This window comes from Flavobacterium sp. ABG, assembly GCF_001027725.1.
Classification (GTDB): Bacteria; Bacteroidota; Bacteroidia; order Flavobacteriales; family Flavobacteriaceae; genus Flavobacterium; species Flavobacterium cupriresistens.
Window position 1 is genome coordinate 115,344 of record NZ_LEKS01000004.1, and the last position, 173,073, is coordinate 288,416.

Here is a 173,073-nt window from a genome sequence, read left to right on the forward strand (position 1 = left end):
TTTTTTGACTCATCATTTTTTATTTTTTTCCAAAGGTATAAGTGGCACCAAATTGAAATACTAAATTGGTTGCATCTGAATAATTGTAGCTATAATAGTTGGTAAAAGAATTGGTAAGCCCTTTTTTGATTCTTCCTTCAAAGGAAATTCCATTTTTTAAACTGTATCCAAGACCTCCTACAATTCCTAAGTCAACATCCTCTCCTTTTTTAAAATCTCTTTCTCTGCTTTTAGGATTAACTTTAACATCATCGCCAACAAGAATATCAAAGTACGGACCTACTAACAAATAGAAATCGTTTGTTAAATTGAATTTATTAATGGTAACGGCAGAAAGATATTGCAAAGAAATATCGACACTACCTTCGTTATAAACTGTAGTGTATGTATTTGTTGACGGGTTATAAATGCTGGTATATCCCATTGGAACGTTACTTCCTTTAGCTCCTTGTCTGGAGTAGGTCAATTCCGGTTGTAAAGTGTACACTTTAGAAAGTTTTAAAGCTCCAAATGCTCCAATATAGAAATCAGTTTTGTTTCCAAAATCCGAATCTGTGAATTTTGAAATGTTTAGTCCGGCATGAACTCCGGGTCTGAACGTTACTTGTGCTTGCAGGTTTAGGGCTGTAAAAAAAAGGGCTATTGCAATTATTAGATTTCTGTTGTTCATTTGGTTTTTTATTTATTTTCTATTTGTGTTTTATTTGTTTTTATTTCATTTTGAAGGTGTAGCTAACACCAATCTGGAAAACCTGATTTAAGATGGCATCGTCATAACGGTTATTATTATTGTTGTTATTATATTGATATTCGTTATAACCATAAATGTCAATAAGACCCTGTTTAATTCTGGCTTCAAACGTTAATCCGTTTGGTAACGAATAACCAAATCCTCCAATAATAGAAAGATCAAAGTCAATCGGGTCAAATTCATTTTGTTTGAAATTATCACTTGTTTTGAAATCTGCAGAAGGACCACCTAAGATATGAAAACCACTTCCGTTAAAATGATATTTGGCAACAGCGCCAACCGAAAGATAATTTAATTCATAGTCTTTTTTATAACTTCTAATATATGGATTTTGAGGATCATAAGAAATTCCTTCAGAGCCTTGTCTGGAGTAGGTTAATTCGGGTTGAAGGGTAAAATATTTATTAAATTTTATAGCGACTAATGCACCTACATAAAAATCAGTTTTAAAGCTGGCATCTTCAATATTACTTAATGTTGAAAAATTTGTACCTGCGCGAAGCCCCGGGCTTACTTTTACTTGTGCTTGCGATGTTATAGTCGTGATAAATAATACTAAGGCGATGATTACCGTTTTTCTCATTTGTTTGAAATAGTGTTTGTTTTGATTTATTATTCTGATTTAAAGTAATTTAATTCAATTTTTAATTTAATATTCTGATGAATTATCTGAATTTTTTCAGCAAAAATATTGTTTTCTGAACTAAATGTCAGGGTTATTTTTTCTTTTGTTTTAGAGGCATGGACCACTTTCTCTAATTTTTGGTCTTTTTTAGAGAGAAACAAATAATTAAATCGTTTTCCATCTGCAGATTTGTAAATATTATCTGATTCGTTTTCAAATTGCTCCTGAATCTGGTATTCTTTTTTGAGCAGTAATCTGAAATCTTCTTTTAAAGTATTGATCAGGATTTTGCGATCTAATTCAGATACAATAGCATTGACTTTAAAAGTGGTTTCAGAAATTTCAAAATCCAATAATTTGTTGCCAAATTCTGTTGTAAAAACAACGCGATGCGTAGTGTCGTTTATTTTTTTGGCAATAAAAATTCCGCTCAGTTCATTTCCGTAAACCGTGATATTGGTTTTGTAAACGTAGTCTGTTTTTGAGTCTGAAAAATACGTTGCCTGGTAAGACGTTTTGTCTAATTTTTTTGGACTATACTTTTTTGAGACCGAGCTACAAGAAAGTATAGCAACCGCCAAAAAGCAATTAATTAGTAAAAATGGAATCGTCGATTTTTGCATTGATTACTTTATTTTTAAGTACAATTCGGGTATAGTCTTCAGAGGATTCCAGTAGTTTGACCTGAACAACTGTCGCTTCTTCTTTGTCGAAAGTAAGTTCGATTTGTTTGATGTATTTTTTCAAAGTGGCATCTTTCGGAATAAATTTCGCGATGTTTTGTCCTTTCGATTTGAAATAAGAAATGGAGAACTCTTTGTCATCAAACATATTTCCGCTTACACTTCCGATAATTAATTTATTGATGCGGCCAAAAATCTTGCTGTTTCCAATATCAACGGCACTTTTCTTTCCTTCGTCATTGATCAGGATTTTCCCGTTTTTAAAAACAATGCTGTAGTTGTAGGGTTTTTTGTATTGCCATTGTAATAAACCAGGTTCTTTAAAGTTCATTTTTCCTGAAGTTTCAATATCCTTCGATAAAAAATCCAGGTGTTTGTATTGAACAAAATCCGTGGTTAAGCTTTTGATTTTTTTGGAAACCACATTTACGTCCTGTTTAAAAGAAGCAATTTCGGAGTCCGTCATTTTTTGTTCCTGAGCAAACGCGATGTTGCCAATGTTTAACAGTAAAAGGAAAAGATATAGTTTAGCTTTCATACGCTTTAAGATTCAAAAGTTCTTCCGTTGAAATTACGGTATATTTATTTTGTTGCAGAAATTGCAAAAACTGTTCCAATACCAAAACAGAGTGGGGAGCAGTATCGTGCAAAAGTACGATTCCGCCGGGAGAAACACGTTTTATAATTCGATTGTAAATTAACTCCCGGTTTTTGGTACCACCATCGAGCGAGCGAATGTTCCAGCCAATTGCCTTATGTCCGGTTACTTGGAGTGCTCTTCGGATAGATGGAGTGGTTACGCCATAGGGTGGTCTGAAAAAGTTTATTTTTTTTGAAGTGAATTTTTCGAGCAACATATCTGTTCTCTGAATTTCTGCTGCAATTTTTTTTGCATTATAAAAATCAAAAAAGGGAGAATGACTATAGGAATGATTGGCTACCAGATGACCTTCGGCTATGATTTGTTGCAGGATTTCAGGATGCGTTTCTATGTTTTTTCCAATGCAGAAGAATGTTGCTTTTGCATTGTATTTTTTTAAAAGGGCTAAAATTTCTACGGTATAAGAACTTGGGCCATCGTCAAAAGTCAAAGCAATTTTTTTTGCTGTTTCGAGCGGATTATTGCAGTATGTTTTTACATGATATTTGGAAGAAATTCGGGAGGACTGAACGGCATTAATTCCCAACCAAATTAAAATAATCACTGGAAACCACCAGAAACTAATTGCCGTATAAAGATTCAGAAGAACCAGTAAAAGCAAGAGAAAGAGAAAGAAAAACGAGATGTTTTTGTGCGTTATCATTTGGATAGTAACGTAAAACTATGGTTTTTTCCGCTTAATTGATTGTATAATAAAATCGTATTGTAAACTGATTTTTCGACTGAATTTACTCTTATAATTTCAGGAATGTCCTGTAGTTGCAAAACTTTTGATGCCATCCATAAACCAAAGGCAGCAGCGGTATCGTATTCGCCACACAAATGTTTGTAATACAACTGAGGCGTATTTGAAAAGGCATTTTCAGCCAGTGTTTTATAATAAGAATCAAATTGCATATCCCCGTTAAAACCTAAAACGACTGCATCGACATCTGAAATTTCCAGATGATTTGCCTTTAGGAAAGCCGTTATTTCAGCTTCAATTTCGTTTTCAGCGATCGTGTTTTTAATTTCAACGTCGAGAATTTCAGCATAAGTATTGGCTTTTTTTTCATTTTCCAAAACAAAAAAACAGGCACCTTCACCATGAACAGCTCCGGTTGTTGTTGGCGTTAAAAGATTGAAAGGTTCATTGCTTTCTTGTTTAACACGTCCTGCCAGTTTGAAAAGAGACATGGTATAATCACCATTTTCATCGACACCACCTGTTAAAATAGAATTTGCTTCATTTTCTTCCAACTGCATTTTGGCATCTAAAAGAGCAGATTCAAAAGAAACAGCTCCGTTTACATAGGTAAAATTATAGCCTTTGCATTGGATTGTCAGAGCAATTTGAGCACCAACCGTATTGTGAGTAGATTGAATAAAAGAAGTAGGCGTTAAAAATTCCTCGTTATTATCAAGGATGTTTTTCAAGAATTTTTCTGAATCCTCAATGCAACCCAATCCAGTTCCGGTGATAATAGCATCGACATTTTCAACATGTGCATCCTTCATGGCGAGGGCCGAAGCTACAATTCCGTTTTTGACTCCTTTTGCCATTCTTCTGGCGGCAGCGGGAGAAATAAAGTCTTTGTAAACTGGGGAAACAACGTTAAGAACAGTGTCATTTTGATTGTACACTGCTTCTTCTAAAAAAACAGTATCAAATGTTTTTTGAGTCGAAATACAACTTATTCCGTTTATATAAGTTCTCTTTTTCATTTGTTTTTTGAAAATATAAGAGTGGAACAATTTCCTCCAAAACCAAAAGAATTAGAGAGAACGTGTTCTATATTTTTATTTTTTAAAGTTGTGTGCGGTTTCAAATCAAACTCTTCCATTGGAGTTTCAAAATTTAAGTTCGGATAAACGACACCATTTTGAATCGCTAAAACGCTATAAACCGCCTCAATAGCTGCTGCGGCTGCCAAAGTGTGTCCTGTGAATGGTTTCGTTGAACTAAAATCAGGCACATTTTCGTTTTCGTAAATTCGAAGTAAAGCTCTTCCTTCCGACAAATCATTGTTTGGAGTTGCCGTTCCGTGTACATTGATATAATCTATTTCGGAAGGTTTTAAACCTGAAACCTCAAATGCTTTTTTCATTGCCAAATAGGCACCATCTCCATTTTCTGAAGAAGCGGTTTGATGAAAGGCATCATTGGCATTGCCGTAACCGGAAACTCTGGCTAAGACTTTTTTATTTTGTTTGGCAACAATTTCGTCCGATTCTAAAATCAAATATGCGGCGGCTTCTCCCAAGTTCAGACCTTTACGATTGTTGTCAAAAGGTTTGTTGTAATCGTCAGATAAAATCATCAGGGTTTTAAAACCGTTGATGGTGAATTTTGCCAAAGCATCAGATCCGCCAACAATAACACGATCTAGTTTACCGCTTTTAATCAATCGGGCACCCAACATAATCGAGTTTGCAGCCGAGGAGCAGGCGGTGCTTATTGTGGTTACCATTCCTTTTAAGCCTAATTCTTCAGCGATTTTATCCGCTACATCGCCACCATCATGACAACTGATGTATTTGACCAGTTCGGGTTTTTCGAAGTAATCGTAATAATATTTCTCCGTCATGTCCATTCCGCCAACGCTGGTGGCCGAAATAAGGCCTGTTCTAAATTCGTTAATGGATGTAATTCCGGCATTTTCAACAGCTTGTTTGGCAGCAAAAGCACCAATCATAGCAGTTCTTGAAAAGTTATTATCAGCAGGAAGATTTAGTTCATCAATCAATTCCGAGTTGGTTTTCTTGATTTCTCCTACCTTATTAGTGTCGGCATGAACCGTCTTAATATACTCAACACGAGTAATGGCACATTTTTCACTTAATAATGAATTGAAATTTTCCTCAACTGAATTTCCAATCGAAGAGATAATTCCCATTCCTGTTATTGCAACACCTTTCATCTAATTTTAGATTTATGATTTTAGATTTTAGATTGAAACTATGAAAAAAGCATTCAGATGGTCTCTGAAGATTCTTTCAAGTTGTTTGATCTGCTGTCTAAAATTATTTTGTTCTGTTGGCCTGAATGTAAGCAGCCATTGTTTCGATCGATTGAAAAATAGTTTTTCCTTCTTTTGGATCAACCAATTTAATACCGTAGTCCTTGTCTAAAATCACGATTAATTCAAGCGCATCAATCGAGTCTAATCCTAAACCGTCTCCAAATAAAGTATCGTTATCAGCAATATCTTCCACTGCGATATCTTCAAGGTTTAAGGTAGTAATGATTTTGTTTTTTAATTCTGCTTTTAATGCTTCCATGATTATTTATTGTATAATGTATTGATCGTTTCGTTTGTATATTTTGTGTTTTCCTGCGTGCCTATGGTACAAAGAAATGCTTTGTAAGTCTCATTAAAGTATTCAACCCAGCCACAAAGTACCAAATCGGCTTTGTTTGACTGTAGAAGAATGTTTGCATAATTCGACATAAAATCAGGATTAAAGGCATCAAATATAAAGAAAGAATTTTCACTTTTCAGCTGATGACGGATACTTATTTCGCCCAGACAGATATTTGGTAGCGTATAAACGAAAACCGCGGGACTCGGAAAGTAGTTTTCCTGGTCAGAAATAGATTCCTGATATTTTACATCGGTGTCTAAACTCGAGGATTTATTGGCCAAAACCAAAGCAATATTGTTTTCTGTCTCCGGTGAAGTTATTGGACTTAAAAGTAATTCAGCTCCCAGAAAAGCCAATTTGCTCAAAGCATCCATTTTAAAAAACTTAGGATATTGAATATCAGAATTGCGATAAGCCTGTTTAGAGAAATCACCAAAAGAGGTCGGCTCTGTTTTGAAAACAGTAGCGCCGTTGAGAACAATTTCGTTGTTTTCAATGGTACAATAATCGTGTATGTAGGTTTTGGTTTGAGTCATTTTTTGTTTTTGCAGTCTTATTCGTTGTATTTCCTAATTTATTACTACAATCTTAATATACATTAGAAATACGCGCTGGGTTTAATTTTTTGTATCTTAGCCAAGGTATGAAATTCTACGAAAAATATCCGCAACTAAAAGATAAAAGCTTCTTGTCAAGAAAGCTTACAAGTATTGTGTTTTCTACAATGGCTTTAGAAAACCAGCAAATTCCAAAGACTAAGATTGTAAAAATTGTAGCTACCATTTTAAAAGAAAAAGAATTAAAAGGAGATCAGTTCTTCGCGGATTAATTCATTTAATAGTTTAATTTTTTTTGTCCATTTTAACTCACTTTTTCAAAAATTACAGCCGTATTACAACCACCAAAACCCGAAGCTGTTTTTAGAAAGTAATTAATGTTGGCTTTTTCATTTTTTGCAATGACATTAATAGATTCGCTTACACCCAATTCATCATACCCTTTTGATTCAAAGAGTATATTTTGGTTGGCAGATTCAATGGCAATTACTGTTTCTAATAATCCCGACGCACCCAGCGTATGTCCGTAAAAGCCTTTTAAACTATTTACGGGAACATTCTGCAGTTTTAAACGGTTCAGTGCAATGGCTTCCATTTCATCGTTAAACGGAGTTGCGGTTCCATGTGCTGAAATATAATCTAATTTTTCAGGATCTATTTGCGCTTCTTTTATCGCATTTTGGATACTTCTGAACAAACCTTCCCCGGTTCTTGATGGTCCGGAAATGTGATTGGCGTCGTTTATTGAACTGTCTCCAAGAACTTTTATTTTAGCATTTTTATTTTGCGTCGAAAGTAAAACAGCTGCAGTAGCTTCCCCTAAACTTACTCCGGTTCTGTTTTTAGAATACGGTTTGCAAGGCGCATCACTCATGGCCTGAAAAGCATTAAATCCGGACAAAACAAATTCAGAAACTTCGTCGCCCGCTACGACAAAAATAGCATCGTAAAGCTCCGATTGAATTAATCTTTTGGCAACAGAAACAGCTAAAATTCCCGAAACACAGGCATTTGAAACCACGATGGGTTGTGTTTTAAATCCGAAGAAATCAGCAACGTTTTGGGCTAAAACATCTAAATGTGCATTTTGAAAACTGGTTTCAGAATCCTCTTTTAATGCGGTAACATTTCCTTTTGTGGTAGAAAGGATGAAAGCTGTTTTTGAATTTAGTTCAACGCCTGAATTTTTGATGATGGGTTCTAAAGCCAAAATCATCATTTTTTCTAAGCGGGAATATTTTTTGTCAGCACTAATTTTTTCAAAAGCACTGTTTAGTTTTTCATTATTTATGATGGAAGCATAAAAGGGGATAGGCATCAAAGAAGAATCTTCGTGCTGTTGAATGCCCGTTTTACCATTCACCAGCGCATCAATGTTCGATTCGACATCAAATCCTAATGGGGTGATACAATTGGTTGCAGTGATGTATACTTCTCTTATCATGGTATATTTTTATTCCTGCAAGGTTTTTAAAACCGTGTAGGTATGCGTTTAAATTCCTAAAACCTACAAGATCAGAAAAAGACCTTACAGGACCGGGATGTATTCTTTTATCAATCTCGCTTTCCTTTTCTTCATAAAAAGGCGTTTCCTTTTTTTTAAATTGACATAACGCTATGTGTCAAATTATGATTTGTTATGTATTCTTTTTTGCGCATTTTAAATCCTATATTTCTATGTGTTAAATTTTTTAGCACGCAGATTAAGCAGATTTATAGCGTTACGTTTTATGACTTTTTACAGTTACTTTTAGGTTTTATACCTACAAGGTCAGAAAAAGACCTTGCAGAACCGGGATGTATTACGCTTTCCTTTTCTTCATAAAAAGGCGTTTCTCTTTTTTTTAAATTGACATAACGCTATGTGTCAAATTATGATTTGTTATGTATTCTTTTTTGCGCATTTTAAATCCTATATTTCTATGTGTTAAATTTTTAGCACGCAGATTAAGCGGATTTATAGCGTTATGTTTTATGACTTTTTAGAGTTACTTTTAGGTATATTTTAACCTCGCCGATCCGATTAAAGCAACAAACCTACTTTCCTCTTCCATTCTTCATAAAACGGAGGATTGGTCAACATTAAATTTCCTTCTTTATCTAAAAATACCTGAACGGTTTCTCCGGTGCAGGCAATTTCGCCTTTGGCATCAATTATTTTAAAACGATAAATCATTTTGGCGGCAGGAGTGTCTACTACCGTTGTTTCTATTGTTACCACATCACCGTAACGAAGTGATAATTTATGTTCGCATTTTGATTTTACAATTGGTGTCGTATAACCCGTGTTACCAATGTCCAAATACGTAAGCCCATGTTGACGACCAAAGGCTTCTCTTCCGTCTTCAAAATAGGTAATATAATTGCCGTGCCAAACGATTCCAAGCGGATCAGTTTCGTTAAAACGAATTCTGATTTCATGTGAAACGGTTAGGGCAGAAGCCTCCTTAAACTGTTCTTTTCTTTTTGTCATAGAATAATGCAATCGAGGTTGTGATGATAAAAAACAAAAACAATAAACTTATTTTTGGAATGATTTCTAATAGGGTTACGTTGCGTAATAAAACATCGTAAAAGGCTTCCAGTCCCCAATTCATAGGAGACGATTTGGCAATGAACTGCATGATTTTGGGCATTGCAAAAACAGGAACCCAAACCCCGCCAATGGCCGCTAGAATGATAACACTTGTTGCGCCAAAAGGAGCAGACTGTTCCTGAGTGCTGGCAACAGTACCCAACAAAATTCCGAATCCTATTGCTGCAAAACCGGAGAACAGGGCCACAACACTCATTAATAGTAAATGGCCTTCAACATTTAACGGAGGCAGACCGATATGCGGGAATAAGAAAATAGCAACAGCCACCATCATATAAAACTGAATCATGCAAATAGCAGAGTAGGTAATCGTTTTGCCTATGATAACAACCAAATTAGAAACCGGATTGGTTAACAATCGCACAAAGGTTCCCTGTGATTTTTCTTTTACGATATTAATAGACAACGGAATTACAATAAAAAATATTGCAAAAAGAGTCCAGGCAGGAACGTTATGTTGTACTGAATTTGGACGAACTTCTTTGTTGTTGATTTTCGGAATTATTTCCTTGAAAGTAATGAAACTCTTTTGCTCAAATTTAGCGCTCCCTTCTCCCAGCTGACTTTGAAAAGTAGTGTAAATTGATTGGGTTTCGATTTGTGAAATCATCTTGTCAATCGAACTCATCACCGCATTTTTGAAACTCATCTGAACCGCCGGATCAAAATACAATTTGACTTCTTTTTCTTTGATGACTGTTGCAGTTTGAGGAGCAGCAACACTGTCTGTTAAACCAATACTGCTTACAATATTTTGTACGTTCTGATCAATTTTGGCCTGAAGATCAGTGCTTAATTTTGCCGGAATTACAATGGCCAATTGGTATTTTCCTTTGTATACATTTTCTCTGGCAATGTCTTCGGTAATAGGTTTGTTGTCGATTTGAGTTACAACGGTAAACAGATTGCTCTTTTCTAAATTGTCAAAAACGGTTTTAGAAACAGCTCCTTTATCTTTGTCTACGAGTAAGATCTGAATTTTAGTGTCACTAACCGCTTTAAACGTACTGTCTTGTATTAAGGTTACCGTGATGACAAGGACCAACGGCATGATAAACAAAATAATCAAACCACCTAAATCGCGTTTAAGGAGTAAAAATTCTTTTACAACCGACATCCAAATTTTATATAGCATCTCTTAAGTTTTTACCGGTTAATGAAATAAAAACTTCTTCGAGATTTCTGGCTTCAGCAGTTGAAGCGATCAGGCTTGACGGGGTGCCTTGCGCGTAAATTTTACCTTGGTCTACAATAGCAATCTGGGTACAGAAATCTTCGGCTTCGGCTAGATGATGGGAGGTATAAATAATCGTTGTTCCGTTTTGATTCAGGAATTTCAAATAGTCGATTATGGCATTTTTAGATTGAACGTCAACACCAACGGTTGGTTCATCCAAAAACAAAACTTTTGGATTGTGCAGAATTCCCGCAATCAGATTGACTCTTCGTTTCATTCCGCCCGAGAAGGTTTCGATGCGTTTGTCTGCAAATTTTAAGAGCCCCAAAAGATCTAAAGTTTCGACTACTTTGTCTTTGAGATGCGACCCTTTCAAACCATACATACTACCAAAATAATGCAGATTTTCTCTGGCAGTTAAGGTGGGGTATAAAGCGTATTCCTGGGGAACTACACCAATAATTTTTTTAATTTTTGAGGCATGATTTGCATAGTTCAGCTCCTGAATGGTAAAATGACCTGATGTTGGTTTTACCAATCCGCAAAGCATGGAAATCAAAGTTGTTTTTCCGGCACCATTTGGACCTAATAATCCAAAAATCTGACCTTCGTTTATGTTCAACGAAAAATCATTCAAAGAATACAATTCTGCATCTTTGTACTTTTTCGAGAGGGATTCTATTTTAATTATGGGATGCAAAATAGTTTAGCTGATTGCTTTTTTTAGTTTTTTGAAAAATACTTCTTCTCTGTTGGCAATGTCCAAAAGTTCATCGGCAATGGTATTGTAGGCGTCTTCTTTGGCGCTTCTGTTTTTATAAATTCGGGAAGCTTCTACGGCAAAATCACGCCAGGAATCTCCAATCTGAGTCATTTCTTTAGAAAGTACTTTCAACTCTTCATTGTTTAAAATAACTGAAGCTTCTTGTAAAAATGCGGCATAAATAAAACGGAAACCACCGCCTCCGGTACCAATCTCTTCCTGCATTCGTACCATTTGCGCCAGATAATGATTGGCTTTTTTAGTACCGTGTTTTACGGGCCATTTTCTAATTTGTCTGGATACAAATTTAATACCGCGTACCCCAACAATTGGCATTGGTGCCAACATATCACGGCACGTATTCTTGATTCCCTTAAGGATAGCACTTTTAAGATCTACCTCTTTTGGAATCTGAATCGGATAGTACATTTGACCTCTTGGAGCAAAAGCGCCTTTGGCAAAACGTACTTTGTCTAATTCGTCATGCGTTAGCGTCGTAACGGTTTCCATTACAGGATCGCTAATTAGATAATCGGTTTCGGTTTTTCCGTAAACGACTAAATTGTGAGCGTTAAAATGAAAACGATATTCGTCAGGAAAGTAACTTAAATGATAAACACCAACTTGTAATCCGGTTGGAATATTGTTTTTCAAGTTCGCCTCTAAAGCCGCATTTGCGTTGGCAACAGACGAGAATTTTTGTCTTTTTATTCTTAAATTTAGACGACTTGCCAGTTTATTAAAAATTTGCCCAGGTAAAGTTCTGTAACTTATGGCCGGCGCATGATTTACTTTTATAAAGGGAAGATATACAAAGAAAAGTCCGGAGCCAATACCAAAAACCATTGGTTCGCTGATGTTCAGTCCGTTATTTTTTAACAAATTCGAAGCTACTCCATTCTCACAATGAGCAGATTGATGATGTGTAAAATTAGTTTGCATTAGTCTGTTTTGCTATTTTTTAGTTCGGCTATTGAAATGTCAAAAGCGTCGGCATATTTCTGTAAAAGGGTATCGCTTAATTTTGCAAAAACGGCAGGTTTAAAATGTCTTTTTACACGCCATTTCCACATTCCGACATAACTGGCAAGGATCGTGAGGTCCATTTTGTTCAATTCCATATAATAACAAATCGGACTGACTTCTCCGGCTTCCACCTGTTGTTTTGCTTCAGCAATTCTTTCGTTAATATCATCAATAGAATTAGAAAGGGCAATTGTTTTGGGCTCCCAACCCGTGCTTAAAGTCGTGGTGTAATTACCGTTTTCATCGGTGGCATACAGTAATTCTTTCAGGTTGTTTTGGGTTAAATTGCCTTTGTCTTGTGGTACTTTTTCTTTTTCCATGACCGTTTGGTTTTCGATTGAAATGATTATAATACAGTCGAAATTGTTTTTTGAATGAACAAATTAATTTCGCATTCTAAAAGTATTTTGTCTTCAACTAAGCTTTCGCAGCTCATTGTGCATAAAGTGTAATCGTCGCCTTCAAACTTGGAAACCAGATTTGCTCTGGTAACAATGCTCTGTCCAACGTTTGGTAACGAATGGATTTTCAGGTTTTTTATGGCGCTGATAAAACCAATTACATTTACGTTTTCGTTTTCTGAACCGTCATCGGCAAAAAAATATTTTTTCCCTACAATAGACGAACAGGTTTGTGCTGTATTTTCGATTAAACCGGCTTCAATAAAAGTATTGTTCGCTACAAAGATATTGTCTTCTTTGATCAAAAATACGGTTTCTACAAAACTGGCATTTACATCCAGAATTAAATCGACCATAAGCATAGGTGCCCGGTGTGGTAAATAATTTTGAATGTCTACTGCAGTTCTCATACCAGTATTATTTTGCCAGGACCGTTTTCATCTGTCCGTTGGCGATTTCTTCGTTGTTCAGAGTTGTTACGATTTCGACCAAAGTGATTCCTGCAAATTCCTGTATAATGGTTACAGTCGATTGAATCGTATCATTGATTTTAGGTAACTTTTTAATTTGAATTTCTTTGATGGAACCAATATAACCCGTTGGGGCTTTTTGGTTTTTCAAGAAAAAATCATATCCGGTATGCAAGGCTACAGATTGCGCCATATGCTCAATTAAACCTGCTTCCAGAAAAGTATTTTGATTAAAAAAGATATTGTCGTCTGTAATATTTAAACCCGAAACCAATGTGTTTTCGGTAAACGAATACATTTTATCGACCATTACAAAAGGAAACTTTTGTGGTAATAAATTCTCGACAGCTTCTTTTTCTAAAAGTAAAGTTGTGTTCATTAGCAAACGGTTAAATAAGCATAAGCAAAGGAGAATCTTCCGCTTTCGGGAACAGATAAAAGAATACGGTCTCCTTTTTTCAGGCTTCCGGAATTCATTAATTCTTCCAAAGCCAGATAAATAGATGCAGAGCCCACATTTCCTACTCTTGAAAGATTCATAAACCATTTCTCATCCGCCATTCCGATTCCTCTTTCTGTTAGTCCTTTTTTTAATCCTTCGACAAAAAAGTTAGAAGAAACATGAGGAATAAAATAATCAATATGGTCAGCGGTAATGTTGTTCTTGTCCATGGCGTCTTTCATACTCTCGGCTCCTTTAGAAAGAATAAATTCATCCAGTAATTTCACATCCTGTTTGATGGCAAAAACAGATTCGTTTAACCATTCTTCAGGCGCATAATCACTCCATGATTTGATTTCACCATTTTCTAATTTATCACCTCCGGCATACATGCAGGTCTCTAATTCGTAGGCATACGAAAAAGCTTCCATCCATTCTATCTTTAGTGAAATTGAGCCTTGAGGTTTATTTTCTAATAGAAAAGCACCAGCTCCATCAGACAACATCCAGCGTAAAAAATCTTTTTTGAAGGCAATGATAGGTTGTTCTTCCAGATTTTTCAGATTGGTTGTTTCGTGATTGTATTTTTGAGCTAAAAGCCAGGTAGATACTTTTTCTGATCCTGTGCAGATAGCATTTTTTGAATTTCCTGATTTTACCGAAAGAAAACCGAATTTTAAGGAATTCATTCCGGCACAGCAAACACCCGTTGACGAGTTTAATTCTACTGATTTGTTTTTTAGTAAACCATGTACCATTGCCGCATGCGAAGGAAGAAAAAGATCCGGTGTTGAGGTTCCGCAAGAAAGTACTTCCACATCTTGAGCTGTAAAGTTCTCGTCAAACAGTTGTACAATAGCGTTTTGAGTTAGTTCGGCATTGCTGTGTGTACTTTTTCCTGTTTTGTCAACTGCGTAATATCGGCTTGTAATTTTATTATTGCGCAAAATAATACGTCTTGCTTTTGAAGCGGTATCGTTGATAAGGCCTAAAAAGCTTTCCATTTCGTCATTTGAAACGGCATCATTTGGCAAATATTTTGCAGCTTTGGTAATATATACTTCAAACATAATCTAATTTCGTCTTCTAAACTCCCTGATAATATTGAGTTTCTTTTTTTATGGTATTTAACTTAACGGGATAGGTAATAAGGTGCAATATATATACTATTGGCGAGATTAACCAGATAGCAAGGAATAAATAAACATTAAATAGCTTTAGCAGCATTTTTCTGTTTTTTTGATTCTTATAAATCAGGTTTGACCATTTATTGAAAATTTTATTGGCTGTTTTGTCAACGGTTACCAGGTACGGACTTATTTTGACTGCGCCAATAGCTACCAATTTAGGTTGTAAATCGGCTAGATTGTTCTGGTTAAACCCAGAAAGCATAAGCGTTCCGAACTTATCTGATTCCTTAATATCTTTATCGGAAACTCCCGGTAACGGGAATATACCCAAGTATTTTTTCTTTACTCCGGAGAACATCCATTCTACAATAGTGATTACACTGATTAGATTTCCAACACGGTCCACCAAAGCTACATTTCCGACCAATTTTGCATTGGCTTCTTGTAGCAATACCTTGATTTTTTCCTGAGCCATGATCCACATATTTCGGGAACCACTGATGGTTATTACCGGGGTGTTGTTCAGTAATTTTTTGGCCGAATCACTTTTCAAAAATGAATTTATCGGAATTGAAGGGGACAAATACCAGACTTGATAATGAAATAATACTAAGTCAAATTTGGTGTTTAAAATTTCTTCGGGTACCGGTTTTAATGCGGTTGGGATTTGTAGAAAAGTTTCGGGGAAAGCATCAAAAAATGAATTTTTATCCCAAGGAAAGGGGAATGGTTTTTCTAACTGTATTTCATGAAATGTTACCTTTATCTCTGCTGAATTTAAGAATGGTTTTGCGATATTTTGTGCAATCTCTTCCAATTGTCCAGATTGGGAATAGTAGATAACAAGAACATTTTTCATTTTGGTTTTGTCTTTGGTTCTCGCAAAAGTAGTTAATTTTTTGGAATGAATTTTCGGATTTTATCGGATCGTTTGGTATGCACCCATTCCGGCCATGTTGTGGCATCTTCAGCATCATAAATTCGTACTTTCTGATCGACATCTTCCAACAATAAATCATCCGATTTACATTCTAAGATTAATGCCGCGGCTGCGATTCCTGAATACGTGGCACCACTAACACCGTGTGATAACGTACAGGCTCCGCAAAGAAACAAATTAGCGATCTCGGTTTTATTTTTATAGCTAAAGGGCCCCACCTGATTCAGTGTTTTTTCCGTTCCGTAAACATTTCCTTTTGTCGAATTAATGTAGAATTCGTTGGTTTTTGGCGTTCCTAATTCGGCCTGAATAATATGTTGTTTTGCATTAGGGATTATTTTTTCGACATTGTTCATCAGTTTATTGGTGACTTTTTCTTTGAAGATTTTGTAAGCTTCATTGTGATAGTCTTCTAAACCGTTAAAATCGTCTAAATGCTCATAATTGACGTAGGTGACAATTTCGAAATTATGATACCTTCCATTAAAACTTGCCGGATCTTTGAGTGTGGTGCAGCTTATAAAAACGGCAGGGAACGAATCTCCTTCTGCAATGTCATTGTTCATTAAATCTTCAAAATTGGCATCGTCATTTTCATCTTTCATCATCCAGATATTTCCCGAATCAATTTTAAATTGAGTAACATCAATATCTAAGGTCAAAAATAGAATCAATGAGGTGACGGAGTATTTTGTTTTATCAAGTTTCTTAAGGAGGGAGTTGCTGAGGTGCTTCTTGTCAATTAAATTTAAATAGGTGATAGAAGGATCAGCATTCGAAATAATATTTTTTGCCCATAGCTTTTCACCATTTTCCAGTTCAATGCCAACGGCTTTTTTATTTTCGATTATAATTTTATGGACGTTTTGCTGTACGCGGATTTCCCCCCCATGTCTTTTTATTCCGTTTGTCATTGCTTTTACGATACCGCCACCACCGCCCATCGGATAATAACCGCCATCAAAATAATGACTCATTACAGAACAATGTACCGGAAAACAAGCTCGGTTTGGCGGAAGCCCGTGATCTCCACATTGAATATTAAGAACGGCTTTTAACATCGGATCTTTGACATGCCATCCGACTACTTTTTTTAAAGGAAATAAAGCAAATTTTCCAAAATGTTTGGTGCGAAAGGGCACCGTTATTTTTTGCCACCAACCCTGTAATTTTGGAATTAGCTGGAGTTCTGTACTTACTTTTTCGACTAAGGAAAGATATTCGTTTATGTTTTTTTCTTCAGAAGGGAAATGGGAGGAAAGGGTTTCTTTAAGATTATCAATTCCTGCCGGGAGATTAAAAGTTTTATCGCCGATTAAACAATGTTCGTAGGCTTTTTTATTCATTCTAAAAAAAACCAGATCATTGGCAATTCCCAGACCACGATAGAGTTCATTGGTAGAGGCTCCTTCCTCAAGAAGTCCGACGTAATGTACACCGGGGCTAAAACGTTGTCCGTTTAGCGTGAAACTGTGACTCCAGCCACCCGGAACATAATGTTGTTCGAGAATCAGAACTTTTTGTCCGGCTCTTGCCAAACAAATACCAGTTGCTAAACCTCCAACTCCGGAACCAATGATAATCGCGTCGTATTCTTTCATGTTTTGTTTTAAGATTTCTTAAAAGTAGGAAAGAATGCCAATTATAAATGGAATGATGTTGTCTTTTATTGTTTATTTTTCAGAGCGCTTCCAAAAATCAAAATAATTAAACCATTGCAAAGGATATTGCTGTATAATTGTTTCGACACTTTGTACGTATTCTTTGAGTAGGGCTTTTTCGTCGCGATGTTTTACAGTAGCTTCTCTGGCGTATAAATGATAATGCAGGTTAGGTTCCTTCATTACATAAACAAAAACCACCGGAACTCGTAAACGGGAAGCAATTAAAAAAGGACCGGCAGGGAAGTTGGCCTCTTGTCCAAGTATTTTTTCGGAAAGTGATTTGGTACCTTCAAAATAACGATCACCGGTAAAACAAACCAATTCGTTATTTGCCAAAGCCGCATTGATCTCAAAAATATGAGACAAGTCGTCTTTGATAATAATAAATTTTACGGTTGGTTTTTGAGTAACCGTTTCCAGATATTTTTTGATATGGGAATGTTCCAAATCTGTAGTGACCAAATTAATCTGGAAATTAAGATCGATATCGCCCAGAAAGTGTTCCGCGATTTCAAAATTTCCAACATGAGCACTAATCAGTACACCCCCTTTTTTCTCAGCTAAAAGTTGCTTCAGAATTTCTATTCCATCAAACTCATAGGTGAATTTATTCCGCATTCCTGCAGAAATAGCCACCTTATCAATAATGGTTTGTCCAAAAGTGTAGTAACTTTTGAAGACCATTTTTTTAGATTTGAAATAGGAATAGTCGAGCCGTTCTTTAAAATAATAAGAGATGGCCCGATTGCTTTTCTTTAGAAACAGAAAATAATAGGAGGCAACAAAATAAAGTAAGAGATAGGCCGATTTAATCCCCGCTTTTTGTATTAAAAAAACGAATATTTTATAGCCTAAAACGGTGCCTTTTGATTTGCCATCCCATTGACTCATTAAAGGGCTTTCGCTTTTAATTTGGCTTCGATAAGATCGTAGAAATTTTGAAAAGTAGCGATTCCGACGAAATCAGCTTCTACTAGTTTTACACCAAAATTAGATTCAATAGAAACCACTAAATCTACATAATCTAAACTATCCAGACCAAGTGTATCTTTTAAATTAGCGTCTGGTTCAATGTCATCACTATCAACCTCAAATTCATCAACCAAAAAACTATTAATTTTTTCTATTATTTCTTCTTTATTCATCACTTCATTTAAACTTTTTAACTACCAACGCAGAGTTGGTTCCTCCAAACCCGAAGGAATTGGACAAAAATATATCAAATTTTTTGTTTAACGTAGTTTTAACTAAATTTAATTTTGAAGCATCTTCGTCAGGATTTTCTAAATTGATGTTTGGAGCAATAAAATCGTGCTGCATCATTAGAATAGAGTAAATTACCTCGCTTGCTCCTGCCATCCAGCATTCATGACCCGTCATGGACTTGGTTGAGCTTATGTAGGGATTTTCTTCTCCGAAAACTTCAAAGATTGCTTTGGCTTCATTTTCATCTCCAACCGGAGTTGAAGTGGCATGTGCATTTATGTAGTCAATATCTGATGATTTTAATTTTGCATCGTCAAGAGCGCGTTGCATCGCTGTTGATGGGCCTTCGACATTTGGGGTAGAAATGTGTCCTCCGTTTGAAGAAAATCCATAACCGGCAACTTCTGCAATAATAGTTGCTCCACGGGCGATGGCAGATTCATAACTTTCGAGAATTAAAGTGGCACCTCCACCACTCGGAATTAAGCCGTCGCGACCTGAATCAAAAGGTCTTGATGCTTTTGTCGGATCATTTTCACGGGAAGAAAAAACACCTAAACCATCAAAACTGCTCATGGCGTATTTGTTGATTTCCTGCGCTCCTCCGGTGATAATAATATCCTGAAAACCACTTTTTATTAAAAAATAGGCTAGTCCAATAGAGTGAGACCCACTGGCACAGGCGGCACTTATGGTAAGATTGATTCCTCTCAATTTAAAAATAGTAGATAAATTCATTGTTACCGTAGAATTCATCGATTTAAAAATGGCGCCGGAACCAATTAAAGCGGTGTCTTTTTTCTCTCTGATAATATCGGTGGCATCAATAATAGCTTTAGAAACACTATCGTTTCCGTACATGATTCCCACTTCACGAGTGTCAAAAAAAGCATCGTCTATTTGGGCATTTTTTAAGGCTTCAATAGTGGCCATATAGGCATATTCGGTTTCTTCACCGATGCTCATACGTTGTCTGCGCGACAGTAAGTTTTTCAGATCGGCTTTAGGAACCATTCCTGTTAAGGCCGATTGAAAACCAAATTCTTTTCTTTCAGGGTCAAACTGAATACCTGATTTTCCATTGTATAAGGACTCTTTTACTTCATCTAAAGAAGTTCCGATACAAGAATAAATTCCCATTCCAGTAATTACAACTCTCTTATTCATCGTCTTTCAAAGTAATTTTTTAAGAATAAATTCCTCCGTTTATATTGATAATTTCTCCTGTAATGTAGCTCGCTTTTTTTGAAATCAAAAAGCTTACCAAATCTGCTACTTCTTCGGCTTCGCCAAAACGATTTACCGGAATTAGCTTCAGTAATTCTTTTTCGTCTAACTGACTGGTCATATCGGTTCTGATAAAACCCGGTGCTACTGCATTTACAGTAATGTTTCTTTTGGCAACTTCCTGAGCCAAAGCTTTGGTTGCAGCAACAATTGCTCCCTTTGCAGCCGAATAATTGGTTTGTCCGGCAGTTCCTTTTACTCCCGAAACCGAAACTATATTTACGATTCGGCCATATTTGTTACGCAACATTTTCTGAATGAAAAACTGAGTAACATTAAAAAAACCGTTTACACTGGTGTTCACAACTCCGTTCCAGTCTTGTGGAGTCATCCACATAAAAAGACCATCTTTTGTTATTCCGGCGTTGTTTACTATTGCTTCAACAATTGCTTCAGGATTGGCTTCCTGCCATTTTGTTAAAATGTCTTGTACTTGTTCAAAATCAGAAACATCAAAGCCTAAAATTTCGCCCGTAGCTCCTAATTTTTGTATTTCCTGAAGTGTTTCTTCGGCAGCCGTTTTATTAGAATGATAATTAATCAAAATATGATAATTGGCTTCAACGGCTAATTTTTTACAAATAGCGCTTCCAATTCCTCTTGATCCGCCTGTTACTAATACACATTTCATTTAAGTAATTTTTATTTTTTATAGGTCGATGTTATCGCTTTTTTTTATTTACCGGCTTTGCTGCTGGTTTTGTTGCTGGTTTTGGTTTTTCAGCTGCGATTTCAGTTACCTCTTTTTTTTCTGTTGTATTTGAAAATAGTTCAGCGTTTTCAAACCATTGGTTGCCTAAGACAGTTCCGTCCGGTTTTAGAAAGCCCCATTTTCCTTCATTTTTTACTCTTGCAAAACCATCAATAAACCCTTTGTCCTGTTTAACAAAAAGGGAAATAATGATTCCGTTTGAGGTAATAGCATATTGGGTTGGAATGACTAATTTTCCGCTTTCATTGATGAACCCCCAGTTTTTTTCTTTTACCGGAGCGAGTCCATTTGAACTGAAAACTTCTGCATCAGCATAGGTTGGCGGAATAATGAATTCTGCTTTTGGATTAATGTATCCCCATTTTGATCCTACCGCAACAGGAGCTAAATTTTTTGAGAATGCTTTTGCTTTATCGTAAATAGGCAAAATAGCCCAATTTCCTTTTAAGTCAATGAATCCGATTTTTCCGTTCTTTTTAGCATAAGTTAAATCTTGTGTGTCAAAGTCCCAGATTTTTTCGGCACCCTCAACCGGAGTAAAATTTCCGCCGCTTACGATTCCGAAAGTTTTATCTTTTCTTGCCCAGGTTGTGTTTTTAAAATAATTGCCTATTTCGTCGTAGGCAGGTTCTATTAATTCCTTGCCGGCCGTATTAATGATACCCCATTTTTTATTGCTCTCAACTCTTGCATAACCATTTTCAAAAGGTTTGATCTGATCGTATTTTGGTTCTAAAACAACCACCATTTTTGAATTGATCAATCCTACTTTATCATTTTGTCTGATAAAAGCAACTCCGTCATTAAAATCAAATAATTTCTCTGTAGCGGGTGCTTGTTGAATCTCTCCTTTTGTATTGATGTAAACCCAATCCTTCTCTTTTTGTACGATTGCAATTCCGCTGTTAAAATCTTTAACCCCTTTATAATCGGCAGGGATTACCCAGGTTCCTTTAGTATCTATAAATCCCCATTTTCCGTCTTTTTCTACTGCGGCCAGGCCTTCAGAGAAACTTTTTGCAGCTTTGTACTGGGGTTCTATGCGCAGTGTTCCGTCCTTGGAAAGATATCCAATTTTTGAACTTTTCTTGACTAAAGCCAATTCCTGACTATTAACAAACTGAATAAATAATAACGATAAAAAAAAGAGTGACTTTTTCATAGGTTTAAGATTCAAGATTAATAATATGGTATGCGGTTTAACTCTCGATAAGGTAATCTTTTACTTTTTGAACAAAAGGATACATGACCTGATCCTCTTTAAATTCCGGAATAATATTTCGAACATCATCGTACCATTTTTTAGTAACAGATGAAATTTTATCTTTTTGCCCCAGGTAATCGATCGCCTGTACGATTGTAATCATTTCGATACTTAATACTTCAAAAGCATTTTCGATTACTTTTGAGGTAATTACGGCAGCATTTGTTCCCATACTCACAATGTCCTGATTGTCGTTGTTGTTCGGGATACTGTGAACATACATTGGGTTGGATAACATCTGACTTTCGGCAGTGGTAGAGGTAGCGGTAAACTGCACACCCTGCATTCCGAAATTAAATCCTAATGTTCCTAAATTTACGAATGGAGGAAGAATTTCGTTGATTTTTGAATTTAACAAATAATTCAACTGACGCTCTGCCAACATCGTTAATTTGGTAATTACGATTTTTAATTTATCCATTTCAAGCGAAATATAATCGCCGTGAAAATTACCACCGTGATATACGTGTTTGTTTTTTACATCGATAATCGGATTGTCGTTTGCCGAATTGAATTCGTCTTCCAAAATCGAAGCGACATTATTTATAGTCTCTAAAACCGGACCAAGAATTTGAGGAACACATCTTAAAGAGTAATATTCCTGTACTTTTTCTTTAAAAATTTCTTCAGTATTTTCTCCGGAGTATAAATGATCTTCTCTTTTGCGGATCAAAGTACTGTCAGAAAGATTTTCTCTCATTCTTTTGGCTACTTCCTGTTGTCCTTTGTGACGTTTGGTCTGATTTAATTCTTCAGAAAAATGGTCGTCGTAGGCTTGAACTAATTCGTTTATCGCACAAGAACATTTTAAAGACCAGTCTAACAATTTAGAAGCGTGATGTACATTTACAACTCCAATTCCGGTCATTACCGAAGTTCCGTTGATCAAAGCAAGTCCTTCTCTGATTTCTACCTGGATTGGTTTTAAGCCTTCGATTTCGAAAACTTCCTGAGTTGGTCTGCGATCTCCTTTATAAAAAACTTCTCCTTCTCCAATTAAAACTAAAGCCAGATGAGACAATTGTACTAAATCTCCACTGGCACCAACACCACCGTGTTCGAAAATTAATGGGGTAATATCTCGGTTAATAAGTTCTGCCATTAAGTGAATTACAGAAGAATGAACTCCGGAATTTCCTAATGAGAGTGTATTTAATCGGGCTAAAATAGCTGCTTTTGCACACACAGGACTCAAAGGTTTTCCGGTTCCTGAAGAGTGGCTTCGGATTAAATTATATTGCAATTGAATCTGATCGGATTCTTTGATTCGGTATTGGGCCATTGGTCCAAAGCCTGTATTTACACCGTATATTACTTTGTTTCCTGAAAATTCTTTTAGGAAATTAAAGCTTTCATTTATTCTATTTAAAACAACATCGCTAACAACAACTTTATTATTTCCAAAGATAATAGACTCAAATTCTGCTAAACTTAAATATTCATTAATTGTATTCATTAAACCGGTTTTGATTGTGCTAATTTAATTTTATTTATCAAAATAAATGTGGTTATTTTGATGATGGCAAATGTAAGTTAATAAATCATAACATTTCTAATATGACAAAGGAGTTTGTAGATGTTTTAATCATAGGCGCAGGACCTTCAGGATGCGTTTCGGCATCGTATCTTCATAATAATGGCGTTAAGATAAAAGTGGTGGAAAAAACAAGATTCCCAAGACTTGTTGTCGGGGAGAGTCTTATTCCGCGTGTTATGGATCATTTTGCAGAGGCAGAGCTTTTTGAAAGCCTTGACAAAATGAATTTTGAAAAGAAACTAGGGGCTCGTTTTATAAGAGGTGAAGAAATTTGTGTTTTTGATTTCAGTAAAAAATTTGGTGAAGGCTGGGATTGGACCTGGCAAGTGCCAAGAGCTGATTTTGACAACACCATGGCGCAGGAAGTAATTAGAAAAGGAATTGATCTGGAATTTGAATCGGAAGTTTTGGAAGTTTCTTTTGAAGGGAAAAATTCTAAAACAATTGTAAAAGATAAGGATGGAAATTTAAAAGAAATCCATGCTAAATTCATTATCGATTCCAGCGGATACGGACGTGTTTTGCCAAGGCTTTTAGATCTTGATACTCCGTCAAAGTTAGACCCTCATTCTTCGATATTTTCACATGTAAAAGATATAAACAGACCGGAGGGCGAGGAAGGAACTTTAATTTCGTTTGATATTTTAGAAACCGAAGTTTGGTTGTGGGTGATTCCTTTTTCTAACGGAAATACGAGTTTAGGAGTTGTAGGTCCAACCGATTTTATTAATGCTTTGTCAGAGAACAAAGACAATGCAGAGGCTTTACGAAACGCCATTCAGCTTTCGGATTATTACATACAAAGATTTAAAGGGACTGAATTTTTATTTGAGCCCGTGAAATTAGAGAATTACTCCAGAGCCGTAAAAAAAATGTATGGTGATGGTTTCGCTTTGACGGGAAACAGTTCGGAATTTTTAGATCCGGTTTTTTCTTCAGGAGTTGCTTTTGCGACAGAATCGGGAATGTTGGCGGCCAAATTGTATCTCAAAGAATCGAAAGGAATTGAGGTTAATTGGGAAGTGGAGTTTACAGAATATATGAAACGCGGGATTGGTGTTTTTACCACTTACGTGAAAGAGTGGTACACCGGAAACCTACAGACTTTATTTTTTCATCAGCCCGAGAATCCGGATGTGAAAGAAAAAATTTGTTCTGTTCTGGCAGGTTATGTCTGGAATGAAGAAAATCCTTTTGTAAAGAAACACGACAATGTGATCAAGAACATGGCGTATCTTTTGGATCGGGAAAAAGAAAGTAAATAATTTTTGTGATACTATAATATAAGGAGAGGACGCCAATGGCATCCTCTTTTTTTGTTTAGAGAGGTTATACTTTTTCAGTACCCTTCTTTTTCAGCCTGTATTTCCCAACTTTTTCGCTTTGACGATCTCGCAAAGGCGCCAAGTCGCTAAGTTTTTTTTCTGCTTTTTCATTAAAACTTTGCGATTTTGCGACTCCGCGAGATTTTTACTTCCTCATAACTGTTGAACTTGATCCTTAATTTTCAAAAAGTTAAGAAGGAGTCATAAAAAAAGGGATACCATTATAGTTTCCCTTTTGTGTTTTTTTCTGAAGATATTCAGAACTACATATTTTATCTGTATGCTTTTTTCAACAACATTTTAGACAATGATTTTGCTGTTTTGGCATAACCTTCTCCAATTCTGGATTCGTTACTATAGTTGTTTCCCCATTGGTCTCCAGGAGCTTCGTCACTGGTGATTTCAAGTAAAACTTTTGATTTATTTGCTGTTTCAACAAATCTTAAATTGGTAGTCACTTTTGCATGTTGTTTCATGATACCGGCATCCCAACCCGGATAAACCCAAATAGTTTGTACAATTAAGGTATAAGGTGTATTTAATCCTTCTTGAAAATTAACGTCTTTTTTATCTTTTACTAAAACAACATTGGCAATCTCTAAAAATTTTGGATTCCAGATTAATTCTTTCGCAGAAACCCATTTCTTTTTCCAAATAGTACCGGTTCCTTTTGTTTTTTCATTTAGATCTGCCTCTCTTTCTGCAACATACTGCGCTTCAGATTTTTTTTCTTTCATCATAGTAAAATTACTATAATCAAATTCAACGTTAATTTCTTTCTGATCTTTTAAAAAATCAAAATTTCCCTGTAACACGTTCATGTCTTGAGAAAAGGCCATTCCTGAGATAAGGAATAAGGCAAGTATTAGTTTTTTCATAAAAAGGGTATTGTTAAAGCGCCAAATGTAAATAATATTTTACTAAAATAATAAGGTATGTAAATAAAAAAAGAGATGCAAAAAACATCTCTTTTATCTTCTTCAACAAACCATTGCTTGCAACGGATTGTTTCTAGTTTTTTAATATTTTGTTGGAAATCTTTTTACCGTTTTCAAGTTTTACAGCCACTATGTACCATCCGCTTTGAAGTGCGGAAAGGTTGATTTTATTTTTATGTTTCACCGTAATCACATTTTTACCATTCATATCAAAAACATAGACCACTTCTACTTTTTCATTTGTATCAATGTTTAGTTCTTCTTTAACAGGGTTCGGGTAAATAATCAGAGGAGAATTAAATTTTACATCATCATTTATATCCGCAGTATTTAGCGTGCGACTGTTAGAAGCTTGATTGATGTAATAATCCTGTAATTTCTGAATCCAGAAATGATCATCTGTAAGGGTGGTTCCCGGATTTCCGATTCCATCCGTACTAGCTCCTACACCTGCTCCCATTAAGACCAGTTTAGTTCCGCTATTTTTTACCTCTGCGAAATGATTTCCGAAAGTTACTTTTTTGGTTGTAGAATTAACCTGAAGTTTGGGATCAGCATGTTTATTCTGGCTGAAATAGTTATAGCGATTTGTGTCATTTGAGAAATTTACGGTATCCCCAAAGAAAAAAGTAGTAGCAGAATCTTCATAGTGCTGGCTGGTATTATTTAAAATTTGGAAAGGACCTGCTGTTCGTTCATTTAGAGTTTCTGAACCATTGATATGCCCTACGGGGATTTGCCAGAGGACAACATGTTTGCCGGAGGCTTCGTAAAGTTTTTGAACAAAATTCAGGTAATTCATCCAGTGGTCATTATTCCAGAACCAGGTATAAGAGAAGGGGTCAGAGGGATCACCTGTGTTTCCGGCGCCCATGGCATCAAGACCATATTTATCAATAGAAATAAAGTCTGCGTTATTAGACATAATTCCCATACTATTGGTGTATTGAAAAATATCTACAGCAGTTTGTTTAATTTTATTCAATTGGGGAGTAAAGGTGCCGGTATCGGTTTCTCTGATAATTCCTTTTGGACCTGCCACCCCGGATTTTGCCCAAAGATTGAGCTGCCATCCAAATTCCATGTTCAGGTTTTCGTCTGTCCTTTTTTTGTTGAGTTCGTAATTTATTCTTTCTACTAAGGTTTTTAAAGTACCTGCATTTTGAGATATGCTTGTTGCATTCACAGCTGTTGAAGTAGTGACAGGTTCGTTATTCTGCTGCATGTACCCCAGAAAATCAGGCTCTAATACTACTCCAAAAAATTCGTCTCCCAGTTCCGCTTTAACCTGATTCAGAAAAAGGTTGAGATTATTGAAATAAGCGGTCATATATGAAGCATCTTTTACGTGTGCTAAATCTAATGAGTAAGATTCGCTTCCGTCGGGAATGTTATAGAAAATAAAGAAAGGAATAAGTCCCATTTTTAAAGAATTCCTTGCAAATTTTATTGCTCTGTCCGGCTGCCAGGTATTCCATCCCGATATCGGTCCACCATTGATATAGATGTATCTTACATCCATTCTATTGTTTTTTAGTAGATTACTGTTATCCATCCCGTTGTTGTAAAAAGCGACATCATCGGTAGTGTCTTCAGATACAGATCCTACAGAAACATAGTCAGGATATCTTAGCGGGGTTCCATTTGTATTATCTATTCTTAAACCAAGATGATAGATAGTCCCATCTGAAGTTGTGATTTGAAGGCCGGATCTGCCTGCTTTTTTAGGCGTAATTTTTAAAGTATTTCCGGTAATAGTGTAATCAAAGATCGTAATATCTCTTCTTTTTAATGAAGTGATATTCTTATCAAACACGAATGTTTTAGGTGTTCCATTAATTGCTTTTATTTGATTGGGAAGTGAGGCAAAGGAAACATTTTGTGTGGCAGGATTTACAATGTTAAGCTGTAAATTGGTTGTTGCAATGGTACCATTGTTGTCTGTAGCCGCTATTTGTAGTGAATTATTGCCATAATTCTGAGGTGTCCAATTAAAGGTATAAGTGTTTTGTGGATTAGTAGTCACATTAGAATTAGTTCCGGCAGTGAGATCCTTAAATTGAATGCTGCTAATGGAGCTTCCGGACGAAGGCTGAATAGTAAAGTTAATGCTTATAGGAGAAAAATTTAGTTGTGAATACGAAGTAGTGTTCGCTGGACTGGTAATAGTTACAACAGCAGGAGCGGTAATGGCAATTTTAACAATTGTGTTTACTACAGTGCTTACTCCAATTGAATTTATAGAAGTATATCTTATGTTGTAATCTCCATACGCGGTTGGAGTCCAGTTGTAGGATATCGTGTTTCCGGATACACCCATATTGTAAGACGTATAGGTAGATTCTGTTGTCTTTTTTATTTCGATCTTATTTTGTGTTGCTGAAAAGCCATACAAATTAAGGGTTGCCGTAAGGTTGATCGCTGATAAGGTACTTTTTATAATAATTTGTCCATCTGCGTAAGTTGGAGAAATCGCTATGGGTATGATACACACGCCAATAAAGGTATAGGCAGAAGACTGATCCGGAACTTCTGTCCCTGCGACCCAATATTTAGCTTTATAGATACCATTGCTGTATCGTACCATGTTGTTTACGTTGTAGTTCGGTGTAGCACTGTTCCAGTCAGAAATAGTGCTGCATGCGGTATAAGCCAGAGATGGATTATTAATGATTAATTGTTCATCACAGCTTCCTATTGCAGACCAAATAGTGCTTGATCCGGGAGTTGTTCCGGGTCCTTGAGACCAAGAGTTGTTTTTATACACAACATTATTGTATCGGACATAAGAATTACTGGAGTATTGCGTGGCGGAATACCAAGTCGGAATTCCACAAGAGTTGCCCAACTGTGCTTTTGCTAAAGTCGGAATAAAGCAGATAAAAAAAGAGAAGAATAAAAGTTTTAAATTTTTCAGCATAGTAAAAATATTTATTTCGTTATACATTCCGTTAATTCTAATTTCTTAGAGATATGTATCGCTCACTTCTAAAATCAATATTGTAAAGCTTAAAAGGAAACGATACGAATATCAAATATAGTAAGAAATTACTTTATCTAAACATTGAATAATGTAAGTGAAATATTTGAATTACAAGGGTTTTGTTTTTTGCTTCGAAAAAACAACAAAGAATTTAGCACTGAATATTTTGTGAGAAATAGTGTGAAATAAGGCTGTGGCCTACATAATTAAAAACCCGACAGCTTCTTAAAACTTGTCGGGTTTAATTAATTTTAACACATTGAGGCATAGTCAATAAAGCCAAAAAAAGAGGTTTTGTCCTAAATAAATAACATAATGTTATAAAATTGTGATTTTCTTTAAACGTTTTTTAAAAACAAACCCGACAGGTTTTTAAAGCCTGTCGGGTTTAATTTTTTTTTTTCGAAAAGAAAATAATAGAACTACCAGAATTTCACATATAAAGCAATAATGGTCAATAGCGTTATTATGATTAATACCGTTGTTTGTGGTTTAACTTTAAACATTTCCGAGTCTAATTCAAAAGCCTTAGGATTTACTTTTGGTCCCGCAAAACTGATTAGAATCATGGCCAATGTTGTAAAGAAGAAAGACAATCCCATACAAATATGAAACGGAATTTCATAAGCTCCCTTTCCGTTCTTGTAAGCGGTGTATAACAAGGTTTCATTACCGAATAACATTGGAGCATATTCATTGAATAGTACTGACAATAAAAATCCTAAAATTACGCCTATCACAGCTGCTGTACCGGTAGTTCTTTTCCAGAACATACCAAGAATGAACATTGCAAATACGCCGGGGCTAATAAATCCGGTGTATTTTTGAATGTAAGTAAAACCGCCTACACCTCCAATTCCCAAAAGATCATTCCATGTAAAAAGAACCGCCAGAAGCATTGCAGCAAAAACGGCAATTCGGCCAATATTTACCTGCTGTTTCTCACCAGCCTCTTTTTGGATGTATTTTTTATGAATGTCTAAAGTATAGATCGTAGAGATACTGTTTACTTTTCCGGCCAGTGAAGCTACAATAGCAGCAGTCAGGGCAGCAACAGAAAGTCCTCTGAGTCCTGTTGGAAGGAAAGTTAATACAGCAGAATAAGCACCGTCTTTCCCGCCTACTAGTTGAGGTAAGTGTCCGTTTTGATATAAAACGTAGGCAGCAATTCCGGGTAACATTACGATTAGTGGCATTAATAATTTTAAGATACCGGCAAATAAAATTCCAGTACGGGCAGTTTGTAAATCAGCACCCAAAGCCCTTTGCGTGATGTATTGGTTGCAACCCCAATAATTTAAATTGATAATCCAGATTCCGGCTATGTACGACATTAAACCCGGAAAGGTTAAGTATTTATCGATATCATGTTGAGAGGTTACGGCCGTTACGGTGGTGTCATGTGGTTTAGGGATGATCATTTTGAAATGCTCCGGAGCTTCTCTCATCAGGACTTTAAAACCTTCAATTGCATTTTCTCCAAAGCCAAAATAATGTCCAACCGTTGTCAAAGCAATATAAGAGGTCACTAAACCACCAATAATTAAAACAGCAACCTGAATAACATCGGTATACGCGACCACTTTCATTCCTCCTAATGAAATAACCAAAGCAAACAATGCCAGGCCAATCATAATTACGTGTAAATATTCTCCACCGGCAAGACCGTTGATGGCAACGGCGCCAAGATATAAAATAGAGGTTAAGTTCACAAAAACATACAGAAACAACCAGAAGACAGCCATGATTAAGGCAGTCGACTCATTATAACGTGTTTTTAAGAATTGAGGCATGGTGTAAATCTTATTTTTAAGATATACAGGAATAAACCAAACAGCTACAATAATTAAGGCAATTGCAGCAATCCATTCGTAAGCCGCAACGGCGATTCCCAAAAAGAAACCTTCACCGCTCATTCCGATAAATTGCTCTGCAGAAATATTGGAAGCAATTAAAGAAGCACCAATTGCCCACCAGGTTAAATTACCCTCTGCCAGAAAGTAAGCCTTAGCATCTTGTTCGTCTTTTTTGCGTTTACGGTAAATCGTATAACCGTAGGAAGCTACTACGATAAAGTAGATAATAAAAACCGCATAATCGGCGATAGCAAGGTTTTGGTTCATTGGTTTTGGTATTTAAAATGGTTAGTAAAGGGTATGCTTGTGGTTTTTTTGGTTTGGGGTAAAAAGGTGTTTTTAATGTTTTTTTTGGTTAAAAGACGAGCAAGATTTAAAGGTGGAATAAAAATTAAATCTTGCTCATTTAATGTGTTTGTTTTTTTGATTTATGTAGGGGCAATTGGAACTTGATATTTAATTTGCTTTTACTTTAGCAGTTTTATAATGTACATCTGATAATTGTCTTAAGACTTCTGCACTTTTTTCTGGAGTACTGTCTCTTTGTGATTCTCCTAACATTTCATAGCCGACCATAAATTTTTTGACCGAGGCAGATCGTAATAAAGGCGGATAAAAATGCATATGAAAATGCCATTCCGAATGTTCTAATCCATCTGTTGGAGATTGGTGAATTCCCGAAGAATAAGGAAAAGAAGTATTGAATAAATTATCGTACTTAGCGGTTAGTTGCTTTAATATTTTAGCAAAAGAACTCGTTTCATCTGTGGTTAAATCCGTGATTTTTCCAAAAGATCGTTTACTGATAATCATGGTTTCATAAGGCCAGATTGCCCAAAAAGGAACCAAAGCGACAAAGTGATCATTCTCGATTACAATACGTTCTCCGGATCTTAATTCTGCTTTAAGATAATCGGCCAGTAGTGTTGTTCCGTTTTTATCAAAGTAAGCTTTTTGATTGTTTTGTGTTTTTTCAACTTGAGTAGGTAAGGAGGATTGCGCCCAAATCTGACCATGTGGATGTGGATTACTACAGCCCATCACAGCTCCTTTGTTTTCGAAAATTTGAACGTAGTTGATGTACTTTATGTTTCCTAACTCCGTATACTCTTTTTTCCAGGTGGTAATGATATTTTCAATTTCGTCAATATCCATTTCCGGTAAGGTAAGATCATGCCTTGGAGAAAAGCAAACTACTCGTGAAATACCACGTTCCGGCTGTGCCTTAAAAAAAGTGTGTTTAATGTCTTCCTCAAACATAATTTCATCCTGCTTCATTGCGGCGAAATCATTTTCAAAAACAAAACTGTTGTCGTATTTCGGATTGTGCATTCCGTTGGCCCGGGCATTACCAGGACAGAGGTAACAAGTTGGGTCATGTTTGGGCAAGACTTCAGTAGAAATAGTTTCGTTTTGGCCTTGCCAGGGACGTTTTGCACGATGGGGTGAGACCAAAACCCATTCATTAATTAGTGGATTGAAACGTCTGTGCGGATCTTCGGTAATGTCAAAGTTTTTCATTGTGATTGTAGTGGGATTAAATGAGAATTGTTCCGTTTGAAATTTTTACATCATAAAATTTTAATTCAATCCCAAATGTATTTAAATAAAGATTCGAAAACTTGTTTTTGACCTCATTTTCGCTACCTTTTTTAATTAAATTTAGAGTGCAACCACCAAAGCCGCCACCCATTAATCGGGAACCAATTATCGTATCATCTGCTTTTGCTGTAGCTACAAGCATGTCTAACTCAGCACAACTAACTTCATACTCTTGAGATAAACCGTTATGAGTTTCGAAAAGTAGCGCTCCTAAAAGTTCGATATTTCCACTGTCTAATGCCTCGCAAGCTTTTTGTACACGATTAATTTCTTTTACAACAAAATGAACTCTTTTAAATATAATGGGATTCATTTTATCCTGAAGGCTCAAAAGTTGTTGCTCACTACAATCTTTAAAACTTTTTATTTCGGGAAAATGACTTTTAATAAAAGAGAACCCTTCTTCACATTCCATTCTTCTGGTATTATATTCAGAAGTAAAGAGAGAATGTTTTACATTGCTGTCCATCAGCATCAGAGAATAATCTTTGAAATTGGCGTCATGATATTCAAATTCTAAAGTGTTACAATCTAATTTGATTACTTTATTTTCAATTCCATGAACACTCGAAAACTGATCCATGATTCCGCAATTGATCCCTACCCAATGTTCTGCTTTCTGACCCATTAGTGCGATATCAACTTTTTTGATGGTAAGGTCAAAAAGTGCTGCAACCCCGAAAATCATTCCACATTCCAATGCCGCAGAAGAAGACAATCCTGAACCCACGGGAATAGTACTGCTGAAAACACAGTTGAACCCTTCAAAAGAAAATCCATTATCCTGTAGTTGTTTTAGCACTCCGAGGATGTAATTGGTCCAGGTGATTTCACTTAATTGAATCTCTTTTGTTAAATCAACTTCGAATTCTTCATTTAAATCGAGAGCAATTATTTTAGATGTAGTGCTGTTGTTTTTTGCAAAAGTGAAACAAATTACTTTGTCAATTGCAGCCGGTAAAACATAACCGTCGTTGTAGTCAATATGTTCCCCAATAATGTTGATCCTTCCCGGGGAAAGTACTGTTTTCTGTGGAGAGTTGCCAAAAGACTTCTCAAAAAAAGCGGTGGTATTTTGTATTAAAGTGTCACTCATTATTTTGTAATTATAAAAGGAATGTCCGGTAGTTTTTTCAGAAACTTTTAATTTAAATTTTCAAATCGATAAACCGTTCGCTGTCGGTATTCTTCCCCTTTTCTTAAAACCGAATTCGGAAAGTGTTTGTGATTTGGCGCATCCGGAAAATTTTGCGTTTCGAAACAAATTCCGCTTGACGAATGATAAGCTACGTTTTCTTTTCCTTTTAGTTGGTTAAAACAATTTCCTCCAATATAAACATGAACAATCGGCTGATCAGTGTAAACGCTCATTTGCAAATTGTTTTTTGAACTGATTAATTTTGCAATAACATCCGTTTCAGAATGCACCACAAAAGAGGTGTCAATCGGGAATGGACATTTTTTTGGTGTTCTGAAGTCAAATTCATGATCCTCAAGTGTAATTAATTGTCCCGTTGGAATATTGTGATCGTTTGTTTCTATTATTTGAACCGATTCGATATACAATTCCTGATCTAAAACAGAAGAATCGGCACCGTTGAGGTTAAAATAACTGTGGTTTGTCAAGTTGATAATTGTATCGTCCGTCGTTGTTGCTTTGTATTCTAACTTTAATTCGTTTTCTTCTGTCAGCGTATAAGTCAAGTAAACCTGTAGCTCTCCCGGGAAATTCTCGTCTGAATCTTCGCTTAAAAGACTAAACGTTATCGCAGAATCTTTACCCGAAGTTGTATTGGTGACCTCCCACACTTTTCTTCCAAAACCAAAATTGCCACCATGTAAAGTAGTACCATTATTGTTGTCCGGAAGTTCAAAAGTTTTATCGTTTAGCGTAAAAGAAGCCTTGTTGATTCTTCCTGCATATCGACCAACAGTGGTTCCGAAATAGGGAGGGGTTGGCAAAGCATAAGATTCTAAATAAGATTCCAGTGTATCAAATCCCAAAACGACGTCGGTCAATTTCCCGTTCGAAAGCGGAACTTGTAACGAGGTAACCGTCGCTCCATAATTGATAATCTGAACTTTCATTCCGTTTTTGTTGGCCAACTCAAAAGAATAAATTTCTTCGTTATTTGGCATTAAACCAAATAATTTGGAACCGGATAGATTCTGAGGAGAGGCTATATGTTTTGTTTTCATATAATTTTTTATCAAAAATGGAATTCAAAAGTAAAAACATTTGAAAAACTTACATACCAGTACCTACCAGTTTTTTGTATATTGCGCAAAAAAATATTTTCTATGAACGTAATTTCTGTCCAAAACAATCTTGGTCTTCCAAAATACAAGCAAATAATTCTTTCAATTGAGAAGGCAATTGAAGAGGAGAAATTAGTAAAAGGAGATAGACTGCCATCGGTAAATAAAGTTTGTCTGGCTTTTTCGTTGTCGCGAGATACTGTCTTGCAAGGGTATGATGAACTTAAAAAAAGAGGGATTATTTATGCCATACCGGGCAAAGGATATTATGTAAAAAGTGTTGAAACAACCATAAAACATAAGGTATTTTTACTTTTTGATGAATTGAATATTTTTAAGGAAGACATTTATAATTCGTTTCTGAAAAATATCGGGAAGAATGTTCAGGTAGATATTTTCTTTCATCATTTTAATCTTCAGGTATTTCAAAAACTCATAAACGACAGCAACGGGAATTACACCAAATACATTATTATGCCAACAGACTTAACCGATTTGGTGGATGCTATAAAAACCCTACCAGTAAACGAGGTAATTATACTGGATCAGACCAATCCGGATTTAAAAGTTTATCCTGCCATTTATCAAAATCATAAAAAGGATATTTTTGAAGGGTTGTTAAAAGGAAAAACACGATTAAGTAAATACAAGAAATTGATTTTGATTTTTCCGGGATCCAAAGAACCATTGGGAATGAAATTAGGCTTTGAAGATTTTTGTACGCAGTATCATTTTGAATACGAAATTATAAGAGAATTTACAGACAGAGAAATCACAATTGGAGATCTTTATATCATTCCGAATGATCGTGATCTGGTAAAGGTAATTGAGGATGCAGGAAATCAGAATCTAAAATTAGGAAGTGATTTTGGTATTATTTCGTATAATGAAACTCCCTTAAAGAAAATCGTAGCCAACGGAATTACCACAATTTCAACCCATTTTGAGGCTATGGGAGAAATTTTGGCCGAAATGGTTTTAAGGGGAAGTAAAGCACAGATAGAAAACAAATCTTCTCTAATTATGCGAAATTCGCTGTAAAGCTTTATTTTTTAAGGTAAAAAAAAACACCCCTGAAAAAAATATTTTGTCAGGGGTGTGTATGTGATCGTCTACTTTTTTACAAGTTCAGTGCAAAATTATTCAATAATTTTTCTTCGTATTTCTCTTTGTTGAAAGTATAGAGATAAGAGCCTTTTCGGGAAGACTGCATGTCTTTTTCGTCTAATTTGTTTAGAATCTCTAAAGAATTAATCTTACTGATAAAGTTTCGTTTGTCTAATTCTTTACTCAGAATTGCTTCGTATAACTCCTGTAATTGACGCATGGTGAATTTTTCAGGCAGTAATTCAAATCCAATTGGTTTTATAGAGGTTTTGTATTGCAATCTGCCAATAGCATGCTGTAACATGTCGTCATGGTCAAAAATTAATTTCGGAATATCATTGATGCTAAACCATTTGGCATGATAATTCTGAATCAGTTCTGCGTTATGATTTTCGATATTGATCAAAGCATAATAAGAAACGGAAATAGTTCGATCAACAGGATCACGATCAATTTCGCTGTAAGCATACAATTGCTCCATATAAATGTCGTTTAGACCTGTGGAAGTGTTTAAGATTCTGACAGCAGCACTATCCAGCGATTCATCTCGTCTTAAAAAACCGCCAATCAAAGACCATTTTCCTTTTTCCGGCTCAATATCCCTTTTTATTAAGAGTATTTTCAACCCCTCGTGGTCAAATCCAAAAATAATACAATCTACTGCTAATAAAACCTTATCGGCAGTGCTATAGTTGTTTAGCATAGTCTAATTTTTGCTGGTAAAGATATAAACTTCCTAATGGGTTTCATGCTTTATAATGTTGTTTTTACATTTAATAGCTATAGTTCTGAAAATAGGTCTTTACTATTTTGTTTTTTGGCCCGAAATCTGATTTCAGTTTCCCTAATAAGTTTCAAATTTAATATAAAGTTATCTATTTGCATAAAATTTCTTGCGAAGCACTTTTAAGCACTTTTATGTTTTATTTTTGAAATCGGCAAGTAAGATGATCTGATGAAGTAATAAAACAAAAGAAACCGTTATTTTTTTGATTTTTAAACTAACTGCGGATCTTGCAACAGGCAGAACTAATTTTGATAAAAACCGAATGAGAATAAATTTTATAATGGAAAGTGTTTTGCCGGTATTACTTATACTGCCTCTGATGCTTCTTCTGCTCAAAGACAAATCTCAAGTTAAAATGATTGTACTTTTTACGGTTATTTTTATTTTGTATCAGTTAATTCTTAAGGCTCCAAAGGAATTTGTTGCACTACAAGTAATAAAAGGACAGTGGAATTGGACGGGAAAGCTGCTGGGGATACTTTTTGGACTTTTGATATATACGGTATTAAAAAACAAATTAAAACCATTTGATTTTTTGCGATTTAAGCAGGATTCAAAGGCCTTTTCGAAGACAATATGGGCTGCGGTTTTGATGGTCTGCTCTTCTTTTTTCTCGTATTTTGATAGTCCGAAAGAATTGGATTGGGAGACCTTATTCTATCAATTATCAATGCCGGGTCTGGATGAAGAGATAATGTTCAGAGCTATTTTGTTGGGTCTGTTATTAATTTCATTAAAAGACAAAATTAAAATTGGCAAATGGAGTTTGGGAAATCCGGGTGTTTTAATTATCGGAATTTTGTTCGGACTTGTACATGCACTTCATTTTAAAAGTACTATCGAATTCGAAATATATGTTTTCATCTGTACCTTTTTGTCCGGTTATATCTGGAGTTGGATAACAGTTGAAAGTAAAAGTATCTTACTACCTGTAATCTCCCACAATCTGACCAATTTTTTGCAGAATTTACTAAGGATGGTGAAATGAAAAAGTACCGGACTATTATTTAGCGCAAAGTAGTGCTATTCGTGGCAGAAAAAAACAACTACATTTGAAATAAAAATATGGCATTCAAACATCTTTTCAAAGCAACGGCAAAATGGACATCAAAACAAAATCCGGAATTAACTTCCCGATTTTACAGCAAAAGCCATACAATTTCATTGGAAGGAAAACCGATTTTAGAGGTGTCGGCAGCAAAAGCTTTCAAGGGTGATCCGTCCTTATACAATCCCGAAGATTTACTGTTGAGTAGTTTGGTTTCCTGCCATATGATGTCTTACCTGTATGTCTGCTCCCAAAACGGAATTGAAGTTTTAGCATATTCCGACAATGCCGAAGCAACGCTAGAAGTAAATCCTGATGGCAGCGGTCGTTTTACAGAAGTTCGTTTAAATCCAAAAGTAACGATTGCCAATTCAGATAAAGTTGAATTAGCAGTAACATTGCACAAAAAAGCCAACCAATTGTGTTTTATTGCCAATTCCTGCAATTTTCCGGTTGTGCATCATGCAAGTTGTGAAGTAATTTAAAAAGAGCGAACACTTCTCTAAAAAGCATTTTAGAAAACAATTAAAAACGGAATTATTGTAAAAAATAAGGTCCCGGTTTTTGCTGTTCGTACTGCTTTGAAAAATAAAACAAACCAATCGCTACTCAGGCGATTGTTTTGTTTTATAGCGGTTTATTGTCTAAAAAGACTTTCACAGTATTCAGAAATAAAAAATACTCACAGGTTATTTTTTTTAAAATACAGGAATTGATTCCGTCAAGACGTCAAATTATTCTTACTACGTTTAAAGTATCAAAAACAAAGAGGCATATTTTTTATTGTCATTATGCTTATTTAGTCTAAATAAGATATGTTTGTAGATATTTTTAATTTTATGAAAGAGGAATATCTAAACATCAATGCTAAAAACTTTCCGGAATTATATGATCAGTATTGGAATGAGCTATTTTGTTTTTCCCGACATCATACAGGTGACGAAGAAGCAGCAAAAGAAATCGTTCAGCAGATTTTTATCAGTATTTGGGAAAGGCGCGAAAAACTGCAAATTCAAACTTCAATTAGAGCCTACCTCTATGGGGCAACAAAGCTCAAGATATTAGAGTATCACCGGAAGCAGGCTACCAAAAAAGAATACGAGAGTGCTCATCTTACAGAGAACAACACCGTTTCTAACAATACCGAAGAACATATGCTGCATAAGGATTTGCTTCGGGAATTACAGGCTGCTATAAATGGGCTTCCGGAACGCTGTCGACAGGTATATCTAATGAGCAGAGAAGAGGGTATGGACAATCGTTCTATAGCCGCTTCGCTTGTCATTACAGAGAAAGCCGTTGAAGGAAACATTACAAGAGCGCTCAGACATATTCGTGACCATTTAAAAATTTTTCGCAGTTCGCTTATTTTTTTTACAACTCTATGTAGGGTTAGTGAAGACTTGTGCAACTACATAATTATATAACAAAGCCAATATCGTGTTTATTACATCAGATTTATTAGAAAAATATGCGAAGAATGAATGCAATGCTGCCGAAAAGGCGAGTGTTGAGCATTGGTTACGTGTTATAGATTTAGAGAATGAGATCATAGTATCTCCACAAAGATTGGGAGTAAAAGAAGAAATCTGGAACTCAATCGCTGCAAAAACGATTAATGCAAAACCAAAAATGCCAAACAGATTTCTTTATACGGCATTGACTACTGCCGCATGTGTGGTATTCGGAATTATAAGTTTACACTATTACAATTCATCCACATTTGGTTCTCAGATTTTGGTTAACAATATCCACGGACAGCAAATCAAAAGAATCAACATAGGAAATTTATCTTTTTTGGTTGAGCCGGGAAGTCAGTGTAACATTTCAACAGATTTTTTGGGTCAGGCTAATGATATCAAATTCTGTGGCGCGGTTTCAGTCACCAGTGATTCGGCAGCGGTAAGAGAGTTTAATATTGGCACAGGGACATCAGATTGCACCGATACTTATCAGGACAGGGTAAAATTACGTAAAGGACAAACTTATCTGGCCATGACGGATGATGAATATAATGTAATAACCGCAACCAAAGAAGAGATTGCAGAAGGGCTGCCAAGAGTCTTTAGTGCTAGGTTGTCGGAGCGGTTTGATTTATAAAGAATGATTAGTAAATAGAGTACATACGAGAAACGACATAACTAAAGGTAGTAAGATCTGAAAGTTATGGGTTTAGCGAACAAATAATGAACAATGCAATTTAAAAGATTTTTTTTAACGATCCTTTTTGCGGTCGTATATTCTACAGTTTATGCTCAAAATGATAGTAATACCAGTCTTACGGGGTATGTACTGGGTGACGATAGTCAACCTCTGGCGGGCGCTGCAATACAACTGCAAAAAACGGCTACGATAGTGTATAGCGATCATTCAGGGAAATTCGTTTTTGAGAATATGGCACCCGGAAAATATGGGTTGATTGTATCGATGAACGAATATCAATCTCAGGAAATCGATGTTGTTGTTAAGAAGAATTTAAAAGAGAAAATTGTTGTTACATTAAGTTCCAATTCGGTTGCACTAAATTCGGTTGATCTCTTTACTAAAACAGTCGAAACCAAAGTCAGGGAACAGCCGTTTGCTGTCTCTGTTATTAATACAAAGAAACTGGCAGAACGCGATGTAGATTTAAACCGTCTGATGGACGGAACGTCCGGGATTCGTGTACAGGAAACAGGAGGTATGGGTTCTGAATTTAACTATTCGATTAACGGATTGTCGGGCAAGGCAGTAAAGATTTTTATAGATGGAATTCCTATGGAAAGCTTTGGGTCATCCTTTAGTATCAACAATTTTGCAATTAATACGATCGATAGAATCGAAGTTTACAAAGGAGTTACACCCGTCGCGCTTGGTGCCGATGCACTTGGGGGTTCTATAAATCTTGTGAGCCGTACCCGTCATAAAAATTATCTGGATCTCTCGCAGACAATAGGCTCTTTTAATACGTATCGCACTGCGTTATCAGGAAAATGGAGAGCTAAATCCGGTTTTACGGTACAAACCAATTCTTTTTATAATTATTCCGATAATAATTATCAAGTATGGGGGCCAACAGTTGAGGTTGCAGAGGCAGACGGTAGAGTAGTTCCCGGTTATCCAAGATTTAGAAGGTTTAATGACGATTACAAATCATATACCATAAAAACAGATGTTGGATTTACCAACGTCAAATGGGCAGATGTTTTCTTATTCGGATTGACTTTGTCAGATCAGGATCGAGGGATACAGACCGGGAGAACGATGGCCTATGTGTATGGAGATGTACGATATAAGGAGAAATTTGTGATGCCTTCTGTAAGATATTCTAAGAAAGGATTTCTGTTCTCCAATTTGAATGTTGATTTATATGCTTCTATAAATAAATTAAGAGGTACTACAACAGATACAAGCTCGTACAAATACAATTGGAGAGGAAAGCCAACAGGCACGGTAGCAAACGGAGAACTGGGTGGGCATAAAGCATCAAAATCAATATATTCTTTTCAGGATAATACCAGGTTGGCGAGAGTAAATTTTGCGTACCAAATTAAGTCCAATCAGCAGGTTAATTTTAATTATGTCTTCAGCGGTATTTCAAGAAAAGGCAGTGATGCAATTGCTACAGCAGAATGGACAATACCGTTTAGAAATCCTCAGGATCTGAACAAACATATTGCGGGTTTGTCTTATGAAATTACTTCTTTTAATGACCGATGGTCAAATGTTTTTTTTGCGAAGTATTTTGCCTACAATGCCAATACAGTTGATTACGACTACAAGAACGGTGCTTCTCAGGAATTGATTTATCTCAACACCAAAGATAATGTATCCACTTTTGGTTATGCGTCTAAATTGTTGCTTCCAAGCGAATATACTGTAAAGGTTTCTGTAGAGAATGCAGCAAGACTACCGGAAGCGGCTGAACTTTTGGGTAATGGGAACACTATTTTAAACGCACCTGATTTACAGCCTGAAAGAAGTTTTAATGCCAATGCCTCCCTTCAGAAAACGATAGATAGTGGTACACAGCATTTGAATTTAGGTTTTAACCTGTTTTTCCGAAATACAAAAAATTTGATTTGGCTGGCTGAAGGCGATTTGTTTGGAACAGCCCGTTATGAAAATTTAGGAAAAATACAAACACTTGGAGTTGAATTCGAAGCAAATTATGCCCGTCAGCAATGGTTTGAGTTAGCATTCAATTTTACCTATCAGGATATTAGAAACATGCAGCGTTTTGAAACAAATGGTGCGCGAAATTATGTTTACCAGGACAGATTGCGTAATACCCCTTATTTAATGGGAAATGCTGAGGTTAGATTGTTTCTGGATCATTTATTTCAAATGAAACACAAAATTTCATTTTTTGCCAGTACCCATTATGTACATCAATATTATTTGGGTTGGCCAAGTTTGGGAGCTCCTCCTGATAAGCTGTACGTTCCTACACAATTTGTACAGGATGCAGGTCTGGGGTATACTTTTGGAGAGGGCCGTTATAGTCTAAATGCAGTCTGTCGTAACCTCTTTGACAAACAGGTTTACGATAATTACTTACTGCAAAAACCGGGTAGATTTTTCAGTCTGAAACTAAGATATCTTTTACAATAATCAATTAAATTTAAACTATATGAAAATGAAAACGCTCATTAAAAAATCATCCCTTCTTTTCTTTTCTGCTCTTTTACTATCGGCAGTCACCTCCTGCAGTTCAAAATCAGATGAGGTTGAGGTACAAAGTGCTCAGCATTTTACGGTAGCAAGCTGGACTCAGGAATTACAATACTTGGCTTCTGTGCCTGCACTAACAGAAGGATCTCTGACTTTTAAAGGAAAAGGACTGGAAGCTAACGGCTCCCGATATATCTGGCACAAACAATATGTCTATTTGATGAATCTTCCGCTAAAGAAATTCATTCAATATGAAATGGGTAAAGATGGTAGTTTAAAAGAAAAAGCCGCTATACTTACAGATGGTGTAGTGCCAAATTATTTTCAATCGCTAAACATTGTTGATGATAATACCATGTTGGTTTTCGGAGGATTAGATATTAATAATGGTACAGTAGGCTGGGCAAGAATCAAACTAAACGAGTTTGTAATCGAGGCAAAAGGAACTATTGCAGTACCTTATGATGCAGCAAACTCAGGCGTTCAGTTTTCTGTTGGAAAAGCGTTTATAGACAACGGTAAACTTATTCTGGGAGGTTATTTCTACGATAATATAGGAAAAACATACGCAGTTGACGGTGTAAGAGCTTTGGTTTACGATTATCCGGCAATGACCAATATGAAAGTAATTAAAAGTACCGCTACAGAAGGTGGAGTTGGTTACGATTACTTGCACTCCTTAGATAAAGATGAAGAAGGAAATCATTATTTCGTAGCCAGTGCCGGTAAATTCTGGACAGGAATAGGCGGAAAATCCGGTGTTGTGCGAATTAAAAAAGGTACAGCAGAATTTGACAAAGACTTTTTTATAGATGTAACGACACCACTAGGCAAACAAGCCTGCTTGATGGGCATAAACTATGTAGGTAATGGTATTGCAATTGGTACGATACAATACGAAGAATTAATGACTTCGGTAAGAGACCGTTTAAAAAATGTAGGTCAGTTGGTTAAGATTGATTTGAAAAATAAAACAGTTTCACTGATCAACACCCCGCTAAGTCCGGTTGCTATGGTGCGCTCACCATTGGTACTTAATGGAAAGTATTACACCGCAATTACTCCTGTTGACGCTCCGGCTGCTGCTGCCATCTACGAAGTAGACCCTGCAACAGGAACATTCAAAAAAGGTCTTTCTCTAGACGGAGGAGGTTCTGTTAATGTTCAATTAATAGCACCTCACCCAACTAAATAATAAAACACTTAAAAGCTCCCACCCGGGAGCTTTTTTATTTTTTAAAGGAGCTCGTGTACTTCAGATGTGACGCAATGTTTCTTTTCCCACTCTTGACCGTCAAAATAAAGAGATTCGTGTTTCAAAAATTTTGGAATTTGGAATTTCAAATTTTGGAATTTTTTAAATTTTATCCCTGTAGTCTTTAATTAAAATGTAAATAGAAAAAACAAAGACAATACTATAAAGAATGGCCAGACCATTGTGTTCAAATTTTAATTTTTCAAAGTCGAACTGCTTATACAAAATACTTCCCAGAATGATTGCTACAATTAAAAAAACAAAGTTTAGTGATTTTTTATTCTTCATGGTTTATTGGTTTAGGAGGATTTCAATTAAAAGGGTTACTATAAAGGAAGGAAAGATAGAAGCGATCATTCCAAACTTGAGTTACTTGTAAATTTAGAAAAAAACAGTAAAATCAAGAAGTAATACAATAATAATTAATAAATAATCAACTGATGCAGAATATTTTAAGTTGATTTCAAATACAAATCCTAAAACCAAAGCTGACAGGTTTCAAAAACCTGTCAGCTTTAATCCGCAAAGATTGGAATTTCAAAAACCGTCAAAATCAGGAAGTAATACGATAATAATTAATAAAGGAATCAACTGATGCAGAATGTTTTAAGTTGATTTCAAATACAAACCCTAAAACCAAAGCTGACAGGTTTTTGAAACCTGTCAGCTTTAATCCACAAAGGTTGGAATTTGGAATTTCAAAATTTGGAATTTTATCCATTTTTTCTGAATTTTCAAAATTTCCTAAAACCAAAAAAACCTCTTCGAAAGAAGAGGTTTTTGTACCCGGAGCCGGAGTCGAACCGGCACGGTTTCCCACAGGTGTTTGAGACCAGCGCGTCTACCAATTCCGCCATCCGGGCTTAGCAGACGAAAAAACAATCAAAAAAGTGATTATTTTAACGCAATAGAATAAGTAATTATGATGTCATAACTGTGCCTATTCCTTTAACACGGTGCAAATGTAAAAAATAATTTTAAATGAACTACTAAAAATACTTAAATTTTTCCTTTCAGTGTCCAATAAATTTTCTAAATTTGCACCTCGTTAAAACGACGCACACACAACTAACTACACCCGAGGCATTTATGCAGGTCTTGCTTTACCGAAAATGATAAAGCCGAATCGTGCAGAGTGCAGCGGAGCAAAAACAAAAAATTATAATGTCGCACCTAGAACCAGAAGCTAAAATTTTTGCTTGTTCACAAAGTGTTTATCTTGCAGAAAAAATTGCAGAACAATACGGAATTCCGTTAGGGAAAGTAACGATGTCAACATACAGTGATGGAGAATTTCAACCATCGTATGAAGAATCAATTAGAGGATTACGTGTTTTTATCGTTTGTTCGACATTTCCAACAGCCGATAATTTGATGGAATTGTTACTAATGATTGATGCAGCAAAGCGTGCATCAGCAAGACACATTACAGCTGTTATGCCTTATTTTGGTTGGGCAAGACAGGATAGAAAAGACAAACCAAGAGTTCCGATTGGAGCAAAATTAGTAGCTAATTTATTAGATGCTGCCGGAGCGACAAGAGTAATGACAATGGATTTACACGCAGATCAAATCCAGGGGTTTTTCGAAAAACCGGTAGACCATTTATTTGCCTCTACCATCTTTTTACCATACGTAGAAAGTTTAAAGTTAGAAAATCTAACTATTGCATCTCCGGATATGGGAGGTTCAAAAAGAGCATATGCTTACTCTAAGTTTTTAGAATCAGATGTAGTAATCTGTTACAAACAAAGAAAAGCAGCTAACGTTATCGACACTATGGAGCTGATTGGTGAAGTAAAAGGACGTAACGTAATACTAGTAGACGACATGATCGATACGGGTGGAACATTAGCGAAAGCAGCAGACTTAATGATCGAAAAAGGAGCATTAAGCGTTAGAGCAATTTGTACACACGCTATATTATCAGGTGACGCTTACGATAAAATTGAAAATTCGAAATTAAGCGAATTAATAGTTACCGATTCTATTCCGTTAAAGAGAGAATCAAAGAAAATCAGAGTAGTGAGTTGTGCACCTCTTTTTGCTGAAGTTATGCACATGGTGCACCACAACAATTCCATTAGTGGGAAATTTATCATGTAATTATTTGGTAGTAGGCTTTAAGCAAACTCAAAATAATATCATGACAAAAAGCCTAAAGCGTATTGCTTAAAGCTTATAACAATAAATATTTATTAATAACTATATTTTTTTTACAATGAAATCGATTACAATTAAAGGATCAGAAAGAGAAAGCGTGGGCAAAGTGTCAACTAAAGCCTTACGTAATGCTGGAGCGGTTCCTTGCGTGTTATACGGAGGAAATCAAGCAGTACACTTCTCAGCAGACGCTGCAGCGTTCAAAAACTTGGTTTACACTCCAAATGCACACACAGTTGTGATTGAGCTTGGAAAAGGAAAATCATTCAATGCAATTTTGCAAGATATCCAAGTTCACCCAGTATCAGACAAAATTTTACACATTGACTTCTTTCAATTATTTGATGACAAAGAAATCACTATGGAAGTTCCTGTGAAAATCGTTGGTACATCTAAAGGTGTTCTTGCAGGTGGTGTTTTACGTTTAAACACTCGTAAATTAAAAGTTAAAGCTTTACCTAAAGATCTTCCTGATTTTGTTGAAGCTGACATTACTCCACTTGAAATGGGTAACAAATTATACGTTACTAAAGTTGGTTCACCAGAATACAAAGTTATGCACCCAGACAACACTGTTGTTGCTCAGGTAAGAATTTCTCGTGCTGCTATGAAAGCTGCTCAAGAAGCTGCAAAAGCTGCAAAAGCACCTGCAAAAGGAAAGAAAAAATAATTTTTTTTCAATTCAAATACAAAAGCATCAGTTGCAAAACTGGTGCTTTTTTTTTGTTCTAAAGATTCTGAGTTGCTAAGCTTTTTAGTGAGTAAGTTATTGAAATGATTTGATTTTGAATCCTTACGTTCACTACGGTTAAAGGCTTTTCTTACGGATCAATTATCTTTCTAGGAACACTCTCTCTCATACTATTGTCACCCTGAGCGAAGTCGAAGGGCTTGTTAGGTAAAAAAGGCTTCGACTTCGCTCAGCCTGACAGTGGGGAATTTTCAAGAGGCTTTGCAAAAAAAAACTAACATCGTTTGCAATTAAACCCAAAGTAGAGAAATTATCTAATTGTCACATTCTCCAATTACCACATTCTCCAATTGCCACATTCCCAAATTAACCCTATTTTTGTATCATGATAAAATGGATACAAAACCTGTTTTCATCAGCAAAAACAGAAGAGAATATAGATTATATGAAGAAATATTTAATCGTGGGATTAGGCAACATAGGGGCTGAATACGTAAACACAAGACATAATATCGGATTTAAAGTGTTAGATTTTTTAGCTAAAAAAGAAGGACTTTCTTTTGAAACAGTAAAACTTGGCGCTCTTGCCGAATACAAATTTAAAGGAAGAACTTTTTTTCTTTTAAAGCCTAACACTTACATGAATCTAAGCGGGAAGGCTGTGAAACATTGGATGGATAAAGAAAATATTCCATTAGAGAATATTTTGGTTATTACAGATGATTTAAACCTTTCTTTCGGAACGATCCGGATCAAGCCAAAAGGCAGTGACGGCGGACATAACGGACTAAAAAACATCAATCTGGTTCTGAATACTCAAAATTATACCCGTTTTAGATTTGGTATCAGTGACCAATTTAAAAAAGGACAACAAGTAGATTATGTTTTAGGAGATTGGGACGAAGAGGAAAAAGCAAAATTACAGGAGCGTTTGGAAATGTCTTCAGAAATTATTAAATCATTTGGAACTGCCGGTTTAGAGAATACAATGACTTCTTTTAACGGAAAGTAAAGATTTACAGGTGTTTATGTTCTTAAATGCCGAATTATCAATTAATTAAATTGAATTATAACGAAATAGTATTTTCTATTCCAAAGTTAAATGTTTAATTTTGGGATAAATTATTATAAACCATAAAATCGCAATACCATGGCTTTTGAATTACCACAATTACCTTATGCATATGATGCATTAGAACCACATATTGATGCTCGTACAATGGAAATTCACCATTCAAAACATCATAATGCTTACACAACAAATCTTAATGCAGCAATCGCGGGAACAGATTTAGAAGGGAAAACAATCGAAAATATCTTAATCAATTTAGATAAATCAAACGCTGCTGTTCGTAATAATGGTGGTGGTTTCTATAATCACAATTTATTCTGGACTGTAATGACTCCAAATGGTGGTGGATTGCCAACAGGTGATTTATTAGCTGCAATCGAATCTTCTTTTGGAACTTTTGAAGAATTCAAAGCAAAATTCGCTAAAGCAGGTGCAACACAATTTGGTTCAGGATGGGCTTGGTTATGTGTACACAAAGGTGGGAAATTAGATGTTTGCGGAACTCCAAACCAAGACAACCCGTTAATGCCGGAAGTTGGTTGCGGTGGAACGCCAATCTTAGGAATGGATGTTTGGGAGCACGCTTATTACTTACACTACCAAAACAGAAGACCGGATTATATTGAAGCTTTCTTCAGTGTAATTAACTGGACAGAAGTAGCAAGAAGATTTGCATTAGACAAATAGTCTTTTTTCGCAGGATATAAAACCCGATTAATTCGTAAAGAGTTAATCGGGTTTTTTTATGACTTTTTTTTCGGATCGAGTCCGAAGTAGTGAGGTAAACTTCCTGTAGAGATCTGTTTCTTTTTTTGTGTCACTTGCTCTTTTGTGTCCTTTCGAGCGAAGTCGAGAAATCACACCAGAAATTCCGCATACTAAAACACCAATCTTTATTGATTTACGAGTGCGATTTATTTCGTCTATTCGCTTTCGCTCGAGTCTCCCTCGTCGAAAGGACAAGGTTGCGGGAAATTTGGTTTGAAAAACGTATAATTCAATTGTTTTTGAATGTGATGTTTTTTGTGCGTTTTAGAGTTGTCCTACTGTAGAAAACAAGAGCATAAGTGAGCCAAAGACGTATGAAACAGATTGATTAAGTAAGAGCCTTCTTTTGTTGATAATAAAGCAAGATAGAAGATGAAGTAGAGAGTAATCATTCCAGTTTGACCCCCAATCATTTTTGGAATTTGGAATTTAAAAAATTTGGAATTTAAAATCAAGTGCCTTTGTTCCAATAAAAAAGGTGGAATTGCTTCCACCTTTTTTGCCCCAAATCTACCATATACTTAACCTACTAATGTTATGGTATAGTAAAAGTAGGATAGTGATGCGGTACCGCCAAATATTTTAGACGAAGTGCAAATATATTCGATGAAATACGTAATTTCTTACCTCGGTTAATTCCTTGACTTTATTCCAATAAAAAAGGTGGAATTACTTCCACCCTTTTTGCCCCAAATCTACCATAAACTTAACCTACTAATGTTATGGTAGTTCAAAAGTATCGTAGCAGATCGATTTTGCCAAACATTTAGGATTAAAGGCAAAAAAAACCGATGAAATGCACAAATTAACCTTTTGTTAATATTTTTCTAATAAGCTCTTGCGTCTTTTCCTTCATAAAAATTCATGAAAGCTCGGTTTACAACACGATTTCCACCCGGTGTAGGGTAGTCTCCGGTGAAGTACCAGTCTCCAAGATTTTTTGGACAGGCAATATGTAAGTCTTCTACTTTTTGGAATATAATTTTTACTTCAGCATTGATTTCCGGAGAGCTCAACATCTCTGCAATTTTGTCTGAAACCTCTTCCGGAGTGAACGGATCGTAAATAGCAGTTACGTAGTTTATAACATCAGTGTCTGCGAAGTTTTCCTGTGCTTTACATTTAGTGTAAACCTCGTCTACTATATGGTATAAGTTTCTTTCTTTTAATAAAGCCAATGCTGCTCTAAAAGCAACAAGACCTTCCAGTTTTGCCATATCAATTCCGTAACAATCCGGGTAACGAATTTGTGGTGCTGATGAAACGATTACGATACGTTTAGGATTTAAACGATCCATCATTTTGATGATACTCATTTTAAGGGTAGTTCCACGAACGATACTGTCGTCAATAATAACTAAGTTGTCTGTTGGTTTAATTACTCCGTAAGTAACGTCATAAACGTGCGCTACCAAGTCATCACGACTGCTGTCTTCTGTGATGAAGGTTCTAAGTTTAGCGTCTTTAATTGCTACTTTCTCCGTACGAATTTTTACAGCTAATAATTCCTGTAAAGTTTCAGTCGTAAGTGTATTGCGATTTTCTAAGATGTAATTGTTTTTACGCTGATTCAGGAAATCCTGAGCCGCTTCAACTAAACCGTAAAAAGAAGTTTCAGCCGTATTCGGAATATAAGAGAAAACAGTATTGTCTGTATCGCTGTCAATTGATTTAAGAACGGCAGGTAAAATTAGTTTTCCTAAATTTTTACGCTCCTGGTAAATTTCAGCATCGCTTCCTCTTGAGAAATAGATTCTTTCAAATGAACAAGCTTTTTTTACCGTTGGTTCCAAAATTTGCTCCATCGAAACTTTTCCGCTTTTTTTGATAATCAAAGCGCTTCCCGGTTCAATTTCCTGAACACTTTCAAACGGTACATTAAATACAGTCTGAATAACCGGACGCTCAGAAGCCACAACTACCACTTCATCATCTTGATAAAAGTAAGCAGGGCGAATTCCAGCCGGGTCTCTAAAAACAAAAGCGTCACCATGACCCAATAATCCGGCCATTGCGTAACCACCATCTAAGTTTTTAGCAGAGCGGGTTAATATTTTTGCGATATCCAAACGTTCTGCGATAACAGGAGAAGCTTCTCTTTTAGAATAACCTTCTTGTTTGCAGTCTTGGTACAATTGCATTACTTCTTTGTCCAGAAAGTGACCAATTTTTTCCATTACCGTAACGGTATCGGCCATTTCTTTTGGATGTTGTCCAAGTTCAACTAAGTTTTCGAAAAGTTCTTTAACATTAGTCATATTAAAGTTACCTGCCAAAATCAGGTTACGGTGCATCCAGTTACTTTGACGTAAAAATGGATGAACGCTTTCGATGCTGTTTTTACCGAAAGTTCCGTAACGAACGTGTCCTAAGAATAATTCTCCTATATAAGGTATTTCGGCTTTTAGTTTTTCGATGTTGTCAGCAAGTTCAGGACGCGCAGTCATCTCTTCGTTGATGCGTTCGTTGATTTGCTTAAAAACGTCTTGTATAGGTGATGCGTGATTCGAACGGACTCTGCTGATATAACGTTGTCCAGGTTCAACATCAAGTTTGATACTGGCAAAACCTGCACCATCCTGACCACGGTTGTGCTGTTTTTCCATCATCAGATACATTTTTTGTATCCCGTAGAAAGCAGTGCCGTATTTTTCTTTGTAATATTCAAGCGGTTTAAGTAGTCTAACTAGGGCTATACCACATTCGTGTTTTAAAGCGTCGCTCATTTTTTTTGTATTTTGTGTTGTTGTAAGTTGTGTATGTTAACCAAATAAAAAAGCCCCGTTTTATCGAGGCTCTTAGGCATTATATTTCTATGTCAAACTGAGTTAACGATTTAAATTGTTGTAATCGAATCGCTACTTCAGCTTTGCTTAATGTTTCCATCCTTTCGGTTCCAAATTTCTCTACACAGAATGAAGCTAAATTTGAACCGTAAATAATTGCATTTTTCATATTGTTAAACGAAATGTTTTCGCTTTGTGCAATGAATCCTGAAAAACCACCTGCAAAAGTATCTCCTGCTCCTGTCGGATCAAAAACATCTTCTAATGGTAATGCCGGTGCAAAGAATACTTCTCTGTTGTGGAATAAAAGTGCGCCGTGTTCTCCTTTTTTGATCACCACATATTTTGGTCCCAATTCCTGGATTTTAGCTGCCGCTTTTACTAATGAATATTCTCCTGAAAGTTGTCTTGCTTCTTCATCATTGATTGTAATCACGTCTACACGTTTGATTACTTCAAGTAATTCCGGTAAAGCACAATCCATCCAGAAATTCATAGTGTCTAAAACTACTAATTTTGGTTTTTTCTCTAACTGATCTAAAACACTGCTTTGTACTAAAGGATGTAAGTTTCCTAACATCACGATATCTGCATCTTTAAAGTTTTGAGGAACCTTTGGTTGAAAGTCAGCTAAAACGTTTAGTTCCGTAACAAGCGTATCTCTTGAATTTAAATCATTGTGGTACAAACCGCTCCAGAAAAAGGTTTTTCCTCCTTTTACAATTTCGATACCTGAAATATCAATATTTTTTGAAGTTAATAAATCTAAGTGTTCTTGAGGGAAATCGTCTCCAACTACAGAAACAATAGCCGATTGCAGGTTAAAAAAAGACGCTGATAAACCAATGTAAGTTGCAGCACCACCTAATATTTTATCTGTTTTTCCGAAAGGAGTTTCAATCGCGTCGAAAGCAACCGTTCCAACAATCAATAGTTTATTCATTTTATGAATTTCGAATTAGGGTGCAAAGATACTTCATAAGTTGCAATATTGCAACGGTTTACACTCTCAAAATTTTCATAAAAAAACAAGGCTGTATTTAGGATTAAAAGCCTTGTAAATGAGTAAATTATGTTTGAAACTTTAGATGGATCAGGATACGTTTTTTTTCTTTGAAAAACAATTATTTCATCGAATAAAGAGTTTGAAAGTTTGGGTTAAAAAAACGAAAAAATCAAAATCTACAAAGGATACTTTCTTTCGTAATAGTTTTTCAATAGCGGTATCTGAATCAATATCATAAAAGGAATCACCAGAAAAGCATATAAGATATTGTTTGAAATAGTTATCGCGGGTAGCAAATCAGCAAAATTAACCGCATATAAAGCGTCTATTTTTGTATTCTTTTCTCCACTGATCATAACGACATAGATCGTCATTGTGATTAACGCAGCAGCTATGGCAAACCAGATTTGTTTTGAAATTAAAGGGGCATACGCTTTGACTTTGCTTTTCTCGGTAGCTAAGATCTGAACCATTAGTTTCGAAGTAAAATCAATAGATGGTGATTCCAAAGTAGTTTCGGCCATCATTTTGTCAACAAGATTTTCTATGTTTTTATCGCTCTCTTTCATAATACGCTACTATTTCTGGTTCTAACTGTTTCTTCAAAATTACGGCTAACTTCTGTCGGCTTCTAAATAATTTTACTTTGGCATTATTGGCCGAGATATTCATTATTTTTCCTATTTCTTCTAAACTCTGATCATCAAAATAAAACAAAGTCAGTAGGAAATTTTCGTCTCCGGGTAACAAATTTAAGCATTTCTGAATCGTTTGTTTGCGTTCTTTCTCTTCCAAAACACTCAAAGCATTGTCCATTGTTTTGATTAAATGCGCCGAAAATTCATCGATCGAAATATTGTTTTCTTCTTTCCTATTCTTCTTCAAACGATCCAAACAAGTGTTATAGGCAATCTTATAAATCCAGGTCGAAAATTTCGAATCTCCTTTAAACTTGCTCAGAGAAGTGTAAATTTTTATAAAAGTGTCCTGCGCCACTTCTTCCGCTTCCTCTCTGTTTTTAACCATTTTGAGTGCTAAACTAAAGATCATATCCTTATAACGATTGACCAACACGGCAAAAGAATTACTATCGCCCTGTATAATTAAACGGATATAATGCTGATCATCTAAAGTACTCATATTATATAGGACGACAGGTTGTCTGTTTAGGTTACAAGTTTCTTTGAAAAAATTCCAAAATTTTTAAATTCCAAAATGTAAAACGCAAATTCCAAAATTTTTAAATTCCAAATTCCAAGGGAGGGCGTCTTTTTGAAATTAATACTGTTGAGCAAAGAACTACATTATATTTAATTAGGTACGCCCATTAAAAATAAACTTATATTTTCTTACTTTACTTATATGGTTTAAAATATTTTGAGGTTCCACCTAGTTCGGCATTTTTTTTATGTTTCCTTAAATTAATACTGTTAGGCAAAAAAACTGCATTATATTTAATAGGTAGACTCATTAAAAAGAACCTTATGTGGTTCAAAATATTTTGAGGCTCCACCCAGTTTGGAATTTGGAATTTAAAAAAAATTGAAATTTTTTCAAAGAAACTTGTAACCTAAACAAAACTCCCCTCGTCCTATGAAGTATCAATCAATTAAAAAAATAATAATATGGATGTGAAAATTTTAATCCCAATCAGTTTTTTCTTTATGATCTTCGGAATAGTTTATCTGATTTATTCCACAAGAAATAGAGAACGTTTAGCATTAATCGAGAAAGGTGTTGATGCCAGTATTTTTTTTGAAGGCAGAGGAAAAGGAGCTCCAATGTGGAAAATCTTTATTCTAAATACCGCTTTTCTTTTAATTGGAATCGGTGTTGGTCTTTTTATCGCTTTGTTCCTTACCACTTATACACAAATGAATCCGGATGTTGTTTATCCGGCGACTATCATTACCATGTCGGGAGTTGGTTTGCTTGTTGGATTCAGCAAGGCTAAAGATTTAGACAAGGAGTAAGTAAAAATTAAGTTAGTAAGTTGAATAACGCATCGGAAGCTGGGGGTTCTGATGCGTTATTTTTTTATTCTTTAGAAGCGACGGTTTCGTAATAAACGTCAACAGATAATTTAGTTTGCGTTGCTGCCATAACCGCCAATTGATCACAGCGCTCGTTTTGAGGATGATTGTTATGACCTTTGATCCATTTGAAATCAACTTGGTGTTTTCGGTAAACGATTAAAAAACGTTTCCATAGGTCTGGGTTTTTTTTGCCGGTATAACCTTTTTTCTCCCATCCGAAAACCCATTTTTTCAGAACAGAATCTACAACATATTTGGAATCTGAAATGACTAAAGCCGTCATGTTTGGGTTTTTAAGTTTTTCTAGACCCACAATTACGGCCAAAAGCTCCATTCTGTTATTGGTTGTAAGTCGAAAACCTTCGTAGAATTCTTTTTTATGTGGTGTTCCAACCAGTTCCATCACTACGCCGTACCCTCCGTTTCCGGGGTTTCCCTTTGCTGCTCCGTCTGTGTATATGTGTACTTGGTGTTGGGTCATTTTTGAATTTTAGATTTTTGAATTCAGATTTCAGATTAAATTGACCTTGCCTTCCTAAAAGGAGTCAAAGGATTTGAATTTTAGATTTTAGAATTCAGATTTTAGATTTAATTCACTTCGTCTTCCTAAAAGGAGTCAAAAGGTTGGAATTTGGAATTTGATTTTTAGAATTTAATTTAATTCACTTCGTCTTCCTAAAAGGATTCAAAAGGTTGGAATTTGGAATTTGATTTTTGGAATTTAATTTTAATTCACCTCGTCTTCCTAAAAGGAGTCAAAAGGTTGGAATTTGGAATTTAATTTTTGGAATTTTTTATTAGCCTTTAATCTTCCAGTAAACGGGAAATAATTTCCGGAAAATACTTTTGTTCCAGTCCATGGATCTTTTCGGCTACTGTTTCCGGTGTATCTTCGACTGTCAGGGCTACGCTTTTCTGGAAAATTATAGCACCTTCGTCATAATGTTCGTTTACAAAATGAATGGAGATTCCGGTTTCTTTTTCTTTGTTTTCTACTACCGCCCTGTGTATGTGCATGCCGTACATTCCTTTTCCTCCGTAATTAGGTAAAAGGGCAGGATGGATGTTGATTATTTTATTAGGATATTTCTCGATTATGCTTTCCGGGAATTTCAGCAAAAAACCGGCGAGTACAATCAAATCCGGATCGATTTCTTCTATTTTTTGCACTATTTTTCTTTCTAGAAGTTCGGTTTTCGAAAAGATTTCGATAGGAATTTGATGATTTTTGGCTCTTTCAATAACTTTTGCCGAAGCATTATTGGTAAAGACAGAAACGACTTTTGCAATTTTGGTTTTTGCGAAGTGCTTTATAATGTTTTCTGCATTACTTCCTGATCCTGAGGCAAAAACAATAATTTTTTTCATAATCCGTTTTATTTTGAGAATGCAAAAAACGGAATAATAATCCAAAATAAATAGTATTAAAAGGGCTTTCTTGAAATTAATTTTATAAATTAGTGTCACATTTATAAACTAAATAGTTGTTTTAAAATAAAGTTTTTTATTTTTGCCAACAAATTAAATTCTAAAATTAAAGATTATGTCAGACATTGCATCAAGAGTAAAAGCGATTATCGTAGACAAATTAGGTGTTGACGAAAACGAAGTTGTAACAGAAGCAAGCTTCACTAATGATTTAGGAGCTGACTCATTAGACACTGTTGAGCTTATTATGGAATTCGAAAAAGAATTTGATATCCAAATTCCAGACGATCAAGCAGAAAACATTGCTACTGTTGGTCAAGCTATTTCTTATATCGAAGAAGCTAAAAAATAATAAATACACACCCGAATTTTTTAAAATTCCAAAATTGAATGTCCAGATTCCAAAATTGGAATTTGTTTTTTAAAGAATTGGAATCTTAAAAATTCGGGTGTTATTATTTTTTTTAAAATTTAAATTTCGGTTGATTTTCAATCAAAAAGATATATTTATATTGTAATGCCCATAGCTCTTAAGTAACACTACAGTTAAGAAAGCGTGGGTTTTATTTGTTTAAAGTACAAAATACATATTTATGGCATTAAGGCGAGTTGTTGTAACAGGATTAGGTGCTCTTACTCCTATCGGGAATAATATCCAGGAATATTGGGACGCACTTGTGAATGGAGTTAGCGGAGCCGCTCCTATCACATATTATGATACAGAGAAGCATAAGACGAAATTTGCCTGTGAAGTAAAAAACTTCAATATTGAAGATTTTATGGATCGCAAAGAATCTCGAAGATTAGACAAATTTGCACAATATGCAGTTGCTGCCAGTGATGAAGCTATTAAAGATGCTGGACTTACAGATGATAATATCGACAAACAAAGAGTTGGTGTTATTTGGGGAGCAGGAATTGGAGGTTTAGAAACTTTTCAGGAAGAGGTAATTTATTATGCAAAAGGGGACGGAACTCCAAAGTTTAATCCGTTTTTTATACCTAAAATGATTGCCGATATAGCTCCTGCGCATATTTCGATGCGTAATGGTTATATGGGACCAAATTATACTACTGTTTCTGCATGTGCATCTTCTGCAAATGCATTAATTGATGCTTTCAACTACATTCGTTTAGGAATGTGTGATGTTATTGTTTCAGGTGGTTCAGAAGCAGCAATTACGATTGCCGGTATGGGAGGTTTTAATTCTATGCACGCTTTATCAACAAGAAACGAAAGTCCACAAACCGCTTCAAGACCTTTTGACGGAACCAGAGACGGTTTTGTTTTAGGAGAAGGAGCAGGAGCTTTGGTTCTTGAAGATTACGAACATGCTAAAGCTCGTGGCGCAAAAATTTATTGCGAAATTGGCGGAGGCGGAATGTCATCTGATGCGTACCACTTAACAGCACCACATCCGGAAGGAATCGGGGTTATTGCAGTAATGAAAAATACATTGAGAGATGCCGGAATGAATCCTGAAGATGTTGATCATATCAACACACACGGAACTTCTACTCCTCTTGGTGATGTAGCAGAATTAAAAGCGATTAGTGCTGTTTTTGGCGAACATGCAAAAAACATCAATATCAACTCTACTAAATCGATGACAGGTCACTTACTTGGTGCTGCCGGAGCTATTGAAGCAATTGCTTCTATTTTGGCAATGAAACACGGTATTGTGCCACCAACAATTAATCATACGGTTGTTGACGAAAAGATTGATCCATCATTAAACCTTACCTTAAACAAACCTCAAAAAAGAGAAGTAAATGTTGCTATGAGTAACACTTTTGGTTTTGGAGGACATAATGCTTGTGTATTGTTTAAAAAATTAGTTGACTAGTTTTAGTTTTGTCTATGAATATTATCAAAAAAATATTTTCGAAATCCCGTTCTCAAGAAGACGGGATTTTTTTTGACAGTATTCAGAAAATACTGGGTTTTCAGCCCGGTTCAATTGATTTTTATAAGAAAGCGTTTACGCACCGATCTTCTAATAAGCAAGACGAAAAGGGAAATCCGATTAATTACGAACGTCTGGAATTTCTGGGAGATGCCATGTTAAGTGCTGTAATTGCAGCGCATCTGTTTAACAAAGCACCCAATGGAGATGAAGGTTATTTGACAAAAATGCGTTCGAAAATCGTGAGCCGTGAGCATTTGAATGAATTGGGAAAAGATTTGAATTTAGTTCGCTTTGTAGAGAGCAAAGTACCCATTCATCATTTTGGAGAAAATATTCATGGTAATATTTTTGAATCTCTTATTGGTGCTATTTATCTCGATAAAGGATATCCTTTTTGTGAAAAGTTTATTCAAAAAAGAGTCATTACACCTTATGTAGACATTGCCCGACTTGAAGGGAAAGTAATTAGTTATAAAAGTCTGGTTATCGAATGGTGTCAGAAAGAAAAAAAGATCTTTCACTATGATATTTTCGAGGACAACGGAATTGATGGTCAACGTTTGTTTGGCGTAAAATTAAGTATAGACGATAAAGTAATTGCGAGAGCAAGAGCAACTTCAAAAAAGAAAGCAGAAGAAAAAGCATCACAAAGAGCTTATTTTGCATTTCAAGAAAAAATAGATAAGAAATAACTACAAAATTAGCTCAGCTTTGTTAAAGCTACAACGTTTTCGTTTATAAATTAACAAAAACAAGCTAATCTTAACTATTGATGCTCCGTTAGAAATAGTATATTTACAACTTGATTTTTCATGATATGGCAATTCATAGATTGGATTTAGACGAATTTGACGAAATTGATTATTATTTAATGGCAATTCATACTTCATTAGAAGATTATAGATTGGCCTATTTTATCAATAAAAAACTTCCTATTAACTTAAGTAAGAGTAAGAACGAGATCCATGCTCAAACTAAAGAAGGTGAGGCAAATTTCTCCAGATTTTACTATTATGATTCCGAGAAAGCCGTTTCATGGAATTTGATTCAGAATAAACATGAAATCATTTCAGTGAGTACAAATGATTTCCAGAATTTGTTTTCCGATGAAACGAGTGAGGTTTCTACAACAATTCATTTACTTCCTGAATTCAAAAAAGTAGATTTTTTCCTGAAAATTGAGAATAGCGACGAGGCTATTGATTTTTCAGAAATCCAACAACAGCTAAATGCAATAGAGAGTATCGCAGCTATATATGTTGTGGATACAAACAAAATAAAGTCAAAAAACAATTTAATTTTTTAAAAAAAATGCTTACAAACAAAAAAACTAAAATTGTAGCTACACTTGGGCCTGCATGTAGTACGAGAGAGATTATCAAGGATATGATCGAGGCAGGTGTAAATGTATTTAGAATCAATTTTTCGCATGCAGATTACGAAGGAGTAAAAGAAAAAATCGAGATTATCAGAGGATTAAACGAAGAGTTTGGTTACACTACAGCAATCCTTGGGGATTTGCAAGGACCAAAACTTAGAGTTGGAGTAATGGAAGAAGGAACAGTAGTACACGATGGTGATTTAATCACGTTTACAACTGCTGAAGATATTATCGGAACTGCTTCAAAAGTATTCATGAAGTATCAAAATTTTCCAAATGATGTGAATCCGGGAGAACGTATTTTATTGGATGACGGTAAGTTGATTTTTGAAATTATTTCAACAGATAAAAAATCAGAAGTTGTTGCTAAAGTAATTCAGGGTGGAGAGTTAAAATCTAAAAAAGGGGTTAACCTTCCAAACACTAAAATTTCTTTACCGGCCTTAACTGAAAAAGATATTGCTGATGCGATTTTCGCTATCGGACAAAAAGTAGACTGGATTGCACTTTCGTTTGTAAAAACACCTCGCGATTTGCAAGACTTACAAGAATTGATTGCTCAACATTCAGAATATAAAATTCCGATTGTGGCTAAAATCGAAATGCCGGAAGCGCTTGAGAACATCGATAAAATTGTAGCGTATTGTGATGCCTTGATGGTTGCGCGTGGAGATTTAGGAGTTGAACTTCCTGCACACGAAGTTCCATTAGTACAAAAAGATTTGATCAGAAGAGCTAAAACAGCAAGGATTCCGGTTATTGTTGCTACTCAGATGATGGAAACGATGATTACGAGTTTAACACCAACCAGAGCGGAAGTAAATGACGTTGCCAACTCGGTAATGGATGGTGCTGATGCTGTAATGTTATCTGGAGAAACTGCGACAGGAAATTATCCGGTACAGGTGATTCAGAAAATGACTCAAATTTGTGAAGCGGTTGAAGATTCTCCACTAATCAATGTTCCACAGAATACACCTCAAATTAAAACGAAACGTTTTATTACCAAAACAGTTTGTCACCAGGCTGCTTTATTAGCTAATGAAATTGATGCAAAAGCAATTTGTACCTTAACTAATAGTGGTTATACAGCTTTCCAAATTTCGGCTTGGAGACCATCATCAGCTCATATTTTAGTATTTACTTCAAACAGAAGAATCCTGACCCAATTGAATTTATTATGGGGAGTAAAATCGTATTTCTATGATAAAGACGAAAGTACAGATGATACTGTAACAGACGTTAACAAAATAGCAGTAGAAAAAGGATATGCGGTAAAAGGAGATTACTTGATCAACCTTGCGGCAATGCCAATTAAAGATAAAGGAATGGTAAACACCATGAGAGTTTCTGAAATAGAATAATTGCTATTTACAAGAACGAATTAGTATAAAAAACCATCAGAATTATTCTGGTGGTTTTTGTTTTGTATAAAAAAGCTTATGAAAATTTCATAAGCTTTTTTTATTGCCTGTCTGTTTTTTTATGTTTCATTTTATAAAATGAAACAAGGTCATTACTCATAAATGACTTTGGTCTGTTCTTTATTGTCTAATTTTGAGCCACTTGCAAAAAAAATGTTAAAAAAATCCTACTTATAAACTCCTTTCAAAAATGATCTGAAAATTTTACTTCAACCCGAACAGGTTTTACTGTATTTGATTTTGTTAAAACATTTTTTGCCGACACCCCTAGAACAAGAATTAGTAACAAAATTTATCATCATGAAACAAATCAATTTTAAATGTAGATTTCGAAATGCGATACAATTAGTTGCATTGGTCTGCTTTACCGGATTACATGCTCAGAATAACAAAAAACCCAACATTCTGATCATTTGGGGAGACGATATTGGTACCACTAATATCAGTGCCTACAGCGATGGTTTAATGGGATTTACAACACCAAACATCGACCGTATTGCAAATGAAGGAGAACGTTTTTTGCATTATTACGGAGAACAAAGTTGTACAGCAGGACGCGCCGCCTTCTTAACAGGTCAACATGGTCTTAGAACAGGTCTTACCAAGGTAGGATTTCCGGGAGCGCCAATGGGTATGAGTCAGTTAGATCCTTCTATAGGAGGGATTATGAAACAATTGGGATATGTAACAGGACAGTTTGGTAAAAATCACGTCGGAGATCGTAATGAAAGTTTACCAACGGTAAACGGGTTTGATGAGTTCTTCGGAAATCTGTATCACCTTAATGCAGAAGAAGAACCGGAATTACCGGATTATCCTAAAGATCCTGAATATCTGAAAAAATATGGCCCAAGAGGGGTTTTAAAATGTACCGCTACCAATTCAGATGATGCTACTACAGATGATCGTTTTGGAAGAGTTGGAAAACAAAAAATAGAAGATACCGGAGCACTTACCAAAAAAAGAATGGAGACCGTAGACGATGAAACTTCTGCAGCTGCTATTGATTTTATTAAAAGACAACATGCAGCAGGGAAACCCTTTTTCTGCTGGTGGAATGGTACCCGTATGCACCTTCGTACACACGTGAGAGCAGAACACCGAGGAAAATATACACATGGTGACAGTGAATATATTGACGGTATGATTGAACATGATATTACAGTAGGCGATTTATTAAAAGCATTAGATGATTTAGGAATTGCCGACAATACCATAGTAGTATATTCTACCGATAATGGCCCTCATATGAATACCTGGCCGGATGCTGCCATGACACCGTTCCGTTCTGAAAAAAACACCAACTGGGAAGGAGCATACCGAGTTCCTTGTATCGTACGTTGGCCGGGTGTAATTAAACCGGGAACTGTTACTACCGAAATAATGAGTCACAATGATTGGATGCCGACTTTGGCATCAATAGCCGGAGAACCAGATTTGGCTAAAAAACTTTTAACCGGGTATACTGCCAATGGTAAAAACTATAAGGTACACTTAGACGGTTATGATCAAAGTAATTTTTTAAGAGGTAAATCACCAAAAAGTGCCAGAGATAAATTCTTTTATACAGACGATGACGGGCTTTTGGTAGGTCTTAGAGAAGGCGATTACAAATATGTATTTGCAGAGCAACGTCTCGAAGGAACGATGGGGGTTTGGGCAGAACCTTTTACAAAACTGCGTTTACAAAAAATATTCAACCTGTATCAAGACCCTTTTGAGAGAGCCGATATTACCTCAAATACATTTTGGGATTGGCAATTAAATCACGTTCAATTAATGTATGGTGCCATTCAGGATGTAGTTGCATTTGCAGGGACATTTAAAGAATATCCACCACGTTCTATTCCGCCAAGTTTCTCTGCCTACACCATTATGGAGGAGACGATGAAAGATATAAAAGCAAAACAATATATCGAGAAAAATATACTGGCTAAAGAAAAAGGGCAAGACGAGCCGACCGATAAAAAGAAGAAATAAACAGAACCAATGAAAAGATTCAGGTCGTATGGCCTGAATCTTTTTGATATAATAAAACAGAAATATTATGCTTAGAAAGATACTTTTAGTACAGTTAGGAGTCTTATTATTGGTCTCCTGTAAAAAATCAGATACTATAACTGTTCCAACAACAGACGGCAAACAAATAGAAAATACAGTGGCTGGAGATCCATTGCCAAGTTGGACAGATGGAACTTTAAAAAATGATATTATTGCTTATGTAGAAAAGGTTACCAAAGAAGGAAGTCCGGATTTTATTCCAATAGAAAACAGGATTGCCACTTTTGATAATGACGGAACACTGTGGGCAGAAAAACCTTATGTGCAGGAGTTATTTGCTTTTTATCGGGTAAAGAAAATGACAGATGCCAATCCCGAATTAACAAAGAAACAACCCTTTAAAGCGGTTATTGAAAAAGATAAAACCTATTTTGAAAAAGGAGGCCAAAAAGCACTCATAGAACTTATTGCCGCTACGCATACCGGAATGACAGAAGATGCTTTTGAAGCGGATGTTAAAGATTTTTTTGCAACAGCAAAATTTCCGGGAAAAAATGTTCCGCTAACACAAATACGATATCAGCCACAGTTAGAATTGCTTGCTTATTTACGGGCAAACGGTTTCAAGACTTTTATTGTTACCGGAGGAACTATTGAATTGGTAAGAGGAATTTCATCAGATTTTTACGGAATTCCAAAAGAACAGGTCGTGGGTACTTCTTTCAAATACAAATTTGATGAGGCCAATCGCACCATCATTAGAGAACCAGCCTTAAATCAGTTTAACGATAAAACAGCTAAACCGGTGGGGATACAATTGCATATTGGTCAGCGTCCCGTTTTTGCCTGTGGAAATGAGGGTGGGGCAGGAGATATCGCCATGCTCGAATATTGTCAGAGTAATAAGTATCCTTCTTTTCAATTGTTGGTCAATCATAACGATTCCATAAGAGAATACAGTTATTCAGAGAAAGACAATGCTTCCTTAAATGCAGCCGCCAAAAACAAATGGCATGTTGTAAATATGAAAGAAGACTGGAAAAAAGTTTTTGCAGATAAATAATCTGATTGGGTAATTCAGCTGCAATAACGATTAACAATCGAAAGCTTAGTTTAATTTTTTTAAATAATAATTATGAAAAAGGCAAGATTTTATGGTACTATCAAAGTGTTGTTTAGTACCGTTTGTTTTCTTCTGAGTTTAAATGCTGTAGCACAAGAGAAACCGGATAAACCCGGAGCAAGTGCTCAGGAACTCGCAGATAAACTCGCTAATCCCGTTGCAAGTCTGATAAGTGTGCCTTTTCAGAATAATTTAAATTATGGTATTGGTCCTTTTAACGGATCAAAATATACGATTAATTTTCAACCTGTAATTCCATTTAAGATAAGTGATAATTTAAATTTAATTACACGATATATAATCCCGATTGTAGATCAAAGAGATATTACCGGAGAAAATACACATCAGTTTGGTTTAAGTGACGCTACCATTACGGCCTTTTTTGCCCCAAAAGCCAAAGGAATTATTTACGGGATAGGCCCCGCATTTTTAGTACCCATTGCCACAGATAAAGTATTGGGAACAGAAAAATTCGGAATTGGTCCAAGTGTATTATTAATGCATCAGGGCAAAGGACTTTCGGTAGGTTTTATTGCCAATCAGATTTGGTCCGTGGCCGGAAAAGATAACCGTGCCGATGTCAATCAGTTTTATACCCAAATATTCTTTTCTCATAGTTATAAAAGCGGAGCCAACTTAGGAATAAACGCCGAAATAACTCAAAATTGGGAAGGTAATACAACCGCAATCTCTTTAAATCCGTCTATCGGAGCGGTATCAAAATTAGGAAGTCAGGTTATTCAGTTCTCTTTATCTCCATTGATACCCATTGTTGGGCCTAGAGAATCAAGACCAGATTGGGGTTTAAGAGTCATATTGTCTTTTGTATTTCCAGGAAAATAAAATCATCGGACAATGTTTTATTAAAACTAAAATTAGGAGAAGTAAAAGGTTGATTATTGTTTAGATACAGAAGAAAAAAGAAACAATTACGAATCGTTGAAGAACTCCTATTTTAATAAAAGTTGGAAAATGAATGATGGCAAAGAAATAGAATGAAAGGTTTTTGAGTAACTAATCCATTTAAAGAAAATGAAAAAAATAATTTTGATATTGATACTTGCCTTTACTTTTTTCAGTTGTAAAAAAGAAGCTGCAACCCATACAGATTCAAAGGCAACAATCGAAAATAAAGCAACGCCTTCCGATCAGGATATTGCAGCTGCCTATACCTATTTGTATGGGAGATATCTCGTAATTCAACAGGAAAACCATGATATAAACGTCGAAAAAGTAGGCTACAATAAAATAAAATACAATCCGCTGGGTTCTGCACAATTTGTCAATCCAAATCTCGATGTCGCTTATCTGGAAGCCTGGATTGCGGTTGATAAAGAACATGCTGTTATTCTAAATATTCCGAAAGTGGAGGGCCGTTATTATACCGCACAATTGCTGGACGGCTGGGGTGAGGTAATTACCAATATAAATGAACGTAATTATCCTAAAACACCATATGGGAAATTTGCTTTGGTTCTAAAAGGCACTAATCCGGTAATTCCGGCAAATGCAGTAAAAATTGAACTTCCATCAGAAAAAGTAAAAATGCTGGCAAGAGTGGAATTAAAAGGCACTCCCGCAGTAGCAAAAAAATTACAAGAGCAATTTACGTTTGAAGTCCCAAGTGGAATTAAGATTGCACCACCACTGACAATTCCTGATTTTACTCCGGCAAAACCAATTGGCGCTGAGATCTTTGATAAAGTAAAAGAAGTCATTGATTCGTATCCTGACGTAATGCCAAAAGCAAAAGAATATCAGGCAAAAGCAATCGCAGTTGGAGAATTCTATGAAAAAGACGATATCGCAAAAGGACACACCGAAGATATTGTAAAAACAAAAGCAATTCCTGGATTCTTGGCAGGAGCAAAAGGTTTCGGGACACAAAAAGGAGGCTGGTCTGTATCGTACGTTGCCGGAAAATTTGGCGATGATATCATGGCCAGAGACATCATTAATTATGGAGGATTGTGGGCAAATGAAGTAAAAGAAGCCATCTATTTTGTCGGACTTACTGATAGCAATAAACAGTTACTAAGTGGTGATAAAGTTTATGAAATCAAGTTCCCAAAAGAAGCACTTCCGGATACCATGGTCAACGCATTCTGGTCGGTAACGCTTTATAGTGTACCGGATTACAGGGTAGTTGACAACAAATTAAAGCGATACAATCTTAATAATATTTCGGGTTTAAAGAAAAATGCAGATGGCTCCATGAGCATTTGGCTGGGTTCATCCTTACCAAAAAATGCACCTCAGGAGAATTGGCTGCCAACTCCTGCCGGAAAAGGTTTTGCTTTAACGATGCGCATGTACGTCTCTAAAAAACCGGTACTTGACGGAACATGGTTTCCAAGTCCGATTGAGCTTAAAACAAATTAATCGTTAAAGAAAGATTTTGTCTTTCAGAGGAAAAGTGTCGTTACGGTTGAAATAAAAAATAAAAAAATGTCAAAATCATCCGAAGAAAAAAGCGAAAATGTATTTGACTCCGCAGTGTCAAAAGAAGAACGTTATGCGAAAGGAAAAGAGCTTCGTAAAACGATTCCGCGATCTTGTCATGAAGAATGGAAACCGGATAAAGAGCGCAAAGACCCTGTTGAAATTTTAATCGGTACCAGTGTTGGAAGGGTTGAAAGTTTAATCCCAATTCGGTACAGTCGGATGATGCAATCTCCGTTTTCTTTTTACAGAGGAGCAGCCGCCATTATGGCTGCTGATTTGGCACAAACGAAAGACACCGGAATTTACCTTCAGCTTTGTGGTGATTGTCATTTGATGAATTTTGGAGGATTTGCAACTCCCGAACGCAAATTGGTTTTTGATATAAATGATTTCGACGAAACTTTCCCGGGTCCATGGGAATGGGATGTAAAAAGACTCGCAGCAAGTTTTGCCATAGCAGGAAGATGGAAAAAGTTCTCGGATAAAATGTGTAAAGAATTTGCCTGGAATGTTGCCGACAGTTACAAAAGACATCTGTTTGACTACAGTAAATTATCGGCGCTACAAATATGGTATGCCGATATTGATCTGGCAGAACTTATCGAAAAAGGCGACGATGAAGAGATCAAATCCTTTCAGCAAAAACGAATAAAAAAAGCTGCAGAATATACCGCCCACGAAAAGGAGTTTGCCAAAATGACCTATCAGGAAGGCCCAAGAGCAAGGATAAAAGATGATCCGCCGCTAATTTATCATCCGGGAGGAAAAGAAGGCGAACAAATTTTGAGAGACGCAGAAATCGTGCATAAACGCTATATCGAATCCTTGTCCGATGATAAAAAGGTACTTCTGAACAGATATACGTTACACGATATAGCCATAAAAGTGGTTGGTGTAGGAAGTGTGGGAACCCTCTGCGGAATCAGCTTATTGATGTCGGCAACAGCGGAACCTATCTTTTTGCAATTTAAAGAAGCAAGAAAAAGTGTACCGGAAAACAATGTAAAGGTCAAAGGCAAATACAGTCATCAGGGTGAACGTATTGTGATGGGGCAAAAGATAATGCAATCTGCCTCAGATATGTTTTTAGGATGGACGAATGATGATAAAAACCGTTTTTTTTATATCCGACAGCTTAGAGATGCTAAAGTCAAACCCGTTCTGGAGATTATGAAATCAGATAATATGAACGATTACGCAAAGGCCTGCGGATGGGCATTAGCAAGAGCTCACGCCCGCACAGGAGACCCTTCATTATTATCAGGATACTTAGGACAAAACGATGAGTTTGCAGATGCAATTGCTAAATTTTCTATTCTATATGCCGATCAAAATGAAGCGGATTACGATAAAATGCTGCAAGCCATAAAAGAAGGAAGATTACCTGTTTCGGAAGAATTGTAATGGTTATGAATGAAAACAGAATGTAATGATAAGGTTAAAAGTAAAAACATTTAAGCATATGTAAGAAAATTATATCTACATATGTGTTAATTAGAGAAAAATAATTTATCTTTGAGAGTGTTGCAATAATTTGGTTTACTATACTCCGTATATAACTGACAAGCTTTTTCAACCAAATTCCTCAACTCGTCCCAAATTCGATTAAGATTTTAAGATTTCAACTCAGATTAAATTAATAATTAATTTAAATACCACAAGATGAATATTAGAACAAATCTTCGTTTAATTCCAGTATTGCTATTGGTTTTATTGTACAGTTGCTCCCCGACTGTAAAAGTTACTACAGATTATGATCATGCTGCTAATTTTAGTGAATTTAAAACGTTTGCAGTCTATGATTTAAAAGCTCAGGAAGGACAGGTCAGCCAACTCAATGTTGATCGTGTTACAAAAGCGATTCGTGCAGAAATGATTGCCAAAGGTTTCTCAGAAACCAGCAGCAATCCCGATTTAAAAGTAAATGCGGTTTCTATCTTAAAAAATAAACAATCCGTTACAGCCGATTCTAATTTTTACGGTTATGGCGGTATGTATCGCCCTTACGGATATTGGGGTGGTGGTGCAATGATGGGCGGCGCTACTACAACTTTCAACACTTATGATTATGTTGACGGTTCCCTTGTAATTGATATTGTATCTACAAAAACTCAAAAATTGGTTTGGCAGGGAATCGGTAATTCTCAAATCGACAGCAGACCGGATAATCCTGAAGAATTTATTGCTGCTTCGATCAAAAAAATACTGGAAGGTTTCCCTCCCGGTTTAGCAAAAAAATAACTTACAAAAATGTTATAGTAAAGCTGTACTTACCATAAGCGTGGTAAGTATGGCTTTATAAGATGATAACAGACTCCACCTCTGAAATTGTTAACAAAGGAATATATTAATTAATTTAAGCTTAATATATTATGATGGATATACTACTTTCACTTTTCTTTTTTATAGCGACAATTGTTGGTTTTGCCACTTCTTTTAGGGTACTTTTTTCGCGGAAAAATTATACTAAAAGTTTTTTTCTGGGACTATTTATGTTTAGTCTGGCGACCGTAAGTGTCTATAATTTTTACTTATCAGTAAGTGCCTTTAAAAATGTCCCTGATTTATTCGGTATCACAAAAGCATTTATCTTTTTAGTAGCACCCTGCTCTTTTTTATATGTCAGAAATGTATTGTTCTCGACTAAAATGTTTAAAAAATACGATTGGCTTCACTTTTTGCCCTTTGTCCTATACTTTGGTTTAACTTTTATAGTATGGATTGCTGCCGATGCAAATATTCCAATTATTGCATATGTTTCTTCCCGAATAAAAAATCCGTTCACCACATTAAGTCTCACCTTTTGGTTGGTGTATGCCTTTTGGCAGACCATGATGATCTTAAACTGTGATTTGGAAAAATTGGAAGGAAAAGAAGCTAAAAAAATAAAAATCATACAATGGTTAAGAGTCTATAATCTGGTCATCTTGTTTTTGTTTTCTACACTTTTTGTGCATTTTTTTCTAAAAGACGGGATTAAAAACATAGACACCGCTTGTTATATTTTGATTTCGTCAGTGCTTTTTTTCACCGTCGGAGGACTTTATTTTAAACCCCATCTTTTTGCAGATACCAATGAAACGTATCATTTTGAAGAGAATAAATCGGTACCAATTGAAGCAAACGAAGTCAAAGACACATCGCCTTTAATTAAAGAATTAACTACAGACAGAAGGAAGGAGGACCTGCTAAAACTGGATACTATTTTTTCTGCAAAAAAACTCTTCCTCAAAAAAGATTTTGTAATTCGGGATCTCGCCGAAGAAACAGGGATATCCGTACATCAACTCTCCAATTTAATAAACTCGGAATTTAATCTTCATTTTCAGGATTATGTAAACCTGAAAAGAATAGAGTTTTTTAAAGACAAAATCAACGACCCGGAATGGAAAGATTTATCCCTCGAAGGGATGGCCTGGGGTTCCGGATTCAAATCCCGAACAACCTGTTTTAGGGCTTTTATTAAACATACCGGAAAATCGCCTTCCGAATATTTCAAAGCAATCAGAGAAGATTCAGATAAAACAAATGTCTTTTATCTGAAACAATCTTAAAAGTAAAAAACAGGCTAGAAGAATTGTTACGCTATATTAATTTTAAACACATTATTATGAAAGCAAAATTCTATCAGCATAAACAAATAATTAAATCTATCAGTACTTTATTACTTCTGCTCGTTTCCTTTTTGGGTAATGCACAGCTTAAAGGAGGTCATATCCTTGGAGGAATGGGCTTGCAATCCGGAACTCAAAGTCCAGAGAATACATTGGCAGTATATGTTCCGGGCTATTTTTACAGCGCATCATCGCTGCGAAACAGTGATGGAAATATTTCCGTTGCCAACCCCAATTTAGATATGTTTATTACCGGCGTTGGGGTATCTTGGGTCAGTGATTTTAAAATTTTAGGCGCTACTTACGGAGCTTCGGCTTTGTTTGCCTTTGCCTCCAATAAAATTGAAGGAAACAATGTAAATGTCGACGGATCTTTGGCATTTACAGACACTTATATCGTGCCGTTACAACTAGGATGGCATCAAAAAAGAGCCGATTTTGTTTTTAGCTATCAAATGTACCTGCCAACAGGAAAATACGAAGCCGGAGCCACAGACAATAGTGGACTGGGAATGTTCATGAATGAATTTTCTGCCGGAACAACGCTGTTTTTTAATGATAAAAAAACGTTTCATTTCTCCACATTAGCGTCCTATGAAATTAATGGAAAAAAGAAAGACACTGATATTAAAACAGGAGACATCTTAAGCTTTGAAGGCGGTTTAGGAAAAACATTTTATGTGTTTAATGCCGAAAAAACAGCTCCAAAATCAATTATTAATGCGGGATTAATTTACTATTTACAATATAAAGTTACCTCAGATAAAATTCCATTGCCAATAGGAGGGCTTGTTTGGGAAGGTGACAAGGATCGTGTTGCTGCTTTAGGAGCAGAGGTAAATTTTTTGCACTTAAGCTCTAAATCTACAATTGGTTTGCGTTGGTTGGGAGAAATTGGCGCTGTAAACAGATTTCAGGGAAATACTTTTTTCCTGACACTGGCTCATATTTTTAGCACCGGTACCAAAAAAGGATAGCACAAAGTATTCTTAACCTTTTGGAGTCTGTGTTTCTGTTTTTAATGAATATGATAAATTTTACCTATATGAAAAATACAGTTTCAGATTTTTCTATTAAAAACGTAAAACTCTTTCAGAAAATTTTTCTTGCGACCGTTTTTCTTCTGTTTTCAGTTACCACAATGACGGGACAAAAACAGCATATTAGTGTGCGAGATTCTATAGACGGAGCAATAGATTTAAGCGATTATATTATTTATGCACATGGTTTTATTGTAGTCCCAACAATAATAACCGAACCGGCTTTGGGTGGAATTGGAGGAGCCATTGTTCCTGTCTTTCTAAAAAAACATGCCCCCGTTATTGATGAAAATGGAAAGAAAAGAATCGTAAATCCTGATATTACAGGAGGTATCGGAATGTATACCGGAAACAAAAGCTGGATGGCTGGTGCTTTTCGTTCGGGCAGTTTTATAAAGGCCCGAATGACCTACAAAGTGATGGCGGGTTATGGTGATATTAATATGTCTTTTTATGAAAATTTACCAACCGGAAAAGATTTGGAATTTAAGTTTAATTTTAAATCTTTTGTTTTTTATACGCAGGTTTTAAAACAATTCAGAAATCCAAAATGGAGTGCCGGTCCGCAATATCTTTTGTTGGACTCTAAAATAAAATTACCGGGTGACAATCTTCCTTCTTTTTTAAAGCCAAAGGATTTTAAAAGTACGGTGAGTCAGTTTGGTGGTGCCATTCAGTTTGATGGCCGTGATAATATTTTTACACCTGATAAAGGAATTAGACTGCAATCGGATTTTTTCTGGTCTGATGATATACTCGGAAGCGATTACGATGCCTGGCGTGTGAATCTTTCCGCGATTGGATATCATCCTATAACAAAAAAGTTAATCGGAGGCTTACGCATCGAAGGCGAACAAGCATTTGGAAGTCCGCCATTCTACCTTTTACCCGGAATCAATTTGCGTGGTGTCCCAATGGGAAGGTATCAGGGAAAAACCAGTTTGGTTTCTGAAGTCGAACTGCGATGGGATTTATACCGAAGATGGAGTCTTATGGGTTACGCAGGTGTAGCCAGTGCCTTTAACGATTGGGACAAAGCCTTTGATAAACCGGTGGTCTACAATTACGGAACCGGATTCCGATATTTACTTGCCCGAAAATTCAAACTCAGAATGGGCGTTGATGTAGCAAAAGGCCCTGAAGATTGGGCTTATTACATTGTCTTTGGAAGTAATTGGATGAGGTAATTCCTTTTTAACGATAAAAAAACGGTTTAATTTTTATCTAACTATTTTTTGAGTTGTTGATATAAAGATTTTTTGTAGTTCTTGCTTTTAGATTATTCTGCCACGAATTTCATGAATGTCATTCATACAGGAAATGTTAAAATAAAATGGCACGCAGATCCAGCGGATTTTAGAGGATTTTTTTATCAGTTCTATAGCTAAAATCTGCTGGATCTGCGTGAAAAAAAAGATCAAAATAATTCAAAAACAACAAATAAAAACCACTCTTTACCCGTAACTTAAAAAGTGTCAAATAGAATTAACCAGATCCCTACAGATTAAATCCTTTCAATCTTTTTAATCAGTGGCAAAAATAATTCGCGCCCATTCGTGAAATTAGTGGCTATTCATTTGAGCCACAGACTAAGAGATTTAGACAAATTAAATGTGTTTATTAAGAATTGCAGAGATGGACCAGAGGTGTAATATTTTGTCTAACAAGTATCAATAGTATAGTTTGCTTCGAACAGAATGGACTTGTTTAGCTGACCAATATATTTTCGTAGCAAAAGGATATATTTTCGAGCAAACTAAAAACAGTGTTTTTTCTTACATTTGAAATAAGATTTAAAAGGAATAAAATTATGTCAAATTTTGCAAAAACACACAGTAAATGTAAATCATCCGGTAACGGCCAGTTATGCGTAAAAATCAGCTGTATTTGACAGGCTTTTGTAAAAATGCAGAGCCTACTGTAGAGGTGTTGGGTTTTACAAAACTTCTTGCCTTACTAGAAGAATACGTTTCTTGGAGTCAATTGAATTCATTTATTGAAGGTTGTGAAAAAGCCATTGCATAGTCTTGTAAAGTGTTGAGTATGTTTCATAGAAATAGTGAAAAATAGAATAATTCCTGATTTTGTTGATAAAGAGATAAAAGTTAAAAAAAGAGGATTAAATAAGAGGTTGTTAAATGATTGCAAAATCCCTGACACAGATTTCCGTGTCGGGGGTTTTGTTTTATAAAGAAGCCCGAATTAGTGTTTTTTCCAATAAGGTATAATTATTTTGTTCTCTTTTCGAGATAAATACAATAATATTAAAGAGGCAATAACACAAAAGAGCATGGCCTGAATAGTGCCTTCTGGACCAAATTCACCTCCGGTAGTCCATTCGGAACCTTGAATTTTAGAAACCAGTAAACTATTGGTTTTTTTATTTCCGGAAGTAACCGCGCCAAAAATACCCGATTGCATAAAATTCCATGCAAAGTGTATCGCGATCGGAAACCATAAATTTCGGCTGTACATAAAAGCAGCACCAAGTAACAAACCAGCTTCAACAGCAATACATAATGCAGAAAGAAAAGTGCTGTTTTCATTTGGCAAATGCAAAGCACCAAAAAGAACGGCTGAAAGAAGTAATGCAATATAACTTCCCAGTTTCTCTTCCAAAATTCTAAAAATAATGCCACGAATTAAAATCTCCTCCAAAATTGCAACAGTAAAGGCTATTGTAAGCGGAATGATAATAAAAGAAACAGGATTTACAGAAATAATACTAAAACCACCATTTACATAAATAACCAGGATGGTCAGGGATTGCAGGAGAACCCCAATTAAAGTTCCGAGGAGTAAATTCTTTGCCAGATTGTTGGTCGATAACTCGGTTATTTTTCTTTTTTCATATTGGCTAAAGAAAAGAACATAAGTCGTTATCGCAAGAGCAGAAACAATAAGGCCTTTAATAAGGTTCCTGTAATCTTTGTCAAGAGAAATCAACAACTTTCCGGCAATTTGCTGTCCAATATTGACAACAAGAAGACATGCAATTAAGGCAAGAACAATTTTTGTAATTGGGAAATTAAATATTTTTTGTTTTGTGGTTAGGGTTTCCATTTTTAATTTGGTTTAAGTATTAAGTGGAGACAAAAGTAAGTTGCCCCAAAACCAAAAAATAGAATGAAATTTGCCTCTTTTATAATTTTTGAAATTGCTTGGGTAAAAATCCCGTTTGACTTTTGAAGGTTCGGATGAAATGACTCTGATCGGCAAACCCGCATTGAAAACCAATTTCAGTAAGGTTACTTTCATTTGATTTGATGAGGGAAAGCGAACGGTTTATCTTCATTCGTCGCAAGTATTCACTCAACGTACAACCAAAATATCTGGGAAAATGTTTTGAAATCGTAATCGGATTTACGTTTAAAACCGTCGACAAATCATGTAAATTAGGATTCTCGTTCCAACAATCGTTTAGTAGTTCGTTTAAGCTCTTCACCCAAAACGGACTCTTTTCAAATTTCTCCAAATGAGTATGAGTATTGGACAATTGTGCAAACAACATCGTAATCGCGTCCCCCGAAAAAGTATCGGCAATCATACATTCTCTAAAAATCTTCAGGATCAGAAATTTGGCAAGCGTGGTATGCTGAATTGATTTTTCAATTAAGGCTTCGCTTATTTGGAGTTCTTTTAGCAGATTTTCGTCAATTTCGAGGTTGATGTTTTTTGAGGGAAAAAGAGTGTTGTGATTCAGATGTAATTCATCACTATGATAGAACAACAAAGAGCCTGGGCCTACAACAGTACTCGAATTTTTACGCTTTTCTGATGTCCCGCCTTTCAAGAAAAGGGTCAGATGTGCATTATTATGCGAATGCCATCCTTCAAAAACCTTTTTCTGATACTCCGTTTCTATAACTGCAATTCCCTGCGAATTGTTAAAAACGTTTTTAGTATTGCCCAAGTATTTCTCTTTTTCCAGTTCGAACATTTCGCGTTTTATTAGCTGCAATTTCGCAAAGCAAAGTACTATTTATTTAGAAAAAACAAGTGATCAAATAGTTGTGATTGTAAAAGGAAGAGTTGTTTTTTTAATGTATTTGTAATCTTTTACCGCTTAATAAAAAGATTGTGAAAATATTAACCGGAGAATGCTAAAAAATTACAGAAAATTTAATTGTTTTGTAACAAATTAGAAACATTGAAGACTAATTTGTAAATACCTTAAACATACATTATGAATACATTTTCATTCAAATCAGTACTTGCGGCTTCGGTCTTTTTTGTTGGGGCAACCAGCTGTTTTGCACAGGACGTTTTAGTAAATTCATTAAAACTAAACGCGAGTGATAAAAGTAAAGAAAACTTTAAATTCACAGAACAAATTAATTTAGGAACCACTTCAGTAAAAACACAAGGTTCTTCGGGAACGTGCTGGAGTTATTCTACAAACTCTTTTTTAGAATCAGAAATGATTCGTTTAGGAAAGCAACCGGTAGAATTGTCTCAGATTTTCTCTGCAAGAAATGTTTATGTTGAAAAAGGAGTCAATTACGTTCGTATGCATGGTGCTGTTACTTTAGGTGACGGTGGTGCATTACACGATGTAATTAACATGTACAAAAAATACGGAACAGTTCCGAGAGAAGTTTACACAGGATTAAACTACGGAACAGATAAAAATAAATTTGCTGAAATGTCTTCTCTTATCGAAGGAGTTTTAGCTGCGGTTGTAAAAAATCCAAATGGAGAATTAACTCCAAACTGGCAAAAAGCGTACGCTGCCGTTATCGATTCTTATTTAGGAAAAGTGCCGGATAATTTTACTTACAAAGGAAAAAATTACACGCCACAATCTTTTGCTAAAGAAGTAGTAGGAATCAATCCTGATGATTATATCGAAATGTCCTCTTTTACAACAGCTCCATACTACCAAAAAACAATGATGGCTGTACCGGATAACTGGTCTTTTGATCAGGTTTACAATGTAAAAGTAAACGATATGACAGACGTTATCGACAATGCTTTGAAAAAAGGATATACTGTAGCATGGGCAACTGACGTAAGCGAGAAAAGCTTTAGCTGGAAAAATGGAGTAGCTTATGTTCCAACAAAAAAATTCGATGATATGACCGCTGAAGAAAAAGCAGACATGTTCAACGGACCAAAACCGGAACCGGAAATTACTCCTGAAATGCGTCAGACTGCGTTTGATAACTACACGACTACAGATGATCACGGAATGCACATTATTGGTCTTGCAAAAGATCAAACCGGAAGAGAATACTATATCGTAAAAAACTCATGGGGAGAAACAAACGACTACAAAGGTTTCTTGTTTGTAACTAAAAACTTCGTGAAATACAAAACGACTGCCTTAATGGTAAACAAAGGAGGAATTCCTGCTGATATCGCTAAGAAGTTAGGGGTTTAATTACCTTAGGTTTTAAAGAAAATAGAAAAGCGCTGCAATGAAAATTGCGGCGCTTTTTTTGTTTACGAAAATAAAAAATATAAATAACAGAATATTTAAATTATTATTTAGTATCTATTTAGAGGATTGTAAATGTAAAAAAATCCTGCCAACTAGCAGGATTTATTATTTAGATGTTAAAGAATTTCCCATTCGATGTTTTCTTCTTTTGTTTCTACATTTGCTATCCAAATTTGCCTTTTATTCTTCGATGCAAATTCTATAATCTCTTTAGTGTCTATTTCCTTCTCATCTCCTGGTTTAATAACAATTAGCATTCTATTATTATATGCATCAGCCCTAATAAAAGAATTATCACTTGATTTTTTAATGTTATAGAATTCATTATTCTCTAACCATTTATCAATGATTCTGTTTTTTTCTAATAATTCATTCATATTTACTAATTTTTTGTGAAGGATAAATCTTGAACATTTAATGCTTGAATGCAAAAATTTTTTAAGACACTATAATATCCTTCAAAGGTTAAATGACTAGGTTTTTTATAAAGATTTTTTATATCTTTAAAATCTTCATAGCTTATGTTAATTTCTTCAAAAGAAATATGTTTTTCCTTAATTACCAAGACTTTCATATGATTTTCGGTAATTACTGGTGATATTGAGGGCAAATATAAATCAAAAGAATTATCTTCCGATAAAAAGAGTTTATTAATTGTTAATACAGATCCTATAAATCGTTCGAATTTTTTATTCCTTACCCATTTGTCAATAAATACTTTCGATCCATCAAAATAAGTACTCCAATATGTTTTAATATCAAACTCTTTTTTCTCTTTTAGATATAATGCAACATAGAAATCAGCTTCAATATCTATTAGGCTCATAAAATCTGATCCAAAATAATCTTTTACTTTAGTTGCATCATCCTTGTTTGGGACACCCTGTACTACTAAATGAAAAAATTCATGCAATATTACAATTTCAAAGAAATTGTAATCACAGCTTTTTAAAATATATGGATTAAATGACACTATTTTTTCACCTCTGTTATTGTTATTAACTTTCATAATCCAGTCTTCATTTTTATAAGGCTCAATTATGATATTTTTTATGTCAAAAGTTTTTAGAGAGACATTTGTTTCATTTAGCCAACAATTAAAATGCTGGATTGCGGATAATAAACTTTTTCTAATTTCATCACTTATTTCATTAATTTCTTCATTTAATTCTTGAAGTGTGCTATTGCTCATATGATTTTTTAGTTTCTTATATTCTAAATTAATTATCCTTTTCAAAAGTTATTTCCTGTATTTTTTTTGAATAAAATGTTTTCTTTTGCATTTTTCATTTTCTTCAATAATTCGATTTATTGAAATATTCTTATTTATCTCTTCATATATCTTTGCCAATCCAATGGATTGTGATTCAAATAATTCCTTCATTAAATCGGTATTGTTATTATTAGAATCTGCAAAGATTGTAACATTGGGTTTTTGATTTAAGAATTCCATTTTTTATTTTTTTAGAGTGGTTTCTTTATTAAAGGTAAGGTTATTTTTTCTGCTTTTTCTTACAGGGCCATCTTTTTTTGTTACGTTATTATTTTGTGAATTTATTTTATCGTTTATAGATTCTTCTTTGTTATCATTTTCGTTTTCGAGTGTAGGTTCATTTTTATCTGTAATTTGATCTTCTAGTTCAACAAATAGCTGTAATATTACATCTGGATTAGCTTCATTTCTAATAACGTGAAATAATAACGTTTCGATAATTTTTTCATCATCATCTAACCATCGAACATTACAGAATAAATCTTTTGCTTCATCATAATCAATTACAAAACCATGTGAAGGATATCCAACAATAAGTTTGCTTATAATATCTCGATTGTGACCTCGTAACAATCTTGTTCCATATTTTTCAGCAATTTTAATAGCTCTTTGTATTTCACCTAATTTCACAGGATCAATTTGAGCACTAATTGGAGAAATCAATCCAACTGACAATTTTGAACAAATCTCGGCAGCGGTTCTAGTAGTAATACTATTTTTACTTTTGCGCTTTAATCCTAAAAAATTTTCTTCAAATGACCTAAATAATTGCTCATTTAACGACATTAGACTTTGTACGATATTTAGACCAGATGTATTTGAAAGTTCATCATCTCTCATTAGCTGTATGTCAAGTGGGCCAAATTCGCTAAAATCACTCATGACAATTTCGTCAGCACCTAGGGCCATAAGTGTACCAGTACTTTTACAACTACCAAATACATTAAATATAACATTATCGTAGCTCCGATGTATTGCTCTAACAATCCTGTATCCTGCATCAGGATCTCCACCATAAGTTGTTAAAATCAGGACGCAATTTTTTCGTTTATCAATATTATCACGAAGCATGTTAACGAATTGATCCGCAGTAGAGTCATCAATAGTGGCGCTTAGAAGATAATAATCGGCATCATTCTTTTCAATTAATTTTCCTAAAGCTTCGTTTATTTCATTCATATCATATAACTCTCTGGTTTTGATCAAATATAGAAAAATATACTATGTTTCAAAATAATAATTAAATCTTATAAAACGATGTTATTATGCATAATCAAAATGTTATTTGTTGGATATTTTATTATAATAGTATTCACAATGTTTTAGTTTTTAGACAAAAGCAAGTAAAAGTAGCGGTTAAATACATTTTTTAAAATGATTATTTTTTTCTAGATTAATTTGCAAAAGGTTTATAGCTTTCAATAATTTTAAATTTAAAGGTTATTCATCAATTGTTAACAGGTATTAATACTCGATTATTATTCTTACAATTAATTGTTCTGACTGTTTTTTTATCCCCTTTGTAGTCAAATTATAAAAAACAACAATTTATTAATATATAATTATTGTGAATTTATCTTCTTTCGATTGAAAGCCCTTTTTGATGGAATGAATTTTCCTCATTAAGAACATATATATTCTAAATATTTTTTGGTTTTAAAAATAGATTTTTTTTTTTAGAATGTAATTTTAGGAAATTAAGGATAAAATTTAAATCAAGAACATATCTTTTCAGAGTTAAAAGAAAAAGTTGTAAGTTTTAGAACATATTTTTAGCTTAAATAAAAAAGAGATCTCTGACGAGACCTCTTTTTATATAAATGATATATTTTAAGAAGAATTACTTCCCTTCCAAAAACTTCTCCAAATACTCAACCTTGTCTTTTTCAGCCTGAACCAAACGCTCATAAAGTTCTACAACTTTATCAAGAGGATTGAAAGAACAGTTGTGATTTACCGTTGGTCCATCATTAATAACGGCTCCTTCATAATTATTTTGAATATTGTTTAACACAACTTCATCAGAAAAATTTTTAATTGCTTCCGCGGAAACACCTAAAGCTTCCGCAATTGTATTCAGTCTTTCCTCATCAACAGTTTCGCTTCCTTCAATATTAGAAACAGCTTGTTGACTTACGCCAATAGAAATGGCAAGTGCTTCTTGTTTCATTCCTCTAAGCTCTCTGATTCGGCTAATGTTTCTGCCGATATGTTTTGGTTTTGTTGCTGTGCTCATAGCTCAAAGATATTTAAAATTCCTTAAAAAATTGTGCTAAAGTAGAATACAAACTTCTGCTTGTGAGATACAATTTAATGTGTTTCAATATAATGGCAATTAATTGCTTAATTGCAACCCAGAAACAAAAATACAATTTTTCTGACAAATAATATTTAAAAACCAAAAAATTAAATTTTAAACGCCATGCAAATAGTAAACAAAACCACACTAGATCAGAATAATGTGATGAGGTCATTATCTAAATTTCTTTCAGATATTTGTTTCGAGGGAGAATTTAGAAGACAGCCCGAATATTTAACTGAAATTTTCGAGTACATCCTCGAGACCAAAATGGGAGACAATTTCGATTTACGAACCAAAATGATGAGCTGTATTAAAACCAGCAAAATGTTGGTAAAAGCTCTTGAGCCATTTTCAGATGGTGAAATAGAAAAAGCCTGTGCTGAGATTAGAGGTTAGGTTTTTGAACTGAATCTAGTTATTTTCGATGCGGGAAAAATCTCCTTTTACCGCATTTTTTTTGTCAGTTCGAGGTACGAGAAATCGCATCCAATACTCCATACAGTGTGTGCTCAGCTTGTGTGATTTCTCCTTCGTCGAAAGGATAAACAGAGTGTATTCTGTTGTTATACTAGTTTTATTGTCTGCCGTTGTTCTTTCGAGACACGAGAAATCGGATCCAATATTCCGCAAACTGTATGTGAATTTCCAGTGTGATTTACTTCGTCTATTCGCTTTCGCTCGGGTCTTGAAAGAACAAAAAAGCGAGCAAACTAAACTTTCCTCCCAACAAATCGTATTACAGCACCTTTCCCAATATGAAATTGCCCCTCATTGAGAATAATTTCTTCTTCCTCTAAATGCAAGATTTCATAACTCTCAAAATCAGCCTGTATTTCTTCCTTCGAAAACAAATCAGCAATTGCATCCGGTCCGCCAACTTTTGGGTTTGCTTTTTTAAAATGCAAATGACTTTTACTGAAGGCTTCAAAAATTATAATGCCTCCGGGTTTTAGATATTCATTTAGTTTTTTGTGGAGTTTTGATTTGGTTTCTGCAGAGAAATGTGCGTAAATCAATCCGATCGCATCGAAAGATTCTTTTTCGAATTCGAGTTCTTCTAGGTCGCCAACAATATATTCTAAGTTTACCTTATGATCTTTGGCCAGTTTTAATGCTTTTAACTGCCCTTCAGTGCTTAAATCAAACGAAGTGACAGTCCAGTTCAGTTGTGCTGCAAAAACGCCGTTACGACCTTCGCCATCGGCAGGCATCAATATAGATCCGGGTTTGAATTTAGGCAGCCATTCTTTAAAAAACAGATTAGGTGCTGTTCCGTAAGCAAATTCAGTGTTCTTGTATCTATCATTCCATTTTTGATTCATTTTGATTCGGTTTAAATTAGTGTTTCAAAATTAACCTGAGAACGTTTCTTTAGTTAGGACAAAAATGCAGTTTACTATGACTTATTTGAAGTTTTTACGAAATGTCTCGGGAGAAAATCCGGTATGTTTCCTGAAGAATCTAATAAAATAAGAGACATCTTCATAGCCCATATAATCTGCAATTTGATTTACCTGATTGGAGGTTGCCAAAAGATATCTTTTAGACTCCAGAATGATCGCTTCGGTGATAAGTTCAGAAGCCTTTTTGTTTACTAACGTTTTGGTGATATTGTTTAGCTGATAGGGAGTAAGATGCAGCATTTCGGCATAAGCAGCAATGGGTTTGTGCGTGCGAATATGAGTTTCTAAAAGTGTTCTGAATTCATCCAGACGTTCCTGTGCGTATAAGTTAGTATTGTCGGTTGGATTATTATTTTGTTCCCGCATAAGTTCCAAAAAGAAAATACGGAGATTGGCTTTTATGATTTCAATATAATTTTCGTGTTTGTCATGGTATTCCTGAAAAATATAAGTCAAAACGAAAAGTACTTTTTGAAAAGTAGCCTCTTTAAGTTCATAGTAATTCTGCTGGCTTATTTTAGTTAAAGAAGTCTGGCTTGTTTTATCATCGGAAGAATAAAAACCAGTAGTAAACTGAATCATAAAACCGGTGCTTTTGGCATTTAACTCCAACCGATGTGCCTGCCCCGGACGCAAGAAGAAAACAGTATTGTCTTTTATTTCGTAGCCTTTGAAATCAATTTCATGAAAACCGGCTCCTTCTTGCAAAACCAAAATATGGTAGAAATCATGTCGATGTAATTCCTGAATGAAGTTTTCTCCCAAAAGCAAATCCTGAACAGTACGGATGCTGAAATTTAGGGAAAAATTTGTTTTTTCAGGAGGTGTAGTAAGATTTCGAACCGGGATCTTTTCCATTTTAGTTTGATGTGATACAAATGTACAAAACAGCGTTGCGAAAATAGAGAATGACTTTTATATAAATAGATGTACTTCAACGTTTTTTGCGGTTGTTTACGGGGCAAATTAGGAGTAATATGTAAGAATTGAGTACCTTAGATGAGTTTTAGAATACTGGTAATGCTCTTAATTTTAGTTTGTATGAAAAAATATCTACTTATTTTTACAGCGATTGCATGTATTTTTTCTTTAAACTGTTTTGGACAGAACAACGATATTGTTCTTGCTAACGTGAAAATGAAAAATGCAAAATCGAAATCTGACAAGATACCCAATACCGATCTTGTTGTAGAATCTTATCGCGTTGAAGAAACCATCAATATGGCATTTGGAAACCGAACCACTACTTATGAAGTTTCTAAGCTGGATATGGTTAATACCTATGATTTAGGACCAAACAATACCCGAAAGGTGATCCCGCAATATGCAAAACCAAAAGAAAAGACGTTAGGAACTACAATAGAGACAAAAACCATTGTTGATACTTTGAAAGTTGCTGTAAAACCGGTTAAAGTAAATGTTCTTCCTCCTGCGAAAAAAGAAAAGTATATCACTATAAATGTGGTCAACACGTACGAAAAAGTCTTAGACCGTGGATACAAATCAATTGAAATGCTCAAAAAAGTAGCAGACCGATCTTATTTTGAAAATGATATGATTAATGCTGCGAAACATTATGCTCAATTGTTTGAGATGAGTACCAACTTAGAAGCGTCTTATTATTTCAGATATGCGCAAGCATTGAAAGGTATTAATGAAATGGAAAAATCGGAAGAAATGATGCAGTTGTTTAAAAGTAAAAATGGCAGTAAGTAAAATGTAAATTCTTTTCAATCTTGTTGTTTTGGAACAGAAAAAATTGCACTAGTTAAGTAAGAATGATTTGTCGAATAGTTGAATGTGATTTCTCCTGAGTCGATAGGACGCCAAAATAACTATTTCTTTTTCACCAATAAAAAAAAGAGCATCGTTTATATCGATGCTCTTTTTGATTTAAAAACTTAATTGTAACGATTTGGGGTCGTGATTAATTTGCAGATTGATTTGATGTCTTGAGCTGCTTAATTTTTATTTGTTATTTAACTCTCTTAAGATCTAAATCCTGAAAATCAAAACTAAAATCAATCGTTGGTGATATCCCTTTCATTTTTATGCTTTGTGCTTTTCCTTCTTCATCTAAGCTAAAGGAGGCAAACGCATCGCAATTCATGTCTTGATATTCCCATTTTATAGCAAATGTATTTGCTTTATAAAATTGCATTGGTCCGTTTAGTTTTGGTGAACGAAGAGATTTGAACCATAATTGATTTCCTTTCAGGAATATTTCCATTTTCCCGAACCATTTATCTTCATATTGCCCGATAAAGTCTTCGTTTTTGATTTTGATATTTTTGGCTTTGTTTACGGTTTCCCAAACTTTTTTAACGGCTTCATTGTCGACGTTCTTTTGTGATTCTAAAAAAGAGGCATGTTTGTCAATCCATCCGTAATCGTCCAGACCTAAGTAACTGTCGATAATGGTTTGACTTACGGCAGAGAAAACACCGGCGCCACCATTTTCGGTATTGGTTAAAACTACGACCCCTAAATTTAAATCCGGAATCATTGTAACTATAGAAAGCATTCCCGGTAATCCACCTGTGTGGGAAACGCTTAGATTTCCTTTTACATCAGCTAAAAACCAACCTAATCCATAACCGTTAAAATGTTGTTTGTATCTCGGGTCCGGGTCCGCTGGAAGGACTGAGTACAATTTCCACATTTCATTTTGTCTTTCCGGAGAGAAAAGTTGTTTGTCTAATTGGTCTCCGTATTTTCCTTTGTTTAATTGTACCAGAACCCATTTTGACATATCATCTGCATTAGATACAATGCCGCCGGGAGCACCGTTTACCATTTCTTCAAACCCTTGAATGGTTTTTATTTTGTTGTTCTCGGTACCGTTTGTCGAGTGGGGTGTAGCTAGATTAGATTTGTCTTTTATGTCTTTAAGAGAAGCATGCGAGTTGTTCATCTGTAAAGGATTCATGATTTTGGTTTCGATAAATGCCTCCCAGCTCATTCCGCTTACTCTTGCGGTCAGCTCGCCTGCTACAAAATAAAGCAGATTGTCATAATCAAATTGTGTTCTGAATTCCGAAACAGGTTTAAAATGCTGAAAATTGCTTAAAACATCTTTTATGGTAAAGTCAGTACCGTTAGGAAAAAACATTAAATCTCCGGCGCCTAAACCAAGTCCGCTACGATGACATAATAAATCTTCGATAAGAAAATGTTCTGTTACGTACTCATTGTACATTTTAAATTCGGGAATATAGGTTTTCACTTTGTCTTTCCAGGAAATCTTTCCTTCATCGACTAGAATAGCTAACGCGGCAGTAGTAAAAGCTTTGCTGTTAGAAGCAATTTGAAAATTGGTGTGCTCGTCGACAGCTTGTTTTGTGTTGATAGACTTAACGCCATATCCTTTTTTGTGAATCACTTTTCCATCTTTTATAATGGCGACTGCAACTCCGGCAACATTAAATTTTTCGATTGATTTTTCTACAAGTGCATCAACTTCTTTTGAAGAGAGTTGAGCAAAGATATTACTGGTGGTAAGTAATAAGAAAGTGGTTAAAATGGTTAATGCGAATTTTGGTTTTTTCATGTTTTTTGGTCTGATTGTTTAATGTAGTTTAATTAGTAGGGTTTTCCCTTCGGAACGAATATATAAAATAAAAGAATATCAAAAAGACCTGAATTTAGATTTCAAGAACATGATGTTCTAATATATCGTAAAAATTAAACCTGACAGGTTTCAAAAACCTGTCAGGTTTAATTATATAAAAAAAAAACAGCTATTTATTAGAAACAGATTGTTTCCTGTAGTTCTGTCATTTCGAGGCACGAGAAATCACACTCGCAGATCAACAAAGATTGGCGATTTTCTATGCGGAATTTCTGGTGTGATTTCTCGTGCCTCGAAATGACAAATTAAGTGTGTATTTTGTAAACGAGATGTTTTTTAGATAAATTAAATTTTCGAATTCATTTTTTACTGTTCCACAGGTTTTTGCGTTGACCCCAGATTCCCACAAGATTGGAATTTGGAATTTAAAGATTTGGAATTTTACTTTTGAGATTGGAATTTGGAATTTAAAAAGTGTGGAATTTCAATCCAATATTTCGGTTATAAGCAAAAAAAAGACTATCGTGATGATAGTCTTTTTTTTTAAGCTCCCCCTCTTGGGCTCGAACCAAGGACCCTCTGATTAACAGTCAGATGCTCTAACCAACTGAGCTAAGGAGGAATCACCTTAAAGGTAAATATGTTTGCTAAAAAAAAGTTGCTCCCCCTCTTGGGCTCGAACCAAGGACCCTCTGATTAACAGTCAGATGCTCTAACCAACTGAGCTAAGGAGGAAGATGTTGTTCTTTTTAGCGAGTGCAAATATATATCAATTTTTGGTTTCTAAAAAACATTTTTGCTCTTTTTTTTCAAAAAAATTATTTGCCAACAATTGCTTTGTAGATATCATTTCCATTAGCAAATAAAAGCAATGAGATAAGTAAAACGAAACCAACCATTTGTGCATTTTCAAGGAATTTATCACTCGGTTTTCTGCCACTAATTATTTCGTACAATAAAAACATTACATGTCCGCCATCAAGAGCAGGAATCGGCAATAAGTTCATTACTCCAAGCATAATTGACAATAAAGCCGTGATAGACCAAAAAGCTTCCCAGCTCCAAGTTTTAGGAAAAACATTAAAAATAGCCGCAAAACCACCTACCTGTTTGTATGCTTTGGTTTCCGGATTAAAGATTAATTTAAGTTGTTTACCATATCCTACCAATTGATCTTTTCCTCTTTCGATTCCTACCGGAATAGATTCTAAAAAGGAGAATTCTCTTTTACTGATTTTATAGTAGCCTAATTTTTCCAAAGAATCCAAATCTAAGCCAGCCAATTGTATGCCTAATTTTCCGTCATTAGCAACCATTAGTTTTACTTTTTCTTCTTTTTGATTGCGAAGTAAAGTAGCCTCAACGGTTTTACCTTTATTGTTTTCCAATATTGTTTTAGCCTCATCAAGATATTTTACCTTTTGTCCGTTAAGTGATAAAAGGATATCTTTTGGTTTCAAAACTGTATTTTTAGAATCATCAGCTATTTTTCCAATTACAAATGGAACACGAAAAGTAGCCAAAGCACCTTTTCCTGCCTTAGAATACTGATCAACAAAATCATTTGGGATTGCGATTGTTTGTTCTTTTCCGTTTCTGTCAATTACTACTTCTTTTGAGGTAGCTAATTTTCCATTAACATCGCTGTCATATCGGATCACTTTTTCTCCATCTATACCAACAATGATATCACCTGTTTTAAAACCGGCATTTAACATTGCTTTGTTTTCGATCAAAAGACCGTCTTTTAAATCTTTGTTGGCAATAAACATTTCACCATAAGCGTAAGCCATTCCGATGTAGATAACAAAAGCAAGGATGAAATTTACAGTTACACCCCCAAGCATAATAATCAAACGCTGCCAAGCCGGCTTAGAGCGAAACTCCCAAGGTTCTGGAGGTAAAGCCATTTGTTCTTTATCCATACTTTCGTCGATCATTCCTGAGATTTTCACATAACCTCCTAATGGTAACCAACCGATTCCGTATTCAGTTTCTCCGATTTTCTTTTTCAAAAGAGAAAATTTCACATCAAAAAATAAGTAAAATTTCTCAACTCTGGTTTTAAATAATTTTGCAGGAATAAAATGTCCTAATTCGTGAAGAATAATAAGTAATGATAAACTCAATAGAAATTGAGAGAGCTTGATAACTATATCCATTTTTAATTTTTAGTTCGTAATTTTTAACGCACAAAAGTAACGTTTCTATTTTAATTTGGTAGTGCAATATAATATATAAGGTTTTAAATGTTTGTTAATTAATAAACATTTTGATTTCTACTTTTAGGCAGATGCTGTAACTTTACTTTTTTGTGCGCTATCCTACTTAATAGGTAGCTTAAAACGATTAAAAGTTACACTATTATGGCTTCAATATTATTCGCTCCGCTTACCCTTAAAAATATTACTTTAAAAAATAGAATTGTTATTTCGCCTATGTGTCAGTATTCTGCAATCGACGGATTCGCTAACGATTGGCACTTGGTTCATTTGGGGAGCCGTGCCAGCGGGGGTGCCGGTTTGATTATTCAGGAGGCAACAGCCGTTTCTCCTGAGGCTAGAATTTCTCCTTCTGATTTAGGAATATGGAAAGACGAGCACATTGAAAAATTTAAAACAATCAACGAATTTATTAGATCACAAAATGCCGTTCCTGGTATTCAATTGGCACATGCCGGACGAAAAGCAAGTGTTTCTGTGCCATGGGAGGGCAACAAAAAATTAGATATTGGTCATGAGGGCTGGCAGACTGTTGCCCCGAGTGCAATTGCGTATCATGAAACGGAACCGTTTCTTCCAACTGCCTTGGATAAAATCGGAATTGAAAAAGTGCTTTCGGATTTTAAAACGGCAACTAAAAGAGCGGTTAAAGCCGGTTATCAGCTAGTGGAAATTCATGGCGCCCATGGTTATTTGCTCCACCAGTTTTTATCCCCTTTAACGAATAAGCGAACGGATGAATATGGAGGGAGTTTTGAAAATCGTATTCGCTTTACACTCGAAGTTGTGGAAGCAGTTCAATCAGAATGGCCGTCGGATTTGCCATTGTTGGTTAGAATTTCGGCAACAGATTGGGCTGAGGGAGGATGGAATCCTGAAGAGTCAGTAGAACTTTCCAGAATTTTAAAAGAAAAGGGAGTTGATCTGATCGATGTTTCGTCAGGTGGATTAGTATCGCATCAGCAAATCCCGTTAGAGCCAAATTATCAGGTTTCTTTTGCGGAAAAAATCAAGAAAGAAACGGCTATTTTGACTGGAGCAGTTGGTCTAATCACCGAGGCAGAACAGGCGGAAGCTATTTTGAAAGAAGGCCAAGCTGATTTAATTTTGTTTGGCAGGGAGTCGCTTCGTAATCCGAATTTACCTTTAGATTTTGCTGTCGATTTAAATGATGATATTTCATGGCCAAAACAGTACGAGAGAGCTAAAGTGAGATAAATTTATAGGGCACAGATTTCACAGATTAAAAGGATTTTTTAAGCGCATCGATTTGTGAAAATTCGTGTAATTCGTGGCAACACAAACTAACAGTAATCTGTGCCAATCAAAACAATCTGTGGCAAAAAAACACATAAAATGGAAAAAATAAAAACAGCACTATTATCATACGGAATGTCGGGGAAAGTTTTTCACGCTCCTTTTTTAGCGATTCATCCGGGGTTTGAATTGTTGGGTTCTTGGGAAAGAAGTAAAAAAGTGATTCACGAAGATTATCCATCTGTAAAAAGTTATGCTTCTATTGAGGAACTACTGGCGGCTGATGTTGATTTGGTCATTGTAAATACCCCGGTTGGAACGCATTTCGAATATGCAAAAAAGGTACTCCTGGCAGGAAAACATGCCGTTGTAGAAAAAGCATTTACAACAACTGTAGCCGAAGCAGAAGAATTAGCCGGAATTGCTAGAGAGAAAGGATTAAAATTAGCTGTTTTTCAGAACAGACGTTGGGATAGTGATTTTAAGACCGTTCAGAAAATAATTAACGAAGGCGTTTTAGGAGAGTTGGTTGAAGCAGAGTTTCATTTTGATCGTTATAATCCGTTGTTGAGTGCAAAAGCACACAAGGAAACAGCGAACGATGGCGCCGGAATTTTAAAAGATTTAGGACCACATTTAATCGATCAGGCTGTTGCTTTATTTGGTTCTCCGAAGTCTGTTTTTGCGGATATCAGAACGACAAGAGAAGGTTCTGTCGTAGACGATTGGATCGATTTGTTGTTGATTTATGCGGATCTTAGAGTGCGATTAAAGGCAGGTTTTTTTGTAAAGGAAGCAAATCCTGCCTATACGATTCACGGTAAAAAAGGATCTTTCCTAAAACCTCGTGGCGATGTACAGGAAGATGATTTAAAAGCAGGAAAGAAACCAAATTTAGAATTATGGGGAACAGAGTCCGAAAGCTTACAAGGGCTGCTGCATACTGAAATTGACGGAAAAGAAATTCGAGAAAAAATACCAACACTAAAGGGGAATTATTTCAGCTTTTTTGATGGCGTTTACGATGCGATTTCAAACCATAAAACAGAACCGGTTACAGCACAAGACGGTGTAAAAGTAATGCAGATTATAGAAGCTGCAATTGCAAGTAATACCCAGCAAAAAGTGATTAATTTATAAACAATAACGTTATAAATCGAGGAACTAATAGGGTTTGGTCGTGCATAACGGAGCTTTTTAGTACTTTTATACGACCAAACTTTAAACACCATTATTTTGATCGATTTCAATCCATTAGCACTATTTCAAACCAAAGGGAAAATTAAGAAAGTCTTTAGAGAGGCCAAAGCGTCTTATCTAAACCGAATTCGTTTTGCTGTCGGAATGTTTTATTTTGGAATGGGTTTAAGTTTTGCTACCTGGGCAAGTCGAATTCCGGATATTAAAACCGCTTTGCATCTGACCGAAGGAGACTTAGGTTCTATCCTTTTCGCCTTACCAATGGGGCAATTGTTGATTATGCCTTTTTCGGGGAAAATGGTAACGAAGTTTGGAAGTCACCGCATTTTAATTTTTTCTTTAATAATGTATGTTTTGTGTCTTGCCAATTTAGGCTTGGCAACTACAGCTTTACAATTGTCATTGGGTTTATTTTTATTCGGTTTATTTGGAAACTTAGCCAACATAGCGGTTAATACTCAAGGCGTTTATACAGAGGTTCTTTTCAAAAAAACAATTATGTCCTCTTTTCATGGGATGTGGAGTTTTGCCGGATTTACAGGAGCCTTAGTCGGTTTAGGAATGTTGGCTTTAAACCTGAGTCCACTTCATCATTTTTTAATTATCGCCGGAATTGTACTACTGATGATTGTTTTTAATTTTAAATTTTTGGTCAAAGCCAAAGAAAAAATCAAAGACAAAACAGAGAAAAAGAAACTATTTGTTAAACCCGATAGTGCTTTAATCTGGCTCGGTGTAATTGGTTTTTGCAGTATGGCAAGTGAAGGAGTAATGTTTGATTGGAGTGGTGTTTATTTTAAAGATGTTGTTCAGGCACCGGGTCCTTTGGTGATTTTAGGGTACACTTCATTTATGATTATGATGGCCAGCGGACGATTTTTAGGAGACGGATTGATCAACAAATTTGGTCGTGAACGTGTTATGCAAATCAGTGGCGTGATGATTTCAGCCGGACTTTTTACAGCTGTTTTTCTTCCTTATATTATACCATGTACACTTGCTTTTATGCTGGTTGGACTAGGAGTGGCAACGATTGTTCCTACAGTTTACAGTATGGCGGGTAAAAACCCGACTGTTCCACCCGGAGAAGCTTTAACGATTGTTTCGAGTGTTAGTTTTCTGGGCTTTTTAATGGGACCTCCCGTGATCGGACATATTGCTGAAACTTTTGGACTGCAGTTTTCTTTTGCTTTTATCGGAATCTTTGGTGTTCTGATTGCTTTTATGGTCTCTAAAATTCGAACAACTCCCTAGTCTCTCTTTTTATTTATCTGCATGACGGAGATTAATCGAAGGTACGGTGTTAAACTCATTCGCTTCATCTGTAAAATCTGCGAAGACAAAACAATATAAAAACAATCATAATTAGTAATAAAAGTACTACAATAACAAATATTAGCTATCTTTGAATTAAGAATGATAGCTGATGTATAATTCTGTGCAGGTACTCCCATTCTTTTCCAAAGATCAATTTTATCTTTTGATGTAAGGGTTAAAGTGTTTTTTAAGGAAAGACATTTTAAACCAAAACAATTTGTCAAAGTTAATAGGGATCTTTTATGGAAAAAATGTACTTGGTCTTTTTTGTTTTACTGCCTCTCGGTTTTGTTTTCGCACAACAGGATGTGATTCTTTCAGGAGTAGTAATTGATATAAAAACGCAACAACCGTTAGAGAATATCGTCGTAAGTATTCAGAACTCTTCTGCTACACAATTGACCAAAGCAAACGGAAAATTTGAACTGCATTCCACTCTAAAAGGGGAACAATTGCTTTTGCTGCACAGTCAGGGCTACAAAGAGGTACTTTTAAAAGTAAATTTAGATTCCAATCATAATCTCGGAATAATACAACTGGAAGATAATTTTTCCGATGATGTCTCTGCCACTTTAATTACCCTATCAGAAAGTGACTTAACGGATGATACCAACACATCGGAGATGACATCAGGTCTTTTGCAATCTTCAAAAGATGCGTTTTTTCAGGTCTCCGCTTTTAGTTGGGGTCAGGCAAGATTTAGGGTTCGGGGATTAGACAGTGAAAACGGAACCATGATGCTCAACGGAATGCCAATGAACAAAGTTTATGACGGAAGACCACAATGGGGGAATTGGGGTGGGTTGAATGACGTACTTCGAAATCAGGAGTTTTCAGTTGGAGCAGCTTCTTCAGACCATACTTTTGGAGGTATATTAGGTACACAACAGATTTATACACGAGCTTCCATTTATAAAAAAGGAAGTCGTCTTTTATTTTCAGCAAGCAACACCACTTACAATTGGCGGGCAATCGGAACCTATGCTTCCGGTATAAATGCCTCGGGTTGGGCGTATGTAATTTCGGCTGGAAAACGAATAGGAAACGAAGGCTTTTTTGAAGGAACAAATTTTAAAGGAGAGTCTTTTTTTATAAGCATTGAAAAGAAATGGAACGATAGAAACGCGCTTAATTTTACCGGATTTTATACACCAAATTCGCGTGGAAAAAATTCACCAAATACAAACGAAGTTACCAGATTGACCAACGAAAAATACAATTCGTACTGGGGATGGCAAAACGGAAAAAAACGAAATGCACGCGTAAAAAACATCAAAGAACCACTGTTAATGTTGAATCATTATTTTAGAATAAATGAAAAAACAAATCTGAATTCAAACGTTATGTATCAATTTGGTAAAGTGGGAAACAGTACAATTGACTACCAGAATGCAGATAGTCCGGATCCCGTCTATTACAGAAAATTACCCAGTTATTTTACGTCACTTTATGCAAAAGACAAGGGAGCATTTTCGGGGGATTTTATGCCTGATTATATAAATGCGGAAAAAAGTAAAACATTGTTTTTAGACCATGCCCAACTAAATTGGGAAGACTTGTATCGGACGAATCAGAAGCCAATATTAAATTCGAACAATATAATTACAGGTTTTGAACCCGCGCAAAGTCATTATGTTTTATATGAAGACCGGACCGATGATAAAACACTGGCGGTAAACTCCAATTTAAACTTGCGACTTACTGAGAATAGCGCTTTTGATGGTGGCATCGTTTTTAGAAGTTTGAAATCACATCATTTTCAATCTTTAGTAGATTTACTCGGAGGTTTATATTTTGAAGATGTTGATGCATTTTATACCGGTGCTCAGGCGCAATCTGATCTGCAGAATCCAAATCGTCAGGTCAAAGAAGGGGATGTTTATGGCTACAATTATAAGCTGCTGGCAACGATAATCGATGCTTTTACACAGTTTAAGTTCAACTATAATAAAATCGATTTCTTTTTATCCCAATCCTATTCTGTTTCAGAATACCAAAGAGAAGGATTATATCAAAATGGAATTTATCCAACAACGTCTCTTGGTAAAAGTAAAAAAGTAAATTTTGAAAATTTTGGTTTCAAAGGTGGATTCACTTACAAGATTTCAGGCAAACAATGGTTGTTTTTTAATGGAATGCATTATACAAGAGCGCCGTCGCTTCAAAATACGTTCTCTAATTCGAGGCTTAACAATGCTATTGTTGACGATCTTGGAAATGAGAAAATCAGCGGTGCCGAAGGAAGTTATGTCTTTCGAATGCCCAAGCTCAAAATGAGAGCAACAGCGTATTATACTTTGATAAGAAATTCGGCTAAAACGTCTTTCTTTTATGCAGAAGGAATTTTCGACAAAGGAAAAGCTAATAATAATACAGATGCATTTGTAAGTCAGACTTTGACACAGTTAGACAAGAAAAACATTGGAGTTGAATTGAGTTTTGAGTATCAAATTTCAGCGGCATTAAAAGCTATAGCCTGTTTGGCATACGGTAACTATACCTACAGTAGCAATCCAAATGTTTCTATTACAAATGATGCAAATGTGGCGAAAGAAAATACACAGTCGACTTTTGATTTTGGGAGATCCCGGCTTAAAGATTACAAACAATCCGGTATGCCACAACAGGCCTGTGCAGTTGGACTGGAATACAGAGCGCCTAAATTTTGGTGGCTGGGAGCGACTCTTAACTATTTGGCTGAAAATTATATTGATGTTGCTCCAATTGCCAGAACAGATCGTTTTTACATCAACGCTAAGAACGGGTTGTTTTTTCCTGAAGCGACCAAGGAGCGGGCCCTCCGTTTATTAAAACAGGAAAAATTGGATCCAATATCGTTAGTGAATATTACAGGAGGTAAATCCTGGAGCGTTTTTGGAAATAATATTGGCCTTTTTGTGAGTGTAAATAATGTTCTGGATGTATCGTATAAAACAGGTGGTTTTGAGCAGGCCAGAAATGCCAATTTTAGAGCACTTAATCAAGATGTTTCGAGTGGAACCCCTTCGTTTGGGGCTAAATATTTCTACGGTTACGGAAGAACCTATTTCGTAAACCTAAGTGTTAATTTCTAAAAATTAAAACAGGTCAGAATATGATGGATAGCATCTTAAAATATTTTTTTGCACTACAATTGTTGCTTTTATGTTCCTGTGATGCAGAACTGGAAAGTCCTGAGTTTAGTTGTACACAGCCCAATTTAATCGTAAATCAAACAGTAGAAAAACTGAAAGACGTTTCAGAACCTGTACCAAAGCAATATGGTTATGATGATGTTATTGAAGCCTACGTCGTGTCAACAGATGAAGGAGGTAATTTTTTTAAAACGATTTATCTTCAGACATTAAAGGACAGTAAGGAGGTAGTAGGTTTTAGTGTGGCCGTCGACGTAACAAATACGTATGCTGATTTTCGTGTGGGCAATAAAGTGTATTTAAAGCTCAAAAATCAATTTACAGATTTATATTACGGAGGACTGCGAATTGGGAGTCTTTATGTGAGTAATGCCGGAGATCCAACAATAGGCAGAATTTCGCAAAATGACTATAAAAATATAATGAATGCGTCTTGTATTGTAGTCGATGAAAATCAATTGGTTCGGTCTTTTTCTATTGAAGAAGCGCTAAACGATAAAAATCTCAATACGTTAATTGAACTTAAGGAGGTCCAATTTACAGAAGCCGCAATTGGGCGCCATTATTTTGAAGAATCCAATAATGTTGGGGGTGCAACCAATTGGAACCTCAGTGATAAAACAGGAAATCAGGTTATTTTCAGAACGAGTAATTTTGCAAATTTTGCAGCTAGTGCGGTGCCGGAAGGAAGTGGGAAAGTACGAGGGATATTAACAAAATTTGGTTCTGATTACCAACTGATGGCGAGATCTGAAAGTGATGTTGTAATGGATGGAAAGAGGGCCAGTCCCTTATTTTCAGAAGATTTTCAATCGGTGAAAAACAATGTAGCTTTTAGTCTGCCGGGTTGGAGTAATATTGTTGAGAAAGCCAGTAAATCATGGAGAAGTATGTTTTATGGCGGAAATGGTTACGCAGAGTTTAATACCACAAGTACAACAGCAGCAGAAAATGTCGCCTGGCTGGTTTCTCCTAAAATCAATTTAGAAGGATATAAAAATGCCGTGTTTTCTTTTAGAAGTGCACAATACAATTTGAAGGTCGATTCACCATTAAATGCATTAGAAATTTACGTATCCGATGATTTTGACGGATTGAATATTGCCAAAGCAAAATGGACAAAATTGGTTGCAAAACTACCTAATTTATCAACTCCCGCACGTGAGTTTATATCCTCCGGCAGAATCGATTTACCATCCTATTCCGGAAATATTAATATTGCGTTCAGATATGTCGGATCCGGGAAAGACAAAACGTTAAATGGCGCTTTTATGGTGGATGACATTAAGATTTTTGCTGAAAAATAGAGGAGAATAGTTTGGGATTACTGATAAGCGGTTGGTTTTTAGTGAATTGTTTAAAAATAAGCAATTTTTGAATCGGAAATTGTTAAAATTTAATTGGATTTCGTATTTTGGTCATCCCAAATCTATATAATACGATGAAAAAAATCTACTTTATTGCCATCATGCTGATGGTTATGCCATCCGTGCTGCACAGTCAGGATGCTCCTGTCAAATTAAAACAAATAAACATTGTAAAAACAAATTACCAAAACGATAAAGATGGTGAAATTGTAAATAAAACAGTGGTTTTTAATGAAGGTAAAATTCAATCGATCACGACCTCAGACGTTATTCAGAAATTCTTTTACAATAAGAATGGATTGTTGGACATGACCGTAAAGGAAAAAGTCGGGAGCGACTGGAAAGAAGTTGTTAACTACACTTATAATGCTGATAACAACATTATAAAATTCGTTGACAAATACCATGAAGGCAACGATTACATTACGAAAACCGTAACTTTTACCTACGAGGGAGCGAGAGTAAAAGCGATCACTAAAAAAAGTACCAATCACCAGAATATACTAGATGATATTGAATATATTGTAGAGAACGGTATAATTGTAAGACGTACTTCACGCGACAGAAATAAACAGATTATCGGTAAAATCGAATATGTTTATGTAAATGATAATGTAGCAAAACACAAAGGTTTGGTTGGAGATAAAATTTCTAAAACCTATACTTATGACGATAAAAAGTCGGTAGAATTACTAATCGTTCAGAATCTTTTCGGAGATAATTACAAAATAATTGTACCGATGATTTCGTATCATGAAGACGAATTTAGTTTTGAGACTATTTCATATAATAATGAAGTAAATTTTAGTCCTTCATCTACAGCCTTAGTAGCAGTAAGCCGAAAGTATAAATACAATAAATTGAATTTTCCAATATCCTGTTCTCAAATAGAGGAAAACGGAATTGTAAAAACAGAGAAGACTTTTATTTACGAATAAAGACGTTGTTGTTTATTTTTTAAACCCTTTAGCGATTAATAATCTTAATGGCTAAGGGGTTTACTCTTTTAAATAAAGAGGTTAATTTGCCAAATAGAACTTAAAAATAAAATTGTATAAGTGTAGTAGCTTACAAATCATTAAATTTGCAACTTATTCAAAGCTATGTTAGAAAAAGAAGTTATAAATTTTGAGAGAACAGCCGTAGTAGGTATTATAACTCAAAATCAAAGTGAAGAAAAACTAAACGAATATTTAGACGAATTAGAGTTTTTGACATTTACCGCAGGTGGTGAAGTGATAAAACGTTTTTCGCAAAAAATGGAACGCCCAAATCCGAAGACTTTTGTTGGGACAGGAAAAATAGATGAAATCAATCTTTTTGTAAAAGAAAACAATATATCGACGTTGATTTTTGATGATGAATTATCACCATCACAACAGAAAAATATTTCAAGAATAATTGATTGTAAAATCTTGGACAGAACCAATTTGATTCTGGATATTTTTGCGCAAAGAGCTGAAACGTCTTATGCAAGAACACAGGTAGAGTTGGCGCAATGTATCTATTTATTACCAAGACTTTCCGGTTTATGGACGCACCTTGAGCGTCAGAAAGGTGGTATTGGTATGCGTGGTCCCGGTGAAACGGAGATTGAAACTGACAGACGTATTGTGCGTGACAGAATTTCGTTGTTGAAAGATAAAATCAAAACGATCGATAAACAAATGGGTATTCAGCGCAGTAATCGTGGTGCGATGGTACGCGTGGCGTTGGTGGGTTACACCAATGTTGGAAAATCAACTTTGATGAATGCAGTTGGTAAAAGCGATGTTTTTGTAGAAAATAAATTATTTGCAACGCTGGATACAACAGTTCGTAAAGTGGTGATTAAAAACTTACCTTTTTTACTTTCAGACACCGTAGGTTTTATTAGAAAGTTACCAACGCAATTAGTAGACTCTTTTAAAAGTACATTAGATGAGGTTCGTGAAGCAGATTTGTTGCTGCATGTAGTAGATATTTCGCACCCGGACTTTGAAGATCATATCGAATCTGTAAATCAGACCTTGTTAGAAATCAAAAGTAATGATAAGCCAACTATTATGGTTTTTAATAAAATTGATGCCTACAAACATTTGACAATTGATCACGATGATTTGATTACTGAAAAAACGAGAAAACATTACACGCTTGAGGAATGGAAACAGACCTGGATGAGTAATGTTGGAGAGAATAAAGCATTGTTTATTTCGGCTACTCAAAAAGAAAATTTTGAGGAATTTAGAGAGACGGTATACGAAGCTGTACGCCAGATTCATATCACCAGATTCCCGTATAATAAATTTTTGTATCCGGATTACAAGGACGCCATCGAAAAAGAAGAGGAATAAAAAAAACGGCTTTTGAATATTTTCAAAAGCCGTTTTTTTTATGCTTAATTTTTTCACGCAGATTGAGCGGATTTATTTTAGATCTCTTTTTATTGTTGGAGAAATAAAGACTTGATGAAATTGACATTTAGATTCTGTGTTGATTTCGCAAGTTATCACAAATTTATTGCTGTTTGAATAGCCTTCTGCTTTAGTTGGAGGTAAATGATTGATCGGCGTAGAACTGGCTTTAGCCGAAAGAACCATTTATCTTTTTAATCCTCTAATCTGTGGCAAGCAAATAAATCAGCTAAACCAGCTGATAAAAAATACGGTCTAAAATCCAAAGTTAACTCCTAAACCGAAAACTTCTCTGGTTTGGAATCCGCTGAAAGCATTATCGTCGTAAATTGCCTGGAAGGCCAGATTAGCAGATAAAAATTTGTTTACCTTCATGATAATATTCAACGAGTAATTGATATCTACGTTTTGTGGATCTCTTAAATAGTTCGAATATAAATTCAACGTATTCTCGGCAGTTACATTGGTCATGATGGCAAGTTTATAGTAAACCGAAGCATAAAACCCCAGTTCATACAACATCGTTTTATTAGCATCAACACCAAAATAAGCCCCATCTACATAAGGTAATCCGGTTGCCTGATCAATTCCCGAAGTATAAGCACCGTCAACAAAAGTGAATTTTGAGGTTAGGGGTGCGAAGTTTATTTTTAAATCTTCCGTTTTAGACCAATAAATACCGGGACCGGTTGTTAAGTAACCCGGGGACATGAATTTGGTGTTTTCTGTTCGGATTTCTTTGCCATTGACATCTTGGCCATATAAGTAACCCGTCGTGAATTGGGTTCTGAAATTTAAAAAGAAAGAGTAGTACCAGTCGCCAAAAGCCTTTTTACCGACGATTGAATTGAATTCCAAACGGTCATCAGTCTTCTTCTCGAAATCAGCATTTTTAGTCTGTAAAAGCCCGTAGGAAGCAAGGATTTTATTATCCCAGGTTATATCGTCTTTTTTGTAATTGAAATCGTAATTGATTCCTAAAGTTCCGGAGAAACTGTCTTCTCCTCCCGCAACCCAGTTATTAAAACTGGACTGATTTAATAAAAGAGATACGGTTCCCTTTGCTTTCCAGCCTTCATCTTCAATAGTGTCATTGATTTTTTTTACGGCTTTTTCGGTGTTTTGAATTAATTCTTTTTCTGAATTTTGGGCTTGAACAAAAGTGAAGTTCACTAAAACGAAAAGTAACAAGGATATCTTTCTCATAGTATTTAGTTTAAGTAGTAACAAATATACTAAAAAAATGTTAAAACACTTAGAGGTAGTTCATTGCGAAGGGATGTTATTTCTTAGATTCTTTGTATAAAGGCACTGCAGAACAAGCTTCTCCGTACATTATACTTCTTGCAAATGGCTGTAAATAAGAAGTCGCTAAAATATATGCACGCATTGGAACGGGCTTTTTGGAACAACCTTTAACGATAACAGGTTTATTTTTATATTCCGAAAAATCTAGCTTGCTTAGGATTTCTTCATACAGACTTCCATCTAAATCTTCGATAGTTCCATTGACTACTTTTTTGGCATAAGGAGCTAATTGTACTGCGACAAGTATTAAAGCCCAAGCCGGAATAATAGCATCTGTACTGCAATTAATTGCAACATACTGATCCTGATATTGTGCCCAGTCATGATTTTTTAAATGCTCTCTGAAATCTTTTTCTTTTAACAAAAAGCCTTCTAAAAGCCATTGTGAAATGTCAATTTGCACTCGCATTCCTTTCGGATAATAATCCTCAAGATCAAAAACTTCTAAGGCACTATTGGCAACTTTGTTGATTATTTCTTCCATAAGAAAAGTTTAGTTTCAGGTTTAAAGTTTCAAGTTGAACAACCTGAAACTTTAAACTTGAAACAAATATTAAAGCATTCCTAATTCTAATTTTGCTTCTTCACTCATCAAATCCTTGCTCCAAGGCGGATCGAAAGTAATTTCTACTTCAACATCTTTTATGTTGTCGATTGTTTTTACTTTTTCTTCTACTTCTCTTGGTAAACTTTCCGCTACAGGGCAGTTTGGAGAGGTTAGTGTCATTAGGATTTTTACTTCGTAATCGGTGTTCACCATTACATCGTAAATCAATCCTAATTCATAAATATCTACAGGAATCTCCGGATCATAAATGCCTTTTAAAACTTTTACGATTGATTCTCCTAAGTCGTTAGTGTCTATTTCTTGTTCCATTTTGTTTTTTTATTTTTTTTTAAAACCATATAAGTGATGTAAGTTTATTTAAAATTGGGCTTACATTCTTGGGTTTGTTCTTTTGTTTTTTTAACCATATAAGTGATGTAAGTTCATTTAAAATCTGGGCTTACATTTCTTGGGTTGTTTTTTATTTTTAATCTTCAAGCCAGCGATACAATTCGTTGACATATGTTTTTTGACCTTCGTGATAAATATTAGTTACATTAAAATTAATCATGAGTCCAATAGGTACTTGCAAAAGTTTCATGTATGACATCAATTTTGCAATGTGAACAGGAATGATTTTATCAACTGCTTTTAGTTCTAAAACCAAACAATTGTCAATAAACAAATCACATCTTAAATCAGATTCCAATTCTAAACCTTTATACTCAATCGAAATTATTAATTCGGATTGAAAATTTATTCCTCTTAAAGAAAGTTCTTTAATCATACATTGATGATATATACTTTCTAAAAGACCGGGTCCAATATTTTTATGAACTTCAATTGCTGCTCCATTAACCTGATAAATTAAATCACTCAAATATTTCTTAGTTACCATTATTGTTTTAGTGTAATAGTAAAAAAAGAAAGAGGAGGCACGGACTTAAAAGTATTTTTAAAACCAAATAAATTATATACGTAAATAATAGGCTTGCTAAAATGAACTTACATCACTTATATGGTTTAAATAATAAGTTTAGTTTTTGTTCTTAGCATCAAAAGCCAAAGCGTACATTTTGATGTTTTTGATCATAGATACTAGTCCATTTGCACGTGTAGCAGATAAATGTTCCTTCAATCCGATCTCATCTATAAAATCAACATCAGCATCTAAAATATCTTTTGCTTTCTGATTCGAAAAAGCACGAATTAAAATAGCAATAATTCCTTTCGTTAAAATGGCATCACTGTCTGCTGTGAAAGCAATTTTATCATCGGATTGCTCTCCTTGTAACCAGACTTTAGACTGACATCCTTTGATTAGATTTTCTTCGGTTTTGTATTCTTCTTTTATTAATGGAAGACTTTTTCCTAATTCGATGATGTATTCGTAGCGTTGCATCCAGTCGTCAAACATGGAGAACTCGTCTACTATTTCGTTTTGTATTTCTTTTATTGTCATAATTATTCTTTCGTAAAATCGACCAGCAAATTTACTAATTTCTCTATTTCCTTTGGAGGAAAACCATTGTCAAAACCTTTTGTTTCATAGGTTTTTCCATTTGTTGTTACTTTTAAGTTTGCAATGGCTGCACCATCGTAAAAGCGCTTTTCTGTTGGTGCTTTTAATTTTGGAATATTATCTAAATTAATCTTCTCAAACTCAGCAACAATCTTATTCCATTTTGCGGCATCTATTTTGCTTTCAACTGCCTCCGCATCTCTGCCGTTTGTAACAGAAACAGATTTATTCTGGACAAGTATTTTTTTATAAAGACCTCTGGAAAGGGCTGAATACTCAATTTGTGTTGACTTCATGTCTGTTTTTTTTTGACTTGAACAACTTGACGTAATAAAAAAAGTTAGAAGCAATATGGATACGATACGCATAGGTTTGTTTTTTTAGCTTAACATTGTTTTTGCCTTTTTAACCGCATCAACCATCAAATCAATTTCTTCTTTGGTATTGTAAAAAGAGAACGATGCACGGATCGTTCCGGGAATACAAAAGAAATTCATAATAGGTTGTGCACAATGATGTCCGGTTCTAACGGCAATTCCTAATTTATCAATTATCGAACCAATGTCGTAAGGATGAATGCCATCAATATTAAACGAAACTACAGAAGCTTTATTTTTTCCGGTTCCGTAAATTCGTAAGCCTTCAATTTCCAGCAAACGTTTTGTAGCATATTCTAATAGTTCTTCTTCGTGCTTTTGTATGTTGTCAAAACCAATGTTATTCAAATAATCAATAGCAGTACCAAGAACAATACCACCTGCGATATTTGGAGTTCCGGCTTCAAATTTATGTGGCAAATCAGCGTAAGTTGTTTTCTCGAAAGTAACCTCTTTAATCATTTCACCCCCACCTTGGTAAGGAGGAAGTTTATTCAACCAGGCTTCTTTTCCGTATAAAATCCCTGTTCCTGTCGGACCGCACATTTTGTGTCCCGAAAAAACATAAAAATCACAATCTAACTCCTGAACGTCCGGTTTTAAATGTGGAACCGCTTGTGCACCATCAATTAAAACAGCAGCGCCAACCGCATGTGCTTTTTCGATTATATATTTTATCGGATTGATGATTCCTAATGCATTTGAAATATGATTGACAGTCACCACTTTTGTTTTCTCAGAAAGCAAGGCGTCAAAAGCATCCATGATCAGTTCTCCATCTTCATTCATCGGAATAACTTTCAGTACGGCACCCGTTTTCTCGCATAACATTTGCCAAGGCACAATGTTACTGTGGTGCTCTAAAGCGGAAACCAAAACCTCGTCACCCGGTTTTAAAATAGACGCAAATCCATTTGTAACCAAGTTGATTCCATGTGTTGTTCCCGGAGTAAAAAGTACCTCGTGAGCGAACTTAGCGTTAATATGTTGTTGCACTTTACCGCGAGAAATTTCGTAGGCATCAGTGGCTAATTGACTTAAAGTATGAACACCACGGTGGATGTTTGCATTTATTTCCTGATAGTATTTTTCGATAGCATCAATCACAATTTGCGGTTTTTGTGAAGTAGCACCGTTGTCAAAGTATACTAAAGGTTTTCCGTTTACAGTTTGTGAAAGTATCGGGAAATCAGCTCTTATTTTTTGAATATCTAGCATGTCTTATTTAGAAAAAGTCTATTTACAAAAGTACTAAAACTAAATTGTTTTATACGGCTATTCTATAATTTCCTTTTATGGCGCTATTAGTTGTGGAATGAAATGTTGATTCTGTAAATTTTATTTCATTTTCATGAGTTATTCGAATTGTATTTCTAAATTGTGTTGTAAAATCGTGAAAATAAATTGATTATATTGCATTAAAATATTAAGAAAATCATGAAGAAAATCGTCAAACTGATTGTACTTGTTTTAGTTGTTGCTCTTTTATATTATGGATTTACTACTTATCCGAAGCTGGATCTGATTTCGGGCTTTTCGGCCAAAAGTGTTGCATCCGGACATTTTTTGGATAATAGGTCTTTAGAATTGATTGAAAAAGGAGATAATGATATCCCGTTGCTTGATCTTGCGACGAACAAAATTGATGAAGCCGGTAAATTTGCTACATCGGCAGTTTATGGATTAAAAGAACGAAAAGCAATTTACAGAGAAGGTCTAGGCGCGACTTTAATTAATGAAGATTTTGATGTTTCGAAACCCTATTTATTGCCAAAAAGAACAAAACTAGTGAACGATTTGTCTTTTCCATATGGAAATAACGAACCAAAAGATACTGTTTTTGCAAATGTAGATTACGCAAAATTGAAAAATGCAGTAGCCAATGCTTTTGATAAAACGGGAGGCAAATTAAAAAGAACCCGAGCGGTTGTGGTTTTATATAAGGACAAATTAATTGCCGAAAAATACGATACAGGTTTTACAAAAGACAGTAGAATATTAGGCTGGTCGATGACCAAAAGCCTTACAAGCGCTGCTTTTGGCGTATTGGTAAAACAAGGAAAAATTGATATTTATAAACCTGCCCCAATTGCAGAATGGAAAAATGATGACCGTAAAAACATAACGGTTAACGATTTACTGCACATGAATTCCGGTTTAGAATGGGAAGAGAATTACAGTACGATTTGCGACGCGACCAAGATGCTTTTTCAATCAGAAGATATGGGAAAAGTACAAATGGATAAACCGGCACAATTCAAGCCCAATACACATTGGTATTATTCTTCCGGAACGACGAATTTATTGTCCAGAATATTAAAACATCAGTTCAAATCACAACAGGAATATCTTGATTTTTGGTACAGTGCCGTAATCGATAAAATAGGGATGAATTCTATGGTTGTGGAACAGGACATGTCAGGAACATTTGTAGGCTCGTCTTATGGTTGGGCAACACCGCGCGACTGGTCTAAATTTGGCTTGTTGTACCTGCATAAAGGAAACTGGAACGGTGAACAGGTTTTAGATGAAAGTTGGGTGAAATATACGGTAACACCAACAAACACCTCAGACGGAAAATATGGAGCTCAATTTTGGTTGAATGCAGGGGGTAAATTTCCCGCAGCTCCAAAAGATATGTTTTATTGCAATGGGTACCAAGGGCAGACCGTTGCTATTATTCCATCGCTTGATTTGGTGATTGTAAGAATGGGGCTTAAAGAAGATCCTGCGTTTGATTTCAATGGATTTTTGAAAGGTATCATTGATAGTGTGAAGAAATCGTAAAGTTTAACCGCAAGGTTCGCAAAGATTTTCTTTAGCACGCAGATTTAGCAGATTAGGCCGATCTTATTTACCTCGTAAAAAAATCTGAGCAATCTGCTAAATCTGCGTGCAAAAAAAATTAGGTATAAATTAAAAAGGAGCCATAATTAAACTTTGTGTGCCTTGCGGTTAAAAGCTCACTATAATCAATACCAAGCTGAATTAGATTACAAGTCCGTAATGTTAGACATCGTAGAATAAAAAACACAAAGTCCGCAAAGTTTAACTAAACCTTGCGAACTTTGCGTAAATCCTAGCGCCCCTTGCGGTTAAACGCTCTATTATAAATCGAATCCTAAACTCACTCCTAATTTCGTAGCAATAATTTTAGTAATGCGTTGTTTCAATTCCGGTATTTTGATACTTTCGATAACAGCATTTGAGAAGGCATACATCAACAATGCTTTTGCTTCTTTCTTAGGAATTCCACGTGATTGCATGTAGAACATAGCTGTTTCGTCCAATTGTCCAACGGTACATCCATGAGAACATTTTACATCATCAGCAAAAATTTCTAATTGCGGTTTTGCATTGATAGTTGCTTTATCACTCAATAGAATGTTATTGCTTTTTTGGAAAGCATTTGTTTTTTGAGCTTCTTTTTCTACCAAAACTTTTCCGTTGAAAACTCCTGTCGAACGATCAGAGAATATTCCTTTATAATCCTGGAAACTTTCACAATTTGGCGTTGCATGGTTTACCAAAGTATAATGATCTACGTGTTGTTTGTCGTTAAGGATTGAAATTCCGTTTAACGTACTTGTCAATCTTTCACCAAAATGATAAAAGTTTAAGTTGTTACGCGTTAGATTTCCTCCAAACGAAAAAGTGTGTACGTAAGCGTGGCTTTCCTGTTGTTGAGAAACGTAAGTGTTGTCAACCAAATTGGCTTCGCTGTTGTCGTTTTGAATTTTGTAATAATCAACAATAGCACGTTTTTGAGCGAAAATCTCCGTAACGGAATTCGTTAAAACCGGGTTTTCATTCAAACTTTGGTGACGCTCGATGATTTGAACATGTGAATTTTCTCCAACAATAATCAAATTTCGAGGCTGAACCATTAATGCAGCTTCGTTTCCTGTCGAGAAATACATGATTTCAATAGGCTTGTCAGCTACTTTCTTTTTTGGAATATTGATAAAAGCACCTTCCATTGCAAAAGCAGTATTCAATGAAGTCAAACTATCATCTTTGCTTGCAATTTGATTAAAGTAGGTATCAATAATCATTTTATATTTTGGTTTGGTCAATGCCGATGACATCAAGCAAACATCAATTCCGTCATGTGTAGTAGAAGACAGGTGTGAACTGAAAACCCCATCGATAAATACCAATTTATAAGTATCGATTTCGTGTAAAAAGTATTTTTTTACCTGATTAAATTCAATTGCACTTTCCTGCTTAGGAAAAACCGTAAAGTCATTTTTTAAGATGGCGTTTAGCGATGTGTATTTCCAAGCTTCTTCTTTTTTGGTTGGGAAACCTTTATTCTCGAAGTTTTTTAAGGCGTTCGTGCGAATGTCATGTAAATCTGAATGTACATCAACACGCTCTTCAAAAGCCATAAAAGACGATACTAATTTTTCTTTTAAATCCATTGTTCTTTTGTTTCCTTCGGGTTTCAGGTTTCAAGTTTCAGGTTTTGCCTATAGAAACTTATTTCCTTTGAAATCCTTCTTATTAAGATAAGTGATAAAGTTTTTTATTTTACCGCTTAAGTTTTCATAATCTGTTTTTAAAATTCCGAACTTTTGTTCTGAAATATATTCAAAATCATAAGCCCGATAAAGCTGAGATCTTGTTTCTCCGGCTGAACCTTTTGCAATAGATAAGAATTGTCTAAATTCTAAATTCCCATCTCTTTCAAAACCTTCAGCAATATTGTCCATTACAGAACCAGATGATGCTTTTATTTGATTTTTAAATCTGAAATCTGATTTCAATTCTGTTTCAATCGAAATTAAATGTATTTCTTTTGCTAGTTTTCGAGCCTCTTTCCAGATTTCTAAATCTTCAAATCTATTTATCGTTGCCATAATTTCGTGTTTTTAATTAAGGATTAAACTTACAAAAAAGTTTAGCCTGAAACTAAAAAAACATGAAACATGAAACAAAAATTTTAGTTTTCTGCTTTAATCCAGTCGTATCCTTTTTCTTCTAACTCGTAAGCCAGTTCTTTTCCGCCTGATTTTACGATTCTTCCGTTATATAAAACGTGAACGAAATCCGGAACGATATAATCCAATAAACGTTGGTAGTGTGTGATTACGATAATGGCGTTTTTCTCGCTTTTTAACTTGTTCACACCGTTAGCAACAATTCTTAGAGCATCAATATCAAGACCAGAATCGGTTTCGTCAAGGATGGCTAATTTTGGCTCTAACATTGCCATTTGGAAAATTTCGTTTCTTTTTTTCTCTCCACCCGAAAAACCTTCGTTTAAAGAACGAGATAAAAATTTACGATCGATTTCTAACAATTCTGATTTCTCACGAATTACTTTTAGCATTTCGTTAGCCGGCATCTCTTCCTGACCGTTTGCTTTGCGAGTTTCGTTGATTGCTGTTTTCATGAAGTTGGTAACACTCACTCCCGGAATTTCTACAGGATATTGAAACGAAAGGAAAACTCCTTTGTGTGCTCTTTCTTCAGGAGCAAGATCTGCAAGATCCTCTCCGTCAAGTAAAACTGCTCCGTCTGTCACTTCGTAGTTTTCATTTCCGGCAATTACAGCCGAAAGGGTACTTTTTCCAGAACCGTTTGGTCCCATGATGGCGTGTACTTCACCAGCTTTAACTTCTATATTAATTCCCTTAAGGATTTCTTTATCACCAATTGAGGCGTGAAGGTTTTTTATTGATAACATTGTTTTTTTTATTTTATATAAATGTCAATTCTATTTTTGTTGTTTGGTTTAGGATGTTAGCATTAAAATGCGCGTGTCCTAAATATTCCATGCCTAAATAATCGGCTGATTTTTTGAATGGGATGTAAAAACTATCTTCAATTTCATTATCGTGCGAATTGGATATTACTCCAATTTTCTTTCCTCTGAGTTTTCGTCCGGTTTCTTTCTCAATTCGAATTAAATCTGAAATGCGATCAAAGAAAACCTTCATAATTCCACTCATATTATACCAATATATAGGAGTCGCAAAAATCAAAGTATCGTACTTTTCGATTATTTCTCTTATCAAAGGCAGGAAATCATCGTCTATGTTTTTGCTTTCGTAATCATAATAAGAGATACTATAATCACTTAGATTAATAATATCTGCGGCGGATTCTTTAGCAATTTGATCCACAATTTTTGTTGTGTTTCCATTTTTTCTGGAAGAACCTAAAATGATGACTTTTTTATTTTCCATTAATACTTATTCGTAATGTCCTTTCAGAGAAAGAATATTCAATATTTCTATCGTATTCTCGTCTATAATTTCATAAATTAATCGATGTTCTTGATCAATTCTTCTAGACCAAACTCCCGATAAATTATATTTTAGAGGTTCTGGCTTTCCAATTCCTTCAAAAGGGCTTTCTTGAATAGCTCTCAATAATTCAGAAATTTTCTTTAAAACTTTTTTATTTCCTGATTTAGTCCAAAAAGCAAGATCATTTTTTGCTTTGCTGGAGAAAACTATTTCCATAGCTTGTCTATATCTTCGATCGACATTTTAGTGCCTTTACCTTGTCTTAATTCTTCTCTTGCGTCTAAAATTTCTTGTACAAATTCTGGATTATATGGCTTTTCTTCTGCTTCAATAATTTCAAAGCCAAGAGATTTGGCCAGTGATTTTAGCACCGGAAAATCTTTTTTCTTTACATTTTTTAAGATGATATCCATATAGTCTCGGTTTTTATTATCCTACAGATCCTTCCAAAGAAATTTCTAATAATTTTTGAGCTTCAACAGCAAATTCCATTGGTAATTTGTTCAAGACATCTTTACTGAAACCGTTTACAATTAAGGCAATCGCTTTTTCAGTCGGAATACCTCTTTGGTTGCAATAAAAAACCTGATCTTCTCCAATTTTACTGGTAGTTGCTTCGTGCTCAATTTTTGCAGAAGGATTTTTACTTTCGATATAAGGGAAAGTATGAGCCCCGCAATTATTACCCATTAATAAAGAGTCACATTGCGAAAAGTTTCTTGCATTTTCAGCTCTTGGGCTAATTTGCACTAATCCTCTATAACTGTTTTGTGATTTTCCGGCAGAGATACCTTTAGAAATAATAGTCGATTTAGTGTTTTTGCCTAAATGGATCATTTTAGTTCCGGTATCGGCTTGCTGGTAATTATTGGTAACGGCGATAGAATAAAATTCTCCAACCGAATTATCTCCTTTTAATACACAAGAAGGATATTTCCAGGTTACAGCAGAACCTGTTTCTACTTGTGTCCATGAAATTTTAGCATTCGTTTCGCATAAACCTCTTTTGGTTACGAAATTATAAACACCACCTTTTCCTTCTTTGTTTCCAGGGAACCAGTTTTGAACCGTAGAATATTTAATTTCTGCATCGTCCATGGCGATTAATTCAACAACAGCAGCGTGTAATTGATTTTCATCACGACTTGGAGCCGTACAGCCTTCCAGATAAGAAACATAACTTCCGGCGTCAGCAATAACAAGAGTTCTTTCGAATTGTCCTGTTCCTGCCTGATTGATTCTGAAATACGTTGAAAGTTCCATTGGGCAACGAACGCCTTTTGGAATATAACAGAAACTTCCGTCAGAGAAAACAGCTGAGTTTAATGCCGCGTAGAAGTTGTCTTTTTGAGGTACAACTGTTCCTAAATATTTACGAACTAATTCAGGGTGTTCCTTGATCGCTTCTGAAATTGGACAGAAAATAATTCCTTTTTCAGCCAATGTTTTTTTGAAAGTAGTAGCAACAGAAACAGAATCGACTACAATATCCATAGCGACATTGTTCATCATTTTTTGTTCGTCAACAGAGATTCCTAACTTTTTGTACATTTCTAAAAGTTCCGGATCTACGTCGTCTAATGTTTTGTTTGGATCTACTTGTTTTGGAGCGGAGTAGTAAGAAATAGCTTGAAAATCCGGTTTTGCATAATGAACATTTGCCCATTCCGGTTCAATCATTTCTTTCCACGCACGAAAAGCCTCGATGCGCCAATCGGTCATCCATTCCGGTTCTTCTTTTTTAAGAGAAATAGCGCGAACGATGTCTTCGTTTAGGCCAATAGGAAACGTTTCCGATTCAATATCAGTGTAAAATCCGTATTCGTATTCTTTGGTTTCGAGTTCGATTTTTAAATCGTCTTCAGTGTATTTTGACATTTTTTAGTTTTTTAAAACTTTTTGAAAATGATTTATTCTCAAAAGGTTTAAATTTTTGCTGTTATAAATTCTTTTGATTTATAGTGAAAAAGATTCTCCACAACCACAAGTTCTGCTTGCATTTGGATTGTTGAATACAAACCCTTTTCCGTTTAATCCGCCTGAGAACTCCAATATGGTTCCGGCTAAATATAGAAATGATTTTTTTTCAACTGCAATTGTTATGTCGTTGTCTACAAATATTTTATCGTCGTCGCCTTTGGTTTTGTCGAATTTTAAATCATAGGACAAACCAGAGCATCCGCCACTTTTTACACCTACGCGTACGTAGTCATGAGCGGCATCAAAACCATCGTCTTTCATCAAATCGATGATTTTCTTTTTGGCTGTATCAGAAACTTTTATCATTGTGTTTATAGTATTTGTTTTTTTATTTCATTTTAAACGAGCTCCGAAATAGTAATGAAATCATTATATTTTAAAGTACTGTATTTCAATGTGAAAATGAAATTATTTGCAAAGATACGACTTAAAAACCTTTTTCCATAATGGTTCACATTATTATAACAAATGTTAAAATAGACAGAAGTTATTTTAATAGAGGAAGCCTTTGCTTTGGGATTTTGAGACCAGACTTTTATTTTGATTTAGGGGATGATTTTTTTGCCACGAATTTCGCGAATTGGCACGAATTATTTTTTGCCACAGATTAAAAAGATTTATACAGATTATTTAATCATTTTAATCCTTTAATCGGTGGCTTTTTTTACTAATAGATGTGCGAGGTTGGGAACTATTTGTCAAAGACCTAAAGGCATTTTCTCAAAATCTATAACAAATAAAAATTTCACTAAATAATGAAAGAATTAGTGTCAATTCGTGTAATTCGTGGCCACTTTTTCCCATTTCTGCTAATGGCATTATATGTTTTTAAATAGATTTTTTAGCATATGGAAATTGGATTTCCTAGCTTTGTTTTTCTAATAGAAACTTACTTTCATGAAACTATATCCAATAGAATCCGGAAATTTTAAACTAGATGGTGGCGCCATGTTTGGTGTTGTGCCTAAAACAATCTGGAATAAAACCAATCCTGCCGACAACAATAACCTGATTGATATTGCGGCGCGTTGCCTGCTAATAGAAGACGGAAACCGACTTATTTTGATTGATACCGGAATGGGAAACAAACAATCAGAAAAGTTTTTTGGATACTATTCGCTATGGGGATCACATTCTCTGGATGCTTCTTTGGCAAAATATGGTTTTCACCGGGATGCGATTACAGACGTTTTTATGACGCATCTTCATTTTGATCATTGTGGAGGAAGTGTTCAATGGAATTCGGATAAAACGGGCTACGAACCCGCTTTTAAAAATGCCAGATATTGGACAAACGAAAGTCATTGGGAATGGGCAACAAAGCCTAATGCCCGCGAAAAAGCTTCCTTTTTATCGGAGAATATTTTGCCGATGCAGGAAAGTGGTCAGTTGAATTTTATTCAGAGACCCAATGGTGATTTTGGAGTTGCTGAAGAATTAGGTTTTGGAATTTTTTACGTTGACGGTCATACCGAAAAACAGATGATTCCACATATTCAATACAAAGATAAAACGATTGTTTTTTGTGCCGATTTGCTGGCAACAGCAGGACATATTCCGTTGCCGTATGTTATGGGGTACGATACCAGGCCTTTATTGACGATGCCTGAGAAATCAAAATTTTTGAATGCAGCTGCAGATCACAATCATTATTTATTTCTGGAACATGATGCACACAATCAGATTATAACCGTAGAACACACCGAAAAAGGAGTTCGATTGAAAGACGTTTTTACTTGTGAAGACATTCTTTAGAGAAAAACTAAAGGCATAAAAAAAATCCCATTTTCAAATCGATGAAAATGGGATTTTTTAGTTTTAGATTAGATCAACTTATTCAAGAATTATCTTCTTAGCCGAAGCCGCATCTTGATTGATTAAATAGACATAATAAATTCCTTTTGGAAGACCGGACAAATTGATGGTATTGTCGGTGTTTGTTGCATCTAAAGTAAACGTTTTTACTAGTTGTCCTAAGGAGTTATAAACCGTTGCTTTTTCTAAACTTACATTTTGGATGTTTAAAATGTTTTTAGTTGGATTTGGATACACAACAGTGTTTTTAAAAACAGAATCTTCGAGGCCTAAGGCATCACAAACCGTTTTAAAGTTTGCTGTGGCGTCTTTGAAATTGGCCCAATTTGTATTAGAATAAGAAACATCATCGACCAAAATACAGCTTAATGAAGGATTTTCTATAAGGTTTATTTGTCTGATATATTTATTTCCTCCACTTTTTAAATTTAAAGCCGAAAGATCATTGTTGCTACAGTATATTAAATCCAGAAGGCGATTTTTAGAAAGATCCAAAATTTTTAATTGATTGGAAGAGCAGCGCAAATCATATAATTCTTTATTGCTTGAAACATCAAGAGTAGTTAATTGATTGTCCATGCAAAACAAATCGTGTAGCTTAAGATTCTTTGCAAGATTAAGACTTGTCAATTTATTATCAGAGATATATAATTCTTCTAAGGCAGGATTATTTGAAGTCTCTATGGTAGTTAGTTTATTATCATTAACATTTAAATAGGTTAAAGCTAAGTTTTGAGAAATATTGATTGTAGTCAATAGATTATTTGTACAGAATAAACTGGTCAATGCTACAAAATCCTGAATTCCGGTTAAATCAGAAATAGAGGCTCCATTTAGGTTTAGTTCCGTTACAAAAGAAATTCTTGCGGTTGAAACTTTTCCATCGGGAACGCCGGAATCAATTTTTAACGCAATTAACTTTTCTTCAAAATTAATATCAGGAATTAAAGTGTTTTTCAAATTACACGCTTCATTGAAACTCGCAGCTGCATCTTTTTTACCCGACCAGTTTGCATTTGAATAAGCAGGATCATCTACTTCAATGCAGCTTAGATTTAGATTATTCGTAAAATTAGAATTGGCAATATCCAGGTTTTTGTTATTTCCGTTTTTCAAATTTAAATACCATAATCGATTCCCATAACAGTCCAGTTTTACAAGAGCAGTATTTTTAGAAGCATCTAAATATTCTATACTGTTCGTATTGCAATTGAAAGCAGTTAAGGCTGGATTTTTGGTTAGATCTATAGTTGTTATTTTATTATTTGAAAAATTTAAAGTTGTTAAAGCTGTATTATTAGAAACGTCTAAGGTTGTAAAATTAGAATAAAGGGAATTCATACTCAAATTCAAATAAGTCAGCGCTTTATTTTTAGAAACATCGAGGGTTTTTAATCGGTTTTTGCTACAATCCAAATAGGTCAAATCAGTGTTTTTAGAAACATCTAAAGTCTCCAGGGCATTTTCGGGAGCATATAAAGTAGCTAAAAATATATTTTTGGATAGATTTAAATACGATATTTTATTCAAGCCGCAATCCAGATACGTCAAAGACAGAAAATCCTGAATTCCGCCTAAATTTGAAATATTGGCAGAAGAAGCATCTAAAGAAGTTACCGAAATTATACTGGTGGTCATGATCTTTCCATTTTTCCCATCGGTATCAATTCCTATTGCGATCAATTTGTCTTCAAAAGCAGGGTCCGGAATCAACGTGTAGGCAATAGAAGTACCACAAGAGGTATTGTAAGAAGCTGCTTTGTCTTTAGAAGAACTCCAAGTCGAATTCGAATAAGCGACCTTGTCAACGCTGATACAGGTTAAATTCGGGTTGCTCAGAAACTTAGGTTTTGGCATGTTTAGATTATTGCCATTTTTCACATTCAGATTAACTAGTTTATTGGTGCTGCAATCAAAATTATTCAGAGACATTGTACTTGAAACATCAAGACTTGTTAATTCATTATTTGAACAATTTAAAGTAATCAAACTTTGATGATTAGAAATATTCAGCTCCGGCACTCGATTATAAGAACAGTCCAGAGAAGTCAAATGAATATTTTTTGAAACATCTAAACGAGCCAAAATATTATAACTGCAATTTAGTTCTTCTAACTTCAAATTTTGGGTCACGTTTAAAGACCTTAGGTTAGCTGACTTACATTCTAAAATCGTCAAAGCACTATTTTTAGAAACCTCTAAGGTAGCCAGTTCAATGTTATTTGAACAGCGTAGAGTCGTCAAAGCACTATTTTTAGTAAAATCAAGTGAACTTAATTGATTTTTGCTGCAATCTAAATTGGTCAGATTTAGGTTTTTTGAAAAATCCAGATTTCTTAAAGTATTTCCGGAACAATTTAGAGTGCTTAATTTGGTAAAATCCTGAATTCCTGTTAAATCTGCAATAGCACTATTTGAAATGTCTAATGTGGTCTGTGACGAAATACTTGCCGTTAACACTTTCCCATCGGTTGGGCCCGCGTCTATCAAAAGGGCAATTAATTTTTTTTCAAAATTTAAGTCCGGGATCGCGGTGTATTGTTGATCGCAGAGCAAGGTATATCTGGCTTGATAATCTTTCTTATTGGACCAGTTTTTATTTGAATAAATTACATCATCTACTAAGATGCAGCTCAATCCGGGATTGTCATAAACCTCTATATTATAGGCAGAATTCCAATAAAAGAGCGTATTCTTTCCGTTTTTTAAGTTTAAACTCGTTAAGGAGTTAGTTCGGCAAGATAAAGCTTTTAGGCTAACATTTTTTGAAACATCAAGACTTGTTAATGCGTTGATTTCACAATATAAATATTCCAAAGGAACACTTTTTGAAACCGTAAGATTTGTTAGTTTATTGTTTGAGCAATTTAAATAAGTCAGCGCTTTTTTTTCAGAAACATCAATATTTGTCAATTGATTATCATTGCAATTGATATAAGTTAAAGCTGTATTTTTAGAAATATCCAGATTCGTTAGTCGATTGCGTTGGCAGTATAAAGTTGTCAGAGCACTATTTTTAGTAAGATCCAAGCTCGTGATCAAGTTGCCAAAACAGGACAAAGAAGTTAAGGCTTTAAAATCCTGAATCCCGGTCATATTTATAATAGATTGACTTGGAAGATTGCTCTGATTATTACTTACATCTAAAGAATTTAGTGTCGCTATGCTAGAGGTCAGCACTCTTCCGTCAGTTGCCCCTAAGTCAATGCCAAGTCGGATTAGTTTCGTTTCGAAAATCACATCCGGAATAAGGGTATATTGCTCGGTTCCCTGAACATAAACTTGCAGATTATCAATCGCCACATTAAATCCGATAGCATCATTTGTAAGCAAGGAAATACTTAGATCGTAAGACAGGTTTTGGTCCGGTGTAAAAGTGATTTCATTGGTTCCCCAATTATTGTCTGTGGCAAAAGTAGTATTCGAAAGTGTTGTCGAACTTCCATTTTTGCTAATATTCAGGACAATAGGGTGCGCATTATTGTAGTTACTGCTTAAATATTTGTATTTAAACTTTATTGTATAGGTAATTCCGGCACTCATGGGAACTTGAGTTGTAATTTTCGGAATTAAAGTGTTGTTTAGAAAGGATAGTTTTATACTGTTAGCGCCCCTCCAGAAGTCGGTAGTGTTCTGACTAACATTGTTTTCGATCGTCCAGCCCGGCAATGTTTTGCTGTTTGTCCAGTTTTCAAATTCCCCATTGGAGACTAAATTTATTTGTGCATAAATAGAAAAATGGGCTAATACCAAGAATAAAAGTAGTTTTGTTTTCATAGATAGGTTTTAGTATTTTGGAAATGCAAGTATACAAATTAGATTGGGTTTTATTACGGAAACCCGTATTAATTTTTTTTCAAAAAACAATATTAAAACACACGAAAAGTACACATTTATAAACAGATAACCACTAAAAAATCATAAGGCAGTGTTAATGGTTAGTTTTTTGCAACAAAAAAGCATAATTTAGTCGCAACTTTTAACTTTTATATTAAAATAGATTACATGAGTCCTATAAAATCAAATACGTTATCTGCTTTTGCATTACTTGTTTTAGCAGGTTGTAGTGCAACTTTACAAGCACAAGTTTCTACTCCTAAAGCAGCCATTACAACACCTTTGGTTATTGTAAAAAAAGCTCCGGTTTCTGAGAATGATTTAAAAAGATGGAGCCATCTTGATTTAGTAAAAGATACTATTGCAGGAATGAGTGTCGACAGAGCTTATGCGGAGTTGCTACAAGGAAAAACTGGTAAAAAAGTAATTGTAGGTATTGTGGATTCCGGTGTAGACATCGAACACGAAGACCTGAAAGGAATGGTGTGGACCAATCCTAAAGAAATTCCGGGTAATGGAATTGATGATGACAAAAACGGTTTTATTGATGATATTAATGGATGGAATTTCCTTGGGGATGCCGTACATGAAAATCTTGAAATGACTCGTGTTGTTAAAAAAGGAGATGACGGATCTGCGGAATACAAAAATGCATTGGCGCAATACGAAGAAAAATCTAAAAAACTTTTGCAGGACAAACAACAGGTTGATTATTTGTTGGACGTTCACAATACAATAAAAAAAGCTTTAAATAAGACGACTTACAAGTTGGAAGATTTAAGCACGATTACTTCAACAGACGAAAAAATAGTGTTGAGTAAAAATATCATGACACAGATTTTTACCAATGCAGGACCAACTTTTGATCCGGAAGAAGAGTTGGAAGCTTACAGAGAGCAGGTTTACGATCAATTCAATTACAATCTGAATAAAGATTTTGACGGAAGAAAAGTGGTAGGAGATAATCCGGAAGACATCAAAAACACAAAGTATGGTAATAACGTAGTTTTTGGTCCTGATAAAGAAAAAGCCCTTCACGGAACACACGTTGCGGGTATTATCGCGCAGGTTCGAGGTAATAATTTAGGTGGAGACGGTGTTGCCAACAATGTTGAAATCTTAACGGTTAGAGCCGTTCCTGATGGAGATGAGTATGATAAAGATATTGCCTTGGCAATTCGTTATGCTGTTGACAATGGTGCAAAAGTAATTAACGGAAGTTTCGGGAAAAGTTTCTCTCCTCATAAAGAATGGGTGTACGAGGCTATAAAATATGCCGCTAAAAAAGATGTATTAATTGTTCATGCTGCAGGTAATGACGGTTACAATATTGATGAAACAAAAAACATCAATTACCCGAATGACTCTCAAGACAATATAAAAGAATTTGCGGATAATGTTATTACAATTGGTGCGATCAATAAAGAATACGGACAAAATGTAATCGCAGGATTCTCTAATTTCGGAAAAATAAACGTTGACGTTTTTGCTCCGGGTGAAGAAATCTACGCAACAGTTCCTAATAACAAATACAAGTATCTGCAAGGAACTTCAATGGCTTCGCCAAATGCTGCGGGAGTTGCTGCTTTGATCCGTTCTTATTATCCAAAATTAAAAGCTTCACAAGTAAAACATATTTTGATGGAATCAGGAGTTGCTCTCCCATCAATGGTAGTTTTAGGTGAAAACCCGGATCCGAGTCAAAAACCAGTGCCGGTTTCATCTGCTGAATCTTCTAAAACAGCCAAAATGGTAAACGCTTATAACGCTTTATTAATGGCAGAAAAAATGTCAAAAAAATAAAAACATAAATTACTAATCCGATGGAAGAGTGAAGACTCTTCCATTTTCTATTTTATTGAATATGCATAAAATTATTCTATTATCTTTTTTGAGTTTGGGTTTAAACTCAGCTTTTGCACAAAGCGCTCCATACTGGCAACAACATGCCGATTATAAAATGGAGGTTTCGATGGATGTAAAAAACTATCAGTATAAAGGGAAGCAAGAATTGGTTTATACCAATAATTCTTCCGATACATTAAAAAAAGTATTCTATCATTTATTTCTGAATGCATTTCAACCCGGAAGTGAAATGGATGCTCGTTTGCATTTTATTAAAGATCCGGACGGAAGAATGGTGAATAAAGTAAAAAGTGCCGATGGTAAAGAAACAAAGCAAAGCCGAATTGAAACTTTAAAACCAAACGAAGTAGGGTATTTAAAAGTTACTAATTTTAAACAAGATGGTGTTACCGCTCAAACCAGAACTTCCGGAACTATTTTGGAAGTAACACTGGCGAAGCCAATTTTGCCGAATTCTAAATCAACTTTTACGTTAGATTTTGACGGACAAGTTCCGGTTCAGGTGCGTCGTACAGGAAGAAATAACACGGAAGGAATCGAATTGTCAATGTCACAATGGTATCCTAAATTAGCCGAATTTGATTTCGAAGGCTGGCATGCAGATCCTTATATCGCGAGAGAGTTTCACGGTGTGTGGGGTAATTTTGATGTGAAAATTACAATTGATAAAGAGTATACAGTTGGAGGTTCCGGATATCTTCAGGACAAAAACCAAATCGGACACGGTTACGAAGATGCAGGTGTAACAGTAGTATATCCTAAAAAAGCAAAAACGTTAACCTGGCATTTTATTGCACCAAACGTGCATGATTTTACCTGGGCAGCTGATAAAAACTATATTCATGATATTGTAAAAGGACCAAATGATGTTGATTTGCATTTCTTCTACAAAAACAATCCGAAAGTAGCAGAGAACTGGAAAAAACTGGAGCCGTTAATGGTTAAAGTAATGGATTACTATAATCAGAGAGTTGGGGCTTATCCTTACAAACAATATTCCTTTATTCAAGGAGGTGATGGTGGAATGGAGTATGCGATGTGTACTTTAATGTTAGGAAACGGAACTCTTGAAGGAATTCTGGGAACGGCAACACACGAATTAGGACATTCCTGGTTTCAACATATTTTAGCTTCAAACGAATCAAAACACCCATGGATGGATGAAGGTTTTACAACTTACATTGAAGACAGTGCTTTGAATGAATTGGCTGGAGATAAAAAAGAAGTAAATCCGTTTAAAGGAAACTATAATGCGTATTACAGCTTAGTTTCATCAGGAAAAGAGCAGCCACAAACCACTCATGGTGACCGTTATGATGAGAACAGACCTTACAGTATCTCTTCTTATGTAAAAGGAAGTATCTTTCTTTCGCAGTTAGCTTATGTAATTGGTCAGGAGAATTTAGATGCGACTTTAAAGAGATATTACAATGATTTTAAATTCAAACACCCAACGCCAAATGATATCAAAAGAACAGCAGAGAGAGTATCCGGTGCTGAGTTGGACTGGTATTTGATTGACTGGGCAGAAACAACAAATACAATTGACTACGGAATAAAAGATGTAGCTGATAATGCTGGAAAAACAACCGTTTCTTTAGAAAGAATCGGAAGAATGCCAATGCCTCTTGACTTAACAGTTGAATATACAGATGGTACAACAGAGAGTTTCTACATTCCATTAAGAATGATGAATTACATTAAACCAAATCCGAATCCAAACGTAAAAAGAACTGTTTTGGAAGATTGGGCTTGGGCAATGTCAAACTATAGTTTTACAATAGACAAAAACAAAGCTGCAATTAAAAAAATCACAATTGATCCAAGCGGATTAATGGCCGATGTAAAAGCAACAAATAATGTTTATGAAGTAAAATAATTTACTGAATTAAATAAAGAAAGCCCTTAAAAAAAATTTTTTTTAAGGGCTTTTTCTTTTAAGAGTAAATCTATAAAATGGGTTTTACATTTGTTATCGTTTCGCTTTGTATGGTCTTTTTTAGCGGAAACATCTTTCTATAGCTCAACACTCTCCACAGCCATTCAACGGGGCCATAATTGTATCTGTCAAGCCACCATTTGCTTATGAATAACTGAATTGTAAACACAAAAATCGCTAAGAAAAAGTAAAACCAGTACGGTAAAGTATTGTAAATTTTGAAGCCAGCTCCGGAAAATAGAAAAAAGGCAATAATATTTTGCATCAGATAATTGGTTAAAGTCATTTTGCCACTAACCCTGAAATAGTTGAAGACCGTTTTTAGTTTTCCGTTTGTATAGAGCAAACAAATTCCGGATGCTATAAACAACATTGTACTTATTATGGTCCAAAAAACAGGATTAAAATAAGTAAAAACGACTGTTTGTTTAAGGAAGATTTGGAAAAGAATACCGGAAGCAATTGCTAAAAAGAACGTGATGATAAGGGTTCTTTTTAAAGATTTCTTTAATTCAGGTAAACGATTAAAAAAGTTGATTTTTTGGGCATAAAATCCCAAAAGCATCAGGGCAAACATCACAACGTGGACGGTAATTGCATAAGGCAAATTAATCATTTCCTGATAATACGTTCCCAGTAAATTGAATTGGAATACATCGAGCCAATTATCAGAATAAAATAATTTTAAGTATTTGGCAGTAGACTGTACATCGGGTAATGTTTGTTTTATACTATTAATGTAGGCCGTAAGAAACGGAATGAATACTAAAAGAACGATGCTGCTTGTAAGAATTGTTCTAGGGGAACTTCTATAAAAGAGCAAAAGAAATAAACCTAAAAAAGCATAGTCTTTTAAAATATCTCCAAGCCAGAAAGCAGAATTTACAAAAGCAAAAGCAAAAAGAATAAACATTCGCCAGCAGAAAAAAGAAACAGGATTTTTGCCTTTTTCTGCAACATTATTTATAAGTATTGCAAAACCGTATCCAAATAAAATGCTCAATAAAGTCCAGGATTTGGCAGAAAAAAAGGTTAAATTAAAAAAGCTTATTACTTCAGAAAAAGCGCCTTTTTTTTGAATAAAACGGTCTAGCCCGATGTAGCGAAAATCGACATAGTTTCCTATGGCAACACCTAGTAAAGCCCATCCTCTTAAAATATCAACAATAGCGGTTCTTTTGTCTTCCTGAATAGGATTTAACGAATTTGTCATAAATCTAACGGTTTTTTTTCCTTTGTGTAAGGGTTTGGTTAATTAGTTTGTTAAAAACAGATCAAATGTAAGAAATTCTACAATTCGTATTTTTTAATTAAGAAACATTTTGTAAAAAAAATAAGCATGTTATTCTAAAAGGATTTTCTTTTAAAATAACATGCTTATAGAGGTAAAAAAGCGCTTGGGTTTATCCCAAATGCTCCAGCATATCTTTTGTCATTGACTCTAAATCAAAAGTATGTTTCCAGTCCCAGTCTTCTCTGGCAGAGCTGTCATCAATACTCGCAGGCCAACTGTCTGCAATTTTTTGACGGAAATCAGGATTGTAAGTAATCTCAAATTCCGGAATATGTTTTTTAATTTCAGCAGCGATTTCGGTTGGTGTGAAACTCATCGCAGCTAAATTATAAGAGGAATGAATTTTGATTTTTTCAACCGGTGCTTTCATAATGTTTATAGTAGCATCAATCGCATCATCCATATACATCATTGGCATTTTTGTTTCTGAAGATAAAAAGCACTCGTATTTTTTATCTGAAATCGCTTTGTAAAAAATATCCACTGCATAATCGGTAGTACCACCACCCGGAGGCGTAGACCAACTGATTAAACCCGGATAACGAATACTGCGAACATCAACACCATAAATGTTATGGTAATATTCGCACCATCTTTCTCCTGCTTGTTTGCTAATTCCGTAAACCGTAGAAGGTTCCATTACGGTATATTGAGGGGTGTTTTCTTTTGGAGTTGTTGGTCCAAAAACAGCGATACTTGATGGCCAGAAAACTTTTTGAATTTTTTTTGCCTTAGCTAAATTTAAAACATGAAACAAAGAGTTCATATTCAAATCCCATGCAAATGCCGGATTCTTCTCAGCTGTAGCCGATAAAAGTGCCGCCATTAAATAAACATCGGTAATTTTATGTAACTCAACCAAATGTTCAATTTGATTAAAATCTAAAGCATTGACCACTTCAAAAGGCCCTGAATTAACAACATCAGTATTTAATTTCCGGATGTCAGAAGCAATTACATTTTCTGTTCCATACAATTTACGTAATTTTTGAGTCAGTTCAGTCCCAATTTGACCGCAAGCGCCAATGATCAAGATTTTTGGATTCATGTGTTAATTTTTTTAGAGATACAAATATAACGTTTTCGCAAATAAATATGTTTTTTGACAATACAAATTATAAATTTAACAATAACGAAGTTTCTTTGTTGGGTTATTCTCCGTAAAAAAGGTATTGACGAGAAGAAAATCGCCACAGATTAAAAAGCCTAGAATGATTTTTTACTTGTGTATTTTTCTTTAAAGAAATCCCTTTAATCAGTGAAATCAGTGGCAAAAAAGGCAGTGCTCTATATAGATTGGGATTTGGTTAGCCACAGATTAAAAGGATTAGAATGATTTTTTCACTTGTGTATTTTTCTTTAAAGAAATCCGTTTAATCAGTGAAATCTGTGGCAAGAAAGACCAGTGCTCTATATGGATTGGGATTTGGTTAGCCACAGATTAAAAGGATAAGAATGATTTTTCACTTGTGTATTTTTCTTTAAAGAAATCCGCTTAATCAGTGAAATCTGTGGCAAAAAAATAATTCGTGCCAATTCGTGAAATTCGTGGCAAAAAAAGCGCACAATTTTATATGATTTGAGACGAAAAACAGAGTTCGTAATTGTAAATTTACTTTGTAACTTTGTAGCTTAATGTTTTACCAAATGAAATATAAAATATCTCTTTTTCTACTTTTGATTTTTGTACTGAATTCATGTCAGGGTGAAGATGAAAAACGTCGTGCAGCCTATGAAAAAGAAGCTAAAAAAAAGGAAGCCATATTCAATAACATCAATAAAGGCTGGGCTTTTATAGATGAACCCATCAACGAAGTCTCTGAACAAAATAGAGTTGTGTGGACTGAATGGCGTGACTTTTTAAAGGAAATCGGAGAAAAGCCAAGGAAGACAATTGGAGCGTTTCAGAAAAAATCAGAAGCGATAGCTAAGAAAGCAATGCTTTTAAACAATAATATTCCCGCACAATTTAATCAACCTCAGATAAAAAGCAGAATTTCAATTTTGATTACTAAAATCAAAATGATGGATTTGTACATTCACCTGAGCACAATTCCGGATGATAAAGTGACGTTTCTAATTGGAGATATCAATAAAGAGTTGGTGTCGTTAGAGCGACAAATGGATAAAGTTGTCGAAAAAGCGAAGATTCCAAAAGAGGAAGGAGAAGCCGATTTTCTGAAAATGTTAGACACAACACGTGCTATCCCGAACGCAATTATAGATCCAAATTTACCTAAAGTTGAGTAAAAACGCCTTATATACTACGTATGACAATTTGCCTAAAAGTCAGCAGATTGCCACACAATTACTAGAGCAAAATCAAGTAAAAATGCATCTGAGCGGATTGCTGGGATCGGCAGTTTCATTTGTAGTCCGAAGTGTTTTTAAGAAAACAGAATTGCCTTTTTTGATTGTCTTAGACAACAAAGAAGAAGCGGCATATTATCTGAACGATTTAGAACAAATGATTGGCGAACAGGATGTTTTGTTCTATCCCGGTTCGTTTCGTCGTCCCTATCAGATTGAAGAGACCGATAATGCTAATGTTTTATTGCGTGCTGAGGTTTTAAACCGAATTAATTCCCGCAAAAAACCGGCGGTAATTGTGACCTATCCCGAAGCTCTTTTTGAAAAAGTAGTAACCAGAAGAGAACTGGATAAAAACACACTCAAAGTCGCTTTGAATGATAAAATTTCTATAGATTTTATTAACGAAGTTTTGTTTGAATACGAATTTAAAAGAGTTGATTTTATTACCGAACCCGGTGAATTTTCGGTTCGTGGAGGAATTGTTGATGTATTCTCCTTTTCGAACGATCACCCCTATCGCATTGAGTTTTTCGGGAATGAAGTAGACAGCATTCGAAGTTTTGATGTGGAAACACAGTTGTCGGTTGAAACCCATAAAAAAATCACGATTATTCCGAATGTGGAAAACAAGATTTTTCAGGAGAACCGAGAAAGTTTCCTGGATTATATTGCAGAAAAAACGGTACTTTTTATTCAGAATACAGAAGGACTTTTTTCTCAGTTAGACAAACAATTTGCCAGAGCGGAAGAAGCTTTCGAAAAACTTTCCGGAGAAATAAAACATGCGACTCCCGAACAACTGTTCTTAAACCAGTCCGCATTTATAAAAAGAGCTTTAGATTTCTCAATTGTAGAATTGGCTTCAAAACCTGTTTTCAAAACAACAAAAAGTTTCGAATTTCATATACAGCCACAGCCTTCTTTCAACAAACAGTTTGATTTGTTGTTGAATAATCTGAGCGACAATCATTTTAACGGATATAAAAATTATTTATTCTGCTCAAATGAAACGCAGGCCAAACGTTTCCATGATATTTTTGAAACCTTGGATGAGGCTAATTCGGAGAACATCAGAAAACAATATCATACCATTGTACTGCCGTTATATCAAGGGTTTATTGACGAAGAGAATCAGATTACGGCCTATACAGACCATCAGATTTTTGAGCGTTATCATAAATTCAATATCAAAAACGGCTATTCTAAGAAGCAGAATATTACGTTAAAGGAGCTTACAGCACTTTCTGTTGGAGATTACGTTACACATATCGACCACGGAATTGGAAAGTTTGGCGGTTTGCAGAAAATTCAGGTAGAAGGAAAAACGCAGGAAGCCATAAAGTTGGTTTACGCCGATAATGATATAGTGTATGTGAGCATACATTCGCTTCACAAAATTTCAAAATACAATGGAAAAGACGGAACGCCGCCTAAAATTTATAAGTTAGGATCGAACGCCTGGAAGATTTTAAAACAAAAAACCAAGGCACGTGTCAAACATATAGCATTCAACTTAATCCAGTTGTATGCAAAACGACGTTTGGAAAAAGGATTTCAGTTTGCGCCGGACAGTTATCTACAAAACGAATTAGAGAGTTCTTTTATCTACGAAGACACACCCGATCAAACCAAATCAACAGCAGAGGTAAAAGCCGATATGGAAAGCGACAGACCGATGGACCGACTGGTTTGTGGTGACGTTGGTTTTGGTAAAACGGAGGTAGCGATTCGTGCTGCTTTTAAAGCCGTTGACAATAGTAAACAAGTGGCTATACTGGTTCCGACCACTATTTTGGCGTACCAGCATTACCGCACTTTTACAGAGCGACTAAAAGACATGCCGGTTTCTGTTGGTTATTTAAACCGATTCAGAACTGCCAAACAAAAGGCAGAAACCTTAAAACAATTAGCCGAAGGGAAATTGGATATTGTAATCGGAACACATCAGCTGGTCAACAAAAATGTGGTATTTAAAGACCTTGGTTTATTGATTGTAGATGAGGAACAGAAATTTGGAGTTAACGTAAAAGACAAACTCAAAACGATAGCGGCAAACGTAGATACATTGACATTAACAGCAACGCCAATTCCGAGAACATTGCAGTTTTCGTTAATGGCAGCACGTGATTTGTCAGTAATCACAACACCGCCACCCAATCGTTATCCGATTGAGACCAATGTAGTTGGTTTTAATGAAGAAATTATTCGTGATGCAATTTCGTATGAAATTCAGCGAAACGGACAGGTTTTCTTCATCAACAACAGAATCGAAAACATTAAAGAAGTGGCCGGAATGATTCAGCGTTTGGTTCCAAATGCCAGAGTCGGAATCGGTCACGGACAAATGGAAGGGGCAAAACTTGAAGAATTGATGCTGGGCTTTATGAATGGAGATTTTGATGTTTTAGTTGCAACTACCATCATTGAAAGTGGTTTAGATGTACCAAATGCCAATACAATTTTCATCAATAATGCCAACAACTTCGGATTGTCGGATTTGCATCAAATGCGTGGTAGAGTAGGACGAAGCAATAAAAAAGCATTTTGTTATTTCATCTGCCCGCCCTATTCGTCAATGACGGATGATGCCCGTAAACGTATTCAGGCGCTAGAGCAGTTTAGTGAACTTGGAAGTGGATTTAATATTGCCATGAAAGATCTTGAAATTCGCGGTGCGGGAGATTTATTAGGTGGGGAACAAAGTGGTTTTATTAATGAAATTGGTTTCGATACCTATCAGAAAATCATGAATGAAGCGATCGAAGAATTAAAAGAAAACGAATTCAAAGATTTGTATCCGGAAGAAAATGATATCGAAACCAAGGAGTATGTAAAAGATTTACAAATTGATACCGATTTTGAGTTGTTGTTCTCGGATGAATATATTAATAATGTTACAGAGCGCTTGAGTTTGTATAACGAGCTTGGTGCTGTGAAAAATGAAGCAGAACTGGTTGTCTTTCAAAATAAATTAATTGACCGTTTCGGACCGATGCCTCCACGTGCCAATGCATTGATGAATAGTATTCGCATCAAATGGATCGCCACAAGTGTAGGTATAGAGAAACTGGTCATGAAAAAAGGCAAAATGATTGGTTATTTTGTTTCAGACCAACAGTCCGATTATTATCAATCCAAACGTTTTCATAAGGTTATAAAATTTGTGCAAACACATAGTAATCTTTGCCAAATGAAAGAAAAGCAAACTCCCAACGGCTTAAGGCTTTTATTGACTTTTGAAAATGTAAAATCCACCAAAAGGGCTTTGGAATTAATGGAATTGCTTGAAGAATAGATTCAAAATTTAAATAGATTAAAAATAAATGAAAGGGAAGATTAATTTTTTTTGCTTGTTAATGCTTATTGTTTTTTCCGGATGTAGTTCGGATGATTCTGGAGAAGTTTCAAATAATGGATTATTGAAAGTTATGATTTATGGAAACGGACATTCCACCTTTATTGAATATGATAAAGGCCTTATGAGGAAAGTTTTTAATCATTTTCCAAATGGAATTTTGGAAGTAGATAATTATGAATATGATTATAAAGGAAGGCTTTCGTCCACGTTAATCGGTGGACAGAAGAAAACCTATAAATATGATAATAAGAATAGATTGATTAAAGTCATTGACGGTGTTGAGGATTGTGTCTTATTTAGTTATTTGCCGAATAAAATTGTTGTTACAAAGCAGCATGGTTTTTCAAAAAAAGTATTTTCGGAGCTGCATACAGATGGCAAAGGTAGAATTATTAAAATAGTTCGCATTGAGCCTTCAGAGGCCTATAAAAACTCATCAGTTGCAGAGTTGAAATATGATCATAACAATAATATAGTGAAGATTGTTTATCGTAAGGGTAGTAATGGAGCTCCAAATCGAGCCATTGAGTATAGTTATGATAACAAAAAGAATCCTATATACTACAGTGGAAGAAGCTTTTATGACAGCCTTTATTATCTTCGATCTATTGATCCTATTTCTGTAGATGTAACTTCTTCGAATAATCTTGTTTCTACAAAGTTTTCTGAATCTTATCCACCTCTTGTAAATGAATTTGTTTATAATGCTGACAACTACCCGATTAGTCAAGTACAACCGGCGACATCTTGGGGTGATTTAACTTCAGATAATGGCAAGACACTTTATGTATATTATTAAAGAAGAAGGAAAATCAATTTTTGGATATTTTTTTATCATTACTTTCTGCGAAATCTGCGTGATGTTTAATTCTTAATGCGCCACATTTTTTTGACTTAATCTTAAAATTCGTGCAATTCGTGGCGAAAAAAAATCACCCCGAAAAGAGTGATTTGATTGGTTAAAAGTGGTTTTTTGGTCTAGACAGTTTGATCAGAAGCCTGAAGTATACTACTTTGTCTGTTTGACTTCTGATTGTATTTATAGCGATACCGGGTTTCTGAATAGGGTAATCCTGATATTCGTACGATTTCCGGTTCTTAAACAAATCTTCTTTATACTGCTATTCAAAAACGAACGATTTTTTTCGTTGTAGTTTTGAATAATTAATTCTGTTAATGCGTTAACAAATATATAAAAATATTATTCTTAAAAAATTGTGCGTAAAAAAATATAATTCTTCTTTTTTTTAATGTTTTTGTGTGGAGTGTCGCTAAAACTAAGGGCGAACCCGTTTTTTGATCGATGAGTTTAGGGATTGTGTTTCTAAAAATTAACAATTACAAAGCAGGTTTTTGAGAATATTCTTATTAGAGTTCTTTAAAATACGGGCTTTATAGCACTGTTTGGGAATAAAAAATCCTTTTATCTTTCGTTTAGATGGAAAGATAAAAGGATGTATAAAAAAGAATCGGATGATTCTATGGGATTAATTTTTAAGATCTTTAATTACTTTAAAGGCAACATCAACCTGATCTTCTCCAACTAAAATAGTAAATTCATTTGAAGTTGAGATAACCTCATTAATGATAATTCCTTCCCAAGCCAAGCGTTGAAAAATAAAGTAATAAATACCCGGAACAACAATATTTTCTTTAGGAAGCTTTACTGTAATTGAAGCTAAATTATCTAATTTCTGAATCAGCTTTTCACGTATGAAGTGTTTTTCAACCAAATGATTAACACTGCTGCTTACTACGATATTAGTTTCGTTTACACCACGAGATGAAGTATAAAAAATATCAGACAACACATTAATATCAGAAATCAGATCCGCTTGTTTGTTTAAAACAGTTTCTGAGGCTGCAAAAGTATAGTCCGTTAATTCGGAACGAACTGTAATTTCGCCAATATTCTTGATGACTTTGTTGATTTTATGATTCAGTTTAAAATCTAATTCTTCGGTAAGTCGTTTAAGTGACATTACAACAGCGCCTTGTTTTACTTCTTTGCCAAATTCACTCTCCAACTCGGTCATGATATTCCGTGAAAGCGAAGTAAGATTAATAATTCCCAGCGATAAAGCGTTCAATAAAAAAGGTTTTGTTTTAATGTAATTTTCGACAATTGAAGAAACGGTTTTCATAATTTTTTAATTGTTTTTGGGTAACTTAATTGGGTTGGTTTAGTTAATTGTGGTGTTATAAATCTGCGCAAATATAAATAAAAAAACAATTTGTTACAATTATAACAAGTAAAAATTATGTTAAAAATGATAAAAAGCGTCTGTAAGATGTTCAATTGCAAATGATTCCCCTTTTTTATGGATTGCGATGATGTCAAAACGAACTTCAGAATCTATTTCCCTATCGTTTATGTAGGCATTTACTGCTTTTACGAGCAGCTGAACTTTTTTTGGTTTGACAAATTCTTGCGGTAAACCAAAATCTATACTCGATCTTGTTTTGACTTCAATTATGGCTAAAATGTTTTCTTTTTGAGCAATTATATCTATTTCTGCCTTTTGAAATGTCCAATTTCGATCGAGGATTTCATAGCCGTTTTCTAAGAGAAACTCTACAGCAAGTTCTTCCCCTTTTTTTCCAAGTTCGTTGTGTTTTGCCATTTTTCAATCTCTTATTTTTTTTTAACCATATAAGTAATGTAAGTTCATTTAAGCTAAACTTATATTTTCTTACATTACTTATATGGTTTAAACTTTGCTAGTTTTACACAGTGCTATGTTTGTGGAACTTATTTGTTAAAAACCACAGTACTTCCAGACGCATTGACATCATTCTATCTCTTGTTTTTTAAACCATGTAATTAAGGTGAGAAAATATAAGTTTAGTTAAATGAACTTACATCACTTATATGGTTTAAACTTTGCTGGTTTGACACCGATACGTGTTTGTCTAACTTATTTGTCAAAAACAACAGTACTTCCGGACGCATTGACATCAATTGTTATGGTACTTCCCATAATCAAAGCCCTATTGTCGCGAATATGACCGGCCGGAAAATTAAAAATTACCGGTATATTGTATTTTTTAGTAACATCATCTACAATTTCTACGGCATTTTTCCCCCATGGAACTTCATTGTCTTTCATTTTGGTCATGGCACCAACAATAATTCCTTTCAGGTTTTCAATACAACCGTTGCGTCTTAAGTTCATCATCATGCGATCGATATGATAAAGATATTCGTCTAAGTCTTCAATAAATAAAATTTTGTCTTTGCAGTCTATAGCAGATTGTGAACCTAATAAACTGTATAGAATAGAGAGATTTCCGCCTACTAATTCTCCTGTTGCTTTTCCGAAACGATTCATCGCATCAGGAGCAACAGTATAGGAAAGAGGTTCACCAAACAAAGCTGATTTCATTGTGCTAATCGCATCAGGAGTAGCACGCGGAATAGTTACAGGCATCACGCCGTGAATCGATTTATATCCCATTGTATTCAAATGATTGTGTAAAACCGTAACATCGCTAAAACCAACAATCCATTTGGGGTGTTGTTTGAATTTGGTAAAATCTAAAAGATCAATCATTCTGACAGTTCCGTATCCACCACGAACGCACCAAATTGCCTTAATGTTAGGATTGTCTAATTGTTTTTGAAAATCGGCAGCACGTTGCTCATCAGTTCCGGCCAATTGATTGACATCAAGACCAATGGTGCTTCCTATTACAGCCTCTAAACCCCAACTATGTAATAAATCTATAGTAGGTTTAAGATTGTCATCTATGTTTTTTCGGGCAGTTGCCAGAATAGCTATGGTATCTCCTTTTTGTAGATAAGGTGGTGTGATCATGTTTTGTTGGGATTGACAGGTGAATGATTGTAAAGCAAAAGTAAGAATTACGATTTTACAAATAACAAAACGCCTCTTTGTGTATTGAAAGCTCTTTAAGTTCATAGTTTACTTTGCTTGGTGTATTAATGTGATTGACAAATATAAGTATTTCAGAAAACATAAATACAGGAAATTGCTTACAAATAATGGTTTTATTTTGTACTTTTGAAGTTCTTAAAAAGTATATAAATAACAATGGGTAAATCTTTTTTGATTCTTTTTTTCTGTATCGTTACGTTATTCGGTCAATCTAAAAAGTATAGAATCCATACGGTAGCTTTTTATAATTTGGAAAATCTTTTCGATACGATAAATGATTTGGAAAGAAATGATGATGAGTGGACTCCAAACGGAATTCAAAATTGGACAAATGAAAAGTACCGCCAAAAGCTAAAAAATCTGGCGAGGGTTTTATCTGAAATCGGAACACCGGAGAATACAAATACGCCAACCTTAATAGGAGCGGCTGAAATTGAAAACAGGGGAGTCCTGGAGGATTTAATAAAGGAATCAAAATTACAACAATATGATTACGGAATCATTCATTTTGATTCGCCGGACAGACGCGGAATCGATGTGGCTTTATTGTTTCAGAAGAAGTATTTCAGACCAACTTCATTTTCCAGTATTCCGTTGTATATCTATGGGGATAGTACTGCTGTGGAAAAAGAAGAGAGTAAGGAGTCAGAAGAAGAAATAAACACAACAGTCGGGAACAATCGTGTTTTTACAAGAGACCAGCTTTTAGTTACAGGATTTTTAGAACAGGAAGAAGTAAGTATTATTGTCAATCATTGGCCATCCCGTTGGGGTGGAGAAGAAGTCTCCGGTAAATATAGGGAAGCAGCCGGCAGACTTAATCGGAAAATTATCGATTCACTACAGCAAATAAACCCAAATGCCAAGATTATAACAATGGGGGATTTTAACGATGGGCCATACAATAAAAGCATAAAAGTTGCCTTAGGTGCAAAGGCAAAAAAAGGGGAGGTTCCTGAATTTGGAGTCTTTAACCCATTTGAAGAAATGTTTAATAAAGGGATGGGCACACTTGCCTTCAGAGACTCTTGGGATATTTTCGATCAGATTATAATTTCAGAACCTTTGATACGGCCTGATTTCGCCTCTTTTAAATTCTGGAAAGCCGGTATTTTTAGAAGGTCGTATATCGTTCAAAGCTCTGGAAAATATAGGGGATATCCATTGCGACATTCCTTGACAGAAGTAGGTTTTAGTGATCATTTTCCGGTTTATATTTATTTGATTAAAGAGGTAAATTCGCAGTAGAGGTGGACAGTAGAGATGGGCAGTAGAGATTGACTGCAGTCCATCTCTACCGACACCGCGAACTGAAAACTTTTCCATAACTTAGCATCTTAGAAACTTAGTACCTCAAAAAAATGGCAATAGCTAAACCTTTCAACCTCACAAAATGGATTGAAGAAAATCGTCAATTATTGAAACCACCAGTTGGAAACAAAAATCTTTATGTTGATTCCGGTGATTATATCGTTATGGTTGTTGCAGGGCCAAACGCCCGAAAAGATTATCATTACAATGAAACGGAAGAACTTTTTTACCAGCTGGAAGGCAGTATAAAAGTGGTGATTCAGGAAGATGGCGAACGTAAAGAAATGGTTTTGAATGCCGGTGATATGTATTTGCATCCCGCAAAGATTCCGCATTCTCCTGTTCGTTCAGAAGGTTCTATAGGTCTGGTGATCGAACGCAAACGTGCCGGAAAAGGGTATACAGACGGTTTGCTTTGGCATTGTGATAACTGCAATCATAAATTGTATGAAGTACATTTTGAATTGCATAATATAGAGAAAGATTTCCTGCCTCATTTTGAGCATTTTTATAATTCAGAATCATTAAGAACCTGTGATAAATGCGGGACTGTAATGGAGTCCGATCCCAGATTTATAGCTAAAAAATAAATTTACTTTAACCCAACAGGTTTAAAAAACCTGTTAGGTTTAAAAAACCTGTTAGGTTTATGATATAGTGTGTCGTTTTTGAGTATATTTACATTGAAAAATGAAATATTAAACAATCAAAAATGATACAAGAAATTATCACATATAAAAGCATCGTTGCTAATCTGGAAGATGTATTGAATAATTCTCCCTTCAAAAAGAATTATGTTATTGAACAGATTGGTATTCCTAGCCCAACATTTTATCGAAAATTAAAAACGCAGACGTTTACCCCAGATGAAATGTTATCGATAGCAAAGATTCTTTCGCCAGAGGAAAATTTTAGGTTAGAATTAATAGCTGACATAGAACAAGGGAAGCGTGATTTAAAGAATGGAAACTTTATAACACATGAAGAAATGTTGGAAGAATTGAGAAGTAAAAAATTAATTTAAATCTACAAATCCAGAATTTCTATAGGCTGTTGACGATTATTCCAAAAAGTAATTAATTGAATATAACCTTCTTGTATTTCATAATACAAAGTAACTTGTTTGGAAATTACTATTTCGCGACATTCTAAATCTGCTCTGTACTTTCCTAAGTGAGGATTTTTTTCTAGTAAGTTGTTTACACGCAAAACATCATTGGTGAATTTTTTTGCAATCAAAGGAGACCAGCATATCTCAATATAATTTCGAATACTATGAAAGCTGTATTTTGCTTTTTCAGACCAAATAATTTTCATCGAGAATAATTTATTTGGCTAATTTATAAAAATAAACTTACAAAATAATCTTTTTCCCTTGCTCCGGATAAATAAGTTGAAGACCTAAATCATTCTGAATTTTGAGTTGTTCTTTAATTTTAGTAATATTCTTTGTCGGTGGTTTTAAATGGGTAATGATAATTTTAAAACCTTTCAAGGTACCTTTTCCGGATAATTCTTCTAATAGATGAAGTTCTTTCATCAAATGATTCGGGGTCAGATGTCCAAATAAAAATTGGTCCGGTTGTTCATTCGGAAAAGAAACTTCAATGAGAATACCTTTCAGTTGTTTGTTTTTGACTAGTGGCGCTATAGCTGTCCATAATTCACGTAAATTATTGCTTTTTTCTACAGCATCCGGTCCGGTATCTCCTAAATATAAAGCATAGTGGTCTTCATTTTTGATTAAAAAGGCAGTGCTTTCAAAAGGATTAACATGACTTAGCGGAAAAGCTTTCACCGTCATTGAGGTATTGGTAAGTGGTGTTTCCTCCCCAATTGATAAAGTTTGAAAGTGGTATTTTTTCAAAGGAAATCCGGGACCCTCATCTCCAAAATTTGCCCAGGTCTGGTCGTTGAAATAATGATTTTCCATCATTTCCATGCATTTTTTTGTTGCGTAAACCGTTTTAGAGGAATCCGCAGGTGAATTGATGATTAAACCCGAGACATGATCTAAATGAGCATGTGAAATAAGATATCCTTTGATGTATTTTCGCAATACTTCGCTAGTCGAAATCTTAAACGTTTTCTTTTCAATTGCCTCCTCAATTCCGGCATTTATCGTTCCGGCATCAAGACAGATAAAATCGTTTGTGCTTGCTGGCGCCAATAAATAGGCAGAAAGGTTTTTTTCGTCAATACCGCCTTTTATTCCTAAGGGTACAATTTGAAAAGAAGGTTTTTGCTCCTTCTGAGAAAATGCACTGGTAGAAATTAAAATAAGGAAAATATAAAGCGGATGAAGAAATCTCATAATAGGAATAATTTTATTGTTGCAAATTTCATCAATTATAAGGAATAAATTGCTTTGTATTTCTGTTATTGATCGTAATTAACCCTAAATTTACTTTCATTTTAACAATTGAATTGAATAAAAATTCAACTCGAAATAATATCTTTACATAAAAATATAACAATTTTAACTAAAAAAGTTACAATGACAACAATAGCATCACAATTTGGAATGAATGAAGCTCTGGAAAAATTGGGCATCAAAGCGATAAATGAAGGAACATCGACAGGTTTACAAAACTTTTCATCAGGAGAGATTTTAGAAAGTTATTCTCCGGTTGACGGAAAGTTAATTGCTTCAGTAAAAATGTCAACGCCTGCAGATTACGAAAAAGTAATGCAAGCTGCAACAACAGCCTTCAAGACTTTTAAATTAATTCCGGCTCCACAACGTGGCGAGATTGTGCGTCAGTTTGGAGAAAAATTGCGTGCGAATAAGGAAGCTCTTGGTAAATTGGTTTCTTATGAGATGGGTAAATCACTTCAAGAAGGTTATGGAGAGGTACAGGAAATGATCGACATCTGTGATTTTGCAGTGGGATTATCACGTCAGCTTCACGGATTGACTATGCATTCTGAAAGACCGGGACATCGTATGTACGAACAATATCATTCGTTAGGAGTTGTCGGTATTATTTCAGCATTCAACTTTCCGGTTGCCGTTTGGGCATGGAATACCGCTCTGGCTTGGATCTCCGGTGATGTTTGCGTTTGGAAACCTTCAGAAAAAACACCTCTTTGTGGTATCGCTTGTCAAAACATTATGGCACAGGTTATCAAAGAAAATAATTTACCGGAAGGAATTTCATGCCTGATCAATGGCGATTATAAAATTGGAGAATTACTAACTTCTGATACACGTATTCCTTTAATTTCTGCTACAGGCTCAACCCGTATGGGGAAAATCGTAGCGCAAACCGTTGCCGGACGTTTAGGAAAATCATTATTGGAATTAGGAGGAAACAATGCCATTATTGTGACTCCGGATGCTGATATCAAGATGACTGTTATAGGAGCCGTTTTTGGTGCAGTTGGTACAGCAGGACAACGTTGTACATCAACCAGAAGATTGATTATTCACGAAAGTATTTACGATAAAGTTAGAGATGCGTTAGTTGCTGCGTACAAACAATTACGTATCGGGAATCCGCTTGACGAAAACAATCATGTTGGTCCACTAATCGACACACATGCTGTTGAAATGTATGCGAAGGCTTTGAATAAAGTAGTTGCCGAAGGCGGTACTGTTTTGGTAGAAGGTGGTGTACTTTCGGGAGAAGGTTACGAAAGTGGTTGTTATGTAAAACCTGCTATTGCCGAGGCTCAAAATTCATTTGAAATTGTACAACACGAAACATTTGCTCCGGTTTTATATCTGGTAAAATATTCGGGAGAAGTAGACAATGCAATTGATCTTCAAAACGGAGTAGCTCAAGGGTTATCATCAGCCATTATGACTAATAATTTACGTGAGGCCGAAAGATTTTTATCTGTAGTAGGTTCTGACTGTGGTATTGCCAATGTAAATATTGGTACTTCAGGAGCTGAAATTGGAGGTGCATTTGGTGGAGAAAAAGAAACCGGTGGTGGTCGTGAATCAGGATCTGATGCCTGGAAAATTTACATGAGACGTCAAACCAATACAATCAATTATACAACGAGCCTTCCATTAGCTCAGGGAATAAAATTTGATTTGTAAGATTATTTATCTCATATACTACTTGAAAAACCGTCTCGTTAAGTTGAGACGGTTTTTTTTTGTTTCTTTTATTTCTTTTGTTTCAGGTTTCAAGTTTCAGGTTTTGCCGATATGTTTTATTTGTGATAGTAAAGCTAAGGTGTGCTATTGGTTTATAATAAGTTTTTTAAAAATGTTCAAGGTTTGTAATACGCTTGATCATATTACAAAAGGTATATTTAAGTGATATCCTTATATGATCTTATAGTACTCATATGGTTTAAGTACGCAGCGGATTCACTAAAACTTTGTGTTAGATAATTTTGAGTTTTTCTTCAGTCAAAAAAAGCCGTCTCAATGGTGAGACAGCTTCTTGTTTGTTCTGAAAAATATGCGTTTAGTATTTATTTTTTTAGAATCGTTTGATTAAGTATACCAGTCGACGTATGTATTTTGGCCAGATAAGTTCCGGGAACGAGATGGCTTATGTCAATACTTTCAGTCTCTTTTCCAGTAGTGCTTATTAGAACTCCTGCCATATTATAAATCAAAACTTTTTCTACGTTTTCATTTGATAAGTACAACGTAGAGGATACAGGGTTTGGATATAAAACTACTTTTGTGCGCTCTATGTTTAAGTTCTGTTCTTCAGTAGAAGTTTTAGTGTTTTTTACCATTCTTAATGTACCACCGTTATAAGTAGTGCTGATATAATATAAATTAGCTACTGATCCTTTGGTTATGGTATTAGCTCCGGCTGGAATTGTAGTAGTAACGATTCCTGCAGTTGCAGTGTAGGACACATTGTTTATCTTCACTGTTCCTGTGAAATTCGAATCAAATACTAAAGTGAGAGTAGAGGGACTTGTTGTGGTATAGGCTATTGAAGTGCTGGATTCAATTTTTAAGCGTCCAGTTAGTGTTAGTCCATTATAAGTTACAGATCCGGAAGTTGAATTCATGTTTCCGGTGATGGTATAAAATGAACTTGTTTTTCCGGAGGTTGTAAAATTATGGATTTCATTTCCGGTACTTCCACCCGTACTTACCGTAATTGTTCCGGATCCCGTTGCCGGAGAACCTGAAGTCCCTGTTGTTGCAATAGAGTAGGATAGTGTCGCAGTTGGAGTTCCTGTAATCGTTATCGTTTTTGCGGTGGTGTTTTTCACAAAACTAATTCCGGAAGCGGGTAAACCAGTCACAGTGGCGTCTGTTGCAGTTCCGCCCCAAGTGAATACAATTGATGCAATTGCTGCACCAGTTGTCACCGTTTGATTGTTATTTGCAGTTGAGGTTAGTGTTTGTGATCCGGCTGGCGGAGTTCCTTCTCCCTGTACAGCAACTAAAGAACCGGTGTAATTTGTAAGAGCAGATTTTAATGCTGTGATGACTAGAGAAGAGGTATCATCAGTTGCATTATTGAATGTCCATTTTAAATCTCCACCGGAAATACGACCTGCGTACTGAACCGTTTTTGTTCTTGCGGCAGCTGGTTGGTCTATTGCCAGGTTCTTCACATAAAAAGCAGCATTAGTATCAAAGTTGTTGTACGTATTTCCGCCTGACTTAGAAACTACGCTACTGCTTACTGTTTGCGCTCTTGTTGTCGCAACAAAAGCATCAAAGTCTGTTGTAGAACTGATTTTACCTGAAATATTGTATAATGGATTTGTATCGCCATAAGCAACAAAACGCATATTGTTAGTGGCATTATCCGCATCAAAAGTATTGTTGAATGCTTTAATAGAACCCCCGGCTTCACCAGAGAACGTTCCCATTGTTCCGGCATTATTGACCTGATTGGCTTCGTCCCAAATATCGGTACCTTGAAGGGAAGTTAACATGGGATGTTTACTGTTTCTGAAATAATTGCCTTCTACAAATAAAGAAGAGCCTAAAGTAGAACCGGATCCATACTTGGCAACCCCATCAAAATAATTGTTGTAAATGTGGGCTGAATAATAGCGAACACGCGGATGACGGGAATCAGAGTGGTCAAACCAGTTGTGATGGTACGTGATGTAAAGACCTGCCGTGGTTCCTTCGCTTAATCCCAATAAACTTGCTTTTCCGTTATCCCAAAAGTGATTGTAGGATAGCGTAATATAGGTTGATGTTTTATTGTCTAAAGCTCCATCGCCTTTTATTTGATCAGCATCGCTACCCGCATTTCCATAAAACAAGTCGCAATTGTGCACCCAAATGTGGTCATTGTCTTGCTGCATTCCAACGTTGTCTCCGGCTGTGCTGTTGCAATTCATAAAGCCCAGATTGTTGACTTCAATGTTCGATGCCGCTTTTAGGCGTACTCCCCATCCATTAGCAACAGCATCTGTTCCGACACCTTCAAAAGTTAGATAACTAGAGGCATTATTGGCGTTTTCGATTACCACATCGCCTCCTTCCATTACGGTCATATCGGTAATGTTCCCGATTAGTCGAAAGATAAAGGGACGTGTATCTTGTCCTTTTTTTATGGCGTACAGTATATTTTGCAACCCAACACAAGGATTGGTACTGGCTCCCGTGATGTTCATAGAAACGGTATTTTTTGTGTTCTGTGTGATATAAACTATGACAGCATTATCTTTTGGAGTTCCATCAATTTTATAGCCTCCGGGAACTCTTCCACTGTCAAAAGCAAATCCATTTCGGTCTTGAGCAAGTACCGTTAAACTGGCTGTTGTACTACCAGTTCCTTCAACTCCGGAAATTACAGGTTTTACTTTCAAGGTGTACGATCCAGCTTTAAGTCCAGGAACGTCAGCACGGAAATAACTGCCATAACTTCTAATAAGCTGATCGTCGATTTTCTGATCGGTGATTCCTTGACCGCTGTAGTAGACATTGTAGCTTTGGGCATTGCTAACAGGTCGCCATTTTACAAAAGCAGATTCGAGCCATCCGGATGATTCGGTAATTTGAACTTGTTGAGCCCAAGTCTGAATTGTTACAAAAAAGACGGCCAGAAATAGTAGGTTTTTTTTCATAATGGTTTGTTTAATAGTTAGTAAATGGAAAAAAGTGGTTTCTAGTATCGGTTATAATTTTAATTGTAATCGATTACACAAAAATATATAAAATTTTGATATTCAAAATAATTTTGCTTAAAAAAAGAAAATAATTAAAAGAATGGTTGTTTTAAATGAGTAATATGTAATAAATTGCATTAATTGTAATTTATTACATGTTGGTTTGAATGTACGCTGAAGTATTATTTTTACTACTTTTTTTATTCTATGGTAAAAATGCTTTTTGAAAAAAACGGTACGATTTCGTGTCATTTTTGCTAGACAGCTAGGTATTTTTAAAAATAAGAAAAAACGCACTAATTATAAATCTGAAATGGACTAAATAACGATATTCTGAGTCGAATTGATGAAATCTTGGCTAATAAATAGGTGATAAAATGCCGATCAATCGCTAGCCTATTGATTTCGTTTAGCTTATATAGGATTGTCTTTTTCAATTTTGCGAATGTGATTTTTCGTTTTTAAAGGAGAATAGGGTGGATAACGGACTTAAAATGATCGATGTCACGAATGTCTCGACTGTGAAGGCATGCTAATTGAAAAGACCTTGCAAGAGAGCTAAAATATTTAAAAAATCAGGGACTTAATAATTAAACTCAGGTTTATAGTTTTGGGTGGGATGTTCGTACTGGCATTGGTTTAAAGACAGAAGAAAAGATGCGATACTAATGGATCTTATAAAATTGAGAAGGGAGCAAAAAAAAGGCCTTTTTGAAAACTCAAAAAGGCCTTTTTATATGTTATGTAAGTAAATTAGTTTTTACTGGACATTTTTGTTAGTAATCTTAAGAATTCAACATACAACCAAACCAATGTGATCATTAATCCCATAGCGCCGTACCATTCCATAAATTTTGGCATTTTTTGCTCAACTCCTTTTTCGATTAGATCAAAATCTAAGAAAAGATTTAAAGCAGCGATGATGATTACAAAAACGCTAATTCCGATGCTCATCATAGAATTTCCTTGGTGTACAGGAGTGAAGCTTGTAAACATAGAGACCACCCATGAAATTAAATAGTAAGTTGCAATGGCTAATGTTGCAGCGATAACTACTGATTTAAATTGCTCTGTTACTTTGACGATTTTAAATTTATATAAACCCAGACATACTAAAAAGGTGACTAATGTAGCACCAACAGCATTGATTACAATTCCAGGATACATTGCTTCAAAAATAGCAGAAATTCCTCCGATAAAAAGACCTTCAAAAAGGGCATAACCAGGGGCTAAATAAGGAGAGGCCTGTGGTTTGAATGCTGAAACTACTACTAAAATAAGGGCAACAATTGCACCTCCAATAGTAGGTAACATCGCGTTCATTCCGTTAAAAGCCATCCACCAAGTTACCATAGCGGCTCCGCATAATATTAGAAATAAAATAGCTGTCTTATTAATTGTACCTGACAAAGTCATATCCTGATTGTAGTCAATGATTTGTGCCTGATTTACTCCTTCAGCTTTTGAAACAGCATTTGATGAAAAACGCTTGTTGCTTAAAAATGGATTATTTGAGTTGAAGTTCATGTTTTATTGCATTTAATTGACTTCAAATATAGGGAGTTTTTTTGAGGAGAACTTGTTTCCGTTAAATTTTTAACATGAATTTTTCTGTGGCAGAAGTGGCCTTAAAACAAAAAATCCATCAAAAAATAATCTTGATGGATTGGTCTGTATTTGGACTGAAATTTTTATTTCAATAAATCTAATACTAGGGATGGGAACAAACCTAAAACGATGTTTAAAGTGATCGAAACGATCGCAACCGCATAAATAAGGAATGGTTTTCCGGTACGCTCTTCATTTGGTTCTTTTGAGTACATGGCTAAAATTAGTTTGAAATAATAACCAACACTGATAATTGAATTTATAACTGCAACAATTACCAAAGCAATATGACCTGACTGAATAGTTTGATTGAATAAGAACAACTTAGCGAAAAATCCTGAGAAAATCGGAATCCCGGCCATTGATAATAAAGAACCTGTAAGGATAGCAGCCAATAACGGATTTGTTTTTCCTAAACCGTGGAAGTTTGTAATGTCTTCGTTATCCTGATTTTTACAAACGTATAAAATAACACTGAAAGCAGCGATTCCTGCTAAAGCATAAGCTGCTGTGTAGTATAATAAAACGCCTGCAGAAGTAGCAATCGTTAATAAAGTCATCAACATAAATCCGGCATGCGAAATACCAGAGAAAGCCAACATACGTTTTACATTTACCTGACGCAACGCCATGATATTACCCACAGTCATAGAAGCCATTGATATAACGACTACAATAGTTTCAAAGGTTGGTAATAGATCTTGATTGTCAAGTGATGGAATCAGGTTTAAGGCGCTGATTAATTTGTATAAAGTAGCGACAGCAATGACCTTTGCCAAAGTACTCATTAAAGCGGTTGTTAAAGCCGGAGAACCTTCGTAAACGTCAGGAGCCCAGAAATGAAAAGGTACAGCTGCTATTTTAAACAACATTCCGATTACCATCAAAACCATTCCAATTGGGAACCAGATTGGTAATTCGGCAGATAAAGAACTGTCGTGTATTTCGGCAACGTCAAAACTTCCCATTGCTCCGTAAATCAAACAGATTCCAAATAAAATAATTCCTGATGCGAAGGAACCCATTAAGAAGTATTTCATTCCCGCTTCGTTACTTTTCAAATTCAGACGTTCGCTTGCAGCAAGGATGTATAAAGCGATAGATAAGATTTCAATTCCCAGAAAGAACATAGCTAAGTTTCCAAAAGAAACCATTGCTACACCACCGGCCAATAAAAATATTTTTATAGCAATAAAATCAGAGATTTTTGTTGGATGATTTTCGTAAAAATTGTGACTTAAAGCGACAAGGAAAATGGTTAAAACAATAAACAATGATGAAAACGAAGTAGAGAATTTACTCACTGTAATCATATTATTGTAATAACTTTCTGTTGATCCGAATTCTGAAAAATTAAGTGCCAAAACAGCCAAAAGTCCAAGAATGGTAAATGGAACAATGGCTTTTCTGAAATTAAGAATTTCAAATAATAGGCAGAAAATACCCAACCCTGTAATTGCTATTAATGTATTCATTTTTGCTTTTTTGATTTAGGATATCGAATGCTGATACTACCCTAATTTATTTTTATTTAAAATATTAGTTCTTGTTGATAACGCTCAGTATGGTCTCTAAACTTGGTGTGATCAAATCAGTAATTGGTTTTGGATAAAATCCGAAGAACAATAATACAGCTATGATTACAACTAATGAAATTCCTTCATTAAGAGTAACATCTTTGAATGTTTTTGAATTGGTTTCTCCCAACATTACATTCTGAAACATTTTAAGCATATAATACGCTCCCAATATAATGGTTGTTCCACCTAAAACGGCAAACCAAACATTTACTTGAGAAAGACTGTACAAAACAGTAAACTCTCCAACGAAGTTAAAAGTACCCGGTAATGCAACCGAAGCCAACAGTAAGATTAAAAACATAGAGGTAAATTTCGGAGATTGTGTACGGATTCCGCCCATCTCTGCAATATTTCTTGTTTCGTATCTTCTGAAAATTATTTCAGCAGCGTAGAATAATCCAACCACAACAAAACCGTGAGCGATCATTTGCAAAACAGCTCCACGTAGACCATCAATAGTTAAGGTATACGATCCTGCAGCAATTAATCCAACGTGTGCCAAAGATGAATAAGCTAATAATTTCTTTAAATCTTTTTGTCTTAAAGCTACAATAGATCCGTAGATTACACCGGCAATTCCTAATACGATAAAGATGTTCATGTATTCTTTTGCAGCAAGTGGTGCAATTGGCAATTGCCAACGGATAACACTGTACAATCCCATTTTTAGCATGATACCGGATAAAAGCATAGTTCCAACTGTTGGTGCTTTTTGGTACACATTTGCCTGCCAAGTATGAAATGGAATAATTGGAATCTTGATAGCGTATGCTAAGAAGAAAGCCAGGAAGATCCAAAGTTGCTCTGTAGCAGTTAAGTTTAATTTGTAGAAATCTTCGATAAGGAAACTTCCATTTGCTTTTTGCGATAAATAAATAAAGGCAACTAGCATAAACAAGGAACCGGCAAGGGTGTAAATAAAGAATTTCACCACTGCTTTTCTGCGCTCATCTGCGTCACCATTCCCCCAAATAAGAGCAATAAAGTAAATTGGAATAAGAGATAATTCCCAAAAAATATAATATAAAAGACCATCTGCAGCAAGAAAAGTTCCTGTCATTGCAAAGGCCATAAATAAAATTAAAGCGTAAAAACCTTTTGCATTTTTATAGTCATTCCCGAAAGAAGAGAATATAATGATTGGAGTTAAAGACAAAGTCAGTAAAACCATTGCCAGAGCCAATCCATCCGCATTTAAGGCAAATGAAATTTTTGGTTCTGTGATCCAAGCGTTGATTAAGCTAATATTTTCGCCTGCACAAAAATGATTTAACAACACTAAAGAACATCCTAAAGCAGCTAAGCTAAAGAACAAGGCTACTTTTGAAGCTAGTTTGTCACCAACAAAATAAGTGGCAAATGCACCGATTAAAAGGATAATTAATAGAATAGAAACGTTCATAGTTATTAAATTATTGAGCTAAAAATATATAGGAAACAATGGCACAAAGACCCAAAACAAAAGCAAAAAGATATAATCCGATACTTCCATTTTGTATTTTTTTACCTTGAAAAGCTAATTCATTGGTGATTTTACCAAATCCGAAAACAACTGCTGTTAAACCGGTTTCGATATAATCTCTAAAGAATCTTGATAATGCATTTATAGTGCGAACAAATACAACATCGTAAATTTCGTCTACATAATATTTGTTGTATAATACTTTAGTTAAACCTGTAATGTTTTCGTCTGCTTCAGGAACATTATCTTGTTTGAAATATTTGATGTAAGCAATTAAGATTCCAAGTAATCCTCCCAGAACTGCAACTCCCATCAATGTATATTCAGTTGTGCCTAAATGGTGCTCTTCACCCGCTACTTTTGTAAATAAAGGAGCCATGTATTCGTTCAACCAACTGTGACCCGGTAAACTGATTAATCCTCCAAAAGTGGCTAAAATGGCTAAGATGATTAAAGGGAAAGTAATTAAACCGTCACTTTCATGTAAATGATGTTTTTGTTCTTCAGTTCCTCTAAAGTCTTTGAAGAAAGTTAAGAACATTAATCTGAACATATAAAAAGCAGTCATTATAGAAGCTACAGATCCAACAACATAAAGTGGAATGTTGTGGTGGAAAGCCGTTAATAAGATTTCATCCTTAGAGAAGAAACCTGAGAAAAACGGAACTCCGGAAATGGCCAATGATGAAATCAACATCGTCCAGAATGTAATTGGCATTGCTTTACGCAAACCACCCATTTTACGCATATCCTGCTCTCCGTGTAATCCGTGAATTACAGAACCTGATCCTAAGAATAAACAAGCTTTAAAGAAAGCGTGTGTGATTACGTGAAAAACAGCTACTTCATAAGCACCGAATCCTAAGGCTAAAAACATTAAACCTAATTGAGAAACGGTAGAGTAAGCCAATACTTTTTTGATATCAGTTTGAACCAAACCAATTGTTGCAGCAACTAAGGAAGTGATTGCTCCAATAACCGCAATGATACTTTGAACGTCCGGTGCTAAATCAAAAACAAAATTTAATCTTGTTACCATAAAGATACCGGCTGTAACCATCGTTGCAGCGTGAATCAATGCAGAAACAGGAGTTGGTCCTGCCATCGCGTCCGGTAACCAAGTGTATAACGGGATTTGTGCAGATTTACCACAAGCACCTATAAATAAACACAAAGCAGCTAATGAAAGCAATGGAATATTTAAGTTAGCAGCTCCGGCAATTGCTGTTTTTAAAGTAGCGTAATCTAAAGTAGAGAACATAGAACCCAAAATGAACATTCCGATCAAAAGACCTAAATCTCCAATTCTATTCATGATGAAAGCCTTTTTTGCCGCATCATTGTAATCTTGGTTTTTATGCCAGAATCCAATTAATAAGTACGAACAAAGTCCAACACCTTCCCAACCAATAAATAAAACCAATAAGTTACTACCAATTACAAGCGTTATCATGAAGAATACGAACAAGTTTAAGTAAGAGAAAAACTTGTGTATGTTTTCGTCATCATGCATGTAGCTGATCGAATATAAATGAATCAATGACCCGATTCCGGTTACAAAAAGCAACCAAAGTAATGATAATTGATCTAATAAAAATCCAAGATTGATGTGTAGGTTACTAATCTGAATCCAGTCAAATAAAGTGACCTGAATGGGTTGTTGATTTTGGGTGATCTGATTAAAAAAGAATAAGGTCACAGCAAACGAAACTACAACAGCAGCTGTTCCGATAATACCGGAAACGGTTTTGCCTAAGCTTTTTCCAAAGAAAACATTGATTAAAAATCCTAAGAAAGGAGCTAATACTAAAACTAAAGCTAAATTGGTATTCATTTCCATTTATCCTTTTAAATTTTTTAAATTATCGATACTAATCGAACCTAAATTTCTAAAGATCGAAACTAAAATAGCCAATCCTACTGCAACTTCCGCTGCAGCAACAGCCATCGAAAAAAAGACAAAAACTTGTCCTTGTGCATCTTGATGATAGGTTGAAAAAGCAACAAATAAAAGGTTAACTGCATTCAACATGATTTCGATAGACATGAAAACGATAATAGCATTTCGTCTGTACAATACACCAAAAATACCAATACAGAAAAGTACAACACTTAAAAAGATGTAGTTTTCAATACCTATTTGATTTAATATATTACCCATTATTTATTTAGTTTTTCTTTTTTAGACAATAACACAGTTCCAATCATCGCTACCAAAAGTAGGATCGATGCAAATTCAAACGGAACCATATATTCGTTCAATAATATTTTACCCAATACTTTGATAGATTGAAAATCTTCACCGGTTGAGTCATAATCCCCCATAATTGGTTTCGAGTTGATAAAGATTGTGATCAAAACAATACATATCAAACAAAAGGAAACAATAGCACCCAAACGTGTAATTCTTGGTCGGTGGACTTCTTTTTGTTCGTTCAGGTTCATCAACATGATGGTAAACAGGAACAGAATCATAATCGCTCCCGAGTAGACTATAATATGTACGATAGCCAAAAATTGAGAGTTAAGCAATAAATAGTGACCTGCAATCGAGAAGAAACAAATAACCAAATAAATGGCACTGTGAATCGGGTTTCTGCTAAAAATAGTTAAGAATGCAGTAATTACTGTGATAAACGCCAGGAAACAAAATATAACTTGTATAGTAGTTGCGTGGGCAAAATCAGGAATATGTATCATTAGTTGGCGTTTTTAAGTTGAGTGTTTTTCATCGCCATTTCTAAAGGCATTACTAATTTGTCTTTTCCAAAAATGAAATCTTCTCTTTCGTAACTTGCAGGAACCAAAACCTTAGAAGTCGTTAAGTAAATAGCATCTTTTGGACAAGCTTCTTCACACAAACCGCAAAAAATACAACGAAGCATATTGATTTCGTAAATCGAAGCATATTTTTCTTCTCTGTACAAGTGTTTTTCATCCGCTTTACGCTCAGCAGCTTTCATCGTGATCGCTTCTGCAGGGCAGGATAAAGCACATAGTCCGCAGGCAGTACAGTTTTCACGACCTTGTTCGTCGCGTTTCAACATATGCTGACCACGATAAACCGGACTCATTTCACGTACTTGTTCAGGATAGTGAATCGTCACTTTTTTTCTGAATAAGTGTTTAAGCGTAATGAATAATCCTTTTACAATCGCTACAAGATACAATCGTTCCCAAAAGGTCATCTCTTTGTTAGAGACCATCTTTTTTCTACCCGATAATGATATAGTTTCTATTGACATTTTTAATTTTTATTTAGAGCTAATCCTGTTATTCACTTTATCTTTTATTCATTGTGATGAGTAAAAGTATGCTGCTTTTATCAGGTCAGATCATTTTGTATGTTAATGAAATTTATTTTTTATAACCAATTTTAGTTCGTTCAACTTTGTTTTCCTGTTTGTCCATTAATTCATCTAAATAGGAAAAGACTAACTCGATATTTTTATTCTGATTGGATAATTTCTTTTTTATCTCTTCAATTTCTAACTTCATGTCTAAAGTATCTGAAATTGATTGCCGTATTTTTGTAAAAACACGTATAATCTGAATATTAACTTTAATCGCAGTCGCACTATTTAGAACACTCGACAGCATGGCAACACCTTGTTCTGTAAATACCAAAGGAATATATCGGTTTCCTCCTCTATTTGAGGTGCCAAATTGGCTCCTCAAAATTTCATTCTCAATTTCAGTCAATTCAAACATGAAATCTTCAGGAAAACGTTCCATATTTCTACGGACTTGTCTTTTGAGCTGTTTCGTTTCTACTCCGTAAAGTGTCGCTAACTCTGAATCAAGCATTACTTTCTGACCCCTGATGAGTAAAATCTTACTCATAATGAATTCTTCGGTAATCATTAATTCATCACTCATTTTTTTTATTTTTCTGATAAGCTACCACAAAAGTGGCGTCTTACTATTTATTAGAATCCTAAAAAGGTTGCAATTTCACTTCTTAAAATAACAGCACCTGTAATCATGATGTTGATGATGGAAAGCGGAATTAAAATCTTCCATCCTAAATTCATCAACTGATCGTATCTGAATCTTGGTATTGTCCAACGAACCCACATATAGAAAAAGATCCAGAAACAGATTTTAGCAAACAATATTGCGATTCCTAAAATGTTTGCTGTATTGATACCTACGTTATCCACCATCCATTGCATTCCCGGATAGTTGTAACCTCCAAAGAATAAAACGGATATAATCGTAGCAGAGATAAACATATTCGCATATTCAGCAAATAAGTAGAATCCCATTTTCATAGACGAATATTCAGTATGGTAACCACCAATTAACTCAGATTCACATTCTGCCAAGTCAAAAGGAGTTCTGTTGGTTTCAGCAAAAGCACAAATTAAGAAAATTAAGAAAGATAAGGGCTGATAAAAAACATTCCAGTTCATTCCGGCTTGTTGCTCAGAAATTTCTTTTAAGCTTAAAGTTCCGGTCATCATTAACAAAGCAATCATGGATAATCCCATGGCAACTTCATAAGAAACCATTTGAGAGGCTGCACGAACAGCTCCCATCAAAGAGAACTTATTGTTAGAAGCCCATCCACCAATCATGATACCGTAAACTCCAACAGAAACAACTCCGAAGAAATACAATAAACCAATATTAATGTCGGTAGCTTGTAGGAGAACATCACGTCCGAAAACATGTAAGCGATCTCCCCACGGAATTACAGCACTGGTCATTAAAGCAGTACTCATGGCAATTGCCGGACCTACAACGAATAAAAATTTGTTTGGAGTGTTAGGTTCAAATTCTTCTTTAGAGAACAATTTCATACCATCGGCAAGTGGTTGTAATAAACCTCCCCAACCTGCACGGTTAGGTCCTACACGGTCTTGCAAGAAAGCAGCAACTTTACGTTCTGCCCAGGTAGAATACATGGCCATAATCATTGTTATGGCAAAAACTACCACAATAACAACACTTTTTTCTATTATAAATGCACTATCCACCATTTTAAGAATTTTTATTGTTAGTGGTTAATGGAATTTCAGCCATACTAATTTTTTTACGGTCTTCATCTCTACCCAAAAGAATGTTCTTCTCCGTAGCGATTTCTACTTTCTCTAATTTTTGAGTATAGTTATTTTGATTGATAACAGAATCTTTTTCAAATTCTCTTGGCCCTTCAATAACCCAGTCGTTTACATCTTTGTGATCAAAACGACAGCTGTTGCAGATAAATTCTTCAACTTCATGGTACTCGTCTTTACGACCTGTAACACGTTGAATCTCTCCTCCAAACATCCAAACAGTTGTTTTACCACAACATCCCGGAGTAGTACATTCTCTGTGTGCATTGTAAGGTTTGTTAAACCAAACTCTTGATTTGAAACGGAAAGTTTTGTCTGTTAAAGCTCCAACCGGACAAACGTCGATCATGTTTCCGGAGAATTCATTGTCGATTGCTTTGGAGATTCCGGTAGAAATATTAGCGTGATCACCACGATCTAATACTCCGTGAACTCTGTTGTCTGTCAATTGATCTGCTACTTGCACACATCTTTGACATAAAATACAACGGTTCATATGCAGTTGAATATTTGGACCGATATCTTCCGGTTCAAATGTTCTTTTTTCTTCGATAAAACGGGATTTTGGATTTCCGTGTTCGAAACTTAAATTTTGTAAATCGCACTCACCAGCCTGATCACAAACCGGACAGTCTAATGGGTGATTGATCAATAAAAATTCTGTTACAGATTTACGGGCTTCCGTTACTCTGTCAGAAGATTTACTGTTTACTTCCATACCGTCCATACATCCTGTTACACAAGAAGCCATTAATTTTGGCATTGGTCTTGGGTCAGCCTCGCTTCCTTTGGCAACTTCAACTAAACAACAACGACATTTACCGCCGCTGCCTTTTAATTTTGAGTAATAGCACATGGCTGGCGGTACTAAATCTCCACCAATCATACGTGCAGCCTGCAGGATCGTTGTTCCTGGTTCTACGTCTATACTTTGACCGTCTATGGTTACTTTCATTTCTTTTTTGTTTTTTTTAGTTTCAGGTTTAAAGTTTCAGGTGTTGTGGTTGAAACTGAAATAACATGAAACTTGAAACTTTTTTAAACTGTTTGTTTTCCTACTAAATGTTTCACTTGCGAGAAAGGTTCAGCAACAAAATGCTCTCTGTGTTTTATTTTTTCGGGGAAACGAACGTGGTATTCAAATTCATCTCTAAAGTGACGAATCGCTGCTGCTACGGGCCAAGAAGCGGCGTCACCTAATGGACAAATAGTATTTCCTTCGATTTTACTTTGAATACTCCATAACAATTCGATATCCTCTTCACGGCCTTGACCGTTTTCGATTCTCCATAAGATTTTTTCCAACCATCCTGTTCCTTCACGACATGGGGTACATTGTCCGCAAGATTCGTGGTGGTAGAAACGAGCAAAATTCCAAGTGTTTCTAACCACACAGGCCGTGTCATTATAAACGATAAATCCTCCTGAACCTAACATAGATCCGGTAGCAAAACCACCATCACTTAAAGATTCGTAAGTCATTAATCGGTCTTCACCATTTGCTGTTTTAAAAATTAATTCAGCTGGTAAAATAGGCACAGAAGAACCTCCGGGAACAAACGCTTTCAAAGGTCTGCTCGAAGACATTCCGCCTAAATACTCGTCAGAATTCATGAATTCGTCAACACTTAAACCCAATTCAATTTCGTAAACTCCAGGGTTTTTGATGTGTCCTGAAGCAGAAATTAATTTAGTTCCGGTAGAACGACCAATTCCAATTTTTGCATAATCATCTCCAGAATTGTTGATGATCCATGGCACAGTTGCGATAGTTTCTACGTTGTTTACTACTGTTGGATTAGCCCAAAGTCCCGAAACTGCCGGGAACGGTGGTTTGATACGAGGATTTCCTCTTTTACCTTCCAGTGATTCAATCAATGCAGTTTCTTCTCCGCAGATGTAAGCACCGGCTCCACAGTGAACGTATAACTCTAAATCGTAACCTGTACCTAATATATTTTTTCCTAACCAACCGGCAGCTTTTGCTTCGGCGATTGCTCTTTCTAAGATTTTGTAAACCCACATATATTCTCCACGAATGTAGATATACGAAAGGTTAGCGCCTAAGGCAAAACTTGAAGTAATCATTCCTTCGATCAATAAGTGAGGAATATATTCCATCAAAAAACGATCTTTGAAAGTTCCCGGCTCAGATTCGTCGGCGTTACAAACTAAATGTCTTGGTTTTCCTGATTTTTTGTCAATAAAACTCCATTTCATTCCCGCAGGGAAACCAGCTCCACCACGACCACGTAATCCAGATTTTTTTACTTCTTCAACAACTTCGTCCGGAGTAAGTGTTTTTAATGCTTTTTCTACAGAAGCATAACCTCCGTTTTGGCGGTATACTTCGTAGGTTTTAATTCCCGGTACGTTGATTTTATCTAATAATATTTTCTGTGACATCTTATTTATCGTGTAATATTATTTTATCATCTCTACAATCAGCGATTAACTGATCGATTTTTTCTTCTGTCAATTTTTCTTTGTAGAAATCACCTAACTGCATCATCGGAGCGTATCCGCAAGCACCTAAACATTCTACACCGGCAATGGTAAACATACCGTCTGGAGTTGTTTCTCCCATTTTGATACCCAATTTTTCAGACGTATAGTCCATCAAATTTTCGGCACCATTCAAACAACAACAAGAAGTCTGGCAGAATTCGAACATATATTTTCCAATTGGTTTTTGGTTGTACATGGTATAAAAAGTAACCACTTCGTAAACCTCAATTGGTTTTATGTGCAAAATTTCAGCAACTTTATCCTGCAACTCAGTACTCAACCAGTTGTCATGCGCATCTTGTACTTCGTGCAAAACAGGCAATAAAGCTGATTTTCTTTTGTCTTCCGGATAATGACTGATCAATTCATTGATGCGATTCATCAATGCCTCAGTCATATTTATTTCTTGTTTGTAATGTTTACGTTCCATTTTTTATTTTAGATTTTAGATTTTAGATTTTAGATTTTTTCAAATCTTTGTCCACTATCTATATTCTGCAATCTTTTAAATTTTTGATTCTAGATTTCTGATTTTAGATTTTTCAATCTGCAATCTACCCTCTAAAATCGACAATATCTTTACGCGTCTAATTCTCCGGCAATTACATTTAAACTGGATAAGATTACAATCGCATCCGATAATAAAGCACCTTTAATCATTTCCGGATACGCTTGGTAATAAATAAAACAAGGTCTTCTGAAATGCAATCTGTATGGTGTTCTGCTTCCGTCTGTCACTAAGTAAAATCCTAGTTCTCCATTTCCGCCTTCAACCGGGTGATAAATTTCTGCAACCGGTACAGGAACTTCTCCCATTACAATCTTAAAGTGATAAATTAAAGATTCCATTGAAGTGTAAACATCTTCTTTTGGAGGAAGGTAATAATCCGGAACTTCAGCATGATATTCATTTCCGGCTGGCATTTTATCCAAAGCCTGACGGATAATGCTTAAACTTTCCCAAACTTCGGCATTACGAACGCAGAAACGATCGTAAGTGTCACCTGATTTTCCAACAGGAACAATGAAGTCAAAATCTTCATAAGAAGAATAAGGGTGTGCTACACGAACATCGTAATCAATACCGGCAGCACGTAAGTTTGGACCTGTAAATCCGTAAGCCATTGCTTGTTCAGCGCTGATGGCACCTACGTTTACAGTTCTATCAATAAAAATTCTGTTTCTTTCGAATAAGTTTTCGAATTCTTTCCAGGCAACTGGGAATTCTTCTAAAAATACATCAAGTTTGCGGAAAGCTTCCGGTGACCAATCTCTTTCGAATCCACCAATTCTTCCCATATTAGTTGTTAAGCGAGCCCCACAAATTTCTTCGTAGATTTCGTATACTTTTTCTCTAAATTGGAAAACATATAAGAAACCGGTATAAGCACCAGTGTCAACCCCTAAGATCGAGTTACAGATTAAGTGATCTGTAATACGAGCCAACTCCATAATGATAACTCTTAAATATTGCGCTCTTTTAGGAACTTCAATATTTAATAATTTTTCTAAAGTCATCCACCATCCCATATTGTTGATAGGAGAGGAGCAATAGTTCATACGGTCTGTAAGCGGTGTAATTTGATAAAAAGGACGATTTTCGGCAATTTTTTCGAATGCTCTGTGGATGTAACCAATTGTAGGTTCAGCCTCCAGAATTCTTTCACCATCCATCAATAAGATATTTTGAAAAATACCGTGTGTAGCTGGGTGAGTTGGACCTAAATTCAGTACCGAAAGCTCGCTTCCGTCTTCGTTTAGTTTCTCTTTAATTATTTTAGCATATCGATGCTCTGGTGGTAATAATAGTTCTGACATTTTATAATGTTGAATTATTTATTTTTTAGCAATTTGTTGTTGTTCTTCCAAAGAATCTGTCGTCTTTATCAGTTCTTCCGCTGTCTTCCATTGGGAATTCTTTTCGCATTGGAAAAGAGATCATTTCATCCATATTCAAGATACGTTTCAATTGAGGATGACCAATAAAGTTAACACCGTAGAAATCGTATGTCTCTCTTTCCATCCAGTTTGAACTTAAAAAGATGTTTGAAATCGTTTTGATCTCCGGTTTTTCACCGTTGATGAAAACTTTGATTCTGATACGTTTGTTTTCGTACCAGTTATGCAGATGATATACGATTGCAAATTGACTTTCAACTTCGTTATCCGGATAATGAACGCCACATAAGTCAGTTAAAAAATGAAAACGTAAATCTTGATCATTTTTAAGAAATAAAATCAACGCTGTAATTTTATCAGCTGAAGTTTCTAAAGTAAAAACATCTCTTTCTTCTCGGAAGTTAAAAACACTTGAATCAAATGTTTCTGTAAGTTTATCTTGGATCAGGGTATTGTCTAAAGCCATCTTATGAAATGTTATATGAAGCTAATAATTCTTGGTATTCAGGAGAACTTCTGCGTCTTACAGATTCTGATTTTACCAAATCTTGAAGTCTCATAACTCCATCTACAATTTGTTCCGGTCTTGGAGGACAACCCGGTACGTAAACGTCAACCGGAATTATTTTGTCAATCCCTTGTAAAACAGAATAAGTATCAAAGATTCCTCCGGAAGAAGCGCAAGCTCCAACAGCAATTACCCAACGAGGTTCCGCCATTTGTTCGTAAACCTGTCTTAAAATAGGACCCATTTTTTTAGAAATAGTTCCCATTACCAATAACATATCTGCTTGACGAGGAGAGAAACTCACACGCTCAGAACCAAATCGTGCTAAATCGTAATGTGAAGCCATTGTAGCCATAAATTCGATACCACAGCAAGAAGTCGCGAAAGGAAGTGGCCATAAAGAATTGGCTCTTGCCAAACCTACAACATCATTTAGTTTTGTAGCGAAGAAACCTTCTCCTACAACTCCTTCTGGCGGTGCAACCATATTTACTTTTGAATCGCTCATTTTATTTTAGATTTTAGATTTCTGATTTTAGATTCTTTCGAATCGTGAAAATCGAAATCAATATTTTAAAAAGTCAATATTCTATTTTGGGATTTTTTTTCAAATCTAAAATCTAAGATCTGAAATCAAAAATTCCTCTTATTCCCACTCTAACGCTTTCTTTTTGATGATGTAGAAAAAACCAACTAAAAGCAAAGACATGAAAATGATCATTTTTAACATTCCTTCTATTCCAAGTTCTTTGAAGTTTACTGCCCAAGGATAAAGGAAAATTACCTCTACGTCGAACAAAACAAATAAGATGGCAACTAAGAAATATTTTACAGAGAATGGAATACGGGCATTACCAACAGATTCAACTCCACACTCGAAATTTTTATCTTTTATGTCAGAGGTTCTTTTTGGACCTAATTTTCCGGAAACGATGATAGTTCCTACTACAAAACCAACAGCAAGGATTAGCTGCATTAAAATAGGAAGATAGCTGTATTGATCAGATTGCATAAACTTAGGGATTTTTACTTAAAAAATAAGCCACAAAGATAGTTCCGAACTCTGTAAATCACAAGCTAAAAAAGGATTTAAGTAGGGGTGCAGCGAGTGATTTCCTCTAATTTTTATTCATTATAAATAACTTTCCGAAATTTTAATATTTTTTTAAGATTTGAGCAAAAAAAAACGTCTCGAAATGAATCGAAACGTTTCTTTAAACCATTCAGAGGCAAAAAAAATAAATTGCTATATTTTTCTTAGATTACTGCTACTTTAGCAGCAACTTTCCCTTTTCTTCCTTCTTCTTCTTCGTAGCTAACACGGTCACCTTCGCGTAATTCTTCCGCGTTAATTCCTGAAGCGTGAACGAAGATATCCTTTCCTGTTTCTTCGTCTGTAATGAATCCATAACCTTTAGATTCATTGAAAAATTTTACTGTACCTGTACGCATTGTAATTGTAATAATAATTTATAATGAAGCAAATGTAATATATATATTCATATAAAAGACAGTATGCTGTTAATTTTTTGTAAAAATTATTGATTTACAGTGTTTTTGCTATTTATTTAGTGTCTTGTTTGATATGTCGTAACTTAAAACTAAAATTCTTAAGGATATGTTAAAAAGTAGGAGCTTTTTTACTTTATTAAAAATCTTATTTTCGTCGAAAAACAGTTTATGTACGTATTGTTTTACTTTTTAACTGTGTTTTTCCCAGTTCAGCTACTTCTATCAGTTTTGCCTAAAATTTATACCAAATCGACCTTAATGTGTAATTCTTTTAATTGTGCATCATCAATTGTAGCCGGTGCATCGATCATTACGTCACGCCCGGAATTGTTTTTAGGGAATGCAATAAAGTCTCTAATGGTTTCCTGACCACCTAAAATAGCAACCAAACGATCCAGTCCAAAAGCTAATCCTCCATGAGGTGGCGCTCCAAATTGGAAAGCGTCCATTAAGAAACCAAATTGTGCTTTCGCTTCTTCTTCTGTAAAACCTAAATATTTAAACATTAATTGTTGTGTAGTCTTATCGTGTATACGAATAGAACCTCCTCCAATTTCGTTTCCGTTTAAAACCATATCGTAAGCGTTTGCACGCACTTTTCCCGGTTCGGTTTCCAGCAATTGCATGTCTTCCGGTTTTGGAGAGGTAAATGGATGGTGCATGGCGTGGTAACGACCGCTTTCTTCATCTAATTCCAATAAAGGGAAATCTACTACCCAAAGCGGAGCAAATTCTTCCGGTTTACGCAATCCTAAACGAGTGGCTAATTCCATACGAAGAGCAGAAAGCTGCGCGCGTGTTTTGTTAGCCGGACCTGAAAGTACAAAAATCATATCGCCAGGTTGTGCGCCTGTGATTTTTGCCCATTGTCCTAAATCATCCTGATCGTAAAATTTATCTACAGATGATTTGTAAGTTCCGTCGTCATTACATTTGGCGTACACCATTCCTGAAGCTCCAACTTGTGGACGTTTAACCCAGTCAATTAAGGCGTCAATTTCTTTACGTGTATAATTTCCTGCTCCCGGAACTGCAATACCAACAACCAACTCGGCTGCATTGAATACAGGGAAATCTTTGTGCTGTGCAAATTCGTTCAATTCGCCAAACTCCATTCCGAAACGAATGTCCGGTTTGTCATTTCCGTATGTTTTCATGGCATAGTCGTAGGTAATTCTTGGGAATTTATCTACTTCAACACCTTTGATTTCTTTTAGTAAATGTCTTGTCAATCCTTCAAAAACATTCAAAATGTCTTCTTGTTCTACAAATGCCATTTCACAGTCAATTTGAGTAAACTCAGGCTGACGGTCTGCACGTAAATCTTCGTCACGGAAACATTTTACGATTTGGAAGTATTTATCCATTCCTCCAACCATCAACAATTGTTTGAAAGTTTGTGGAGATTGCGGTAAGGCATAAAATTGTCCTTCGTTCATACGACTTGGTACAACGAAATCTCTCGCGCCTTCCGGAGTTGATTTGATTAAGTAAGGTGTCTCCACTTCACAGAAATCCAAATCAGATAAATATTTACGAACTTCCATCGCTACTTTGTGACGGAATAATAAACTGTTTTTTACAGGATTTCTTCTGATGTCTAAGTAACGGTATTTCATTCTGATGTCTTCTCCACCATCCGTCTCATCTTCAATTGTAAATGGAGGCGTTAAAGCAGCGTTTAAGATCGTTAGTTCAGTAACTAAAATTTCGATATCACCGGTTGGAATGTTTTTGTTTTTGGCTTCACGCTCAATAACAGTTCCTTTTACCTGAATTACAAATTCTCTTCCAAGTGTTTTTGCCAGTTCAAAAACCGTTTTGTCGGTACGAACTTCGTCGAAAATAAGTTGTGTAATTCCATAACGGTCGCGTAAATCAACCCAGTTCATAAACCCTTTATCGCGTGATTTTTGAACCCAACCCGCTAGTGTAACTTCCGTATTAATATTTGAGGCGTTTAACTCGCCACAATTATGACTTCTATACATGATCAAAATTTTAGATTGCAAAAGTAAACACAAAATTCAAATTAATATAGTAAAGTGATAACTTGCTGCTTATAATTTTGAAATATTTTGTTAATTGATAAATTTTAGATAAGTAAATTCTTTAGATTTGGTGTACTAAAAACTAACTTTAAATATTTATGAAAAAACTTTTTGTTACCGGTTTATTGGTTCTTACCGCTTTGAATGGTATAGGTCAGACCAAAAGTCAAGTTAAATTTACCGCTAAAATTACAAATAGAAATAGTGATACATTAGTTATTAAAGGGGCGAACAATTTCAAACAAGTTATTCCGATTAACAAGAAAGAAATTTTTGTTGCTTCTTTTACTGCTCCAAAGGGATTTTATCGTTTTTCTGACGGTGTTGAATCTTCGAGTTTGTTTTTGAAACCGGGTTCTGAAGTAAATCTGACAATGAATGCCAAAGAATTTGATGAAACTATTGTTTATAAAGGAAAAGGAACTAATGAAAGTAATTTTCTGGCACAACAAGCTTTAAGAGACGAGAAATTTGAAAACGAAGCTTTCGCTAAAGAGGCTGCAGAATTTGCATCCTTATTGCAAGAAAAGAAAAAGACAGACTTAGACAATATCGAAAAAGGAGATTTTGATCCTGAATTTAAAACAGGTTTGAAAAAATCAGTTGAAAAATTTCATGAATATGCTGCTCAGCAGTATAAAAGTGAGGCTGATATGAAAAAGTTAAAAGGTGCTGTTTCTGCCGATTTTGATTATGAAAACCACAAAGGAGGTAAAACAAAACTCTCTGATTTAAAAGGGAAATATGTTTATATAGATCTTTGGGCAACCTGGTGTGGACCTTGCAGAGCTGAGATTCCATTTTTGCAGAAGATTGAAGAGAAGTATCATGGAAAGAACATTGAGTTTGTAAGTGTTTCTGTTGATGCTGTTAAAGATCACGATAAATGGCAGAAATTTGTAACGGATAAACAGTTAGGAGGTATTCAGTTGTTTTCTGATAATGAATGGAATTCTGCGTTTGTAACGAGTTATAATGTAACAGGAATTCCAAGGTTTATTCTTATTGATCCAAAAGGTAATATATTGGAGCCCAATGCAGAAAGACCCTCTTCTCCAGAGCTTCAAAAGCAGTTAGATGCCTTATTGAACTAATTTCTTTGCAAAACTTATAACGTTATAGTAAATCAAGTCTTTGACTGAAATACCAGTAAAACCAGTGCGTGAGCGCTGGTTTTTTTGTTACACGCTGATTTCCAATGTTAAGTTTTTATCCAATGTTACCAAATTGTTAAGTAAAAGTTTTTTTAATGTAAACAATTAACTATATTTGGTAAAGATTTGATAACATTAATACCTACTAGATATGAAAAAGTGTGTAATTTTAGTTGCAATATTGTTCTCTGGAATTTTAGTTGCACAAGAGGTAAAACCAGAATTAGAAGCTGTTGGAAACAAAGTAAAAGCTACTTATTACTATGAAAATGGTAATGTACAACAAGAGGGTTTCTTTAAGGATGGTAAGTTAGATGGAGTTTGGGTATCCTATGACGAAAAAGGTAATAAAAAAGCAGTTGGAGAATATACTGATGGAGTAAAAACCGGAAAATGGATTTTCTTCAATGAGAATAACCTTTGTGAAGTGGCGTATGAAAACAGCAAAGTGAGTTCCGTTAAAAACTTGCAAAAAAATGCTTTAGCAAATAGAAATTAAGAAGATTTCGAATATTCTACAAGAGCCGTTTCTATTGAGACGGCTTTTTTTTATTCTTAATTGTCAGGCTGAGCGAAGTCGAAGCCCCTCTTAATTCAACTAGCCCTCGACTCCACTCAGGTTGACATCGACGAAAAGTGTTTTTGTTAATCTTTGTCACTTGGGCCTTGGGAATATCTCTCGCAAAGTCGCAAAGTTTTTATGTTATTTAAAAAGATAAAACTTTAAAATTAAGCGCATTTCTTAAATGAACTTACATTACTTATATGTTTTAAAAACGCTATTCCCTTTTACCACAAACTCTTTATTAGATCTTAGTTTTTTTAGCTTTTTTTCTTCTTCCAAACCAAATTATAAAACCGGTAACCGGCAAAGCTGCTGCAACTAAGCTAACGATAAAAGCAATTATTTTTCCAGGTAGATCTAAAATTTGTCCGGTGTGAATGCCGTAATTCATTTCGACCACTTGTAAACCGAGACTTTTTTTATCATACGGATCGCTTTGAATTAGTTTTCCGTCGCTTGGATGAAAATAATAATTGCTCTGATGATCGAATCGCAAAGTATGTGGATAAGCTCCTGTGTTTATAATATCTCCTTTGTTTTGCGGAAACATAACATAAAACATTTCGGCTTTTGGCTGTAGTCGCATCGTTTCGACAAAAGCGTTGTCTACAGCGAGTAGATTGTTTTGCTTAAATTTTGTGGTGTCAATTGTCGGGGCTTTTGTTTCTAAAGCTTTGTCTCCACCAAAATTGAACGTTTTGTAAATACCGTCACCAACCCATTCGTAGGTAAAGGTTAATCCGGTAATGGCTATGATCACTGCAATAATTGAAATATAAAACCCGGAAGTATTGTGCCAGTCATAGTTGACACGACGCCATTTGGCAGACCACTTTACGGTAAAACTTCTTTTGATGTCACTTTTTCTTTTGGGCCACCATTGAATTAACCCCGAAATGACTAACAGTATAAAGATAATCGTGGCACCACCAATAATATGTTTTCCAATATAATCGGGTAAAAGAAGGTACAAATGAATGTATTCGACGATTATAAAAAAGTCTGTTTTGGGATTTTCTGTTTTTAAATATTTACCGGTGTAAGGGTTGAAATACAGGTATTCGTTCTCGGTATCGGTAAAGGTGTAGACAATTGCAGATCGGTTTTTACCGTAATAGGAAACCATAGATGCTTTGTTTTTAGGAGCGATTAGCTTCGCTTTTTCCTGTAAAACAGATGGTAAAAGAAATGGTTTGTCCTGCGGTTCAACAATACGCCATTCTTTTCGGGTAATATCTTTGATTTCGTCATGAAAACAAAATATGCAACCGGTAACACTGACAATAAAAACAATAAGCCCGGAAATTAATCCGAGCCATTTGTGTATAAAACGTATTTGTTTTGTAAATCCCATTTGATTAATTGCGAAATACTTGATTTCTCTTTAAGAATTAGTTGCAAAAGGCAAAAGTAATTCTAAATGTGCAATTCACAAATTTTAGGCGTTTATTTTAGACCGTTGGGGTAATTCAGTAAAATGTTATTTAATGCATAGAAACATAGTATTCTGTAATTTGTTTTAAGTGAAACGTCTTTTCTGAACTATGTTTCTATGTGTTAAAAATAATTGCACCCAATGGGATTTTTTTTTAATGATTGAGTGATTTATTCGCTCTTAACTTTTTTTAATTTAAAGGAAACATAAAGTGTAATCGCTGCTAAAACAATCCAGAAAACATCAATAAAGAAAATCTGAATCTGATCGTTGGCAAACGTTTTCCAGAACCAGTTTCCAGTGCAAATTCCATTCGCAATCGGGATTAAAAAGCCTAAAATACTTCCGGAAATCAGACACCATTTGTTGGTGAAATTAATGTCTTTTTTGAGAAGGAAAAAGATCATCAATAGTAACCAGCTGATGAAATATACGCTGTAAATATTGGCTCGGCTTAGTGGGTAAAACACTTTATTTGCAATAAAAATCAAGGCAGTAACAGGATACATGCTTAGGCAAACTGCTAAATAGATGCGTACAACCGAGTTGTTAAAACGACGTTTTTTCTCGAGCATGTTTTTCTTGTCTCTGGCAACCAGCCAAATCATAACTCCTGATATAATAACAAAACAAGTAATAATACCGAGTACAAAACTGATTATTTTAAGTGCATATCCGCCGTAATCCCCAAAGTGCACTCTGTACAAAACGTTTTTTACACCATCTAGATATTTGTTGTCCGTTTCAGGATTCTTTTTTGCTATGATTTTACCATCGGCGACTTTGTAAATTATTTTTCCAAATGCGGTAAATTTTTTGTCATGAGGTATTTTTCCGTCAACGATTATGTGCATGTTGGTATCGCCATAGTTTTGAATTTGTACCTCGGTGATTTCAAAATCTTTCCAGCTGCTTTTGGTTTTTTCTACCAATTCGTTGATGCTAAAAGGCGTTGCCAGTTTTTTATTCTCAAATTTAAATTCCGGATTGTTATATTCTAAATCACTGTACAGTTTGTTTTGATCGTCCTTGTACAAGGCCATTACGCTTGGTGCTACAATTAACAGTTTGATCATAAAAAAAGCTCCTGTAACTGCGTATACAAATTGAAAAGGCAAACCGATCATTCCTAATGCGGTGTGCGCATCTGTCCACAATGTTTTTAGTTTTTCTTTTGGACGGAAAATGTAGAAGTTAGAAACAATTTTGTTCCAGTGTAATAAAACGCCGGTAATAATCGCAAATAAAAAAAACAGCGCTACAAAACCCGAAAGGTAATAACCAACAGGATAAGGAACCTGAGCCAGAAAATGAAGACGATACAAGAATTCTCCTATTGAATAAGATTCATCGTAAGTCTGTGCTTTGAAGTTTTTAGTATTTAAGTAAAAGTAGTGGCCGGATTTTAATTTAGCGACTTCCAGAGTGTCTTTTAATTTATTGGCTGCTACGGTATCTTTAGTACCTTCCATACGAATGAAAACACGTCTTTCGTGGGGAGATACGGAAAGTGAAACGTCTCTTCCGGCTAAAGTGTAATTTTTATTTATCGAGTCGAAAGTAGTATCGTAGTTAATCTGTTCTTTCTTATGGATTGCAACAGTTTCTCCGCGTTCCCAGTTGTTGATTTCGCTTTTAAAGAAAGAAAAAGATCCTGCAAAGAAAATGACAAACAACACCACGCTTATTACAATACCACTTACGGTATGCGTGTGAAAATAAATGTTATAGTTCCTGTTATTCATGAATTATTGGGTAATAGGGTTATAGGTTTGTCCGAGATACATAATACCGAGAAACAGCAAAGTCAGCAGTATATAGATCCCCCATATTTTCCAAGCGCTTTTTGCTAAAAAAGCCAAAATCATTAAGACTACCCAAAGGATAAATCCTGAAAAAGCCATTGTTATGACGACATTGGTACGATCTAACCACGAAGCTAAGGCTAAATGGAAACTAACAGAAACGAAATAGCCGCCAAGTATAGCAGCTGTTATTTTTAGGAAACGCTGCCATTTGGACTGCGTCAGGTATTTAGGATTTGCGGGCATAATTTAATAGTAATAAATTTCTATAACTCCTGTTAGAATAAAAAGGACAGCAATCGTTTTACTGTTTATAATTTTTAGAGGGGACAGTATAATTATTAAACTTCCAATTGTCATTAACTGAATAAGAAATAATAAAGTTCCAGAGCATAATGCTTTGGTAAATAACCATAAAGTATAGGCGGACAGAAGGAAAACTAATCCGATAATTTTGGTTTGTTTCGGATTATTGTTCATCCATTTTTCAAAGCTGTAATTGTACGACAGCGCCGCTCTCTTGGAGGTATAATAAAACATATAAAAAGAGATAAAAACGAAAAGGCTGGCTATTGTTATCATGATTTTATAAATTTAATTTTCATGTTTTGTTTGGAATTATTTTCAGTAGCGCAAATTTAGGTGCAGAATTCCAATAAGCCAAATTATTTTTACTTATTCTAAATAAATTATCTTTTAAAGTGTAAAATTTCTGTTTGATTAAAAAAATGACAGATTAATCGGTGTTTGTATCGGGGGAATAAAAAAAAATCCTGCTTAAATTAATAAGCAGGATTTTTGTATTTATGAAATTACTTGAATTACAATTCTAAAGCACGTTTAGCATCACCATTCATTAATAATTCTACCGGATTTTCTAAAGCTTCTTTCACAGCAACCAAGAAACCAACAGACTCACGACCGTCGATAATTCTGTGGTCATAAGAAAGAGCAACATACATCATTGGGTGAATCTCTACTTTACCGTTTACAGCAATCGGACGCTCAATAATATTGTGCATTCCTAAGATTCCTGATTGAGGAGGGTTGATAATTGGAGTACTCAACATACTTCCAAAAACACCACCATTAGTAATCGTAAAAGTACCACCTGTCATATCGTCAACAGTAATTTGACCGTCACGAGCTCTAAGTGCTAATCTTTTAATGTCCGCTTCGATTCCACGGAAAGTTAAGTTTTCTGCATTACGAACCACAGGAACCATTAAACCTTTTGGTCCTGAAACTGCGATAGAGATATCACAGAAATCGTAAGCGATTTTATAATCACCGTCCATCATTGAGTTTACATCAGGATACAATTGTAAAGCTCTTGTAACTGCTTTTGTAAAGAATGACATGAAACCTAAACCAAGACCACCATGTTTTGCTTTGAAAGCATCTTTGTACTCGTTACGGATTAAGTTAATTGGTGTCATGTTAACTTCATTGAAAGTAGTTAACATTGCTGTTTCGTTTTTAGCCGCTACTAATCTCTCCGCTACTTTACGACGTAACATTGATAATTTAGTACGCTCAGTTCCACGGCTTCCTCCTGTTGGAGTTCCCATAGAAGGTACTGCGTTTAAAGCATCTTCTTTAGTGATTCTTCCGTCTTTACCAGTTCCTGAAACTGCTGCCGGAGCGATATTTTTTTCGTCTAATATTTTTCTTGCTGCCGGAGATGGAGTTCCTGAAGCATAAGTTGTTGGAGCAGGTGCTGCTTTTGGAGCTTCTGTTTTTACTTCTGTTTTAGGAGCCTCTGCTTTTGGAGCTTCAGCTGCTGGTGCAGCCGGAGCGTCACCTGCCGGTTTTGCTGCGCCTGTATCAATTAAACAAACAACAGCTCCTACCGCTACTGCATCACCTTCTTCTGCTTTTAACGTAATTATTCCGCTTGCTTCAGCTGGTAATTCAAGAGTTGCTTTGTCTGAATCAACTTCAGCAATAGCTTGATCTTTCTCTACATAATCTCCGTCTTTTACTAACCAAGTTGCAATTTCAACTTCTTTAATTGATTCCCCTGGTGATGGGACTTTCATTTCTAAAATCATCTTATTTCTTTGTTTAAAGTTTAATTTGTTTAAAGTTTCAAATGTCTTACTGAACCTGAAACTTTAAACTTGAAACAATTATTTTTAATTATCTAAATAAATTTTTATCAAATACCATTCTGATCGCATCTGCATGGCGACGTTTTGCACGTGTGTAACTTCCAGATGCCGGTGCAGCGTAAGCTTTTAACGAAGCCAATCTCCATTTTACAAGATCAAAATTCATCAGCATAAAGCTGTAAGCTCCCATGTTTTTAGGCTCTTCCTGTGCCCAAACATAATCATCAGCATTTGGATATTGTGCGATGATTTCTTTGATTTGGTCTGCCGGGAAAGGGAATAATTGCTCGATACGAACTACTGCAACGTCATTTCTTCCGTTGTTTTCTCTTTCGGCAACAATATCATAGTAGAATTTACCGGTACAGAAAACCAATGTTTTTACTTCTTTTTTGTTTACAGTTGTATCATCAATTGTTTCCTGGAAACTTCCGCTAGCTAAGTCTTCTACTGTAGACACACATCTTGGGTCACGTAATAAACTTTTTGGAGAGAAAACTACCAATGGTTTACGGAAATTCGTTTTCATTTGTCTTCTCAACAAGTGGAAGAAGTTGGCTGGTGTTGTACAATCTGCTACATACATATTGTGTCTTGCACATAATTGTAAGTAACGTTCCATTCTTGCAGAAGAGTGCTCAGCACCTTGTCCTTCGTATCCGTGTGGCAATAATAAAACAATACCATTTTGGTTGTTCCATTTGTCTTCACCACAAGAGATGTATTGGTCAATCATGATTTGAGCACCGTTAGAGAAATCTCCAAATTGTGCTTCCCAGATCGTTAATGCTTTTGGATTTGCTAATGCATATCCATAATCAAAACCTAAAACTCCGTATTCAGATAAAAGGGAATTGAATACACCGAATTTCCCTTTTTTGTTTTCGATAGCATCCAAAAGAATTACTTCTTCTTCTGAATCTTCTACCTTAACAACGGCATGACGGTGAGAGAATGTACCACGCTCTACATCCTGTCCTGAAATTCTAACATCAAAACCTTCTGTTAGAAGTGAACCGTAAGCTAATGCTTCTGCAGTTCCCCAGTCTAAGGTATTGTTATCGTATCCGGTTTTTCTGTCGGCTACAATTTTTGATATTTTATTGATGAACTTTTTATCTGATGGTAAAGTCGAGATGGTATTGATGATAGAATCCAATCCTTTTTTATCAAAAGTAGTATCAACTTTTTGAAGCATTTGTGTGTCAGTTACCTGAACAAATCCTTCCCATTCGTTTTTCATGAATGGTGTGATAATGGTCAAATCTTTTTTACGGGAAGCTTCTAAATTCTCCTCCATGTCTGATTTGTATTCTTTTTCTAAACCATTTACATAAGTAGCATCGATTACGCCGTCAGACAATAATTTTTCTGCATAAATATCTCTTGGATTTTTATGTTTAGCGATGATTTTATATAAAACCGGTTGTGTAAAACGAGGTTCGTCACCTTCGTTATGTCCGTATTTTCTATATCCTAATAAGTCAATAAATACGTCACGTCCGAATTGCATTCTGTAGTCTAAAGCAAAAGATACCGCATGTACAACCGCTTCAGCATCGTCAGCATTTACGTGTAATACCGGTGAAAGAGTTACTTTGGCAACATCTGTACAATAAGTAGAAGAACGCGCGTCTAAATAGTTAGTTGTAAATCCAACCTGATTGTTGATTACGATATGGATTGTTCCTCCGGTTTTGTAACCGTCAAGTTGTGCCATTTGAATGATTTCATACAAAATTCCCTGACCTGCAATTGCAGCATCACCGTGAACGGCAATAGGTAATACTTTTGAGAAATCGTCTGCGTAATATTTATCTTGTTTTGCTCTGGTAATTCCTTCAATTACAGCTCCAACAGTCTCTAAGTGAGAAGGGTTTGGTGCTAAATTGATGTTGATGTTTTTTCCAGATCTTGTTTTTTTGTCGGCAGTAAGACCTAAATGGTATTTTACGTCACCGTCAAAATATTCCTGATCGTAATCTTTACCATCAAATTCACCAAAGATATCCTGAGTTGATTTTCCGAAGATGTTGGCCAAAACGTTCAAACGACCACGGTGAGCCATTCCCATTACGAATTGTTCAACTCCTTTTTCAGCTGCTTTTTCGATTAAAGCATCAAGTGCAGGAATAATGGTTTCTCCACCTTCTAATGAGAATCTCTTTTGACCTACATATTTTGTATGTAAAAAGTTCTCAAAAGAAACGGCTTCGTTTAATTTTTCTAATATGATTTTCTTTTCATCACCTGAAAAACTTGGCTGATTGACATTTACAGCCAATTTGTCCTGAATCCATTTTACAACATTAGGATTTCTGATATACATGTATTCAATACCAATGTGTTGGCAGTAAATAGACTGAAGACGTGTAATAATGTCTTGTAAAGAACACGGAGCTACTCCGATAACTTTTGCAGCATCAAAAACTAGAGATAAATCAGCAGTTGATAATCCGAAATTTTCGATATCTAAAGAAGGAGAAGAAACTCTACGGTCACGAACCGGATTTGTTTTGGTAAACAAATGGCCACGAGTGCGGTATCCGTCAATTAATTTTAATACGTTAAATTCTTTTTGTAATTTTTCAGAAATCTGACTGTAATCGGTGTTGTTCGCAGCGAATTCAACGATTTGTTGAACAGGATTTTCGTCATTATAAGTTGTCATTCCAAAGTCAAAACCCTGAAAGAAGCTTCTCCAGCTTGGCTCAACGCTGTCTGGATTTACTAAATATTGATCATATAGTTGTGCGAAAAACTCTGTATGCGCTGCATTTAAAAATGAAAACCTATCCATAATATTAGTGAATATACTTTTTGTTAAATAGAATGGCAAAAGTACAACAATCGCATTTATTTAGATTCTTTTTTTGCGTACTTTTACGTAAAAATTTGTTAAAAATGGACCAAGCTATGAGGAAAAATCATTTTTCAATCGTTTTCAAATCAATTTTTGTGATTTTGATGTTCTTATTTTCAAATCTTACAATTGCGCAGCAGCGACCAAATTATGTTATAGACAATAGTAGTGTCTTTTGGGATAAAGTTCAGTTTGGTGGTGGTGTTGGTCTTGGAATTGGTTCCGGATATACGGATATTTCGGTTATGCCAAGTGCTATTTATAATGTTAATCCAATTGTTTCTGTGGGTGTAGGACTGCAGTTTGGCTACCTGTATTCAAAAAACTATTATGAGTCTTTTGTTTATGGTGGAAGCCTTGTGGGTTTGGTGAATCCGATTCCCGAAATTCAGTTGTCGGCAGAATTAGAACAGGTAAGAGTAAACACAGATTATAAATCGAATAATTTCAGACCTTCTTATTCCGATAATTATTGGAATACTGCTTTATATCTCGGTGCAGGTTACAGAACGGGAAGTGTTACCATTGGTGCACGCTACGATGTTTTGTACGATCCGGACAGAAGTTTGTACGGATCCGGCTTTATGCCCTTTGTGCGTGTTTATTTTTAATCTAAAGCAATTAAGGTCTCTAAATACTGATATTCTTAGTTTTAGGTGTGAAAGTATACTGTTTAAGAATTTGATTCAGCATTGCGCCTGTAAAAGGGTTGATTCAATCGAAAGTAAGAAACAGGAGGAATCTGAAATGAAATCTTAGAAAAGGAATAAGTATTACTGTAAACAAAAAGAGCGACTCCATCGAGTCGCTCTTTTTGTTTGGTTGCTGTATCTTAACCACAAAACATGGAATACATACTTCTTGGATCTGTTTGGTTTGGAGCAGGCACTACATTTTCTGTACTGTTACCACCTATAATTAATCTAGCCTCTTCTGAGCTTAGTTCTATAATACTAGTTTTTTTTAATGCTAATTTTTTTAAGTTAAATTTTTTCATAATCTTTGGTTTTTAAATTGGTTTTTGAATTGATTGTGAAATTATCTCAAAAAAGCCACTGAAAAAAGTCATAAATCCCCAGATTTATAAAAATAGCCTATAATCACACAACTGTAATTGATTGATTATTAATGCTTTACTTTAAAATAAATGAATATGAATAGACTAAATAAGATGCTTGTCTTAATTTTATTATTTATAGTCAATTTTACCTTTTCCCAAAATAAAATTGAAACTTATAAAGATTCGGTTAAAAGCCTTTTGTACAATAATCCGAGTAAAGCAAAATACTACTGCCATAAGTTATTAAAGTACGCTAAAACCAATGATTTAGTGGTTGAAGAGGCAAAATCGTATTGTTTCCTGGCCGACTTAAGTGGCGCTTTAACTCAAAAAGACAGCGCTTTTTATTATTTTGACAAAGCAATTCAGAAAGCCGGTGCCATTGATAACGAAAAGCTGGAAATGGTTTTCAAAATCAATAAAGCGAACTATTTATTTAATGAATTTGATTTCCAGGAAGCTTTAACTCTTTATGAAGAATGTGTTACTTTATCTAAAAAACTCAATGATGTCGGGGCTTACAATTACATTTCGATAAAAAGAGGCAGCATTGCGTATGAATTAGAAAGGTATCAGGAGGCTTTAAAAATATATAAAGAAAATTTAAACAAGGAAGGTTTTAGTAACGTAAGTAAACTAGATATAAAACTGGGTTTAGTAAAAACGTATATTAATTTAAATAAACAGGACTCCGCCTATGTTTTTATAAAAAGTGGTATTCAGGAATCGCAAAAAAACCACCTAAAAGAGCATGAAATCCACTTTTTGTCCCAATTGGGCTTAATTTACATCGATAAAAAGGACTTTGTAAATGCTAAATTAACCTTCGATAAGGCCCTAAATATTGCTCAGAAAATTGAGAGCAATAATTTGATTACAGAAACAAATATCAGGATCTCTAAATTGTATTCGCTTCAGAAAGATTACGATAAAGCGATAATGCTCTTAAAATCGATTCTTAGTACGGAGCAAACATCAAAAATACCCACAGAAAACCTGTCTGAAATATATTACTTATTGGCAGAGAACTATAAATTCATCGAAAATTTTTCAGAATCCAATTATTATTATGGTCAGTTTATTGAAAAGTCGAAGAAAATAGGGGAAAAAAGAATTGAAGCTGTCGATCATTTGCATAAAATAGACATCTCAGAAAGTAAAGAGAGAGAGAAAACACAAGAGCATCAAAAATGGATACTGCTTGGTTCAACAACCTTTTTAATTCTTCTGTTTATTGGTTATTATATGAAACGAAGAAAAGAGGGTATACAAAATCAAGTCAAATTTGAGGAGTTACTACTCAAAATCAAAGACTTCGAGCATCAAAACCCGAAAACGGCTGATGAAAGCCAGCAAAAACAAACTTTGGCAGGTGATGATGAAATCACAGAGCCGGATCTTTTAGAAGAAGAATCTGAAACAGAATTCATTCCAAGCAACATTGTTACTATAAATACTACTTCTAATGATGAATTAATACTAGACGATGAAGCAATCGCAGAACACAATGACGCTGACATAGAAGAACCAACGGGAAGTAATTTTATTATCAAAGATGAAACAAGAGTAGAAATTTTAGATAAGCTAATTAAACTCGAAGAGAAGAGATTGTTCCTGAGACAAGACTTTACTCTGCATAATGTTGCGAAACGATTAAAGACAAACACCGCTTATTTGTCTAAAATTGTCAATAGTGAATTGGACAAAAACTTCAGTTCGTATGTAAATGAGTTAAGGATTAACTATATTATTATCGAATTAAAGAATAATGCTAAGCTAAGATCGTATTCAATTAATGCAATTGCGGAAGAAATTGGGTATAAAAGTCCGGAGTCTTTTACTAAATATTTTAAGGTTGCAACCGGAATTAGCCCCTCTATTTATATAAAAAAGATAAATCAGATGAAAGAAAGTGAAAACAAGTAGATTGCTTGTAAGTATCTGAAAAACAATAAATTGCAATCAAAAAAGAACCCCCTTATTTTATAAATATGGGGGTTTTTGATTTTTTTTACAGGAAAAAAAGATTTTACTTTGTCTCAGAATTAATCCGAATATCAGATTAACTTCTACTTTGGTTTTGAAGGGTGGCGAAAATGAAAATGAGTAGCCACTTCAAACCAAAAAAATAAAACAGAGTGTGGAGACTCTGTTTTATAAGGTGTTTTAACAAAAACGTAATACCTAACAAGTTGCCAGAAATTACTTCTACAAAAGTAGAAAAAAAGTGTCTTTAATTAAAACTTTTTTTCACTATTTCTAAAAGTACTTCTACACTGCATACTTGTTAGCTTAAAAAAAAAATTATGACTAACAGTAATCGACCGAGCGAAAAACGGCTCAGCAAAAATTCAATTTTCAAGATTGAAGATAATGATGATGGTAAACCATCCAAATCGTTATTCTTTAAATTAAAAAAACGAATTTCAAAACTTTTTAAATAAGCCAGAATTTTTTCCGGACTAATTTACGATTGCCTATTTAGGATACAATCAGGAATTCAGGTTGCAATAACCGATATCGAAATTCTTGTTGTTCCGTAAAGCGAGCTGTAATTTTTTGGACAATTCGATGTGCCTTTATTTTAATCAGTGATTTTAAAAAGACTATTAATTATTAAATCTTAACAAAAATGAAAAAGCAAAACCAAACCAAATTGGCTTTCAACAAAGCTAATGTTACAGAATTAAACGTTCAACAATTAAGAAGTGTGAACGGTGGCGTAAAAGATGATCTTGATCTTGATACCAAGCCTGGTTCCGGTTGTATCTGTGATCCTATTTTGACAAAATTAACGGTTATTAAAAATCAATTCTAATGAAAAACGCAAACCTAACGAACAAACTGTATTTTAAAAAATCAGATGTTACAGAATTAAACGCTCAACAATTAAGAAATGTGAACGGTGGCGTAATAACAGGACAAGATACCGATACCAACCCAAATTCGGGCTGTATCTGTGATCCTATCTTAACAAAACTAACCGTTATTAAACCCTATCAATTCTAATGAAAAACGCAAACCTAACGAACAAACTGTATTTTAAAAAATCAGATGTTACAGAATTAAACGCTCAACAATTAAGAAGTGTTAACGGTGGCGTAATAACAGGACAAGATACCGATACCAACCCAAATTCCGGTTGCATCTGTGATCCTATCTTAACAAAAATAACAATCATTAAAAATCAATTCTAATGAAAAACATAAACCTAAACAACAAACTGTATTTTAAAAGAGCAGATGTTACAGAATTAAACGATAATTCCCTTATCGAAATCAATGGTGGTTCAACAATCCTTGGAGGAGAGACTTGTAGCGGATGCTGCTGTGGGCAGACCAGTATTACTGTATTGCAACAAATGTAATTGATTGATCCAATGAAAAAGCAAAATCTAAACAATAAACTGACCTTCAATAAGGTGGTTATTACAGAATTGAACGACGATCAGTTGAACGATATCAACGGAGGTACAGATACTTTAATAAGAACATTTATTATTGTTACCGGATATGGTACCTGGTTAATGGTTGTATAAAGAATGGAGCAGTATATTATAAAATAAACAGGGTGTGGAGACTCTATTTTATAATAAAATTTAACAAAACGTAATGGCTTATAGGTTAACTGTAAATTGCTTCTGCAAAAGTAAAAAACATCTTATTACTTCGTTTTTTACACTTTCAAAAGTACTTCTTACACCCAACACTTATTTGGCTACAATGAGATTAATGGATTAGAATAATCCATCTAACTCAAATGATTAATGGTATTCCATTTTCAAACTATGGCATCCTTGATTAAAGAGATCTTAAGCAATTGCTGATTTTTTTAACAAGGATGGTCATAACCCAAGGCTCGTTAGTATCAGGCTATTCATTTGGCGGCTATTAACATGTGGCACAGGTATGCTCAAAAACAAACAGGATCTGTTTAAAAAAGGCGACCGGTTTTAGTGCTGAGCACTTATTGTAAGTATCAATTTAAAACAACAACAACAACAACAACAACAACAAAATAAATCAACATGAAAAAACAAAATCCAAACAGCAAACTGACTTTTAATAAAGTAGTTGTTATAGAATTAAATGAAAACCAATTGCAGGAAATTAATGGTGGAACCTCAATAGATGGCGGTGGAGGTAATTGTACCGGTTGTGTTTGCGCTCAAACAGTACTTCTTATTCAATAAAATTTACGAACAGATATAATTTCTATTAAAGATGAAAAAACAAAATCCAACAAACAAGCTGGCTTTTAATAAAGTAGCTGTTGCAGAACTGAATGATACTCATTTACAAGAGGTAAATGGAGGTACTTTAATTTCTTTCACCTCTACCATATTAATAATTAAGACTGTAGTTCAATTATGAAAAAGCAAAACCCAAACAACAAGCTGATTTTTAGTAAAATGGCTGTTGCTGAATTGAATGATTTTTTACTTATAGAAATACACGGAGGGACATCCATATTTGGAGGAGGAGATTCTTGTACCGGCTGCTGTTGTCTTAAAGTAACCCAGGATTTAATGTAATTAATAACTCAAAATATTTAAAAGATGAAAAAACAAAACCCAACCAACAAGCTTGTCTTTACCAAACTGGCTGTTGCAGAACTGAATGACAGTCAATTATTGGACGTGAAAGGCGGAGTTACAACACTACCTACAATAATAATAACTTTTTTTCCTGATGACTTAGTCTAATCAATCTTAATAAACATTTAAAGATGAAAAAACAAAACCCAACCAACAAGCTGGCTTTTAATAAAGTAGCTGTTGCAGAATTGAATGAAAAGCAATTACAAGAAGTAAATGGTGGTACTCATCTTCCTAGCGTCGTTTACACAATGATAATGTTGACTTTGGTGTAAAATGAAAAAACAGAATCCAACGAACAAGCTTGCTTTCAATAAAGTGGCTGTTGCAGAATTGAATGAGAATCAATTACAGGACGTGAATGGGGGAACTTACATTTCTTTCAACATTACGATACTAATAACGCAGACTGTAATGGAATAATAAGCCAGTTTTTAATAAAGTGGCTGTTAGAGAATTGAAAACCGAACAATTACCGGAGGTTAACGGAGAAACTTCAACCCTATCTGAAGCGGCTGTAAGTCACCTGATAACTATGATTATAAAAAAAATAACAATCTAAAAAAGTATAAAAATGAAAAAACAAAACCCAACGAACAAGCTTGCTTTTAATAAAGTAGCTGTTGCAGAATTAAATGATACTCAATTGCAAGAGGTGAATGGAGGTACTTTAATGTCTATTCACAGTATGATGTTAGTAACGATGACTCTAATTCAAATAGACTAAAAAACAGAAATTACTAATAAGCTAGTCTTTAAAAAAGTAGGTGTTGCAGAATTGATTGTCGGACAATTGGCAGAGATCGGCAGGGAAGCTCCCACGATAACGGGTGCAAGTCACCAGGTAACTAAGCTTATAAAAATTAATCAACAATCTAAAAAAGTATAAAAATGAAAAAGCAGAATCCAACAAACAAGCTTGCTTTCAACAAAGTGGCTCTTGCAGAATTAAACGAGCGTCAATTAACAAATGTAAATGGCGGGACGAGTACTACAAACGGCAGTATAACGCTGACAGGACTTATTCTTCCTCCAGATGTACAGAACGTATAACAATTCGAATGAAGAAGTAAAACGCTTCTAACAAGTTCGCTTTGAATGTTAGGTAGTTACAGAACTGAAAACTGGAGAATTTCCGGAGGTTAACGGGGAAATTCAACGATGACTGTAACTGGTGTAAGTCACCTGGTAACTAAGCTTATAAAAATTAATCAACAATCTAAAAAAGTATAAAAATGAAAAAGCAGAATCCAACGAACAAGCTTGCTTTCAATAAAGTGGCTGTTGCAGAATTGAATGAGAAACAATTAACGGCGATCAATGGGGGTACCTCCATAACATTTGTAGGAGGCACGAGCCTTGTATTTATCACACTTGTACAAGATTAATTAACAACCTAAAACTATTATAAAGATGAAAAAACAGAATCCAACGAACAAGCTTGCTTTCAATAAAACAGCTGTTACAGAATTAAATGAAACCCAATTGCAAGACGTAAATGGAGGTGCAAGCACTTTTACAATTTTCTATCCAACTATTATCGTCGCAACCTTAATCTAATCAAAAACATGAAAAACCAAAACACAACCAACAAGCTTGCTTTCAATAAAGTAGCTGTTACAGAATTAAACGACAATCAATTACAAGAAGTAGACGGAGGCGGAAGTCGTGTTTCATTCTTACCAACGATCGTAATAACTTTTGTGTAGTATGAAAAAACAAAACGCAACGAACAAGCTTGCTTTCAACAAAGTAGCTGTTATCGAATTAAACGACAATCAATT

Annotated in this window: 172 protein-coding genes and 3 tRNA genes (1 of these 175 cut by a window edge); 71 read left to right on the forward strand and 104 right to left on the reverse strand. The window is 35.1% G+C overall.

Annotated elements, in window-relative coordinates:
* The 10 genes from AB674_RS05765 to AB674_RS05810 form a co-directional block, all read right to left on the reverse strand.
* Positions 1-16, reverse strand: partial view of an outer membrane beta-barrel protein gene (locus AB674_RS05765; RefSeq protein WP_240478066.1) — the 5' portion only. 602 nt of this gene lie to the left of the window's left edge; 16 of the gene's 618 nt are visible here — the first part of the coding sequence; it begins with the start codon at positions 14-16; the stop codon falls past the left edge of the window.
* A 3-nt stretch (positions 17-19) separates the two neighbouring features.
* The gene (locus AB674_RS05770) at positions 20-670 is read right to left on the reverse strand and encodes a porin family protein (protein ID WP_047774702.1); all 651 of its coding nucleotides are present in this window, start codon (positions 668-670) and stop codon (positions 20-22) included.
* A 40-nt stretch (positions 671-710) separates the two neighbouring features.
* The gene (locus AB674_RS05775) at positions 711-1,334 is read right to left on the reverse strand and encodes a porin family protein (protein WP_047774704.1); all 624 of its coding nucleotides are present in this window, start codon (positions 1,332-1,334) and stop codon (positions 711-713) included.
* Between the two features lie 29 nt (positions 1,335-1,363).
* On the reverse strand, positions 1,364-1,999 hold the full coding sequence (locus AB674_RS05780; RefSeq protein WP_047774706.1) for a hypothetical protein: 636 nt from the start codon (positions 1,997-1,999) through the stop codon (positions 1,364-1,366).
* Complete coding sequence (locus tag AB674_RS05785) at positions 1,965-2,597, reverse strand: outer membrane lipoprotein carrier protein LolA (protein WP_047774708.1); 633 nt, start codon at positions 2,595-2,597, stop codon at positions 1,965-1,967. The genes AB674_RS05780 and AB674_RS05785 overlap by 35 nt, the downstream gene beginning before the upstream one ends.
* Positions 2,587-3,363: a polysaccharide deacetylase family protein gene (locus AB674_RS05790; RefSeq protein WP_047774710.1), complete on the reverse strand. Its 777-nt coding sequence runs from the start codon at positions 3,361-3,363 to the stop codon at positions 2,587-2,589. The genes AB674_RS05785 and AB674_RS05790 overlap by 11 nt, the downstream gene beginning before the upstream one ends.
* Positions 3,360-4,424 carry a beta-ketoacyl synthase N-terminal-like domain-containing protein gene (locus tag AB674_RS05795; protein WP_047774712.1) on the reverse strand — a complete coding sequence of 355 codons (1,065 nt, stop codon included), beginning with the start codon at positions 4,422-4,424 and terminating at the stop codon, positions 3,360-3,362. The genes AB674_RS05790 and AB674_RS05795 overlap by 4 nt, the downstream gene beginning before the upstream one ends.
* Positions 4,421-5,620, reverse strand: coding sequence for a beta-ketoacyl-[acyl-carrier-protein] synthase family protein (locus AB674_RS05800; protein ID WP_047774713.1), 1,200 nt, complete (start codon positions 5,618-5,620; stop codon positions 4,421-4,423). Before AB674_RS05800 ends, AB674_RS05795 begins: the two co-directional genes overlap by 4 nt.
* A gap of 103 nt (positions 5,621-5,723) precedes the next feature.
* Positions 5,724-5,981, reverse strand: coding sequence for a phosphopantetheine-binding protein (locus AB674_RS05805; protein ID WP_047774715.1), 258 nt, complete (start codon positions 5,979-5,981; stop codon positions 5,724-5,726).
* Positions 5,982-5,983: 2 nt separating this feature from the next.
* Positions 5,984-6,601 (reverse strand): 3-oxoacyl-ACP synthase, encoded by a 618-nt coding sequence (locus tag AB674_RS05810; protein ID WP_047774716.1) that lies wholly within the window; start codon positions 6,599-6,601, stop codon positions 5,984-5,986.
* Positions 6,602-6,708: 107 nt separating this feature from the next.
* Between AB674_RS05810 and AB674_RS05815 the strand changes: the two genes are divergently transcribed.
* Positions 6,709-6,894, forward strand: coding sequence for a hypothetical protein (locus tag AB674_RS05815; protein WP_047774718.1), 186 nt, complete (start codon positions 6,709-6,711; stop codon positions 6,892-6,894).
* A 32-nt stretch (positions 6,895-6,926) separates the two neighbouring features.
* Here AB674_RS05815 and AB674_RS05820 read toward each other — a convergent pair whose 3' ends face one another.
* From AB674_RS05820 to hutH, 17 genes are all read right to left on the reverse strand, one after another.
* Positions 6,927-8,066: a beta-ketoacyl-[acyl-carrier-protein] synthase family protein gene (locus tag AB674_RS05820; RefSeq protein ID WP_047774720.1), complete on the reverse strand. Its 1,140-nt coding sequence runs from the start codon at positions 8,064-8,066 to the stop codon at positions 6,927-6,929.
* 579 nt (positions 8,067-8,645) lie between these two features.
* Complete coding sequence (locus AB674_RS05825) at positions 8,646-9,095, reverse strand: acyl-CoA thioesterase (RefSeq protein ID WP_047774722.1); 450 nt, start codon at positions 9,093-9,095, stop codon at positions 8,646-8,648.
* Positions 9,070-10,353, reverse strand: coding sequence for an ABC transporter permease (locus tag AB674_RS05830; RefSeq protein WP_047774723.1), 1,284 nt, complete (start codon positions 10,351-10,353; stop codon positions 9,070-9,072). The genes AB674_RS05825 and AB674_RS05830 overlap by 26 nt, the downstream gene beginning before the upstream one ends.
* Positions 10,343-11,095 carry an ABC transporter ATP-binding protein gene (locus AB674_RS05835; protein WP_117610275.1) on the reverse strand — a complete coding sequence of 251 codons (753 nt, stop codon included), beginning with the start codon at positions 11,093-11,095 and terminating at the stop codon, positions 10,343-10,345. The genes AB674_RS05830 and AB674_RS05835 overlap by 11 nt, the downstream gene beginning before the upstream one ends.
* A gap of 6 nt (positions 11,096-11,101) precedes the next feature.
* A complete protein-coding gene (locus AB674_RS05840) occupies positions 11,102-12,100 on the reverse strand; it encodes a BtrH N-terminal domain-containing protein (protein ID WP_047774724.1) in 999 nt (332 codons plus the stop codon).
* Positions 12,100-12,504: a hypothetical protein gene (locus tag AB674_RS05845; RefSeq protein WP_047774726.1), complete on the reverse strand. Its 405-nt coding sequence runs from the start codon at positions 12,502-12,504 to the stop codon at positions 12,100-12,102. Before AB674_RS05845 ends, AB674_RS05840 begins: the two co-directional genes overlap by 1 nt.
* 26 nt (positions 12,505-12,530) lie before the next feature.
* On the reverse strand, positions 12,531-12,995 hold the full coding sequence (locus tag AB674_RS05850; protein WP_047774728.1) for an ABC transporter permease: 465 nt from the start codon (positions 12,993-12,995) through the stop codon (positions 12,531-12,533).
* Between the two features lie 7 nt (positions 12,996-13,002).
* Positions 13,003-13,434: a hypothetical protein gene (locus tag AB674_RS05855; protein ID WP_047774729.1), complete on the reverse strand. Its 432-nt coding sequence runs from the start codon at positions 13,432-13,434 to the stop codon at positions 13,003-13,005.
* Positions 13,434-14,567 (reverse strand): beta-ketoacyl-ACP synthase III, encoded by a 1,134-nt coding sequence (locus AB674_RS05860; RefSeq protein WP_047774731.1) that lies wholly within the window; start codon positions 14,565-14,567, stop codon positions 13,434-13,436. The genes AB674_RS05855 and AB674_RS05860 overlap by 1 nt, the downstream gene beginning before the upstream one ends.
* A 16-nt stretch (positions 14,568-14,583) precedes the next feature.
* Positions 14,584-15,486 (reverse strand): hypothetical protein, encoded by a 903-nt coding sequence (locus tag AB674_RS05865; RefSeq protein WP_047774733.1) that lies wholly within the window; start codon positions 15,484-15,486, stop codon positions 14,584-14,586.
* Positions 15,487-15,518: 32 nt separating this feature from the next.
* Positions 15,519-17,168, reverse strand: coding sequence for a phytoene desaturase family protein (locus AB674_RS05870; RefSeq protein WP_047774734.1), 1,650 nt, complete (start codon positions 17,166-17,168; stop codon positions 15,519-15,521).
* 72 nt (positions 17,169-17,240) lie between these two features.
* Positions 17,241-18,122 (reverse strand): lipid A biosynthesis acyltransferase, encoded by an 882-nt coding sequence (locus AB674_RS05875; RefSeq protein ID WP_047774736.1) that lies wholly within the window; start codon positions 18,120-18,122, stop codon positions 17,241-17,243.
* A complete protein-coding gene (locus tag AB674_RS05880) occupies positions 18,122-18,376 on the reverse strand; it encodes an acyl carrier protein (RefSeq protein WP_047774738.1) in 255 nt (84 codons plus the stop codon). Before AB674_RS05880 ends, AB674_RS05875 begins: the two co-directional genes overlap by 1 nt.
* Before the next feature lie 4 nt (positions 18,377-18,380).
* Positions 18,381-19,604 (reverse strand): beta-ketoacyl-[acyl-carrier-protein] synthase family protein, encoded by a 1,224-nt coding sequence (locus AB674_RS05885; protein WP_047774741.1) that lies wholly within the window; start codon positions 19,602-19,604, stop codon positions 18,381-18,383.
* Positions 19,605-19,623: 19 nt separating this feature from the next.
* The gene (gene fabG, locus AB674_RS05890; protein WP_047774742.1) at positions 19,624-20,355 is read right to left on the reverse strand and encodes a 3-oxoacyl-ACP reductase FabG; all 732 of its coding nucleotides are present in this window, start codon (positions 20,353-20,355) and stop codon (positions 19,624-19,626) included.
* 31 nt (positions 20,356-20,386) lie between these two features.
* Entirely contained in the window at positions 20,387-21,598 is a 1,212-nt protein-coding gene (locus AB674_RS05895; protein ID WP_047774743.1) for a WG repeat-containing protein, read from the reverse strand.
* A gap of 37 nt (positions 21,599-21,635) precedes the next feature.
* A complete protein-coding gene (gene hutH, locus AB674_RS05900; RefSeq protein ID WP_047774745.1) occupies positions 21,636-23,156 on the reverse strand; it encodes a histidine ammonia-lyase in 1,521 nt (506 codons plus the stop codon).
* 101 nt (positions 23,157-23,257) lie between these two features.
* Between hutH and AB674_RS05905 the strand changes: the two genes are divergently transcribed.
* Positions 23,258-24,502, forward strand: coding sequence for an NAD(P)/FAD-dependent oxidoreductase (locus AB674_RS05905; RefSeq protein WP_047774747.1), 1,245 nt, complete (start codon positions 23,258-23,260; stop codon positions 24,500-24,502).
* A gap of 332 nt (positions 24,503-24,834) precedes the next feature.
* Here AB674_RS05905 and AB674_RS05910 read toward each other — a convergent pair whose 3' ends face one another.
* The 6 genes from AB674_RS05910 to AB674_RS05935 all read right to left on the reverse strand — a co-directional run bounded on the left by AB674_RS05910 (position 24,835) and on the right by AB674_RS05935 (position 34,140).
* On the reverse strand, positions 24,835-25,440 hold the full coding sequence (locus tag AB674_RS05910) for a hypothetical protein (RefSeq protein ID WP_047774748.1): 606 nt from the start codon (positions 25,438-25,440) through the stop codon (positions 24,835-24,837).
* Positions 25,441-25,573: 133 nt separating this feature from the next.
* Positions 25,574-28,420, reverse strand: a complete 2,847-nt coding sequence (locus AB674_RS05915; RefSeq protein ID WP_047774749.1) for a T9SS type A sorting domain-containing protein — start codon at positions 28,418-28,420, stop codon at positions 25,574-25,576.
* Between the two features lie 485 nt (positions 28,421-28,905).
* On the reverse strand, positions 28,906-30,606 hold the full coding sequence (locus AB674_RS05920) for a sodium/sugar symporter (RefSeq protein WP_047774751.1): 1,701 nt from the start codon (positions 30,604-30,606) through the stop codon (positions 28,906-28,908).
* A 189-nt stretch (positions 30,607-30,795) separates the two neighbouring features.
* Entirely contained in the window at positions 30,796-31,860 is a 1,065-nt protein-coding gene (locus AB674_RS05925; RefSeq protein ID WP_047774753.1) for a UDP-glucose--hexose-1-phosphate uridylyltransferase, read from the reverse strand.
* A 16-nt stretch (positions 31,861-31,876) separates the two neighbouring features.
* Positions 31,877-33,037 carry a galactokinase gene (gene galK, locus AB674_RS05930; protein ID WP_047774755.1) on the reverse strand — a complete coding sequence of 387 codons (1,161 nt, stop codon included), beginning with the start codon at positions 33,035-33,037 and terminating at the stop codon, positions 31,877-31,879.
* 47 nt (positions 33,038-33,084) lie between these two features.
* Positions 33,085-34,140 carry an aldose epimerase family protein gene (locus AB674_RS05935; RefSeq protein ID WP_047774757.1) on the reverse strand — a complete coding sequence of 352 codons (1,056 nt, stop codon included), beginning with the start codon at positions 34,138-34,140 and terminating at the stop codon, positions 33,085-33,087.
* Positions 34,141-34,242: 102 nt separating this feature from the next.
* On the opposite strand from AB674_RS05935, the gene AB674_RS05940 reads away from it, so the two are divergent.
* Positions 34,243-35,241, forward strand: a complete 999-nt coding sequence (locus tag AB674_RS05940; protein WP_047774759.1) for a GntR family transcriptional regulator — start codon at positions 34,243-34,245, stop codon at positions 35,239-35,241.
* 79 nt (positions 35,242-35,320) lie between these two features.
* Here AB674_RS05940 and AB674_RS05945 read toward each other — a convergent pair whose 3' ends face one another.
* Positions 35,321-36,010: an NUDIX hydrolase gene (locus AB674_RS05945; protein WP_047774761.1), complete on the reverse strand. Its 690-nt coding sequence runs from the start codon at positions 36,008-36,010 to the stop codon at positions 35,321-35,323.
* A gap of 346 nt (positions 36,011-36,356) precedes the next feature.
* Here AB674_RS05945 and AB674_RS05950 point away from each other — a divergent pair, with 346 nt between their 5' ends.
* The 6 genes from AB674_RS05950 (at position 36,357) to AB674_RS05975 (ending at position 42,990) form a co-directional block, all read left to right on the forward strand.
* The gene (locus AB674_RS05950; RefSeq protein WP_047774966.1) at positions 36,357-37,082 is read left to right on the forward strand and encodes a CPBP family intramembrane glutamic endopeptidase; all 726 of its coding nucleotides are present in this window, start codon (positions 36,357-36,359) and stop codon (positions 37,080-37,082) included.
* 77 nt (positions 37,083-37,159) lie between these two features.
* A complete protein-coding gene (locus AB674_RS05955; RefSeq protein ID WP_047774762.1) occupies positions 37,160-37,627 on the forward strand; it encodes an OsmC family protein in 468 nt (155 codons plus the stop codon).
* 330 nt (positions 37,628-37,957) lie between these two features.
* Positions 37,958-38,569, forward strand: a complete 612-nt coding sequence (locus AB674_RS05960; RefSeq protein WP_082210593.1) for an RNA polymerase sigma-70 factor — start codon at positions 37,958-37,960, stop codon at positions 38,567-38,569.
* A gap of 13 nt (positions 38,570-38,582) precedes the next feature.
* Positions 38,583-39,242 (forward strand): hypothetical protein, encoded by a 660-nt coding sequence (locus AB674_RS05965; RefSeq protein ID WP_047774764.1) that lies wholly within the window; start codon positions 38,583-38,585, stop codon positions 39,240-39,242.
* Positions 39,243-39,335: 93 nt separating this feature from the next.
* Positions 39,336-41,735 carry a TonB-dependent receptor gene (locus AB674_RS05970; protein WP_047774765.1) on the forward strand — a complete coding sequence of 800 codons (2,400 nt, stop codon included), beginning with the start codon at positions 39,336-39,338 and terminating at the stop codon, positions 41,733-41,735.
* A 25-nt stretch (positions 41,736-41,760) separates the two neighbouring features.
* Positions 41,761-42,990, forward strand: coding sequence for a DUF4374 domain-containing protein (locus AB674_RS05975; protein WP_240478067.1), 1,230 nt, complete (start codon positions 41,761-41,763; stop codon positions 42,988-42,990).
* A gap of 613 nt (positions 42,991-43,603) precedes the next feature.
* Here the strand turns inward: AB674_RS05975 and AB674_RS22105 are convergent.
* Both AB674_RS22105 and AB674_RS05990 read right to left on the reverse strand, forming a co-directional pair.
* Positions 43,604-43,870 carry a hypothetical protein gene (locus AB674_RS22105; protein WP_082210594.1) on the reverse strand — a complete coding sequence of 89 codons (267 nt, stop codon included), beginning with the start codon at positions 43,868-43,870 and terminating at the stop codon, positions 43,604-43,606.
* Positions 43,834-43,913 (reverse strand) — tRNA-Leu (locus AB674_RS05990). The genes AB674_RS22105 and AB674_RS05990 overlap by 37 nt, the downstream gene beginning before the upstream one ends.
* A 301-nt stretch (positions 43,914-44,214) precedes the next feature.
* Here AB674_RS05990 and AB674_RS05995 point away from each other — a divergent pair.
* From AB674_RS05995 to AB674_RS06010, 4 genes are all read left to right on the forward strand, one after another.
* Positions 44,215-45,156: a ribose-phosphate pyrophosphokinase gene (locus tag AB674_RS05995; protein WP_047774973.1), complete on the forward strand. Its 942-nt coding sequence runs from the start codon at positions 44,215-44,217 to the stop codon at positions 45,154-45,156.
* 115 nt (positions 45,157-45,271) lie between these two features.
* The gene (locus tag AB674_RS06000) at positions 45,272-45,883 is read left to right on the forward strand and encodes a 50S ribosomal protein L25/general stress protein Ctc (RefSeq protein WP_047774772.1); all 612 of its coding nucleotides are present in this window, start codon (positions 45,272-45,274) and stop codon (positions 45,881-45,883) included.
* A gap of 406 nt (positions 45,884-46,289) precedes the next feature.
* Positions 46,290-46,916, forward strand: coding sequence for an aminoacyl-tRNA hydrolase (gene pth / locus AB674_RS06005; protein WP_047774773.1), 627 nt, complete (start codon positions 46,290-46,292; stop codon positions 46,914-46,916).
* Between the two features lie 138 nt (positions 46,917-47,054).
* Positions 47,055-47,663, forward strand: a complete 609-nt coding sequence (locus AB674_RS06010; RefSeq protein WP_047774775.1) for a superoxide dismutase — start codon at positions 47,055-47,057, stop codon at positions 47,661-47,663.
* A gap of 908 nt (positions 47,664-48,571) precedes the next feature.
* Here the strand turns inward: AB674_RS06010 and AB674_RS06015 are convergent.
* The 4 genes from AB674_RS06015 to AB674_RS06030 all read right to left on the reverse strand — a co-directional run bounded on the left by AB674_RS06015 (position 48,572) and on the right by AB674_RS06030 (position 52,676).
* Positions 48,572-50,470 carry an amidophosphoribosyltransferase gene (locus tag AB674_RS06015; protein ID WP_047774783.1) on the reverse strand — a complete coding sequence of 633 codons (1,899 nt, stop codon included), beginning with the start codon at positions 50,468-50,470 and terminating at the stop codon, positions 48,572-48,574.
* Positions 50,471-50,549: 79 nt separating this feature from the next.
* The gene (locus tag AB674_RS06020) at positions 50,550-51,473 is read right to left on the reverse strand and encodes a PfkB family carbohydrate kinase (RefSeq protein ID WP_047774784.1); all 924 of its coding nucleotides are present in this window, start codon (positions 51,471-51,473) and stop codon (positions 50,550-50,552) included.
* Between the two features lie 239 nt (positions 51,474-51,712).
* Positions 51,713-52,105 (reverse strand): hypothetical protein, encoded by a 393-nt coding sequence (locus AB674_RS06025; protein ID WP_047774786.1) that lies wholly within the window; start codon positions 52,103-52,105, stop codon positions 51,713-51,715.
* The gene (locus tag AB674_RS06030) at positions 52,089-52,676 is read right to left on the reverse strand and encodes an RNA polymerase sigma factor (RefSeq protein ID WP_047774787.1); all 588 of its coding nucleotides are present in this window, start codon (positions 52,674-52,676) and stop codon (positions 52,089-52,091) included. The genes AB674_RS06025 and AB674_RS06030 overlap by 17 nt, the downstream gene beginning before the upstream one ends.
* A gap of 485 nt (positions 52,677-53,161) precedes the next feature.
* Between AB674_RS06030 and AB674_RS06035 the strand changes: the two genes are divergently transcribed.
* Entirely contained in the window at positions 53,162-53,509 is a 348-nt protein-coding gene (locus tag AB674_RS06035) for a DUF6249 domain-containing protein (protein WP_047774789.1), read from the forward strand.
* Between the two features lie 64 nt (positions 53,510-53,573).
* On the opposite strand, the gene rnhA is transcribed toward AB674_RS06035, so the two are convergent.
* Positions 53,574-54,053 carry a ribonuclease HI gene (rnhA, locus tag AB674_RS06040; protein ID WP_047774791.1) on the reverse strand — a complete coding sequence of 160 codons (480 nt, stop codon included), beginning with the start codon at positions 54,051-54,053 and terminating at the stop codon, positions 53,574-53,576.
* Positions 54,054-54,376: 323 nt separating this feature from the next.
* On the reverse strand, positions 54,377-54,940 hold the full coding sequence (purN, locus tag AB674_RS06045) for a phosphoribosylglycinamide formyltransferase (RefSeq protein ID WP_047774793.1): 564 nt from the start codon (positions 54,938-54,940) through the stop codon (positions 54,377-54,379).
* 175 nt (positions 54,941-55,115) lie between these two features.
* Between purN and AB674_RS06050 the strand changes: the two genes are divergently transcribed.
* The 15 genes from AB674_RS06050 (at position 55,116) to AB674_RS22760 (ending at position 71,963) form a co-directional block, all read left to right on the forward strand.
* Positions 55,116-55,352, forward strand: coding sequence for an acyl carrier protein (locus tag AB674_RS06050; protein ID WP_007137004.1), 237 nt, complete (start codon positions 55,116-55,118; stop codon positions 55,350-55,352).
* A 241-nt stretch (positions 55,353-55,593) separates the two neighbouring features.
* Positions 55,594-56,847: a beta-ketoacyl-ACP synthase II gene (fabF, locus tag AB674_RS06055; protein WP_047774795.1), complete on the forward strand. Its 1,254-nt coding sequence runs from the start codon at positions 55,594-55,596 to the stop codon at positions 56,845-56,847.
* A gap of 14 nt (positions 56,848-56,861) precedes the next feature.
* The gene (rnc, locus tag AB674_RS06060) at positions 56,862-57,602 is read left to right on the forward strand and encodes a ribonuclease III (protein WP_047774797.1); all 741 of its coding nucleotides are present in this window, start codon (positions 56,862-56,864) and stop codon (positions 57,600-57,602) included.
* A gap of 125 nt (positions 57,603-57,727) precedes the next feature.
* Positions 57,728-58,216, forward strand: a complete 489-nt coding sequence (locus tag AB674_RS06065; RefSeq protein WP_047774799.1) for an IPExxxVDY family protein — start codon at positions 57,728-57,730, stop codon at positions 58,214-58,216.
* A 5-nt stretch (positions 58,217-58,221) separates the two neighbouring features.
* Positions 58,222-59,655, forward strand: a complete 1,434-nt coding sequence (gene pyk / locus AB674_RS06070; protein ID WP_047774806.1) for a pyruvate kinase — start codon at positions 58,222-58,224, stop codon at positions 59,653-59,655.
* 360 nt (positions 59,656-60,015) lie between these two features.
* Entirely contained in the window at positions 60,016-61,695 is a 1,680-nt protein-coding gene (locus tag AB674_RS06075) for an arylsulfatase (RefSeq protein ID WP_047774974.1), read from the forward strand.
* A gap of 67 nt (positions 61,696-61,762) precedes the next feature.
* Entirely contained in the window at positions 61,763-62,779 is a 1,017-nt protein-coding gene (locus AB674_RS06080) for an HAD family hydrolase (RefSeq protein WP_082210595.1), read from the forward strand.
* A 72-nt stretch (positions 62,780-62,851) separates the two neighbouring features.
* Positions 62,852-63,682, forward strand: a complete 831-nt coding sequence (locus tag AB674_RS06085; RefSeq protein WP_047774809.1) for a hypothetical protein — start codon at positions 62,852-62,854, stop codon at positions 63,680-63,682.
* Positions 63,683-63,871: 189 nt separating this feature from the next.
* Entirely contained in the window at positions 63,872-65,221 is a 1,350-nt protein-coding gene (locus tag AB674_RS06090; protein WP_082210596.1) for a DUF1214 domain-containing protein, read from the forward strand.
* Between the two features lie 66 nt (positions 65,222-65,287).
* On the forward strand, positions 65,288-66,688 hold the full coding sequence (locus AB674_RS06095; protein ID WP_047774810.1) for a DUF2252 domain-containing protein: 1,401 nt from the start codon (positions 65,288-65,290) through the stop codon (positions 66,686-66,688).
* 258 nt (positions 66,689-66,946) lie between these two features.
* A complete protein-coding gene (locus AB674_RS06100; protein ID WP_047774812.1) occupies positions 66,947-67,525 on the forward strand; it encodes a DUF4136 domain-containing protein in 579 nt (192 codons plus the stop codon).
* Between the two features lie 131 nt (positions 67,526-67,656).
* Positions 67,657-68,838: a helix-turn-helix domain-containing protein gene (locus tag AB674_RS06105; protein WP_047774813.1), complete on the forward strand. Its 1,182-nt coding sequence runs from the start codon at positions 67,657-67,659 to the stop codon at positions 68,836-68,838.
* A 56-nt stretch (positions 68,839-68,894) separates the two neighbouring features.
* On the forward strand, positions 68,895-69,875 hold the full coding sequence (locus AB674_RS06110; protein ID WP_047774815.1) for a transporter: 981 nt from the start codon (positions 68,895-68,897) through the stop codon (positions 69,873-69,875).
* Between the two features lie 68 nt (positions 69,876-69,943).
* Positions 69,944-71,125, forward strand: coding sequence for a BamA/TamA family outer membrane protein (locus AB674_RS06115; RefSeq protein WP_047774979.1), 1,182 nt, complete (start codon positions 69,944-69,946; stop codon positions 71,123-71,125).
* A 700-nt stretch (positions 71,126-71,825) separates the two neighbouring features.
* Positions 71,826-71,963 (forward strand): hypothetical protein, encoded by a 138-nt coding sequence (locus tag AB674_RS22760; protein WP_165579349.1) that lies wholly within the window; start codon positions 71,826-71,828, stop codon positions 71,961-71,963.
* 177 nt (positions 71,964-72,140) lie between these two features.
* On the opposite strand, the gene AB674_RS06120 is transcribed toward AB674_RS22760, so the two are convergent.
* Positions 72,141-73,001 carry a CPBP family intramembrane glutamic endopeptidase gene (locus AB674_RS06120; protein ID WP_047774816.1) on the reverse strand — a complete coding sequence of 287 codons (861 nt, stop codon included), beginning with the start codon at positions 72,999-73,001 and terminating at the stop codon, positions 72,141-72,143.
* A gap of 79 nt (positions 73,002-73,080) precedes the next feature.
* Entirely contained in the window at positions 73,081-73,878 is a 798-nt protein-coding gene (locus AB674_RS06125; protein ID WP_047774818.1) for a helix-turn-helix domain-containing protein, read from the reverse strand.
* Between the two features lie 246 nt (positions 73,879-74,124).
* On the opposite strand from AB674_RS06125, the gene AB674_RS06130 reads away from it, so the two are divergent.
* Positions 74,125-75,321, forward strand: coding sequence for an aminopeptidase C (locus AB674_RS06130; RefSeq protein ID WP_047774819.1), 1,197 nt, complete (start codon positions 74,125-74,127; stop codon positions 75,319-75,321).
* A gap of 176 nt (positions 75,322-75,497) precedes the next feature.
* Here the strand turns inward: AB674_RS06130 and AB674_RS06135 are convergent, their stop codons facing one another.
* The 5 genes from AB674_RS06135 to AB674_RS06155 all read right to left on the reverse strand — a co-directional run bounded on the left by AB674_RS06135 (position 75,498) and on the right by AB674_RS06155 (position 78,890).
* Entirely contained in the window at positions 75,498-75,758 is a 261-nt protein-coding gene (locus tag AB674_RS06135) for a hypothetical protein (RefSeq protein ID WP_047774821.1), read from the reverse strand.
* Between the two features lie 5 nt (positions 75,759-75,763).
* Positions 75,764-76,573: a hypothetical protein gene (locus AB674_RS06140; RefSeq protein WP_047774822.1), complete on the reverse strand. Its 810-nt coding sequence runs from the start codon at positions 76,571-76,573 to the stop codon at positions 75,764-75,766.
* A 48-nt stretch (positions 76,574-76,621) separates the two neighbouring features.
* Positions 76,622-76,834, reverse strand: coding sequence for a hypothetical protein (locus AB674_RS06145; protein ID WP_047774824.1), 213 nt, complete (start codon positions 76,832-76,834; stop codon positions 76,622-76,624).
* A gap of 3 nt (positions 76,835-76,837) precedes the next feature.
* Positions 76,838-77,833, reverse strand: coding sequence for an SDH family Clp fold serine proteinase (locus AB674_RS06150; RefSeq protein ID WP_053004208.1), 996 nt, complete (start codon positions 77,831-77,833; stop codon positions 76,838-76,840).
* A 661-nt stretch (positions 77,834-78,494) separates the two neighbouring features.
* Entirely contained in the window at positions 78,495-78,890 is a 396-nt protein-coding gene (locus AB674_RS06155; protein WP_047774825.1) for a helix-turn-helix domain-containing protein, read from the reverse strand.
* Between the two features lie 186 nt (positions 78,891-79,076).
* Between AB674_RS06155 and AB674_RS06160 the strand changes: the two genes are divergently transcribed.
* Positions 79,077-79,352 carry a hypothetical protein gene (locus AB674_RS06160; protein WP_047774827.1) on the forward strand — a complete coding sequence of 92 codons (276 nt, stop codon included), beginning with the start codon at positions 79,077-79,079 and terminating at the stop codon, positions 79,350-79,352.
* A 314-nt stretch (positions 79,353-79,666) separates the two neighbouring features.
* Here the strand turns inward: AB674_RS06160 and AB674_RS06165 are convergent, their stop codons facing one another.
* Complete coding sequence (locus tag AB674_RS06165) at positions 79,667-80,278, reverse strand: class I SAM-dependent methyltransferase (RefSeq protein WP_047774829.1); 612 nt, start codon at positions 80,276-80,278, stop codon at positions 79,667-79,669.
* 81 nt (positions 80,279-80,359) lie between these two features.
* The gene (locus tag AB674_RS06170; protein ID WP_047774830.1) at positions 80,360-81,217 is read right to left on the reverse strand and encodes an AraC family transcriptional regulator; all 858 of its coding nucleotides are present in this window, start codon (positions 81,215-81,217) and stop codon (positions 80,360-80,362) included.
* Between the two features lie 183 nt (positions 81,218-81,400).
* Between AB674_RS06170 and AB674_RS06175 the strand changes: the two genes are divergently transcribed.
* Complete coding sequence (locus tag AB674_RS06175; protein ID WP_053004209.1) at positions 81,401-82,075, forward strand: hypothetical protein; 675 nt, start codon at positions 81,401-81,403, stop codon at positions 82,073-82,075.
* A 259-nt stretch (positions 82,076-82,334) separates the two neighbouring features.
* Here AB674_RS06175 and AB674_RS06180 read toward each other — a convergent pair whose 3' ends face one another.
* The 4 genes from AB674_RS06180 to rseP form a co-directional block, all read right to left on the reverse strand.
* Complete coding sequence (locus tag AB674_RS06180; protein WP_047774832.1) at positions 82,335-83,909, reverse strand: serine hydrolase; 1,575 nt, start codon at positions 83,907-83,909, stop codon at positions 82,335-82,337.
* A 569-nt stretch (positions 83,910-84,478) separates the two neighbouring features.
* A tRNA-Asn gene (locus AB674_RS06185) sits at positions 84,479-84,552 on the reverse strand.
* Positions 84,553-84,591: 39 nt separating this feature from the next.
* A tRNA-Asn gene (locus tag AB674_RS06190) sits at positions 84,592-84,665 on the reverse strand.
* 83 nt (positions 84,666-84,748) lie between these two features.
* Positions 84,749-86,092 carry an RIP metalloprotease RseP gene (rseP, locus tag AB674_RS06195; protein ID WP_047774833.1) on the reverse strand — a complete coding sequence of 448 codons (1,344 nt, stop codon included), beginning with the start codon at positions 86,090-86,092 and terminating at the stop codon, positions 84,749-84,751.
* A gap of 204 nt (positions 86,093-86,296) precedes the next feature.
* Between rseP and AB674_RS06200 the strand changes: the two genes are divergently transcribed.
* From AB674_RS06200 to hflX, 7 genes are all read left to right on the forward strand, one after another.
* Positions 86,297-87,370, forward strand: a complete 1,074-nt coding sequence (locus AB674_RS06200) for an NADH:flavin oxidoreductase/NADH oxidase (RefSeq protein WP_047774835.1) — start codon at positions 86,297-86,299, stop codon at positions 87,368-87,370.
* Positions 87,371-87,508: 138 nt separating this feature from the next.
* Positions 87,509-88,549, forward strand: a complete 1,041-nt coding sequence (locus AB674_RS06205; protein ID WP_047774836.1) for a Gfo/Idh/MocA family oxidoreductase — start codon at positions 87,509-87,511, stop codon at positions 88,547-88,549.
* Positions 88,550-88,645: 96 nt separating this feature from the next.
* On the forward strand, positions 88,646-89,863 hold the full coding sequence (locus AB674_RS06210; RefSeq protein WP_082210597.1) for an MFS transporter: 1,218 nt from the start codon (positions 88,646-88,648) through the stop codon (positions 89,861-89,863).
* 305 nt (positions 89,864-90,168) lie between these two features.
* Positions 90,169-93,000, forward strand: a complete 2,832-nt coding sequence (locus AB674_RS06215; protein ID WP_047774837.1) for a carboxypeptidase-like regulatory domain-containing protein — start codon at positions 90,169-90,171, stop codon at positions 92,998-93,000.
* Between the two features lie 20 nt (positions 93,001-93,020).
* The gene (locus AB674_RS06220) at positions 93,021-94,367 is read left to right on the forward strand and encodes a DUF5689 domain-containing protein (RefSeq protein ID WP_047774839.1); all 1,347 of its coding nucleotides are present in this window, start codon (positions 93,021-93,023) and stop codon (positions 94,365-94,367) included.
* Between the two features lie 134 nt (positions 94,368-94,501).
* Positions 94,502-95,365 carry a hypothetical protein gene (locus AB674_RS06225; protein WP_047774840.1) on the forward strand — a complete coding sequence of 288 codons (864 nt, stop codon included), beginning with the start codon at positions 94,502-94,504 and terminating at the stop codon, positions 95,363-95,365.
* Positions 95,366-95,530: 165 nt separating this feature from the next.
* The gene (hflX, locus tag AB674_RS06230; protein WP_047774841.1) at positions 95,531-96,760 is read left to right on the forward strand and encodes a GTPase HflX; all 1,230 of its coding nucleotides are present in this window, start codon (positions 95,531-95,533) and stop codon (positions 96,758-96,760) included.
* 315 nt (positions 96,761-97,075) lie between these two features.
* On the opposite strand, the gene AB674_RS06235 is transcribed toward hflX, so the two are convergent.
* The 7 genes from AB674_RS06235 to AB674_RS06265 form a co-directional block, all read right to left on the reverse strand.
* On the reverse strand, positions 97,076-98,026 hold the full coding sequence (locus AB674_RS06235; protein WP_047774843.1) for a DUF3078 domain-containing protein: 951 nt from the start codon (positions 98,024-98,026) through the stop codon (positions 97,076-97,078).
* Between the two features lie 76 nt (positions 98,027-98,102).
* Entirely contained in the window at positions 98,103-98,612 is a 510-nt protein-coding gene (locus AB674_RS06240; RefSeq protein WP_047774845.1) for a DUF2480 family protein, read from the reverse strand.
* Positions 98,613-98,681: 69 nt separating this feature from the next.
* Positions 98,682-99,005 carry an SUF system Fe-S cluster assembly protein gene (locus AB674_RS06245; protein ID WP_047774847.1) on the reverse strand — a complete coding sequence of 108 codons (324 nt, stop codon included), beginning with the start codon at positions 99,003-99,005 and terminating at the stop codon, positions 98,682-98,684.
* Between the two features lie 157 nt (positions 99,006-99,162).
* Entirely contained in the window at positions 99,163-99,573 is a 411-nt protein-coding gene (locus AB674_RS06250) for a GxxExxY protein (protein ID WP_205625351.1), read from the reverse strand.
* A gap of 138 nt (positions 99,574-99,711) precedes the next feature.
* Complete coding sequence (locus tag AB674_RS06255) at positions 99,712-100,137, reverse strand: SufE family protein (protein ID WP_047774850.1); 426 nt, start codon at positions 100,135-100,137, stop codon at positions 99,712-99,714.
* A gap of 2 nt (positions 100,138-100,139) precedes the next feature.
* A complete protein-coding gene (locus tag AB674_RS06260; protein ID WP_240478068.1) occupies positions 100,140-100,493 on the reverse strand; it encodes a hypothetical protein in 354 nt (117 codons plus the stop codon).
* Positions 100,494-100,577: 84 nt separating this feature from the next.
* Positions 100,578-101,792 carry an aminotransferase class V-fold PLP-dependent enzyme gene (locus tag AB674_RS06265; protein ID WP_047774854.1) on the reverse strand — a complete coding sequence of 405 codons (1,215 nt, stop codon included), beginning with the start codon at positions 101,790-101,792 and terminating at the stop codon, positions 100,578-100,580.
* Between the two features lie 219 nt (positions 101,793-102,011).
* Between AB674_RS06265 and AB674_RS06270 the strand changes: the two genes are divergently transcribed.
* A complete protein-coding gene (locus tag AB674_RS06270) occupies positions 102,012-103,361 on the forward strand; it encodes a serine hydrolase domain-containing protein (RefSeq protein WP_047774856.1) in 1,350 nt (449 codons plus the stop codon).
* Positions 103,362-103,681: 320 nt separating this feature from the next.
* On the opposite strand, the gene sufD is transcribed toward AB674_RS06270, so the two are convergent.
* From sufD to AB674_RS06310, 8 genes are all read right to left on the reverse strand, one after another.
* Entirely contained in the window at positions 103,682-104,998 is a 1,317-nt protein-coding gene (gene sufD, locus AB674_RS06275) for a Fe-S cluster assembly protein SufD (protein WP_047774858.1), read from the reverse strand.
* A 48-nt stretch (positions 104,999-105,046) separates the two neighbouring features.
* Positions 105,047-105,436 carry a four helix bundle protein gene (locus tag AB674_RS06280; protein ID WP_047774859.1) on the reverse strand — a complete coding sequence of 130 codons (390 nt, stop codon included), beginning with the start codon at positions 105,434-105,436 and terminating at the stop codon, positions 105,047-105,049.
* 83 nt (positions 105,437-105,519) lie between these two features.
* Positions 105,520-106,266, reverse strand: a complete 747-nt coding sequence (gene sufC, locus AB674_RS06285; protein WP_047774861.1) for a Fe-S cluster assembly ATPase SufC — start codon at positions 106,264-106,266, stop codon at positions 105,520-105,522.
* Positions 106,267-106,279: 13 nt separating this feature from the next.
* A complete protein-coding gene (locus AB674_RS06290; protein WP_047774863.1) occupies positions 106,280-106,768 on the reverse strand; it encodes a flavodoxin family protein in 489 nt (162 codons plus the stop codon).
* Between the two features lie 6 nt (positions 106,769-106,774).
* The gene (locus AB674_RS06295) at positions 106,775-107,047 is read right to left on the reverse strand and encodes a Txe/YoeB family addiction module toxin (RefSeq protein WP_047774865.1); all 273 of its coding nucleotides are present in this window, start codon (positions 107,045-107,047) and stop codon (positions 106,775-106,777) included.
* The gene (locus AB674_RS06300; protein ID WP_047774866.1) at positions 107,038-107,244 is read right to left on the reverse strand and encodes a DUF2683 family protein; all 207 of its coding nucleotides are present in this window, start codon (positions 107,242-107,244) and stop codon (positions 107,038-107,040) included. Before AB674_RS06300 ends, AB674_RS06295 begins: the two co-directional genes overlap by 10 nt.
* 16 nt (positions 107,245-107,260) lie before the next feature.
* Positions 107,261-108,709 (reverse strand): Fe-S cluster assembly protein SufB, encoded by a 1,449-nt coding sequence (gene sufB, locus AB674_RS06305; RefSeq protein WP_047774867.1) that lies wholly within the window; start codon positions 108,707-108,709, stop codon positions 107,261-107,263.
* Between the two features lie 78 nt (positions 108,710-108,787).
* Positions 108,788-109,117, reverse strand: coding sequence for a HesB/IscA family protein (locus AB674_RS06310; RefSeq protein WP_047774868.1), 330 nt, complete (start codon positions 109,115-109,117; stop codon positions 108,788-108,790).
* Positions 109,118-109,708: 591 nt separating this feature from the next.
* On the opposite strand from AB674_RS06310, the gene AB674_RS06315 reads away from it, so the two are divergent.
* Complete coding sequence (locus tag AB674_RS06315) at positions 109,709-110,566, forward strand: MBL fold metallo-hydrolase (protein WP_047774869.1); 858 nt, start codon at positions 109,709-109,711, stop codon at positions 110,564-110,566.
* 78 nt (positions 110,567-110,644) lie between these two features.
* On the opposite strand, the gene AB674_RS06320 is transcribed toward AB674_RS06315, so the two are convergent.
* Positions 110,645-114,403 (reverse strand): T9SS type A sorting domain-containing protein, encoded by a 3,759-nt coding sequence (locus AB674_RS06320; protein WP_047774870.1) that lies wholly within the window; start codon positions 114,401-114,403, stop codon positions 110,645-110,647.
* A gap of 228 nt (positions 114,404-114,631) precedes the next feature.
* On the opposite strand from AB674_RS06320, the gene AB674_RS06325 reads away from it, so the two are divergent.
* On the forward strand, positions 114,632-116,266 hold the full coding sequence (locus tag AB674_RS06325) for a S8 family peptidase (protein WP_047774872.1): 1,635 nt from the start codon (positions 114,632-114,634) through the stop codon (positions 116,264-116,266).
* A gap of 61 nt (positions 116,267-116,327) precedes the next feature.
* Positions 116,328-118,208, forward strand: coding sequence for a M1 family metallopeptidase (locus AB674_RS06330; RefSeq protein WP_047774874.1), 1,881 nt, complete (start codon positions 116,328-116,330; stop codon positions 118,206-118,208).
* Between the two features lie 70 nt (positions 118,209-118,278).
* Here AB674_RS06330 and AB674_RS06335 read toward each other — a convergent pair whose 3' ends face one another.
* Together AB674_RS06335 and AB674_RS06340 are read right to left on the reverse strand one after the other, a co-directional pair.
* A complete protein-coding gene (locus AB674_RS06335; protein WP_047774877.1) occupies positions 118,279-119,481 on the reverse strand; it encodes a DUF418 domain-containing protein in 1,203 nt (400 codons plus the stop codon).
* A 190-nt stretch (positions 119,482-119,671) separates the two neighbouring features.
* On the reverse strand, positions 119,672-120,610 hold the full coding sequence (locus AB674_RS06340; protein WP_047774879.1) for an L-threonine 3-dehydrogenase: 939 nt from the start codon (positions 120,608-120,610) through the stop codon (positions 119,672-119,674).
* Positions 120,611-121,209: 599 nt separating this feature from the next.
* Between AB674_RS06340 and AB674_RS06345 the strand changes: the two genes are divergently transcribed.
* Genes AB674_RS06345 through AB674_RS06355 form a run of 3 tightly spaced genes read left to right on the forward strand, consistent with a single transcriptional unit; the run spans position 121,210 to position 126,032 of the window.
* Complete coding sequence (locus tag AB674_RS06345; protein ID WP_047774986.1) at positions 121,210-121,812, forward strand: hypothetical protein; 603 nt, start codon at positions 121,210-121,212, stop codon at positions 121,810-121,812.
* Complete coding sequence (gene mfd / locus AB674_RS06350; RefSeq protein ID WP_047774881.1) at positions 121,805-125,170, forward strand: transcription-repair coupling factor; 3,366 nt, start codon at positions 121,805-121,807, stop codon at positions 125,168-125,170. The genes AB674_RS06345 and mfd overlap by 8 nt, the downstream gene beginning before the upstream one ends.
* 28 nt (positions 125,171-125,198) lie before the next feature.
* On the forward strand, positions 125,199-126,032 hold the full coding sequence (locus tag AB674_RS06355; RefSeq protein ID WP_131701517.1) for a hypothetical protein: 834 nt from the start codon (positions 125,199-125,201) through the stop codon (positions 126,030-126,032).
* 688 nt (positions 126,033-126,720) lie between these two features.
* On the opposite strand, the gene AB674_RS06360 is transcribed toward AB674_RS06355, so the two are convergent.
* From AB674_RS06360 to AB674_RS06370, 3 genes are all read right to left on the reverse strand, one after another.
* The gene (locus AB674_RS06360; protein WP_047774884.1) at positions 126,721-127,377 is read right to left on the reverse strand and encodes an aspartate kinase; all 657 of its coding nucleotides are present in this window, start codon (positions 127,375-127,377) and stop codon (positions 126,721-126,723) included.
* A 120-nt stretch (positions 127,378-127,497) separates the two neighbouring features.
* Complete coding sequence (locus AB674_RS06365; protein WP_047774885.1) at positions 127,498-127,857, reverse strand: YraN family protein; 360 nt, start codon at positions 127,855-127,857, stop codon at positions 127,498-127,500.
* A gap of 294 nt (positions 127,858-128,151) precedes the next feature.
* Complete coding sequence (locus tag AB674_RS06370) at positions 128,152-129,051, reverse strand: LD-carboxypeptidase (protein ID WP_082210598.1); 900 nt, start codon at positions 129,049-129,051, stop codon at positions 128,152-128,154.
* Positions 129,052-129,288: 237 nt separating this feature from the next.
* Here AB674_RS06370 and AB674_RS06375 point away from each other — a divergent pair, with 237 nt between their 5' ends.
* From AB674_RS06375 to AB674_RS06385, 3 genes are all read left to right on the forward strand, one after another.
* A complete protein-coding gene (locus AB674_RS06375; protein ID WP_047774887.1) occupies positions 129,289-130,380 on the forward strand; it encodes an endonuclease in 1,092 nt (363 codons plus the stop codon).
* Between the two features lie 113 nt (positions 130,381-130,493).
* Complete coding sequence (locus AB674_RS06380) at positions 130,494-131,033, forward strand: 3-hydroxyanthranilate 3,4-dioxygenase (protein WP_047774888.1); 540 nt, start codon at positions 130,494-130,496, stop codon at positions 131,031-131,033.
* A gap of 122 nt (positions 131,034-131,155) precedes the next feature.
* Complete coding sequence (locus tag AB674_RS06385; protein ID WP_047774890.1) at positions 131,156-131,467, forward strand: hypothetical protein; 312 nt, start codon at positions 131,156-131,158, stop codon at positions 131,465-131,467.
* A gap of 2 nt (positions 131,468-131,469) precedes the next feature.
* On the opposite strand, the gene AB674_RS06390 is transcribed toward AB674_RS06385, so the two are convergent.
* Positions 131,470-131,760, reverse strand: coding sequence for a type II toxin-antitoxin system RelE/ParE family toxin (locus tag AB674_RS06390; protein ID WP_047774892.1), 291 nt, complete (start codon positions 131,758-131,760; stop codon positions 131,470-131,472).
* A gap of 37 nt (positions 131,761-131,797) precedes the next feature.
* Complete coding sequence (locus AB674_RS06395; RefSeq protein WP_047774894.1) at positions 131,798-132,757, reverse strand: MBL fold metallo-hydrolase; 960 nt, start codon at positions 132,755-132,757, stop codon at positions 131,798-131,800.
* Between the two features lie 183 nt (positions 132,758-132,940).
* On the opposite strand from AB674_RS06395, the gene AB674_RS06400 reads away from it, so the two are divergent.
* Complete coding sequence (locus AB674_RS06400; protein WP_047774896.1) at positions 132,941-134,494, forward strand: aldehyde dehydrogenase family protein; 1,554 nt, start codon at positions 132,941-132,943, stop codon at positions 134,492-134,494.
* 383 nt (positions 134,495-134,877) lie between these two features.
* On the opposite strand, the gene AB674_RS06405 is transcribed toward AB674_RS06400, so the two are convergent.
* From AB674_RS06405 to aspS, 19 genes are all read right to left on the reverse strand, one after another.
* Positions 134,878-137,463: a T9SS type A sorting domain-containing protein gene (locus AB674_RS06405; RefSeq protein ID WP_047774899.1), complete on the reverse strand. Its 2,586-nt coding sequence runs from the start codon at positions 137,461-137,463 to the stop codon at positions 134,878-134,880.
* Positions 137,464-138,258: 795 nt separating this feature from the next.
* The gene (locus AB674_RS06410; RefSeq protein WP_047774901.1) at positions 138,259-139,032 is read right to left on the reverse strand and encodes a Bax inhibitor-1/YccA family protein; all 774 of its coding nucleotides are present in this window, start codon (positions 139,030-139,032) and stop codon (positions 138,259-138,261) included.
* 164 nt (positions 139,033-139,196) lie between these two features.
* Positions 139,197-140,588, reverse strand: coding sequence for an NADH-quinone oxidoreductase subunit N (locus AB674_RS06415; protein WP_047774903.1), 1,392 nt, complete (start codon positions 140,586-140,588; stop codon positions 139,197-139,199).
* 64 nt (positions 140,589-140,652) lie between these two features.
* Positions 140,653-142,095, reverse strand: coding sequence for a NuoM family protein (locus tag AB674_RS06420; protein WP_047774905.1), 1,443 nt, complete (start codon positions 142,093-142,095; stop codon positions 140,653-140,655).
* Positions 142,096-142,105: 10 nt separating this feature from the next.
* Positions 142,106-143,989, reverse strand: coding sequence for an NADH-quinone oxidoreductase subunit L (nuoL, locus tag AB674_RS06425; RefSeq protein ID WP_047774991.1), 1,884 nt, complete (start codon positions 143,987-143,989; stop codon positions 142,106-142,108).
* A gap of 6 nt (positions 143,990-143,995) precedes the next feature.
* Positions 143,996-144,316, reverse strand: a complete 321-nt coding sequence (gene nuoK, locus AB674_RS06430; RefSeq protein WP_017494599.1) for an NADH-quinone oxidoreductase subunit NuoK — start codon at positions 144,314-144,316, stop codon at positions 143,996-143,998.
* Positions 144,316-144,855: an NADH-quinone oxidoreductase subunit J gene (locus tag AB674_RS06435; RefSeq protein ID WP_047774907.1), complete on the reverse strand. Its 540-nt coding sequence runs from the start codon at positions 144,853-144,855 to the stop codon at positions 144,316-144,318. Before AB674_RS06435 ends, nuoK begins: the two co-directional genes overlap by 1 nt.
* On the reverse strand, positions 144,855-145,400 hold the full coding sequence (locus AB674_RS06440; RefSeq protein WP_047774909.1) for a NuoI/complex I 23 kDa subunit family protein: 546 nt from the start codon (positions 145,398-145,400) through the stop codon (positions 144,855-144,857). Before AB674_RS06440 ends, AB674_RS06435 begins: the two co-directional genes overlap by 1 nt.
* Before the next feature lie 112 nt (positions 145,401-145,512).
* Positions 145,513-146,034 carry an ORF6N domain-containing protein gene (locus AB674_RS06445; protein ID WP_047774911.1) on the reverse strand — a complete coding sequence of 174 codons (522 nt, stop codon included), beginning with the start codon at positions 146,032-146,034 and terminating at the stop codon, positions 145,513-145,515.
* A gap of 50 nt (positions 146,035-146,084) precedes the next feature.
* Positions 146,085-147,137, reverse strand: coding sequence for an NADH-quinone oxidoreductase subunit NuoH (nuoH, locus tag AB674_RS06450; RefSeq protein ID WP_047774993.1), 1,053 nt, complete (start codon positions 147,135-147,137; stop codon positions 146,085-146,087).
* A gap of 4 nt (positions 147,138-147,141) precedes the next feature.
* The gene (locus AB674_RS06455) at positions 147,142-148,173 is read right to left on the reverse strand and encodes a 2Fe-2S iron-sulfur cluster-binding protein (RefSeq protein ID WP_047774913.1); all 1,032 of its coding nucleotides are present in this window, start codon (positions 148,171-148,173) and stop codon (positions 147,142-147,144) included.
* 83 nt (positions 148,174-148,256) lie between these two features.
* Entirely contained in the window at positions 148,257-149,624 is a 1,368-nt protein-coding gene (nuoF, locus tag AB674_RS06460) for an NADH-quinone oxidoreductase subunit NuoF (protein WP_047774914.1), read from the reverse strand.
* A gap of 1 nt (position 149,625) precedes the next feature.
* A complete protein-coding gene (locus AB674_RS06465; RefSeq protein WP_047774917.1) occupies positions 149,626-150,156 on the reverse strand; it encodes a complex I 24 kDa subunit family protein in 531 nt (176 codons plus the stop codon).
* 149 nt (positions 150,157-150,305) lie between these two features.
* The gene (locus AB674_RS06470; RefSeq protein WP_047774919.1) at positions 150,306-151,544 is read right to left on the reverse strand and encodes an NADH-quinone oxidoreductase subunit D; all 1,239 of its coding nucleotides are present in this window, start codon (positions 151,542-151,544) and stop codon (positions 150,306-150,308) included.
* Positions 151,545-151,569: 25 nt separating this feature from the next.
* Complete coding sequence (locus AB674_RS06475; protein ID WP_047774921.1) at positions 151,570-152,091, reverse strand: NADH-quinone oxidoreductase subunit C; 522 nt, start codon at positions 152,089-152,091, stop codon at positions 151,570-151,572.
* Position 152,092: 1 nt separating this feature from the next.
* On the reverse strand, positions 152,093-152,641 hold the full coding sequence (locus AB674_RS06480; protein ID WP_047774923.1) for an NADH-quinone oxidoreductase subunit B: 549 nt from the start codon (positions 152,639-152,641) through the stop codon (positions 152,093-152,095).
* 138 nt (positions 152,642-152,779) lie between these two features.
* A complete protein-coding gene (locus AB674_RS06485) occupies positions 152,780-153,145 on the reverse strand; it encodes an NADH-quinone oxidoreductase subunit A (RefSeq protein WP_047774924.1) in 366 nt (121 codons plus the stop codon).
* Between the two features lie 245 nt (positions 153,146-153,390).
* Complete coding sequence (locus tag AB674_RS06490) at positions 153,391-153,585, reverse strand: cold-shock protein (RefSeq protein ID WP_007137066.1); 195 nt, start codon at positions 153,583-153,585, stop codon at positions 153,391-153,393.
* A 299-nt stretch (positions 153,586-153,884) separates the two neighbouring features.
* Positions 153,885-155,636 carry an aspartate--tRNA ligase gene (gene aspS / locus AB674_RS06495; protein WP_047774928.1) on the reverse strand — a complete coding sequence of 584 codons (1,752 nt, stop codon included), beginning with the start codon at positions 155,634-155,636 and terminating at the stop codon, positions 153,885-153,887.
* A gap of 158 nt (positions 155,637-155,794) precedes the next feature.
* On the opposite strand from aspS, the gene AB674_RS06500 reads away from it, so the two are divergent.
* Entirely contained in the window at positions 155,795-156,790 is a 996-nt protein-coding gene (locus tag AB674_RS06500; protein ID WP_047774930.1) for a TlpA family protein disulfide reductase, read from the forward strand.
* A gap of 211 nt (positions 156,791-157,001) precedes the next feature.
* Positions 157,002-157,349, forward strand: coding sequence for a toxin-antitoxin system YwqK family antitoxin (locus AB674_RS06505; protein ID WP_047774932.1), 348 nt, complete (start codon positions 157,002-157,004; stop codon positions 157,347-157,349).
* 307 nt (positions 157,350-157,656) lie between these two features.
* Here the strand turns inward: AB674_RS06505 and AB674_RS06510 are convergent, their stop codons facing one another.
* The 6 genes from AB674_RS06510 to AB674_RS06535 form a co-directional block, all read right to left on the reverse strand.
* Complete coding sequence (locus AB674_RS06510) at positions 157,657-158,769, reverse strand: PepSY-associated TM helix domain-containing protein (RefSeq protein ID WP_047774934.1); 1,113 nt, start codon at positions 158,767-158,769, stop codon at positions 157,657-157,659.
* A gap of 251 nt (positions 158,770-159,020) precedes the next feature.
* Positions 159,021-160,595: a PepSY-associated TM helix domain-containing protein gene (locus tag AB674_RS06515; RefSeq protein ID WP_047774935.1), complete on the reverse strand. Its 1,575-nt coding sequence runs from the start codon at positions 160,593-160,595 to the stop codon at positions 159,021-159,023.
* Positions 160,596-160,598: 3 nt separating this feature from the next.
* A complete protein-coding gene (locus AB674_RS06520; RefSeq protein WP_047774938.1) occupies positions 160,599-160,901 on the reverse strand; it encodes a hypothetical protein in 303 nt (100 codons plus the stop codon).
* Between the two features lie 3 nt (positions 160,902-160,904).
* Entirely contained in the window at positions 160,905-161,237 is a 333-nt protein-coding gene (locus AB674_RS06525) for a hypothetical protein (RefSeq protein ID WP_047774940.1), read from the reverse strand.
* Between the two features lie 239 nt (positions 161,238-161,476).
* Positions 161,477-162,709 carry a 2-oxoglutarate dehydrogenase complex dihydrolipoyllysine-residue succinyltransferase gene (odhB, locus tag AB674_RS06530; protein ID WP_047774941.1) on the reverse strand — a complete coding sequence of 411 codons (1,233 nt, stop codon included), beginning with the start codon at positions 162,707-162,709 and terminating at the stop codon, positions 161,477-161,479.
* 88 nt (positions 162,710-162,797) lie between these two features.
* Entirely contained in the window at positions 162,798-165,569 is a 2,772-nt protein-coding gene (locus tag AB674_RS06535) for a 2-oxoglutarate dehydrogenase E1 component (RefSeq protein ID WP_047774943.1), read from the reverse strand.
* Positions 165,570-165,685: 116 nt separating this feature from the next.
* On the opposite strand from AB674_RS06535, the gene AB674_RS06540 reads away from it, so the two are divergent.
* Positions 165,686-166,243, forward strand: a complete 558-nt coding sequence (locus AB674_RS06540; protein ID WP_047774994.1) for a hypothetical protein — start codon at positions 165,686-165,688, stop codon at positions 166,241-166,243.
* A gap of 221 nt (positions 166,244-166,464) precedes the next feature.
* Here the strand turns inward: AB674_RS06540 and AB674_RS22765 are convergent, their stop codons facing one another.
* A complete protein-coding gene (locus tag AB674_RS22765) occupies positions 166,465-166,629 on the reverse strand; it encodes a hypothetical protein (RefSeq protein WP_165579350.1) in 165 nt (54 codons plus the stop codon).
* Positions 166,630-166,785: 156 nt separating this feature from the next.
* Here AB674_RS22765 and AB674_RS06545 point away from each other — a divergent pair, with 156 nt between their 5' ends.
* From AB674_RS06545 to AB674_RS23205, 18 genes are all read left to right on the forward strand, one after another.
* Positions 166,786-168,618, forward strand: coding sequence for a helix-turn-helix domain-containing protein (locus AB674_RS06545; RefSeq protein WP_165579351.1), 1,833 nt, complete (start codon positions 166,786-166,788; stop codon positions 168,616-168,618).
* A gap of 706 nt (positions 168,619-169,324) precedes the next feature.
* Entirely contained in the window at positions 169,325-169,510 is a 186-nt protein-coding gene (locus tag AB674_RS06550; protein WP_047774947.1) for a class I lanthipeptide, read from the forward strand.
* Positions 169,510-169,701 carry a class I lanthipeptide gene (locus tag AB674_RS06555; RefSeq protein WP_047774949.1) on the forward strand — a complete coding sequence of 64 codons (192 nt, stop codon included), beginning with the start codon at positions 169,510-169,512 and terminating at the stop codon, positions 169,699-169,701. The genes AB674_RS06550 and AB674_RS06555 overlap by 1 nt, the downstream gene beginning before the upstream one ends.
* On the forward strand, positions 169,701-169,889 hold the full coding sequence (locus AB674_RS06560) for a class I lanthipeptide (RefSeq protein ID WP_047774951.1): 189 nt from the start codon (positions 169,701-169,703) through the stop codon (positions 169,887-169,889). Before AB674_RS06555 ends, AB674_RS06560 begins: the two co-directional genes overlap by 1 nt.
* The gene (locus tag AB674_RS22770; RefSeq protein WP_165579352.1) at positions 169,889-170,059 is read left to right on the forward strand and encodes a class I lanthipeptide; all 171 of its coding nucleotides are present in this window, start codon (positions 169,889-169,891) and stop codon (positions 170,057-170,059) included. Before AB674_RS06560 ends, AB674_RS22770 begins: the two co-directional genes overlap by 1 nt.
* A gap of 12 nt (positions 170,060-170,071) precedes the next feature.
* Positions 170,072-170,230 (forward strand): class I lanthipeptide, encoded by a 159-nt coding sequence (locus AB674_RS22775; RefSeq protein WP_165579353.1) that lies wholly within the window; start codon positions 170,072-170,074, stop codon positions 170,228-170,230.
* Positions 170,231-170,719: 489 nt separating this feature from the next.
* Positions 170,720-170,884 (forward strand): class I lanthipeptide, encoded by a 165-nt coding sequence (locus AB674_RS22510; RefSeq protein WP_117610279.1) that lies wholly within the window; start codon positions 170,720-170,722, stop codon positions 170,882-170,884.
* 31 nt (positions 170,885-170,915) lie between these two features.
* Positions 170,916-171,065, forward strand: a complete 150-nt coding sequence (locus AB674_RS23200; RefSeq protein ID WP_205625352.1) for a class I lanthipeptide — start codon at positions 170,916-170,918, stop codon at positions 171,063-171,065.
* The gene (locus AB674_RS22780; protein WP_165579354.1) at positions 171,062-171,226 is read left to right on the forward strand and encodes a class I lanthipeptide; all 165 of its coding nucleotides are present in this window, start codon (positions 171,062-171,064) and stop codon (positions 171,224-171,226) included. The genes AB674_RS23200 and AB674_RS22780 overlap by 4 nt, the downstream gene beginning before the upstream one ends.
* A gap of 24 nt (positions 171,227-171,250) precedes the next feature.
* Positions 171,251-171,397: a class I lanthipeptide gene (locus tag AB674_RS22785; RefSeq protein ID WP_165579355.1), complete on the forward strand. Its 147-nt coding sequence runs from the start codon at positions 171,251-171,253 to the stop codon at positions 171,395-171,397.
* 23 nt (positions 171,398-171,420) lie between these two features.
* Complete coding sequence (locus AB674_RS22515) at positions 171,421-171,564, forward strand: class I lanthipeptide (RefSeq protein WP_117610281.1); 144 nt, start codon at positions 171,421-171,423, stop codon at positions 171,562-171,564.
* Between the two features lies 1 nt (position 171,565).
* Entirely contained in the window at positions 171,566-171,712 is a 147-nt protein-coding gene (locus AB674_RS22790; protein WP_165579356.1) for a class I lanthipeptide, read from the forward strand.
* A 151-nt stretch (positions 171,713-171,863) separates the two neighbouring features.
* On the forward strand, positions 171,864-172,016 hold the full coding sequence (locus AB674_RS22795; protein WP_165579357.1) for a class I lanthipeptide: 153 nt from the start codon (positions 171,864-171,866) through the stop codon (positions 172,014-172,016).
* A gap of 164 nt (positions 172,017-172,180) precedes the next feature.
* On the forward strand, positions 172,181-172,342 hold the full coding sequence (locus tag AB674_RS22800; RefSeq protein WP_165579358.1) for a class I lanthipeptide: 162 nt from the start codon (positions 172,181-172,183) through the stop codon (positions 172,340-172,342).
* A gap of 182 nt (positions 172,343-172,524) precedes the next feature.
* Positions 172,525-172,677: a class I lanthipeptide gene (locus AB674_RS22520; RefSeq protein ID WP_117610283.1), complete on the forward strand. Its 153-nt coding sequence runs from the start codon at positions 172,525-172,527 to the stop codon at positions 172,675-172,677.
* Between the two features lie 25 nt (positions 172,678-172,702).
* Positions 172,703-172,849, forward strand: coding sequence for a class I lanthipeptide (locus AB674_RS22805; protein WP_165579359.1), 147 nt, complete (start codon positions 172,703-172,705; stop codon positions 172,847-172,849).
* Between the two features lie 8 nt (positions 172,850-172,857).
* Positions 172,858-172,998 carry a class I lanthipeptide gene (locus AB674_RS22525; protein ID WP_117610285.1) on the forward strand — a complete coding sequence of 47 codons (141 nt, stop codon included), beginning with the start codon at positions 172,858-172,860 and terminating at the stop codon, positions 172,996-172,998.
* Position 172,999: 1 nt separating this feature from the next.
* On the forward strand, positions 173,000-173,073 hold a 74-nt coding region (locus AB674_RS23205), incomplete at its 3' end, for a class I lanthipeptide (protein ID WP_205625353.1).

What these genes read in the sequence shown, in the direction of transcription:
- AB674_RS05770 (WP_047774702.1), bottom strand. Translation starts at nt 670, where the DNA reads ATGAACAACAGAAATCTAATAATTGCAATAGCCCTTTTTTTTACAGCC.
- AB674_RS05775 (WP_047774704.1), bottom strand. Translation starts at nt 1,334, where the DNA reads ATGAGAAAAACGGTAATCATCGCCTTAGTATTATTTATCACGACTATA.
- AB674_RS05780 (WP_047774706.1), bottom strand. Translation starts at nt 1,999, where the DNA reads ATGCAAAAATCGACGATTCCATTTTTACTAATTAATTGCTTTTTGGCG.
- AB674_RS05785 (WP_047774708.1), bottom strand. Translation starts at nt 2,597, where the DNA reads ATGAAAGCTAAACTATATCTTTTCCTTTTACTGTTAAACATTGGCAAC.
- AB674_RS05790 (WP_047774710.1), bottom strand. Translation starts at nt 3,363, where the DNA reads ATGATAACGCACAAAAACATCTCGTTTTTCTTTCTCTTTCTCTTGCTT.
- AB674_RS05795 (WP_047774712.1), bottom strand. Translation starts at nt 4,424, where the DNA reads ATGAAAAAGAGAACTTATATAAACGGAATAAGTTGTATTTCGACTCAA.
- AB674_RS05800 (WP_047774713.1), bottom strand. Translation starts at nt 5,620, where the DNA reads ATGAAAGGTGTTGCAATAACAGGAATGGGAATTATCTCTTCGATTGGA.
- AB674_RS05805 (WP_047774715.1), bottom strand. Translation starts at nt 5,981, where the DNA reads ATGGAAGCATTAAAAGCAGAATTAAAAAACAAAATCATTACTACCTTA.
- AB674_RS05810 (WP_047774716.1), bottom strand. Translation starts at nt 6,601, where the DNA reads ATGACTCAAACCAAAACCTACATACACGATTATTGTACCATTGAAAAC.
- AB674_RS05815 (WP_047774718.1), top strand. Translation starts at nt 6,709, where the DNA reads ATGAAATTCTACGAAAAATATCCGCAACTAAAAGATAAAAGCTTCTTG.
- AB674_RS05820 (WP_047774720.1), bottom strand. Translation starts at nt 8,066, where the DNA reads ATGATAAGAGAAGTATACATCACTGCAACCAATTGTATCACCCCATTA.
- AB674_RS05825 (WP_047774722.1), bottom strand. Translation starts at nt 9,095, where the DNA reads ATGACAAAAAGAAAAGAACAGTTTAAGGAGGCTTCTGCCCTAACCGTT.
- AB674_RS05830 (WP_047774723.1), bottom strand. Translation starts at nt 10,353, where the DNA reads ATGCTATATAAAATTTGGATGTCGGTTGTAAAAGAATTTTTACTCCTT.
- AB674_RS05840 (WP_047774724.1), bottom strand. Translation starts at nt 12,100, where the DNA reads ATGCAAACTAATTTTACACATCATCAATCTGCTCATTGTGAGAATGGA.
- AB674_RS05845 (WP_047774726.1), bottom strand. Translation starts at nt 12,504, where the DNA reads ATGGAAAAAGAAAAAGTACCACAAGACAAAGGCAATTTAACCCAAAAC.
- AB674_RS05850 (WP_047774728.1), bottom strand. Translation starts at nt 12,995, where the DNA reads ATGAGAACTGCAGTAGACATTCAAAATTATTTACCACACCGGGCACCT.
- AB674_RS05855 (WP_047774729.1), bottom strand. Translation starts at nt 13,434, where the DNA reads ATGAACACAACTTTACTTTTAGAAAAAGAAGCTGTCGAGAATTTATTA.
- AB674_RS05860 (WP_047774731.1), bottom strand. Translation starts at nt 14,567, where the DNA reads ATGTTTGAAGTATATATTACCAAAGCTGCAAAATATTTGCCAAATGAT.
- AB674_RS05865 (WP_047774733.1), bottom strand. Translation starts at nt 15,486, where the DNA reads ATGAAAAATGTTCTTGTTATCTACTATTCCCAATCTGGACAATTGGAA.
- AB674_RS05870 (WP_047774734.1), bottom strand. Translation starts at nt 17,168, where the DNA reads ATGAAAGAATACGACGCGATTATCATTGGTTCCGGAGTTGGAGGTTTA.
- AB674_RS05875 (WP_047774736.1), bottom strand. Translation starts at nt 18,122, where the DNA reads ATGAGTCAATGGGATGGCAAATCAAAAGGCACCGTTTTAGGCTATAAA.
- AB674_RS05880 (WP_047774738.1), bottom strand. Translation starts at nt 18,376, where the DNA reads ATGAATAAAGAAGAAATAATAGAAAAAATTAATAGTTTTTTGGTTGAT.
- AB674_RS05885 (WP_047774741.1), bottom strand. Translation starts at nt 19,604, where the DNA reads ATGAATAAGAGAGTTGTAATTACTGGAATGGGAATTTATTCTTGTATC.
- fabG (WP_047774742.1), bottom strand. Translation starts at nt 20,355, where the DNA reads ATGAAATGTGTATTAGTAACAGGCGGATCAAGAGGAATTGGAAGCGCT.
- AB674_RS05895 (WP_047774743.1), bottom strand. Translation starts at nt 21,598, where the DNA reads ATGAAAAAGTCACTCTTTTTTTTATCGTTATTATTTATTCAGTTTGTT.
- hutH (WP_047774745.1), bottom strand. Translation starts at nt 23,156, where the DNA reads ATGAATACAATTAATGAATATTTAAGTTTAGCAGAATTTGAGTCTATT.
- AB674_RS05905 (WP_047774747.1), top strand. Translation starts at nt 23,258, where the DNA reads ATGACAAAGGAGTTTGTAGATGTTTTAATCATAGGCGCAGGACCTTCA.
- AB674_RS05910 (WP_047774748.1), bottom strand. Translation starts at nt 25,440, where the DNA reads ATGAAAAAACTAATACTTGCCTTATTCCTTATCTCAGGAATGGCCTTT.
- AB674_RS05915 (WP_047774749.1), bottom strand. Translation starts at nt 28,420, where the DNA reads ATGCTGAAAAATTTAAAACTTTTATTCTTCTCTTTTTTTATCTGCTTT.
- AB674_RS05920 (WP_047774751.1), bottom strand. Translation starts at nt 30,606, where the DNA reads ATGAACCAAAACCTTGCTATCGCCGATTATGCGGTTTTTATTATCTAC.
- AB674_RS05925 (WP_047774753.1), bottom strand. Translation starts at nt 31,860, where the DNA reads ATGAAAAACTTTGACATTACCGAAGATCCGCACAGACGTTTCAATCCA.
- galK (WP_047774755.1), bottom strand. Translation starts at nt 33,037, where the DNA reads ATGAGTGACACTTTAATACAAAATACCACCGCTTTTTTTGAGAAGTCT.
- AB674_RS05935 (WP_047774757.1), bottom strand. Translation starts at nt 34,140, where the DNA reads ATGAAAACAAAACATATAGCCTCTCCTCAGAATCTATCCGGTTCCAAA.
- AB674_RS05940 (WP_047774759.1), top strand. Translation starts at nt 34,243, where the DNA reads ATGAACGTAATTTCTGTCCAAAACAATCTTGGTCTTCCAAAATACAAG.
- AB674_RS05945 (WP_047774761.1), bottom strand. Translation starts at nt 36,010, where the DNA reads ATGCTAAACAACTATAGCACTGCCGATAAGGTTTTATTAGCAGTAGAT.
- AB674_RS05950 (WP_047774966.1), top strand. Translation starts at nt 36,357, where the DNA reads ATGAGAATAAATTTTATAATGGAAAGTGTTTTGCCGGTATTACTTATA.
- AB674_RS05955 (WP_047774762.1), top strand. Translation starts at nt 37,160, where the DNA reads ATGGCATTCAAACATCTTTTCAAAGCAACGGCAAAATGGACATCAAAA.
- AB674_RS05960 (WP_082210593.1), top strand. Translation starts at nt 37,958, where the DNA reads ATGTTTGTAGATATTTTTAATTTTATGAAAGAGGAATATCTAAACATC.
- AB674_RS05970 (WP_047774765.1), top strand. Translation starts at nt 39,336, where the DNA reads ATGCAATTTAAAAGATTTTTTTTAACGATCCTTTTTGCGGTCGTATAT.
- AB674_RS05975 (WP_240478067.1), top strand. Translation starts at nt 41,761, where the DNA reads ATGAAAACGCTCATTAAAAAATCATCCCTTCTTTTCTTTTCTGCTCTT.
- AB674_RS05995 (WP_047774973.1), top strand. Translation starts at nt 44,215, where the DNA reads ATGTCGCACCTAGAACCAGAAGCTAAAATTTTTGCTTGTTCACAAAGT.
- AB674_RS06000 (WP_047774772.1), top strand. Translation starts at nt 45,272, where the DNA reads ATGAAATCGATTACAATTAAAGGATCAGAAAGAGAAAGCGTGGGCAAA.
- pth (WP_047774773.1), top strand. Translation starts at nt 46,290, where the DNA reads ATGATAAAATGGATACAAAACCTGTTTTCATCAGCAAAAACAGAAGAG.
- AB674_RS06010 (WP_047774775.1), top strand. Translation starts at nt 47,055, where the DNA reads ATGGCTTTTGAATTACCACAATTACCTTATGCATATGATGCATTAGAA.
- AB674_RS06015 (WP_047774783.1), bottom strand. Translation starts at nt 50,470, where the DNA reads ATGAGCGACGCTTTAAAACACGAATGTGGTATAGCCCTAGTTAGACTA.
- AB674_RS06020 (WP_047774784.1), bottom strand. Translation starts at nt 51,473, where the DNA reads ATGAATAAACTATTGATTGTTGGAACGGTTGCTTTCGACGCGATTGAA.
- AB674_RS06025 (WP_047774786.1), bottom strand. Translation starts at nt 52,105, where the DNA reads ATGAAAGAGAGCGATAAAAACATAGAAAATCTTGTTGACAAAATGATG.
- AB674_RS06030 (WP_047774787.1), bottom strand. Translation starts at nt 52,676, where the DNA reads ATGAGTACTTTAGATGATCAGCATTATATCCGTTTAATTATACAGGGC.
- AB674_RS06035 (WP_047774789.1), top strand. Translation starts at nt 53,162, where the DNA reads ATGGATGTGAAAATTTTAATCCCAATCAGTTTTTTCTTTATGATCTTC.
- rnhA (WP_047774791.1), bottom strand. Translation starts at nt 54,053, where the DNA reads ATGACCCAACACCAAGTACACATATACACAGACGGAGCAGCAAAGGGA.
- purN (WP_047774793.1), bottom strand. Translation starts at nt 54,940, where the DNA reads ATGAAAAAAATTATTGTTTTTGCCTCAGGATCAGGAAGTAATGCAGAA.
- AB674_RS06050 (WP_007137004.1), top strand. Translation starts at nt 55,116, where the DNA reads ATGTCAGACATTGCATCAAGAGTAAAAGCGATTATCGTAGACAAATTA.
- fabF (WP_047774795.1), top strand. Translation starts at nt 55,594, where the DNA reads ATGGCATTAAGGCGAGTTGTTGTAACAGGATTAGGTGCTCTTACTCCT.
- rnc (WP_047774797.1), top strand. Translation starts at nt 56,862, where the DNA reads ATGAATATTATCAAAAAAATATTTTCGAAATCCCGTTCTCAAGAAGAC.
- AB674_RS06065 (WP_047774799.1), top strand. Translation starts at nt 57,728, where the DNA reads ATGGCAATTCATAGATTGGATTTAGACGAATTTGACGAAATTGATTAT.
- pyk (WP_047774806.1), top strand. Translation starts at nt 58,222, where the DNA reads ATGCTTACAAACAAAAAAACTAAAATTGTAGCTACACTTGGGCCTGCA.
- AB674_RS06075 (WP_047774974.1), top strand. Translation starts at nt 60,016, where the DNA reads ATGAAACAAATCAATTTTAAATGTAGATTTCGAAATGCGATACAATTA.
- AB674_RS06080 (WP_082210595.1), top strand. Translation starts at nt 61,763, where the DNA reads ATGCTTAGAAAGATACTTTTAGTACAGTTAGGAGTCTTATTATTGGTC.
- AB674_RS06085 (WP_047774809.1), top strand. Translation starts at nt 62,852, where the DNA reads ATGAAAAAGGCAAGATTTTATGGTACTATCAAAGTGTTGTTTAGTACC.
- AB674_RS06090 (WP_082210596.1), top strand. Translation starts at nt 63,872, where the DNA reads ATGAAAAAAATAATTTTGATATTGATACTTGCCTTTACTTTTTTCAGT.
- AB674_RS06095 (WP_047774810.1), top strand. Translation starts at nt 65,288, where the DNA reads ATGTCAAAATCATCCGAAGAAAAAAGCGAAAATGTATTTGACTCCGCA.
- AB674_RS06100 (WP_047774812.1), top strand. Translation starts at nt 66,947, where the DNA reads ATGAATATTAGAACAAATCTTCGTTTAATTCCAGTATTGCTATTGGTT.
- AB674_RS06105 (WP_047774813.1), top strand. Translation starts at nt 67,657, where the DNA reads ATGATGGATATACTACTTTCACTTTTCTTTTTTATAGCGACAATTGTT.
- AB674_RS06110 (WP_047774815.1), top strand. Translation starts at nt 68,895, where the DNA reads ATGAAAGCAAAATTCTATCAGCATAAACAAATAATTAAATCTATCAGT.
- AB674_RS06115 (WP_047774979.1), top strand. Translation starts at nt 69,944, where the DNA reads ATGAAAAATACAGTTTCAGATTTTTCTATTAAAAACGTAAAACTCTTT.
- AB674_RS06120 (WP_047774816.1), bottom strand. Translation starts at nt 73,001, where the DNA reads ATGGAAACCCTAACCACAAAACAAAAAATATTTAATTTCCCAATTACA.
- AB674_RS06125 (WP_047774818.1), bottom strand. Translation starts at nt 73,878, where the DNA reads ATGTTCGAACTGGAAAAAGAGAAATACTTGGGCAATACTAAAAACGTT.
- AB674_RS06130 (WP_047774819.1), top strand. Translation starts at nt 74,125, where the DNA reads ATGAATACATTTTCATTCAAATCAGTACTTGCGGCTTCGGTCTTTTTT.
- AB674_RS06135 (WP_047774821.1), bottom strand. Translation starts at nt 75,758, where the DNA reads ATGAATGAATTATTAGAAAAAAACAGAATCATTGATAAATGGTTAGAG.
- AB674_RS06140 (WP_047774822.1), bottom strand. Translation starts at nt 76,573, where the DNA reads ATGAGCAATAGCACACTTCAAGAATTAAATGAAGAAATTAATGAAATA.
- AB674_RS06145 (WP_047774824.1), bottom strand. Translation starts at nt 76,834, where the DNA reads ATGGAATTCTTAAATCAAAAACCCAATGTTACAATCTTTGCAGATTCT.
- AB674_RS06150 (WP_053004208.1), bottom strand. Translation starts at nt 77,833, where the DNA reads ATGAATGAAATAAACGAAGCTTTAGGAAAATTAATTGAAAAGAATGAT.
- AB674_RS06155 (WP_047774825.1), bottom strand. Translation starts at nt 78,890, where the DNA reads ATGAGCACAGCAACAAAACCAAAACATATCGGCAGAAACATTAGCCGA.
- AB674_RS06160 (WP_047774827.1), top strand. Translation starts at nt 79,077, where the DNA reads ATGCAAATAGTAAACAAAACCACACTAGATCAGAATAATGTGATGAGG.
- AB674_RS06165 (WP_047774829.1), bottom strand. Translation starts at nt 80,278, where the DNA reads ATGAATCAAAAATGGAATGATAGATACAAGAACACTGAATTTGCTTAC.
- AB674_RS06170 (WP_047774830.1), bottom strand. Translation starts at nt 81,217, where the DNA reads ATGGAAAAGATCCCGGTTCGAAATCTTACTACACCTCCTGAAAAAACA.
- AB674_RS06175 (WP_053004209.1), top strand. Translation starts at nt 81,401, where the DNA reads ATGAAAAAATATCTACTTATTTTTACAGCGATTGCATGTATTTTTTCT.
- AB674_RS06180 (WP_047774832.1), bottom strand. Translation starts at nt 83,909, where the DNA reads ATGAAAAAACCAAAATTCGCATTAACCATTTTAACCACTTTCTTATTA.
- rseP (WP_047774833.1), bottom strand. Translation starts at nt 86,092, where the DNA reads ATGGATATAGTTATCAAGCTCTCTCAATTTCTATTGAGTTTATCATTA.
- AB674_RS06200 (WP_047774835.1), top strand. Translation starts at nt 86,297, where the DNA reads ATGGCTTCAATATTATTCGCTCCGCTTACCCTTAAAAATATTACTTTA.
- AB674_RS06205 (WP_047774836.1), top strand. Translation starts at nt 87,509, where the DNA reads ATGGAAAAAATAAAAACAGCACTATTATCATACGGAATGTCGGGGAAA.
- AB674_RS06215 (WP_047774837.1), top strand. Translation starts at nt 90,169, where the DNA reads ATGGAAAAAATGTACTTGGTCTTTTTTGTTTTACTGCCTCTCGGTTTT.
- AB674_RS06220 (WP_047774839.1), top strand. Translation starts at nt 93,021, where the DNA reads ATGATGGATAGCATCTTAAAATATTTTTTTGCACTACAATTGTTGCTT.
- AB674_RS06225 (WP_047774840.1), top strand. Translation starts at nt 94,502, where the DNA reads ATGAAAAAAATCTACTTTATTGCCATCATGCTGATGGTTATGCCATCC.
- hflX (WP_047774841.1), top strand. Translation starts at nt 95,531, where the DNA reads ATGTTAGAAAAAGAAGTTATAAATTTTGAGAGAACAGCCGTAGTAGGT.
- AB674_RS06235 (WP_047774843.1), bottom strand. Translation starts at nt 98,026, where the DNA reads ATGAGAAAGATATCCTTGTTACTTTTCGTTTTAGTGAACTTCACTTTT.
- AB674_RS06240 (WP_047774845.1), bottom strand. Translation starts at nt 98,612, where the DNA reads ATGGAAGAAATAATCAACAAAGTTGCCAATAGTGCCTTAGAAGTTTTT.
- AB674_RS06245 (WP_047774847.1), bottom strand. Translation starts at nt 99,005, where the DNA reads ATGGAACAAGAAATAGACACTAACGACTTAGGAGAATCAATCGTAAAA.
- AB674_RS06250 (WP_205625351.1), bottom strand. Translation starts at nt 99,573, where the DNA reads ATGGTAACTAAGAAATATTTGAGTGATTTAATTTATCAGGTTAATGGA.
- AB674_RS06255 (WP_047774850.1), bottom strand. Translation starts at nt 100,137, where the DNA reads ATGACAATAAAAGAAATACAAAACGAAATAGTAGACGAGTTCTCCATG.
- AB674_RS06260 (WP_240478068.1), bottom strand. Translation starts at nt 100,493, where the DNA reads ATGAAGTCAACACAAATTGAGTATTCAGCCCTTTCCAGAGGTCTTTAT.
- AB674_RS06265 (WP_047774854.1), bottom strand. Translation starts at nt 101,792, where the DNA reads ATGCTAGATATTCAAAAAATAAGAGCTGATTTCCCGATACTTTCACAA.
- AB674_RS06270 (WP_047774856.1), top strand. Translation starts at nt 102,012, where the DNA reads ATGAAGAAAATCGTCAAACTGATTGTACTTGTTTTAGTTGTTGCTCTT.
- sufD (WP_047774858.1), bottom strand. Translation starts at nt 104,998, where the DNA reads ATGGATTTAAAAGAAAAATTAGTATCGTCTTTTATGGCTTTTGAAGAG.
- AB674_RS06280 (WP_047774859.1), bottom strand. Translation starts at nt 105,436, where the DNA reads ATGGCAACGATAAATAGATTTGAAGATTTAGAAATCTGGAAAGAGGCT.
- sufC (WP_047774861.1), bottom strand. Translation starts at nt 106,266, where the DNA reads ATGTTATCAATAAAAAACCTTCACGCCTCAATTGGTGATAAAGAAATC.
- AB674_RS06290 (WP_047774863.1), bottom strand. Translation starts at nt 106,768, where the DNA reads ATGGAAAATAAAAAAGTCATCATTTTAGGTTCTTCCAGAAAAAATGGA.
- AB674_RS06295 (WP_047774865.1), bottom strand. Translation starts at nt 107,047, where the DNA reads ATGGAAATAGTTTTCTCCAGCAAAGCAAAAAATGATCTTGCTTTTTGG.
- AB674_RS06300 (WP_047774866.1), bottom strand. Translation starts at nt 107,244, where the DNA reads ATGGATATCATCTTAAAAAATGTAAAGAAAAAAGATTTTCCGGTGCTA.
- sufB (WP_047774867.1), bottom strand. Translation starts at nt 108,709, where the DNA reads ATGTCAAAATACACTGAAGACGATTTAAAAATCGAACTCGAAACCAAA.
- AB674_RS06310 (WP_047774868.1), bottom strand. Translation starts at nt 109,117, where the DNA reads ATGATAAAAGTTTCTGATACAGCCAAAAAGAAAATCATCGATTTGATG.
- AB674_RS06315 (WP_047774869.1), top strand. Translation starts at nt 109,709, where the DNA reads ATGAAACTATATCCAATAGAATCCGGAAATTTTAAACTAGATGGTGGC.
- AB674_RS06320 (WP_047774870.1), bottom strand. Translation starts at nt 114,403, where the DNA reads ATGAAAACAAAACTACTTTTATTCTTGGTATTAGCCCATTTTTCTATT.
- AB674_RS06325 (WP_047774872.1), top strand. Translation starts at nt 114,632, where the DNA reads ATGAGTCCTATAAAATCAAATACGTTATCTGCTTTTGCATTACTTGTT.
- AB674_RS06330 (WP_047774874.1), top strand. Translation starts at nt 116,328, where the DNA reads ATGCATAAAATTATTCTATTATCTTTTTTGAGTTTGGGTTTAAACTCA.
- AB674_RS06335 (WP_047774877.1), bottom strand. Translation starts at nt 119,481, where the DNA reads ATGACAAATTCGTTAAATCCTATTCAGGAAGACAAAAGAACCGCTATT.
- AB674_RS06340 (WP_047774879.1), bottom strand. Translation starts at nt 120,610, where the DNA reads ATGAATCCAAAAATCTTGATCATTGGCGCTTGCGGTCAAATTGGGACT.
- AB674_RS06345 (WP_047774986.1), top strand. Translation starts at nt 121,210, where the DNA reads ATGAAATATAAAATATCTCTTTTTCTACTTTTGATTTTTGTACTGAAT.
- AB674_RS06355 (WP_131701517.1), top strand. Translation starts at nt 125,199, where the DNA reads ATGAAAGGGAAGATTAATTTTTTTTGCTTGTTAATGCTTATTGTTTTT.
- AB674_RS06360 (WP_047774884.1), bottom strand. Translation starts at nt 127,377, where the DNA reads ATGAAAACCGTTTCTTCAATTGTCGAAAATTACATTAAAACAAAACCT.
- AB674_RS06365 (WP_047774885.1), bottom strand. Translation starts at nt 127,857, where the DNA reads ATGGCAAAACACAACGAACTTGGAAAAAAAGGGGAAGAACTTGCTGTA.
- AB674_RS06370 (WP_082210598.1), bottom strand. Translation starts at nt 129,051, where the DNA reads ATGATCACACCACCTTATCTACAAAAAGGAGATACCATAGCTATTCTG.
- AB674_RS06375 (WP_047774887.1), top strand. Translation starts at nt 129,289, where the DNA reads ATGGGTAAATCTTTTTTGATTCTTTTTTTCTGTATCGTTACGTTATTC.
- AB674_RS06380 (WP_047774888.1), top strand. Translation starts at nt 130,494, where the DNA reads ATGGCAATAGCTAAACCTTTCAACCTCACAAAATGGATTGAAGAAAAT.
- AB674_RS06385 (WP_047774890.1), top strand. Translation starts at nt 131,156, where the DNA reads ATGATACAAGAAATTATCACATATAAAAGCATCGTTGCTAATCTGGAA.
- AB674_RS06390 (WP_047774892.1), bottom strand. Translation starts at nt 131,760, where the DNA reads ATGAAAATTATTTGGTCTGAAAAAGCAAAATACAGCTTTCATAGTATT.
- AB674_RS06395 (WP_047774894.1), bottom strand. Translation starts at nt 132,757, where the DNA reads ATGAGATTTCTTCATCCGCTTTATATTTTCCTTATTTTAATTTCTACC.
- AB674_RS06400 (WP_047774896.1), top strand. Translation starts at nt 132,941, where the DNA reads ATGACAACAATAGCATCACAATTTGGAATGAATGAAGCTCTGGAAAAA.
- AB674_RS06405 (WP_047774899.1), bottom strand. Translation starts at nt 137,463, where the DNA reads ATGAAAAAAAACCTACTATTTCTGGCCGTCTTTTTTGTAACAATTCAG.
- AB674_RS06410 (WP_047774901.1), bottom strand. Translation starts at nt 139,032, where the DNA reads ATGAACTTCAACTCAAATAATCCATTTTTAAGCAACAAGCGTTTTTCA.
- AB674_RS06415 (WP_047774903.1), bottom strand. Translation starts at nt 140,588, where the DNA reads ATGAATACATTAATAGCAATTACAGGGTTGGGTATTTTCTGCCTATTA.
- AB674_RS06420 (WP_047774905.1), bottom strand. Translation starts at nt 142,095, where the DNA reads ATGAACGTTTCTATTCTATTAATTATCCTTTTAATCGGTGCATTTGCC.
- nuoL (WP_047774991.1), bottom strand. Translation starts at nt 143,989, where the DNA reads ATGAATACCAATTTAGCTTTAGTTTTAGTATTAGCTCCTTTCTTAGGA.
- nuoK (WP_017494599.1), bottom strand. Translation starts at nt 144,316, where the DNA reads ATGGGTAATATATTAAATCAAATAGGTATTGAAAACTACATCTTTTTA.
- AB674_RS06435 (WP_047774907.1), bottom strand. Translation starts at nt 144,855, where the DNA reads ATGATACATATTCCTGATTTTGCCCACGCAACTACTATACAAGTTATA.
- AB674_RS06440 (WP_047774909.1), bottom strand. Translation starts at nt 145,400, where the DNA reads ATGTCAATAGAAACTATATCATTATCGGGTAGAAAAAAGATGGTCTCT.
- AB674_RS06445 (WP_047774911.1), bottom strand. Translation starts at nt 146,034, where the DNA reads ATGAGTGATGAATTAATGATTACCGAAGAATTCATTATGAGTAAGATT.
- AB674_RS06455 (WP_047774913.1), bottom strand. Translation starts at nt 148,173, where the DNA reads ATGAAAGTAACCATAGACGGTCAAAGTATAGACGTAGAACCAGGAACA.
- nuoF (WP_047774914.1), bottom strand. Translation starts at nt 149,624, where the DNA reads ATGTCACAGAAAATATTATTAGATAAAATCAACGTACCGGGAATTAAA.
- AB674_RS06465 (WP_047774917.1), bottom strand. Translation starts at nt 150,156, where the DNA reads ATGGAACGTAAACATTACAAACAAGAAATAAATATGACTGAGGCATTG.
- AB674_RS06470 (WP_047774919.1), bottom strand. Translation starts at nt 151,544, where the DNA reads ATGTCAGAACTATTATTACCACCAGAGCATCGATATGCTAAAATAATT.
- AB674_RS06475 (WP_047774921.1), bottom strand. Translation starts at nt 152,091, where the DNA reads ATGGCTTTAGACAATACCCTGATCCAAGATAAACTTACAGAAACATTT.
- AB674_RS06480 (WP_047774923.1), bottom strand. Translation starts at nt 152,641, where the DNA reads ATGAGCGATTCAAAAGTAAATATGGTTGCACCGCCAGAAGGAGTTGTA.
- AB674_RS06485 (WP_047774924.1), bottom strand. Translation starts at nt 153,145, where the DNA reads ATGCAATCTGATCAATACAGCTATCTTCCTATTTTAATGCAGCTAATC.
- AB674_RS06490 (WP_007137066.1), bottom strand. Translation starts at nt 153,585, where the DNA reads ATGCGTACAGGTACAGTAAAATTTTTCAATGAATCTAAAGGTTATGGA.
- aspS (WP_047774928.1), bottom strand. Translation starts at nt 155,636, where the DNA reads ATGTATAGAAGTCATAATTGTGGCGAGTTAAACGCCTCAAATATTAAT.
- AB674_RS06500 (WP_047774930.1), top strand. Translation starts at nt 155,795, where the DNA reads ATGAAAAAACTTTTTGTTACCGGTTTATTGGTTCTTACCGCTTTGAAT.
- AB674_RS06505 (WP_047774932.1), top strand. Translation starts at nt 157,002, where the DNA reads ATGAAAAAGTGTGTAATTTTAGTTGCAATATTGTTCTCTGGAATTTTA.
- AB674_RS06510 (WP_047774934.1), bottom strand. Translation starts at nt 158,769, where the DNA reads ATGGGATTTACAAAACAAATACGTTTTATACACAAATGGCTCGGATTA.
- AB674_RS06515 (WP_047774935.1), bottom strand. Translation starts at nt 160,595, where the DNA reads ATGAATAACAGGAACTATAACATTTATTTTCACACGCATACCGTAAGT.
- AB674_RS06520 (WP_047774938.1), bottom strand. Translation starts at nt 160,901, where the DNA reads ATGCCCGCAAATCCTAAATACCTGACGCAGTCCAAATGGCAGCGTTTC.
- AB674_RS06525 (WP_047774940.1), bottom strand. Translation starts at nt 161,237, where the DNA reads ATGATAACAATAGCCAGCCTTTTCGTTTTTATCTCTTTTTATATGTTT.
- odhB (WP_047774941.1), bottom strand. Translation starts at nt 162,709, where the DNA reads ATGATTTTAGAAATGAAAGTCCCATCACCAGGGGAATCAATTAAAGAA.
- AB674_RS06535 (WP_047774943.1), bottom strand. Translation starts at nt 165,569, where the DNA reads ATGGATAGGTTTTCATTTTTAAATGCAGCGCATACAGAGTTTTTCGCA.
- AB674_RS06540 (WP_047774994.1), top strand. Translation starts at nt 165,686, where the DNA reads ATGAGGAAAAATCATTTTTCAATCGTTTTCAAATCAATTTTTGTGATT.
- AB674_RS22765 (WP_165579350.1), bottom strand. Translation starts at nt 166,629, where the DNA reads ATGAAAAAATTTAACTTAAAAAAATTAGCATTAAAAAAAACTAGTATT.
- AB674_RS06545 (WP_165579351.1), top strand. Translation starts at nt 166,786, where the DNA reads ATGAATAGACTAAATAAGATGCTTGTCTTAATTTTATTATTTATAGTC.
- AB674_RS06550 (WP_047774947.1), top strand. Translation starts at nt 169,325, where the DNA reads ATGAAAAAGCAAAACCAAACCAAATTGGCTTTCAACAAAGCTAATGTT.
- AB674_RS06555 (WP_047774949.1), top strand. Translation starts at nt 169,510, where the DNA reads ATGAAAAACGCAAACCTAACGAACAAACTGTATTTTAAAAAATCAGAT.
- AB674_RS06560 (WP_047774951.1), top strand. Translation starts at nt 169,701, where the DNA reads ATGAAAAACGCAAACCTAACGAACAAACTGTATTTTAAAAAATCAGAT.
- AB674_RS22770 (WP_165579352.1), top strand. Translation starts at nt 169,889, where the DNA reads ATGAAAAACATAAACCTAAACAACAAACTGTATTTTAAAAGAGCAGAT.
- AB674_RS22775 (WP_165579353.1), top strand. Translation starts at nt 170,072, where the DNA reads ATGAAAAAGCAAAATCTAAACAATAAACTGACCTTCAATAAGGTGGTT.
- AB674_RS22510 (WP_117610279.1), top strand. Translation starts at nt 170,720, where the DNA reads ATGAAAAAACAAAATCCAAACAGCAAACTGACTTTTAATAAAGTAGTT.
- AB674_RS23200 (WP_205625352.1), top strand. Translation starts at nt 170,916, where the DNA reads ATGAAAAAACAAAATCCAACAAACAAGCTGGCTTTTAATAAAGTAGCT.
- AB674_RS22780 (WP_165579354.1), top strand. Translation starts at nt 171,062, where the DNA reads ATGAAAAAGCAAAACCCAAACAACAAGCTGATTTTTAGTAAAATGGCT.
- AB674_RS22785 (WP_165579355.1), top strand. Translation starts at nt 171,251, where the DNA reads ATGAAAAAACAAAACCCAACCAACAAGCTTGTCTTTACCAAACTGGCT.
- AB674_RS22515 (WP_117610281.1), top strand. Translation starts at nt 171,421, where the DNA reads ATGAAAAAACAAAACCCAACCAACAAGCTGGCTTTTAATAAAGTAGCT.
- AB674_RS22790 (WP_165579356.1), top strand. Translation starts at nt 171,566, where the DNA reads ATGAAAAAACAGAATCCAACGAACAAGCTTGCTTTCAATAAAGTGGCT.
- AB674_RS22795 (WP_165579357.1), top strand. Translation starts at nt 171,864, where the DNA reads ATGAAAAAACAAAACCCAACGAACAAGCTTGCTTTTAATAAAGTAGCT.
- AB674_RS22800 (WP_165579358.1), top strand. Translation starts at nt 172,181, where the DNA reads ATGAAAAAGCAGAATCCAACAAACAAGCTTGCTTTCAACAAAGTGGCT.
- AB674_RS22520 (WP_117610283.1), top strand. Translation starts at nt 172,525, where the DNA reads ATGAAAAAGCAGAATCCAACGAACAAGCTTGCTTTCAATAAAGTGGCT.
- AB674_RS22805 (WP_165579359.1), top strand. Translation starts at nt 172,703, where the DNA reads ATGAAAAAACAGAATCCAACGAACAAGCTTGCTTTCAATAAAACAGCT.
- AB674_RS22525 (WP_117610285.1), top strand. Translation starts at nt 172,858, where the DNA reads ATGAAAAACCAAAACACAACCAACAAGCTTGCTTTCAATAAAGTAGCT.